Source organism: Pseudomonas sp. NLJ1 (assembly GCF_049486705.1).
Lineage (GTDB): Bacteria > Pseudomonadota > Gammaproteobacteria > Pseudomonadales > Pseudomonadaceae > Aquipseudomonas > Aquipseudomonas inefficax.
Genome location: NZ_CP137735.1, coordinates 5,310,555 through 5,541,240 on the forward strand (window position 1 = coordinate 5,310,555; position 230,686 = coordinate 5,541,240).

At 63.4% G+C, this 230,686-nt stretch carries 192 protein-coding genes and 5 pseudogenes (1 of these 197 running past the window's edge); 111 read left to right on the plus strand and 86 right to left on the minus strand.

Going from position 1 to position 230,686, the window contains the following annotated elements:
• Nucleotides 1-1,207, minus strand: partial view of a TolC family outer membrane protein gene (locus R9B85_RS23985; RefSeq protein WP_423770647.1) — the 5' portion only. 230 nt of this gene lie to the left of the window's left edge; 1,207 of the gene's 1,437 nt are visible here — the first part of the coding sequence; its start codon is at nucleotides 1,205-1,207; its stop codon lies off the left edge, out of view.
• A gap of 425 nt (nucleotides 1,208-1,632) precedes the next feature.
• Between R9B85_RS23985 and R9B85_RS23990 the strand changes: the two genes are divergently transcribed.
• On the plus strand, nucleotides 1,633-2,724 hold the full coding sequence (locus R9B85_RS23990; protein WP_252192241.1) for an efflux RND transporter periplasmic adaptor subunit: 1,092 nt from the start codon (nucleotides 1,633-1,635) through the stop codon (nucleotides 2,722-2,724).
• The gene (locus R9B85_RS23995; RefSeq protein WP_252379397.1) at nucleotides 2,721-5,837 is read left to right on the plus strand and encodes an efflux RND transporter permease subunit; all 3,117 of its coding nucleotides are present in this window, start codon (nucleotides 2,721-2,723) and stop codon (nucleotides 5,835-5,837) included. The genes R9B85_RS23990 and R9B85_RS23995 overlap by 4 nt, the downstream gene beginning before the upstream one ends.
• Before the next feature lie 128 nt (nucleotides 5,838-5,965).
• Here the strand turns inward: R9B85_RS23995 and R9B85_RS24000 are convergent, their stop codons facing one another.
• A complete protein-coding gene (locus tag R9B85_RS24000; RefSeq protein WP_181457392.1) occupies nucleotides 5,966-6,181 on the minus strand; it encodes a YodC family protein in 216 nt (71 codons plus the stop codon).
• A 217-nt stretch (nucleotides 6,182-6,398) separates the two neighbouring features.
• Between R9B85_RS24000 and R9B85_RS24005 the strand changes: the two genes are divergently transcribed.
• The 3 genes from R9B85_RS24005 to R9B85_RS24015 are packed head-to-tail and all read left to right on the plus strand — an operon-like array spanning nucleotide 6,399 to nucleotide 12,088.
• Entirely contained in the window at nucleotides 6,399-7,541 is a 1,143-nt protein-coding gene (locus tag R9B85_RS24005; RefSeq protein WP_215521426.1) for a MexC family multidrug efflux RND transporter periplasmic adaptor subunit, read from the plus strand.
• 15 nt (nucleotides 7,542-7,556) lie between these two features.
• The gene (locus tag R9B85_RS24010; RefSeq protein ID WP_252379396.1) at nucleotides 7,557-10,685 is read left to right on the plus strand and encodes an efflux RND transporter permease subunit; all 3,129 of its coding nucleotides are present in this window, start codon (nucleotides 7,557-7,559) and stop codon (nucleotides 10,683-10,685) included.
• Nucleotides 10,685-12,088: an efflux transporter outer membrane subunit gene (locus R9B85_RS24015; RefSeq protein WP_423770648.1), complete on the plus strand. Its 1,404-nt coding sequence runs from the start codon at nucleotides 10,685-10,687 to the stop codon at nucleotides 12,086-12,088. Before R9B85_RS24010 ends, R9B85_RS24015 begins: the two co-directional genes overlap by 1 nt.
• 81 nt (nucleotides 12,089-12,169) lie before the next feature.
• Here the strand turns inward: R9B85_RS24015 and R9B85_RS24020 are convergent, their stop codons facing one another.
• The 3 genes from R9B85_RS24020 to R9B85_RS24030 form a co-directional block, all read right to left on the minus strand.
• Nucleotides 12,170-12,730, minus strand: a complete 561-nt coding sequence (locus R9B85_RS24020; protein ID WP_423770649.1) for a TetR/AcrR family transcriptional regulator — start codon at nucleotides 12,728-12,730, stop codon at nucleotides 12,170-12,172.
• Between the two features lie 181 nt (nucleotides 12,731-12,911).
• Complete coding sequence (locus R9B85_RS24025; RefSeq protein WP_112253706.1) at nucleotides 12,912-13,373, minus strand: type II toxin-antitoxin system YhaV family toxin; 462 nt, start codon at nucleotides 13,371-13,373, stop codon at nucleotides 12,912-12,914.
• Nucleotides 13,373-13,690 carry a type II toxin-antitoxin system PrlF family antitoxin gene (locus tag R9B85_RS24030; RefSeq protein ID WP_085626649.1) on the minus strand — a complete coding sequence of 106 codons (318 nt, stop codon included), beginning with the start codon at nucleotides 13,688-13,690 and terminating at the stop codon, nucleotides 13,373-13,375. The genes R9B85_RS24025 and R9B85_RS24030 overlap by 1 nt, the downstream gene beginning before the upstream one ends.
• A 575-nt stretch (nucleotides 13,691-14,265) precedes the next feature.
• Here R9B85_RS24030 and R9B85_RS24035 point away from each other — a divergent pair.
• Nucleotides 14,266-15,416 (plus strand): IS3 family transposase gene (locus R9B85_RS24035; RefSeq protein ID WP_423770650.1). Its coding sequence is split into 2 segments (ribosomal slippage): nucleotides 14,266-14,500 and nucleotides 14,500-15,416, totalling 1,152 coding nucleotides; the frame shifts between segments, so codons are not numbered across the junction.
• On the opposite strand, the gene R9B85_RS24040 is transcribed toward R9B85_RS24035, so the two are convergent.
• From R9B85_RS24040 to R9B85_RS24065, 6 genes are all read right to left on the minus strand, one after another.
• On the minus strand, nucleotides 15,413-16,108 hold the full coding sequence (locus R9B85_RS24040; RefSeq protein WP_423770651.1) for an ornithine cyclodeaminase family protein: 696 nt from the start codon (nucleotides 16,106-16,108) through the stop codon (nucleotides 15,413-15,415). The genes R9B85_RS24035 and R9B85_RS24040 overlap by 4 nt on opposite strands.
• 66 nt (nucleotides 16,109-16,174) lie before the next feature.
• Nucleotides 16,175-16,915 carry an SDR family NAD(P)-dependent oxidoreductase gene (locus R9B85_RS24045; RefSeq protein ID WP_215520990.1) on the minus strand — a complete coding sequence of 247 codons (741 nt, stop codon included), beginning with the start codon at nucleotides 16,913-16,915 and terminating at the stop codon, nucleotides 16,175-16,177.
• A gap of 42 nt (nucleotides 16,916-16,957) precedes the next feature.
• The gene (locus R9B85_RS24050) at nucleotides 16,958-17,482 is read right to left on the minus strand and encodes a MaoC family dehydratase (protein WP_215520989.1); all 525 of its coding nucleotides are present in this window, start codon (nucleotides 17,480-17,482) and stop codon (nucleotides 16,958-16,960) included.
• A 10-nt stretch (nucleotides 17,483-17,492) separates the two neighbouring features.
• On the minus strand, nucleotides 17,493-18,326 hold the full coding sequence (locus R9B85_RS24055) for an HpcH/HpaI aldolase/citrate lyase family protein (protein WP_252192146.1): 834 nt from the start codon (nucleotides 18,324-18,326) through the stop codon (nucleotides 17,493-17,495).
• Between the two features lie 4 nt (nucleotides 18,327-18,330).
• A complete protein-coding gene (locus R9B85_RS24060) occupies nucleotides 18,331-19,569 on the minus strand; it encodes an aminotransferase class I/II-fold pyridoxal phosphate-dependent enzyme (RefSeq protein ID WP_423770652.1) in 1,239 nt (412 codons plus the stop codon).
• Nucleotides 19,570-20,481: 912 nt separating this feature from the next.
• Nucleotides 20,482-21,396: a LysR family transcriptional regulator gene (locus tag R9B85_RS24065; RefSeq protein ID WP_243432407.1), complete on the minus strand. Its 915-nt coding sequence runs from the start codon at nucleotides 21,394-21,396 to the stop codon at nucleotides 20,482-20,484.
• A 206-nt stretch (nucleotides 21,397-21,602) separates the two neighbouring features.
• Between R9B85_RS24065 and R9B85_RS24070 the strand changes: the two genes are divergently transcribed.
• From R9B85_RS24070 to R9B85_RS24080, 3 genes are all read left to right on the plus strand, one after another.
• Nucleotides 21,603-22,625, plus strand: coding sequence for a zinc-dependent alcohol dehydrogenase family protein (locus tag R9B85_RS24070; protein ID WP_112249301.1), 1,023 nt, complete (start codon nucleotides 21,603-21,605; stop codon nucleotides 22,623-22,625).
• A 513-nt stretch (nucleotides 22,626-23,138) separates the two neighbouring features.
• The gene (locus R9B85_RS24075) at nucleotides 23,139-24,524 is read left to right on the plus strand and encodes a hypothetical protein (protein ID WP_112249299.1); all 1,386 of its coding nucleotides are present in this window, start codon (nucleotides 23,139-23,141) and stop codon (nucleotides 24,522-24,524) included.
• Nucleotides 24,524-25,879 (plus strand): GntR family transcriptional regulator, encoded by a 1,356-nt coding sequence (locus R9B85_RS24080; RefSeq protein ID WP_423770653.1) that lies wholly within the window; start codon nucleotides 24,524-24,526, stop codon nucleotides 25,877-25,879. Before R9B85_RS24075 ends, R9B85_RS24080 begins: the two co-directional genes overlap by 1 nt.
• A 207-nt stretch (nucleotides 25,880-26,086) precedes the next feature.
• Here R9B85_RS24080 and R9B85_RS24085 read toward each other — a convergent pair whose 3' ends face one another.
• Nucleotides 26,087-27,397 (minus strand): MFS transporter, encoded by a 1,311-nt coding sequence (locus tag R9B85_RS24085; protein ID WP_423770654.1) that lies wholly within the window; start codon nucleotides 27,395-27,397, stop codon nucleotides 26,087-26,089.
• A gap of 66 nt (nucleotides 27,398-27,463) precedes the next feature.
• Entirely contained in the window at nucleotides 27,464-28,777 is a 1,314-nt protein-coding gene (locus R9B85_RS24090) for an L-fuconate dehydratase (RefSeq protein WP_112249296.1), read from the minus strand.
• Nucleotides 28,778-28,878: 101 nt separating this feature from the next.
• Between R9B85_RS24090 and R9B85_RS24095 the strand changes: the two genes are divergently transcribed.
• The 8 genes from R9B85_RS24095 (at nucleotide 28,879) to R9B85_RS24130 (ending at nucleotide 40,543) form a co-directional block, all read left to right on the plus strand.
• A complete protein-coding gene (locus tag R9B85_RS24095) occupies nucleotides 28,879-29,826 on the plus strand; it encodes a LysR family transcriptional regulator (RefSeq protein ID WP_112249295.1) in 948 nt (315 codons plus the stop codon).
• Between the two features lie 33 nt (nucleotides 29,827-29,859).
• Nucleotides 29,860-30,813, plus strand: coding sequence for a LysR family transcriptional regulator (locus R9B85_RS24100; protein WP_112249294.1), 954 nt, complete (start codon nucleotides 29,860-29,862; stop codon nucleotides 30,811-30,813).
• 315 nt (nucleotides 30,814-31,128) lie between these two features.
• On the plus strand, nucleotides 31,129-32,670 hold the full coding sequence (locus R9B85_RS24105; RefSeq protein WP_112253896.1) for a UxaA family hydrolase: 1,542 nt from the start codon (nucleotides 31,129-31,131) through the stop codon (nucleotides 32,668-32,670).
• A 34-nt stretch (nucleotides 32,671-32,704) separates the two neighbouring features.
• Entirely contained in the window at nucleotides 32,705-33,763 is a 1,059-nt protein-coding gene (locus R9B85_RS24110) for an Ldh family oxidoreductase (RefSeq protein ID WP_207879075.1), read from the plus strand.
• Between the two features lie 20 nt (nucleotides 33,764-33,783).
• Nucleotides 33,784-35,001, plus strand: a complete 1,218-nt coding sequence (locus R9B85_RS24115; RefSeq protein ID WP_252378573.1) for a fumarylacetoacetate hydrolase family protein — start codon at nucleotides 33,784-33,786, stop codon at nucleotides 34,999-35,001.
• Between the two features lie 98 nt (nucleotides 35,002-35,099).
• Complete coding sequence (locus R9B85_RS24120) at nucleotides 35,100-36,407, plus strand: MFS transporter (protein ID WP_423771078.1); 1,308 nt, start codon at nucleotides 35,100-35,102, stop codon at nucleotides 36,405-36,407.
• A 228-nt stretch (nucleotides 36,408-36,635) separates the two neighbouring features.
• The gene (locus R9B85_RS24125) at nucleotides 36,636-38,285 is read left to right on the plus strand and encodes a VRR-NUC domain-containing protein (protein WP_423770655.1); all 1,650 of its coding nucleotides are present in this window, start codon (nucleotides 36,636-36,638) and stop codon (nucleotides 38,283-38,285) included.
• Nucleotides 38,282-40,543 (plus strand): ATP-dependent DNA helicase, encoded by a 2,262-nt coding sequence (locus R9B85_RS24130; RefSeq protein WP_112253901.1) that lies wholly within the window; start codon nucleotides 38,282-38,284, stop codon nucleotides 40,541-40,543. The genes R9B85_RS24125 and R9B85_RS24130 overlap by 4 nt, the downstream gene beginning before the upstream one ends.
• Here R9B85_RS24130 and R9B85_RS24135 read toward each other — a convergent pair.
• Nucleotides 40,540-41,721, minus strand: a complete 1,182-nt coding sequence (locus R9B85_RS24135) for an NnrS family protein (RefSeq protein WP_207879071.1) — start codon at nucleotides 41,719-41,721, stop codon at nucleotides 40,540-40,542. The genes R9B85_RS24130 and R9B85_RS24135 overlap by 4 nt on opposite strands.
• A gap of 214 nt (nucleotides 41,722-41,935) precedes the next feature.
• Between R9B85_RS24135 and R9B85_RS24140 the strand changes: the two genes are divergently transcribed.
• The 9 genes from R9B85_RS24140 (at nucleotide 41,936) to ureG (ending at nucleotide 48,808) form a co-directional block, all read left to right on the plus strand.
• Nucleotides 41,936-42,850 carry a site-specific integrase gene (locus R9B85_RS24140; RefSeq protein WP_087500663.1) on the plus strand — a complete coding sequence of 305 codons (915 nt, stop codon included), beginning with the start codon at nucleotides 41,936-41,938 and terminating at the stop codon, nucleotides 42,848-42,850.
• A 395-nt stretch (nucleotides 42,851-43,245) separates the two neighbouring features.
• Nucleotides 43,246-44,079, plus strand: a complete 834-nt coding sequence (locus R9B85_RS24145) for an urease accessory protein UreD (protein ID WP_112253904.1) — start codon at nucleotides 43,246-43,248, stop codon at nucleotides 44,077-44,079.
• Nucleotides 44,080-44,088: 9 nt separating this feature from the next.
• On the plus strand, nucleotides 44,089-44,391 hold the full coding sequence (locus R9B85_RS24150; protein WP_003256923.1) for an urease subunit gamma: 303 nt from the start codon (nucleotides 44,089-44,091) through the stop codon (nucleotides 44,389-44,391).
• A 19-nt stretch (nucleotides 44,392-44,410) separates the two neighbouring features.
• Entirely contained in the window at nucleotides 44,411-44,728 is a 318-nt protein-coding gene (locus tag R9B85_RS24155; protein ID WP_015270155.1) for an urease subunit beta, read from the plus strand.
• A complete protein-coding gene (gene ureC / locus R9B85_RS24160; RefSeq protein ID WP_423770656.1) occupies nucleotides 44,725-46,428 on the plus strand; it encodes an urease subunit alpha in 1,704 nt (567 codons plus the stop codon). The genes R9B85_RS24155 and ureC overlap by 4 nt, the downstream gene beginning before the upstream one ends.
• Before the next feature lie 10 nt (nucleotides 46,429-46,438).
• Nucleotides 46,439-46,936 (plus strand): urease accessory protein UreE, encoded by a 498-nt coding sequence (ureE, locus tag R9B85_RS24165; RefSeq protein WP_112253906.1) that lies wholly within the window; start codon nucleotides 46,439-46,441, stop codon nucleotides 46,934-46,936.
• 17 nt (nucleotides 46,937-46,953) lie between these two features.
• Complete coding sequence (locus tag R9B85_RS24170; protein WP_423770657.1) at nucleotides 46,954-47,499, plus strand: HupE/UreJ family protein; 546 nt, start codon at nucleotides 46,954-46,956, stop codon at nucleotides 47,497-47,499.
• A complete protein-coding gene (locus R9B85_RS24175; protein ID WP_112253908.1) occupies nucleotides 47,499-48,173 on the plus strand; it encodes an urease accessory protein UreF in 675 nt (224 codons plus the stop codon). Before R9B85_RS24170 ends, R9B85_RS24175 begins: the two co-directional genes overlap by 1 nt.
• Nucleotides 48,174-48,184: 11 nt before the next feature.
• Nucleotides 48,185-48,808, plus strand: a complete 624-nt coding sequence (gene ureG / locus R9B85_RS24180) for an urease accessory protein UreG (RefSeq protein ID WP_010953755.1) — start codon at nucleotides 48,185-48,187, stop codon at nucleotides 48,806-48,808.
• A gap of 145 nt (nucleotides 48,809-48,953) precedes the next feature.
• Here ureG and R9B85_RS24185 read toward each other — a convergent pair whose 3' ends face one another.
• The 11 genes from R9B85_RS24185 to mcpP all read right to left on the minus strand — a co-directional run bounded on the left by R9B85_RS24185 (nucleotide 48,954) and on the right by mcpP (nucleotide 60,853).
• Nucleotides 48,954-49,682, minus strand: coding sequence for a DUF899 domain-containing protein (locus R9B85_RS24185; RefSeq protein WP_112253910.1), 729 nt, complete (start codon nucleotides 49,680-49,682; stop codon nucleotides 48,954-48,956).
• Nucleotides 49,683-49,775: 93 nt separating this feature from the next.
• Complete coding sequence (locus R9B85_RS24190; RefSeq protein ID WP_207879065.1) at nucleotides 49,776-51,977, minus strand: LTA synthase family protein; 2,202 nt, start codon at nucleotides 51,975-51,977, stop codon at nucleotides 49,776-49,778.
• Between the two features lie 136 nt (nucleotides 51,978-52,113).
• Entirely contained in the window at nucleotides 52,114-53,394 is a 1,281-nt protein-coding gene (locus tag R9B85_RS24195; protein WP_112253912.1) for a hypothetical protein, read from the minus strand.
• 39 nt (nucleotides 53,395-53,433) lie between these two features.
• Nucleotides 53,434-54,186: a hypothetical protein gene (locus tag R9B85_RS24200; RefSeq protein WP_112253913.1), complete on the minus strand. Its 753-nt coding sequence runs from the start codon at nucleotides 54,184-54,186 to the stop codon at nucleotides 53,434-53,436.
• Nucleotides 54,187-54,232: 46 nt separating this feature from the next.
• Nucleotides 54,233-54,913 (minus strand): C39 family peptidase, encoded by a 681-nt coding sequence (locus R9B85_RS24205; RefSeq protein WP_423770658.1) that lies wholly within the window; start codon nucleotides 54,911-54,913, stop codon nucleotides 54,233-54,235.
• Nucleotides 54,914-54,975: 62 nt separating this feature from the next.
• Nucleotides 54,976-56,427: a heme utilization protein gene (locus tag R9B85_RS24210; protein WP_112253915.1), complete on the minus strand. Its 1,452-nt coding sequence runs from the start codon at nucleotides 56,425-56,427 to the stop codon at nucleotides 54,976-54,978.
• Nucleotides 56,428-56,477: 50 nt separating this feature from the next.
• Nucleotides 56,478-57,056, minus strand: a complete 579-nt coding sequence (locus R9B85_RS24215; protein ID WP_112253916.1) for an adhesin — start codon at nucleotides 57,054-57,056, stop codon at nucleotides 56,478-56,480.
• Between the two features lies 1 nt (nucleotide 57,057).
• On the minus strand, nucleotides 57,058-57,492 hold the full coding sequence (locus R9B85_RS24220; protein ID WP_112253917.1) for a hypothetical protein: 435 nt from the start codon (nucleotides 57,490-57,492) through the stop codon (nucleotides 57,058-57,060).
• Nucleotides 57,493-57,790: 298 nt separating this feature from the next.
• Nucleotides 57,791-58,360 carry an AAA family ATPase gene (locus R9B85_RS24225; protein ID WP_112253918.1) on the minus strand — a complete coding sequence of 190 codons (570 nt, stop codon included), beginning with the start codon at nucleotides 58,358-58,360 and terminating at the stop codon, nucleotides 57,791-57,793.
• Nucleotides 58,357-58,923, minus strand: coding sequence for a nicotinamide riboside transporter PnuC (gene pnuC, locus R9B85_RS24230; protein ID WP_313854672.1), 567 nt, complete (start codon nucleotides 58,921-58,923; stop codon nucleotides 58,357-58,359). Before pnuC ends, R9B85_RS24225 begins: the two co-directional genes overlap by 4 nt.
• A 295-nt stretch (nucleotides 58,924-59,218) precedes the next feature.
• Nucleotides 59,219-60,853 carry a methyl-accepting chemotaxis protein McpP gene (mcpP, locus tag R9B85_RS24235; protein WP_215520981.1) on the minus strand — a complete coding sequence of 545 codons (1,635 nt, stop codon included), beginning with the start codon at nucleotides 60,851-60,853 and terminating at the stop codon, nucleotides 59,219-59,221.
• 299 nt (nucleotides 60,854-61,152) lie between these two features.
• Between mcpP and R9B85_RS24240 the strand changes: the two genes are divergently transcribed.
• On the plus strand, nucleotides 61,153-61,983 hold the full coding sequence (locus tag R9B85_RS24240) for an undecaprenyl-diphosphate phosphatase (RefSeq protein WP_003258998.1): 831 nt from the start codon (nucleotides 61,153-61,155) through the stop codon (nucleotides 61,981-61,983).
• Nucleotides 61,976-62,389, plus strand: a complete 414-nt coding sequence (locus tag R9B85_RS24245) for a DUF1294 domain-containing protein (RefSeq protein ID WP_207879063.1) — start codon at nucleotides 61,976-61,978, stop codon at nucleotides 62,387-62,389. Before R9B85_RS24240 ends, R9B85_RS24245 begins: the two co-directional genes overlap by 8 nt.
• 121 nt (nucleotides 62,390-62,510) lie before the next feature.
• Here the strand turns inward: R9B85_RS24245 and R9B85_RS24250 are convergent, their stop codons facing one another.
• Both R9B85_RS24250 and R9B85_RS24255 read right to left on the minus strand, forming a co-directional pair.
• A complete protein-coding gene (locus R9B85_RS24250; protein ID WP_112253922.1) occupies nucleotides 62,511-62,870 on the minus strand; it encodes an MmcQ/YjbR family DNA-binding protein in 360 nt (119 codons plus the stop codon).
• Entirely contained in the window at nucleotides 62,863-63,765 is a 903-nt protein-coding gene (locus tag R9B85_RS24255) for a LysR substrate-binding domain-containing protein (RefSeq protein ID WP_015270172.1), read from the minus strand. Before R9B85_RS24255 ends, R9B85_RS24250 begins: the two co-directional genes overlap by 8 nt.
• Before the next feature lie 133 nt (nucleotides 63,766-63,898).
• Between R9B85_RS24255 and R9B85_RS24260 the strand changes: the two genes are divergently transcribed.
• Nucleotides 63,899-64,510 carry an FMN-dependent NADH-azoreductase gene (locus R9B85_RS24260; RefSeq protein WP_049277030.1) on the plus strand — a complete coding sequence of 204 codons (612 nt, stop codon included), beginning with the start codon at nucleotides 63,899-63,901 and terminating at the stop codon, nucleotides 64,508-64,510.
• A 304-nt stretch (nucleotides 64,511-64,814) separates the two neighbouring features.
• On the opposite strand, the gene R9B85_RS24265 is transcribed toward R9B85_RS24260, so the two are convergent.
• Both R9B85_RS24265 and R9B85_RS24270 read right to left on the minus strand, forming a co-directional pair.
• Nucleotides 64,815-65,414: a helix-turn-helix domain-containing protein gene (locus tag R9B85_RS24265; RefSeq protein ID WP_112253923.1), complete on the minus strand. Its 600-nt coding sequence runs from the start codon at nucleotides 65,412-65,414 to the stop codon at nucleotides 64,815-64,817.
• Nucleotides 65,415-65,453: 39 nt separating this feature from the next.
• The gene (locus R9B85_RS24270; RefSeq protein WP_112253924.1) at nucleotides 65,454-67,406 is read right to left on the minus strand and encodes an FAD-dependent oxidoreductase; all 1,953 of its coding nucleotides are present in this window, start codon (nucleotides 67,404-67,406) and stop codon (nucleotides 65,454-65,456) included.
• 176 nt (nucleotides 67,407-67,582) lie between these two features.
• Between R9B85_RS24270 and R9B85_RS24275 the strand changes: the two genes are divergently transcribed.
• From R9B85_RS24275 to R9B85_RS24300, 6 genes are all read left to right on the plus strand, one after another.
• Nucleotides 67,583-68,626, plus strand: a complete 1,044-nt coding sequence (locus R9B85_RS24275; RefSeq protein WP_112253925.1) for an ABC transporter substrate-binding protein — start codon at nucleotides 67,583-67,585, stop codon at nucleotides 68,624-68,626.
• Nucleotides 68,627-68,649: 23 nt separating this feature from the next.
• On the plus strand, nucleotides 68,650-69,405 hold the full coding sequence (locus R9B85_RS24280) for a class II aldolase/adducin family protein (RefSeq protein WP_112253938.1): 756 nt from the start codon (nucleotides 68,650-68,652) through the stop codon (nucleotides 69,403-69,405).
• A 146-nt stretch (nucleotides 69,406-69,551) separates the two neighbouring features.
• Entirely contained in the window at nucleotides 69,552-70,436 is an 885-nt protein-coding gene (locus R9B85_RS24285; protein WP_423770659.1) for an EamA family transporter, read from the plus strand.
• A 215-nt stretch (nucleotides 70,437-70,651) separates the two neighbouring features.
• Complete coding sequence (locus R9B85_RS24290) at nucleotides 70,652-70,972, plus strand: YbjQ family protein (protein ID WP_003258990.1); 321 nt, start codon at nucleotides 70,652-70,654, stop codon at nucleotides 70,970-70,972.
• A 138-nt stretch (nucleotides 70,973-71,110) separates the two neighbouring features.
• Nucleotides 71,111-71,299, plus strand: a complete 189-nt coding sequence (locus R9B85_RS24295) for a hypothetical protein (RefSeq protein WP_003253897.1) — start codon at nucleotides 71,111-71,113, stop codon at nucleotides 71,297-71,299.
• Between the two features lie 139 nt (nucleotides 71,300-71,438).
• Complete coding sequence (locus R9B85_RS24300) at nucleotides 71,439-71,750, plus strand: hypothetical protein (RefSeq protein WP_112253927.1); 312 nt, start codon at nucleotides 71,439-71,441, stop codon at nucleotides 71,748-71,750.
• Nucleotides 71,751-71,796: 46 nt separating this feature from the next.
• Here the strand turns inward: R9B85_RS24300 and R9B85_RS24305 are convergent, their stop codons facing one another.
• Nucleotides 71,797-72,129, minus strand: coding sequence for a hypothetical protein (locus R9B85_RS24305; protein WP_003253895.1), 333 nt, complete (start codon nucleotides 72,127-72,129; stop codon nucleotides 71,797-71,799).
• A gap of 301 nt (nucleotides 72,130-72,430) precedes the next feature.
• Nucleotides 72,431-73,573, minus strand: a complete 1,143-nt coding sequence (gene ampC, locus R9B85_RS24310) for a class C beta-lactamase (protein ID WP_112253928.1) — start codon at nucleotides 73,571-73,573, stop codon at nucleotides 72,431-72,433.
• A gap of 119 nt (nucleotides 73,574-73,692) precedes the next feature.
• On the opposite strand from ampC, the gene R9B85_RS24315 reads away from it, so the two are divergent.
• Complete coding sequence (locus R9B85_RS24315) at nucleotides 73,693-74,685, plus strand: bile acid:sodium symporter family protein (protein ID WP_370290160.1); 993 nt, start codon at nucleotides 73,693-73,695, stop codon at nucleotides 74,683-74,685.
• 170 nt (nucleotides 74,686-74,855) lie between these two features.
• Here the strand turns inward: R9B85_RS24315 and R9B85_RS24320 are convergent, their stop codons facing one another.
• Together R9B85_RS24320 and R9B85_RS24325 are read right to left on the minus strand one after the other, a co-directional pair.
• The gene (locus R9B85_RS24320; RefSeq protein WP_112253930.1) at nucleotides 74,856-75,449 is read right to left on the minus strand and encodes a DUF4157 domain-containing protein; all 594 of its coding nucleotides are present in this window, start codon (nucleotides 75,447-75,449) and stop codon (nucleotides 74,856-74,858) included.
• The gene (locus tag R9B85_RS24325; protein WP_252378567.1) at nucleotides 75,436-75,999 is read right to left on the minus strand and encodes a TetR/AcrR family transcriptional regulator; all 564 of its coding nucleotides are present in this window, start codon (nucleotides 75,997-75,999) and stop codon (nucleotides 75,436-75,438) included. The genes R9B85_RS24320 and R9B85_RS24325 overlap by 14 nt, the downstream gene beginning before the upstream one ends.
• A gap of 89 nt (nucleotides 76,000-76,088) precedes the next feature.
• Here R9B85_RS24325 and R9B85_RS24330 point away from each other — a divergent pair, with 89 nt between their 5' ends.
• Entirely contained in the window at nucleotides 76,089-76,820 is a 732-nt protein-coding gene (locus R9B85_RS24330) for an SDR family oxidoreductase (protein WP_112253932.1), read from the plus strand.
• 29 nt (nucleotides 76,821-76,849) lie between these two features.
• Nucleotides 76,850-77,461, plus strand: a complete 612-nt coding sequence (locus R9B85_RS24335; protein WP_112253933.1) for a 2-hydroxychromene-2-carboxylate isomerase — start codon at nucleotides 76,850-76,852, stop codon at nucleotides 77,459-77,461.
• A 94-nt stretch (nucleotides 77,462-77,555) separates the two neighbouring features.
• Here the strand turns inward: R9B85_RS24335 and R9B85_RS24340 are convergent, their stop codons facing one another.
• The 4 genes from R9B85_RS24340 to R9B85_RS24355 all read right to left on the minus strand — a co-directional run bounded on the left by R9B85_RS24340 (nucleotide 77,556) and on the right by R9B85_RS24355 (nucleotide 81,056).
• Nucleotides 77,556-78,101 carry a cupin domain-containing protein gene (locus R9B85_RS24340; RefSeq protein ID WP_003248033.1) on the minus strand — a complete coding sequence of 182 codons (546 nt, stop codon included), beginning with the start codon at nucleotides 78,099-78,101 and terminating at the stop codon, nucleotides 77,556-77,558.
• A gap of 81 nt (nucleotides 78,102-78,182) precedes the next feature.
• On the minus strand, nucleotides 78,183-79,388 hold the full coding sequence (locus R9B85_RS24345; protein ID WP_112253934.1) for an MFS transporter: 1,206 nt from the start codon (nucleotides 79,386-79,388) through the stop codon (nucleotides 78,183-78,185).
• A gap of 85 nt (nucleotides 79,389-79,473) precedes the next feature.
• A complete protein-coding gene (locus tag R9B85_RS24350; RefSeq protein WP_112253935.1) occupies nucleotides 79,474-80,007 on the minus strand; it encodes a cytochrome b in 534 nt (177 codons plus the stop codon).
• Nucleotides 80,004-81,056, minus strand: a complete 1,053-nt coding sequence (locus tag R9B85_RS24355) for a catalase family peroxidase (protein WP_112253936.1) — start codon at nucleotides 81,054-81,056, stop codon at nucleotides 80,004-80,006. The genes R9B85_RS24350 and R9B85_RS24355 overlap by 4 nt, the downstream gene beginning before the upstream one ends.
• A 124-nt stretch (nucleotides 81,057-81,180) precedes the next feature.
• Between R9B85_RS24355 and R9B85_RS24360 the strand changes: the two genes are divergently transcribed.
• Nucleotides 81,181-81,702 carry a sigma-70 family RNA polymerase sigma factor gene (locus R9B85_RS24360; protein ID WP_112253937.1) on the plus strand — a complete coding sequence of 174 codons (522 nt, stop codon included), beginning with the start codon at nucleotides 81,181-81,183 and terminating at the stop codon, nucleotides 81,700-81,702.
• Nucleotides 81,699-82,451 (plus strand): anti-sigma factor, encoded by a 753-nt coding sequence (locus tag R9B85_RS24365; RefSeq protein ID WP_313854693.1) that lies wholly within the window; start codon nucleotides 81,699-81,701, stop codon nucleotides 82,449-82,451. The genes R9B85_RS24360 and R9B85_RS24365 overlap by 4 nt, the downstream gene beginning before the upstream one ends.
• A gap of 346 nt (nucleotides 82,452-82,797) precedes the next feature.
• On the opposite strand, the gene xthA is transcribed toward R9B85_RS24365, so the two are convergent.
• Nucleotides 82,798-83,610, minus strand: coding sequence for an exodeoxyribonuclease III (gene xthA / locus R9B85_RS24370; protein ID WP_375149871.1), 813 nt, complete (start codon nucleotides 83,608-83,610; stop codon nucleotides 82,798-82,800).
• A gap of 132 nt (nucleotides 83,611-83,742) precedes the next feature.
• On the opposite strand from xthA, the gene R9B85_RS24375 reads away from it, so the two are divergent.
• The 3 genes from R9B85_RS24375 to R9B85_RS24385 are packed head-to-tail and all read left to right on the plus strand — an operon-like array spanning nucleotide 83,743 to nucleotide 89,859.
• Nucleotides 83,743-84,393, plus strand: a complete 651-nt coding sequence (locus R9B85_RS24375) for a GNAT family N-acetyltransferase (RefSeq protein WP_423770660.1) — start codon at nucleotides 83,743-83,745, stop codon at nucleotides 84,391-84,393.
• 52 nt (nucleotides 84,394-84,445) lie between these two features.
• Nucleotides 84,446-86,188, plus strand: a complete 1,743-nt coding sequence (locus tag R9B85_RS24380) for an autotransporter assembly complex protein TamA (protein ID WP_423771079.1) — start codon at nucleotides 84,446-84,448, stop codon at nucleotides 86,186-86,188.
• Nucleotides 86,185-89,859 carry a translocation/assembly module TamB domain-containing protein gene (locus R9B85_RS24385; RefSeq protein WP_423770661.1) on the plus strand — a complete coding sequence of 1,225 codons (3,675 nt, stop codon included), beginning with the start codon at nucleotides 86,185-86,187 and terminating at the stop codon, nucleotides 89,857-89,859. Before R9B85_RS24380 ends, R9B85_RS24385 begins: the two co-directional genes overlap by 4 nt.
• A gap of 16 nt (nucleotides 89,860-89,875) precedes the next feature.
• Here R9B85_RS24385 and R9B85_RS24390 read toward each other — a convergent pair whose 3' ends face one another.
• From R9B85_RS24390 to R9B85_RS24405, 4 genes are all read right to left on the minus strand, one after another.
• On the minus strand, nucleotides 89,876-90,430 hold the full coding sequence (locus R9B85_RS24390; protein ID WP_112253481.1) for a DUF2589 domain-containing protein: 555 nt from the start codon (nucleotides 90,428-90,430) through the stop codon (nucleotides 89,876-89,878).
• A 69-nt stretch (nucleotides 90,431-90,499) separates the two neighbouring features.
• Nucleotides 90,500-91,159, minus strand: a complete 660-nt coding sequence (locus tag R9B85_RS24395) for a DUF2589 domain-containing protein (RefSeq protein ID WP_112253482.1) — start codon at nucleotides 91,157-91,159, stop codon at nucleotides 90,500-90,502.
• A 62-nt stretch (nucleotides 91,160-91,221) separates the two neighbouring features.
• On the minus strand, nucleotides 91,222-91,602 hold the full coding sequence (locus R9B85_RS24400; protein ID WP_112253483.1) for a Mor transcription activator family protein: 381 nt from the start codon (nucleotides 91,600-91,602) through the stop codon (nucleotides 91,222-91,224).
• A gap of 251 nt (nucleotides 91,603-91,853) precedes the next feature.
• Nucleotides 91,854-92,312 (minus strand): hypothetical protein, encoded by a 459-nt coding sequence (locus R9B85_RS24405; RefSeq protein ID WP_112253484.1) that lies wholly within the window; start codon nucleotides 92,310-92,312, stop codon nucleotides 91,854-91,856.
• Between the two features lie 151 nt (nucleotides 92,313-92,463).
• Here R9B85_RS24405 and R9B85_RS24410 point away from each other — a divergent pair, with 151 nt between their 5' ends.
• Nucleotides 92,464-92,652 (plus strand): hypothetical protein, encoded by a 189-nt coding sequence (locus tag R9B85_RS24410; protein ID WP_003248064.1) that lies wholly within the window; start codon nucleotides 92,464-92,466, stop codon nucleotides 92,650-92,652.
• A 36-nt stretch (nucleotides 92,653-92,688) separates the two neighbouring features.
• Here the strand turns inward: R9B85_RS24410 and R9B85_RS24415 are convergent, their stop codons facing one another.
• Nucleotides 92,689-93,063: a fe2+ zn2+ uptake regulation protein gene (locus R9B85_RS24415; protein ID WP_112253485.1), complete on the minus strand. Its 375-nt coding sequence runs from the start codon at nucleotides 93,061-93,063 to the stop codon at nucleotides 92,689-92,691.
• Nucleotides 93,064-93,294: 231 nt separating this feature from the next.
• Here R9B85_RS24415 and R9B85_RS24420 point away from each other — a divergent pair, with 231 nt between their 5' ends.
• Nucleotides 93,295-95,589, plus strand: coding sequence for an acylase (locus R9B85_RS24420; RefSeq protein WP_207878120.1), 2,295 nt, complete (start codon nucleotides 93,295-93,297; stop codon nucleotides 95,587-95,589).
• Between the two features lie 120 nt (nucleotides 95,590-95,709).
• On the opposite strand, the gene R9B85_RS24425 is transcribed toward R9B85_RS24420, so the two are convergent.
• On the minus strand, nucleotides 95,710-96,432 hold the full coding sequence (locus R9B85_RS24425) for a UDP-2,3-diacylglucosamine diphosphatase (protein ID WP_112253487.1): 723 nt from the start codon (nucleotides 96,430-96,432) through the stop codon (nucleotides 95,710-95,712).
• A complete protein-coding gene (locus R9B85_RS24430; RefSeq protein WP_112253488.1) occupies nucleotides 96,429-96,929 on the minus strand; it encodes a peptidylprolyl isomerase in 501 nt (166 codons plus the stop codon). Before R9B85_RS24430 ends, R9B85_RS24425 begins: the two co-directional genes overlap by 4 nt.
• 248 nt (nucleotides 96,930-97,177) lie before the next feature.
• Between R9B85_RS24430 and R9B85_RS24435 the strand changes: the two genes are divergently transcribed.
• The gene (locus R9B85_RS24435; RefSeq protein ID WP_112253489.1) at nucleotides 97,178-98,881 is read left to right on the plus strand and encodes a glutamine--tRNA ligase/YqeY domain fusion protein; all 1,704 of its coding nucleotides are present in this window, start codon (nucleotides 97,178-97,180) and stop codon (nucleotides 98,879-98,881) included.
• Between the two features lie 9 nt (nucleotides 98,882-98,890).
• Nucleotides 98,891-100,273 carry a cysteine--tRNA ligase gene (gene cysS, locus R9B85_RS24440; RefSeq protein ID WP_112253490.1) on the plus strand — a complete coding sequence of 461 codons (1,383 nt, stop codon included), beginning with the start codon at nucleotides 98,891-98,893 and terminating at the stop codon, nucleotides 100,271-100,273.
• A gap of 134 nt (nucleotides 100,274-100,407) precedes the next feature.
• Here the strand turns inward: cysS and R9B85_RS24445 are convergent, their stop codons facing one another.
• The 3 genes from R9B85_RS24445 to csiR form a co-directional block, all read right to left on the minus strand.
• The gene (locus R9B85_RS24445; protein ID WP_112253492.1) at nucleotides 100,408-101,799 is read right to left on the minus strand and encodes a sensor histidine kinase; all 1,392 of its coding nucleotides are present in this window, start codon (nucleotides 101,797-101,799) and stop codon (nucleotides 100,408-100,410) included.
• Nucleotides 101,777-102,457, minus strand: a complete 681-nt coding sequence (locus tag R9B85_RS24450; protein ID WP_112253493.1) for a response regulator transcription factor — start codon at nucleotides 102,455-102,457, stop codon at nucleotides 101,777-101,779. The genes R9B85_RS24445 and R9B85_RS24450 overlap by 23 nt, the downstream gene beginning before the upstream one ends.
• A 199-nt stretch (nucleotides 102,458-102,656) precedes the next feature.
• A complete protein-coding gene (csiR, locus tag R9B85_RS24455; protein WP_015270630.1) occupies nucleotides 102,657-103,352 on the minus strand; it encodes a DNA-binding transcriptional regulator CsiR in 696 nt (231 codons plus the stop codon).
• A 195-nt stretch (nucleotides 103,353-103,547) separates the two neighbouring features.
• Here csiR and glaH point away from each other — a divergent pair, with 195 nt between their 5' ends.
• The 6 genes from glaH (at nucleotide 103,548) to proP (ending at nucleotide 111,269) form a co-directional block, all read left to right on the plus strand.
• Nucleotides 103,548-104,525 (plus strand): glutarate dioxygenase GlaH, encoded by a 978-nt coding sequence (gene glaH / locus R9B85_RS24460; RefSeq protein ID WP_112253494.1) that lies wholly within the window; start codon nucleotides 103,548-103,550, stop codon nucleotides 104,523-104,525.
• Between the two features lie 113 nt (nucleotides 104,526-104,638).
• On the plus strand, nucleotides 104,639-105,901 hold the full coding sequence (gene lhgO / locus R9B85_RS24465; RefSeq protein ID WP_112253495.1) for an L-2-hydroxyglutarate oxidase: 1,263 nt from the start codon (nucleotides 104,639-104,641) through the stop codon (nucleotides 105,899-105,901).
• Nucleotides 105,902-106,052: 151 nt separating this feature from the next.
• Nucleotides 106,053-107,444: a GABA permease gene (gene gabP / locus R9B85_RS24470; protein WP_112253496.1), complete on the plus strand. Its 1,392-nt coding sequence runs from the start codon at nucleotides 106,053-106,055 to the stop codon at nucleotides 107,442-107,444.
• A gap of 87 nt (nucleotides 107,445-107,531) precedes the next feature.
• A complete protein-coding gene (locus tag R9B85_RS24475; protein WP_112253497.1) occupies nucleotides 107,532-108,425 on the plus strand; it encodes a PA4780 family RIO1-like protein kinase in 894 nt (297 codons plus the stop codon).
• Nucleotides 108,426-108,632: 207 nt separating this feature from the next.
• The gene (gene hemB / locus R9B85_RS24480; protein WP_013972900.1) at nucleotides 108,633-109,607 is read left to right on the plus strand and encodes a porphobilinogen synthase; all 975 of its coding nucleotides are present in this window, start codon (nucleotides 108,633-108,635) and stop codon (nucleotides 109,605-109,607) included.
• 159 nt (nucleotides 109,608-109,766) lie between these two features.
• On the plus strand, nucleotides 109,767-111,269 hold the full coding sequence (gene proP, locus R9B85_RS24485; protein ID WP_112253498.1) for a glycine betaine/L-proline transporter ProP: 1,503 nt from the start codon (nucleotides 109,767-109,769) through the stop codon (nucleotides 111,267-111,269).
• On the opposite strand, the gene R9B85_RS24490 is transcribed toward proP, so the two are convergent.
• The 5 genes from R9B85_RS24490 to R9B85_RS24510 form a co-directional block, all read right to left on the minus strand.
• Nucleotides 111,270-111,971, minus strand: a complete 702-nt coding sequence (locus R9B85_RS24490; protein WP_112253499.1) for a YoaK family protein — start codon at nucleotides 111,969-111,971, stop codon at nucleotides 111,270-111,272.
• A gap of 10 nt (nucleotides 111,972-111,981) precedes the next feature.
• Nucleotides 111,982-112,608, minus strand: a complete 627-nt coding sequence (locus R9B85_RS24495) for a riboflavin synthase subunit alpha (RefSeq protein WP_252378561.1) — start codon at nucleotides 112,606-112,608, stop codon at nucleotides 111,982-111,984.
• Nucleotides 112,609-113,445: 837 nt separating this feature from the next.
• Complete coding sequence (gene treS / locus R9B85_RS24500) at nucleotides 113,446-115,512, minus strand: maltose alpha-D-glucosyltransferase (protein ID WP_423770662.1); 2,067 nt, start codon at nucleotides 115,510-115,512, stop codon at nucleotides 113,446-113,448.
• Nucleotides 115,513-115,701: 189 nt separating this feature from the next.
• Nucleotides 115,702-116,544, minus strand: coding sequence for a TIGR03915 family putative DNA repair protein (locus R9B85_RS24505; RefSeq protein ID WP_207878109.1), 843 nt, complete (start codon nucleotides 116,542-116,544; stop codon nucleotides 115,702-115,704).
• The gene (locus tag R9B85_RS24510; protein WP_112253503.1) at nucleotides 116,535-117,755 is read right to left on the minus strand and encodes a putative DNA modification/repair radical SAM protein; all 1,221 of its coding nucleotides are present in this window, start codon (nucleotides 117,753-117,755) and stop codon (nucleotides 116,535-116,537) included. The genes R9B85_RS24505 and R9B85_RS24510 overlap by 10 nt, the downstream gene beginning before the upstream one ends.
• A 145-nt stretch (nucleotides 117,756-117,900) precedes the next feature.
• Here R9B85_RS24510 and mqo point away from each other — a divergent pair, with 145 nt between their 5' ends.
• The gene (mqo, locus tag R9B85_RS24515) at nucleotides 117,901-119,478 is read left to right on the plus strand and encodes a malate dehydrogenase (quinone) (protein WP_112253504.1); all 1,578 of its coding nucleotides are present in this window, start codon (nucleotides 117,901-117,903) and stop codon (nucleotides 119,476-119,478) included.
• 155 nt (nucleotides 119,479-119,633) lie between these two features.
• On the opposite strand, the gene R9B85_RS24520 is transcribed toward mqo, so the two are convergent.
• The 6 genes from R9B85_RS24520 to R9B85_RS24545 are packed head-to-tail and all read right to left on the minus strand — an operon-like array spanning nucleotide 119,634 to nucleotide 125,537.
• Nucleotides 119,634-121,205, minus strand: a complete 1,572-nt coding sequence (locus tag R9B85_RS24520; RefSeq protein ID WP_423770663.1) for an ArnT family glycosyltransferase — start codon at nucleotides 121,203-121,205, stop codon at nucleotides 119,634-119,636.
• Between the two features lie 3 nt (nucleotides 121,206-121,208).
• On the minus strand, nucleotides 121,209-121,481 hold the full coding sequence (locus R9B85_RS24525; RefSeq protein ID WP_112253505.1) for a lipid-A-disaccharide synthase N-terminal domain-containing protein: 273 nt from the start codon (nucleotides 121,479-121,481) through the stop codon (nucleotides 121,209-121,211).
• Complete coding sequence (locus tag R9B85_RS24530) at nucleotides 121,478-122,221, minus strand: glycosyltransferase family 2 protein (RefSeq protein ID WP_207878107.1); 744 nt, start codon at nucleotides 122,219-122,221, stop codon at nucleotides 121,478-121,480. The genes R9B85_RS24525 and R9B85_RS24530 overlap by 4 nt, the downstream gene beginning before the upstream one ends.
• Nucleotides 122,222-122,253: 32 nt before the next feature.
• Nucleotides 122,254-123,228: an NAD-dependent epimerase/dehydratase family protein gene (locus R9B85_RS24535; RefSeq protein ID WP_112253507.1), complete on the minus strand. Its 975-nt coding sequence runs from the start codon at nucleotides 123,226-123,228 to the stop codon at nucleotides 122,254-122,256.
• On the minus strand, nucleotides 123,216-124,553 hold the full coding sequence (locus tag R9B85_RS24540; protein WP_112253508.1) for a UDP-glucose dehydrogenase family protein: 1,338 nt from the start codon (nucleotides 124,551-124,553) through the stop codon (nucleotides 123,216-123,218). Before R9B85_RS24540 ends, R9B85_RS24535 begins: the two co-directional genes overlap by 13 nt.
• A gap of 48 nt (nucleotides 124,554-124,601) precedes the next feature.
• On the minus strand, nucleotides 124,602-125,537 hold the full coding sequence (locus R9B85_RS24545; RefSeq protein ID WP_423770664.1) for a LysR family transcriptional regulator: 936 nt from the start codon (nucleotides 125,535-125,537) through the stop codon (nucleotides 124,602-124,604).
• Nucleotides 125,538-125,655: 118 nt separating this feature from the next.
• Here R9B85_RS24545 and R9B85_RS24550 point away from each other — a divergent pair, with 118 nt between their 5' ends.
• Nucleotides 125,656-126,501, plus strand: coding sequence for a type 1 glutamine amidotransferase domain-containing protein (locus R9B85_RS24550; RefSeq protein WP_423770665.1), 846 nt, complete (start codon nucleotides 125,656-125,658; stop codon nucleotides 126,499-126,501).
• Nucleotides 126,502-126,658: 157 nt separating this feature from the next.
• Here R9B85_RS24550 and R9B85_RS24555 read toward each other — a convergent pair whose 3' ends face one another.
• The 6 genes from R9B85_RS24555 to yghU all read right to left on the minus strand — a co-directional run bounded on the left by R9B85_RS24555 (nucleotide 126,659) and on the right by yghU (nucleotide 133,999).
• A complete protein-coding gene (locus tag R9B85_RS24555) occupies nucleotides 126,659-127,903 on the minus strand; it encodes a saccharopine dehydrogenase family protein (protein WP_003248123.1) in 1,245 nt (414 codons plus the stop codon).
• Nucleotides 127,904-127,934: 31 nt separating this feature from the next.
• A complete protein-coding gene (locus tag R9B85_RS24560) occupies nucleotides 127,935-129,032 on the minus strand; it encodes a carboxynorspermidine decarboxylase (protein WP_112253510.1) in 1,098 nt (365 codons plus the stop codon).
• Between the two features lie 367 nt (nucleotides 129,033-129,399).
• Nucleotides 129,400-130,317, minus strand: coding sequence for a pyridoxal-phosphate dependent enzyme (locus R9B85_RS24565; protein WP_112253511.1), 918 nt, complete (start codon nucleotides 130,315-130,317; stop codon nucleotides 129,400-129,402).
• Complete coding sequence (locus R9B85_RS24570) at nucleotides 130,314-130,988, minus strand: helix-turn-helix transcriptional regulator (protein WP_423770666.1); 675 nt, start codon at nucleotides 130,986-130,988, stop codon at nucleotides 130,314-130,316. Before R9B85_RS24570 ends, R9B85_RS24565 begins: the two co-directional genes overlap by 4 nt.
• 184 nt (nucleotides 130,989-131,172) lie before the next feature.
• The gene (locus R9B85_RS24575) at nucleotides 131,173-132,876 is read right to left on the minus strand and encodes an amidase (RefSeq protein ID WP_112253513.1); all 1,704 of its coding nucleotides are present in this window, start codon (nucleotides 132,874-132,876) and stop codon (nucleotides 131,173-131,175) included.
• Between the two features lie 283 nt (nucleotides 132,877-133,159).
• On the minus strand, nucleotides 133,160-133,999 hold the full coding sequence (yghU, locus tag R9B85_RS24580; protein WP_423770667.1) for a glutathione-dependent disulfide-bond oxidoreductase: 840 nt from the start codon (nucleotides 133,997-133,999) through the stop codon (nucleotides 133,160-133,162).
• Nucleotides 134,000-134,199: 200 nt separating this feature from the next.
• Between yghU and R9B85_RS24585 the strand changes: the two genes are divergently transcribed.
• A complete protein-coding gene (locus R9B85_RS24585; protein WP_112253515.1) occupies nucleotides 134,200-135,246 on the plus strand; it encodes an alpha/beta hydrolase family protein in 1,047 nt (348 codons plus the stop codon).
• Here R9B85_RS24585 and R9B85_RS24590 read toward each other — a convergent pair.
• The 3 genes from R9B85_RS24590 to R9B85_RS24600 form a co-directional block, all read right to left on the minus strand.
• Entirely contained in the window at nucleotides 135,208-136,401 is a 1,194-nt protein-coding gene (locus R9B85_RS24590) for an MFS transporter (protein ID WP_112253516.1), read from the minus strand. The genes R9B85_RS24585 and R9B85_RS24590 overlap by 39 nt on opposite strands.
• A 246-nt stretch (nucleotides 136,402-136,647) precedes the next feature.
• Nucleotides 136,648-138,234: an ABC-F family ATPase gene (locus tag R9B85_RS24595; protein ID WP_075045122.1), complete on the minus strand. Its 1,587-nt coding sequence runs from the start codon at nucleotides 138,232-138,234 to the stop codon at nucleotides 136,648-136,650.
• 35 nt (nucleotides 138,235-138,269) lie between these two features.
• A complete protein-coding gene (locus R9B85_RS24600) occupies nucleotides 138,270-139,463 on the minus strand; it encodes a tyrosine-type recombinase/integrase (RefSeq protein ID WP_353844712.1) in 1,194 nt (397 codons plus the stop codon).
• Between the two features lie 181 nt (nucleotides 139,464-139,644).
• Here R9B85_RS24600 and R9B85_RS24605 point away from each other — a divergent pair, with 181 nt between their 5' ends.
• Nucleotides 139,645-139,944 carry a hypothetical protein gene (locus R9B85_RS24605; protein WP_215520919.1) on the plus strand — a complete coding sequence of 100 codons (300 nt, stop codon included), beginning with the start codon at nucleotides 139,645-139,647 and terminating at the stop codon, nucleotides 139,942-139,944.
• Nucleotides 139,945-140,622: 678 nt separating this feature from the next.
• Complete coding sequence (locus tag R9B85_RS24610) at nucleotides 140,623-140,922, plus strand: hypothetical protein (protein WP_252192142.1); 300 nt, start codon at nucleotides 140,623-140,625, stop codon at nucleotides 140,920-140,922.
• A 6-nt stretch (nucleotides 140,923-140,928) separates the two neighbouring features.
• Here the strand turns inward: R9B85_RS24610 and R9B85_RS24615 are convergent, their stop codons facing one another.
• From R9B85_RS24615 to R9B85_RS24625, 3 genes and pseudogenes are all read right to left on the minus strand, one after another.
• A complete protein-coding gene (locus R9B85_RS24615; protein ID WP_215520997.1) occupies nucleotides 140,929-141,222 on the minus strand; it encodes a hypothetical protein in 294 nt (97 codons plus the stop codon).
• A gap of 1,357 nt (nucleotides 141,223-142,579) precedes the next feature.
• Nucleotides 142,580-143,664: pseudogene (gene psrA / locus R9B85_RS24620) on the minus strand (iron-containing alcohol dehydrogenase PsrA).
• Between the two features lie 234 nt (nucleotides 143,665-143,898).
• The gene (locus R9B85_RS24625) at nucleotides 143,899-144,564 is read right to left on the minus strand and encodes an SOS response-associated peptidase (RefSeq protein ID WP_207878099.1); all 666 of its coding nucleotides are present in this window, start codon (nucleotides 144,562-144,564) and stop codon (nucleotides 143,899-143,901) included.
• Between the two features lie 555 nt (nucleotides 144,565-145,119).
• Between R9B85_RS24625 and R9B85_RS24630 the strand changes: the two genes are divergently transcribed.
• The 8 genes from R9B85_RS24630 to R9B85_RS24665 all read left to right on the plus strand — a co-directional run bounded on the left by R9B85_RS24630 (nucleotide 145,120) and on the right by R9B85_RS24665 (nucleotide 160,526).
• The gene (locus tag R9B85_RS24630; RefSeq protein ID WP_207878098.1) at nucleotides 145,120-145,452 is read left to right on the plus strand and encodes a hypothetical protein; all 333 of its coding nucleotides are present in this window, start codon (nucleotides 145,120-145,122) and stop codon (nucleotides 145,450-145,452) included.
• Between the two features lie 130 nt (nucleotides 145,453-145,582).
• On the plus strand, nucleotides 145,583-145,894 hold the full coding sequence (locus R9B85_RS24635) for a hypothetical protein (RefSeq protein ID WP_207878097.1): 312 nt from the start codon (nucleotides 145,583-145,585) through the stop codon (nucleotides 145,892-145,894).
• Nucleotides 145,895-146,327: 433 nt separating this feature from the next.
• On the plus strand, nucleotides 146,328-154,214 hold the full coding sequence (locus R9B85_RS24640; protein WP_423770668.1) for an Ig-like domain-containing protein: 7,887 nt from the start codon (nucleotides 146,328-146,330) through the stop codon (nucleotides 154,212-154,214).
• Nucleotides 154,214-155,485: a TolC family protein gene (locus R9B85_RS24645; RefSeq protein WP_112253564.1), complete on the plus strand. Its 1,272-nt coding sequence runs from the start codon at nucleotides 154,214-154,216 to the stop codon at nucleotides 155,483-155,485. Before R9B85_RS24640 ends, R9B85_RS24645 begins: the two co-directional genes overlap by 1 nt.
• Nucleotides 155,475-157,637, plus strand: a complete 2,163-nt coding sequence (locus tag R9B85_RS24650; RefSeq protein ID WP_215520917.1) for a type I secretion system permease/ATPase — start codon at nucleotides 155,475-155,477, stop codon at nucleotides 157,635-157,637. The genes R9B85_RS24645 and R9B85_RS24650 overlap by 11 nt, the downstream gene beginning before the upstream one ends.
• Nucleotides 157,627-158,814 (plus strand): HlyD family efflux transporter periplasmic adaptor subunit, encoded by a 1,188-nt coding sequence (locus tag R9B85_RS24655; RefSeq protein ID WP_112253566.1) that lies wholly within the window; start codon nucleotides 157,627-157,629, stop codon nucleotides 158,812-158,814. Before R9B85_RS24650 ends, R9B85_RS24655 begins: the two co-directional genes overlap by 11 nt.
• 272 nt (nucleotides 158,815-159,086) lie before the next feature.
• Nucleotides 159,087-159,509, plus strand: coding sequence for an anti-virulence regulator CigR family protein (locus tag R9B85_RS24660; protein WP_112253567.1), 423 nt, complete (start codon nucleotides 159,087-159,089; stop codon nucleotides 159,507-159,509).
• Between the two features lie 657 nt (nucleotides 159,510-160,166).
• Nucleotides 160,167-160,526 carry a hypothetical protein gene (locus R9B85_RS24665; protein WP_112253568.1) on the plus strand — a complete coding sequence of 120 codons (360 nt, stop codon included), beginning with the start codon at nucleotides 160,167-160,169 and terminating at the stop codon, nucleotides 160,524-160,526.
• A 1-nt stretch (nucleotide 160,527) separates the two neighbouring features.
• Here R9B85_RS24665 and osmE read toward each other — a convergent pair whose 3' ends face one another.
• A complete protein-coding gene (gene osmE / locus R9B85_RS24670; RefSeq protein ID WP_423770669.1) occupies nucleotides 160,528-160,884 on the minus strand; it encodes an osmotically-inducible lipoprotein OsmE in 357 nt (118 codons plus the stop codon).
• Between the two features lie 176 nt (nucleotides 160,885-161,060).
• Nucleotides 161,061-161,896: pseudogene (locus R9B85_RS24675) on the minus strand (2,4-dienoyl-CoA reductase); the annotation flags it as partial.
• Between R9B85_RS24675 and R9B85_RS24680 the strand changes: the two are divergent.
• A pseudogene (locus R9B85_RS24680) lies at nucleotides 161,890-162,030 on the plus strand (MerR family transcriptional regulator); the annotation flags it as partial. The pseudogenes R9B85_RS24675 and R9B85_RS24680 overlap by 7 nt on opposite strands.
• A gap of 168 nt (nucleotides 162,031-162,198) precedes the next feature.
• Here R9B85_RS24680 and R9B85_RS24685 read toward each other — a convergent pair.
• Nucleotides 162,199-162,405 (minus strand): hypothetical protein, encoded by a 207-nt coding sequence (locus R9B85_RS24685; RefSeq protein ID WP_112253939.1) that lies wholly within the window; start codon nucleotides 162,403-162,405, stop codon nucleotides 162,199-162,201.
• A 229-nt stretch (nucleotides 162,406-162,634) separates the two neighbouring features.
• Here R9B85_RS24685 and R9B85_RS24690 point away from each other — a divergent pair, with 229 nt between their 5' ends.
• The 7 genes from R9B85_RS24690 (at nucleotide 162,635) to R9B85_RS24720 (ending at nucleotide 169,061) form a co-directional block, all read left to right on the plus strand.
• Nucleotides 162,635-163,615 carry a quinone oxidoreductase family protein gene (locus R9B85_RS24690; protein WP_207878095.1) on the plus strand — a complete coding sequence of 327 codons (981 nt, stop codon included), beginning with the start codon at nucleotides 162,635-162,637 and terminating at the stop codon, nucleotides 163,613-163,615.
• Nucleotides 163,616-163,628: 13 nt separating this feature from the next.
• Entirely contained in the window at nucleotides 163,629-164,477 is an 849-nt protein-coding gene (locus R9B85_RS24695; protein WP_423770670.1) for a TauD/TfdA dioxygenase family protein, read from the plus strand.
• Between the two features lie 54 nt (nucleotides 164,478-164,531).
• On the plus strand, nucleotides 164,532-165,584 hold the full coding sequence (locus tag R9B85_RS24700) for a 3-keto-5-aminohexanoate cleavage protein (protein ID WP_112253942.1): 1,053 nt from the start codon (nucleotides 164,532-164,534) through the stop codon (nucleotides 165,582-165,584).
• 180 nt (nucleotides 165,585-165,764) lie between these two features.
• On the plus strand, nucleotides 165,765-167,078 hold the full coding sequence (locus R9B85_RS24705; protein WP_423770671.1) for an MFS transporter: 1,314 nt from the start codon (nucleotides 165,765-165,767) through the stop codon (nucleotides 167,076-167,078).
• Nucleotides 167,075-167,728 (plus strand): DsbA family protein, encoded by a 654-nt coding sequence (locus R9B85_RS24710; RefSeq protein ID WP_423770672.1) that lies wholly within the window; start codon nucleotides 167,075-167,077, stop codon nucleotides 167,726-167,728. The genes R9B85_RS24705 and R9B85_RS24710 overlap by 4 nt, the downstream gene beginning before the upstream one ends.
• Nucleotides 167,725-168,051, plus strand: coding sequence for a Rieske (2Fe-2S) protein (locus R9B85_RS24715; protein WP_112253945.1), 327 nt, complete (start codon nucleotides 167,725-167,727; stop codon nucleotides 168,049-168,051). Before R9B85_RS24710 ends, R9B85_RS24715 begins: the two co-directional genes overlap by 4 nt.
• Nucleotides 168,048-169,061, plus strand: a complete 1,014-nt coding sequence (locus R9B85_RS24720) for a YeiH family protein (RefSeq protein ID WP_112253946.1) — start codon at nucleotides 168,048-168,050, stop codon at nucleotides 169,059-169,061. Before R9B85_RS24715 ends, R9B85_RS24720 begins: the two co-directional genes overlap by 4 nt.
• Nucleotides 169,062-169,125: 64 nt before the next feature.
• On the opposite strand, the gene R9B85_RS24725 is transcribed toward R9B85_RS24720, so the two are convergent.
• The gene (locus R9B85_RS24725; RefSeq protein ID WP_207878091.1) at nucleotides 169,126-170,136 is read right to left on the minus strand and encodes an AraC family transcriptional regulator; all 1,011 of its coding nucleotides are present in this window, start codon (nucleotides 170,134-170,136) and stop codon (nucleotides 169,126-169,128) included.
• A 209-nt stretch (nucleotides 170,137-170,345) separates the two neighbouring features.
• Here R9B85_RS24725 and R9B85_RS24730 point away from each other — a divergent pair, with 209 nt between their 5' ends.
• The 7 genes from R9B85_RS24730 (at nucleotide 170,346) to R9B85_RS24760 (ending at nucleotide 181,371) form a co-directional block, all read left to right on the plus strand.
• Nucleotides 170,346-170,924 carry an RBBP9/YdeN family alpha/beta hydrolase gene (locus R9B85_RS24730; protein WP_207878090.1) on the plus strand — a complete coding sequence of 193 codons (579 nt, stop codon included), beginning with the start codon at nucleotides 170,346-170,348 and terminating at the stop codon, nucleotides 170,922-170,924.
• A gap of 74 nt (nucleotides 170,925-170,998) precedes the next feature.
• Nucleotides 170,999-172,954 (plus strand): DUF1302 domain-containing protein, encoded by a 1,956-nt coding sequence (locus R9B85_RS24735; RefSeq protein WP_423770673.1) that lies wholly within the window; start codon nucleotides 170,999-171,001, stop codon nucleotides 172,952-172,954.
• A gap of 38 nt (nucleotides 172,955-172,992) precedes the next feature.
• Nucleotides 172,993-174,351 carry a DUF1329 domain-containing protein gene (locus tag R9B85_RS24740; protein ID WP_112253950.1) on the plus strand — a complete coding sequence of 453 codons (1,359 nt, stop codon included), beginning with the start codon at nucleotides 172,993-172,995 and terminating at the stop codon, nucleotides 174,349-174,351.
• Between the two features lie 21 nt (nucleotides 174,352-174,372).
• Nucleotides 174,373-175,368 (plus strand): WD40/YVTN/BNR-like repeat-containing protein, encoded by a 996-nt coding sequence (locus tag R9B85_RS24745; protein ID WP_423770674.1) that lies wholly within the window; start codon nucleotides 174,373-174,375, stop codon nucleotides 175,366-175,368.
• Nucleotides 175,369-175,383: 15 nt separating this feature from the next.
• Nucleotides 175,384-177,948 (plus strand): efflux RND transporter permease subunit, encoded by a 2,565-nt coding sequence (locus R9B85_RS24750; protein WP_423770675.1) that lies wholly within the window; start codon nucleotides 175,384-175,386, stop codon nucleotides 177,946-177,948.
• The gene (locus tag R9B85_RS24755) at nucleotides 177,941-179,719 is read left to right on the plus strand and encodes an acyl-CoA dehydrogenase C-terminal domain-containing protein (RefSeq protein ID WP_423770676.1); all 1,779 of its coding nucleotides are present in this window, start codon (nucleotides 177,941-177,943) and stop codon (nucleotides 179,717-179,719) included. Before R9B85_RS24750 ends, R9B85_RS24755 begins: the two co-directional genes overlap by 8 nt.
• A gap of 11 nt (nucleotides 179,720-179,730) precedes the next feature.
• Complete coding sequence (locus R9B85_RS24760) at nucleotides 179,731-181,371, plus strand: fatty acid--CoA ligase (protein ID WP_423770677.1); 1,641 nt, start codon at nucleotides 179,731-179,733, stop codon at nucleotides 181,369-181,371.
• Nucleotides 181,372-182,493: 1,122 nt separating this feature from the next.
• Here R9B85_RS24760 and galE read toward each other — a convergent pair.
• From galE to R9B85_RS24775, 3 genes are all read right to left on the minus strand, one after another.
• Nucleotides 182,494-183,468 (minus strand): UDP-glucose 4-epimerase GalE, encoded by a 975-nt coding sequence (gene galE, locus R9B85_RS24765; protein ID WP_252378549.1) that lies wholly within the window; start codon nucleotides 183,466-183,468, stop codon nucleotides 182,494-182,496.
• A 79-nt stretch (nucleotides 183,469-183,547) separates the two neighbouring features.
• Nucleotides 183,548-186,163: a cellulase family glycosylhydrolase gene (locus R9B85_RS24770; protein WP_423770678.1), complete on the minus strand. Its 2,616-nt coding sequence runs from the start codon at nucleotides 186,161-186,163 to the stop codon at nucleotides 183,548-183,550.
• A gap of 5 nt (nucleotides 186,164-186,168) precedes the next feature.
• Nucleotides 186,169-187,695, minus strand: a complete 1,527-nt coding sequence (locus R9B85_RS24775) for an O-antigen ligase family protein (RefSeq protein ID WP_112253956.1) — start codon at nucleotides 187,693-187,695, stop codon at nucleotides 186,169-186,171.
• Nucleotides 187,696-188,053: 358 nt separating this feature from the next.
• On the opposite strand from R9B85_RS24775, the gene R9B85_RS24780 reads away from it, so the two are divergent.
• The 9 genes from R9B85_RS24780 to R9B85_RS24820 all read left to right on the plus strand — a co-directional run bounded on the left by R9B85_RS24780 (nucleotide 188,054) and on the right by R9B85_RS24820 (nucleotide 198,003).
• Nucleotides 188,054-189,520, plus strand: a complete 1,467-nt coding sequence (locus R9B85_RS24780; RefSeq protein ID WP_215520908.1) for an FAD-dependent oxidoreductase — start codon at nucleotides 188,054-188,056, stop codon at nucleotides 189,518-189,520.
• 55 nt (nucleotides 189,521-189,575) lie between these two features.
• A complete protein-coding gene (locus R9B85_RS24785) occupies nucleotides 189,576-190,532 on the plus strand; it encodes a glycosyltransferase family 2 protein (protein ID WP_215520907.1) in 957 nt (318 codons plus the stop codon).
• Nucleotides 190,533-190,540: 8 nt separating this feature from the next.
• Nucleotides 190,541-191,065 (plus strand): serine O-acetyltransferase, encoded by a 525-nt coding sequence (locus R9B85_RS24790; protein ID WP_112253960.1) that lies wholly within the window; start codon nucleotides 190,541-190,543, stop codon nucleotides 191,063-191,065.
• A gap of 5 nt (nucleotides 191,066-191,070) precedes the next feature.
• Nucleotides 191,071-192,048 (plus strand): glycosyltransferase family 2 protein, encoded by a 978-nt coding sequence (locus R9B85_RS24795; protein WP_423770679.1) that lies wholly within the window; start codon nucleotides 191,071-191,073, stop codon nucleotides 192,046-192,048.
• Nucleotides 192,049-192,203: 155 nt separating this feature from the next.
• A complete protein-coding gene (locus tag R9B85_RS24800; protein WP_207878080.1) occupies nucleotides 192,204-193,208 on the plus strand; it encodes a VirK/YbjX family protein in 1,005 nt (334 codons plus the stop codon).
• Nucleotides 193,209-193,268: 60 nt separating this feature from the next.
• The gene (locus tag R9B85_RS24805) at nucleotides 193,269-194,471 is read left to right on the plus strand and encodes a glycosyltransferase (protein ID WP_112253963.1); all 1,203 of its coding nucleotides are present in this window, start codon (nucleotides 193,269-193,271) and stop codon (nucleotides 194,469-194,471) included.
• Nucleotides 194,468-195,655, plus strand: a complete 1,188-nt coding sequence (locus R9B85_RS24810) for a glycosyltransferase family 2 protein (RefSeq protein ID WP_112253964.1) — start codon at nucleotides 194,468-194,470, stop codon at nucleotides 195,653-195,655. The genes R9B85_RS24805 and R9B85_RS24810 overlap by 4 nt, the downstream gene beginning before the upstream one ends.
• Nucleotides 195,655-196,407 (plus strand): WecB/TagA/CpsF family glycosyltransferase, encoded by a 753-nt coding sequence (locus R9B85_RS24815; RefSeq protein WP_112253965.1) that lies wholly within the window; start codon nucleotides 195,655-195,657, stop codon nucleotides 196,405-196,407. The genes R9B85_RS24810 and R9B85_RS24815 overlap by 1 nt, the downstream gene beginning before the upstream one ends.
• 174 nt (nucleotides 196,408-196,581) lie before the next feature.
• Nucleotides 196,582-198,003, plus strand: a complete 1,422-nt coding sequence (locus R9B85_RS24820) for an undecaprenyl-phosphate glucose phosphotransferase (protein WP_423770680.1) — start codon at nucleotides 196,582-196,584, stop codon at nucleotides 198,001-198,003.
• Nucleotides 198,004-198,336: 333 nt separating this feature from the next.
• Here the strand turns inward: R9B85_RS24820 and R9B85_RS24825 are convergent, their stop codons facing one another.
• Nucleotides 198,337-199,278, minus strand: coding sequence for a LysR substrate-binding domain-containing protein (locus tag R9B85_RS24825; RefSeq protein WP_207878077.1), 942 nt, complete (start codon nucleotides 199,276-199,278; stop codon nucleotides 198,337-198,339).
• A 146-nt stretch (nucleotides 199,279-199,424) separates the two neighbouring features.
• Here R9B85_RS24825 and R9B85_RS24830 point away from each other — a divergent pair, with 146 nt between their 5' ends.
• Nucleotides 199,425-200,801 (plus strand): L-serine ammonia-lyase, encoded by a 1,377-nt coding sequence (locus R9B85_RS24830; protein WP_423770681.1) that lies wholly within the window; start codon nucleotides 199,425-199,427, stop codon nucleotides 200,799-200,801.
• Nucleotides 200,802-200,939: 138 nt separating this feature from the next.
• Here the strand turns inward: R9B85_RS24830 and R9B85_RS24835 are convergent, their stop codons facing one another.
• Nucleotides 200,940-201,617: a DUF3313 domain-containing protein gene (locus R9B85_RS24835; RefSeq protein WP_112253969.1), complete on the minus strand. Its 678-nt coding sequence runs from the start codon at nucleotides 201,615-201,617 to the stop codon at nucleotides 200,940-200,942.
• A 208-nt stretch (nucleotides 201,618-201,825) separates the two neighbouring features.
• On the opposite strand from R9B85_RS24835, the pseudogene R9B85_RS24840 reads away from it, so the two are divergent.
• A pseudogene (locus R9B85_RS24840) lies at nucleotides 201,826-202,187 on the plus strand (type II toxin-antitoxin system RelE/ParE family toxin); the annotation flags it as partial.
• Nucleotides 202,179-202,496, plus strand: a complete 318-nt coding sequence (locus R9B85_RS24845) for a helix-turn-helix domain-containing protein (RefSeq protein ID WP_181457410.1) — start codon at nucleotides 202,179-202,181, stop codon at nucleotides 202,494-202,496. The pseudogene R9B85_RS24840 and the gene R9B85_RS24845, both read left to right, overlap by 9 nt.
• 100 nt (nucleotides 202,497-202,596) lie before the next feature.
• Here R9B85_RS24845 and R9B85_RS24850 read toward each other — a convergent pair whose 3' ends face one another.
• The 3 genes from R9B85_RS24850 to R9B85_RS24860 form a co-directional block, all read right to left on the minus strand.
• Nucleotides 202,597-203,892, minus strand: a complete 1,296-nt coding sequence (locus tag R9B85_RS24850) for an NAD(P)/FAD-dependent oxidoreductase (protein WP_112253970.1) — start codon at nucleotides 203,890-203,892, stop codon at nucleotides 202,597-202,599.
• A gap of 13 nt (nucleotides 203,893-203,905) precedes the next feature.
• On the minus strand, nucleotides 203,906-204,994 hold the full coding sequence (locus tag R9B85_RS24855) for a polyamine ABC transporter substrate-binding protein (RefSeq protein WP_112253971.1): 1,089 nt from the start codon (nucleotides 204,992-204,994) through the stop codon (nucleotides 203,906-203,908).
• Nucleotides 204,995-205,133: 139 nt separating this feature from the next.
• Entirely contained in the window at nucleotides 205,134-206,492 is a 1,359-nt protein-coding gene (locus R9B85_RS24860) for a glutamine synthetase family protein (protein WP_112253972.1), read from the minus strand.
• Nucleotides 206,493-206,675: 183 nt separating this feature from the next.
• Here R9B85_RS24860 and R9B85_RS24865 point away from each other — a divergent pair, with 183 nt between their 5' ends.
• Nucleotides 206,676-207,575 (plus strand): helix-turn-helix domain-containing protein, encoded by a 900-nt coding sequence (locus R9B85_RS24865; protein ID WP_423770682.1) that lies wholly within the window; start codon nucleotides 206,676-206,678, stop codon nucleotides 207,573-207,575.
• A gap of 285 nt (nucleotides 207,576-207,860) precedes the next feature.
• Nucleotides 207,861-209,771, plus strand: a complete 1,911-nt coding sequence (locus tag R9B85_RS24870; protein ID WP_423770683.1) for a hypothetical protein — start codon at nucleotides 207,861-207,863, stop codon at nucleotides 209,769-209,771.
• Between the two features lie 151 nt (nucleotides 209,772-209,922).
• On the opposite strand, the gene R9B85_RS24875 is transcribed toward R9B85_RS24870, so the two are convergent.
• Nucleotides 209,923-211,308: an aldehyde dehydrogenase family protein gene (locus R9B85_RS24875; protein ID WP_112253975.1), complete on the minus strand. Its 1,386-nt coding sequence runs from the start codon at nucleotides 211,306-211,308 to the stop codon at nucleotides 209,923-209,925.
• A 107-nt stretch (nucleotides 211,309-211,415) separates the two neighbouring features.
• Between R9B85_RS24875 and ptrR the strand changes: the two genes are divergently transcribed.
• From ptrR to R9B85_RS24895, 4 genes are all read left to right on the plus strand, one after another.
• Nucleotides 211,416-212,282: a putrescine utilization regulator PtrR gene (ptrR, locus tag R9B85_RS24880; protein WP_423770684.1), complete on the plus strand. Its 867-nt coding sequence runs from the start codon at nucleotides 211,416-211,418 to the stop codon at nucleotides 212,280-212,282.
• Between the two features lie 125 nt (nucleotides 212,283-212,407).
• Entirely contained in the window at nucleotides 212,408-212,851 is a 444-nt protein-coding gene (locus R9B85_RS24885; RefSeq protein WP_112253977.1) for a carboxypeptidase regulatory-like domain-containing protein, read from the plus strand.
• A gap of 54 nt (nucleotides 212,852-212,905) precedes the next feature.
• The gene (locus R9B85_RS24890; protein ID WP_375149148.1) at nucleotides 212,906-213,652 is read left to right on the plus strand and encodes a phytanoyl-CoA dioxygenase family protein; all 747 of its coding nucleotides are present in this window, start codon (nucleotides 212,906-212,908) and stop codon (nucleotides 213,650-213,652) included.
• A gap of 198 nt (nucleotides 213,653-213,850) precedes the next feature.
• Nucleotides 213,851-214,372, plus strand: coding sequence for an acyloxyacyl hydrolase (locus R9B85_RS24895; RefSeq protein WP_112253979.1), 522 nt, complete (start codon nucleotides 213,851-213,853; stop codon nucleotides 214,370-214,372).
• A 116-nt stretch (nucleotides 214,373-214,488) separates the two neighbouring features.
• On the opposite strand, the gene R9B85_RS24900 is transcribed toward R9B85_RS24895, so the two are convergent.
• The gene (locus R9B85_RS24900; protein WP_423770685.1) at nucleotides 214,489-216,612 is read right to left on the minus strand and encodes a TonB-dependent siderophore receptor; all 2,124 of its coding nucleotides are present in this window, start codon (nucleotides 216,610-216,612) and stop codon (nucleotides 214,489-214,491) included.
• A gap of 244 nt (nucleotides 216,613-216,856) precedes the next feature.
• A complete protein-coding gene (locus R9B85_RS24905; RefSeq protein ID WP_112253981.1) occupies nucleotides 216,857-217,747 on the minus strand; it encodes a universal stress protein in 891 nt (296 codons plus the stop codon).
• Between the two features lie 125 nt (nucleotides 217,748-217,872).
• Here R9B85_RS24905 and hisN point away from each other — a divergent pair, with 125 nt between their 5' ends.
• The 12 genes and pseudogenes from hisN (at nucleotide 217,873) to R9B85_RS24965 (ending at nucleotide 230,649) form a co-directional block, all read left to right on the plus strand.
• Nucleotides 217,873-218,664, plus strand: a complete 792-nt coding sequence (gene hisN, locus R9B85_RS24910; RefSeq protein WP_423770686.1) for a histidinol-phosphatase — start codon at nucleotides 217,873-217,875, stop codon at nucleotides 218,662-218,664.
• Nucleotides 218,665-218,889: 225 nt separating this feature from the next.
• A complete protein-coding gene (locus R9B85_RS24915; RefSeq protein WP_112253983.1) occupies nucleotides 218,890-219,621 on the plus strand; it encodes a hypothetical protein in 732 nt (243 codons plus the stop codon).
• A gap of 341 nt (nucleotides 219,622-219,962) precedes the next feature.
• Nucleotides 219,963-220,919 (plus strand): benABC operon transcriptional activator BenR, encoded by a 957-nt coding sequence (gene benR, locus R9B85_RS24920; protein ID WP_112253984.1) that lies wholly within the window; start codon nucleotides 219,963-219,965, stop codon nucleotides 220,917-220,919.
• A 103-nt stretch (nucleotides 220,920-221,022) separates the two neighbouring features.
• Nucleotides 221,023-221,268 (plus strand): annotated as a pseudogene (locus R9B85_RS24925) (RHS repeat-associated core domain-containing protein); the annotation flags it as partial.
• Between the two features lie 536 nt (nucleotides 221,269-221,804).
• On the plus strand, nucleotides 221,805-223,163 hold the full coding sequence (gene benA / locus R9B85_RS24930) for a benzoate 1,2-dioxygenase large subunit (RefSeq protein WP_112253986.1): 1,359 nt from the start codon (nucleotides 221,805-221,807) through the stop codon (nucleotides 223,161-223,163).
• A complete protein-coding gene (benB, locus tag R9B85_RS24935) occupies nucleotides 223,160-223,645 on the plus strand; it encodes a benzoate 1,2-dioxygenase small subunit (RefSeq protein WP_004374327.1) in 486 nt (161 codons plus the stop codon). The genes benA and benB overlap by 4 nt, the downstream gene beginning before the upstream one ends.
• A 72-nt stretch (nucleotides 223,646-223,717) precedes the next feature.
• Nucleotides 223,718-224,728 carry a benzoate 1,2-dioxygenase electron transfer component BenC gene (benC, locus tag R9B85_RS24940; RefSeq protein ID WP_112253987.1) on the plus strand — a complete coding sequence of 337 codons (1,011 nt, stop codon included), beginning with the start codon at nucleotides 223,718-223,720 and terminating at the stop codon, nucleotides 224,726-224,728.
• Between the two features lie 146 nt (nucleotides 224,729-224,874).
• Entirely contained in the window at nucleotides 224,875-225,636 is a 762-nt protein-coding gene (locus tag R9B85_RS24945) for a 1,6-dihydroxycyclohexa-2,4-diene-1-carboxylate dehydrogenase (RefSeq protein WP_112253988.1), read from the plus strand.
• Between the two features lie 56 nt (nucleotides 225,637-225,692).
• Nucleotides 225,693-227,042: an MFS transporter gene (locus R9B85_RS24950; RefSeq protein WP_423770687.1), complete on the plus strand. Its 1,350-nt coding sequence runs from the start codon at nucleotides 225,693-225,695 to the stop codon at nucleotides 227,040-227,042.
• Nucleotides 227,043-227,071: 29 nt separating this feature from the next.
• The gene (gene catA, locus R9B85_RS24955; protein ID WP_423770688.1) at nucleotides 227,072-227,986 is read left to right on the plus strand and encodes a catechol 1,2-dioxygenase; all 915 of its coding nucleotides are present in this window, start codon (nucleotides 227,072-227,074) and stop codon (nucleotides 227,984-227,986) included.
• Between the two features lie 158 nt (nucleotides 227,987-228,144).
• On the plus strand, nucleotides 228,145-229,344 hold the full coding sequence (locus R9B85_RS24960) for a benzoate/H(+) symporter BenE family transporter (protein ID WP_207878978.1): 1,200 nt from the start codon (nucleotides 228,145-228,147) through the stop codon (nucleotides 229,342-229,344).
• Between the two features lie 54 nt (nucleotides 229,345-229,398).
• Nucleotides 229,399-230,649 (plus strand): OprD family porin, encoded by a 1,251-nt coding sequence (locus R9B85_RS24965; protein ID WP_112253992.1) that lies wholly within the window; start codon nucleotides 229,399-229,401, stop codon nucleotides 230,647-230,649.
• Nucleotides 230,650-230,686 lie beyond the last annotated feature (37 nt).

Consider the following 230,686-nt stretch of genomic DNA (forward strand, 5'->3'; position numbering starts at 1 on the left):
CGACGATATTGCGAGTACCCACCTGATAGCCGATCTCGGTGGCTTCCAGCGCGCTCTGGTTGGAAATGATCGACTGCTTGCGCGCCTGCACCTGTTCCACATCGGTGTTCACCGCGCGGTGCAGGTTGCGGGTGTTTTCCACCACCTGGCGGCGCAGGCTTTCCCGCTGCTGCTCGCTCTGGCTCAGGCGCTGGTAGGCCTCGCGCACCTGCGAGCTGGTCAGGCCGCCGCTGTAGATCGGGATGTTCAACTGCAGGCCGATGCTGGTCTGCTCGACGTCGCCGCCATAGCGCGTGACGGGGGCCGGTGCGGGGTTGGTGAAACCGAAGTTGTCGTTGTCACCCTTCTGATACTTGGCGACTGCGTCCAGGGTCGGCGCATGGCCGGCCTTGCGCTGGCGCAGGGTTTCCTCGGCAGCGACCACCGCATGGTTGGTGGCCAGCAGGTTGAGGTTCTGACGCCCGGCGGTTTCGACCCAGGCCTTGGCGTCGTTGGGCGCAGGGACCTGCACCGGCAGGGTATGGACCACGCCCTGAATCGACGTGTATTCCCGGTTGGTCAGGGTCACCAGGGCCTCGAAGGCATCCTGTACTTGGCGCTCGGCAATGATCCGGTTGGCCCTCGCCGTGTCGTAGCTGGCCTGGGATTGCAGCACATCGGTCTTGTCGGACAGGCCAACGTCGAAGCGTTCGTTGGACTGGTCCAGTTGGCGCTTGAAGGCAGCTTCCTCGGCCTTGGTCGCAGCCAGGTTGTCCTGGGCGCGAAGCACGGCGAAGTAATTCTGCGCGGTTTGCAGGATCAGGTTCTGTTCGGTCGCCGACAGCTCCAGCGCCGCCTGTTCGTTGACCGCTTCGGCCGCCTGCAACTGGAACCAGCGGTCGGCGCGGAAGATAGGTTGCGCCAGGGTAGCGCTCCAGGTATTGCCGCTGCGGTTGCTGGTGGCCGATGGTTCGTCCAGCTTGGTGCGGGTGTTCAGCATCTCGGCACCGGCCGACAGGTTAGGCAGCAACCCGGCGCGAGCCTGTGGCACCACTTCGCGACGGGCGCCGTAATCGGCGCGGGCCGCAGCCAGGTCAGCGTTATTGTCGACCGCTTCCTGATAGACGCTGACCAGGTCGGTCTTGACTGTTTGGGGCACGTCCGCTGCCCAGACCACTCCGTTGGACGCACAAGACACGGCTATCGCCAGTGAGAATTTGCGCAGCATAGAGGTAATCCTTCAATACTGATTTGTGGATAGGTATTCAGCCTGGCTTGTCCCGCCTCTGGCAGCCGCTTTTTCGAACTGCCGGAGGGCGCACACACGGCGCATAGGCCCTTGCCCTCTATGCACATGGATAGGACTGCATTTACAATAACGGGCGATATGCTAATGCTTGGGTCGTGCTGAGGCAACGGTTGAACAGCGGTAATTGCCTTGCGTTCAGTCACGGTCTTTGGATTGCGTACCTCGCCCATGCTGTGACAGCTCCTGCTGAGCCTGGACAAGGAGGTAGTGACGAGCAGAACGCTGTTTTGCTTTGCGCTTGAGGCAAGCCCCTGCAGGAGCAGGGAATGTATCGAGAGACCGGCTGCGAGTGCGCCCTTGGGGCATCGGCCGTGCGGAACCATTTCATGAAGAGGGCATTTGACATGACGCTGCTCAAGTCGGTACTGGCATGCGGTTTATTGGGCAGTCTGGGCCTTGCGCTTGTCGGGTGTCGGGAGGAGGTTCGTTCAGAGGAACCGCTACGCGCCGTTCGGACCCAGATCGTAAAGGCCGCCACCATCGGTGAGGAGGTTGCCCAGACGGGAGAGGTACAAGCTCAGGTCGTGACCGATCTCGGCTTTCGCATCGGCGGGCGCGTAGCCACTCGAACCGCGGAAGTCGGAATGAGCGTTGCCAAGGGGCAGGTTCTGGCGACGCTCGAACCTAATGATGTGCAAAACGAACTGCGGGCTGCGGAAGCCGAATTGACAAGCGCCGAAGCGACCGAGCAGCTTGCCAGGTCTCAGTTGAGCCAACAACGCACGCTGTTTGACAAGCAGTTCGTCGCGCGTGTACGTGTTGAAGAGGCCGAGGCAAACTGGCGAGCCGCGAACGCAAGACTGAATGTTGCGAAAACCAGATTGTTTACGACACGCGACAAGCTTTCCTACACGGAGCTGCGTGCACCAAGCGCAGCCATCGTCAGCGCTGTCGCTGTGAACGCAGGACAAGTCGTCGATGCGGGGCAATTGGCGATCAAGCTGTCCTCGACAAACGACCGCGTTGCAGTCTTCAACGTGTCCGAGCGGCTTTACACATCGGTTCCGTCCGATGTGAAAGTGGAAGTGGCACTCGTATCTGACCCGTCGATCAAAGTCATCGGCTCAATTCGCGATGCAAGCCCTACTGCTGATGTGGCAACACGTACTTACCGGGTTCGTGTTGCTTTACCGGATGCGCCTCCTGTCATGACGCTGGGGGCTACCGTGACCGGGCGCCTTGTTTTGAGTGGCAAGCCCCTGGTCATCCTGCCAGCCTCCGCATTGACCAGTGACGGTGCGACGCCTGCTGTTTATGTCGTCCAGCCCACCACGCATGAGCTGGTGCGCAAACCAGTCGTGGTAGCGCGCTACACGGCTGGCCAGATAATCATCGAATCCGGGCTGACGGAAGGTGAGGCGGTTGTAACCGCAGGGGTGAGCAAACTCAGACTTGGTCAAAAAGTCGCGTATGACGCAGAGCAGGTGATGAAATGAGTTCGAAGCCAAAACTCGATAAAGAGCAGGCCGGCTTCAACCTCTCGGCGTGGTCGATCGGTCAAAAGCCTCTGATGTTTTTCCTGATGCTCATTACGCTCGTTGGCGGAATGATCAGCTATGAAAACCTGAGTCGAAACGAAGATCCTGCGTTCACCATCAAAACCATGGTGGTCGCTGCGCGCTGGCCCGGCGCGAACATTGAAGACACGACCAATCTGCTGACTGATCGGCTGGAAAAGAAACTGGAAGAGATACCCTATCTCGACCGACTCGATAGCTACACCCGTCCAGGCGAAACCGTCATCATGGTCAACCTGCGCGATGATGCTCCGTCGCAGATCGTCCCTGATGCGTGGTACCAGGTTCGCAAGAAAATGGCAGATATCGGCGCAACGCTTCCTGCGGGTGTTCAAGGGCCATTTTTTGACGACGAGTTTGGCGATACCTATGGCCAGATTTTCGGCTTTACCGGCGAAGGCTTTTCCGACCGGGAGCTGCGTGACTACCTTGAGGGCGTGCGTGCGGAGCTACTGCGCCTTCCCAGCATTGGCAAGGTGCAACTGCTCGGTGTGCAAGAGGAGCAGATCGTCGTGGAATTTTCACCTGCCAGGCTTGCGGCTTTTGGCTTGGACGAAGAGGCGATCCTGCACGCGCTGAAGGCGCAAAACGCTGTCATTCCTTCCGGAACGGTACGGTTGCCTGATGACAAGATCGCGCTGCGAGTCAGCGGAGGGTTTGCCTCCGAGGAAAGTTTGCGCAGTTTGACGTTGCGAGCTGACAACCGGTTTGTGCCACTGACCGAGCTTGTCGATATCCGCAGAATCCCGGCCGACCCGCCAGCGCCATTGTTCCGGGTGAACGGCGAAAAAGCGCTCGGCCTTGCCGTTTCGATGGCTGCGGGCGGCAATCTCCTGGAGTTTGGAGAGGCGGTGCGGGCCCGTATGAATGAGGTCGGAGCGACCCTTCCCTACGGTATCGAAATGGCGCTGGTAGCCGACCAGTCTACTGTCGTGAAGCAGGCGGTTAGCGGGTTTCTGACGGTGTTGGCGGAGGCAGTTGCGATCGTCCTGGCAGTGTCGTTTCTGTCACTCGGTGTGCGTGCCGGCCTGGTTGTGAGTATTTCGATCCCGTTCGTGTTGGCGCTGACATTCATCGGGATGGAGATCATGGGTATCGGTCTTCAGCGAATATCTCTGGGCGCGCTGATTATTGCGTTGGGGCTGCTTGTCGATGACGCGATGATCACCGTCGAGGCCATGGTCGGGAAACTGGAAGAAGGCTGGAACCTGTCGCGGGCGGCGAGCTTTGCCTACGAGTCAACAGCGTTTCCAATGTTGACGGGTACGCTCGTCATGATTGCCGGGTTCATTCCAGTTGGCTTCGCGGCTTCAAGTGCCGGCGAATACTGCTACTCGATGTTCATGGTGGTATTGATTTCATTATCAGCATCCTGGGTGGTAGCGGTTCTGTTTTCACCCTTGCTTGGCACCATGATTCTACCTGAGGCTCTGCCGCAGCATGAGCATGGCGGAGGTAAACTCATGGGCGCCTACCGGCGGGCCTTGGGCTGGGTTCTGCAGCATCGCGCAATAACGCTCGGCGCTGCAGTAACGGCTTTTGTCGCCTCCCTCGGCGCTGCATCTTATCTTGAGCAGCAGTTCTTTCCGCCCTCGGACAGGCCAGAGCTGCTGGTAAGCCTGACGCTGCCGCAAAATGCTTCCCTGGATGCGACGGAGCGCGAAGCGGCAAAACTCGAGAAGTTGCTTAAAGCTGACCCTGCTGTCGAGCGTTTTTCCACCTATATCGGCTCTGGGGCTATCCGTTTCTATCTGCCCATGGAAGTTTTGCTGCAGAACGAGAACATCACGCAAACTGTCGTGATCGCCAAAGGGGTCAAAGAACGGGATGCCCTGCAGGCGCGCCTGGCTGAGAGTTTCAAAACAGAGTTTTCCGGCCTCATCGCGCGCGCGACTCCGCTTGAATTGGGCCCGCCGGTGGGCTGGCCGTTGAAGTACCGTGTCACCGGCCCGGATCAGGCTACGGTGCGTGATTTGGCGTCGCGCCTGGCCAACATTTTATCTGCCAACTCCGACACCCGTGAGGTCCATCTTCTATCAGGCGAGCCGCAAAGAAGCGTCCTGGTCAAGGTTGACCAGACCCAGGCACGAGCATTGGGCCTGTCTTCAGAGGACGTTGCCAGTGCCCTGGCGACGATTTTCTCTGGCTCTGCGGTGACCAGCGTGCGTGACAAGGACCGTCTTGTGGACGTGATCGTACGGGCGCAAAGCGGTGAGCGAACCGACCTTGCGACCCTTGCGAACCTGCAGATACGTACACCTCAAGGCCATACCATTCCCTTGAGCCAGATTGCTGTCCTCAGCTATGGCGTTGAAGACCCGATCATCTGGAGACGGCAGCGTCTTCCTCTGATCACTGTGCAAGGGGATGTTCGCGAAGGGCTAGAGGCTGCAACGGTCGTGCAGGCACTGGCGCCAGCGGTAACGGATTTTGCTGCGCAGCTACCCAAGGGCTACAACATCGCGACAGGCGGAGCAGTCGAGGAGGCTGCGAAAGGCAGTGCGTCACTGGCTGCTGTTCTGCCTATTACGGCGTTGGTGATGTGCGTGCTGTTGATGGTGCAGTTGCGTAGTTTCTCGCGGATGTTCCTGGCGCTGGCGATGGCGCCGTTCGGCTTGATCGGTGTGGTCATGGCGATGTTGCCGACCGGGACACCTATGGGGTTCGTCGCACAGCTTGGTGTAATTGCACTTGTCGGTATGATCGTCCGCAATGCCGTTATCCTGATCGAAGAAGTGGATATCAACATCAGTACCGGCCAGTCGCCGCGTGAGGCTATCACGCATGCGGCCATTCACCGGGCGCGCCCCATTGTGTTGACGGCTTGTGCGGCAATTCTCGGGATGATTCCAATCGCGCCTCAGATTTTCTGGGGGCCCATGGCTTTTGCGGTCATCGGCGGGCTTGCCGTTGCCACGATCATTACGTTGACGGTTCTACCCTGTGCCTTGTTGCTTTTGCTGCAATGGGAACATCGAAATGGTCAACCTCGACACGCGGAACATCCAGTGGTGTTGCAAGAGCACGACTAGGGTCGGCGGATTGGCCATCTGAACGAGCTGGCATCCAGCCCCCAAAGATACCGGCGCCGATAACATCGATAACCAAGGTTCAACCTTGGTTATCGTGCTCTACGGGCCGTTGCCGGTTTCGCGTCGCTTTATCGTGTGTTGCCTCCCGGTGCTTCTTTCGCGGCTTGCAGAACGATGGTGTCAAACCATTTCTCCATGAAGGCGTCATTTTCGAACCACTGACATAGCGCAAATGCCGTTGCGGGAAAGCCGGAGATGGAACGCTGTTGCCTGATGTTCGTGATGGTCATTCTCGGGCCACCGCTTTTGATGGTGACGACATCGCCTCTAAACAGGTTGTTCATCCAATACCTCTGTTGAGTTTGCAGTGCTCTGTAGGCGGCTCGCTGCGCCTTGGAGGAGAGCCGGTGATCAACTCGCGACCCATAGAGAGAGACGGTGCAACGTGGCACGCCGCGATCAGATACGCATGTTCTTTTGTGGCTCTAATGAGACATTATTGACTCATTAGTGATTCGAAGATATCATTCGGGTCGTTTTCAATCAAGGCTGTGGTGAGTGATGGGCAAGATACATACGATAGGGATGGGTGGGCTGCTAGCTGTTGCGGTGGCGTTGGCCGGTTGCGGAGCGGGTGAGGAGCCACAGGCCGCCTCTGCAGCGGTTGTGCCCGTGGAGACCGTGACGGTGACGACCGAACAGTTGGCGCTGGCCTCGACGCTGCCTGGCCGGGTCGAGCCGATGCGGGTAGCAGAGGTACGTGCCCGTGTGGCCGGTATCGTCTTGCACAAGCGCTTTGAAGAAGGTGCCGACGTCAAGGCCGGCGATGTGCTGTTCCAGATCGACCCGGCGCCATTCAAGGTGGCCCTGGCGCGCGCCGAAGGCGATCTGGCGCGTGCTCAGGCGGTACAGCAAGAGGCTCAGGCACGGGTCAAGCGCTACGAGCCACTGGTCAAGATCGAAGCTGTCAGCCAGCAGGATTTCGATAGCGCTACCGCCGAGCTGCGTAGTGCTCAAGCCGCTGTGCGTACGGCACAGGCCGATGTGCAGACCGCACGTCTGAATCTTGGTTATGCCACGGTAACCGCGCCCATTTCCGGCCGCATCGGCCGCGCCCTGACCACTGAAGGCGCGTTGGTCGGGCAGGGCGACGCCACGTTGATGGCGCGTATCCAGCAGCTTGATCCGATCTATGTCGACTTCACCCAGTCTGCCGCCGATGCCCTGCGTTTGCGTCAGGCGCTCAAGGAAGGTGCCCTGACAGGTGGCGAAGACAAGGCTCTGAGCGCCCAGGTGGAAGGCACCGATTACCAGCGCCAGGGCGCGCTGATGTTCACCGATGTGGCGGTCGACCGTGGCACCGGTCAGGTCACCTTGCGCGGGCGCTTCGACAACCGCGACGGCATCCTCCTGCCTGGCATGTATGTGCGCGTGCGCACCCCGCAGGGCACCGACCAGCAGGCCATCCTCGTGCCGCAACGGGCAGTGCAGCGTGGCAGCGACGGCATGGCACGGGTGATGGTCGTGGGGACCGACAACCTGGCCGAGGTACGCAGTGTGCGTACCGGCGTGATGCAAGGCTCGCGCTGGCAGATCAGCGAAGGCCTGCGTGCCGGTGACCAGGTCATTGTCGGCAGCCCGGCCGGATTGGCCCCTGGCATGCCCGTGGCGCCGGCTCAGGCGCAACAGGCCGCGGCGCACTAAGGCGAGGTTAGCGAGATGTCCAAGTTCTTCATCAATCGGCCGAATTTCGCCTGGGTCTTGGCGTTGTTCATTTCCCTGGCCGGCTTGCTGGTGATCCCGGCGCTGCCGGTGGCCCAGTATCCCAGCGTGGCGCCGCCACAAATTTCCATCACCGCCACCTACCCGGGTGCATCGGCCAAGGTGCTGGTGGAGTCGGTAACCAGCATCATCGAGGAGTCGCTCAACGGCGCCAAGGGCCTGCTGTACTACGAGTCCACCAACAACTCCAACGGTGTCGCCGAGGTGATGGTGACTTTCCAGCCCGGTACCCTGCCGGACATGGCCCAGGTCGATGTGCAGAACCGCCTGAAGAAGGCCGAGGCGCGCATGCCCCAGGCTGTGCTGACCCAGGGGCTCAAGGTGGAGCAGGCCAGTTCGGGCTTCCTGCTGATGTATGCCCTGACCAGTGCGACAGGTGGGCGCGACAATGTAACGGCGTTGTCAGACTACGCGGCGCGTAACATCAACAACGAACTGCTGCGCGTACCCGGTGTGGGCAAGCTGCAGTTCTTTGCCTCCGAAGCGGCCATGCGCGTCTGGGTCGACCCGCAGAAACTTGTGGGCTACGGCCTTTCCATCGACGACATCAGCAATGCCATCCGTGGTCAGAACGTCCAGGTACCGGCTGGCAGCTTCGGCAGCACGCCGGGCGCCAGCGAACAGGAACTGACCGCGACCTTGGCCGTGCAAGGTACCCTGGAAACCCCGGAAGCGTTCGCCGCTATCGTCCTGCGTGCCAACCCGGACGGTTCCAGCGTACGCCTGGGTGATGTCGCGCGCATGGCCATCGGCAGCGAGAACTACAACCTGTCTGCGCGCCTGGATGGTAAACCGGCAGTGGTAGCAGCAGTGCAACTGGCGCCCGGGGCCAACGCCATCCAGACCGCGACGCTGGTCAAGGAACGCCTGGCGGAGCTTGCGCAGTTCTTCCCCGAGGGCGTCGAGTATTCGGTGCCCTACGACACCTCGCGCTTCGTCGACGTGGCCATCGAGAAGGTGATTCACACCCTGATCGAAGCCATGGTGCTGGTGTTCCTGGTGATGTTCCTGTTCCTGCAGAACGTGCGCTATACCCTGATCCCGTCGATCGTGGTACCGGTGTGCCTGCTCGGCACGCTGATGATCATGAAGCTGCTCGGGTTCTCGGTGAACATGATGACCATGTTCGGCATGGTGCTGGCTATCGGCATCCTGGTGGACGACGCCATCGTGGTTGTGGAGAACGTAGAGCGTCTGATGGCTGAGGAAGGGTTGTCGCCGGTAGACGCAACCATCAAGGCGATGGGGCAGGTATCCGGGGCGATCATCGGTATCACCATGGTGCTGGCAGCGGTGTTCCTGCCGCTGGCGTTCATGTCCGGCTCCGTGGGGGTGATCTATCAGCAGTTCTCGGTGTCGCTGGCGGTGTCGATCCTGTTCTCTGGCTTCCTGGCCCTGACCTTCACCCCGGCGTTGTGCGCCACACTGCTCAAGCCGGTCGCACATGGGCATCATGAAAAGGGCGGCTTCTTTGGGGCGTTCAACCGCACATTCGCCCGCATGACCGAACGCTACTCGGTAATGAACAGTGCCCTGGTGGCCAGTGCCGGGCGTTGGATGCTGGCCTATGTCGGCATCCTGGTGGTCCTGGGTTACTCCTATGTACGAGTACCGGAGGCGTTTGTCCCCGCCGAAGACCTGGGCTATGGCATCGTCGACGTGCAGTTGCCGCCGGGTGCCAGCCGGGTGCGTACTGATCACACTGCACAGGCACTGGAAGGTTTCCTGATGTCCCGGGAAGCTGTCGCCAACACCATTGTCGTGACTGGTTTCAGCTTCTCGGGCCAGGGTGAGAATGCCGCGTTGGCATTCCCGACCTACAAGGACTGGTCGTTGCGTGGCAAAGAGCAATCCGCAGCAGCTGAAACTGCCGTGGTCAATGAGCAGTTCGCCGCCAACGGCGACGGGGCCATTACCGCGGTCATGCCGCCGCCGATCGACGGCCTGGGCAACTCCGGTGGTTTCGCCCTGCGCCTGATGGACCGTGGCGGCCTGGGGCGCGAGGCATTGCTGGCCGCCCGCGACCAACTGCTGGCCCGCGCCAATGAAAACCCGGTGATTCTCTACGCGATGATGGAAGGCCTGGCCGAGGCACCGCAGTTGCGCGTGCACATCGACCGCGAGAAGGCCCGCGCCCTGGGCGTGAACTTCGAGTCGATCAACAACACCCTGGCCACCGCCTTCGGTTCTGCGGTGATCAACGACTTCAGCAACGCCGGGCGCCAGCAGCGCGTGGTGGTGCAGGCCGAGCAGGGCGAGCGCATGACCCCGGAAAGCGTGCTGCGCCTGTATGTGCCGAACGCCCAGGGCGAGCAGGTGCCGTTCAGTGCCTTCGTCACTACCCAGTGGGAAGAAGGGCCTGTGCAACTGGTGCGCTACAACGGCTACCCATCGATCCGCATCGCTGGCGACGCCTCGCCAGGCCACAGTACCGGCCAGGCCATGGCCGAGATGGAGCGCCTGGTCAGTGAGCTGCCGCCGGGGATCGGCTACGCCTGGACCGGCCTGTCGTACCAGGAGAAGGTGTCCAGTGGCCAGGCCGCGGGCCTGTTCGCCCTCGCCATCCTGGTGGTGTTCCTGCTGCTGGTAGCGCTGTACGAGAGTTGGGCGATCCCGCTGACGGTGATGCTGATCGTGCCGATCGGTGCGCTGGGCGCGGTGTGGGCGGTGCTGCTTACTGGCCTGCCCAACGATGTGTACTTCAAGGTCGGCCTGATCACCATCATCGGCCTGGCGGCGAAGAACGCGATCCTGATCGTCGAGTTTGCCAAGGAACTATGGGAGAAGGGCTACAGCTTGAGTGACGCTGCCATCGAGGCTGCGCGCCTGCGCTTCCGCCCGATCGTGATGACCTCCATGGCCTTCATCCTCGGCGTGGTGCCGCTGGCCATCGCCACTGGCGCTGGCGCGGCCAGCCAGCGCGCCATTGGTACCGGAGTAATCGGCGGCATGCTCAGCGCAACCTTGCTGGGCGTGGTCTTCGTGCCGATCTGTTTCGTCTGGGTGCTGAAGCTGCTCAAGCGCAAGCCGGCCCCCATGCAACACGCTGTCGAGGTGGTGAAGTGATGGTCATGGGTAAACTTGCAATGCCGTTGGCGCTGGCCTGTGCCCTGGTCGGCTGTTCGCTGGCGCCGACCTACCATCGCCCGGAGGCACCGGTGCCGGCGCAGTGGGGCAATGCCACCGGGCAGCAGGGCCAGGCGGTGGCGCAGCTGGACTGGCAGGCGTTCATCCTTGACCCTACGCTGCGCCAGCTGATCGGCACCGCCCTGGGCAACAACCGTTCCCTGCGCCAGGCCTTGCTCGACATCGAGCAGGCCCGTGCGTTATACGGCATTCGTCGTGCCGATCGCGTGCCGGGGCTGAACGCCGGCGCTTCGGGCAATCGCCAGCACTTGCCGTCGGACCTCTCCAGCGATGGCCGCGAAGGCGTCAACAGCACTTATCAGGTAGGGCTATCGCTGCCGGAGTACGAAATCGACTTGTTCGGCCGCGTGAAAAGCCTGAGCGACGCAGCGCTCGAGCAGTATCTGGCAACCGAGGAAGTCAGCCGGGCTGCACACATTGCCCTGATCGCCGAGGTCAGCCAGGCTTACCTGACCCTGGATGGCGCCGAGCGTCGCCTGACGCTGACCCGCCATACCCTGGGCAGTCGCGAAGACTCCCTGGCCCTGATCGGCCAGCGCCGCACCGTAGGCACCGCGACGGCGCTGGATCATCAGGAGGCATTGGGGCTGGTCGAGCAGTCGCGAGCGGAGCTGGAGTCCGTCCTGCGAGAGCAGCAGCAGGCATACAACGCCTTGGTGCTGCTGCTCGGCAGCGCCAGCGCGGCCAGGGTGATCCCTGCCGAACGGCCCGAGGCACCGATGCTGCTGCAGGACATCGCCCCGGGTGCACCGTCGGCACTGATCGAGCGGCGTCCGGACATTCTTGCCGCCGAGCATCGACTGCGGGCGCGTAACGCCGATATTGGCGCGGCACGGGCGGCGTTCTTTCCACGGATCAGCCTGACCGGCAGCTTCGGTACCTCCAGCGCGCAGATGTCCGGGTTGTTCGAGGGTGGCTCGCGCAGTTGGGGCTTCATGCCGCAACTGTCGTTGCCGCTGTTCGACGCCGGGCGCAACAAGGCTGTCCTGAGCCTGGCCGAGGCGCGCAAGGACTCGGCGGTTGCAGCCTACGAAGGCACGATCCAGACCGCCTTCCGGGAAGTGGCCGATGCACTGGCCGCCAGCGATACATTGCGGCGTGAGGAGATCGCACGCAAAGCGTTGGCCGACACCAGCCGCGCGAGTCTGGTACTGGCGAAGGCTCGCTATGAGGGTGGTGTGGACAGCCATCTGCGGTATCTGGATGCGCAGCGCAACACCTACCTGAACGAAGCGGCTGCTATCGATGCGAGTATCGAGCGGCAAAAATCGCTCGTCGACCTGTTCCGCGCCCTTGGTGGTGGCTGGCCTGCGCGGGGATAGCTCATCGATCCTTTGGTTGGTCTGGCCAACCGCTTTTGCCCCTGAGTGATCAGGGGCTTTTTTTATCTGGGCATCGGTAAACTAGCGAGCTGCCGCCACGGCGCCATTGAGGAACAGATTCTCGAGCGTCAATGCAGATGTCGCACTGGCCGCGCGACCGCGTCGTTCGGCATCGACAATTCCGTAGACCAGGCTCAGGAACATCTCGGTGAACACAGCAGCGCTGATATCGATGCGGAAAAACCCGGCCTGCTGACCACGCAGGAAGTAGTCGTCCAGAGCGTCGGCATAGGCCCGCCAACCCTGGTTGGCTTCACTGCCGTCAAAGGTGTCCGGGCGGTACTGGAAGAGCAGGAACACCATCATTTCGCGATGCTTGAGATGCTCGGCGATCAACAGGCGCAATGCCGCCAGCGGTTCACTGTTTCCAAGATCGGCATCGGCGATCACTTCACGCAGAACCTGCTCGCCGTAACCTTCCAGCAAGCTGACCAGATTGTCTCGAGTCCCACAAAAGCGATGCAGGGTCGCCTTGCTGACGCCAGCCGTTTCGGCCAGCTCTTTCAGCGTGGCTCTGGGGTGGATCACGATTGCTGCAGCGAGTGCCTTTAGCAGTCGTTCGTCGGTTGCTGAGAGGTTCATGAAAGCGTCTCTGTTGTTTGATTTTGATCATTGTGCAGCAATTGAATCAAAATCGCACCATTTGAGCTATTTTAGGGTCATGTGTGACTGGGTCATAACCAAAAAAAATGCGAGTGGATTACAGTGGACGCACCGGGGCGGGGCTGGTGCAGAACATGCAATCCCTCACCATTTGCGCAACTTATGCTTTGGGCTCGTCCCAGTCGCTACGTGTTGCGGCAGTCAGCGCATCCCAGTCATCAGGAGGGTTGCCGCGTCCCAACATCCTCTCGAATACGGCGTAGGGATCGGATTTGCTGCCTGCGGACCGTAGGGTAGTTTCGTCGTTGACCCATGCATAGACGATGACCTTGGACCTTGAGTCGTAGCGAAAGAACAGCCGAAAGCGCCTACCGATTTTTGCCCGCCGCCAATGCCTGTAGGCGGTGCCCAGCGTGTTGCCTTGGCGGAACTCATCACGGCCCGGATCGGCAGGCACAGCCTCCATGATCAGATGGCTCAATGCCCGAAACAGCTTGACGTTGGCGTTGCTCTCAAAACCTTGCGGGTCGTTCTGCTCGGCCCGGGCGGCGGCTTCTTGCAATTTGCGTAGCTGTAAAGTCACACCTTCATGGAACAACAGTGTCCAGCCATGTCGCAGCATCAGATCGCGACCTCACCATCGATATCTTCGTCCAGGTTTACAGGGTGGTTTGCGTTGGCGAGCAGGGTTTGCGCCAAGTCTTCCGGCAGGGTGGTGAGGTTGCGGCCGCTTCGAATATCAGCTTCCAGCAAACTTAGGAACGCACCGATGGCAGGGTCTTCGTGGGTGGTTTCTACGCGGCTGACCACGATTTCACCCCCGCGTACGTCGAATGCGATCTTGCCACCAGTGTCAATGCCCAAAAGCTGGCGAACGGATTTGGGCAGTGTGACCTGTCCCTTCGAGGTTAGCGTTGCGATTTCGTGGATGGCAGGCATGGGCGTTCTCCCGGATGTATTGATTGAATGGTAAGGAATAATCCTTACTTGGTCAATCTTGGTTTTCTGCTGATTAAGCATAAGCAGAATGAAAGCTCAGACGCACCGCAGCATGAGTTACACCATCCCTTAGGACACGATAGGAGCTTTATACGGTGCCGCGAGTTTTGAGACTGACGCGGATTGATCCACAAATGGTTGGTTATATATCCAGTCTTTACGCATTCTCAGACGATTTGCACCAAAATTGTCCTCAATCTTGTTTACCGCTCCCCATCAATCACGCTAATTTGCGGAAACGCTGGCACAGTGCCGCTATCGGTCGTCCTTCGACTAGTCCTCGCATGCGCACACTGCTGCTCAGCTGGTGCCTACCCTTAAACAGGGCGGGATCATTGATCGTGCGCAGCAACCGTATGAGGATTCTGCGGTTTCGTGTTTGTGGGAAGTGTTATGGATGGCGTGAGCTTCAAGCAGGTAGATCAATATGCCCTGTGTTGTGTCGAGGATTTTGAATCGCCCCTGGTTTCGTAGACACCTCCAAGCCTCATAATGAGGCCCAAATAGGAGGTGCCATGAGTCGTCAGCGTTACCCCGAAGAATTCAAGATCGAAGCGGTCAAGCAAGTGACCGAGAAAGGCAAACCTGTCGCCGATGTCGCCCAGCGCCTGGGCATGTCCGTGCACGGTCTTTACGCCTGGATCAAGGTCTACAGCAAGCCCCAAGAGCAGCGTCAGCAAGACGACGATCAGCAGGCCGAACTGCGCAAGCTACGCGCTGAACTCAAGCGCGTGACGGAAGAGCGAGACATCTTAAAAAAGGCCGCCGCGTACTTTGCCAAGGAGTGCGGCTGAAGTACGCCTTCATCAAGAAGCACTCGACTGATTACCCGGTGCGGCGCCTTTGCCAAACCCTCAAGGTGCACCCCAGCGGCTATTACGCCTGGCTGGCCGAGCCTCAATCTGCCCGAGCAAAAGAAGATCAACGTCTGCTTGGCTTGATCAAACACGCTTGGCTGGAAAGCGGAGGTGTATACGGCTACCGCAAAATTCACGATGACCTGCGTGAGCTGGGAGAGGAATGCGGCCGAAATCGAGTCAGGCGCTTGATGCAGGCGGAGGGGCTGCGTTCTCAAACGGGCTATCGGCGGCGTCCAGGGTTCTATGGTGGAAAACCAACAGTGGCCTCGCCCAACCACCTCGCGCGGCAGTTCAAGGTAAGTGAGCCGAACAAGGTCTGGGTGACAGATATCACTTACATCCGCACCTATGAAGGGTGGCTCTACCTCGCGGTAGTGCTGGATCTGTTCTCACGCCAAGTAATTGGTTGGTCAATGAAGCCAAGGATGTGCAGCGACCTGGCTATCGACGCGATGTTGATGGCTGTTTGGCGACGCAAGCCTCAGCAGCAAGTTATGATTCACTCAGATCAAGGCAGTCAGTTCAGTAGCTCGGATTGGAAAAGCTTTTTGAAGGCCAACAATGTAATCAGCAGCATGAGCCGGCGGGGAAACTGCCACGACAATGCCGTAGCCGAGAGCTTTTTCCAGCTTTTGAAGCGAGAGCGAATCCGACGAAAGATCTACACAACCCGTGAAGAAGCCCGAAGTGATATTTTCGATTACATCGAGATGTTCTATAACCCTAAACGCCGACACAGCAGTGCTATGCAGCTGTCTCCAGTAGAGTATGAGAAACGCTATTTCCTGAGCTTGGAGAGTGTCTAGAAAACCAGGGGCGATTCACCCCCCACTGCGTTGATATGCGCGAACGGTTTGAGCATCTGCGGGACGACCAGTGGGGTAGGGCTGGCGTGAGAGGTGGTCGTACAGATGATGTCCGCATCGGCCAGCGCCATCGGCACAGTGTCGACCGCTTCGATCGGCAGGCTAAGCTCGATGGCTAACCGCTCGGCCAACGCGACGCTCTGTGCCAGGCGCCGCGAAACAATCCGCACCTGCCCCAGATCCCGGATGGCAGCCATGGCCCTCACATGCGCCGCAGCCTGGGCGCCCGCCCCGATAACCGCCAGATTGAGCCGCCCACGCGGACATAGCTTGTCGGTTGCCAGTGCGCTCATGGCACTGGTGCGAATAGCTGTCAGGGCCGCGCTGTCCAGCATCGCCAGCAGCCTACCGGTTTGCGCTTCGATCAGTAATACTGCACCGTTGATCGCCGATAACCCCCGTGCACTGTTATCGGGATGGAACGACGATACCTTGATGCCCAGGGTTTGCTGCTCGGGCAGCAACGCCGGCATGAACAAGGAAAATGCGCTATTGCGTTCCTGAGTGATCATTAGCCGTTTTGGAACCACCGGGGGGATTGACGCAAACCCTCGATGCGCGTCTTCCAGCACACGGACAAGCCTTGGCAGCTCGACACTGCGTTCGATGTCCTGGCGATTGAGCAGCAGCATGCTTTTTCCTTGTTCTATTGATCCATTTGTGAAGATGCGGGCAATTGATTCTCGCGCCAGCGGTATTCAGGCCTGAGTTCCTCCGTCCACAGGCATCGCGATGCCGGTCACAAATGACGCGTCCTGAGAGCACAGCCAATAAACCGCGCTGGCCACTTCCTGGGCTTCACAGACCCGGTTCAGTGGGTGGGTGCCGCCTACCGATTCCAGATCGCCTCCAAGGATGTCCTCCGACAGGGGCGTGCGGACAAAGGACGGGCATACTGCATTGATGCGAATCCCGAACGGAGCATACTCACGCGCCGCGGCCCGGGTCATACCCACGAGGGCATGCTTGCTCGCGGAGTAGACCGAACCGCCCGTGGCACTTGCGCGTATCCCGGCCAGGGAAGCGACGTTGACGATGCTGCCGGCGCGCGCCAGCCTCATCGTCGGCAAGACTGCTTTCATACACTGCCAGGGCGCCTTGACATTGGTGGCCAGGACATCGTCAAACACGGTGTCGTCGTACTCCTCGGTACGCGTGAAAGGCGTGCCTTCGATACCGATGCTGTTGACCAGGCACGTCACCGGCGGATGATTGAGTGAAATGGCCCGAAAGCATTCGGTCAGCTCGCGAGCATCACGCAGGTCGACAGCATAGCCATGGGCCACCCCGCCGACCTCGCGAATGCGGTCGCACACTCCACGGTTCTGCTCGCCTCGGCGCCCGCAGACAACCACCTCGTATCCCTCCCTGGCAAAACGCCAGGCGCAGGCCTCACCAATACCGGAGTTGCCGCCGGTAATCACCGCTAATTTGCTCATGGCATGTTTCCAGGGTTGCTGTTTCACGACGGCCAACGTGTCCTAGCCGATGGGGTAGTCCTGGGAGTGCCCCTTCTTCGGCACCAGGAAGGTCCGCAGGTAATTGATCACTGGCGTTCCGTCTTGCTTGCGACCAATGACTCTGATGGTGACGATTCCCTGGCCGGGGCGTGAGCGCGATTCTCGTTTGAAAACCACCTCGCTCTCGGCGTAAAGGGTATCGCCGACATAGACCGGGTTTGGCAGCCGTATTTCATCCCATCCCAGATTGGCAATCGCCCGCGCACTCATGGTCGCTACGGTCATGCCGCTGACAATCGACAAGGTGACGGAGCTATTGACCAGCAGCCTTTCAAATTCGGTGCGCTGCGCATAAGCCACATCAATATGTGCGGGGTGATTGTTCATGTTGACCAGCGACTGCCAGATATTGTCCAGTTCCGTCACCGTGCGTCCCGGGCGATGTTCGAAGACATCGCCCACCACGAACTCTTCGAAATGCAGGCCGTAGGATTCGCGGTAGCGATTGACGCCTACCTGTTCATGCGCCGTAATCATGGATTCCATGCATCTCTCCTTAAAGTCCCAGTTCCTGGGCGCGCTGGATCACCTTCCTAGCTTGCTTCACGAATGGCGGCCCAACCATGAGGTTCTTCAACCGGGTGATCTTGTCGCCACTGTGCTGTGCTGCCTGCACCACCGCCAAGGCCTGTTCGTAGGCCGTGGTAGAGGGGGTGAAAACGGCATTGATCGTGGCTATCTGCCGGGGGTGGATGGCGGTCTTGCCGCTGAACCCTAGCTCGAGGGTGTCCTGGCATTCCTTCATCAACCCGTTTTCGTCATCAAGATGGAAATAAGCCGTATCGAACGCGGGAATGCCTGCCGCGCTAGCCGCTGCGACGATGCTCCCTCGCGCATGCAGGATATTGTTCCAGCCGCCAATCGGCACGCCGAGGCTGGCGGCGTAGTCGGCAGACCCGAAGATCAATCCGTCGGCCGTGGCGGCGATCTCGTAGATGTCCCGCATGCAGACCGGTGTTTCGACCGTGACCAGGATCTTCGGGCTTTCTCCGCCACGACACAGGTTGGCCCGCACCACCTCGATTTCGGCAGCCGCTTCGGTCATGGCCATCACGATGAACTCAGGCTGGTGTTTCAGCGACTGGACGAGCAAGAGATCGAGCAACCCTTCGTTGTCACGTAGCGGGTTGATTCGCAGCGCCGTCCGTTGCTGCACGCGAGAGCGATAGAACTGCTCGACACATGCCCGCGCCTGGGCTTTTTGCCCGTGGGGCACACCGTCCTCCAGGTCGATTACCATGACATCCGTCAAGGCACTCTTGGCGTACTGCTCGGGGTTGAGCGCGGAGCAGTACAGCAGGCTTCTCGGTACATGATGGGTCATCGTCATGTGCTCAACCATGGGCAACCGGCTGGCCCTGACGGGCCAGTTCGACCTCGGCGCGAACAGCGGCGCAGAAATCACGAATATCTTCATGGGACATGTCGGCACGCATCATCACGCGTAGCCCCGACTTGTTCCTAGCGACAATGGGGAAGAACACGGCCGAGGTGTAATAGCCGCGCTTGAACACACCCTCGGAAACGCCGACCGCCATGTCGGGGCTGTCCAGCGGGACGACGCGAATCGGCAAGCCGGATCCCGCATGCTCGGTGGAGAACAAGCTGTCGAACAGCTGGATGTTGGCGTTGAGTTTTTCCTGCAATACACCCAGCTCAGGGGACTGGTGAATGTCCAGCGAAGCGATCGAGGCGCCGATGGTGGCGGGATTGACATACTGAGAATAGGACATCGGCCCACCGAAGCGGCGGAAAACCTGCTGATAATTTGCGCGCTCGGACATGAATATCCCACCACCGTTGGCCCCGAAGGCTTTGGCCAGGGAGTACACCAGCATCGTCCGTGGATTGAGCTCCGGCATGAAAGTGCGAATGTAACCTTCGCCTCGTTCGCCATAGGCACTCAAGGAGTGTGAGTCGTCGAAGTAGAGAAACAGTCCGTACTTGTCCTGTAACTGCAGAAGATGCTCGATAGGTGCACTGCCGCCCATGCTGTAGGCTCCGTCGGCGACATAGGCTACCAACGGGTGGCGCTTGCACATTTCTTCGATGAAGTTGACATCATTGTGGTTGCAGGTGACAACTTGGGTTTCATCCCCGCACACGGCCTTGACCTGGTTCAAGGCAAAATGCGCATGCTTGTCGAAGATCATGAACGGACGTTGTCCGTCGGTAAAAATCCCGGCTGCAAGCAATGGCAAAGACGCGACGATTCCGGCGCTGCATGATGTCGCTGTAAAGGCGTTGCACTTGAAATGAGCAGACATTGCCTGCTCTAGCTCATCCAACTCTTTCAAGCGGATCCGGATGCGTGAGGTCGGCAGGTTGACGGTACCGCTTTGCAGCACATAGTCTGCCGCGCGTCTGGCCAGACGCGGATCGGTCTCCAGCCCGAGATAGGAACAGGAGCACATGTTCATGAACGAGTGCCCGTTCAGATCGACCATGCGGTTGCGCTCGACATGCCTGACGCTCAAGTCGGTCAGCCCTGAGTTCTGCGCAAGTTGCCAGGAGGGATTACCAATTTCGACCGTCCTGGCAGTATTGATGTATTGGTTCTTCAAATTAGACATAAACCTTCCATTTGCTTGGTTCAAGCTCGATAAAAGTTGTCTTTGCGAATACGTCGAGCGCTGCTTCGGGTATCCGTATGGGGGCGCAGTGAAGAAACTGACCTGAGTTTCAGTCGTTGACCACAATTGTAGTAGGACAGTAGCCGGTGCTCAGTGCGATTAAATATGGCCAAAACCCAATTTTGATGTCAAGCATTTATTTCTGACAAGTAAATCGAGCTGTCAATAGTCGCGTCAAAGGCAACTATCCTTGAATTATCTAATCCTGGGGCGGTGCTGGCGGCTTCAGCGCCTAAGCGTCTCGCCTCGAACCGAAATCCGATTCATAGTTTCGCTCATTGGAGGCGGTGATCGATCTGTTTAAAGGTGGCGACTGAGTTGTAGGAAAAATCGTCGGAGTGCATTGGGTTTCGTTACAAAATGTTCCTCGAGTATCCTTTTGTACCGCACCCTTGTATCGCACATCTTCAAGATGTCAAAAGTAGAGGACTCATTGTTCCGAGTAGCCATGAAAACAACTTCCGTCAGCCTCTGCGTATAGCGCAGTAATAGGTGTCATTGGCGTGCACCATAGTCGGAGATGACAAGTCTTGCGGTTGCCGTTATTGACTTTCCAACTTCAATCTGGAGCGGCCACCTACGCCGCAATGTTGTCCGGGCATGTCGCTGGGCATGATTTGTACTGTGTCCCGTGACACCGTCAGGGCACTGGCTGACGATATGGGGGGAGGGTTGTGGCGAAAGCATGGGCAGAGATGGACATCAGTCCAACCAAGAAGGTCCCACTCAATGCGCTGTGGTAGGGCGTGGTGCTGTGTCACGGCCGTTCGCTGTGTTCGCTGTCTCGGCTTATCGCGTCGGCGAGTGCCATGGCAGTTGTCCGGCCGGACTGTTGCCTTCATGGCGTTCTGATCAAAGACTGTCCGGATCGCCAAAAAACATCTGTATCCGCGACCGCAACCAACGCTCCGCCGGGTCATTGTCCTGCGCCCCGCGCCAGGCCATGTGCAGCTCGAAACTGCGCACCTCCAGCGGCAGGTCCTCGGCCCGCAGCCCACCCGCCGCGGTCAGCGCGTCCGCCGTGTAGTCCGGCACCGTAGCGACAATATCGGTGCCCGCCAGCAAGCTCCCCAGCCCGTTGAACTGCGGCACCGCCAGCACCACGTGGCGCTGGCGGCCAATTTCCTCCAGGGCCTCGTCGATGAACCCCGACAGGTCCCCGGCAAACGACACCAGCGCATGCGGGCGGGCGCAGAAGTCGTCCAGGGTGATGGCGCCGGGCACACTGTCGGCGCGCAGCAGTTTCGGCATGCTGCGGCGCAGCACCTTGCGCTTGGCGTTGGCTGGCAGTTCGCTGGTATAGCTGACCCCCACCGAGATTTCGCCCGAGGCCAGCAGCGTCGGCATCAGCAGGTAATTGACCCGGCGCACCACCAGCACGATACCTGGCGCTTCGGCGCGAATGCGTTTGAGCAACTGCGGTAGCAGGGCGAACTCGGCGTCGTCCGACAGGCCGATGCGGAACACCGCATTGCTGGTGGCCGGGTCGAATTCGGCGGCGCGGCTGACCGCGGTGGAAATCGAGTCCAGCGCCGGGGACAGCAGGGCGAAGATTTCGTGGGCCCGGGCCGAGGGCTCCATGCTGCGGCCGGTGCGCACGAACAACGGGTCGTCGAACAGGTTGCGCAGGCGCGAAAGGGCGGCACTGATGGCGGGCTGGCCGAGGAACAGTTTCTCCGCGGCACGGGTCACGCTGCGCTCATGCATCAGCGTTTCGAACACGATCAGCAGGTTGAGGTCTACACGACGCAGGTCGTTTCGATTCATCGTTGCGCTTCGCCTAAAGTGGGGCAGAGGTGAATCTTAAGGCCAAAGGCTGGTACCCTGCACGGGTTTAGGGGGACCAATCGCAGGGAAAGTCAGGTGCCCAATCGATGACAGGCATGTCGACTATTAATGACCACTGATGGCCTAACCGGCAAAGCCCGGATAAAGTCCGTGGTAATTAGAGGTTCACAAAGGCGAGGTATGCGATGTCCCGCATGATCCGTTTCCACAAGTTCGGCGCTGCCGATGTGCTCCGTTGCGAGGAGCAGGCCGAACCGTCACCTGCTGCCGACGAGGTACAGATCCGCGTCGAGGCGGTTGGCGTCAGCTGGTATGACGTGCTCTGGCGCCAGAACCTGGCACCGTCCCAGGCACGCCTGCCGGCGGGGATCGGCCACGAGATGGCGGGGGTGGTGACCGCGGTCGGTGAAGGGGTCGAGGATATTGCGGTGGGCGACCGGGTTGCCAGCTTCCCGGCCACCAGTGCCAACGACCACCCGGTGTATGGCGATGTCATCGTGCTGCCGCGTTCGGCCATTACCCGCTATCCGGATGTGCTCACCCCGATCGAGGCCAGCGTGCACTACACGCCGCTGCTGATCGCCTATTTCGCCTACGTCGACCTGGCCCGGGCGAAAGCCGGGCAAACCGCGTTGGTCACCGATGCCAGCCACTGCGCGGGCCCTGCCTTCGTGCAGTTGGGCAAGGCCCTGGGGCTGAAGGTGTTCGCTGCCACCAAGGAGGCGGAACAGCGTGAGTACCTGCTGGGCCTGGGCGCCGACAAGGTGATCGTCACCGAAGAGCAGGACTTGTTGCTGCAGGTCGGCAAGTACACCGATGGCCGTGGCGTGGACATGGTCCTCGATGGCATGGGCGGGCCGCAGATGTCGTTGTTGGGCGATGTGCTGGCACCGCGTGGCAGCCTGGTGCTGTATGGCCTGCAAGGTGGCAACCAGACGCCGTTCCCGGCCTGTGCGGCGTTTCAGAAGAACATCCAGTTCTATGTGCATTGCATCGGTAACTTCACCGGCAAGCCGGAGCTGGGCATCAGCCAGGATCAGGTGGCGTTGCAGCGCGCCCTGCGCGATATCAACCAGTTCACTGCCGACCAGTTGCTGACACCACAGATCATCAAGGTGTACCCGTTCGAGCAGGTGGTCGAGGCGCATCGCTACATGGACCAGTGCCCGTGCGGCGGGCGTGTGGTACTGGACATGGCGCAGCACTGAAAGCGGTCTGCATTATCAGAAGCCCGGGCAGAGTCCCGGGTTTTTTGTGCCCGGTACAGACTGGTTGACGTTTAAAAAAAGAATGTTCCTACAATAAAAAACGACGCAGACTATATTTAAAACAGTCGCTCAGTTTCTCGTCGAAATATTCCGCCAAGCTTTTTGTCTTGAACTGTTATTGCCCGGCAGTCAATGTGTTTTCTCACTTCCGCTGAATGGTTTTTTTACCCTGATCTGTATCTTCTATTCGCCTTGCATCCCTTGATAATGGCTCAATGATGTTTAGCGCAAGGAGCGTGGAATGAGCATGGCTGTGCCCAGGCCAGGGCAGTGTATGGCAGCGGCGGGGCGTCGCGACGATGCGTTTTTCTCGATGTCATGGCGACAGTGACTGGTTACGTCATTACTTCCAATTAGTTGTAGGAAATTTCTTCGGGAAAAGTTCAGGGCATGTTGATGTTCAGGTCCTCTGAACAACGTGCGCTGGCTGCATGAAGTTGATGAGGTGATTTCGTGACTGCTATTCACGACCAGGCAATGCACTATATCTACCAGCAGGTACTCGAGCGCTTGCTCAGTCATATGTCACAAGCGCAGCGTGCTTCCTTGCAGTTGTTGATACAACGGCTACTGGTTGCTGCTGGCGGGCCCGAATACATCGGTACCTACCGCTTGCTGGTGCTGCAGGGCAACGATCGCCGCAGCGCCCGGCTGTTGGCCATGCTGCGTGCCGCACAACTGAGTATCGCCCTGCGCGCGCCGGTTACTTTCCAGCTTCGGGTGCTCGTAGTGAGCCTGCCCGTGGCTGACAGTGCCACGCTCGAATGCCATGAGCGCAGTTTCAATGCGCTGTTCTTGCAGGATGACCCGCGGGTGCAACTGCAGATGATCAAGGGGCGCGAAGTGGTGCCGTTCAGCCGGCATGCCCTTGCCGCGCCCGAGAGCTGGCTGTTGGCCAAGGACGCCATGCTGATGTTCGGTCACCTGGTCGACCCCAGGCCCGAAGCACTGTTGGGGAGTCGCCTGCACCTGGAGCTGGCGGCCGCTGTGGGCTTTGCGCTGCAGGCCCATTCACCTGCGGATGTATTGATCACCGCCATCCCCGCGCGCCAGCGCCGCCGGTACCTGGCCTGGGCACGGCGCAGCCTGCGCCTGGCAGGGGAGCATGGTCCGCATGTGGTGCATCAGTGCCTGGCGACGCTGGCGCAGGGGCTGAGTCGCCTGCTCGGCAACATCGGGGGCTCATCGGGCGTCCAGGCCGAACAGACTTCCGGGGCCACGCCGCAGATTACGCCAGTGCGAGTAATTGCCATTGACGACCTGCTGCCACCGTTGCTCGAAGAGCAGCAGCTCGACCTCATGCTCGGTTGTCGCTTCGAGGCCGCCCAGGAGGCCTGGCCATTGGCCGCGTTCGTCGAGCCGTTGGCCCCGGCGCAGTTGCAGGAACTGCACGCACGCAGTCTCGAGCCGCAGGCAAGTCGCCCGGCATTGCGGCTGGCCGGCCAGCCGGGTGCCAACAAGCGGCGCGATGTGCATCAGTTGCAGTTCGGCAAGACATACGGCATCAACCAGATCCAGCAGGTGTGCCTGCTGTTCAGCCCGTTTGCCAGGCAGGGGAAGAACCTGGAGCGTTTTCTGCAGTGCTGGCATGTCGATATGCTGGTGGCGCTGCCATACCTGCATCGGGCCTTGCAGGGTAAACCCTGCCCTGATGCGGTGAAAAACTGGCTGGTGAACACCAGCGGCCTGCCGCTGGGGCAACTCAGGCTGATCTACGGCGGGGGCCTGCCGCTGGCCTCGTGGCGCCTGATGAGCCACCTGGCCCGTCGCGATATACAGCTGAGGTTGCTGCCACGGCGGGCGGTGGGGCGGCGGCGTGGTCATGCGGGGCCGCCTTGATGGGGCAATCGGGCGCCGGCGAGTTCGCCTATCGCAAGGTATATCGCTACCTGGAAGCCCTGATCGACCAGGCCCCACGCAGTGGCCCGTGCCGTTTACCGTCGTTGCGCGTGTTGGCCCGGCGGTTGCGGGTGTCATTGGCCACCGTGCAGAGTGCCTACAGCCTGTTGGAAGAAGAGGGCCGTGTGCAGTGCCTGCCCAGGTCGGGCTATTACGTACAAGGCGTTGCCAAGCGGGATGCTGGGGCCATGCCTCGGCAGACGCCCTTGCCAGCACAGCCGATGCTGGAGCGTACCCTGTTCACCCACGAGCGGCGCCTGGCACGTCAGCGCACGCACAGTGTTGCCCCGTGGGATTCGCACGGCAGCGCCCGCCTGCGCAATGTCGTTGCCGAACGCTATACCCGTTCCTCCAACCAGTACTGGCGTGCCGAGGATGTGCAGCTGGCCCCGGATGTGCAGGCGTTGCTGGGGACCTTGCTGGCGGCGCTGGCCCTGCAAGGCGGGACCGTGGTGGTGCAGTCGCCCTGCTGCTGGCAGGTGCTGCGCGCGTTGGCACGTGCCGACATGCGTGTGTTGGAGGTACCACTGGATGCCCGCGGCAATCCGGACCTGCGCACCCTGGCCCGGCTGCTGGCCAGCGAGCCGGTGTGCATGCTGGTCATGCCGTCGTGCCTTGGCATGCCGCAGGGGCGGCTGGTTTCACCGCACTACCAGCAGCAGCTTGGTCAACTGCTTGGCCAGCACCCTGTATGGTTGCTGGAAAACGACCTGGACAGTGAACACTGTTACAGCGGCCCGCCGAATGCGCGCCTGCGTGATTGGGTCGACCCCCGCTGGGTATTGGTGATGGGGGCGTTCGATGCTGCAGTGGGGAGCGAGGCGCCCTATGCCTATCTGCTGGGCCATGACGCCGGGCTGGCCAGGGCTTTCGCGGAGCGCGCGTTTCGGCTTGCACCGCTTCGCCTGCAAGCGCTGGCGCACATGCTGGGCAAAGGCGAGATCGAGGCGCAACTGGTACGACTGCGCACGGACCTGCAAAAGCGCATGCAATGCCTGGCGCGTGAGTTGCGACTGCAGTTCGGCCAGCGGGTGGCATTGGAAACGCCGGAGGGTGGCCGGGCACTATGGGTGCGCTTTCGCCAGCCGCTGCCTTGGGAGGGTATTGCTGCAGCGCTGGCTGGCTCAGCACTGCATGCTCTACCGGGCGAGCAGTTCAGCCTGCAGGGCCGCTACCAGCAGTGCCTGGCGATGGCGTGGCTGGGTGATCACCCGGGGGAGCTGCAACAGGCGGTGGAGCGCCTGGCCCAGGTGCTTGAGCTACGCTGCGGCAGGCCTGCCGGGGTTACACCTTGAGCCGCCGGGGTTGCTCGGGCTGCGTGGTCGCGCAGAGAACCAATATCGCTCGTTTGGAGCGTCGTTTGTAGGAGCAGCCTTGTGCTGCGAAGAGGCCGGTACAGACAATAGACAGGCTTTGTCAGTACCGGCCTCTTCGCAGCACAAGGCTGCTCCTACAGAACCTCGCCGAACCAATGATTCGTGTGTTGTTCCATCGCTGGCTAGTCAGCGATTCGCTTGCTCCTGCCCTTGCCGCAAGCGTGTACTGGCCAGCGCTGCAACCACCAGCAACGCGGCGATGATCCACAAGCCATTGCGGGTACTGCCGGTGGTCTGCTCGATCAGGCCCATCACCGACGGGCCGACGAAACCGCCAAACAGGCCGCAGGTGGTGACAAAGGCCAGCCCTGCTGCCAAGGCGCTGCCACTCAGGCGGCTGGAGGGGAAGACGAAGATGATCGACTGCACCACGAACAGCATCAAGGCAGTCAGCGAAAACCCGATCAGGCCGATGAACGAATTGGCGAGCGACGCCAGCAGCAGCCCGGCCGCCATGGTCAGCAGGCCGCCGAACAGCAAGGTGCGGCAACGGCGCGGTGAGGTGGCCAGGCGCGGGAAGCTAGCAGCGCCGATGGCGGCGGCAATCCACGGTACGGCGGTCAGCAGGCCGACCTGGAAGGGCGACAGCGCGCCGTAGGTGCCGATGATGCCTGGCAGGAAGAAAATCACCGTGTAAATGGTGATCTGGTGCACGAAGTACACCACGATCGCCAGCCAGATCTGCCGGTCGCGGAACATCTGCCGCAACTTGCTCTGCTGCGGTGCGGCGGCCCGCTCGGCAGCCAGGCGGCGCTCGATGTCCGCGGCTTCGGCGGCCGACAGCCAGGGCGCCGAGGCCGGGCCATCGGGCAGTTTTTTCCATACCACATAGGCCAGGGCCACTGCCGGTAGGCCTTCGAGCACGAACAGCCATTGCCAGCCGTGCCAGCCCAGCACACCGTCCATTTCCAGCAGGGCACCGCCCAGCGGGCCGCTGAGAATATTGGCCAGGCACACGCCCAGCAGGAAGTAACCCGTGGCGCGGGCACGTTGTTCACGGTCGAACCAGTAGGTCAGGTACAGCATCACGCCGGGGAACAGGCCTGCTTCGGCGACCCCGAGCAACAGGCGCATGACATAGAACGAGGTTTCGCCCTGAACGAAGGCCATGCCCGCCGAGAGCAGGCCCCAGGTGATCATGATGCGGGTGATCCAGAAGCGTGCGCCCACCCGGTGCATGATCAGGTTGCTGGGTACTTCGGCCAGGGCGTAGGTGAGGAAGAACAGGCCGGCGCCCAGGCCGTAGGCCGCTGCCGACAGGCCGAGGTCGATGCCCATGCTGGCCTTGGCCAGGGCAATGTTGGTCCGGTCAAGGAAGCTCATCACGTAGACAACGATGAGCAGTGGCATCAATTTGCGCAGCAGCAGGCCGTTCAGGCGCTGTTCGGTGGTGGCGACAGGGGCGGGCGTCGCTGCAGTACCGGTGAGGATTGTCATTGTTTTTTTCCCCGTTGAAAGTGCTGGTGGTGTGCCGCGCAAAGGCGGCACACCCAGGTAGGTGGGTCAGGAACGGTTGATGTCTAGCCACACCGCGCCGTTGGGGTACTGGTAGCGTTCCAGGGTCTCGGCATGCATTTCGATGCTGTAGCCCGGGCGTTGCGGCGGCATGTAGCGCCCGCGGCGGATTACCACCGGGTCGATGAAGTGCTCGTGCAGGTGGTCGACGTACTCCAGCACCCGGTTGTGCAGCGAGGCCGATACCGCGATGTAGTCGAACAGGGCAATGTTCTGCACGTACTCACACAGGCCGACACCGCCGCCGTGCGGGCACACCGGTACGTCGTACCTGGCCGCCATCAGCAGCACGATCAGCACTTCGTTCAGGCCACCCAGGCGGGCCGCGTCCAGTTGGCAGAAGTCCAGCGCGCCGGCCTGAAACATCTGCTTGAACATCACCCGGTTGTGGCAATGTTCACCGGTAGCCACGCCAATCGGCGCAATGCGCTGGCGGATAGTGGCGTGACCGAGGATGTCGTCCGGGTTGGTCGGCTCCTCGATCCACAGTGGTTCGAAGGCGGCCAGGCGGCGCATGTTGGCGACGGATTCCTCGACGCCCCATACCTGGTTGGCATCCATCATCAGGGTGCGCTCCCAGCCAATTTCGTCGCGCAGGATGCTGGCGCGGCGAATGTCTTCTTCCAGGTCCGCACCGATCTTCTGCTTGATGTGGGTCCAGCCATCTTCCACGGCCTGGCGGGCAAGCTTGCGCATCTTTACTTCGCTGTAGCCCAGCCAGCCCGGCGCGGTGGTGTAACCGGGGTAGCCTTCGCGCAGCATCTGCGCTTCGCGCTCGGCCTTGCCCGGGGCCTTGCGGCGCAGCAGGGCGATGGCTTCTTCGGGGGTGAGCACATCGGTGACGTAGCTGAAATCCAGGCAGCGCACCAACTGCTCGGGTGTCATGTCGGCCAGCAGCTTCCACACCGGCTTGCCCTCGTGCTTGGCCCACAGGTCCCACACGGCATTGATGATCGCGGCGGTGGCCAGGTGGATCACGCCCTTTTCCGGGCCCAGCCAACGCAACTGGCTGTCGCTGACGGTGAAACGGTGCCAGAAACCACCCATGTCCGCCGTGATTTCCTCCAGGCTGAGGCCGACGATCAGCGGCGCAAGCGATTGCACCGCCGCTGCGCAAATCTCATTGCCACGGCCGATGGTGAAGGTCAGGCCGTGGCCTTCGAGGGCCTCGGCGTCGGTGTGCAGCACCACGTAGGCTGCCGAATAATCGGGGGCGCTGTTCATGGCGTCGGAGCCGTCCAGCGACAGCGAAGTGGGGAAACGAATGTCGCGAACGCTCAGGTGGGTAATACGTATGCTCATGGTCGGCTCTTGTTCTGTTCAAGCACTGGGAGACCTGACTGTAGGTTGTCGAGCGATACAGGCATAATCGCCAAATCTTAACCAGCGATACCGGATTCGATATGTCTCGCTTGCCACCCGACAGCGCCCAGGTGCCTGCCAGCCTCGGCGCATTGAAGATCTCCAGCCGGCAGATCACGCTGCTCAACGCCTTGGGCGAGTTCGCTAACCTGCGCCGTGCTGCCGCGGCGATGCACACCACGCAACCGGCAGCCAGCCTGTTGCTGCAACAGCTCGAGGAACGCCTGGGCGTACGCTTGTTCGAGCGTTTGCCCCGGGGCATGCAAGCGACCCTGTATGGCGAAGTGATGATCCGCTATGCGCAGAATGCGCTTCACGAGTTCGAGCACGCCCAGGCGCAGATTACCGAGCTGGCGCGCGGGGCACGGGGCCTGGTACGGGTGGGCAGCGTCATGGGCCCGGTGCCGGGCGTGCTGACCAAGGCGGTACTGGCCTACAAGCGCGACCACCCCAAGGTGCGCATTTCCCTGGAGGTCGGCACCAGCGACACCTTGCTGCCGGCCTTGCTGCGTGGCGACTTCGACATGGTGGTTGGTCGGCTGCCAGACCAGAGCGACAGCCAGGACCTGAACATCGAACTGTTCGAAGGCGGTGAGCAGATGCGTGTTATCGCCCGCGCCGGCCATCCGCTGGCCAATGCCGCCGGCCTGCAACTGGCCGACCTGGTGGCGTTGACCTGGATCCTGCACCCCATCGGCAGCCCGATGCGCCGCCGCGTCGAAAGCGCCTTGCAAGCCGGCGGCATGGTGCAGTCGCTGGATATCGTCGAAACCGCCTCGATCCTGGCTACCACTGCCATGCTCGAAGCCTCCGAGATGATTGCGGTGGTGCCCGATGACGTGGCCAAGCATTATGCCCGCTATGGCATGGTCGCCATCCTGCCGGTGGAGCTGCCGCTGGCCATGGCCAACCTGGGCGTGCTGACCCTGCGCTCGCGGCCCAACTCGGTTGCCCTGGACACCTTGCTGCACTACCTGCGGGCGCAATAGCCCCGCCTTTTCATTTGCCTGAGGCCTGCGTCAATGCCGCCGGACATGACCCATTCCAGCTTTTGCAACTGGATCCGCTACAAGCACCTGGTGTTGATCGACACCTTGGCGCGCACCCGCAACATGCACGCCACCGCCACGCGCATGAACCTGAGCCAGCCGGCTCTGAGCAAAATGTTGCGTGATCTTGAGGAGCAGTTCGGCTTCGCCCTGTTCGAGCGCCTGCCGCGGAGCATGCCACCCACCGAGCTGGGCGAATATGTGGTGCGCTATGCCCAAGGCGCGCTGGCCGAGTCGCAACAGTTTGTTGACCAGGTAAACCGCTTGCGCAATGGCGGGCACGGCTTTATCCGCGTCGGTGGGATCTTTGCCGCCACCGCGCTGGTGCTGCCGCAGGCCATCGCCGCGATCAAGGCACGCAGCCCGTTGCTGTCGATCGAAGTGGTGGAGCATTCCAGCGATCACTTGTTGACCATGCTGGAGCAGAACAAGCTCGACATCATGATTGGCCGCTTCACTGAAGAGCGTTTCAGCCAGCTGTTCGATTTCCAGCCACTGGAGCCAGAACCGTTCAGCCTTGTGGTCAACAGCGAACACCCACTCAACCAGCTGGAAAGCACGCCGCTGACGGCGCTGGGCGACTGGCCGTGGGTGCTGTACCCGGTGGGCACGCCGATCCGCAACCGCCTGGAGCAGGCCTTCCGGGTTGCCGGCATCGCCACGCCTGCCGACAGCGTCGAAACCATTTCCATGCCGATGTTCCTGCAATTGCTGCAGGCGGCACCGATGATCGCCATGTTGCCGCGCTCGATGGTTGCCGCGCAGCTGGCCAGTGGCCAACTGAAAGAACTGCGCAGCCCCTTGCACCTGGCGGCGCTGGAATACGGCGTGGTTACCCGCAAGGACGAGCCGCTGAGCGCTTCGGCCCGGGCGTTTGTCGAGATTTTGCTGGAGGGCGCTCGCCGTCGCCAGGAGGAGCATAGATAAAGCCGATACGCGGTCAACTGTAGGAGCGGCCTTGTGTCGCGAAAGGGCTGCGAAGCAGCCCCAGGGTTTCAGCGCAGAAGCACGAATTGCCGGGGCTGCTTCGCAGCCCTTTCGCGACACAAGGCCGCTCCTACAAGGATCGTGCAGCGGTCCAAGATTGTCTTCAAACGTGATTGATAAACATGCTCTGAGACCATCTTCTGATAACTCAGGGTTATCGTTCGATCGGATCATCTCATTGGGAATGTTGCCCAAGGCTTCTTACAGTGGTCGCAGCCATAACAAGAAGCCAGCCGCACCGCCCTGAGAGGTCCCATGCAACTGATTGCCAAGTCCGGTGACCTTGCCGTCATCCGCCTCAACCCGCTGGACAACGTGCTGATCGCTCGCCAGGCCCTGCCGCAAGGCCTGCGCCTGGACGCCGAGGCGATTATTGTGCGCCAGCCGATCCCCTCAGGCCACAAGCTCGCTACCGAACGTGTCGAGCAGGGCCAGCCTCTGCGTCGCTACGGGCAGATCATCGGGTTTGCCTCGCAGGCCATCGACGCCGGCGAGCATGTACATGTGCATAACGTGCAGATGGGCGATTTCGCCCGTGACTACGCCTTCGGTGTCGACACCCGCAACCAGCCCGGCAGCGAGGCGCAGTTCCAGGGCATAGTGCGCGCCGATGGCCGGGTCGCCACCCGCAATTACATCGGCATCCTGACCTCGGTGAACTGCTCGGCGACCGTGGCCCGGGCCGTGGCCGACCATTTTCGTCGCGATATCCACCCTGAAGTGCTGGCCGACTACCCGAACATCGACGGCGTGGTGGCGCTGACCCACGGCGCCGGCTGTGCGGTGGACCCCAGCGGTGAAGCCCTGGGCCTGTTGCGTCGTACCCTTGCCGGGTACGCCGTACACCCCAATTTCGCTGCCGTGCTGATCATCGGCCTGGGTTGCGAAACCAACCAGATCGAAAGCCTGCTGGAAACCCAGGGCCTGCAGGCCAGCGCCCAGCTGCGCACCTTTACCATCCAGGGTATCGGCGGCACCTGCAAAACCATCGCCGCCGGCATCGAGCAGGTCAAGGCACTGCTGGCCGAGGCCAACCAGGTGCAGCGCCAGCCGGTCAGCGCGCGGCACCTGGTGGTAGGCCTGCAATGTGGCGGTTCCGATGGTTATTCCGGCATAACCGCCAACCCGGCGTTGGGCAATGCCGTCGACCGCCTGGTGGCCGCCGGTGGCACCGCGATTCTCTCCGAGACCCCGGAAATCTACGGTGCCGAGCATTTGCTGACCCGCCGTGCGGTCAGCCGCGAGGTCGGCGAAAAACTGGTGGCCCGCATCCGCTGGTGGGAAGACTACTGCCAGCGCATGAACGCCGAGCTGAACAACAACCCCTCGGCCGGCAACAAGGCCGGGGGCCTGACCACCATCCTGGAAAAGTCCCTCGGCGCTGTGGCCAAGGCCGGCTCCAGCAACCTGGTCGATGTGTACCAGTACGCAGAAGCGGTGCGCGCCCAGGGCCTGGTGTTCATGGATACCCCCGGCTACGACCCGGTTTCGGCCACCGGCCAGGTGGCGGGCGGGGCCAACCTGATCGCCTTCACCACCGGCCGTGGCTCGGCCTACGGCTGTGCCCCGGCGCCATCGATCAAGCTGGCCACCAACAACCGGGTGTTCGAGCACCAGGAAGAAGACATGGACGTCAATTGCGGCGGCATCGCCGATGGTTCCACCAGCATCGAGGAGCGCGGCGCGTTCATCTTCGAACAGATGCTGCGCATCGCTTCCGGTGAGCGCAGCAAGAGCGAACTGCACGGCTACGGGCAGAACGAATTCGTGCCCTGGCAGATCGGCGCCGTGACCTGATCGCCAGCCCTGTGCCATTTCCGAGGCAACCGCAATGACTCAAGCCACACATTACAACGTGCAAGCGCTCAATACCTTCGTCGAGCGGCTGTTCGAAAAGGCCGGTGCCGATACCGAAGTCGCCCAGGTAGTGACCCGGGTGCTCCTCGAAGGCGAGTTGCTGGGCCATCGCACCCATGGCCTGAATTTGGTCAGCCGCTACATCGACGGCATGCTCGGCGGGCAGGTCAAGGCCCGTGCGCAGGTACTGGAGCAGGTGTCGGACAGTGGCATTTCCAGCCTGTTCGATGGCCACTACGTGTTGGGGCCGTACTGCGTCAGCCGTGCCCTGGACTGCGCGGCAAAGGGCGCCACTTCGCAGGGTATCGGCATCGCCGTGGTACGCCGCGCCGCGCATATCGGCTGCCTGGCAGCCTACCTCAAGCCTTACACCGACCAGGGCCTGGTGGCCATGCTGTATTCCTCGGACCCGTCGGTAGGGCTGGTCTGCGCCCATGGCGGCGTCGATCCGGTGTATACCCCCAACCCGATCGCCGCGGGTATCCCGACCCAAGGCGAGCCGATTCTGCTGGACGTCAGCATGTCCACCGTCACCCTCGGCCTGGTCGGCCAGTGTCGCGACGCCGGTAGCCGTCTGCCGCATTCGGTGCTGGTAAGCAATGACGGGCAACTGAGCGACGACCCGCGCGACTTCTTCACCAGCCCGCAAGGCAGCATCCTGCCTTTGGGTGGCCAGGCCTTTGGCCACAAAGGTTTCGCCCTGGCGCTGCTGGTCGAAGCCTTGACCTCGGGGCTGGCCGGCCATGGCCGCAAGGATGCGCCAGACCAGTGGGGGGCCTCGGCCACCGCCGTGGTTATCGACCCGCAATTCTTCGGCGGCCTGCAAGCGTTCACCGACGAAACCAGCTTCCTCGGCCGACTGATACTGGCCAGCCGGCCGCTGGACCCCGAGCGCCCAGTGCGCCTGCCTGGGCAGGCTGGCCTTGCCTTGCGCCGCCAAGCCCTGGAGCAGGGCGCAAGCCTTTCGTCACAGCTGGTGGCCGACCTTGACCGCCTGGCCGGGCAGCTGCAACTGCCGGCACTTTCCCAATGAATGACAGTAAGGGTACACAGATGACTGATCGAGCGAACGGCAAGCGACCGCTGCCTCTGAAACACGATGCCAGCGCGTTCGACAGCGGCAGTTGGGTAGGGCGGGTGTGGCTGCCGGAGCAGGGCCCTGCGGTAGTGCTGGTGAGATCTGGCGCCGTGCACGATATCAGCGCCCATGTAGCCACCGTCTCGGCCCTGCTGGAAGTGGCCGACCCGGTGGCCTACCTGCGCAGCCTGCCGCTGGCCGAGCCGCTGATCGGGCTGCCAGCCTTGCTGGGCAACAGCGACCCGGCCCTGCGCAACCCGCACCAGCCATGGCTGCTGGCTCCCATCGACCTGCAGGCGGTGAAGGCCGCTGGGGTGACCTTCGCCACCAGCCTGCTGGAGCGCGTGGTGGAAGAGCAGGCCAAGGGCGACCCGGCCAAGGCCGATGCCATCCGTGACACCCTGGCCAGCCGCATCGGTGCCGACCTGTCACAGATCGTGCCGGGCTCGGCCCAGGCCGAAGCGCTGCGCAAGGTGCTGGTGGAGCAGGGCCTTTGGTCGCAGTACCTGGAAGTGGGGATTGGCCCGGACGCCGAGGTGTTCACCAAGGCCCAGCCGCTGTCGGCGGTCGGCCACGGCGCCGAAATCGGCATCCACCCCAAGTCGAGCTGGAACAACCCCGAGCCTGAAGTGGTGCTGGCGGTGTCGAGCGATGGTTGCATCAAGGGCGCGATGCTCGGCAACGATGTCAACCTGCGCGACTTCGAAGGCCGTAGCGCCTTGCTGCTGTCCAAAGCCAAGGACAACAATGCCTCCACCGCGCTCGGCCCGTTGCTGCGCCTGTTCGACGAAAGCTTCGGCCTGGACGATGTGCGCGCCGCCGAGGTGGAGTTGCAGGTGGTGGGTGAAGACGGCTTCATCCTCGCCGGCAGCAGTTCCATGCGCCAGATCAGCCGCGACCCGCAGGACCTGGTGCAGCAAACCCTCAACGAGAACCATCAGTACCCCGACGGCCTGGTGCTGTTCCTCGGTACCTTGTTCGCCCCCAAACAGGACCGCGACCAACCGGGCAACGGCTTCACCCACAAGCCGGGCGATGTAGTGAGCATCAGCAACCCTCAACTGGGTACCCTGTGCAACCGCGTGACCACCAGCGACCTGGCGCCGCAGTGGCACTTTGGCCTGCGTGCACTGATCGACAGCCTCGGCCGGCGCGGCCTGCTGGACGTTGCAACCACCGCGCGCCTGCCCTGAGCGGCGCGCTGCGTCAGGGAGGGCGCAGCTTGAACGAAGGATCGCCACGGCGCTGACAGCGCGGCAACAATAATAATAAAGGTCATCACATGAACCCTATGAAGAAGTACCAACGCATCACCGTCGTGTTCCTGCTACTGATCGGCATCGTCAACTACCTGGACCGTAGTGCACTGTCGATCGCCAACACCTCGATCCAGAAAGACATGATGATCAGCCCGTCGCAGATGGGCATCCTGTTGTCGGCGTTTTCCATTGCCTATGCCTTCGCCCAGCTGCCGATGGGCATGATCATCGACCGCCTGGGCAGCAAGATCGCCCTCGGTGCCTCGCTGCTGGGCTGGTCGGTAGCCCAGGCAGCGTTCGGCATGGTCAACAGCTTTGCCGGCTTCATGGGCCTGCGGGTGCTGCTGGGGATTGGCGAGGCGCCGATGTTTCCGTCGGCGGCCAAGGCCCTGTCGGAGTGGTTCGATGCCAACGAACGCGGCACCCCGACCGGCGTGGTCTGGTCCTCGACCTGCCTCGGCCCGTGCCTGGCGCCACCCTTGCTGACGCTGTTCATGGTCAACTTTGGCTGGCGCGGCATGTTCATCATCACCGGTGTGATCGGTGTGGTGCTGGCGCTGTGCTGGCTGACCTTCTACAAAAGCAAGGCACGCTACCTGGCGGAGCTGGCTGCCGAAGGCAAGCCGTTGCCGAGCGGGCAGCAGGTGCCGGCAGCCGCTGCACAAGCGCCGAAGGCCTCGTACTTCGCCGGCTGGCTTGACCTGTTCAAGCACCGTAGTACCTGGGGGGCGGTGCTGGGCTTCATGGGCGTGATCTACATGCTCTGGCTGCACCTGACCTGGCTGCCTGGGTACTTCGAGCGCGAGCATGGCCTGGACCTGTACAAGACCGCCTGGGTGGTGTCGCTGGCCTATGGCTTTGGTGCCGCGGGCACGATCGTCGCCGGGCGCTTCTGCGATTTGCTGGTCAAGCGCGGCATGAGCGTGCTGGCCAGCCGCAAGTTCAGCGTCATCACCGGCCTGGTGCTGGCGGCGCTGTTCACCCTGCCGCTGTCGTTCGTCACCGGCCTGACCGGTTGCGTCATCCTGCTGTGCCTGGCGCTGTTCAGCATCAACATGGCCAGTGCCACTGCCTGGATGATCGTCAACACCATCGTCGACAGCCAGCGCGTGGCCTCGTTTGGCTCGATCCAGAACTTCGGCGGCTACATCGCCGGCTCGGTGGCGCCGATCGTCACCGGCTTCAGCATCCAGTATTCGGGATCCTTCACCACGGCGTTCATGATCAGCGCGGTGGTGGCGCTGTGTTCGGCGGTGGCCTACTTCCTGCTGTTGCAGGCGCCGATTGGCAGTGCCAAGGTCAAGGCGGCGGAGATGGTTGCCGCGACGGAACAGGTGTGAATTCTGGGGGGCGCTTTGCGCCCCAATCGCGACGCAAGGCCGCTCCCACAGGTCTCGCGCGGGTTTCAGCAGCACTGCAATACCTTGTGGGAGCGGCCTTGCGTCGCGATTGGGCTGCAAAGCAGCCCCCAAGCCGATAGCCGATCGTTGAGCTGACCCACGGCACTTGCCAGGCATGCTGGTCTGTATGTATAACCAGTATTCATTCCAGCCGCCTGACCCCACACAGTGATCGCCCATTCCGTCGACGACCCGTTCTACTACCTGCACAATTTCCGCCAGGTGCTGCTGTGGGTCGAACAGCGCTACGAAGACCTGCTCGACGAGCAGGAACTCGCTTTCATCCGCACCTTCGGCCAACTGGACGCCCCGGCACAGGCCCTGATGGTGCGCATGGTCATGCGCAAGGGCGAGCTGTTTCGCAGCGACCGCCTCGATTATGCCGAAATCGGCGATACCGGGCAGGCCCTGCAGCCGCTGCTGGCCCTCGGCTGGGTGCGGGAACCCGCGCAACTGGCGCTGGAACAATTGTTTGCCCTGCTGCGCAAGGACGAACTTGCCCGCTGTTTTGCCCCACAGCTGAGCCGGCCCCGCGCCGCCAAGCATGACCTGCTTGCACAACTGCAACCCCTGGGCCTGCAAGCCCGGTCATTGGCCGAGTGGTTCCCGGACAGCGGCATGCGCATCCTCCAGTGGTGCCTGCAACCCTTGTGCGACCGCATGCGCCTACTGTTCTTCGGCAACCTGTATCAATCCTGGTCGGACTTCGTTCTCGCCGACCTCGGCCTGTTGCGCTACGAACAGGTGCCGTTCAGCACCGACTCGCGTGCCTTGCAGCAACGTGCCGAAGTCGACCTGGCCATGGCCTTGCACCAGTGCGCCGAGCGCCTGGAGCAGGGTGACGACCCGCTGTCGATCCTGGCAGCCATGCAGGGCCTGCACAGCGACAACCCGTGGCTGGCCCGGCGCCATGCGCGCCTGCAATTCGCCCTGGGCCAGCAATGCGAACGCCTGGGCGACTGGGCGCAGGCCATGGCCGTATACAGGCAGTGCAGCCATGCCCAGGCGCGCATCCGCCAGGTGCGGGTGCTGGAGCGCAGCGAGCAGTGGCCCCAGGCCCATGCGCTGGCGCTGCAACTGGCGGCGGCACCGGCCAATGCCCTGGAAGTGCAGGCGCTGGAACGTATGTTGCCGCGCCTGGCCCGCAAACTCGGTGGCCCGCCACAGCGGCGCCAGCGTGTCGCGCCCCTGGAACTGATCGAGCTGGAGCTGCCCCGGGAACTGGCAGCGCTGGGTGTGGAGGAGGCGGTATGCCAGCACCTGGCCGAAGCCGGTGGACATGTGCATTACGTGGAGAACACGCTGTTCAACAGCCTGTTCGGCCTGCTGTGCTGGGAGGCGATCTTCGCCCCGGTGCCTGGCGCGTTCTTCAACCCGTTCCAGGCCGCCCCACAGGACCTGCACGACGGCGACTTCCTGCAACGCCGCAGTGCTCTGTTCGAGCTTTGCCTGGGGCGGCTCGAAGATGGCAGCCATCACCGGGCGATTCTCGACTGCTACGCCGCCAAGCAAGGCCTGCAGTCGCCGTTCGTGTTCTGGTCCACGCTCAGTGAGCAATTGCTTGAGCAAGCCCTGGCCTGCCTGCCGGCGGCCCATTTGAAACAGTGCTTCCTGCGCCTGCTGCAGGACATTCGCAACAACCGCGCCGGCATGCCCGACCTGATCCAGTTCTGGCCCGAGCAGGGGCGCTACCGCATGGTCGAGGTCAAGGGCCCAGGCGACCGCCTGCAGGACAACCAGTTGCGCTGGCTGGAGTTTTGCCGCGCCCACGGCTTGCCTGTCGCGGTGTGCCATGTGCGCTGGAGCGAAACGCCGTGAGCTACAGCGTGGCGGTACGCGCCTTGTGCGAATTCAGCGCCAAGGTCGGTGACCTGGACCTGCGCTTCACCCCATCACCCACCGCCCAGGAGGGGATCGAAGGGCATCGGCGGGTGGTGGCGCGACGCGGTGCGGGCTATGAGTCGGAAATTGCCCTCGAAGGCCAGTTCCAAACCCTGAAGGTGCGTGGCCGCGCCGACGGTTACGACCCCGCCTGCAACCGCCTGGAAGAGATCAAGACCCACCGTGGCGACCTGTCGCGCCAGCCGGCCAACCATCGCCAGCTGCACTGGGCGCAGGCCAAGGTCTATGGCTGGTTGATGTGCCAGGCAAGGCAACTGCCGGCCATCGAGGTGGCGCTGGTTTATCTTGACGTCGACAGCGATGGCCAGACGCTGATCAGTGAACACTGCACGGCTGCCGAACTGCAAGCCTTCTTCGAAACCCAGTGCCAACGCTTTCTGGCTTGGGCACAGGGGCAGGAGCAGCGCCTGGCCGAGCGTAACCAGGGCCTGCAAGCCCTGGGCTTCCCTTATCCGGTGTTCCGCCAAGGCCAGCGACAACTGGCAGAAACCCTGTACAAGGCGGCGAGCACCGGCCGTTGCCTGATGGCGCAGGCCAGTACCGGAATTGGCAAGACCCTCGGTACGTTGTTCCCCCTGCTCAAGGCCATGGTGCCGCAGCAACTGGACAAGCTGTTCTTTCTCACGGCCAAGACCCCGGGCCGGGCCTTGGCCCTGGATGCCATGCGCCAGATCACCGGCGCCACGCCGCAGCCGGCCTTGCGCACGCTGGAACTGATCGCCCGCGACAAAGCCTGCGAGCACCCCGACAAGGCCTGCCATGGCGAGTCCTGCCCCTTGGCCGCAGGCTTCTACGATCGCCTGCCGGCCGCGCGCGCGGCGGCGGCAGCGTTGCCGCTGCTCGACCGCGCCCAGCTGCGCGAAGTGGCCCTGGCGCACCAGGTGTGCCCGTATTACCTGGGCCAGGAAATGGCGCGCTGGGTAGATGTGCTGGTGGCGGACTACAACTACTACTTCGATGCCCATGCCTTGTTGTTCGGCCTGACCCAGGCCAACCAGTGGCGGGTCGCGGTGCTGGTGGACGAGGCGCACAACCTGGTCGAGCGCGGCCGCGGCATGTACAGCGCCAGCCTCGACCAGGGCCAGCTGCTGGCCCTGCGCCAGAGCAAACCGCACGGGCTGACCGGTGCGCTGGACCGGCTGAACCGGCAGTGGAACGCCCTCTACAAGGAGCAGCGTGCGCCGTACCAGGCCAGCGAGTCGCTGCCAGACGCTTTGCTGCGTGCCTTGCAGCAATGCATCGGGCTGATTCAGGAGCAGATGAACCAGGCGCCTGCGCAAGTGGACCCGCAGGTGCTGCAGTTCTTCTACCAGGCGTTGCAGTTCAGCCGGGTTGCCGAGCTGTTCGACGAGCACTTCCTGTTCGACATCAGCCAACGCCAGGGCCCGCGCAAGCGGCGGCTGGCCACCCTGTGCCTGCGCAATGTCACCCCGGCGCGGCTGTTGGGCCCGCGCATGCAGGCGGCGCGCAGCGTGACGCTGTTTTCCGCTACCCTGAGCCCACGGCATTTCTACAGCGACCTGCTGGGCATGCCGGCCGATACCGCCTGGCTGGAAGTGGCTGCGCCGTTCCGCGCCGAACAGCTGGAAGTGCGCATCGCCAGCCAGGTATCCACCCGTTACCAGCAACGCCAGGCTTCGCTGGCGCCGATCGTCGAGCTGATTGCCCGGCAGTACGAGCGCATGCCGGGCAACTACCTGGCGTTCTTCAGCAGTTTCGAGTACCTGCAACAGGTGGCCGCGCTGCTGGCCGAACGGCATGCACAGATACCCATGTGGGCCCAGGAGCCGGGCATGGACGAAGCAGCTCGTCAGGGCTTTCTCGACCGTTTTGTGGCGGATGGCCGCGGGGTGGGCTTTGCGGTGCTGGGCGGTGCATTCGGGGAGGGGGTGGACTTGCCGGGCACGCGGCTGATCGGCGCGTTTGTCGCCACCCTCGGGCTACCCCAGGTCAACCCGGTCAACGAGCAGTTCAAGCAGCGCCTGGGGCGGCAGTTTGGTGCGGGGTTCGATTACGCCTATCTCTACCCGGGCGTGCGCAAGGTCATCCAGGCGGCAGGCCGGGTCATCCGGGGCGACCAGGACCGTGGCGTACTGGTTCTGATCGACGAGCGCTTCGCCGAACCCCGGGTGCAGCAGATGTTCCCTGGGTGGTGGCCGACGCCGGGAGGCTAGCCCGGCATACCGTCAACTCGTGGCCGCAGCAAAATGGGCAGGTAGTGGCGCAGGAACAGCAATAGCGCCAGGCTCCAGCACACGACCGAAAGGCTCACCCCCAGCGGCGTGAACAGCGGCAGCACCACCCTTGCCAGCGCCGCCAGTTGTATCAAGGCAAAGGCCCAGGCAATGCTGGTCGGCACGTGCAGCGGCCTGCCGGTGTGGCCCAGGCTGACCCGTGCCATCATCGCCAGGATCAAGCCGCTCATGGCGCCCACGGTCAGGGCGTGGGTCACCAGGCTCGGGCTTACTGCCACCCCGGCATGCCACAACGCCATGCCCAGGCAGGCAATGGCAATCCAGGCATAGGCCAGGTGCAGCGACCACAGCAGGGGCACCCGCCACAAACCACGTTCATGCCACAAGGCCAGGCGGGCCGTATGCAGGGCGAACAAGGCGCCGAACAGCACGGCCAGGGCGATACGTGGCGTATCGGCCGCGCCCGAGGCAAAGGCCAGCGGTACCGCCACGCTCAGCAGCAGGCATGCCCGGTCCAGCCAGGGGCGGGCAGGGGCCGGGGCCATGTTGCCCAGGCCGCGCCGGGTGAAGAACGGGATCACCCGCCCGCCAAGCACGGTCATCATCGCGACCACCAGCCACAACCCGGCAAACACCCCTCGGCGCTGCCACAGTTCGTCCTGGCGCAGCCAACCGACCAAGGTCAGCCACTGGCAGGCGGCGATCAGCAGCACCAGGCCGACGATCGGGTAGTTGTTACGCAAGCGCCGCTGCACGATCGGCCGTGCCAGGGCCAGTGCCACCAGTGGCAGGAAGCTGCCCTCGACAACTACCAGCAAGCTGCCCGGTAACGGCAGGAACCAACTCGCCCGGCCCAGCAGCCAAAGCAGGAACAAGCCCTGCAGCGCGCGCCCGCTCAAACCTGGAATACCGCTCCAGTTCTGCACTGCAGTGAGCAGGAAACCCGCGATGATGGCGACAGCGAAGCCATAGAGCATCTCATGGCGGTGCCAGGCAAGCATGCCGCCGGGGGGCGTGGACTGCAGTGCTCCGGCCAGCACGCCGGCCCACAACAGCAAGGCAAGTAGCGCGAACAAACTGCCACCCAGGAAGAATGGGCGGAAACCCAGGCCCCAGACGGCATGGCGTGGGCGTGAATCGACCGGCTGCACAAGCATGGGCGGACCTTCGTTCGTTCAGTAGGCTCAATTGGGGTAAGATCACGATCCGTGCCAACTTCAAACCCCTTGCATATCAAGGTGATGGCACCTCTTCGGGTCAGAATGACATGCGTATCCTGCTGTTGTTTTGACCTGCTTGTTTGTCGTATTGACTTGCTTCAGGGTTTGGCCCGTTCACCGCTGGCCAACGCTTCGCTACAGGATTCACGTTTTGTCCGACCTCTCGAAAAATCCGCTGCTGCAGTACATGGCCCGCCTGGCCCCATCCAGCCAGCAAACCATGCGCTACATCCTTCAGGACGCTGCCGACCGGCTGGGTTTTGTCGACTGCAATATCGTCGATGTGCCCTGGCATCGGCTGGAGCCCGGCCATGTGATCGCCCTGGTGGCGGCGCTGCGTGCTGACGGTTATGCCCCCAACAGCTCGTCGCTGTACGTCAACGCCATCCGCGGTGTGATGAACGAAGCCTGGCGCCAGGGCCTGATCGATCACGAGCAGTTGCTGCGCATTCGCGAGGTCAAGCCGGACACTGGCAGCCGGCTTCCGCCGGGGCGCAACCTGCGTCGCAGCCTGATTCGCGAGCTGATGGATGTGTGTGCGGCCGATCCACGGCCGCAGGGTGTGCGTGACGCGGCGATCATCGCCTTGCTTTACGGTACCGGCATGCGCAAGTCGGAATCGGTGGACATCGACCTGGACCAGGTCGACTTCGAGGCGCGCAGCCTGCAGGTGCTGGGCAAGGGCAACCGTCAGCTGATCAAGTACGCCCCGCCATGGGCGTTCGAGAAGTTGCAGGCCTGGCTGGACCTGCGCCGCCAGGACTTGCCGGCAGGGGCCGAGGACGACCCGTTCCTGTTCAACCGCATCCGCCGTGGCAGCCATATCACCCGGGCGCGTATCACCAAGCATGCCATTTACTACATCGCCCGCCAGCGTGGCGCGCAGGTGGGCGTGAAGATCATGCCGCACGACTTCCGTCGGGCGTTCATCACCCGGGTTATCGAAGAGCACGACCTGTCCATTGCACAGAAGCTGGCGCATCACGCGAACATCCAGACCACGGCCATTTATGACCGACGCGATGACAACGAGCGTCGGCGTGCGGTGGACCGCTTCGATTACTGAGGCTCTGCCGCTGTATGGAAAACTTGCTCCATCCCTGTGGGAGCGGGTTCACCCGCGAACACGGGCGAAGCCCGTGCCATGCACTGAGTTGGATTCTTCGCGGGTAAACCCGCTCCCACAGAGGCGGTCTCGCAGCACCGGGTAATTTTTTCCTTGAAATGGCCCGGCACCGAAACAGGGCCAAAGCACGCCCCTGCCTTGTGCGCCATCTCCCCGTATGCCCGATGCCAGAGCGGCTGTGGCAAAAGTTTCATCTGCGTTTACCTGCGGAGTTGGCCCGCAACCTGCTATATCCAGCCTGCGAATTTGATCGAGTGGTCAGGCCGCACGCGCCGTAGCCGTGCGTGCCTGACCCTCTAAACGGCCAGCAGGCCACGGATTTCAGGGGCCGCAGGATGTCGCTCGCGGAGCAGATCGAACAACAACACGATGATGCAGGCTGGAGCGCTCACCTGCAGTTGCGCTTCGTCAGGCGCGACGAGGTGACCCGCCTTGGTGCGTGGCGGCATTTCGGACCTCTTTTGGTGCAGCGGCCGTTCTATCCGGAAGGTGCCCCGTGCCATGTCTACGTGCTGCACCCACCCGGCGGCATCGTCGCCGGCGACCGCCTGGAGCTGGACATTCAGCTGGAACCGGGCAGCCACGCGCTGCTGACCATGCCCGGCGCCAGCAAGTTCTACCGCAGCATCGGCCCGACCGCGCGGCTGGCCCAGCGCTTTCATCTGGGCGCCGACAGCACCCTGGAGTGGCTGCCGCAGGACAGCATCTTCTTCTCCGGCGCCCGCGCCAGCCTCGACAGCCGTTTCACCCTCGAACCGGGCGCGCGCCTGCTGGCCTGGGAAACCCTTTGCCTGGGGCGTCCGGTGATGGGCGAACGTTTCGACCACGGTGCCGTCGATAGCTGCCTGCATATCCAGCTGCCCGATGAAGTGGGCCTGCACGAGCGCCTGCGCATCGAAGGCGGGCGCCTGGACAAGCTTGGCGGGCACCCGCTGCTGGCCACCTTCTGCGCGGCACCAGCCGACCAGGCCGTGCTGGAGCGGGTGCGCCCGCTGTTCGACGAGATGGCCAACCCGGCCGGCGCGACCCTGCTCGGGTCGTTGCTGGTGATCCGCGTGCTCGACCATGACAACCAACACCTGCAACGCACCCTGCAACGCCTGTGGCATGTGCTGCGCCCGGCCGTCCTCGGCCTGCCGGCCTGCCCGCCGCGAATCTGGGCCACCTGAGAGAGCGCCATGGAGCTGACCCCGAGAGAGAAAGACAAACTGCTGCTGTTCACCGCCGCGCTGCTGGCGGAGCGGCGCCTGGCCCGCGGCCTGAAGCTCAACTACCCGGAAGCGGTGGCGCTGATCAGTGCCGCCGTCCTCGAAGGCGCCCGTGATGGCCGCACCGTCGCCGAACTGATGAGCCTGGGGCGCGAAGTACTGAGCCGCGAGCAGGTAATGCCTGGCATTGCCGAAATGCTCCACGACGTGCAGGTCGAAGCGACCTTCCCGGATGGCACCAAGCTGGTGACCGTGCATGACCCCATCGTCTGACATTGCCCAGGAGCCCCGCATGATCCCAGGTGAAATCCAGGTCGCCGCTGGCGACATCGAGCTGAACAGCGGCCGCGCGACGGTCAGCGTCAGCGTGGCCAACCATGGCGACCGGCCAGTGCAGGTCGGCTCGCACTACCACTTCTACGAAGTCAACGAGGCGCTGGTGTTCGAGCGCGCTCCGACCCTGGGCTTTCGTTTGGACATCCCTGCTGGTACAGCCGTGCGTTTCGAGCCCGGCCAGGCGCGTACCGTGCAACTGGTGGCTTACGCCGGCAAACGTGAGGTTTATGGCTTCCAGGGCAAGGTGATGGGCGCGCTGGAGGGCAGGGCATGAGCCGCATTTCCCGCCAGGCCTATGCTGACATGTTCGGCCCCACCGTGGGCGACCGCGTACGCCTGGCCGACACCGCGCTGTGGGTCGAGGTGGAGCACGACTTCACCATCTATGGCGAAGAGGTCAAGTTCGGTGGCGGCAAGGTCATCCGCGATGGCATGGGGCAGGGCCAGATGCTGGCCGCCGAAGCCATGGACCTGGTACTGACCAATGCTCTGATCATCGACCACTGGGGCATCGTCAAGGCCGATATCGGCATCAAGCATGGGCGTATCGCGGTGATCGGCAAGGCGGGCAACCCCGATGTGCAGCCGGGCGTGAACGTGCCGGTGGGCCCCGGCACCGAGGTAATCGCCGCCGAGGGCAAGATCGTCACCGCCGGCGGCGTCGACTCGCACATCCATTTCATCTGCCCGCAGCAGGTGGACGAGGCGCTGAACAGTGGTGTCACAACGTTCATCGGCGGCGGCACCGGGCCAGCCACCGGCACCAACGCCACTACCTGCACGCCCGGCCCCTGGTACCTGGCGCGCATGCTCCAGGCCGCCGACAGCCTGCCGATCAACATCGGCTTGCTGGGCAAGGGCAACGCCTCGCGGCCGGAAGCACTGCGCGAGCAGATCGCGGCCGGCGCCGTGGGCCTCAAGCTGCACGAAGACTGGGGTTCGACTCCAGCAGCCATCGACTGCTGCCTGGGCGTGGCCGAGGAAATGGACATCCAGGTGGCGATCCACACCGACACCCTCAACGAGTCCGGCTGCATCGAAGAAACCCTGGCGGCCATTGGCGACCGTACCATCCACACCTTCCACACCGAGGGTGCCGGTGGTGGTCACGCCCCGGACATCATTCGCGCGGCGGGGCAGGCCAACGTGTTGCCATCCTCGACCAACCCGACCTTGCCGTACACGATCAACACCGTGGACGAGCACCTGGACATGCTCATGGTCTGCCACCACCTGGACCCGAGCATCGCCGAAGACGTGGCCTTTGCCGAGTCGCGCATCCGTCGCGAAACCATTGCCGCCGAGGACATCCTCCACGACATGGGCGCCTTTGCCATGACCTCGTCTGACTCGCAGGCCATGGGCCGGGTTGGCGAGGTGGTACTGCGCACTTGGCAGGTGGCCCACCAGATGAAGTTGCGCCGTGGGCCACTGGCGCCGGACACCAGCTACAGCGACAACTTCCGGGTCAAGCGCTACATCGCCAAGTACACCATCAACCCGGCACTGACCCACGGCATCGGCCACGAAGTGGGCTCGGTGGAAGTCGGCAAGCTGGCCGACCTGGTGCTGTGGGCCCCGGCGTTCTTTGCGGTCAAGCCGGCCCTGGTGATCAAGGGCGGGATGATCGTCACCGCGCCCATGGGTGATATCAATGGTTCCATCCCCACACCGCAACCGGTGCATTACCGCCCGATGTTCGGTGCCTTGGGCGCGGCACGGCATGCCACGCGCATGACCTTCCTGCCCCAGGCGGCGATGGAGCGCGGCCTGGCCGAGGAGCTGAACCTGCGCAGCCTGATCGGCGTGGCCCACGGCTGCCGCCGGGTGCGCAAGCCCGACATGGTCCATAACACCCTGCAGCCGCTGATCGAGGTCGATGCACAGACCTACCAGGTGCGTGCCGATGGTGAACTGCTGGTCTGCGAGCCGGCCCGCGAACTGCCGCTGGCCCAGCGTTACTTCCTGTTCTGAAGGAGCCCCGATGATTGTCTTGACCCGCCGTATCACCGAGCCCGGCAAGCTGAGCGAAACCGGCACCGTTACCCTGGACGTGGACAGCCGCATCAAGAGCCGCCTGCGGGTGACCCTGGATGATGGCCGCGAGGCAGGGCTGATGCTCGAACGCGGCCACCTGCTGCGCGGAGGGGAACTGCTGGCCGATGCCGAGGGCACCCAGCTGATCCGTGTGCTGGCGGCGCCGGAGGCAGTGTCCACGGTGCGCTGCGCCGACCCGCACCTGCTGGCCCGTGCGGCCTATCACCTGGGCAACCGCCATGTGCCGCTGCAGATCGAGCCCGGCCTGTTGCGCTTCCAGCACGACCACGTGCTGGACGACATGTTGCGTGGCCTGGGCCTGACGGTAGACGCCGAACTGGCGCCGTTCGAGCCTGAAGCGGGTGCCTACCAAAGCGCGCCGCACAGCCATAGCCATGCCCACGGGCACGATCACCCGTTCGTGCGCCTGCCTGCCCATTCCTGAACTGCCTGGAGCAACCGATGAAAAAGACTTTCGCCCTGTTTCTGCTGATGCTGGCTCTGCCTGCCTTCGCCCACCCCGGCCACGACGCCAACCCGCTGCAGGACGGCCTGTTGCACCCGCTGACCGGCCTTGATCACCTGCTGATGCTGTTGGGCACCGGTGTGCTCGCCGCGTTGACCCGGCGTAGCCTGACACTACCCTTGGCAACCCTGGTGGCGATGTTCGGCGGTGCGGTGTGCGGCCACCTGTTCGGCGATGTACTGGGCATGGAAACCCTGATCGCCGTGTCGCTGCTGGTGGCTGCTGGTGCAGTGCTGCTGCCCAGCCGCCAGCTGCTGCTGGCCATGGCCATGCCGGTGTTCGCCCTGTTCCATGGCTGGGCCCATGGCGTGGAAGCCACGCCAAGTGCGTTCTGGCAGTTCAGCGCCGGCTTCGTCACGGTCAGCGGCCTGTTGCTGGCGGTCGGCTTTGCGGTTGGTTGCCTGTTGCGCAGGCACAGCGGCCTGCAGAAGGCCTTTGGCGGTGGCCTGCTGGCCGGAGCCGCGCTGGTTCTGGCCGGTTGATGGCCAGCGACCTGGCGCTGTTGCGCCTGCTGCAACTGGCCAGCCCTGGCTTGCCGGTGGGCGGCTTTACCTACTCGCAAGGCCTGGAGTGGGCGGTCGAGGCGGGCTGGGTACGGGATGTGGATGGTTTCGCTGCCTGGCAGCGGGAGCAGATCGACGACACCCTGGCCTGCCTCGACTGGCCGGTGCTGGCGCGCCTGTACCACGCCTGCCAGGCCGAGGACGCCGAGGCCTTCGGCCATTGGAGCCGCTTTCTGCTGGCCAACCGCGAAACCGCCGAGCTGCGTCTGGAAGAACAGCAGCGCGGTGCGGCGCTGGCACGGCTGCTGGACGGCTGGCAACTGGGCCAGGCGCCGGCCTGGCGGGCCAGCCTCGAACTCTCCCAGCTGGGCGGTATGGCCTGGCTGGCTGCGCACTGGAACATCCCGTTGCGCCAGTTGGCCCTGGGCCATGGTTTTGCCTGGCTGGAGGGCGCGGTAATGGCCGGGGTCAAGCTGGTGCCGTTCGGCCAGCAGGCTGCCCAGACCTTGCTGCATGACCTGGGGGCAGGGCTGCCCGCGGCCCTCGACCAGGCACTGGGCCTGGGCGACGACCAGCTAGGCGGCGGCCTGCCGCTGCTGGCCATTGCCTCATCGCGTCACGAAACCCAATACACCCGTTTGTTCCGTTCCTGAGGACTGCCTGCATGCAAAGCTATCAACAACCCCTGCGCGTCGGTGTCGGCGGCCCGGTCGGCTCCGGCAAGACGGCGCTGCTCGAAGCCTTGTGCAAGGCCATGCGCGACCACTACCAGATCGCCGTGGTCACCAACGATATCTACACCAAGGAAGACCAGCGCATCCTCACCGAAGCAGGGGCCCTCGAGCCGGAGCGCATCGTCGGCGTGGAAACCGGCGGCTGTCCGCACACGGCGATACGTGAAGACGCCTCGATGAACCTGGCGGCGGTCGAAGCACTGGCGCGCAAGTTTGGCAACCTCGAGGTGATCTTCGTCGAAAGCGGCGGTGACAACCTGAGTGCTACCTTCAGCCCGGAGCTGGCCGACCTGACCATCTACGTGATCGATGTGGCCGAAGGCGAGAAGATCCCGCGCAAGGGTGGGCCGGGGATTACCAAGTCGGATTTCCTGGTGATCAACAAGACCGACCTGGCGCCCTATGTGGGGGCTTCGCTGGAAGTGATGGAGCGCGATACCCAGCGCATGCGCCCGCAGCGGCCATGGACCTTCAGTAACCTGAAGAAGGGTGAGGGGCTGCAGGCGGTGATCGACTTCATCGTCGAGCGCGGGATGCTGGGTGTGCGCGGCTGATGTAACGGGTTGAACGCAGTCTGCACCATGGCGCAATTCCTGTGGGAGCGGGTTTACCCGCGAACACCGGCGCAGCCGGTGCCATCCACCGCGTTGGCTTCTTCGCGGCTAAAGCCGCTCCCACAGGGATAAATGTTGCCTCACGTTATGTATGGCAGCAGTGGGGTTTGTCTGGCTGCCCTTCATAGCGATCATGGTGCCGCACCCAGTCCATGGTCCCACCTTCGTTGCGCCCCAGTGGCGCAATGTCGAGGAAGTTGTAGGTGTTGACCAGGATATCCAGCCCGCGAGCATAGGTTGAGTAGGTATGGTAAACGCTGCCATCCGGCTCGCGGTAGAACGCACTCAGCCCGGGAAGCTCGCTTTCATCGCCCTCATATGGCTCATAGTTGTACTGCCGCTGGCCCTCGCTGCCGACGCTGACGCCAAAGTCCTCGTTGAACCCGCTGCCATTCGACGAATACCAGGGGAACTGCCAGCCCATGCGCTGGCGGAACGCCTGGAACTCGGCATACGGCGCCCGCGACACCGCTACCAGCGACACGTCATGATGCGCCAGGTGCAGGTTGGCGCCGTCGAAATGGTCGGCCAGGAACGAGCAGCCGTGGCAACCTTCGCTCCAGCCCTCGGCGAACATGAAGTGGTAAACCAGCAATTGGCTGCGGCCAGCGAACAGGTCGGCCAGGCTCAGTTCGCCGTGCGGCCCCTGGAAGCGATAGTCGTGTTCCACCTTGACCCAGGGCAGGGCGCGACGGGCTGCGGCCAGCGCGTCGCGGTGGTGGGTAAAGGCTTTTTCGTGCAGCCACAGCTGGCGGCGGGCCGCCAGCCACTGGCTGCGGGAAACCACCGGGTGCCTGCTTTCGCTCGTGCTCATGGTGCTGTCTCCACATTGGGGGATTCACACACTAGTCGAGCACGGGCGGGTTGAATCGACAGGCCGCGGCGGCCGGGCGATGAGTGGTACTGCTCAGCCCGAATGGGCGATATGCCCATCGGCCAGTTCATCCGCTGCTTCATCTTCCCCAGGCAGCGCGGTGATCACGCTGAAGTCGCTGACCTCCACCTGGCCACCGCCATGCCCAAGCAAATGGAAGGAAAACGCCTTGCGCGCGGTCGGGTTGTCGAAGCTGAACTCCATCTCCAGCGGCTCGTCGGCGGTGACTTTCACTTCGTCAGGCAAGCCCAGCGGTACGTCCTGCTCCAGCTGCTTGGCCTTGAGCTGGATATAGGCTGCGCGCTTGGGGTCCAGCGAGCGTACCTTGACCCGTACGCGGGTATGCGAACCCTCGGGCATCTCCAGATACTGGGCGCCGATCAGGTTGTCGGCCCAGTCATCTTTGATGCGCTTGCGCAGCTGGATCGGCGACGGGCCGCCGAACTGGTAGCGCAGGTTGAGCGGTGTTTGCAGCAGGGACTGGTCGAGCACCCCGGCGAGGGCGCCGATCTGCTGGCCGAGCAGGTTGTCGCCCGGGCCCAGGTAACGCGCCTGGTCGGCGATGAAGCCCACGCTGGCGTAACGCCGACAACGCTGCTGGAAGTCGCATTCGGTGAACACCCCCTGGCCATCGTGATAACGCAGCATGCCGTTGGTGTAGGAGATCATTTCGCGACCGCTATCGTAGTCGCGGTAAAGCGAGCGACCGCCGAGCGCCACGGGGATGGGCAGGGCAAAGTAGTCGAGCAGGGAGGTGGCCAGGTCGATATGGCCGTAGGTACCGTGCTTGATCCGTGGCAACTGCGCCTGCTCCGGCGCCAGGGTGAGGTTGAAGCCCCAGGAAGAGGCCAGGCGCACACCGTCGATGCCGTGGGACTCGTCGGAAGTCACCACCACCAGGGTGTCCTTGAGTACGCCCTGACGCTCGAGGTTGTCGAGGAATGCACCGAGTGCGTCGTCCAGGTAGGCGACTGCCGCCTGTTTCGGCGTGTCGTAGCGTTCCAGGTACTCGGCCGGCGCCGAGTACGGCTGGTGGGTGCCTACGGTGAGCAGGGTCAGCATCCAGGGCTTGTCCTGCTTTTGCAACTGGCCGACGTAGTCCAGCGCACCCTCGAAGAAGGCGCGGTCATCCTTGCCCCAGGGGAAGTCCAGGTAGTTCTTGTTGCGGAACCATTCCAGGCCGTGCACCGCATCAAAGCCGATGTGCGGCATGATGCGGTCCTTGGCCATGAAGCGCAGGCCGGCGCCCTGCAGGAAGTGGGTGGTGAAGCCGGCCTGGCGCAACTGCGCCGGCAGGCAGGCCTGGTTGCGTTCGTTCTGGGTCAGCAGCTCCACGCCCTTGGGCGTACCGTTGGCCAGCTTGTCGTAGTCACCGCACAGCATCGCGTACAGGCCACGGATGGTCTGATGGGTATGCAGCACGTAGTCCGGGGTGTTCATGCCGCGCTCGGCCCACTGGCTGAGCTTGGGCATCAGTTCTTCGTCGAAGCGGCTCTGCAGGGCCTGGCGGTTGGGCCGCAAATAGGCCCCAGGGATGCCTTCCACGGTGATGACCAGCAGGTTGCGGGCATTGCCTGGCCCGGCGAGCAGGCGCTGGCCATGCAGGTCGGACTGGGTCAGGCCAGTGCTGGCCAGCGGGGTGAAGGTTTTTGTCTGGCCCATCCAGCCTTCGACCTGGCGCTGCAGGTTGCCGGCCCCGGCCGACAGCAACTGGTGGGTGAGGTTGTATTGCCGCCATTGGTCGGCGTCGGAAGGTACCAGTTGCTGGCTGCCCCAATGGACGCCAAACAGCAGCAACGGAATGGCCCAGGCCTTGCGTGGCAGCGGCTGGTCGGGTTGTGTGCGGCTGCGCCAGGCGATGGCCAGCCAGGTCAGCAGGCCGGCGCCCATGGTCCACGGCAGCCAGGCATGGGCCAGGCCGCCACCGGTCGAATTCTCCATGAACTGCGGGTCGAGCAGGTACGTCAGGTCGGCGCTGGTGGGCAAACGGCCCACCGCGCTCACCAGTTCGGCCGAAGCCACCCAGAGGGCCGCCCAGGCCAGCAATACGGGGAGCGCCAGCCACCATGGCCGACGGTGCAGCAGCAAGACCAGCAAGCTGCCGAGTGCAAGGTCGGACAGGTAACCGAGCGGGTTGGACCAACCCAGCATGGCGCGCGTACCCAGTGGGATCACCAGTACCAGGGCCGCCAGGGCGACAAGCCGGGTACGTGGGTGGTCTGACAGGTTCTTCACGAAAACATCCCTTTTGCCATTAAATCGTCATGCAACTGTGCTTGATGATAACAGGCCGCGACATGGAAGGCGGTCCGGGACAAGGTTGGTAACCATGAGCCGGGCCCTTTCGCGCAGGCCCGGCCGATGGCAAGTATCAGAAGTAGTAGGGGAATTTCAGGCTGAAGGAAAAGTCCGGCGCGTCATCGGTCAGACCAATGGCCAGGTTGGGCACGATGGTCAGGTTGTCGGTGGCGGCGAAGGTCATGCCGATGTTGAAGTTGGCTGCGTTGTAGTCGCTGTTGGAGATCGACTGCCAGTCGCCGCCATCCGGTTTTATCTTGCTCTTGCGGGCGAACTGGTCGGACACCGAGAACGACATGCTCATCTTCTCGTTCAGGGCAAAGGCGATACCGCCACCGATCTGCCAGGAGTCGCCCAGCTTCACGTCGCCCGGCACCTTGCTGTTGACCTGTGGGCTGATGTCGCTGAACGAGTCTTGCATGTTGTAGGTGTAGGACAGGCTGCCGAACAGCACGGCCGGGTCGAACGTCTTGACCAGCGAGATGCCCGGTGTGATCGACCAGACGCCATTGCCGGTCGGCAGGCTTTCCGGTACCGACAGGTTGTCGTTGCCCTCGACCTGGCGCAGTTTGATGCCATAGGGGTCTTTGCCGGTCGGCGCCTTGATGCGCAAGGTAGCGACGGCGTCAGGCCAGGTCTCGTCTTCGTCGAGGAACTTGTAGGCGACACCGACGTTGACGTCGCCGATTTCCGGGTCGCGGGTCACGGTTTCGTCCGAGGTGCTCGCCCCGGCGCCCCCTGCACCGCCGGAAGAGTAGGTGGATTCGCGGTACACCACCGGGACGTTGATGTCGAATTGCCAACGCTGGGCGAGGTTGTAGCGGGCGGTCATGTCCAGGGTCCAGTTATCTGCCTTCACCCGGTCAAGGTTGATACTGCCGAGGAAGATCGAGTCCAGTGCCAGGAAGCCGTTGAGCACCAGCGCCCGGGTATCGTAGTGGGTATAGGTGACACCGGTCTCGAAGCTGAACTTGCCGCCGCCGAAGAAGCCGCTGGCCTCGTCATACAGGTTGGAAACGCTTTGCGCAGGCTCGGCGTCGTCGGTCAGCGCCTGGCCATAGGAGCTGCCAGTGGTGCCCGGTGCGCCCGATGCCACCGTCTGTGCGCCTTTGACCCCTTCGGCCGGGGACCTGACCAGGCGTTTGGGCGGCGCTGCTGCCGGGGTTTCCTCGACCTGGCGTACGCGCTGCTCCAGCACCATCAGCGCCTGTTGCTGTGCCTCGTAACGCTGCTTGAGCTCGAGCAGTTCCTGCTTCAGCGCTTCGACCTGCGGGTCGGCAGCTGCGAAAAGGGAAGTGGCCGGAGCCAGGGTGGTCAAACAGACAATGGCGCTGAGCGTGAATGATCGGTGCATGGATTTGCCGTCCCTTTCGACTGCCTTAGAACTTGGAGATCAATAGCCGAATGTGCGCAGGCCCTTCAGCTGGTCGAGGCTGCCGTTCAACGAAGCGGCTGTCGGCACGCTCTCGCGCATGACCACATTCAGGGATGTGACGTTGTTGACATGGTTGCCATTGCCAAGCAGCGTCGAGTTCTGCATCAGCCCGCCCTGGGCCAGGCGCTGTACGCTGCTGCCCTGGTTGTTGCTGGCATTGATGTTCAGCTGCACGCCCGCACCGGTGGACGACACGCTGAGCGAGCCGGCACCGTTTTTGCCGACCAGGGTCTGGCCCGCAGCCAGTGCCTGGCCTTGCGGTTGCGTGGCTGGGGCCTGGTTGGCCTTGGTCACCTTGATGTCGACATTGTTGTAGGCGGTGTTGTTGTCACCGGCCGCGCGTACGACCTGGGTCACCCCTTCGGTGCTGTTGAGCCCGCTGCCCCCGGTGACCGTACCGTTGCCGGCAGGCGCGGCGCCGCTGGTGGTCGAACCGCTGCCTTTCTCGTCGATCATCGATACATGAAACTGCGGCTTGATGGTCGACTGCTGGATCTGCAGGGTGGAGGTCGCACCGATCACTTCACCGTTGGCGTTCTGCCAGGTGCTGGTCATGACGATGCCGAAACTGACGATGCGCCCCGGCAGCACATAGCGCCCGCGCAAGTTCGCCAATTCCTGGTCCTTCAGTTCGATGGGCTTGAACGTTTCGGCGTGGGCCGGCAGGCTGGCTGCCAGGCAAACCACTGCGAGCCATGGTGCAGTCTTCATAGGGGTGCTCCCCGGAGCCTCGTGCTCCTTGTCGTTGCAAGAGTCGTTAGAAGAAGTCGCTTTTGATGAAACCGAAGTCCAGCAGCTCTGCATCCTGCACCGGGGTGAAGTCGTTCACCCGGCCCTTTGCGGTCAGGGGCAGGGGCGGGTCGAGCAGGACGTTGTTCTTGTCGTAGCCTTGGCCGATCACGGCGAAGATGATGCCGTTCCAGCCCCTGAGAAAGTCGTCGACCTTGTAGCGCTTGTGGCCCAGTACCGGGTCACCGATATACACCCAGCCCTTGTCCAACTTCTGCATGACCACGAAGTGCTTGTAGCCACGCACGTCCATCAGCACCACGACCGGGATACGTACGCTGTGCAGGGTCTCGGCTGCCACCCGGTAGCCGCGGGCACGCATCCCCAGGCTTTCCACGTAGCGTTTCATGTCCAGCATCGAGAAGCCTTGCGTGCGCACCAGGTCCTGGTCGGCGTGGGCCAGCATGCCTTCGATGATTTGTTGCTCGTCCACGTCCAGCCAGTAGGCCTGGCGCAGGATGGTGGCCAGCGCGGCGGCGCCGCAGCTGAAGTCGGTCTTCTGTTGCACCAGGTCGGCGAACTTGCGCTCGCGCAGGCTCTGGATGGGCTTGAACACCACGGCGCCGCCCGGCAGGACGGACAGCGGCATTTGTGCGGCTTCGCTCACGCTGGCCAGGCACAGCAAAAACGCCAGAGCAATGATGCGCATGATCGGATGCCTTCCGGTTCTGTTGAAGAAAGGCCCCCCGAAGGGGGCCTCAAGCACAGCGATCAGAACGAGGTGTTGGAGATGGCCAGCGAGTTGCTCTGCTGGTTGCCCACACCGGCTGCCACGTTCACGCCCAGGTTGCCGCTGCCACCGTTCACCGAACCGCTAAGGGTTGCAGTGTTGGTAACAGGGTTGGCCCAGCCGGTCGGGGTCAGCACTTGGAAGGACACGGTATTGCTCAAGTCGTAAGCACTGCTTTCGCTGTAGCTCTTCGACACGTCGTTCGACGATTGAGACGATTTCTCGCCAGACTTTTCAAACGCCGATTCCGATGCGTTGGCATAGGACGACTCGTGAGCCTTCTCATACGAGGAGTCGCGAGACTTTTCGTAGCTCGATTGGCGGGCCTTGTCGTACGACGAGTCGAACGCCTTCTCGAACGACGCGTCGTGCGAGCTTTCCTGCGAGCGGTCGACATCCACGTTGAGCGAGGCATTGAGCGAGGCATCGAAGCTGTTGGTGCGAGTACGCTCGCGACGGCCGTCATCGGTGGTCACGGTACGCGTCGCATCGGCAGCAGCGGCCAGGGTGGCGTTCAGGCTGGAACTGCTGGACGAACTGGCGTTGCTGGCCATCGAACCACTGGCATTCCAGCTATTGGAGCCGCTGGCAGTGGAACTGCGCGAACCACTGGCGTTCATGCTGCTCGAACCACTGGAGGCCCAGCCACTGGAGCCGCTGGAACTCGCACTTTGCGAGCCGGCCACGCTGAAGCTCGAGGACGAGCTGCGGTCGTCAGTCGAGTTGAACGTGCCCTCACGCGAACTGGAACCGCTCTTGGTGGTGGTGATGGTCAGCGTATCCACCCGGTAGGTGCGGTCGGCGCCGTTGTTCACCGTCAGGCCTGGACCGTTCTGGTCGGCAGAGGCGGTGGCAGTGGCATTGCCCAGTGGGGCACCGGTGTTGGCGATGGCCATGGTGTTTTTCTGCTGGTTCAGGTCGCCGCCAGCAATGTTGACGCCGACGTTACCCTCCGCACCATCGGCCGAGCCGGTCATGACCGCCGAGTTCTGGGTGGACCAGTTGTCGACACGGTTGTTGTTGCTGAACTGGCGAACGTCAGCGGTGGCTTCGGCGGTTCCGAACACGAAGCTGTTGTCCAGGCTGGATTCGGACGAGGCGTTGGCGATGGCCGCAGCGTTGTCCTGCTGGTTGCCGTTACCGGCCGCCACGTTGACACCTACGTTGCCGCTGGCACCCGCGGCCGAGCTGCTCATCTCGGCTTCGTTGATGGTGCCCTGGTTGGTGATGGTGTTGCCGGTACTGCGCTGGCTGTCTATGGCATTGGCAGTGGCAAACACAGGGATCCTGGTGGGAGGAGGCGTGTGCTGCCCGTTGTTATGGTGACCATTGTGGTGCCCGCCACGCCGGTCGTTCTGATCAGCTTGTACAGCAACAGCCATGACCGCAGCAATTGCGAAAACCAGAGGCTTTATTGCCATCGAGGGTTTCATGGTGATTCTCCGTACGCTATTGGGTTAAGTGTCGTTCTTGACTGGAAGGGTCAATCCGCGACCCGGATGCTCAGGGTGTTGGCCATGCGGTTTCCCACCCCGGCACTCTGGTTCAACTGAATCACTCCACGGCTACCGGTGAAGGCCTGGTCACTGGTGGTGACCTGGCGATGGCCAGTTGAAGTGTCAATCGGACCGGAGTTGTTGAGCAGCGCCACGTTCTGCTGCATGAGGACGCTGTCGTCGATGCTTTGCGGCTGGGCACCGATACTGATGCTCAGTGCGTTCGCTTGCTGGGTGTTGGCGCCGGCGCTCTGGTTGATCCCCAGGGCGCCGCTACCGTTGCTGAAGGCGTCGCCCTGTATGGTCGAGCGTGCGTCCATTGCGGGGCCTGCGGGGGTGTTCAGCCGTTGCCGGATCTGCGTGTTGGCGCTAGCTGCTGGCCCTACAGCGAAGGCGCGCGCGTTGGCCTGTTGCTGCTGGTCACCGGCCGCCTGGTTGACCGACAGGTTGCCCTGGTAACGGCTGCCCGAGCCGTCGATGTCGGCGTTGTTGATCACGGGAACCGGGGATTGCGCGAAGGCCGAGGTACTGCACAGCGTGGCCAGGATCAGCAGCGTGTGCTTCATCTCACTTGCCTCCGGTCAGGATCTGCAGCGGCGCCAGGCCGCGCTGCACACTCGAATTGACCATGTTCGATATGCCGTTGCCCGAGCCCGTACCGCGGCCACCGGCCAGGTTGGGCAGTTGGGACGGGTTGCCGAGGTTGCCGCCCAGGTTGTTGGTCTGCTGGGTGATCAGGGTGCCGATACCCGCACCGCTGCTGATGTTGGCAAAGTCTCCATCACTCAGTTCGCTGGTTTGCTTGAGGATGTGGGCGGAAGGGTTGGCATTGACGGTGGTGGGGTTGGGGTCGGGTCGTAACGGCGGGACTACGGCGTTGCGTGTCTGCACATCACGGGTTATCACGATGATGCCGTTGTCGGCCTGGGCCGACAGGCTCAACGAGCCCAGCACACAGCCCATCAGCAACAGGTGATAAAGGCGTTTGTCAGTTTTCCTCACGACGGCAACTCCTTCAATGAGCGCTGGCCCTGTTCAGCGATGCGAACGAGGGAGCAGAAGGTGTGCCGCTTTTGAGAAGCGTTTGCAGATCAAACGCTTAAGGTGAGCCCCACGGCAAGCTGCGGCGTATTCTGTCTCAGGGTTGAAACAGGTAGTCGCCAGCGGTGCAGGCAAAGCCAGTGCTGGCCTTGATTGGAAGGGTTTTTGCAGGGTTGTTTCAACTGCTTGACACTACCTTCGACGCCGCGGAAGGCTCCATGTTTTCGGGGGCTTCGCCGCACGGGGGTGTGTCAGTGGATTAACACTCGGTTGGGCAGGATGGCGCATCGCTACCAATGAGCCTAGCCACTGTTTGCAGTGCCAGCAACTGGCGTTGTGGCCAATTGCCCTCAATTATTTTGTACGCCTGGCCATGCCGTTGCAGCCAGTGCAGGCTGTCGTCGAAAAAGCGCTGGCGATCACGCAGTTCGGGCTGGCTGCGCTGGCCATCGGCAACCCAATCCACGCCCTGCGGGCTTAGCAACAGGTGCAGATGGTAATGCCGCGCCAGCAGCGCCTGCTCCACCCAGGCCGGGCAGTCGCCGAACAGGGCGTGGCTCCAGAGCATGTTGCTGAGCAGGTGGGTGTCGAGAATCAGCAGCGGCGGTGCCTGTTCGCGGGCGTGGTCTTCCCAGGCCAGCTGGCCGCGAGCGATGGCGGGGATATCGGCATAGCAGGTGTCGCGGCATTCCTGGTCGATGAAGTGGCGCACGTATTCGGCCACCACCACGCCGCCGAAATGGGCCTGGATAACACCGCTGAGCCAGCTCTTGCCACTGGACTCCGGGCCGCACAACACCAGCACTTTCATGGCCTGTGCCGCGCTCATGGCTGCACCAACGCCGGGGCACGGCGCCATTCCAGCCAGCCGCGCACGGCAATCAGCGTGAGCACGGCGAAGAAGCCTGCGGTGAAGTACAACTGCTGATCCAGGTACTGGCCCACGTAGACGATATCCACCACCACCCATAGCGGCCAGCACTGCAGGCGCTTCTGCGCCATCCACAATTGTGCCACCAGGCTGAAGCCGGTCAGGGTGGCGTCCAGCCAAGGCAGGGCGGCGTCGGTCCAGGTGGCCATGGCCGCGCCCAGGGCGGCGCTCAGCAGCACCCCACCGGCCAGGCCGACGAGCAATGCAGGGGGCTGCAGGCGGGTGACCTGGCGGGCGTCTTCTGCATGGCCCGGGCGCTTCCATTGCCACCATCCGTAGACCTGCAGGATGGCATAGGCCAGTTGCAGCAGCATGCCGGAGTACAGCTTCACCTCGTAGAACAGCCAGCCATAGATCAGCACCATGACCAGGCCGATTGGCCAGCACCAGGCGTTCTGCTTGACCGTGAGCCAGACAGCGGTGACGCCGAGGACGGCGGCGATGAGTTCAAGGCCGGACATCGGCGATCCTTGGAGACTACGGGGGAGGGGCGCGATTGTAGCTGGTCGGCCTAGGAAGGTGTAGCGCGTTGGGCCTTTGGGGCTGCTCCCACAGGACTGCACATGGCTGTGAGTCAGCAGGGATCCTGTGGGAGCGGCTTTAGCCGCGAACACCGGCGCAGCCGGTGCCAAGCACCGCGCTGGGTTCTTCGCGGCTAAAGCCGCTCCCACAGGGTACGCGCATTGCCTGCAATTTCAATTATCTACGCGACAGCGCAGTCCAAAGGGCTTGGCCATCTCCCACTGGGGCTTGGTCTTATACCCGGAACTGCCGCAACAGTTGCTCCAGCTCTTCGCTCAACTGCCCCAACGCCATCCCGGCATCGCTGGACTGGCGCGCCGCATCGGCGGTCTGCTGCGACAACCCGGCCGTATCCAGCACGTTGCGGTTGATCTCTTCGACCACATGCGACTGCTGCAAGGTGGCGCTGGCGATGGAGGCATTCAACGCCGTGAGGTTGTTCAGCGCCTGGTTGATGGCATCCAGGCTGGCACCGGCCTCGCGGGCTTGTTCGACCGTCTGGCGCGAGGCTTCGCTGCTGGTATCGATGGCTTTGACCGCAGCGTCCGACTGGCTTTGCAGGTGCTCGATCATGGTATGGATTTCGGCCGTCGACTGCGCCGTGCGTTGGGCCAGCAGGCGCACCTCGTCGGCGACCACAGCAAAGCCACGGCCTTGCTCGCCGGCCCGCGCCGCCTCGATGGCTGCGTTCAAGGCCAACAGGTTGGTCTGTTCGGCGATGGAGCGGATCACGTCCAGCACACCACCGATGCGCGTGCTGTGCCCGGCCAGGTCGCGGATCACCTGTACGGCCTGGTCGATGGTCAGCGAGAGCCGGTCGATCTGCGCCAGGCTGCCGTGAATGGCCTCCTGGCCGTGTGTCACCTGCTGTTGCGCGGTGCGCATTTCACCGGCGGCCTGTTCGGCGGTCTTGGCCACGTCCTGCACGGCGTAGGTCACTTCGTTGACTGCGGTGGCAACCTGGTCCATCTGCAGCGACTGCTGGGCGCTGTGTTGTTGCGCGGCGCCGGCATTGTCGCCGACATGCCCGGCGGACCGGGCCAGGGCATGGGCCGCCCCTTGCAACTGGCCTATCACGCCTTGCAGCTTGCCGTTGAAGCGGTTGAAGTGCTCGCCCAGATGGGTGATTTCGTCACGGCCGTGAGTGTCCAGGCGCCGGGTCAGGTCGCTTTCACCGCTGGCGATGTTGCCCATGGCCTGCACCGCTTCCTGCAACGGGCGGGCGATGCTGCGGGCAATCAGCATGACCACCAGCGCCATCAGCAGGGCGATGGCCACGCCCACCAGCGAGGCATCGCGCAACTGGCGGGTGAACTCGGCCTGCACATCGTCGACGTAGACGCCCGAGCCGATGATCCAGCCCCAGGGCTTGAACAGCTGGATGTAGGAAGTCTTGGCCACCGGCTCGCTGGCACCAGGCTTGGGCCAGCGGTAGTTGACCGGCCCGGCATCCTGCTGCCGCGCCAGGGCAACCATCTCGTTGAACACGGCAAAGCCGTCGGGGTCGCGGATGGCCGACAGGTCCTGGCCGTCGAGCTTGGGGTTGGCCGGATGCATGATCATCTTCGGCCCCAGATCATTGATCCAGAAGTAGTCGTCGTGGTCGTAGCGCAACGCGCGTACCACTTGCAGCGCCTGCTGCTGGGCCGCCTCGCGGTTGAGCGTGCCGGCTGCCTCCAGGCCTTGGTAATAGGCCAGCACACCGGCTGCGGTCTGGACCACGTGGCGGGTCTTTTCAGCTTTGGCCTGGTACAGGTCCCCGTGGATCTGACGCAGCATCAGCAGGCCCAATACCACCAGCATTGCCACTGCCACCAAAAGGATCAGCCACAAACGGCGGCTGATAGACATCGATCTCAGGGTTTTCATACCACAGCTCCCGCATTGTTCTTTTTATATAGGCGCATCCAAGCATGCTTTGCACCAGCCCCCCACTCGACCAATGGCTAAGTGCTATACATCCGATAGTCTGCAGCAGGTTGTACAAGGCGATTGCAAAGGCGCTCTGACAGGATTTCGGCCGCGCAAGATGAAACCTTTAGGCGGCGTGAACTTTTCTACTGGCATTGCGCCCAACAGTCGCTGTAAAACAGCCGGGCCGCGCGCGGCAATTTCAAGCAAATCAAGAACAAGGGGCCTGCCACGAGCAGCGCTCCATCGGGGGAACGATGGATTTTTGGACTGCCTTTCAGGCAATCATCTTGGGCGTGGTCGAAGGGCTGACGGAATTTCTGCCGATCTCCAGTACCGGCCACCAGATCATCGTCGCCGACCTGATCGGGTTTGGTGGCGAACGGGCCATGGCTTTCAACATCATCATTCAGCTGGCGGCGATCCTGGCGGTGGTGTGGGAGTTTCGTGGCAAGATCTTCGACGTGGTGTTCGGCCTGACCAGCCAGCCCACGGCGCGACGGTTCACCGGTAACCTGCTGTTGGCGTTCCTGCCGGCAGTGGTGCTGGGCGTGCTGTTCGCCGACCTGATTCACGAGTACCTGTTCAACCCGATCACCGTGGCGGCTGCCCTGGTGGTGGGCGGGGTGATCATGCTCTGGGCCGAGCGCCGCGAGCACCGTGTGGAGGTGGACCACGTGGACGACATGCGCTGGAGCCACGCACTGAAGATCGGCTTCATCCAGTGCCTGGCGATGATCCCGGGCACTTCGCGCTCCGGCTCGACCATTATCGGCGGCCTGCTGTTTGGTCTGTCGCGCAAGGCGGCGACCGAGTTCTCGTTCTTTCTGGCGATGCCGACCATGGTCGGTGCGGCGGTGTATTCAGGCTACAAGTACCGCGACTTGTTCCAGCCCGGCGATCTGCCGGTATTTGCCATTGGCTTCGTCACTTCGTTCATCTTTGCCATGATCGCCGTGCGCGGCTTGCTCAAGTTCATTGCCAACCACAGCTACGCGGCGTTCGCCTGGTATCGCATTGCCTTTGGCCTGCTGATCCTGGCGACCTGGCAGTTCGGCTGGGTTGACTGGGCGACGGCACATGGCTGAGGCAGCGCCGGGGCAAAGGAAGGAGGGCGTACGCAACGTGCGCCTGAAGCTGCTGCTGTTGGGCCTGCTGTGCCTGCTGCCGGGCCTGGGCGCGGCGCGCATGGCCTGGGTCGACCAGGCCTGGTGGCCGCTGGCGCTGTACCCGGCAATGAGCCTGATCAGCCTGTTGCTGTATTGGCAGGATAAACAGCAGGCGCGTACCCAGGCCTGGCGCACGCCCGAGAAGGTGCTGCATGCCAGTGAGCTGCTGGGCGGCTGGCCGGGGGCACTGCTGGCGCAGCAGCTGTATCGGCACAAGACGCGCAAGGTGTCGTACCAGCTGGTGTTCTGGGGGATTGTGCTGGTGCACCAGGTGTTTTGGGCGGACTGGCTGTTTCTTGGGGGGCGGTATCTGCCCTTCAATTGATGTTTGATTGTGCCGGCCTCTTCGCGGGTAAACCCGCTCCCACACGTACAGCACAAGTCTTGAGACCAGTGGAGAACCCTGTGGGAGCGGGTTTACCCGCGAAAGGGCCGGCACAGCGAATTCACAATACCAACCCCACCTGCAACCGCTTCGGCAACCGCCGCACCACCAGCTGGTGCGAGCGCTGCAACAGATCACACAGCTCCTCACACCCCATGGGGTAGGGCGACGCCATGCTGATCCACCGCGCCCGTGCCAGGTACGGCGCAGGCCGCACCCCCGGGCGATCGCAGTAGCCGAGAAACAGTTCGTCGGCCACCTTGAACGACAACCCCGCACCCGCCAGGTTGAGCACCGCGAACATCTTGTTGCCTGCTACCGAGAACACACGGATGCCACCCCATTTGTAGTCTTCCCGCGCACCCGGCAGGCTCAGGCAGAACGCTGCCACCTGGGCTTCGCTCATGTTTCGCTCAGACATACTTTTCTCCACAGGCCTCGAACGACGCCGCCAGGTGGTCGATCCACACCCGTACCGCAGGGAGCAAGCCGCGCCGATGCGGGTACACCGCCTGCAGGTAGCCGCCCGGCAGCGACCAGTCCGGCAGCAGGCGCACCAGTTCGCCTCGCTCCAGTTCCTCTTCACAGAACATGCTGGGCAGCGCAGTAAACCCAAGGCCTGCCCGTACAGCAGCATTACGTACTACGAAATCATCGATGGCGAGGCGTGGCTCCAGGGCAATTTCCTGTTGTTTGCCATGGGGGCCGAACAGGCGGAAGTGTACCAGCCGGTCCGCCTCGGCAGCGCCCAGCACCGGCAATGACGCCAGTTGGCCCGGTTCGCGAATGTGGTCGGCGAAACCGGGCGCTGCAACCAGTTGCATCTGCGCCTGGCGCAGGCGGCGAGTGACCAGGGCCGGGTCTTCATCGCCCAGGTCCCGTACACGCAAGGCCACGTCGATCCCTTCGGAAATCAGGTCGACCCGGCGGTTGAGCAACACCATGTCCAGTTGCACCAGCGGGTACTGCGCGAGAAAGCGGCTGATCACATCCGGCAGGAAGGCGTGGGCCAGTGCCACCGGGCAGGACACCCGCAAGCGCCCGCGCGGCTCGCTGCTCATGCTGGCCACGGCTTCGTCGGCGGCTTCGGCCTCCAGCAGCATGGCTTGGCAGTGGTGCAGGTAGCGCTCGCCCACCGCGGTGAGCTTCAGTTGCCGTGTAGTGCGTTGCAGCAGGCGCGTGCCCAGGCGTTCTTCAAGCTCGGCGATGCGCCGCGACAGGCGCGACTTGGGGATGCCCAGCTGGCGGCCGGCTGCGGCGAAACCGCCGGCTTCGACCACGCGGGCGAAGTAGAAAAGGTCGTTGAGGTCTTGCATGGGAATGTCTCACTGTTCCATGTGTAGGACAAACTAACGCATTTTTGCCGCCTTATCAGCCATTGTTGATGTGGGTAGGATTCTCTCCATCGTGATCGCCCAACGTCGCGGTCTTCATTCACAGGAGAGTCCCATGAAACTGTTGCATATCGATTCGAGCATCCTGGGCGACAATTCCGCCTCCCGCCAACTGAGCCGCGAAGTGGTCGAAGCGTGGAAAGCCGCCGATCCGAGCGTGGAAGTGGTGTACCGCGACCTGGCCGCTGACGCCATCGCCCACTTCTCTGCGGCTACCCTGGTAGCGGCTGGCACCCCGGAAGATATGCGCGACGCAGCCCAGGCCTTTGAAGCCAAGCTGAGCGCGGAAACCCTGGAAGAGTTCCTGGCCGCCGATGCCGTGGTGATTGGTGCGCCGATGTACAATTTCACCGTGCCGACCCAGCTCAAGGCCTGGATTGACCGCGTTGCCGTCGCCGGCAAGACCTTCCGCTACACCGAAGCTGGCCCGGAAGGCCTGTGCGGTAACAAGAAGGTAGTGCTGGTGTCCACCGCTGGTGGCCTGCACGCTGGCCAGCCGACTGGCGCCGGGCATGAGGACTTCCTCAAGGTATTCCTGGGCTTCATCGGTGTTACCGACCTGGAAATCGTCCGCGCCCATGGCCTGGCCTATGGCCCTGAGCACCGCAGCCAGGCGATCGATGCTGCCCAGGCGCAGATTGCCAACGAGCTGTTCGCTGCGGCCTGATCCTGCTGTCTTGCACAAGCGTCAAAGGCTTGCGCGAACTCTGTGGGAGCGGCCTTGTGTCGCGAAAGGGCCGCAAAGCGGCCCCAGAGATCTCTGTGTAAACGCTGACATCCTGGGGCCGCTACGCGGCCCTTTCGCGACACAAGGCCGCTCCCACAATCAACCTCAGGCTACCGGGATAGCCGGGTAGCCGACGCGGCGGGCCGATTCATCGATGTGGAAGGATCTGCTTCATGGTTGTGCTCCTCGAAAGTTCGGTTAACAAGGTAGACCCTGTTGCCGGATATTGGGGAGCGAGCTTGCTTCAGAATGTTGGCGGCGTGATCACCCAGATCACCACGGCATCCACCTCGCCGGGGTTGCCGTAGCGGTGCGGTTCCTGGCTCGAGAAGCTGAAACTGTCCCCTTCGCCCAGCTGGAAATGCCGCTCGCTCACCCACAGCTCGAAGCTGCCACTCAGGATGTAGCCGGCCTCTTCACCGTCATGGCTGTAGCTCTGCTGGCTGTAGCTACCCGGAGGGAAGCGTGAATGCAGGATCTCCAGCTGGCGGTTGGGCTGGGGCGTGAGCAGTTGATCGACGATGCCGTCTTCGTAATGCACGCTCAGGCGGCTGTTGCGCCGGACCACATAGCCCTGGTCCTCGGGCGCAGTGATGGCTTCGCTGGCGAAGAACCACTGGATGGTCACCCCCAGGCTGCGGGCGATGTTGAACAGCGCCGGAATCGACGGGTAGGAGAGGTTGCGCTCCAGCTGGCTGATGTAGCCGGCGGTCAGTTCACTGTGCGTGGCCAGCTCCGCCAGGGTCATGCCACGGCGCTTGCGCAGGCCGCGAATGCGGCTGCCGAGAAACTGCGGCGCGGCGCCCCCGGCTTCGCTGGCGGGGGGCTGGGGGAGTTGGCTCATGCACGTCGGTCCATCGTAAAAGCCGCAGTATGTACAGCCTCAGAGCGCCCAGGCAACCGTCAGGCCATCATGAATCGCTTCTTCGGCGGTACGCGGCGCCAGGCAGTCGCCAATGCGGCGCACCTCGACCAGGCCGGCCAGCTCCGTGGCCAGGCGGTCTTCTGGTTGATGGCCCAGGCACAGCACCAGTGTGTCGATGCCTTCGAAGATCATCGGCTCGCCGCTGGCAGTGTGCTGCAGGTATACCGTGTTGTCGTCGCTGCCATACAAGCGGGCATACGGCGTGATGGGAATACCCAGACGATGCAGCTCGCCGGCCAGTTGATCGCGCACGTACAGCGGCAGGTTTTCGCCGCAATGGGTGCCATTGACCGCCAGCTGCACCTGGTGGCCTTCGCGTACCAGGCGTTCGGCGATGCCGGGGCCGATCCAGTCGCAGCGCCAGTCGATCACCAGCACCGAACGCCCTGGCTTTGCCTCGTTGCGTAGTATCTGCCAGGCATCCACTACCTGTAGCTCACCGGTGCGCTCGAAGGCCGGCCAGTAGGGGGTTGCACCGGTGGCGGCGATCACCAGGTCGGGGCGTTCTCGCTCGACCAGTGCGCGATCGACCCGGGTATTGCGTACCACTTCAACACCCGCCAGGGCCATTTCCCGTTGCAGGTTGGTGCTGGCGCCACCGAACTCGCTGCGCCGTGGCAGCAACTGTGCCAGCAGCACCTGGCCGCCGAGCTGCGGGCCTGCCTCGTACAGTGTTACCTGGTGCCCGCGCGCAGCGGCCACGGCGGCGGCTTTCATGCCAGCGGGCCCGCCACCGGCCACGAGAATGCGCTTGGGGTGGGCGGTGGGGGTCAGTTGCCCGTATTGCAATTCGCGGCCGGTCTCCGGCCGCTGGATGCAGGAAATGGGCAGACCGCGATGGAAATGGCCGATGCAGGCCTGGTTGCAGGCGATACAGGCACGTACGTCCTCGACCTGGCCATGCTCGGTCTTGTTCGGCATCAGCGGGTCGCAGATCAGCGCGCGGGTCATGCCGCAGACATCGGCCTGGCCACGAGCCAGGATCAGTTCGGCTTCCTGAGGCTGGTTGATACGGCCGGTGACGAACAGCGGAATGCCCAGGTGTTGCTTGAAGGAGCCGGCCTCCCGGGCCAGGTAGGCCGGTTGAATGGCCATCGGCGGCACGATATGCACGGCGCCGCCCAGGGATGCCGACGTGCCGGCAACGATGTGCAGGTAGTCGAGCTGGCCCTGCAAGGCAACCGCTGCCGCCAGCGATTCGTCCTCGCTCAGCCCCTGGCTGTCGCGCTCGTCGGCACTGATGCGCAGGCCGACGATGAACTGCTCGTCGGTGGCCGCGCGTACGGCGGCCAGCACTTCGCGCAGGAACCGCAGGCGCTGCTCCAGCTCACCGTTGTAGCCATCCGTACGCTGGTTTACCCGCGGGTTGAGGAATTGCGCAGGCAGGTAGCCATGGCTGGCGACCACTTCAACACCGTCCAGCCCGGCCTGGTGCAGGCGGCGGGCAGCGCTGGCATAGCCCTGGACGATCTCGTCGATCATTGCCTGGTCCAGCGCACGCGGCATCACCCGGAAGCGTTCATTGGGCACCGCGGACGCCGAGTAGGCCACCGCCAGCAAACCGTCCGCCGTCTCCATGATCTCTCGCCCGGGGTGGAACAGCTGCGAAAGCACCACGGTGCCATGCTCATGGCAGGCCTCGGCAAGCTGGCGGTAGCCGTCGATGCAGGCGTCGTCGGTGGCCATCAGCACATGCGAGGTGTAGCGGGCGCTGTCATGCACCCCGGCCACCTGCAGCACGATCAGGCCGACGCCACCGGCGGCGCGAGCGCGCTGGTAGGCGATGAGCTTGTCGTTGACCAGATTGTCGGTAGGCAGGCAGGTGTCGTGGCCGGTGGACATGATGCGGTTCTTCAAGCGTTTGCCGCGGATCTGCAAGGCTTCGAACAGATGAGGGAAGGCGGTCTGCATACAGGCGGCTCCGGTACGGTGTTGTTCTTGTTTTTGTATGAAAGTGTAGCGTCAGTAAAAAATCAACTTGTTTTTTTACTGCTCGACGACTAGGTTTTTCTCACCCTCATGGCGAGGGCGTGACCTCACAACAACAAGAAAACGGGCCCCTCGGGCACCGGCAGGAGGCAACTACGATGCAGGTATTCCCACGTGTAAGCGGCCTTTGCGCAGCGTTGCTGGCCATGGGCCTGGGCAGTGCGCAAGCGGCACCGCAAATGGTCGTGGTCGGCTATGGCGGCGCCGGGCAGAAAGCCCAGGACGAGGCGATCTTCAAACCGTTCAGTGCCCAGGATGGCAGCAAGCTGATCCAGAGCGAGTACAACGGCGAAATGGCCCGGATCCAGGTAATGGCCGACACCGGCAATGTCGACTGGGACGTGGTGCAGATCGAAGGGCCTGACCTGATGCGCGGCTGCGACGAGGGCATCTACGAGCAGCTGGACTGGCAGCGCATGGGCCATGCGGGTGAACTGATTGCCGATGCCGCGCAGGCCTGCGGCTCGGCGGCGCTGGTATGGAGCGTGGCCATTGCCTATGACCGCAGCAAGCTGGCCCAGGCGCCTGCGTCGTGGGCCGATTTCTGGGACGTGAGCAAGTACCCGGGCAAGCGCGGCCTGCGCAAGCGTGCGGTGTACAACCTGGAGTTCGCCCTGATGGCCGACGGAGTCAAGGTCGAGGATGTGTACCAGGTGCTGGCCACACCGGCCGGGGTCGAGCGTGCCTTTGCCAAACTCAGCGAACTCAAGCCGCATATCCAGTGGTGGGACGCTGGCGCCCAACCGGCGCAGTGGCTGGCGGCGGGTGATGTGGTGATGACCTCGACCTACAGCGGGCGCATCGCCGTGGCGGCCCAGCAGGGCAGCCCGCTGGCGGTGGTCTGGCCTGGCAGCCTGTATGGGATGGATTACTGGGCGATCATCAAGGGCTCGCGGCATGTCGAGCAGGCCAAGCGGCTGATCGCCTACGCCAACCAGCCGGATACCCAGGTGCGTTATGTGCAGCAGATTCCCTATGGGCCGACCAATACCCAGGCGGCAGCGAAGCTCGACCCGTCCCTGGCCAGTTGGGTGCCTACTTCGCCGCAGAACCTGCAGGGGGCGTTGGCGATGAATGTGGAATTCTGGGTCGACCATGGCGAAGAGCTGGAGCAGCGCTTCAATGCGTGGGCCAGCAAATAGCGTGCTGCAAAGGGGCAACGATGATGACCGCAACGGAACAAAGCCTGCGCCAGGAGCTGGCCGCCTGCTATCGGCTGATCGCTCACTTTCGCATGAGCGACCTGATCTTCACCCATATTTCCCTGCGCCTGCCAGGGCCGCAGCACCACTTCCTGATCAACCCGTACGGCCTGCTGTTCGATGAGATCACGGCCTCCAGCCTGGTGAAGATCGACCTGCAGGGCCGGCCGGTCGATCCGACACTGCATCCGGTCAACCCGGCCGGTTTCGTCATTCACAGCGCCATCCATGCCGCCCGCGAGGATGCCCACTGCGTGCTGCACACCCACACCCGGGCAGGGTGTGCGGTGGCAGCGCTGGAATGCGGGCTGCTGCCGCTTAACCAGATGTCCATGGAGTTTTACGGCAAGGTGGCGTACCACGCCTACGAAGGGATAGCGCTGGACATGGATGAGCAGCGACGGCTGGTGGCGGACCTTGGCGACAAGCCGGTGATGATCCTGCGCAACCATGGCCTGCTGACCACAGGGCGCAGCGTGGCCGAAGCATTCCTGCGCATGTATTACCTGGAGAAGGCCTGCGAGATCCAGTTGGCGGCGCAGAGTGCCGGGCAAGTGATTTTGCCGTCGGCCGAAGTGTGCGCGCATACCGAGCGGCAGTTCAATGAGCCGGGGTGGGGGTTGAAGCAGGGCGAGCTGGCGGACCCGGATGCGTTGCAGCTGGCTTGGCAGGCATTGCTACGGATGCTGGAAAGGGTTGCACCCGGCTATCGGAACTGACGCCGCCCTGCAATCGCTGCGTCAAAATTTGCTCAATAACAGTCACTGTTGCGCAGCTCTATGCCGCAACTGTGCTGGTCCCTGTCAAAGGAATAGCCTTATGCTGTAACGAAATATGTCTAGAAAGCTTGAAGAAGGATGTCGCAATGCCGCTCAAGGACCTGCTCATCGCCCTGGTGGTGATTGTCGCCTGGGGAGTCAACTTCGTGGTCATCAAGGTTGGCCTCGATGGCTTGCCGCCGATGTTGCTGGGGGCATTGCGCTTCTTGCTGGTAGCGTTCCCGGCGATCCTGCTGGTCAAGCGGCCCAAGCTGCCCTGGCGCTGGCTGATCGCCTACGGTGCGACCATTTCGCTGGGCCAGTTCGCTTTCCTGTTCCAGGCCATGTACAGCGGCATGCCGTCGGGGTTGGCCTCGCTGATCCTGCAGTCGCAGGCGTTCTTCACCCTCGGCTTCGCCGCGCTGTTTCTCGGCGAGCGGCTGCGCCTGGCCAGCGTGCTGGGGCTGTTGGTGGCCGCCAGCGGCCTGGCGCTTATCGGCAGCGAAGACGGCGGCCATGTACCGATGCTGGCGCTGGTGCTGACCCTGTGTGCTGGTGCGATGTGGGGCATGGGCAACATCATTACCCGGCGTTTTGGCTCGGTTGACCTGGTGGCGCTGGTGATCTGGGGCGGGTTGATTCCGCCACTGCCGTTCCTGGCATTGTCCTGGTGGCTGGAGGGGCCGGAGCGTATTGGCCATGCCCTTGCCAATATCAGCTGGAGTTCGGTGTTGGCCCTGGCCTACCTGGCGTTTGTCGCCACCATGCTTGGCTACAGCCTGTGGAGCAAGCTGCTGTCGCGCCACCCGGCCGGCAAGGTGGCGCCGTTTTCGCTGCTGGTGCCAGTGATTGGCCTGAGTTCGTCGGCGTTGTTGCTGGGTGAGCGTTTGACCGCAACCCAGGGCTGGGGCGCATTGCTGGTCATGGCCGGGTTGCTGGTCAACGTGTTCGGCGCCCGCATTGGGCAACGGCTGCGCGCGGTCAGCGCGTAGTTGACGCCTTCACGCGCTCAGCCTGACTGAAAATCTGAAAGCTTGCGCGTTCCCTGTGGGAGCGGGCGCGCCCGCGAACACGGGCGAAGCCCGTGCCAAACAACGCGGTGCCTGCTTCGCGGGCACGCCCGCTCCCACAATGGAGGCGTGTCTGCGGGTCAGCGCTGCGCTCTGTTAGAATCGGCCTCTTTTGCCAGGCCAATGGAGCGCACCCCATGATCATTTCCACCACCAGCCAGCTCGAAGGCCGCCCGATTGCCGAATACCTGGGCGTGGTCAGCTCCGAATCGGTGCAGGGCATCAACTTCGTGCGCGATTTCTTTGCACGTTTTCGTGACTTCTTCGGCGGCCGTTCGCAAACGCTGGAAAGCGCACTGCGTGAAGCCCGGGAGCAGGCCACCGAAGAATTGAAGGCGCGGGCACGCCAGTTGCAAGCCGATGCGGTAGTGGGTGTGGATTTCGAGATCAGCATGCCGTCGGTACAGGGCGGCATGGTCGTGGTATTTGCTACCGGTACGGCGGTGCGCCTGAAGTAGAGCGCCTGCCGCTGGTCGGGTCCAGGACCTCGGTCCGGGCGGTCCGCAAATGACCAGCTAGTCTCACTTTCACAGGTCGCGTTTAGTGGAGCAACTGTTCTGGTTGCCGACGCGTCCGCCACTGGAGGGAGACAGGGCATGAGCGAATCCTTTTTCGAAGACCTGAACGACGCGTTCCCGATCAACAGCCAGGTGCGTTGCGGCCAGGCGGCCTTCCGCCTGGGCTTCGCCCACATGACGCTGGATGATTCCGAACAGCTCCAGCCTGCACACCTGCAGCGCAGCAAAAAAGGCCGCTTCATGCCGCGGGTTCCACTGAAGAAGTGATCCCGCTCCAGCACAACCCCGCCGAATGGCGGGGTTTTTATTACTTTTCTTGATCCGCCTCATGGCATTGCCGGGTAGCGCTCGCGGGATAGCCAAGGCTGTGGTTTTCTTGCGCGGCATTCCAGCAACGGAGGATTGAATGCTCATGCGAGTCAGGGAAAAGACCTATTGGCAATGGGCCGATGCCCAGCTGCACAGCCGCTGCCACGACGAAGCGCTCAGTGACGGCACCACGCTGGACGTGCAGGTGCGCTTGTCGCGCCTGGGGGCGACCCAACTGTTCCTGGGGCTGTATGCCGCCGATGGCCGAGCATTGCTGGAGGAGTATTACCCCGTACGGCCAGGCGAGACCATGACCCGCGCCCTGGTGTGGGGTGTTGACCGCGCCCGGGCGATGGCAACCGGCGCCTTGCCGCTGCCGGAACCCGGCAGCCAGCGGCGCCAGGCATGAAAAAGCCCGGCCTATGCAGGCCGGGCTCAGGTAAGGGTGGGAACCGTCAGTTGAGCGGTTCGATCACCTTGACTGCCTGCTGCTCACGGGCAGCGGGCCATTCTTGTTGCAGGGTCTGCAGGACGCGGCCAACGAACTCGGTGTCGGCGGCGGCCTTCTTGCCGACGTAGCCTTGGCCACGGCGGTAGACCTTGAAGCGCGCCCGCATGCTGGGCAGGTGCTCTTCGAATTCATCTTCGACGGTGTTCGGTGGCAGGCGGTCGAGGCGCACTTCACCGGTCTGGCTGACCCACAGCAGGTGGTCGTCAAGGCTGTCCTTGCGTACGGCGAACAGCTGGGCCAATTGGTCGATAGTCGGATTGTTGTTCAAGTTCATCATAAAGCCCCCATTACCCATTCGTAGGTGATTTTTCACAGTTGGCGCTACCACGGTGTAGCGCACTACCAAGGCTGCTACAGCAGCATCGCAACAGGGGCTTTCTCACGCTGCCTTTTGGACAGTTTCCCTCTCCACGGACGGCCTGCGTTACCGCGCAGGCCGTCTGGAACACCCTTGCCACCGCTCCCGATCAGGGAGACGGCTTCATCATGCCCAAGGGCGATGAACGGCGTCAACCATTTTGTAGTGAATATTTTTGGTCACTACATTGTGTCGTTTTGTTCGACAATCGCTGCCCGCACTACAGCCCGGACAGAATCTCGAAGGCCGCGCGCACCCGGGCTTCGTTCGGGTAATTTCGGTTGGCCAGCAACACCACGGCCAGCTGTTCGGCGGGCACGAACGCGGCGTAGGCGCCGAAACCATTGGTCGAACCGGTCTTGTTGTACCAGGCTGCCGGCAGCGGTGGCAGGGCTGGTTGCAAGCGCGTGGTTGCCTGCGGTCCACGGACAAGCTGCGGGCCGTTGCCATCGACCAATGTGCTCAGCGTGACCGGGTAGGGGTAGCGTTCCCAGCCCAGCCCCTGGGTCATGGCGCCGACCTGGAAGTAGCCCCGCCGGGTAATGGCCGTGGCTTGCGCCAGCGCTGGTGGCAGCCCCTCCGGCTGCATGTGCAGGCGCACATAGCGCAGCAGGTCGCTGGCACTGGTCTTGATGCCGTAGGCTTCGTCGGCGTAAGGGCCGGGGGCCACCCGCACCGGTTTGCCGGCATTGTCGTAGCCTTGGGCATACAGCCCCTGGGCGCTGGCCGGGACCTGCAGATAGGTGTTTTCCAGGCCCATCTGTTTCAGCAGGCCCTCGCTCATCAGCGAGGAAAACGGCTGATGCTGCGCGCGGGCGACCAGGTCACCGAACAAGCCCAGGCTGGGGTTCGAGTAGCAGCGCTGGGTGCCAGGTTTGGCGCGGGGTTGCCAGTGACGGAAGAAATCGACCACCTGCTGCGGCGTCTGCACCGCATCCGGGAACTGCAATGGCAGGCAGTCGGCACTGTAGGCGCCCAGTTCCAGCACGCTCGCGTCGCCGATGGGTGCCCCGGCGAGGGCCGGGTGATAGCGCTTGGCCGGGGCGTCGAGGTCCAGCTTGCCTTCGGCACTGGCCAGTGCGGCCAGGGTGGCGGTGTAGGTCTTGCTCAGCGAACCGATCTCGAACAGCGTGTCGCGGCTGACCGGTACATTGTCAGCCTTGCTGGCCACGCCATAGCTGAAGTAGTGCGCGTGGTTGCGAGCATAGATAGCCACGGCCATGCCGGTGATGTCTTGCTCTTGCATCAGCGGGCGGATGATCTGGTCGACCTTCGCCTGCAACTGGTCGTCGGCCTGGGCGGCACTGTGGCCCAGGGTGAGCGTGATGGCGGCTGCAAGTGCAGCCAGGCGGGAGAGGGGCATGAGCGGGTCCTGTGCTGGAGCGTGTCCGTTGAGCGACACCGGTGGGGGTTCCGGCGTTAGCGGCGAAAAGCCGAAAACCTTATCGTCTGCCCTTGCACAATGACAAGATGGAAACTGCGATGAAGTATTTGCGAATGTTATTCGACAATTTCACCCTGGCCTTGCTCGGGGTGGTGCTGATTGCCACCGTGCTGCCTTGCTCGGGCGACGGCGCGGTGTACTTCGGTTGGTTGACCAACCTGGCCATCGGCCTGCTGTTCTTCCTGCACGGCGCCAAGCTGTCACGCGAGGCGATAATCGCTGGTGCCGGGCACTGGCGCCTGCACTTGCTGGTGTTCTCCTGCACCTTCGTATTGTTCCCGCTGCTGGGCCTGGCGTTCAAGCCACTGTTCGTGCCGCTGGTGGGCAACGAACTGTACCTGGGCGTGCTCTACCTGTGTGCCTTGCCGGCTACCGTGCAGTCGGCCATCGCCTTCACCTCGCTGGCGCGTGGTAACGTGCCAGCGGCCATCTGCAGCGCGGCGGCATCCAGCCTGCTCGGTATTTTCCTCACGCCGTTGCTGGTGATGATGTTGCTGGGGGCCAGCGGTGATACCGGTTCTGGCCTGGATGCAGTGCTGAAGATCACCCTGCAGCTGCTGGTGCCGTTCGTGGCCGGGCAGGTCGCCCGGCGCTGGATCGGTGCCTGGGTCAAGCGCAATGCGCGTTGGCTCAAGGTGGTGGACCAGGGCTCGATCCTGCTGGTGGTCTACACCGCGTTCAGCGAGGCAGTGGTCACCGGGCTGTGGCACACGGTATCGCCGCAACACCTGGTCGGGTTGTTTGCCGTGTGCGGGATCTTGCTGGCGGTGGTGCTGTACGGTACCCGCCTGCTCGGCAAGCTGCTGGGCTTTGACCTGGAGGATCGCATTACCATCCTGTTCGCCGGTTCGAAGAAGAGCCTGGCCACCGGGGTACCAATGGCGCAGGTGCTGTTCGTCGGCAGTGGGATTGGCGCGATGATCCTGCCGCTGATGCTGTTCCACCAGATCCAGCTGATGGTCTGCGCGGTGCTGGCGCAGCGTTATGCCAGCCGTGAGCAGGCGGCTGAAGAAGCTTCTGCGGCGTCCTGACACCTGGTTTGGCCACTGATGCGGTCGCAGTGTAGGAGCGGCCTTGTGTCGCGAAAGGGCTGCGAAGCAGCCCCTCGATTTCAGCTTGGAGCAGATATTGCCGGGGCCGCGTTGCGACCCTTTCGCGACACAAGGCCGCTCCTACACTGTGACCGCGCAATGACAAGGAATTATCTGGCCTGCACCGAACCACGCTCGCGCAGCGCCTTGCCTACTTCGGCCTCGATCTTGTAGGCCGGCGCTTCGAGGTCGTCGTAGTTGCGCGTGTAGCGCCGGGCGAACTCTTCCACGCCCAGCTGCTGATACTGCTGCACATGCTTGAGCTCGTGTGCCCACAAGGCCACGTTGTCCTCGGCGTCGGCGGGGCGGCGGAAGATGATCGTGTCGATCAGCGTCACGGCGTTCACATCTGGGTTCTGCAGCAGCGCGTTGGCCGCGCTCATTTGCTGTTCGTCGCCCACGCGGAAGCGCGCCGCGTCGAGTACGGCAAAGTCATACCAGGGTTCGAGTTGCGCACGGATATGCAACGGGATCGGCTCGACGCCGCTGGCGACGGCTTCGTCGCGGGCCTGATGCAATGCGTATGTCAGGCTGGAGGAAGCCAGTACTTCCACATCCTTGAAAATCTGCCCGGCCTGCCCGGGGTCGATGGGGGCACAGAAACACCCCATCAGGCATACCTGGTACTGCCCTGGCGGGCAGGCTTGTTCGGCGAGTGCAGGCAGGCTCGACAGTAGCCCCAGCAGTAGACTAATCCGCTTCATGCAGGGCCTTCTCGACAAAGTGGCGGCTGGCGGCCAGTACCTGCGACTGCACGCTTTCCGTGGCCAGCATGCGCCCGACCAGCAAGGCGCCGACGCACTGGCTGATCAGCACCCAGGCCAACTCGTCATCCTCCAGGGTCGCGCTCCAGGCCTGGTGCAGTTCCACCAGCCAATGCTCGGCCACTTCACGCACGGATGCTTCAGCCCGGGCAATTTCCACCCCCAATGGCGGCAGCGGGCAGCCACCCTCGGCATTGTGCAGGTGGGCCAGGCTCAGGTACTGCTGCAGGCAACGGCCCAGGCGTTCGCGGCTTGCGCCCTGGTTGGCCAGGCGCGCCAGCGGACTGTTGCACAATTCTTGCCGCACAACCTCGGTGAACAGGTCGTCCTTGGACGGGAAGTGGTTGTAGAAGGCGCCGCCGGTCAGGCCGATCGCCTTCATCAGCCCGGCCACGCCGGTGCTGGAAAAACCCCCGCGTTTGGCCAGCGCGCCACTGCTGGCCAGCAGCCGCTCGCGGGTTTGCTGCTTGTGTTCGTTTGTGTAGCGCATTCACTTGCCTCTGCAGGCGGGCTTGACGGTGGCAGCGATCATAACATAGCGTTCGTTTACTAAACGATCATTCATCAATGGAGACAGGCATGGCAGAACAACAAAAAGTGGTGCTTGTGATAGGCGCGGGGGATGCTACCGGCGGCGAAATCGCCAAGCGCTTTGCTCGCGAGGGCTACATTGCCTGTGTTACCCGGCGCCAGGTAGACAAGTTGCAGCCGCTGTTGGACGAAATTCGCGCTGCTGGTGGGCAGGCCCACGGTTTCGGCTCCGATGCGCGCAAGGAGGAGGAGGTGGCGGCGCTGGTCGAAACCATCGAGCGTGATATCGGCCCGATCGACGCCTTCGTGTTCAATATCGGTGCCAATGTGCCCTGCAGCATTCTCGAGGAAACCCCGCGCAAGTACTTCAAGATCTGGGAGATGGCCTGTTTTGCCGGCTTCCTTACCGCGCAGGCGGTGGCCCGGCGCATGGTCCAGCGCGAGCGCGGCACCATCCTGTTTACCGGCGCCACCGCTGGCACCCGTGGCGCGGCGGGCTTTGCGGCATTCGCCGGGGCCAAGCATGCCTTGCGCGCCCTGGCCCAGAGCATGGCGCGCGAGCTGGGGCCGCGGAACATCCATGTGGCTCACGTGGTGGTTGATGGTGCCATCGACACCGCCTTCATCCGTGACACTTTCCCCGAGCGCTACGCCCTCAAGGGCCAGGATGGCATCCTCGACCCGGCGCACATCGCCGACAGCTACTGGTTCCTGCATGCCCAGCCCCGCGACGCCTGGACCTTCGAGCTGGACCTGCGCCCCTGGATGGAACGTTGGTAAGCCCCTTTCCCCGAGCAAGGACCGTAACCATGCACAAGACTGTCGACTTCTATTTTGACCTGGGCAGCCCGGCCAGCTATCTGGCCTGGACTCAATTGCCTGGGCTGTGTGCCCGCCAGGGTGCCACGCTGCGCTACCGGCCGATGTTGCTGGGCGGGGTTTTCCAGGCTACCGGCAATGCTTCGCCGGTGATGATCCCGGCCAAGGGCCGTTACATGTTCACCGACCTGGCGCGCTTCGCCGAGCGCTACGGGGTACCGTTCGGGTTGCCGTTGGGTTTCCCGGTCAATACCTTGACCCTGATGCGCGGGGCAGTGGGCACCCAGTTGCGTTCGCCGGAGCGGTTCGAGGCGTTGCTGGCGGTGCTGTTCAAGGGGCTGTTTGCGCAGCGCCGCAACCTGGGCGACAGCGCAGTCCTCGACGATACGCTCAGCCAGGACGGCTTCGACCCGCAGGCATTTCGCGCACTGGCGGCTGATGAGGAGGTGAAGGCTGCGCTCAGGCACGCGACCGAAGAGGCCGTGGGGCGCGGGGTGTTTGGTGCGCCGACCTGCTTTGTCGGTGGCCAGATGTTCTTCGGCCAGGACCGCCTGGACTTTGTCGAAGAGGCCCTGCTTCAGGGCGCCGACAGCGCTATCTGAATGCCCCCTCCCACAGAGTTGGCGCTTTCCCTGTGGGAGCGGCTTCAGCCGCGAACACCGGCAAAGCCGGTGCCATCCACCGCTAATCAGGCAATCAGAAATTCGCCGGGGTGTTGGCGCTGATGATCTCGGCCTCGTCCGGGCCGATATTCTTGAAGCTGTGCGGCAGGGTAGTGGGGATGTAGTACCCGTCGCCCGAGTTGAGCACGCTCACCTGGCCATCGACCCACAATTCGACGGTGCCACGGGTGACCAGGCCACACTCTTCACCCTCGGCATGCACGATCGGTTCGCCCGAATCGGCGCCCGGTGCATACAGTTCACGCAGCATGCGCATCTGCCGGCCTTCGACACTGGCGCCGACCAGCAGCATGCGCAGGCCGTTGCGGCCCAGGTCTGGCTGTTCGCCGCCACGGAACACGTAACGCTCTTCGCGCACCGGTTCGTCGAAACTGAAAAACTCCGCCAGGCTCATCGGAATGCCTTCGAGCAGTTTTTTCAGGGAGCTGACCGAAGGGCTGACGCGATTCTGCTCGATCTGCGAGATCGTCGAATTGGTCAGCCCACTGCGGCGGGCCAGTTCCCGTTGGGAGAGGTTGTTGCGTTCACGCACCAGTTTGAGTCGCGTCCCCGTGTCCATAGCCGCCTTGTAATCAGAGGTGTCAATAATAATGAGCGATGCGCATTAAAACACACTCTGCACGCTTGCGCGCTGTGCTTGTCAGGCCCGCTGATCGCGCGGCATCGGCCATGACCCGACCAACAGCAACAGCGCCGCCACTGCCAGGAATGGCAAGCGTGGATCGACCGCATATGCCAGGGTGCCGGCCAGCGGCCCGATCACTGCGCCCATGCCTTGGGCAGCACCGATGGAGCCGGCCGTGGCGCCTTGCTCGGAGGCGTGCATGGCATTGGCCGCCAACGCCGAAAACGCCGGGAAGACAAAGCCCATGCCAGCCGCCGCGATGAAATAGCAAGCCCACAGCCAGGGGGCTGTGGTCGCCAGCGAGCCACAGGCAAAACCCAGGGCCGAAACCGTGGCGCCGACCCGGATCATCTTCAACGGCGGCCATTCCAGTTGGCGCAGCAGCACCTGCGCCAGGATCAGCGCCACACCTACCGTGGTCAGCGCGATGCCGGCGGCCTGGGCTGCCTCGGCAGGGCCCAGGTGCAGGCGGTCGAGGGCAAAGAAACCGACAATGATCTGCGATACCGTGACGCTGAGCATTGCGCTGAACGCCACCAGCAAGGGCCGGCGCAAGCGTGGGTCGTTCAGCCGCACCGGGCTGGGCGCGTGGCTGTGCGACAGCGCCTGCGGCTTGAGGGTGAACAGCAGCACCAGGAAGGCACTGGCCGGCAGCAGCGACATGATATGGAACGGCAGGCTCAGGCTATGGCGCGCCAGCAGCGCCGCCAGCGCCGGCCCCACCACCAGGCCGACGGCGTTGGCCGCACCCAGCGAGGCCATGGCCCGGGCCCGTCGTTGCGGTTCGACATGGTCGGCGATCAGCGCATTGCAGCCTACCGGGATAGCAGCATAGAAGGCACCAATACAACCGCGCGCGACCATCAGGCCGATGAAGGCCAGGGTCGCCCCCGGTAGCCAGCGCAGCGCACCTTCGACAAACAGGCACAGCAGCCAGTAGGCCAGGGTGAAGCCGGCGCTGCCCAGCAGCAGGATGCGCCGTCGGCCCAGCCGGTCTGCGGCACGCCCCCAGGGCCGGGCCAGCAGCACCCAGATCACGCCCGCCACGGTCACGGCGGCACCGGCTTGCCAGGTGGCCATGCCGAGCTGGCGGGCGATCGGGCCGATCAGGGCGACGAAGGCCATCATCGACATGGTACAGGCCATGTTGGCCAGCAGCAGGGGGCGCAAGTCCAGGGTACTGGCGGGTGCGAGTGCGGCAGGATCCTTTGCGACATTCATAGGGCAGTCCAGGGTGGTACGGCGAATAGAAAGCCGATCTTGTTAGGAATTGTTATCGATTGTCGACACCCTGAGCTGCCGAGCGTCATTCGCTACGGCGCAGTGGGCCAGGCCACATGCTACGCAACACGCCATCGCGGCGCACCCACGCGTGCATCAACGCCGCGCCCACATGCACCAGCACCGTGGCGAACAGCAGGTAGCCGGCCCAACCATGGGCCTGGCGCAGCACGGCGTACAGCTGCAGGTCATGAGGCGCGATCGCCGGCAAGCCCAGCGGGCGCGGGTAGCCACCAGCCGACAGCATGGCCCAGCCCAGCAGCGGCATGGCAAGCATCAGGCCGTAGAGCGCCAGATGCGAGGCCCCGGCAGCCCAGCGTTGCGCTACAGGCAGGTCGCGCGGCAGGGCCGGGTGGGGGAGGGCCAGGCGTACGCCGATGCGCAGCAGCACCAGTACCAACAAGGCCAGGCCAGTTGCCTTGTGCAACCCGATCAGCACGGGATGGCGCGGCGAAAGGTCGGCGACCATGCTCACACCAATGAACAACATCGCCAGGATCAGCACGGCCATCAGCCAGTGCAACAGGCGGGCGAGGGGGTGGAAGGCGTCGGTTTTCATGGGTGGGCTCCGGTGCCGAGCGATTCGCGGCTGCGGCGGTTGAAGGATTCCGAGTAGGCGGCCGAACGGGCGGCAAGGATCGGGTCGGCGGAGGGCTGGATGCCTCGGGGCAAGATCAGCGGGTCGAAGTTGAGGTCGCGGCAGGCCCCCTGCTCGGGGCCGTCGACCTGCTCCAGCACCAGCGTGCCGGCGTTCACGCTGCGCCGGTCGGCAGGCCAGGGGCTGGCAGGGTCGTCCACGGCATCGCCAGGCTCCGCCAGCACCAGGCGCAGTGTCCAGCGCAGCGGGCCTTGGGCCAGGCGTTGCTGCAGGTCATGCTGCAGGAACTGTTTGTCATCGACCTGGGCAGGCAAGGCGACAAACGCTGTTTGCGGCTCCAGTTGCCAGCGCACGGGGTGGTCCGCGCCGCTTGCGTCGATCAGCCGGAAGGCGTTGATGCTGTGGTACTGCGTGCTGGCGAAGCTGTTGCTGGGCTTGTAAGCCGCCGCCCATTGGCGAAACGCCGCGCTCTCCGGGTGGGCGGCGAAAAACGCCTGCAGTTTGCTCGGGTCCGGTTTGCCGGTGGCCGGGTCTGGCGCCCCCGCCAGCACTTGCTCATAGAAGGCTTGTGGCGTGCTTACCGCCAGCACCGGCGGGTTGTTCATGCCGGTACGCCAGACCTGCCCGTCGTCGGTGCTCAGCTCGATGGCCAGGCTGCGTACCGGTATGCCGGTATCCGGCGCGAACGGGTTGGCACCGCCGATGGCGAAGCGGCCGATCACTGGCACCCGCGGCTGGCTGAACGCCCGCGCCGTGGACAGGCTGGCGGCCTGCCCGCTGGGCTGGAAGTAGCCGCTGACGCACAGGCCCTTGGCGTGGTTCTTGCGGTAACCCGGGTAATGCCCGGCCTGGGCTTCGAAGGTGTCGATGATGCGTTGTGGGGTCAGGCGGGTTTCGCCAAGCCAGCCGGCGGCATAGGCAAAGGCGCCGCCCGCGGCCAGCATCACGGCGCCGATGGCGGCCAGGCGCAGGGCCTTGGCGGGGCCGTGCAGGGGTGAGTTCATGGTCATCGTCCGGTTCAGTGAAGGTGCCGGTACGACGGCGCAGGGAAAAACTTATTCCTTCGCCGGGAATAGATTTTCTTCACAGGCGTCTGCCTCTTACACTGACAACCCCAGACGCCGGGACTTTGCCATGCATGATCTGGACGACCACCAGTGGCGCGAGCTGCTGGCCCGCCTGCGCCGCTTTGCCGTGTGGCTGACCCGCGAGCCGGGCAGCGCCGACGACCTGGTGCAGGCCACGGTCGAGCGGGCCTTGAGCCGGCGCGACCAGCAACGCGACGCCGATGCCCTGCGGGCCTGGCTGTTCACCATCCTTTATCGGCTGTTCCTCGACGGAAAGCGTCGCGAGCGCCTGCACGCGCGCTGGCTGTCCTGGTTCGGCCGCGGTGAGCGCGACGACGAACCGGTCGGCGGCAACCTCGAGGCCATCGTCCTGGCCCAGGCCGACCTGCAGGCTTTCGCCCGGCTCACGGCAGAACAGCGTGCGTTGTTGTTGCTGGTCAGCATCGAAGGCTTGAGCTACAAGGAGGCCGCCCAGACCTTGGGCATCCCTATCGGCACTGTGATGTCGCGCCTGTCGCGCGCCCGCAATGCCTTGCGCGAACTGACCGAGGGCAGCCCCCAGCCCCCGGCCTTGCGGAGACTGAAATGACGCGCCTGATCCCCAGTGAAGACGAACTGCACGCTTACGTCGACGAACGCCTGGAGTCTGTACGCCGGGCCGAGGTGCAGGCCTGGCTGGCGGCCAACCCGCAGGCTGCGGCCAAGGTCGAGGGCTGGCGTGCCGACGCCCGCCGCCTGCGTACAGCGTTGGCCGGGCTTGGCGAAGTGCCCGGGGCTGCACAGCTGGATCTGGGGCAGTTGCGTCGACAATTGCGAGAACGCCGCCAGCGCCGCTGGGCCACGGCAGCGGTGTTGTTGCTGGCGTTGGGGGTGGGTGGCCTGGGTGGTTGGCAGGTACGCGACGCGACCTTGGCGCGTGGCGACCTGCCGATGGCAGATGCCGTCCAGGCACATCGCTTGTTTGCCGGCAGCCAGGCACTGGATATCCAGGCCAGCGACCCGGGCCAGTTGCGTGACTGGCTGGGGCGCCATTTCAGCCGCGTGGGCCAGTTGCCGGACCTGGCGGGCTACGGCTTCAAGCCAGTGGGCGCGCGCCTGCTAAGCAATGAGCGTGGGCCGGCGGCGTTGCTGGTGTTCGAGGATGGCAAGGGCCAGCGCATCAGCCTGTTCCTGCGCTCACCAGGTGATCAGTATCGGCGCATGCCGGACGGGCATCGCGTGGATGGCCAGCTGGAGGCACGGTATTGGTCGCATGGGGCCTACAACTTTGCTCTGGTCAGCGCGGCGGACGATGTGCGCGGGGCGGGGGTGGGGGAGGTGTTGCGGTTGGGGTTGTGAGTGGTGGGTTAAGGTGCATGCCTTGGGCTTTGTGGTGCCTGTGAGATCGGGCGCCGCCCGCGCGGCGCTTCGCGGGGCAAGCCCGCTCCCACATCTGTTTCGGGCCAGTCACTCCTGTGAGGTCACCTCTGTCCGCCTTGTTTGTTCCATTCGATATCAAGGGTGGGCAACTGCTCCTCATCCATCTCCAGCCATGCACCAAGGCTGCAACCCACCTGGTACAGGAATAATTGGCCCGAAACAGATGTGGGAGCGGGCTTGCCCCGCGAAGCGCCGCGCGGGCGGCGCCCGATCTCACAGGCAATACAAGATCCAAGGCATGCGCCTTGTGGCTTCACCGCTAAACTCAGCTTAATTCCAGCCAGATCGGCGCATGGTCCGACGGCTTTTCCATCCCGCGCAGTTCATAGTCCACACCCGCATCCTTTATCCGCGGTACCAGGTGCTGCGAGGCCATGATCAGGTCGATGCGCAGGCCGCGCTTGGGCTCGTCCTCGAAGCCGCGGCTACGGTAGTCGAACCAGCTGAAGCGGTCGGTCACTTCCGGGTACAGGTGGCGGAAACTGTCCACCAGGCCCCAGCCTTTCAAGCGCTCCATCCACTCGCGCTCTTCCGGCAGGAAGCTGCACTTGCCGGTCTTGAGCCAGCGCTTGGCGTTGTCCGGGCCGATGCCGATGTCGCAGTCCTGCGGCGAGATATTCATGTCGCCCATCACCAGCAGTGGCTGGTCGTTGCGGAACTGGCCTTCCAGCAGCGCCTGCAGGTCGCTGTAGAAACGCTGCTTGGCCGGGAACTTGGTGGGGTGGTCGCGGCTTTCACCCTGGGGGAAGTAGCCGTTCATGATGGTGATCGGGTTGCCATCGGCATCGGCGAAGGTGCCCCAGATGAAGCGGCGCTGGGCGTCTTCCTCATCGCTGGCAAAGCCCTTGTGCAGGCTCAGTGGTACCTGGCGCGACAGCAGGGCCACGCCATAGTGGCCTTTCTGCCCGTGGTAATGCACGTGGTAGCCCAGCGCCTGCACGTCGGCCAGCGGGAACTGATCGTCGCTGACCTTGGTTTCCTGCAGGCCGATCACGTCCGGCTGGTGCTTTTCGATCAGCGCCGCCAGCTGGTGCGGGCGGGCCCGCAAGCCGTTGATGTTGAAACAGACGATCTTCATGGAAAGATGATCCCGGTAAAAGGCGCGATGCTAGCCGACATCGCTTGCCATCACCAGCATGGCGGCTTCGGGAGCCTGCTGCTAACGTCCTTGCCAGGGCACTGTAAGCCCATTCCAGGAGGACTGCCCGCAATGCCCGAAACCACTGCCACTCCGGCCCGTGTCTGCCTGCTCGATGACGGCTACAGCCGCGAGGCGCGTTCGCTGCTGTACAACGCCTACCGTCACGAACCTACCTTTGCCTATATCTTCGAGGCCCAGCGCCCAGGCTACGAGCGGCGCCTGCGGGTGATGGTGCGCGAGTGGGTACGCCAGCATTTCTACCTGCAACTGCCCGCCATCGGCCTGCTGGTGGAGGATCGCCTGATCGCCCTGGCCCTGATCGTGCCGCCGATGCGCCGGCTGGGCGTGGCCGACAGCTGGGCCTGGCGCCTGCGCATGATGATGGGCACCGGCTTGCGCTGTACGCGCCGTTACATGGACTACCAGGCCGCCCTGGCCACCTGCCTGCCCACCGACGAGGTGCATGTGCTGCCGCTGTTGGGCGTGCACCCGCAATTCCAGGGCAAGCACTACGGCGAGCAATTGTTACAAGCTGTGCATGACTGGTGCGCAGACGACCCTGGCACCCAGGGTGTGGTGCTGGACACCGGCAACGAGCACTACCTGGCCTTTTACCAGCGCCAGGGCTATGAGGAAATTGGTGAGGTGGCTGTAGGACCAATCCGTGAAAGGGTGTTCTACCATCCCAACCCGGTCTCTTCCAATTCTGCTTTTGCCTGAGCAGACTGCGCGGCGGCTCCCTTGAGCGCCCGGCTCTGGTAGCATGCGCCGCATGACGTATTCAGGAAGATTGACCTGGGGCCTGGTTATCTGGGTCGCCAGTTTCGCAGCATGGGGCCAGAGCGAGTTGTTGGTGAAGGTCAAACCGGCCAACAAGGCGCTCAAGGCCAATGTCGAAGGCTATATCGGTACCCTTGGCGACCGCGATGAAGAAGCGCTGCTGCGCTTCAGTCGCGGCGCCCAGGAGCAGGCGCGCAAAGCCGCGCAGGCACTTGGCTACTACCAGGCGCAGATCGACACGGAGGTCAAGCCCGCCAGCGAGGCTGACCGTTCCCCGCAACTGATCATCACCATCGACCCCGGCGAGCCGATTCGCCTGCGCAACGTGACCGTACGCATCGAAGGCCCCGCCAGCGAAATGAAGGCCTTTCGCGTTCCCGACAGCAAGGCCTTGCGCGCGGGCGAACAACTGAACCACGGCCATTACGAAGATGCCAAGCGGCTGATCCAGAACCAGGCATCGCGCTATGGCTTCTTCAGTGGGCGCTTCAGCCGCCAGCGCCTGGCGGTCGACCCCCAGGCGGGTGTGGCCGATATCGAACTGGTCTACCAGAGCGGCCCGCGCTATCACCTGGGCGCTGTCACCTTTGGTGGCGACACACCGCTGGACGACGACCTGCTGCAGCGCATGGTCTCGTTCAAGCCGGGTACACCTTACGACTCGGAACTGATCGCCGAGCTGAACAACGACCTGCAATCGAGCGGCTACTTCGAAGGCGTGCGCGTGGATGCGGCGCCCACCGCCGCCGTGGGCGAAGAAATTCCCGTGGATGTCCGCCTGGAAACCCGCAAGCCGCGCACCATGGGCCTGGGCCTGGGCTTCACGACCGACGTCGGGCCACGTGGCAAGGCCAACTGGACCCGCCACTGGGTCAACCCGCAGGGCCATAGCTACGGCTGGGAGACCGAACTGTCGGCGCCCCGGCAGAACGTCGGGCTTTGGTACGACATCCCCCTCGACCCACCGCTGACCGACAAGTTGCGCTTTGCTGGCGGCTACCAGAACGAAGAAATTGCCGGCACCGACACCCTCAGCAAACTGCTGACGGTGGGCCCCGAGTGGCACAGCAAGCTGCCAAGCGGCTGGCAGCGGGTGATCTCCCTCAAGTACCAGCGCGAGGAGTACCGCCTGGGTGATGACTCCGGGCTGAGCAACCTGCTGATGCCCGGCGTGAGTTACTCCTTCCTGCGCAGTGACAACCGCATCGATCCGCATAACGGCTACCGCCTGCAGTTCGATGTACAGGTGGCCAAGGAAGGGTTGGTCTCGGACACCAACCTGCTGCATGGCAACGTGCTGCTCAAGGGCCTGACCACGCTTGGCCGTGACCATCGCTTGCTAGGCCGGGTGCAGTTCGGTGGCAGCGCGACCAATGGCTTCAAGAACAACATTCCGCCGTCACTGCGCTTCTTCGCCGGTGGCGACCAGAGCGTGCGTGGCTATGACTACCAGACCCTGTCACCGAAGAACAGCGACGGCGACCGCATCGGCGGCCGCTACCTGGTCGCCGGCAGTGTCGAGTACCAGTATTCGCTGACCGAAAAGTGGCGGCTGGCAACCTTCGTCGACCAGGGCAACTCGTTCAACGACCTGGAGCTGCCAAGCCTCAAGACCGGTGTCGGTTTTGGCGTGCGCTGGGTGTCGCCGGTCGGGCCGCTGCGCCTGGACCTGGCCAAGGCGCTGGATGATGAAGGGGGAATTCGCCTGCACTTTTCCATGGGGCCTGAGCTGTGAAACGCGTGATCAAGTACATACTGGCGGGCCTGCTCGGGGTAGCCGCAAGCCTGGGCCTGGTACTCGGCCTGCTGCTGGGGACCGAAGCTGGCAGCCGCTGGGTGCTGAGCAAGGTGCCCGGGCTTGAGGTGGCTGACTTCCAGGGCCGCCTGGCCGGTAGCTGGCAAGCCAGCCGGCTGAGCTGGGCCGATGCCGGCAGCACGGTAGAGGTGCAGGCGCCGCTGCTGGCCTGGTCGCCGGCATGCCTGCTGCGCTCTACCTTGTGCATTGACCAGTTGCAGGCGCAGCGCATCGACATGGCCTTTGCGCCCAGCGGCGAATCGGCCGACAGCGGCCCGCTGCAGTTGCCAGCCCTACGCTTGCCGCTGGCCATCGAGCTGGGTGAGGTCAAGGTTGGCCAGGTGCGCCTGGATGGCAGCGACCTGCTTGGCGATTTGCAACTGGCGGCGCACTGGACCAGCACCGGGCTGCGCATCGACAGCCTGCACCTGCAGCGCGATGACCTGCAATTGAACCTGCAGGGCGACCTGCAGCCCGAAGCTGACTGGCCGGTGCAGCTCCAGGCGCAGCTGCAACTGCCAGCGGTGGACGGCAAACCGTGGCAGCTGGCGCTGACCGCCACCGGCGAGCTGCAGAAAACCCTGAAACTCGTCGGCACCAGCAGCGGTTACCTCGACGCCACGCTGAGCGGGCAATTGCAGGCGTTGGCCGAGCACCTGCCAGCGACCTTGCAGATCCGCTCCGAGGCATTCAAGCCGGCCGCCTCGTTGCCCGACACCGTGCAGTTCAACCAGCTCAAGCTCGATGCCAGCGGCGACCTGCGCAAGGGCTATCAACTTTCGGGGGCGGCCAGCCTGCCGGCCGAGCAGTCGCCGATCGCCTTGCTGTTGTCCGGGCTGGTCGACGGCAAAGGCGCCAGGCTCGATGCCCTGGACCTGAACGCCAGCGATACCCAGCAGGTCAAGTTGCAAGCCACCGCTGACTGGCAGCAAGGCCTGGTCGCCGATGCCCAGCTGGACTGGCAGGACTTCCCGTGGCTGCGCCTGTATCCACTGGAGACACCGCCCGAGGTCACCCTCAAGCGGTTCATGGCCCAGGTGCACTATCGCGATGGCAACTACCAGGGCACCTTCAATGGCGACCTGGATGGCCCGGCCGGCGCGTTCAGCCTGGCCAGCCCCTTCGAAGGTGACCTGAGCCAGGTGAAGCTGCCACAGTTGGCGCTGACCGCCGGGCAAGGCAAGGCTGCCGGGAGTGTCGCCGTGCGCTTTGCCGACACCCTGGCATGGGATGTCGACCTGCAGTTGTCGGCGCTCGACCCGGCCTATTGGCTGGCCGAGTTGCCGGGTACCCTGGCGGGGCCGCTGCGCAGCAAAGGCGAGATAAAAGGCGACGCGCTGAGCCTCGATGCCCGGCTTGACTTGAAAGGCCGCCTGCGCGGCCAACCGGCAATGCTCAAGGTCGAGGCCCAGGGGGCAGGGCAGAGCTGGACCCTGGGCGCCCTGGCAATCCAGCTGGGGGATAACCGCATCAATGGCAGCGGCAGCCTGCAGCAGCGCCTGGCCGGGCGGCTCGACCTCGACCTGCCGCGTCTCGGCCAGTTGTGGCCAAGGTTGCAGGGTCAGGTCAAGGGGCGGCTGGACGTCGCCGGCACCTTGCAGGCCCCGCAAGGTACGCTGACCCTGCAGGGCCAGCGGCTGGCCCAGGTGGAAAACCGCTTGCAGCAGCTGAACCTGGATGCCCGCCTGGACAACGCCCAGCGCGGCGTGATCGAACTCAAGGCCAGCGGCATTCACCTGGGTGAAACGGCCCTGGGGACTTTGCAGGCCAACGGCAAAGGTGACATTCGCCAGCAAGCCTTGACCCTGGCGCTGGACGGCCCGCAGCTCAAGCTCGACCTCGGCCTGGATGGCCAGTTGAACAAGGGGGACTGGCGTGGGCGCCTGGCCAGTGGGCGGATCCAGGCCGGCGGCCAGGACTGGCGCTTGCAGGCACCGGCGCGCCTGCAGCGGCTGGCCAGCGGCCAACTGGACTTTGCTGCGCACTGCTGGCGCTCCGGCCAGGCCAGCTTGTGTGGCGAGGACCAGCGCCTGGCCCCCGAGCCACGCTTGCGTTACCACCTCAAGCAGTTCCCGCTGGACAGCCTGGCCCAGTGGCTGCCGAAGGACTTCGCCTGGCAGGGCCTGCTCAATGCCGACATCAACCTGGACATCCCGGCCAGCGGCCCCAAGGGCAACATCGTCGTCGATGCCAGTGGCGGTACCCTGCGCGTGCGTGACAAGGACCGCTGGGTCGACTTCCCGTACCAGGCCTTGCGCCTGGACAGTACGCTGGCGCCACGGCGCGTCGATACTCGCCTGTCGTTCCGCGGCGAGCGCCTGGGCGAGCTGAACGTCAACACCCGCCTCGATCCACTGGGCAGGAACAAGCCGCTTTCGGGTGATTTTCGCCTGGCCGGCCTTGACCTGTCGGTGGTGCGCCCGTTCGTGCCCATGGTCGAGCGCCTGGCCGGGCAGCTCAATGGCAGCGGCCGGCTGTCGGGCACCCTGCTGGCGCCGCAGGTCAACGGCAACCTGATGCTCAGCGGCGGCGAAGTCAGTGGCGCCGAGCTGCCGGTGAGCCTCGAGGACCTGTCATTGCAGGCAGTGATTGCCGGCGAGCAGGTGCAGCTCAATGGCGGCTGGCACAGTGGCGAAGCGGGGCGCGGCCAGTTGAACGGCAACCTCACCTGGGGCCAGGCACTGGGCATGGACCTGCGCCTGCAGGGCCAGCAACTGCCCATCACGGTCGAGCCCTATGCGACACTGGAGGTCGCCCCGGACCTGACCTTGCGCCTGGTCGACGACAAGCTGGCGGTTACCGGCAAGGTACAGGTGCCCAAGGGCACGATCACCGTGCGTGAGCTGCCACCGTCTACCGTCAAGGTTTCGGATGACACGGTGATCGTCGGTCACCAGACCGAAGAGGGCAAGCCACCCATGGCGATGGCCATGGACATCGATGTGGAAGTGGGCCGCGACAAGCTTTCGTTCAGCGGCTTTGGTCTCAAGGCCAATCTGCTCGGCCATGTGCACATCGGCGACAACCTCGACACCCGTGGCGAGCTGAGCCTGGCCGACGGCCGCTATCGTGCCTACGGCCAGCGCCTGACCATCCGCCGGGCGCGGCTGCTGTTCGCAGGCCCGATCGATCAGCCGTATCTGGACATTGAAGCGATTCGCAAGGTCGACGATGTGATTGCCGGTATCCGCCTGAGCGGCAGTGCCGAGCAGCCCACCAGCAAAGTGTTCTCGGAGCCGGCCATGAGCCAGGAACAGGCGCTTTCGTACCTGGTACTGGGGCGGCCTCTGGGCGCTTCCGGCGAAGACAACAACATGCTCGCCGAGGCGGCCTTGGGCCTGGGCCTGGCGGGAAGCGCGGGCATCACCGGCAGCCTGGCCTCGAGCCTGGGCATCGACGACTTCCAACTGGACACCGAAGGTTCGGGCAATACCACCAGCGTGGTCGCCAGTGGCAACCTCACCGAGAAGCTGAGCCTGCGCTACGGGGTGGGGGTGTTCGAGCCCGCCAATACCATTGCATTGCGCTACAAGCTGAGCAAAAAGGTGTATCTCGAGGCTGCCAGCGGGCTGGCCAGCTCACTGGACATCTTCTACAAGCGCGACTTCTGAGCCTGCGCGGCGGCCGTCAACGCACGGTGGCCGCCTCGATGTATTCATTGGTATCGGGCGAGGGCGGCGGGCTGGGGGCGCGTACCGGGATGATCAGGCTGGTGTATTCCTCGATCAGCCGATTGAGGGCTTCCGGTGGCTCGCTGGCCTGGAACTGCATGCGGATCTGCACTTCATCGGGGTCACGGTTGTCGCCCTGACGGCCCTGGCCGCCGATGGTGACCTTGAAGCTCGCCGCCTTGTTTTCGCCTGCGGTCAGCAGTGCCTGCTGTGCTTCGGTACCTTTGACCCTTACCGAAAGGTCGACCTGCATGCGCTCGAGGGCCAGGCCCTTGGGCGACACCAGCGCGAACAGCGGCACGCGCATGATGTGCTGGCCGTCCATGGCCACTTCGACCATCTTGGCTTTCATGGGGCCGCCCAGCACCTCGGTGTCGCACTCGAAGAACTGGTCGAACAGGTTGATGTACTGTTGCGCGATCAGGCTGTTGGTAGCGCTGGCAGCTTCCTGCAGGCCACGGGTGATTTCGCGCAGGTCGATGGAAGTCATTGGGGCGGGGGATTTATCCAATGGTTCGACTCCTCAGGCCAGGTGGTGCCCCCCTGGTCAGGGGGGCTGTTCGGGGCGGGGAGGTGCGTCTCAAGCGGTTTCGGTGCCAAGGGCCGGGGCCCTGGCGGCCGCAGGGTGCCTCAAAGTATCGGCCTGGGAAATCACGTCCTCGCTTTCCAGTGTGGCGGTCTTGACCACGGTCGGCTTTGTCGCGGCGTCGGTCAGGAAGTCGATTACCCGCATCATCGCTTCAGGCGGGTCCTGGCGCTTCAAGGTGGTATTGAAGGCGTAGCGTGCGCGGGTATCAGTCTTGCGGGTTTGCGTGGACTTGTGGCTGACGCTGCCTTTCACGTTGAGCCTGAACGGCCCCCAGCCCAGCGATCCGCTTGCCTCAGCGCTCATGTCCTTGCTGGAAACGTCTTCCGACATCTGGTTGATGACCAGCTCGAACTCGACATTACCTTCTTCGATGGAAATGTTTGGGTGGGTGATTGCCGCGACAAGCGGCACTTTCATGGTCTTGCTGACCACGCCCTTGTACTCGCCTTGTTCGTCGACGATGGTTTCGTCGTAGTCGAACTGGATGGCCACGGCCTTGCCGTCCTGGACGCACACCTGCATCAGGAAGTCGGCGTAGGATTTGCTGGCGGTGACCTGGGCCTGGACCATGGCCTGCAGGGGGCCCGCGATCATGCGGTCCATCGGTAGGGCATTGATTACGGAGCCGATGAGGCTGTTATCTATCGACATGCTGGGGTCTCTTTCTGGTTGGGTTATACGTGGGCGTCAGTGTTGGTCACGATGCCGGCGCTTCAGCGAGCGCAATGTTCCTGGCGGCGAATGTTGCCGATCTGGCGCAGGCTCAGGCCGTACTTGTCGGCGAGCAGGCTGCGGGACAAGCCGTTTGCGCTTTCCTTCTGGATCTGCAGGTTGCGCAACTGGCGCATGAAATGGTCAGCCTTGGGGATTTCCAGGGCGACACCGGCAAAGCGCTTGATCAGCGCGTCGAGCGCTTCGGGCGGCAGCACGTCGGCAAGCTTGGTGCGCTCGCGGTGTTTGGGGATGTATTTGGGCCTGCCGCCATAGGCGCAGGTCAGCTGGTAGGCGTTGTCGATGCCGATGCAGTCGATCAGGGCTTGCAGCGAATGGGGCAGTTGGCTGATATCGATGCGGCTCAAGTCTGGCAGTTGCATATGGCGCTCCTTCGGGACGGATGGGCTGTGCTACACGATCACCAGCGGCGTTATGTCGAAGGTGTGACTGGATTTTCTGTGACGGCCGAGTCATGTCGCTAGGCGCCATATGGGTTGGGGCTTGTAGCTTCCGCGAACAGGTTTTGCAGGCAGCGATATCCGGTGTTGTAGGACATGGCTTCAATAATTGGCTGTAGCGGGCGATTTCCCATCAGGGAACTCCCTCTGTTGCGCATTGGGTGTGGTAACCCTCAATCACACGGATAGCTACTCAGCAGGCTGGCGCTGGGCAGGTACGCCTGGGGGGTATTGCGCATGCCTTGTGGCAGCGTGCGCCAATCGACCAGCAGGCACAGTGCATGAAGCGGCTGCCCGTCACGGTGGCCGATGACCTGGTCGGCAAAGTTGCGGCGGTACAGTGCCTGGGTCTGCTGCTGCGCTTGTACCTGGTCGGCCCGGGCCAGGGTTTGCCGGGCCAGTTCGGGCAGTTGCGCCGGGGGGACAGTGAAATGCACCGACGTACCGTTCGCCTGCAGGTAACCGGCCTGGCGCACGCGCTGCCACAGTTGTTGCCATTGGCTGGCCCCGGCACTGGCAGCCAGTTCGCGGCCCAGTTCGAGCAGTTGCTCGGTCGGGGTCTGGCGGGTGTCCAGCGCTTGGAGGGAAAAGGGGGTCAGCAACAGCGACGCGAACAGAAGGGGTTTGTACATGGTGCCTCCGGCATGGGTGCTTGGAAGCCCCATGCTTTCAGGCCGGCGCCGCCCCACCCAGCAGGAAATGCAGCGCCGGGGCCTATGGCCGTTGTATCATTGCCGCGGCTCGTTGCGAGCCATTTGCCCCTGATGTTGCAAGGAACCTTCGATGACACACGTGCAGCGCCTCAAATATTCCCTTCTGATCATCCTGGTGGTACTGGGCCTGATGCTGGGCCTGTCTCACCTGCAGAAGCAGGGCACGATCAGTGAGCAGACCTTCCAGATGCTGGCCATCGCCATCGCCGTGGTGGTCGTGGTGATCAACGGCATCCTGCGGCGCAAGGTCAAGCCCTGATCCTGGCGGGCCGGCCAGGCATGGCCGGCCATGCGCTCAGCGCACAGGCGTTCGCTCCAGCACCGCGCGTGCCTGCGGGTCGAGGCTGTAGCATTTGTCGCTGCCCAGCTGGATGACGCCCTCGCTGCACAGCCGCTTCAGCACTTCGCGCACGCTCAGGAACGACAGCGGAATATCCAGCTGTTCCAGCTGTGCGTGCACGCCGCGCACGCCAATGCTGCGGCCATTGCGGTCGGCGGCGTGCAAGGCATCGATGACCTTGAGGCGGATCAAGCTGGTACGCAGGCCGAAACTGCGCAACAGCTCGCGAATCTGTTCGTTGCCGATGCGTTCGTCAGCCAAAACGTCCTGTTCCGTGGGCGCTTTGCCTGGGACGCGCCCAGCCTGGATCTCGGGTTGCGGGTTGTACATGTGAATGCTCCTTTTCGTGGACGAACCCGAAATTTGGGTGCCTCACTTACTAGGACGAATGAGAACGGAAAAACTGCAGCCCAGTCGCAAAAAAAAGCCTGGCTCTGTTCAAGACGTTATATTTCAAGACGTTCCATTGCCTTGTAATACGTAAAATTTTCATCTGGCCATTCGTCTGATCGGGATGACCCCCGAAGCCGAGGAGTGCCCGTGTTTCAACTTTCCCGTCCCATGAATTGCGTTGGCCTGGCCACCGCGCTGGTAGCCTTCAACGTCGGCGCAGCGCCGGTGCAGTCCGCCGCAGCCGATGCCAGTGCGCAGATTCGCCGAACCAGTTACGGGGTGCCGCACATCGTGGCCAAGGACGAGCGCGGCCTGGGCTATGGCATCGGGTACGCCTACGCCCAGGACAACCTGTGCTTGCTGGCCAATGAAGTGCTGACGGTGAGTGGCGAGCGCTCACGCTACTTCGGTGCCAAGGGCAAGACCCTGGAACAGCGTGAAAACCTGGCCAGCGATGTGTTCTTCGCCTGGCTCAACACGCCGGCGGCAGTCGATGCGTTCTTGCAGGCGCAGCCGGCCCCGGTACAGGCGCTGCTGGCAGGTTATGCCAGTGGCTACAACCGGGCGCTGGCCGAGCGCCGCAGCCAGGGTCTACCCGCCGAATGTGGCAACGGCGAGTGGCTGCGGCCGATCAGCAGCGAGGATCTGGTCAGGCTGACCCGTCGGTTACTTGCCGAAGGCGGTGTCGGGCAGTTCGTCGAAGCACTGGCAGGGGCGCAACCGCCAACGCTGGCCAGCCAGCAGGCGCCGGCAGGGTTTGCTGCGGCGCTGGCCATGCAGCAACGCTTTGCCACGGAGCGCGGTAGCAACGGGGTGGCTGTCGGCGCCAGGCGTTCGGCCAATGGCCGCGGCTTGTTGCTGGCCAACCCGCACTTCCCGTGGATGGGCGGCATGCGCTTCTATCAGATGCAGCTGACCATTCCCGGCCAGCTCGATGTGATGGGGGCGGCATTGCCGGGCCTGCCGGTGGTCAACATCGGTTTCAACCAGCATCTGGCCTGGACGCACACCGTCGATACGTCGAAGCACTTTACCCTGTACCGCCTGCAACTCGACCCCAAGGACCCGACCCGCTACCTGCTCGATGGCAAGTCGCTGCCGCTGAACCGGCAAACCGTCAGTGTTGCGGTCAAGGCCGAGGATGGCAGCCTGAGCCAGGTCCAGCGCCAGGTCTACAGCTCGCAGTTCGGCCCGGTGGTGCAATGGCCGGGGCGCCTGGACTGGGATGCGCATGCCGCCTACAGCCTGCGCGACGCCAACCTCGAGAACACCCGGGTGTTGCAGCAGTGGTACCAGATCAACCGCGCCGACAGCCTTGCGAAGTTGAAGGGGTCGATCGAACAGCTGCAGGGCATACCCTGGGTCAACACGCTGGCGGTGGACCAGCCAGGCAAGGCCTTGTACCTGAACCAGTCAGTGGTGCCTTATGTGGATCAGCAACTGCTGAGTGAGTGCAGCAACCCGCAGGCACAAGGGCGCCTGGTGGTACTGGATGGCTCACGCAGCGCCTGCCAGTGGAAGGTCGATGCGCAGGCCGCACAGCCGGGGATCTTCCCTGCGCGGCTACTGCCGAGCCTGGAGCGCGAAGACTTCGTGCAGAATTCCAACGACACGGCCTGGATGGCCAACCCGGCGCAGCCGTTGACCGGGTATTCGCCGCTGGTCAGCCGCGATGACCAGCCGCTGGGCATGCGTGGCCGCTTTGCCCTGCAACGCCTGCAGGGTACGGCCCGCCTGGGTGCTGACGACCTGCAGCGCATGGTGACAGATGACGAGGTCTACCTGGCCAGCCTGTTACTGCCTGACCTGCTGCAGTGGTGCAAGGGCGCCGACGCGGATGTGCGGGCTGTGTGCAGCAGCCTGGCGGCCTGGAATGGCAAGGCTGACGTGGATAGTGGCATTGGCCTGGTGCATTTCCAGAACCTGTTCGATGCCATGGCCGAGCACCCGGAAAGCTGGCGGGTGGCCTTTGACCCGGCCGATCCGCAGCATACCCCGCGTGGGTTGGCGGTCGAGCAAGCAGCTGTGCGCAAACTGCTGCACCAGGCCGCGCTGGCTTCGCTCAAGCAGGTGAGTGACAGCGGTATAACGGGGGAGGCGCGTTGGGGGCAGGTGCAACAGGCAAGTGATGGCACGCCGGTGCCGGGTGGCCCGCAGGCGTTGGGCGTGTACAACGCGATCTACAGCGTCCCGCATGGGCAGGGCAAGCGACTGGTGGTCAGTGGTACCAGCTACCTGCAACTGGTCAGCTTTACCGACAAGGGGCCAGAGGCCCGTGGGCTATTGGCGTTTTCCCAGTCGAGTGAAGCGGCTTCGGTGCATGCCAGTGACCAGACCAGGGCGTTTGCGGCCGGGCAACTGGCGGTGATTCCGTTTACCGAGGCGCAGATCAAGGCTGATCCCGAGTACCGGGAAGTGGTGATCAGCGAGGGAGACACGGGGGCGGTGGTCAGCCGGCCTTGAGGCGTTAGCCTGTGCCGGCCTCTTCGCGGGTAAACCCGCTCCCACAGGTATCGCGGCGCATTCAGCCCTGTGCATTACCTGTGGGAGCGGGTTTACCCGCGAAGAAGGCGACTCGGTTGGTCAGGAAAACTCGAACGGCGCCAGCTGAAACCCTTGCTCGTCGACCTGCAAGGCCCAGCCGCGGCGGTCCCAGTCGCCCAGCACGATACGCCGTGCCGGTTGCCCGTCCACCACCAGCTTGTGTATCGCCGGCCGATGGGTATGCCCATGCACCAAGGTATGTACACCATGCGCCGCCATCACCTTCGGTACTTCCTCCGGCGTGACATCGACGATCTCGGTGGACTTCATCCGCGTTTGCGTGCGGCTTTCGCTGCGTAGCTTGCGCGCCAGCTTGTAGCGGGCCGACAGCGGCAGGTGGCGTAGAATCCACAAACTCAGCGGGTTGCGCAGCAAGCGGCGCATTTTCATATAGGCCAGGTCGCGGGTGCACAGGGTATCGCCATGCATCAGCAGTACCTGCTCACCCCCCAGCTTGATCACGCTGGGATCGTGCAGCAAGGTGCAGCCTGCAGCGTCGCAGAAGGCCTGGCCAATCAGGAAATCACGGTTGCCATGCATCAGGTAGATGGCCGTGCCGCTGTCGCTCAGCCGACGCATGGCCTGGCAGACCGAGTGCTGGAAGGGCGTCATGGCATCGTCGCCGATCCAGGCTTCGAAGAAGTCGCCAAGGATGTACAACGCCTTGGCGTGGCGGGCACGGCCATCGAGCAGATCAAGAAACGCCCGGGTAATGTCCGGGCGTTCTTCTTGCAGGTGCAGATCGGAGATCAGCAGGATCACTCAATGATCTCGGCTTTCTCGATGATTACGTCTTCTTTCGGCACATCCTGGTGACCAGCCTTGGAACCGGTGGCGACCTTTTCGATGGCGTCGACGATTTCACGGCCTTCGATCACTTCGCCGAATACCGCGTAACCCCAGCCCTGCACGTTCTTGCCGCTGTGGTTGAGGAAGTCGTTGTCGGAGGCGTTGATGAAGAACTGCGCCGAGGCGGAGTGCGGCTCCATGGTGCGGGCCATGGCGATGCTGTACTTCTTGTTCTTCAGGCCGTTGTCAGCTTCGTTCTGGATGCTGGCGCGGGTTTTCTTCTGGTTCATGCCCGCTTCGAAGCCGCCGCCCTGGATCATGAAACCTTTGATCACACGGTGGAACACGGTGCCATCGTAGTGGCCTTCCTTGACGTACTGAACGAAGTTTTCGGTAGTCAGTGGCGCTTTCTCGGCGTCCAGTTGCAGGACGATATCGCCGTGGTTGGTGCTCAGTTTGACTTTGGACATGCTGAAACTCGCTCTTTCAAGGCAATCAGAAATTGGGGTGCGCAGGGCGCGGGTTATCACCTGACGCAGGATCAGGCGATCACGACACATGGCGCGCACCGGCCATTTTGCCAGGCTGCGGCAAAAAGCCGTGATAAATCACGCCAGTTTGTCCGGGCCCGACTGTCAGCAGCTTGACTGCTTCGGCTATGATAGGCCCTTTGATTCAATCGGCCTACCCAGGCCGGACACGTGCATTCAAGGATCCTATGAGCAAGCCCACTGCCGACAACGCGCCCAACGCCGCTGCCAAAGGCGCCCCCGCTGTCCCTGCGAACTTCCTGCGGCCGATCATCCAGGCCGACCTGGACTCGGGCAAGCACAGCAGCATCGTCACCCGTTTCCCGCCGGAGCCCAATGGCTACCTGCACATCGGTCACGCCAAGTCGATCTGCGTCAACTTCGGCCTGGCCAAGGAATTCGGGGGCGTCTGCCACCTGCGTTTCGACGATACCAACCCGGCCAAGGAAGACCAGGAGTACATCGACGCCATTCAGAGCGATGTCAAGTGGCTGGGCTTCGACTGGGCCGGTGACGTGCGCTACGCCTCGAACTACTTCGACCAGCTGCACGACTGGGCGGTCGAGCTGATCAAGCGTGGCAAGGCCTACGTCTGCGACCTTACCCCTGAGCAGGCCAAGGAATACCGCGGCAACCTCAAGGAACCGGGCAAGAACAGCCCGTTCCGCGAGCGCAGCGTTGACGAGAACCTCGACCTGTTCGCCCGCATGAAGGCCGGCGAGTTCAAGGATGGCGAGCGCGTGCTGCGGGCCAAGATCGACATGGCCTCGCCGAACATGAACCTGCGCGATCCGATCCTGTACCGTATCCGCCATGCCCACCACCACCAGACCGGTGACAAGTGGTGCATCTACCCGAACTACGACTTCACCCACGGCCAGTCGGACGCGATCGAAGGCATTACCCACTCGATCTGCACCCTGGAGTTCGAAGGGCATCGTCCGCTGTACGACTGGTTCCTCGACAACCTGCCGGTGCCGGCACACCCGCGCCAGTACGAGTTCAGCCGCCTGAACCTGAACTACACCATCACGTCCAAGCGCAAGCTCAAGCAGCTGGTCGACGAAAAGCACGTCGAAGGCTGGGACGACCCACGCATGTCGACCCTGTCCGGCTTCCGTCGCCGTGGCTACACCCCGGCCTCGATCCGCAACTTCTGCGAAATGATCGGTACCAACCGTTCCGACGGCGTGGTCGACATGTCGATGCTCGAGTTCAGCATCCGTGACGACCTGGACCGCACCGCGCCGCGCGCCATGTGCGTGCTGCGCCCGCTGAAAGTGGTCATCACCAACTATCCGCAAGGCCAGGTCGAGCAGCTGGAACTGCCGCGCCACCCGAAGGAAGACATGGGCGTGCGCGTGCTGCCGTTCTCCCGTGAGCTGTACATCGACCGCGACGACTTCATGGAAGAGCCACCGAAGGGCTACAAGCGCCTGGAACCGGGCGGTGAGGTGCGCCTGCGTGGCAGCTACGTGATCCGCGCCGACGAGGCGATCAAGGATGCCGACGGCAACATCGTCGAGCTGCGCTGCTCGTACGACCCGGACACCCTGGGCAAGAACCCCGAAGGCCGCAAGGTCAAGGGCGTGATCCACTGGGTGCCGGCCGAGGGCAGCGTCGAGTGCGAAGTGCGCCTGTACGACCGCCTGTTCCGCTCGGCGAACCCGGAAAAGACCGAAGAGGGCGGCAGCTTCCTGGACAACATCAACCCAGGCTCGCTGCAAGTGCTCAGCGGCTGCCGTGCCGAGCCGTCGCTGGCCCAGGCGCAGCCCGAGGACCGCTTCCAGTTCGAACGCGAAGGCTACTTCTGCGCCGACCTGAAGGACAGCCAGCCGGGTCGCCCGGTGTTCAACCGCACTGTCACCCTGCGTGACTCCTGGGGCAGCTGAGGAACCGCCGTGCTTACCATCTACAACACGCTGAGCAAAGCGAAGGAAGTCTTCAAGCCGCTGGATGGCAACAAGGTGCGCATGTACGTGTGCGGCATGACCGTATATGACTACTGCCACCTCGGCCACGGCCGCAGCATGGTGGCCTTCGACCTGGTCACCCGTTGGCTGCGCAAGAGCGGCTACGAGCTGACCTACGTGCGCAACATCACCGACATCGACGACAAGATCATCAACCGGGCCAATGAGAACGGCGAAAGCTTCGATGCCCTGACCGCCCGCATGATCGACGCGATGCACGAAGACGAGCGCCGCCTGAACATCCTTCCGCCGGACCAGGAGCCGCGTGCCACCGACCATATCGCCGGCATGCACGCGATGATCCAGACCCTGATCGACAAGGGTTATGCCTACGCACCGGGCAATGGCGACGTGTACTACCGCGTTGGCAAGTTCGTCGGTTACGGCAAGCTGTCGCGCAAGAAGATCGAAGACCTGCGCATCGGTGCCCGTATCGAGGTCGACGAAGCCAAGCAGGACCCGCTGGACTTCGTGCTGTGGAAGGGCGTCAAGCCGGGCGAGCCGAGCTGGGAATCGCCGTGGGGGCCGGGGCGTCCGGGCTGGCACATCGAATGTTCGGTGATGTCCACCTGCTGCCTGGGTGAAAGCTTCGACATCCACGGCGGCGGTAGCGACCTGGAGTTCCCGCACCACGAGAACGAGATCGCCCAGAGCGAGGCAGCCACCGGCAAGCAGTACGCCAACGCCTGGATGCACTGCGGCATGATCCGTATCAATGGCGAGAAGATGTCCAAGTCGTTGAACAACTTCTTCACCATTCGCGACGTGCTCGAGAAGTACCACCCGGAAGTGGTGCGCTACCTGCTGGTGGCCAGCCACTACCGCAGCGCGATCAACTACTCGGAAGACAGCCTGCGCGATGCCAAGGGCGCACTGGAGCGCTTCTACCACGCCTTGCGTGGCTTGCCACGGGTGGCGGCCAAGGGTGGCGAAGAGTTTGTCGAGCGCTTCAGCGTGGCCATGAACGACGACTTCGGCACCCCCGAGGCCTGCGCCGTGCTGTTCGACCTGGTGCGCGAGATCAACCGCCTGCGCGACAGCGACGTGGAGGCCGCTGCCGGCCTGGCCGGTCGCCTGCGCGAGCTGGGTGATGTGCTGGGTGTTCTGCAGCTGGAAGCCGATGACTTCCTGCGTGCCGGTGCCGAAGGCAAGGTGGATGCCGCTGAGGTCGAGGGCTTGATCCAGGCGCGCCTGCAGGCGCGTGCGGACAAGAACTGGGCCGAGTCCGACCGCATTCGCGACCAGTTGACCGCCATGGGTGTGGTGCTGGAAGACAGCAAGGGCGGCACTACCTGGCGTCTGGCTGACTGATCGATGCCATTGGGGCTGCTTTGCAGCCCTTCGCCGGCAAGCCAGCTCCCACAGGAACAGCGCAATACTGAAGAACTGCGCAGTCCCTGTGGGAGCTGGCTTGCCGGCGATGGGCCGCATAGCGGCCCCAGCTTCTATTTGGCTAGCCCGGTGAGCGGGCAGTGCAGTACCAGCCTCGCTCCACCCAGCTCGCTTTGCCCCACCTCCAGCCCGAACCCATGCAGGTCGACGATCGCCGCAACGATCGACAACCCCAGCCCGAACCCCGCATGGCGGTGGCCTTCCTCACTGCGATAGAAGCGCTTCAACACCGCAGCACGCTCTTCTTCCGGAATACCAGGCCCGCTGTCCTCGATGGCCAGGTGCACGCCTTGCTCGTCCTGCGTCGCGCTAATCCGCACCTGCCCACCCTCGGGGGTGAACTTGATACCGTTGCCCACCAGGTTGGCCAATGCCTCGAACAGCAGTTCGCGGTCACCGTGCAATGCCGGCAGTTCAGCGGGCTGCTGCAGTTCCAGGCGAATGCCACCATCCTCGGCCAACGGCAAGTAGAAATCATGCAGCTCCACCAGCAGTTCGTGCGGGTCGAGCTGGACGAAACCGGCCCGTCGCTGGCGGTCTTCCAGCTCGCTGATGCGCAACAAACCGCGAAAACGCGCCATCAGGGTGTCGGTTTCGCCGATGGCCTGGTCCAGTGCCTCGGCCTGGGTGGAGTCGACGTCACTTTGCTGGCGAATGCGGTACAGCTGGGCGCGCAGGCGCGTGAGCGGGGTGCGCAGGTCGTGGGCGATGTTGTCGCACACGCCCTTGACCTCGTGCATCAGCCGCTCGATGCGGTCGAGCATGGCATTGACGATGGCCGCCAGCATGTCCAGCTCGTCACGCCGGGCCGACAGCGGCAGGCGGTGGGTAAGGTCGCCGGCGACGATCAATTCGGCCTGGGCCTGGATCGCGCGAATGCGCTTGAGCGGGCGACGCCTCAGCAGGTACCAGCCGGCAAAGCCCGGGATCAGGGTTAGCGAGATCCCCCAGAGCAGGGCATGCAGGATGATCCGGGTGACCACGAACAGCGAGCCGTTATCGCGCACCAGCACCAGCCAACGGCCATCCTGCACCTTGATCGCCACCGCGTCGCAGCTGTCGCGCGGCATGTGCGGGTCGTCGGCGTCCAGGCAGCGCTTGAGTTCGTGAACCTTGCCGTCCAGCCCCAGCTCTGGCGGGATGGCACGAATGCGCCCGCCGATCGGGTTGAGCTGGCTGTCGAACAGGCCGTAGGCGTCGAAGCTGCGTTCTTCGAAGGCCTGGCTGGCGACCAGCGCGTCGTCCAGCTGTTTGCCGCTCATGTGCGCGAACAGGTGTTGGCGCTGCAGCATGGAATGGCGGGTAAGTTTGTTCAGGTAGCTGGACACCTCGAAATACAGCACCCCCATGAGGATGCTGCTCCAGGCCACGAACAGAAAGCTGTACAGCGCCAGCAGGCGGCTGGTCGAGGAGCTCCAGCCCTTAGACGGGTTCAGCAATGGCATAGCCGGAGCCCCGTACCGTACGGATCAGCGGCGACTGGCCGGGGGAGTCGATTTTCTTGCGCAGGCGGCCGATGTGCACATCGATCAGGTTGGTGCCCGGGTCGAAGTGATAGCCCCAGACTTCCTCGAAAATCATCATCCGCGTAATCACCTGGCCGCTATGGCGCATCAGGTACTCCAGCAGCTTGTACTCGGTGGGCAGCAGGTTGAGGGTCTGTTCGCCACGGCGGGCCTCGTGGCTGATCAGGTCCAGTTGCAGGTCGGCGACCTGCAGGCGAGTCTGGGTCATAGGCACACTGTTGCGGCGCAGCAGCACTTCGACTCGCGCGGCCATCTCGTCGGAGGCGAACGGTTTGGTCAGGTAGTCGTCACCCCCGGCACGCAGGCCGCGCACCCGCTCGTCGACGTCGGAGAGGGCGCTGATCATCAGGATCGGCGTGGCGATCTTGAGGCTGCGCAGGGTGGTGACGATGGTCAGGCCATCGACCTCGGGCAGCATGCGGTCCAGGGTGATCAGGTCGTAGCCGCCGGCAATGGCCTTGGCCAGGCCTTCACGGCCGTTGTCGGCCCAATCCACGTCGAGGCCGTGGCTGGTAAGTTCGGCGACGATTTCCTGGCCGGTGACGGCGTCGTCTTCGATGGTCAGTACGCGAGGCATGCTGGTTCCCGGGCATCTAATGGAGACTTGATTGTGCCAAAGAATAGCCAAACGGCGATTTAAGAAAAATTCATCTGGCGCGTTTTGCCTGCACTGGCCTCTTCGCGGGTAAACCCGCTCCCACAGGTGCAGCGTCGCCCCCGAGGGCGGTGACATCCCTGTGGAGCGGGTTTACCCGCGAAGCAGGCACCGCGCTGTTTCAGCGCGCGCCAATCCCCTCGGCATGCATGATCTGCGCAATGATCGGCACCGGGGTCATCAGGTGCGAACGCATCATGGCACTGGCGCGCTTGGCGTCGCGGGCGAGGATCACCTCGACCAGTGCGGCATGCTCCTGGCGCTTGAGCTCCAGGGCCTGTTCCGAAAACACCGTCTGGGTCAGCCAAAGATGCCGGTAGCGCTCGGCCTGGTCGAACAGGTAGGTGCGCGCCTGCAGCAGGTGCTTGGAGCCGCAGCCCGAGGCAATGGCCGTATGGAACGCCTTGTGCCGCTCGTCCCATACATCCAGGCGCTGCTCGCGGGTCTTCACTTCCACCACCTTGGCCAGGGTATGCGAGTGGGCCAGTACCGACGCTTCCCAGGCGTCGTCGCCACGCTCGATGGCCAGGGTGATGATCATCGCCTCCAGGTTGGCGCGGGCATCGTAGATGTCGTTCATCTCGTCCAGCGACATGGGCGCCACGCGGTAACCCTTCTGGCTGATAGCGTTGACCAGGTGCTCGGCCACCAGCTGCGACAATGCTTCGCGCAGCGGGCCCACGCCCAGGTCGTAGCGTTCCTTCAAGGTGCTCATCAGCAGCTTTTCACCGGGCTTGAACACGCCGCGGATGATGTCCTTCTTGAGCCTCTCATACCCGCTGAATGCTGAGTTTTGTCGGGGGGCGAGCGCTTCCAAGGTCCTGTTCCTCAAACGGTTTTGTCGATCATACCGAAAGCGTTCGCTGGCGAAAAACAATGGACAAACACGTCTTTTGTCGTTGTTAAATAAAAATGTAGACATTTTGTAGTTATGGCGATAATTTTACCTCGCCCGCACTGATCCAGGTCATGACCGGACGGCGCCACTCACTTTCTCTGCCAGGACACAGCCATGAACGCTTTTACGCAGATCGACGAACTTGTGATGCCACTGCCGCTCGAACCGCGTGGTTACACCATCGCCCCCTCGAAACAGTCGCCGCGCCTGCTTGAACTCACCTTCGCCCGTGAAACGGTCGAAGCGTTCGTCCAGGCGGTTGCCCAGTGGCCGGTGCAGGCGCTGGAGTACAAGTCGTTCCTGCGCTTCCGGGTTGGCGAGATCCTCGACGAGCTGTGCCAAGGCACCCTGCGGCCGGTGCTGCTCAATACCATCCTCAACCGCGCCAGCGGCGGCATGCTGATCACCCCGGTCGGCCTGGATGACGTGAGCCAGGCCGAGGACATGGTCAAGTTCACCACCGCCTGCGCACACCTGATCGGGCGCTCCAACTACGACGCCATGAGCGGCCAGTTCTATGCCCGCTTCGTGGTGGTCAACACCGACAACTCCGACAGCTACCTGCGCCAGCCGCACCGGGTCATGGAGCTGCACAACGATGGCACCTTCGTCGACCAGATCACCGACTACGTGCTGATGCTGAAGATCGACGAAAAGAACATGGAAGGCGGCAATTCGCTGCTGCTGCACCTGGACGACTGGGAGCAGTGCGACGAATTTTTCCGCCACCCGCTGGCCCGTCGCGAAATGCGCTGGACCGCACCGCCGAGCAAGAAGGTCTCCGAGGATGTGTTCCACTCGGTATTCGACACCGATGCCGAAGGCCGCCCGACCATGCGCTACATCGACCAGTTCGTGCAGCCGGAAAACTACGAGGAGGGCATCTGGCTGAACGCCTTGTCCGAATCGCTGGAAGGCAGCGAGAATAAGCTTTCGGTACCGGTTGGCGTGGGTAGCTTCCTGCTGATCAACAACCTGTTCTGGCTGCATGGCCGCGACCGCTTCACGCCGCACGAAGGCCTGCGCCGCGAGCTGATGCGCCAGCGCGGTTACGTGGCCTTCCCCAAGCCGCTGTACCAGCGCGGGCAATAATGACAGGGCGCGGGGCGGGCGCCCGCCCAGCGTCTTTGTACAAAACGATGCCACCAGGGCCCGCGCGGGCCGTGGTGAGCCAGTCAGGCAATGCCTGCGTGTGAGGTAAGGCTGTGTACGATTTCATCATCATTGGCGGTGGCATTGTGGGCATGTCCACGGCCATGCACCTGATCAAGGTCTACCCGGATGCGAAGATTCTCCTGTTGGAGAAAGAGTCCGGCCCGGCCCGCCACCAGACCGGCCACAACAGCGGCGTGATCCACGCCGGCGTGTATTACACCCCCGGCAGCCTCAAGGCGCGCTTCTGCCTGGAAGGCAACAAGGCCACCAAGGCCTTCTGCACCCAGCACGGTATTCGCTTCGATGAGTGCGGCAAGCTGCTGGTGGCCACCAACGACCTGGAAATGCAGCGCATGAAGGCGCTGTGGGAGCGCACCGCGGCCAATGGCCTGGAGCGCTACTGGTTGTCTGCGGGGGAGCTGCGCGAGCGCGAGCCCAATATTGTTGGCATGGGCGGCATCTTCGTGCCCTCCAGCGGCATCGTCAATTACGCCGAAGTGACTGCGGCCATGGGTGCCGAGTTTCAGCGCGCCGGCGGTGAAATCCGCTATGGCACCGAGGTGGTCGGCCTGCAGGAGCTGGCCAGCGAAGTGATCGTGCGCACGCGTGGCGAGCATCGTGACGACGAGTTGCGCAGCCGTTTCCTGGTGACCTGCTCGGGTCTGATGGCCGACCGCGTGGTGAGCATGCTGGGCTTGCGTACCGAGTTCGTCATCTGCCCGTTCCGGGGCGAGTATTACCTTCTGCCCAAGCAGCACAACCAGATCGTCAACCACCTGATCTACCCGATTCCCGACCCGTCCATGCCGTTCCTGGGCGTGCACCTGACACGCATGATCGACGGCACGGTCACCGTTGGCCCCAACGCCGTGCTGGCGATGAAGCGCGAGGGCTACCGCAAGAGCGATGTCAGCCCGGCCGACCTGTTCCAGACCCTGACCACCCCTGGCATCCTCAAGGTGCTGGCGAAGAACTTCCGCCCTGGCCTGATCGAGATGAAGAACTCGCTGTTCAAGGGTGGCTACCTCAAGCAGGTACAGAAGTACTGCCCGAGCATCACCAAGGCCGACCTCACGCCATACCCGGCCGGCGTGCGTGCCCAGGCCGTTTCGCGTGACGGCAAGCTGATCGACGACTTCCTGTTCGTCAACACCGCTCGCAGCGTCAATGTGTGCAATGCACCGTCGCCGGCCGCCACCTCCGCCATCCCGATCGGTGCCTACATCGTCGACAAGGTATGCGAGCAGGTCGGCCGCCAAGGCGGCAGTTTCCCCAAGGCCGACCTGGCGCCTCGCCAGCGGGCTGGCGGCTGACTTACCCGTAATACGTTCTGCGGTTTCGTTTTACTCAACCCGTACTGCCCTACTCACCATCTGGGGCAGGGCGGGCTTTTTCGCGCCTGCGTCGGTGACGTGCAAGCCGGCGGCCCCTGCGTGGGCATGACAAAAACAACAAGGTAGCGCCATGCAAACCCACAAGAACAATTTGAGTCATGGATTGAAATCCAGGCATGTCACCATGCTGTCCATTGCCGGCGTGATCGGTGCCGGCCTGTTCGTCGGCTCCGGCCGTGCGATTGCCGAAGCAGGGCCCGCCACCATCCTGGCCTATATCCTGGCCGGTGCGCTGGTGGTGCTGGTGATGCGCATGCTGGCCGAAATGGCCGTTGCCTCACCGGACACCGGTTCGTTCTCGACCTATGCCGACCTCGCCATCGGCAAGTGGGCCGGCTACACCATCGGCTGGCTGTACTGGTGGTTCTGGGTACTGATCATCCCCATCGAGGCCAATATCGCCGCCACCATCATCAATTCCTGGGTCCCGCAGCTGGAGATCTGGGTCTTGTCGTTGGTGATTACCCTGTTGCTGACCGCCACCAACCTGTTCAGCGTGAAGAACTACGGTGAGTTCGAGTTCTGGCTGGCGCTGGTGAAGGTGGTGGCCATTGTCGGCTTCATCGCACTGGGGGTGTGCGCCATCTTCGGCCTGTTGCCAGGCTCTGGTGTCAGCGGGGTGTCGCGCCTGTGGGACAATGGCGGCTTCATGCCCAACGGTTTTGGTGCGGTGCTCAGCGCCATGCTGATTACCATGTTCTCGTTCCTCGGTGCCGAGGTGGTGACCATCGCCGCGGCCGAGTCGGACGAAGCAGGCAAGCATATTTCCAAGGCCACCAACTCAGTGATCTGGCGAATCACCCTGTTTTATATCCTGTCGATCTTCATTGTCATTGCGTTGGTGCCGTGGACTGACCCGCGCCTGGCCACCGAGGGGTCCTATGTCACGGTGCTGGACACCCTGGGCGTGCCGAATGCCAAGGCCATCATCGACTTCGTGGTGCTGACGTCGGTGACCAGTTGCCTCAACTCGTCGCTGTATACCGCTTCGCGCATGGTCTACTCGCTGAGCCGCCGCGGTGATGCGCCGGCCTGTGCCCAGGTGACCAGCCGCAGCGGCACCCCCGTGGTAGCTGTGCTGCTGTCCACTGGCGCAGCTTTCTTGGCCGTGATCGCCAATTACCTGGTACCGGCCAAGGTGTTCGGCTTCCTCATGGCAAGCTCCGGCGCCATTGCATTGCTGGTGTACCTGGTTATCGCCGTTTCCCAGCTGCGCCTGCGCCAGCGCCTGACTGCACAGGGCAAGACATTGGGCTACCGCATGTGGCTGTTCCCGTGGCTGACGTGGGGCGTGATCCTGTTCATCAGTGGCGTGCTGGTGCTGATGCTGTTCCGCCCGGACCACCGCCTGGAAGTGGTATCGACCATGGTGCTGGCGGTGCTGGTGGTGTGTTCGGGCCTTCTGGTCACACGGCGCCGGGCGCGCGAGGTGGTGGTTGGCCGCGTAGGGCAGGGCGCCTGAGCCGTTCGGCCTGAAGACAGACGAGCAAGTCGCATCAGGCTGTGAGAGGATGTCCGCCATCACAGCCAGGACCCCGAACGCAGCCTGATGAAGACACCCAAAAGAATCGAACCCCTGATCGAAGACGGCCTGGTCGACGAAGTACTGCGGCCGTTGATGAGTGGCAAGGAAGCCGCCGTGTATGTCGTGCGTTGTGGCAACCAGGTGCGCTGCGCCAAGGTTTATAAAGAAGCCAACAAGCGTAGTTTCCGCCAGGCGGCCGAGTACCAGGAGGGCCGTAAGGTCCGCAACAGCCGTCAGGCCCGGGCCATGGCCAAGGGCAGCAAGTACGGCCGCAAGGAAGCCGAAGACGCCTGGCAGAACGCCGAAGTGGCGGCGCTGTTCCGCCTGGCCGGCGCTGGTGTGAGGGTTCCCAAGCCCTACGATTTCCAGGATGGCGTACTGTTGATGGAGCTGGTGACCGATGCCGACGGTGACGCGGCCCCGCGCCTGAACGATGTGCACCTCGAGGCCGAGGATGCCCGGGCGTTCCACGCCTTCGTCATTCGCCAGATCGTGCTGATGCTGTGTGCCGGGCTGGTGCATGGCGACCTGTCGGAGTTCAACGTGCTGCTTGGCCCGGACGGGCCGGTGATCATCGACCTGCCGCAGGCGGTGGATGCAGCGGCCAACAACCACGCCTTCAGCATGCTGCAGCGTGATGTGGCCAACATGGCCCATTATTTCGGGCGCTTTGCGCCGGAGCTGAAAAGTACCCGTTATGCGCAGGAGATTTGGGCCTTGTACGAGGCGGGCAAATTGCTGCCTGACAGCGAATTGACCGGCGTGTTCGAGGATGACGAACATGAAGCCGACGTAAGTGGCGTGATGCGCGAAATTGACGCAGCCCGGCTGGATGACGCCCGGCGCCGCGCGGCGCGCGCCGAGGCCGAGCATGGAGAGGCCAGGGCAGAGGAGCCTGCGCCGCCCTGGCTTCAGTGATGTGTTGCCTGTGCCGGCCTCTTCGCGGGCACGCCCGCTCCCACAGGAATCGCGCTGTACTTGTGGGAGCGGGTTTACCCGCGAAGAGGCCGGCACAGGAAAAATGCAGCCATTGCCTTTGACGCAAGACAATATCTCGTCATCTGGCCTTTTCACTGGCGCGCGACAGGCATAAGGTATACGCCGTTCAAATTCCCTGGAGCTGTCATGTCCAACCAATTCCCGTCCGTTCGCCCCCGCCGCCTGCGCCAGAACGAGTCCCTGCGCACGATCTTCCAGGAAACCGAGTTCCGCCTTGAAGACCTGATCCTGCCGATCTTCGTCGAAGAGGGCATCGATGACTTCGTGCCGATCACCAGCATGCCGGGCGTCAACCGCATCCCCGAGAAGCTGCTGGCACAGGAAATCGAGCGCTATGCCCGCGCCGGTATCAAGTCGGTAATGACCTTTGGCGTTTCGCACAACCTGGACGCCGTCGGCAGCGACACCTGGAACGAAAACGGCCTGGTCGCGCGCATGTCGCGCATCTGCAAGGACACCGTGCCGGAAATGGTGGTGATGTCCGACACCTGCTTCTGCGAATACACCAGCCACGGCCACTGCGGCGTGCTGCACGACCACGGCGTGGACAACGACGCCACCCTGGCCAACCTGGGCAAGCAGGCGGTCATCGCCGCCGCTGCCGGTGCCGACTTCATTGCCCCGTCGGCGGCGATGGACGGCCAGGTCCAGGCCATCCGTAGCGCACTGGATGGTGCCGGCTTCCATGACACCGCGATCATGGCCTACTCCACCAAATTCGCCTCGTCGCTGTATGGCCCGTTCCGTGAAGCCGGTGGTACCGCACTGAAGGGCGACCGCAAGAGCTACCAGATGAACCCGATGAACCGCCGCGAAGCCGTGCGTGAGTCGCTGCTCGACGAGCAGGAAGGGGCCGATGTGCTGATGGTCAAGCCGGCCGGAGCCTACCTCGATGTGATCGCCGACATCCGTGCCGCGTCCCGCCTGCCGCTGGCGGCGTACCAGGTGAGCGGTGAGTACGCGATGATCAAGTTTGGCGGCCTGGCTGGCGCCATCGATGAAGGCCGGGTGGTGCGTGAAAGCATTGGCGCGATCAAGCGTGCCGGTGCCGACCTGATCCTCACCTACTTCGCCATGGACCTGGCCCGCGAAGGCATCTGACCGCGAGCCGTTGCCCATGCAAGCCGCTGCCATGGCAGCGGCTTTTCTTTACCGGCCCAGCAATCGGTGAGGAAAAATACAAAAAAGCAGTAAGCGCTGAATTATTTAGTGTCCCGTTGTATCTCATCCCTTAGAGCATTCATCGACAGGGATACGGACATGAAACCTCGCAAGAAAAACCTCCAGCCAATCGGCCTGAAGGACATCACCATTGTCGACGACGGCAAGATGCGCAAGGCAATCACCGCGGCAGCGCTGGGCAATGCCATGGAGTGGTTCGACTTCGGCGTCTACGGCTTCGTCGCCTACGCCCTGGGCAAGGTATTCTTCCCCAACGCCGACCCAAGCGTGCAGATGATCGCGGCGTTGGCCACGTTCTCGGTGCCGTTTCTGATCAGGCCTCTGGGCGGGCTGTTCTTCGGCGCCTTGGGCGACCGATTCGGGCGGCAGAAAATCCTCGCTGCGACCATCGTGATCATGTCGCTCAGTACCTTTGCCATCGGCCTGATACCGTCCTATGCCAGCATCGGTATCTGGGCGCCGATCCTGTTGCTGCTGGCCAAGATGGCCCAGGGCTTCTCGGTGGGGGGCGAGTACACCGGTGCGTCGATCTTCGTCGCTGAATACGCCCCTGACCGTAAACGGGGGTTTCTCGGCAGTTGGCTGGACTTCGGCTCGATTGCCGGGTTCGTGTTGGGTGCCGGTGTGGTGGTGTTGATCTCTACGGTGCTGGGTGAGGACAAGTTCCTCGAATGGGGTTGGCGCCTGCCGTTCTTCCTCGCCTTGCCGCTGGGCATCATCGGCCTGTACCTGCGCCATGCGCTGGAGGAAACGCCAGCCTTCCAGCAGCATGTCGACAAACTGGAGCAGGGCGACCGCGAAGGCCTGGCTTCCGGGCCCAAGGTGTCCTTCAAGGAGGTTGCCACCCAGCACTGGCGCAGCCTGGTGACCTGCATCGGCGTGGTGATCGCCACCAACGTCACCTACTACATGCTGCTCACGTACATGCCCAGCTACCTGTCGCACAACCTGCACTACAGCGAAGACCATGGCGTGCTGATCATCATCGCAATCATGGTCGGCATGCTGTTCGTGCAGCCGATGATCGGGCTGCTCAGCGACAAGTTCGGCCGTCGACCGTTCATCATCGTCGGCAGCGTCGGCCTGTTCGTGCTGGCCATCCCGGCATTCATGCTGATCAACAGCGGTGTACTGGGGGTGATCTTTGCCGGGCTGCTGATCATTGCCGTGCTGCTGAACTTCTTCATCGGCGTGATGGCCTCCACGCTACCGGCAATGTTCCCCACGCACATCCGCTACAGCGCCCTCGCCAGCGCCTTCAATATCTCGGTGCTGATCGCCGGCCTCACCCCGACCATCGCCGCCTGGCTGGTGGAGAGTACTGGCAACCTGTACATGCCGGCCTACTACCTGATGGTGATCGCGGCCGTGGGGCTGGTCACCGGCCTGACCATGAAGGAAACCGCCAACAAGCCGCTGCGCGGCGCGGCACCGGCAGCATCGGATATCGAGGAAGCGCGTGAGCTGCTACAGGAGCACCACGACAACATCGAGCAAAGGATCGAGGACATCGATGCGCAGATTGCCGAACTTGAGGCCAAACGCAAGTTGCTGGTGCAGCAGCACCCGCGCATCGAGTGATCAGTGTGGCATGTAGCCACGCTGCCATGTCCGCGGAATGAACCGCGACACCAGGGCCAGCACGCAGGCCAGCGCGCAGCTGCCGGCCAGCGCCTGCAGGCCCAGGTGATGCTCCAGCCATGCACCCAGCGCGGCGCCCAGCAGCATGCCGGCCCAAGGCACCAGTTGCACCCGCCAGCCATTGCGCCGCTCGCCCAGCAGCCAGCGCGCCAGCCCACGACCGAAGCGTGACAGGGCGCCGGTGACGTAGGTCAGGCCGATCGGCAGGCCGTTCACCTGTTCGACCACGGCGTTGATCATGCCCATGGCCAGCGTGGCAGCGAGCAGCGCTGGAAGGGTCGCAGCCCAGGGCCATGCGGCTGCAAAGCCCAGCAGGGCGGCGACCACCAGCAGCACCGGCCAGGCCCGGCGGCGGAAAGCGCGCGCCAGCAGCACGCCCAGGGCGTTGCCGACGACGAAGCCCAGCACTGCAGCACTCAGGCGCAGCACCAGGGCCAGGTCTGCATCGCTGATGGCAACAGCCAGGCGCGTGGTGTTGCCACTCATGAACGACACGAAGTCGCCCAGCGCCAGCAGGCCAATGGCATCGGTCATGCCGGCCAGCACCGACAGGCCGGCGACCAGGCCTAGGCCGACACGACCACGCAGAACCTGCAGGCGTAGCCGCTTGGCTGTGCGCGCGGGAAGGGTGTTGGGCAGCATGCTCGGGAACTCAGCGAGGCATTTCGCGGGCCAGGGTGCTCTTGATGGTGCGCTCTACTACATCGACCAGCACCATGGTCTGGTGGTCCACTTCGATATTGAGCAGATCGCCGGCCTTGTAGTCAGGGAAGGTGGTCTGGCGCAGGGTTTCCGGGATCAGGTTGATGGTGATCACGTTGTCCTCGACATCGGCTACGGTCAGGCTGCAGCCATTGACCCCGATGAAACCGCGCGGGAACACGTACTTGCCCCATTCCGGGGGCATGCGGAACTTGATGAAAGCACCGGTTTCCTTGATCGACAGCTCGACGACTCCGGCGGTGGTGGCGATGTGGCCGGCCATCAGGTGGCCGCCGACTTCGGCGTTCATCTTCGCCGAACGTTCGATGTTGACGCCCTGGCCGGCCTTGAAGTTGCGCAGGTTGGTACGCTCCAGGGTGGCGGTCATGGCGTCGAACCGGACCTGGGTGCCGTGGATCTCGGTGACCGACAGGCAGGTGCCTTCGACACTGACGCTGGCGCCGATCTTCAGCTCGTCGAGCAGTTCCGAGGTGAGGTCGATGGTGAACTGGTTGTGGCCCGGGTAGGTGGTCACATCAAGTAGAGGGCGGACGGCCTGGACGATGCCGGTGTACATGGAGTTGCTCCTGGGCACGGGAAAGAAAACTTCCGAACGCTATGCCCGTGGAGCGGTAAAAGCAAGCTGGCCATTTGTCTGGGCACTTGGAGCCCCCGCGGCACCCTGTGGGGGCGGGCATGCCCGCGAAGCAGGCGACGCGGAGGATGGCACCGGCTGCGCCGGTGTTCGCGGGTGAACCCGCTCCCACAGGTATGGCGCATTCCTTCCGCTGGCGGGGTCCTTGTGGGAGCGGGCATGCCCGCGAAGCAGGCGACGCGGTGGTGGCACCGGCTACGCCGGTATTCGCGGGCGCGCCCGCTCCCACAGGTATGGCGCATTCCTTCAGCTGATGGGCCCCCTGTGGAAGCGGGTTCACCCGCGAAGCAGGCGACGCGATGGAGGGCACCGGCTACGCCGGTGTTCGCGGGCGCGCCCGCTCCCACAGGTATGGCGCATTCCTTCAGCTGGCGGGGTCCTTGTGGGAGCGGGCATGCCCGCGAAGCAGGCGACGCGGTGATGGCACCGGCTACGCCGGTATTCGCGGGCGCGCCCGCTCCCACAGGTATGGCGCATTCCTTCAGCTGATGGGCCCCCTGTGGGAGCGGGTTCACCCGCGAAGCAGGCGACGCGGTGATGGCACCGGCTGCGCCGGTGTTCGCGGGCGCGCCCGCTCCCACAGGTATGGCGCATTCCTTCAGCTGACGGGGGACTCTGTGGGAGCGGGTTTACCCGCGAAGCAGGCGACGCGGTGGATGGCACCGGCTACGCCGGTATTCGCGGGCGCGCCCGCTCCCACAGGTATCGCGTGGCTGCCGTTCAGAGCTTCACCGGCGAAGGCAATGGGGCGAATACAATTCAGACATGGCCGCTGCTGTTGACGATTCGCAGGCACAGCGCCTCATACGGGTCCAGGTTTACCATCAGTCGCCCATCCTCGGTCAAATCCCCTTCGACCGTTTCATTGATCATGTCCACCACCGGCCCCGGCGTGAACCCGGTCAGTTGCAGCTCCTCGGCAATCACTTCCTGGCCAAAGTTCAGCGCACTGATCTGGATACCGCGCCCGGCCGGCAGCTCATGCACCATCACCAGCAAGCCGGGGCTGCTGACTTCGGGCACCAGCACCTGGCGGCTGGTGGCGATGCCATAGGCCTGGCGCACCGCCAGCAGTTTCTTCACCTTGCAGGCAAACGAATCGCCGTTTTCCAGCTGGCTGTCCAGGCTGCCATACAGCGCCCGGGCCCGGGGCATGCCACGTACCGATGACTGGGCCTGCGGCTCCAGGCCGGCCAGGTCGTAGCCGCCCCGGTGAATCCAGCGGGTATCGCCATCGAGCATCCGCTGCGCGACCGCTTCGGCGGGCAAGGGCAGGGCGCCCACCAGGTCCCAGCCGGACAACGCCACCACCCCTGGCTGCATGGCGTTGTACATGACCAGCAGCAGGTGCACCTTCTGGATCAGCTCGATTTCTGCCACCCCGATCTGCCCAAGGTCGCGGATGCCCAGGGCGGCAGCGATCAGGCTGGCCGTGGTACAGGCTATGCCATTGGTGACGAAACGCAGGTTGTACGGCGCATGCTCGCCCGACAGCCGTTCGTAGATCTCTTCGCGAATGTGCTCGCGCAGGATGCCGCCCGGCAAGGTCTGGCCTTTGTACAAGTACATGTCATGGGCATGCAGGGTCCAGAAATGCACCAGTTCCACGGTCAACTCGTCATGGTTCTGCAAGGCATGGATCAGCGAGGCCGGGTCGATGCCGAAGGCGTGCATTTCCTTGAGCATCAGGCGCAGGAACTCGGTGTCGCCGGTCAGCAGCGCATGCTGGTAGGCCGGCCGGGTAATGAAATCGTAGGACAGGTCGGCACCGCCTTTGGACATCTGCGCGATGTCGTCGAGGGTCAGGTTCAGCTCCTGGAAGCTGAAGCCGCCAGCCTTGCGGATCATGCCGCCGATCAGCTGGTTGCCGACGATCGACAGCGGGTGGCTTTCCGACCAGGCCGTGCCGCTGGCGCGCGTTTCCACGCCGAGAAAGCCGTTGGCATCCAGGCGCAGGCCGCGGGCACCCAGGCAGTCCAGGGCGTGCAGGGCATCGCCAATGATCATCTGCTGGGCGGCGAAGGTCGGGTCCAGCCAGTTCAGCGACGGCTGGCCTTCCTTGAAATAGTGCAGGTACACCCAGCGCCGGGTCTTGCCATCCACACCGGTCACCGGCGGCGTGGCGCTCCAGTCGGTTTCCTTCACCCCTGGTTCGAAGAAGATCACCCGTTGCAGCTGGCCGACGATGTAATGGCGGGCCTTGAGCTCGTCGCACTGGGCCGGCAGCAGGTTGACCGAGTCGCGCCCGGCAGGCACTTCGGGCAGCAGCGGCCAGTCTTCCTCGCGGATTTCGACCATGTGGTACAGCCCCGGGTAGGGGCCGTAGGCCAGCTCGGCCAGGCGGAAGTCGGCGCCCTTGCCAGTGTGCGAGGGGATCAGGTCGTCGATGGTCACGGCGTTGTGCGCGGCGGCCATGCGGCTCATCTGGACCAGCTCCTGCTCGCTGCCGTACAGCGGGTCGATGTCGAAACTGATGCGGTCGAAGTTGCCGTCCACGCTGGGGGTGAGTTCACGGCCGCGAATGCCGCCGGACAGCTTGATAGGGCCGGTGTGCAGGCCCTGGATGCCGATCTCCGACAAACGCTTCCACAGCGCCTCGTGGGCCAGGGCGCCAAGCACCGAACAACCTTCGGGGGCGATGATGGCATCGGGGTAGACGGTCAGCCAGACCGAAGCGATTTCAGTGGCGCGGCGGGGCTGGGCTTCTGCGTAGGGCTGTTGCCACAGGCGCGACTGGCCCGAGTACAGATGGGTGCGTTGCTGGGAGGCCCTGAGCATGGCGCGGTCTTCGAGCCATTTGACGTATGACGGGTCGGGTTGGGTCATTTCGCGTCCTCTTTGCGTGTCGGCAGCGGCTCAGGTTATGACGACTGTGGCGGCTGATCGTTCGGCTCGAGAATGGTGTGGGCTGCTTCGCGGGCTCGCCCGCTCCCACAGGGTAGGCGTACCGCCTGCACATTCAGTTGTCTAAACGACAGCGCAGCCCACAGGGCCTCCGCACACATTGAGAACTCACTACCGCATGGGCTTGCTGATTTGCTTGCCAGCCCGGGAGGCAACTTCCAGGGCTTGGCCGTCCCGTTGCTTGCCTTGCCGGGCCTGGCCTTCGAGCTGCGGAATCAGCATGCCCTCCGGCAAATGTCGCCAGAACCGCCCGGGCATGTGCAGGCGCAAGGCATCGGGGTTGAGGCGGGCAGGGTTGAAGGTATGGCGATAGTAGGTTCGCCATAACTCGGCGCCAGGGTCTTCGGCATTGCGGGCCCACTGGCGCCAGGGTTCGGGGCACTGGCGCTGGTAGTCGAATGCCTGGCCATCGAAGCGTATGCCGTCGTGCGCCGTGGCAATCATCCAGCGCAAACGCCCCAGGCGGTCGGCGAAATGCGCACTGGCGCTTTCCAGAATGTCATGCGCCGGCTCGTGATAAGCCACCAGGTCAAGGTGCAGCTGTTCAGCCAATACTTCGGGTAGTGGCACGAAGCGTACGAACGCATGCAGGTGGTGCGCTTCGCGATTGACCTGCTTGATCCGCCTTTGCAGCTCACTGCCCAATCGGTCACCTGCCAGCATTGCCGTGCGGTCGCCATGGGCCACCCGCCAAAGTACCTCGTACAGCAGGTTCCAGCGGTGCTCGCCACGGTAGCGGGCGGCCTGTTCCAGCTGGCTCAGCAGCGCCGCTGGCACCTTGGCGCGAAAAGGACCGGCGCCTTCCGGCAACGCGGTCGGTACGGCCAGCAAATCTGCCACCGGCCCCTGCAGCCAGGTGACCTGCGACGGGTCGATGCCATGCCCCAACAACACCCGGGCCTGGTCACGCCAGGTGGCGAACAGGCCGTCGCAGTCGAGCGCGATCATCCCCACAAGCCCATCTGCACCGGCGCCTGCGGCTCACGCAAGCGCGCCCTCAGCAGGCCGCTGCGCAGCTCGGCCTGGGCTGGGCGGTAGTCGCTGGTGACAATGAACGGGCGCGCCTTTTCCAGTACACAGCGCAACTGGATCAGGTCATCGTAGCGAACGCGCCGTTCGCGGCGCAGGGCTACCAGGCGCTGCACGCTGCGCAGGCCGATGCCGGGGATGCGTGCCAGTAGCGCCGGCTCGGCACGGTTCACATCCAATGGGAACACTTCGCGGTTGGCCAGCGCCCAGGCCAGCTTGGGGTCGATGTCCAGTGCCAGGTTGCCGCTCTGGCCCAGCAGCTCGCCGGCCTTGTAGCCATAGCCACGCAGCAGGAAGTCAGCCTGGTACAGGCGGTGTTCGCGCAGCAGCGGTGGTGCGGCCAGGGGTACGCTGCCGGGGCTGTCGGGGATGGGGCTGAAGGCGGAGTAGTACACGCGCTTGAGACCGTAGCCTTGGTACAGCGATTCGGCATTGCGCAGCAATGTGCTGTCGTCGGTGCTGTCGGCCCCGACGATCACCTGGGTGCTTTGCCCGGCCGGGGTAAAGCGCGGCGCCTTGGGCTCGTGGGCTACGGCTTGCTGGCCCTGATGGATCACGCCCATGGCCTGGCGAATGGTGTGCGCCTGTTTCTCCGGTGCCAGGCGTTTCAGGCTGGCATCGGTCGGCAGCTCGATGTTGACGCTGAGCCGATCTGCCAGGCGCCCGGCCTCCTCGATCAGCAGCGGGTCGGCATCGGGGATGGTCTTGAGGTGGATGTAGCCACGGAAGCCGTGCTCCTCGCGTAACAGCCGCGCCACGCGGATCAGCTGCTCCATGGTGTAGTCCGCCGAGCGGATGATGCCAGAGCTGAGAAACAGGCCGCTGATGCAGTTGCGCCGGTAGAAGTCCAGCGTCAACCGGACCACTTCCTCGGGGGTGAAGCGTGCGCGTGGCACGTTGCTGGAGCGGCGGTTGACGCAGTACTGGCAGTCGTAGAGGCAAAAGTTGGTCAGTAGCACCTTGAGCAGTGACACGCAGCGCCCGTCGGGGGTGTAGCTGTGACAGATGCCCATGCCATTGGTAGCGCCCAGGCCATCAGCCCCGCGCGAGTTGCGCTTGGGCGCGCCGCTGCTGGCGCAGGATGCGTCGTACTTGGCAGCATCGGCAAGGATGCCGAGTTTGGCGATGAGTTGCATGGGGCTGACCTGTAATACTGAGTATTCATACAGTATTTTGAGATGTGACGGATTGCAAGTGATTGTGCAACAGCGATGCCCGACCAAATCCGTCATCTAAGCTTGTGGCTGAACTTACGGATGGCAACGAGGCAAGGGAGAAATTATGAAGATCACCATCAAGCCGGTATTGGCACTGACCGGGCTGGCCTTGGCATTCGGCATGCTCGGTGCCCGGGCCGCGGAAACCAGGAAGGTCGATGTCATGCTGGTGGGCGGCGGCATCATGAGTTCAACCCTGGCAATCTGGCTGAATGAGCTGGAGCCGGGTTGGTCGATGGAAATGGTCGAGCGCCTGGACAAGGTCGCCGAAGAAAGCTCCAACGGCTGGAACAACGCCGGCACCGGCCACTCGGCCCTCGCCGAGCTGAACTACACCCCGGAGAAGGACGGCAAGGTCGATATCAGCAAGGCGGTGGAGATCAACGAGTCATTTCAGGTCACCCGCCAGTTCCTCGCCTGGCAGGTGAAGCAGGGCGTGCTGAAGAACCCGCATTCCTTCATCAATACCACCCCGCACATGAGCTTTGTCTGGGGCGACGACAACATTCGCTTCCTGAAGAAACGCTACGAAGCCCTGCAGGCCAGCCCGCTGTTCAAGCCCATGCAGTACTCCGAGGACCACGAGCAGATCCGCAAGTGGGTACCTTTGATGATGGAAGGCCGCGACCCCAACCAGAAACTGGCCGTGACCTGGACGCCGATCGGCACCGACGTCAACTTTGGCGAGATCACCCGGCAGTACGTGGGTTACCTGCAGACCCGGCCGAACTTCGACCTCAAGCTGTCGACCGAAGTGCAGGCCATCACCCGCAACGACGACGGTTCCTGGCATGTCGAATACAAGAACCTCAAGGACGGCAGCAACGCGGCCACCGACGCCAGGTTCCTGTTCATCGGCGCTGGTGGTGCCGCGCTGCCGCTGCTGCAGAAGTCGGGCATCGACGAGGCCAAGGACTATGCCGGTTTCCCGGTCGGTGGTTCGTTCCTGGTCACCGACAACCCGGCCATCGCCCAACGTCACATGGCCAAGGCCTACGGTATCGCCGCCACCGGCGCGCCACCGATGTCGGTACCGCACCTGGACACCCGCGTGCTCGATGGCAAGCGCATGATCCTGTTCGGGCCGTTCGCCACCTTCTCGACCAAGTTCCTCAAGCAGGGCTCGCTGCTTGACCTGTTCGCCAGCGCCAGTGTGCACAATGCCTGGCCCATGGTAAGGGTCGGGGTGCGCGAATTCGACCTGGTGCAGTACCTGATCGGCCAGGTGCTGCAATCTGACGATGACCGTTTCGAAGCATTGCGCACCTACTTCCCCGAGGCGAAGAAGGAAGACTGGCGGCTGTGGCAGGCGGGCCAGCGGGTGCAGATCATCAAGAAGGACGAAGCATTGGGGGGTGTACTCAAGCTTGGCACTGAAGTGGTGACGTCCAGGGATGGCAGCATTGCCGGATTGCTGGGGGCTTCCCCTGGCGCCTCGACCGCGCCGCCGATCATGCTCGATGTGCTGGGCAAGGTGTTCAAGGACAAGATGGCATCCCCACAGTGGCAGGCGAAGATCAGGCAGATAATCCCGTCCCATGGCATTCGCCTCAACGACCACCCGGACCAGGTGCAGAAGGAGTGGGCATACACCAACGAGGTGTTGCAACTGAATCCTCCTGAGAGTGCCGTTACGCCTTAGGCAGGAGCAAGATTTGCTCCAATGCTGAAAGTTGGCGCGGTCTCCTGTAGGAGCGGCCTTGTGTCGCGATGGGGCGCGAAGCGGCCCCAGGTTTTCAGCTTCGCAGCAGAGATTGCCGGGGCCGCTGCGCGGCCCATCGTGACACAAGGCCGCTTCTACAAGGGCCAGTGCTGGTTTGAAGAGATATCCAGGACAGTTGCTCCCAAAGGGATAGCGCCCACCCAGGCGAAGTGGTAGGCATGGCTGGGGGCGGTGGCCTGGCACTGGCCGTTATCGGCATCGGCACCAACCACATACCATTCGGCGCGCGAGGTCTCGCCCAGCCTGCGTGCCTTGTCTGCACTGAAGCAGCGGCCCAGTTCCGAAGCCGGGACCAGGGCGAAGGCCGCAGGGTTGTGGCGCAGCCAGTAGACGGCCGCATCCGCCCTGGACTGGCCGGTGAAACCGAAGTGCACGATGGGTTGTCGGGCAAACAACCAATGCCCCTCGCGCCAGTTGACCAGCACCAACTCGGCGCCGCCGGTGGCCCGTGCGGCTTCAGTCATCAATGTCTCATGCGGGTTGCGGCCTTCCTTCAGCGGCTCGACGAAGCCGCGCGCAAACCACAGCGCGAACCATGCCAGGGCCACGGCAGTGAACGCCTTGCGCCAGGCCGGCCGGCCCCCTAGCCAGCGCTTGAGCAGCCACGGTAGCAGTGGCGCGATGGCCAGCACCAGGCCCGGCAGCGCCGGGAAGATGTACAGTTTGCGCTTGCCGCTGCTCAGGCTGAAAAACAACAGTACCAGCGCCACCCAGCCGAGCAGCAGCAGGACGCGCCCGTCGTGTTTTTGCAGCTGTCGGCGCCAGGCGGGTACCAGCCAGGGCAGGGCCAGCACCAGTGGCAGCCAGTATTTGGGGATGACCTTGACGAAGAAGTACCAGAACGGCTCGCGATGGTCCCAGGCATTGGCATAGCGGCTGGCGGTCTGGCGCAGCAGGATTTCCTTCAGGTAGGCCAGCTCCGCCGCGCCACCGCCATGAGCGATGGATACCAGCAGTGGCAGCAGCCACACCGCGCAACCGGCCAGCAGCCACGCCAGCCCCAGGCTCCAGCGCCAACCCTGGCCGGGCATGGCCACCACCCTGTGCCAGTGGTGGCGCACCGCCCAGGCATAGGGCAACAGAAGCAGCGCCGGGATAAAGCCCACGCCCTTGCTGATGATACCCAGGCCCATGGCCGCGCAGGCCAGGTAGAACCAGCCCCAGGCCGGCCCGAGCAGCAAGTGGCGCAGCATGCCGTAGAAACCGAGCGCCACCCACAGGCACAGGAAGCTGTCGATCTGCCCGGTGCGCAAGATGCTGTAGCTCTGGTATGTAGCCAGGAACAGCAAGGCGGCGATCACACCGATGCGCCGGGTCCACAGGCGCCGCCCCAGGTCATGCAGCACCCAGGTGATGGTCGCCGCCGACAGCAGCCCTGGCAGGTACAGGGCAACCTTGGGCGAGCCGGTGAGGTGGCTGAACAGGGCCACGGTCCACATGAACAGCGGCGGCTTGTCGCCGTAGATTTCCCCCGCCCGGTGCGGGATGAACCAGTTGCCGCCCTGCAGCATTTCCAGGGCGACGCCGAGAAAGCGTTCTTCGTCCACATTCATCGGCTGGCGCCAGCCGATACCCGCGCCCACCAGCAGCACGGCGAGGGCAACCAGGGCCAGGCGTTCGGCCCCGAGCGTGCTGAACCTTGGCAAGGGCTATTCCTTCTGTTCCTGGTGTCGGGCGATCAGTTGCAGATTGCGCAGGTAGACCAGCAAGCCGAAGCCCTGGCCAATGATGAACACCGGGTCCTGGCGATAGATGGCATAGGTCAGCAGCAGCGCGCTGCCGAGCATGCTCAGGTACCAGAACCCCACCGGGATCACGCTGCGGCGCTTGAACTCGCTGTACAGCCACTGCAACACGAAACGCCCGGTAAATACGGCCTGGCCGGCGAAGCCGATGACCAGCCACAGGGTTTCGCGGGTCATCCTTCGAGCTCCTGGGGGCGCGTGTCCAGGCGGGTGCGCCGGATCAGCCACCAGACCCCGAACAAGTCGAGGATGCCGACCAGGGCGCGGTCCAGGTTGCCGTACTTGGACACCCCAGCCCGACGTGGGCGGTGGTTGACCGGGTGTATCAGCATGCGGCCGTTGTGGCGCAGGATCAGCGCCGGGATGAAGCGGTGCATGTGGTCGAAGTAGGGCAGGCGCAGGAAGGCCGCGCGCTCGATCAGTTTCAGCCCGCAGCCGGTGTCTGGCGTGGCGTCCTTGAGCAAGCGGCTGCGCAGGCCGTTGGCAAGCCGCGAGGCCCAGCGTTTGCTGGCGCTGTCGCGGCGGTTGACCCGGTGCCCGGCCACCAGCTTGACGCCACCGGCCAGGTCCTGGTTGGCGCGTACCAAGGTCAGCATGCCGGGGATGTCCGCCGGGTCATTCTGACCGTCGCCGTCCAGGGTTGCCAGCCAGCGCCCGCGGGCAGCCTGGGCGGCATGCCACAGCGAAGTGCTCTGGCCCAGCGACTGCTGGTGACGGAGGATGCGCAGTTGCGTGTAGCCCTGGTTTTTCAGTTGCAGCAGTACGCTAAGGGTGCGGTCGCTACTGCCGTCATCGACCACCAGTACTTCAAAGTCTTCAGCCGCCAGTGCGGTGCGTATTTCCATCAGCAGTGATGGCAGATTGTCGACCTCGTTCCTGGCGGGAATGAGCACCGAGAGGTCAAGTGGATCTGTCATGAGGCTACCTGTGCTTATTGTGATTGCGCGGCTCAAACCCGGTAGAAATCCCGGTACCAGCCAACGAAGGCGTTGACGCCGTGTTCCAGCGACGTGCCCGGGGAGTAGTCGATCCAGCGCGCCAGCGAGCCGGCGTCGGCCCAGGTTTCCAGCACGTCACCCGCTTGCAGCGGCAGGTAGTCGCGTCGGGCCTTGATGCCCAAGGCACGCTCCAGGCATTCGACGAAGTGCAGCAGCCGTACCGGTTGGCCACGGCCGATGTTGAACAGCTGGCAGGGCGGCTGTCCCTCGGCCGGCAGTGGCGGCTTCAGGCGCAGGCGCACAATGCTCTCGACGATGTCGTCGATGTAGGTGAAGTCGCGCCCCATCATGCCGTTGTTGTAGACCTCGACAGGTCGGCCCTCGATCATCGCGCGAGTGAACTTGAACGGCGCCATGTCGGGGCGGCCCCAGGGGCCGTACACGGTGAAAAAGCGCAGGCCGGTGGTTGGCAGCTGGTACAGGTGTGCGTAGCTGTGCGCCATCAGTTCATTGGCGCGCTTGCTGGCGGCATACAGCGACAGCGGTTGCTCGGCCGGGTCGTCGACGCTGAACGGCAGCTTGGCGTTGGCGCCGTATACTGAACTGCTGGAGGCATAGATCAGGTGGCGGGGCGGCTGCTGGCGGCAGGCCTCGAGGATGTTGAGAAAGCCGACCAGGTTGGCCTGGCCATAGGCGCCGGGGTTGTCCAGCGAATAGCGTACCCCGGCCTGCGCTGCCAGGTGGATCACATCACTGAACGCCTGGCCGGCGAACAGTTGTTGCAGTTCGTTCGGGTGGGCGATATCGAGGGTGTGGAAGCGGAAATTGGCAAAGCCGAACAGTTGCTGCAGGCGCGCCAGTTTCAGCTGGACGCTGTAATAGGTATTGAGGTTATCAATGCCAACCACCTCTATGCCTGCTTCGCACAGGCGCCGTGCAACGTGGTAGCCGATGAAACCCGCCACGCCGGTAATCAATACGGGCATGCTGGCTGCACCTGGCCACGGCCGATGCCGTAATAAGTCAGGCCGGCGGCGGCCATGTGCTCGGGTTCGAACAGGTTGCGCCCGTCGAACACCACCCGGTCGGCCAGCTGTTGCGGCACCTTGTCCAGGTTGAGCACGCGGTAGTCCTGCCATTCGGTGACGATCACCAGGGCATCGGCGCCGTGCAGTGCGTCGTCCTTGCACGGCACCAGTTGCAGGTCGGTGCGCGGGCCGTAATGCCGCTGGATTTCTTCCATGGCCTGCGGGTCATGGGCCTGCACCCGCGCGCCGGCGGCCCACAGCGCTTCCAGCAGGACCCGGCTGGAGGCCTCGCGGATGTCATTGGTATTGGGCTTGAACGACAAGCCCCACAAGGCGAAGACCTTGCCCCGCAGGCCACGTGGGTAGTGGCGCTGGATCTTGTTGAACAGCCGGCCCTTTTGCTGCTCGTTGACCGATTCCACCGCACGCAGCAACTGCGGTTCGAAGCCTTCGGCCTCGGCGCTGCGGCGCAGGGCTTGCAGGTCCTTGGGGAAGCATGAGCCGCCAAAGCCGCAGCCGGCATAGATGAAGTCGTAGCCTATGCGCGGGTCCGAGCCGATGCCGCGGCGCACCATTTCGATGTCGGCGCCCAGGTGCTCGGCCAGGTTGGCGATTTCGTTGATGAACGAAATCTTGGTCGCCAGCATGCAGTTGGCCGCATATTTGGTCAGTTCGGCGCTGCGCGCATCCATGACCATGAGCTTTTCGCGGTTGCGGCTGAACGGCAGGTACAGCTCGCGCAGCAGTTCTACCTCGGCGGGTTCCGCGCCACCGATGATGATGCGCTCCGGGCGCATGCAGTCATCGACAGCCGAGCCTTCCTTGAGGAACTCGGGGTTGCTGACGACATGGAAGCGGCTGGTATCGGCCACGGCCTGGGCGATGCGCGCCTTGATGCGGTGCACCGTGCCGACCGGCGCGGTGGATTTGTTGACGATCAGCTTGGGGCCGTCGGCATGTTCGAGGATGCTGTCGACCACGGCGAACACGTGCTTCAGGTCGGCGCTGCCATCGGCCTGTGGCGGGGTGCCGACGGCGATGAACTGCAACCTGGCGTAGTTGGCCGCTTCGCTGGCGTCGGTGGTGAAGCGCAGGCGACCGCAGGCCAGGTTCTTCTCCAGCATCGGCGCCAGGCCGGGCTCGAAGATTGGGCAATGGCCTGCATTGAGGCTGGCGACCCGCTCGGCGTCGACATCCATGCATAACACCGAATGCCCCACCTGGGCCAGGCATACTGCCTGGGTGAGGCCGACATAGCCGGTACCGAAAACCGTGACCTTCATTCGACAGCTCCTTGGCGAGAAAGCTGTAAAAAAATGTCACATCGTTGTTTAGATATTGTTACTTGCGCAGGCCGCAGCCTCTTGTGCGACGTTCCACAGCTGCTGGCGGAACCAGCGCCGCAAGGGGTCGGCGTGGGTGCGTTCATGCCAGATCTGCATCACCTCGATTGCGGGCAGTGTCAGCGGCAGCGGGTACATGAGCAGGTCGTCATCACGCTCGGTGGCTTCGATGGCCAGCGAGCTCAGGCATGTGAGCAGCAGGTCGGTACCGCGCAGCAGGCGCGTGGGGGCTACAAAGCTGGACAGGCCAGCCACGACCCGTCGTTGCTTGCCCTGGCTGCGCAAGGCGCGGTCGACCAGGCCATCGAGGTCGCCGGTGAGGGTGGTGAGCAGGTGGTCGCTGGCGAGGAAGGTATCCAGGTCCAGGCCGTTTTCCAGGCCTGGATGGCTGCGCGAGGCCAGCACTACCAAGTGTTCGCTGAGCAGGCGTTGTTGGTGGAAGGTTTCCGGCAGGTCGGTGTAGAACCCGGCAACGGCCAGGTCACAGGTGCCTTTCTCCAGTTCTTCACGAGGTAGTTGGCCGCGAGTGTTGTGGGTGACCAGCGTCAGGTTCGGTGCCTGGCTGCGCAGGATCGGCAGCAGCCTGGGCAACAGGGTCTGCTCCATGAAATCGGTGCTGTACAGGTGCAGGCGGGCAGGGCGGGCGAGGAAGTCCTGCCCTTCGCAGCGCTCATAGAAACCTTCCAGGCCCTCTACCAGGCGTTCTACCTCGGGCGCCAGTTCGTGGGCACGTGGTGTCGGGGTCAGGCCCCTGGGCGCGCGGACGAACAGCGGGTCGCCAAACTGATGGCGCAGCTTGTTGAGTTTGTGGCTGAGGGCAGGCTGGCTCAGCGCCATGCGCTGGGCTGCAAGGGTAGCGTTGCGTTCCTGATACAGCACATGGAACAGGTACAGCAGGTTGAGGTCCTTGCTGGTGATATTCATTTTCTGGATCACAGGCATGAGAGCTTTCGAATTATCGAATCATAGCCTTGCCATTAGCATGAACGCATCCCGCCAACATGAGCGGACAGCTCTATTTGCCTGATCAGGAGAATGTTTCATGACCAAGATATCCCGGCTTGCCCTGGCTGTTGCCGGCACCCTGCTTGCAGCCGGCGCCCATGCCGCACCCAGGGGTGAAGTGCTGGTGTTGCTGTCCAGCGAAAGCCAGTTGCCGCTGCAGGACGGCAAGCGCTACGCCACCGGCTACTACCTCAACGAGTTCGGCGTGCCTGCCGACCAGTTGCTCAAGGCTGGCTACAAGCTGGTGCTGGTTACCCCAAAGGGTAATGCGCCGAGCGTCGACCAGCGGTCGATCGACCCGCGCTACTTTGCCGGCGATGCGGTGGAGATGCGCCGGATCGAGAAGGTCGTGCAAGGCCTGCCGGGTATTGACGATACCCTGTCGGTGAAAGAGGTACTGGCAGGTGACCTGGGCCGTTATGCCGGGCTTTTCATCCCCGGCGGCCATGCGCCGTTGATCGACCTGGCCAACAACCCGGACGTGGGCGCCTTGCTGCGGCATTTCCATCAGGCCGGCAAGCCCACAGCCGCCATCTGCCATGGCCCCATCGCCTTGCTCTCGGCCCAGCAGGACCCGGCGAGCTACCAGTCGGCGCTGGCGCGTGGTGAAAAGCCGGCAGCCAATGACTGGCTGTACAAGGGTTACAAGATGACCATCTTCTCCGACCCGGAGGAGCAGGTGTTCGAAGGTTCGCTCAAGGACCAGCGGCTGTTGTTCTACCCGGCCAACGCCATGGCAATGGCAGGGGGCGACATGGGCTATGCCAAGGCCTGGCAACCCAATGTGGTGGTGGACCGTGAGCTGATTACCGGGCAGAACCCGTTCTCGGACAAGGCCCTGGCCAAAGCGCTGCTGGACAAATTGGCCGGGCAGGGTGGCTGAAGCCTGCACCGGCCTCTTCGCGGGTGAACCCGCTCCCACAGGGACATCACAATACTCAAGACCTGTGAAATGCTTGTGGGAGCGGGTTTACCCGCGAAGAGGCCAGGCCTGCAAAAACAGAAAGGGCGCCATATCGGCGCCCTCTCTGTGTTGCTGCTTAGGCTTCAGCGTCCCATGGACGATCGCCTTTTTCATCCTTGACGCGGGTCGGCAGGCCCATCACGTCCAGCGCCTTGAGGAACGGCTCGGCTGGCAGCTCCTCGACGTTGACCATGCGCTTGGCATCCCACTCGCCACGGGCGACCAGCAGGGCGGCAGCCACTGGCGGTACACCGGCGGTGTAGGAAATGCCCTGGCTGTCGGTCTCGGCGTAGGCTTCTTCGTGGTCGGCCACGTTGTAGATGAATACTTCGCGCGGCTGGCCATCCTTGGTGCCTTTGACCAAATCACCGATGCAGGTCTTGCCGGTGTAGCCCGGGGCCAGCGAGGCTGGGTCCGGCAGCACGGCCTTGACCACTTTCAGCGGTACTACTTCCAGGCCTTCGGCGGTTTTCACCGGCTGCTCGGAGAGCAGGCCCAGGTTCTTCAGCACGGTGAACACGTTGATGTAGTGCTCGCCGAAGCTCATCCAGAAACGCACGTTCGGCACGTTGAGGTTCTTCGAAATCGAGTGAACTTCATCGTGGCCGGTCAGGTACAGGTTCTGCGAACCTACAACCGGCAGGTCGTCGGTACGCTTGACCTCGAACATGGTGTTGCTGGTCCACTGGCTGTTCTGCCAGCTCCACACTTGCCCGGTGAATTCACGGAAGTTGATTTCCGGGTCGAAGTTGGTGGCGAAGTACTTGCCATGCGAACCGGCATTGACGTCGAGGATGTCGATCGAGTCAATGCTGTCGAAATACTGTTGCTGCGCCAGCTTGGCGTAGCTGTTCACCACACCCGGGTCGAAACCGACGCCGAGAATGGCGGTAATGTTCTTTGCCTGGCACTCTTCGAGGTGTTTCCACTCGTAGTTGCCGTACCACGGCGGGGTCTCGCAGATCTTGCCCGGCTCTTCGTGGATGGCGGTGTCCAGATAGGCGACACCGGTATCGATGCAGGCACGCAGCACCGACATGTTGAGGAAGGCGGAACCAACGTTGATCACGATCTGCGATTCGGTTTCGCGGATCAGCGCCTTGGTTGCCTCGACATCGAGGGCATTGAGCGAGAAGGCCTGGATGTCGGCGGGTACCTTGAGGCTACCCTTGGCCTTGACGCTGTCGATGATGGCCTGGCATTTGGAGATGTTCCGTGACGCGATAGCGATACGACCCAGTTCGTCGTTATGCTGCGCGCACTTGTGGGCCACCACCTTGGCGACACCTCCTGCACCAATGATAAGAACGTTCTTCTTCAATTTATCCCTTGCTCCTTACTGAAAGCCGGTCTTACGACAGGCTGGAAACGTAGTCTTCGAAACCGAACTCGCGCACCACTTCGACGCTGCCGTCGAGTTGCTTGACCACGATGGATGGCATTTTCAGACCGTTGAACCAGTTTTTCTTGACCATGGTGTAACCCGCCGCGTCGACGAACGACAGGCGATCACCGATGGCCAACGGACGATCGAATTGGTATTCGCCGAAGATGTCACCGGCCAGGCACGACTTGCCGCAGACCATGTAGGTGTGCGCGCCATCATTGGGGGCCATCTTGGCGTTGAGGCGGTAGATCAGCAGGTCGAGCATGTGCGCTTCGATCGAGCTGTCGACCACGGCCAGGTGCTTGCCGTTGTACAGGGTATCGAGCACGGTCACTTCCAGCGAGGCGCTGTTGGTGATGGCCGCTTCGCCCGGCTCCAGGTACACCTGCACGCCGTACTTTTCCGAGAAGGCTTTCAGGCGCGCGCAGAAGGCGTCCAGCGCGTAGTCTTCACCAGTGAAGTGGATGCCGCCACCGAGGCTGACCCACTCCACCTTGTGCAGCAGGTGACCGAAGCGTTCTTCGATGTGCGTGAGCATCTTGTCGAACAGGCCGAAGTCGCCGTTCTCGCAGTTGTTGTGGAACATGAAGCCGGAGATCTGCTCGATCACCTGTTCGACCTTGACCGGGTCCCATTCGCCCAGGCGGCTGAACGGGCGGGCGGGGTCTGCCAGCAGGTAGTCGGAGCTGCTGACCTGCGGGTTGACGCGCAGGCCACGGACCTTGCCTTCGGACTGTTCGGCAAAGCGCTGCAGCTGGCCGATCGAGTTGAAGATGATCTTGTCGCAGTTCTCGAGCATTTCCTCGACCTCGTCGTCGGCCCAGGCCACGCTGTAGGCGTGGGTTTCGCCGGCGAATTTCTGGCGGCCGAGCTTGAGCTCGTACAGCGACGAAGAGGTGGTGCCGTCCATGTACTGTTGCATCAGGTCGAAGACCGACCAGGTGGCAAAGCACTTGAGGGCGAGCAGCGCCTTGGCACCGGAGTGTTCGCGCACATAGGCGATCTTCTCCATGTTGCCCAGCAGCTTGGTTTTATCGATGAGGTAGTACGGCGTCTTGATCATTTAGAGGCCCCCGGCCAGGCCGGCCAAAAAAAGGACACGCATTGTGCCTTCACTTGCCGCAGACCGAAAGGGTGGGTTACGCATTTCGTCGTGGTTGACGCCGTTGCGAGGTGATTTTTCCGGTTGCGGCGGGCTCAGTAGAACAGCGGCATGTGACTATCGTAATCAGCAGCCGGGTGCCGCAAGGGGAATCCGATGAACAACGTTCTGTGCAGGATGGCACGGGCTACGCCCGTGTTCGCGGGTGAACCCGCTCCCACAGGGACTGCGTTCTCTTCGAACCTTGCGCAGTCCTGTGGGTACTTCAATCTGTACAGTTCATTCTGTGGGAGCGGGTTTACCCGCGAAGAGGCCGGTACAGGCAACCTCAATCAACCTGCTGCAACCACGCCTGGATCTGCTCCAGCGTGGCGGTAGCCCCGCCACAAACCACCACCAGCACATTCTGGTACTGCGCCAGGGCGCCCGGTGCATAGGCCAACGCCAAGGCTGCACCACAAGCTGGCTCCACCAGCACGCGGTGGTCCAGCAGGAATCGCTCGCACGCGTCCAGCGCTGCGCGGTCACTGACCAGGTGGCTGTGCACCGGGTGCTGCTGCACGCACGCCAGCGCCTGATCAGCCACACGCTTGGCCCCCAGCGAAGTCGCCACCGAGGCAATACGTTCCAGCTCCACCGAATGCCCCGCCTGCATTGCAGCATGCAGCGATGCGGCGCCTTCGGTTTCCACCGCCAGCACCGGCACATCGCCCCAGCCGTTGCGCTGTAGCCCCTCGACCACGCCACTGAGCAAACCGCCGCCGCCTACCGACAACACCATGGCATCCGGTTTCACGCCGGCCTCGGCGACTTCATCCACAAGGCTGGCATGCCCGGCCCACAACAGCGGGTCGTCGAAGGGGTGGATGAAGGCGTCATCCGGGCCGACCAAGGTCTGTGCCAGGGCGTTGGCCTCCTGCCAGGAGCTGCCATGCACCACCACCTTGGCGCCCTCCAGGCGCAGCAGTTCCTTGGCCCGCTCAGTGGTGGTCTCGGGTACTACCACAGTCACCGGCACGCCCAGCTTGCGCCCGGCATAGGCCACTGCCAGGCCCGCGTTGCCGCCCGAAGAAGACACGAAATGCCGCGCGCCACGGGCATGGTGCACCTCGCAGGCATGGCCCACGCCGCGCAGCTTGAACGAGCCGCAGGGCTGCAGTGCATCGAGCTTGAGCCAGACGTTGCTGCCCGCGGCCAGCGACAGCGGACGGGATTCGATCAGGGGGGTATGGATATGCAAGGTCATTGGCTGGCTCCGCGCAGTTGCTCGAGGTAGTTGTAAACGGTGTAGCGGGTCACACCAAGGGCGCTGGCGGCCTTCTCCACGCCGCCCTTGACGATGAACAGACCGCGCTCCTGCATCATTCGCACGGCCTCGACCTTGGCCTGCTTGTTCATCCGCCCCTGGCCGCTGCGCTGCAGGGACTCCTGGATGATCTCGCTCATCAGCAGCTCCATGTCGGCGGGCTCACTGACGGCAGGCGTGGCCCCCAGCGGCTGAAGCTGCTGGAGAAAATTCATGGCGGCATCCAGGCCGGTGACGTCGGTGTTGACGCAAAGGCTGGCGAACGGGTGACCGCTGCGGTCGCGGAAGATCGCCGTGGCGCTGCGCAGCGTGCGGCCCTTGAGCGTCGTTGGGTAATCGGGCAGCACCACCGGCTCACAGCCGTGCTGGTCGGTCGAGGCCTGCATGAGTGCCTTGAAACCCTGGTCCTGTTCCGGGGCGGCGAGGATCGGGCTACCGACGCTGCGGCCGGAAAGGTGGCCGTTGACGATCGCCACCACGGAGTGTTCCGGGTGGTCGAGGTCGTGCAGGAGGATCTCCATGTTGCGCGCGGCAACACTGCCCAGGGCCTGGATGGCGGCCTTGAGGACGGTGAGGGTTAGCTGGCGTTCTTCGCTGGGGGTGATAGGCATGACAGATCACCAAATCAACATTTTGTGTATTTTTACACATAAAGTTGAATTAGGCGATTTGCTTTTTCAGGCCCATTCGCGGGTAAACCCGCTCCCACAGGACCCGCACGGTATTCAATACCTGTGGTGAACCTGTGGGAGCGGGTTTACCCGCGAATGGGCCGCAAAGCGGCCCCTTTAACCCTCAGCCCAGAGGCGGGGTACGCGGCGGGATCATCCGGCGCGACCCGGTCGCCTCGAAGGCTGCACCAAAGCTCAGCAGCGCATTGTCACTGTAAGCCCGGCCAGCAAAGGTCAGCCCCACCGGCATGCCGATATCGGCCATCACGCCCATCGGCACTGTCACGGTCGGCACGCCCAGGTGACGGATCGCCAGGTTGCCGTTGGCCACCCAGATGCCGTTGCTCCACGCGATGTCCGCGGATGCCGGGTTGACGTCGGCATCCGCCGGGCCCACGTCGGCCACGGTGGGGAACAGCACCGCGTCCAGGCCCAGGTTGTCCATCCAGTCTTCCAGGTCGATCTTGCGGGTCTTCTCCAGGCCGCGCAGGCCGTCGGGCAGGGTCTCGATCTGGTCCCAGGTCTTCAGGCCACGCTTGGCCATATTGACGTACTCGTCCATGCCGGCGGCCAGGTCGTCTTCACGGTTGGGCAGGGTGCCCGGGTCGTGGGGGAAGATCTGCGGCCCGTCGACGTCGGCCAGGCGGTTGAGTTTGGGGTCATCGTTGGCGCGCAGGAAGTCGTCGAAAGCCCAGCCCGACAGCTCCCACAGCTCGTCATGCAGGAACTCCTTGCTGACGATGCCGCGGTTGTACACGGTCGGTGCGCCCGGGCGGTCGCCCTCGCAGTTGGAAACCAGCGGGAAGTCCACTTCCAGCACTTCGGCACCAGCCGCCTCCAGTGCCTGGCGGGCCTGCTGCCACAGGTCGATGACCGTGGCGCGGGTGTTGATGCGCTGGCCAGTCGGGCCGCCGATGCCTGGCTTCTCGGAGGTACCGGCTTCGGCATCGGCATTTATGTACATGCGTGGCACGCCAAAGCGCTTGCCCTTGAGCGCGCTGGCATCCACGGCCAGGTCCAGGTACGAAGCCGGGCGCACCGTCGAGGCCGCCGGGATTGGCACCCAGGGTTGCAGGCGCCACAGGTCGCCGCGCTTGTCGGCGTCGTCGGCTACGACCACGTCGAGGATTTCCAGCAGGTCGGCCATGGTGCGGGCATAGGGAACCACCACGTCCATGGTCGGTGTCAGCGGCCAGTTGCCTCGCACCGAAATCACCCCACGCGAGGGGGTATAGGCGCACAGGCCATTGTTGGACGCCGGGCCACGGCCGCTGGACCAGGTTTCTTCGGCCAGGCCGAAGGCACTGAAACTGGCGGCGGTGGCGGTGCCAGCACCGTTGGACGAGCCCGAGGCGAACGGTGCGGTCAGGTAGTCGGCGTTGTAAGGGCTCTCGGCGCGGCCATACACGCCGCGTTGCATGCCTCCGTTGGCCATGGGCGGCATGTTGGTCTTGCCCAGGCACACGGCGCCGGCGGCGCGCAGGCGTTCGATGGTGAAGGCGTCGCGCTGGGCCACCAGGTCCTTGAAGGCCGGGCTGCCGGAGGCAGCGGTCAGGCCTTTGACCAGATAGCTGTCCTTGGCGGTGTAGGGGATGCCGTCCAGCGGGCTCAGGACCTGGCCTTTGGCACGACGGGCGTCGGAGGCTGCGGCCTCCTTCAGCGCTTCGGGGTTGCGTACCACCACGGCGTTCAGGGCAGTGGCGGTGTCGGCGCCATCGTAGGCATCGATGCGCGCCAGGTAGGCCTGGACCAGCTCGACCGCCGTCGTGCGGCCCGACTCGAGCGCGTCGCGCAGCTCGGCAATGGAAACCTCGGTTACCTCGATCATGCGTTCACCAAAAAATGTGCAGGTGGGGGCTAATGCGAGGAGTGTACAAGAAGGGCTTGGCGGGCGCAGGTTTGCGCGGGGGCAAATGGTTTTTTGCAGGCGGGCATTGTCGGGGCCTCGCGAGCACTACGCGGACTCTTGTAGGAGCGGCCTTGTGTCGCGAAAGGGGTGCGAAGCGCCCCCAGGATCTCCGCATTACTGCAAAATCGCCGGGGCCGCGCTGCGGCCCTTTCGCGACACAAGGCCGCTCCTACAAGAGTCCGCGTAGTGCTGCGATTGCGGATCAGTCCAGGTCTGCCGCTGCATGCCGCTCGGGCACCTGGCTGGCTTCATCACCCCAGGTCCGGTTCACCCGTGTGCCACGCTGCACTGCCGGGCGCAAGGCAATCTCCTCGGCCCAGCGCTGCACATGCGGGTACTCGTCCACCGCCAGGAACTCCGCCGCGCCATACAGGTTGCCGCGCACCAGCTGGCCATACCATGGCCACACGGCAATGTCGGCGATGCTGTATTCCTCGCCGCCGAGGTAGCGGCTTTCGGCCAGGCGCCGGTCGAGCACATCCAGCTGGCGCTTGGCTTCCATGGTGAAGCGGTTGATCGCGTACTCGAACTTCTCCGGCGCATACACATAGAAGTGGCCAAAGCCGCCGCCCAGGTAGGGCGCCGCGCCCATTTGCCAGAATAGCCAGTTCAGGCTTTCGATGCGTGCAGCTGGCGCTTTCGGTAGCAAGGCACCGAACTTTTCCGCCAGGTACAGCAGGATCGAACCCGACTCGAACACCCGCACCGGTGGTTCGACGCTGCGGTCGAGCAGGGCGGGGATCTTGGAGTTGGGGTTTACCTGGACAAAGCCGCTGGAGAATTGCTCGCCCTCGCCGATGCGGATCAACCAGGCATCATATTCGGCACCCGGGTGGCCCAGGGCGAGCAGCTCTTCGAGGGCGATGGTGACCTTGACGCCATTGGGCGTTGCCAGGGAGTACAGCTGCAGCGGGTGCCTGCCCTGCGGCAGGTCCTTGTCGTGAGTCGGGCCGGCAATCGGGCGGTTGATGCTGGCGAACTGGCCACCGGACGCTGCGTCGTTGCGCCAGACCTTAGGTGGCACGTAGGCGGATTTGCTCATGCATGAATCTCCTTCAATGGCGCGAAACGGTCACCTAGAAACGTGGACCTGCATCTATGCCACGGGTTCGACGAGAAGCGCAAATGCATAGGGCGCCGGCGTGAAGTGCATGACTCCGGTTTCATCCAGGTTTCATCCGGTGCAGCCCAGGCCGGTTCTATGCTGGGCTATCTCTTCGCCCTGCAAGGAGCCGCCGGCCGATGACTCTCTCACGCTGCGTGTTGGCGCTGGCCCTGCTCGGCAGCCTGCTGGCCCACGCCGAGGCTGCGCCCTGGGTTGCCGGCTTGCACCACATGACCCTGGCCGACCCGGTCGACGACCGGCCCATGCAGGCATTGGCGTTCTACCCGGCCAGCGGCAAAACCCACACCCGCCGCATGGACGGCTACCCGATCGACGTGGCTGAAGAGGCGCCGGTAGCATTGGGCCAGTTCCCGTTGCTGGTGTTGTCCCACGGCAATACTGGCAGCCCGCTGGCCTTGCATTACCTGGCGACATCGCTGGCACGGCAGGGCTTTATCGTAGTGGCGGTGGTACACCCGGGGGACAACGCCGGCGACCACAGCCGCCTGGGCACCTTGAGCAACCTGTATGGCCGGCCGCTGCAAGTGAGTGCCGCGATTACGGCCGCCCGCGATGACACCTTGCTGGGGCCCTACCTGAACGCTGGCAAAGTGGGGGTGATCGGCTATTCGGCCGGTGGTGAAACAGCCTTGATCCTCTCAGGGGCGCGCCCCGACCTGGACCGCCTGCGCAAGTATTGCCTGGATCGCCCGAACGACGCCGACGCCTGCAGGACCAACGGGGTACTGATTTCCGACCGCAGCGAGCTGGTGCCCGAGGCCGACCAGCGGGTGGGGGCGGTGATGCTGATGGCACCGCTCAGCCTGCTTTTCGGGCGCCATGCCTTGGCCGGGGTACAGGTGCCGGCACTGATCTACAGTGGCGACAGCGATCAGCTGGTGGCGGTCGACCGCAACGCCGAAGCCCTGGCTCGCAAGTTGCCGGTCACCCCGGACTATCGCCTGTTGGCGGGCGCCGGGCACTTCGTGTTCATGGCCCATTGCGATGCCGAGCAGTCCGTGCGGATGCCGGCGCTGTGCAAGGACGCCGCAGGCGTGGACCGCCGGCACATCCACCATTCCCTGCAACGCGAAGCCGCTTTGTTCTTCAGCCAGGCACTGGGTGCGCCGCAGCCGGCCGAGCGTTCAGCCGCGACCGGCGCGCCGCGCCAGCAACAGCGTTAGGCCGACACCGGCCAGGGCGAGCAGGGCAGCCACGCAGAAGATCGAGGCATAGCCCAGGTGCGCGGCCACCGCGCCCATCACCGGCCCGGCGATGGCCAGGGCCATGTCGAAAAACACCGCGTAGGCGCCCAGCCCTGCGCCGCGGCTGCTGCTGGGCACCTGCTTGATCGCTTCCACCCCCAGCGCCGGGTACACCAGCGACAGCCCGAAACCGGTCAGCCCGGCACCGATCAGCGCCCACGGCGGCGACGGTGCCAGCCACAGCAGGCTCAGGCCGAGCACTTCGGTGGCCATGCACGCGACGGCCACGTTGTAGCCACCAAAACGGTTGACCGCGTTGACGAACAGCAGCCGGGAAATGATGAAGCACACGCCAAAGGCACTCAGGCACCAGGCCGCGCCCACCCAGCCACGCTCCAGGTAATACAGGGTGACGAAGGTGGTCAGGGTACCGTAGCCGATGGAGGCCAGGGTCAGGCCCAGGCCGCAGGGTGCGACCCGGCCGAAAGCCGACCAGAAGGGCAAGCGCTCGCCGCGCACCACCACCACGTCCGGCCGTTTGCGCAGTACCAGCAGGGCCAATAGCGCCAGTACCAGCAATGCCGGCCCCAGCACGCCGAAGTCCAGCCCATCCACGGCCAGTACACCCAAGGGGGCGCCAATGGCGATGGCGCCATAGGAGGCGATACCGTTCCAGGAAATCACCCTGGCGGTGTGCTCGGGCCCAACCTGGCTGATGCCCCAGCTAAGCGTGGCCACGCCGATCAGCCCTTGGGCGATACCCAGCAGCAGGCGCCCGCCGAGCAACAGCGCCAGGCTCAGCAGCGGTAGTGTCAGGGTCCAGGCCGATAGCAGCGTCAGCACCCCGCAGCCGGCAATCCCCAGCAAGCCGAAGCGAATGGCCTGCTTGCCCCCCAGGGTATCGGCCACGCGCCCGGCAAGCGGGCGACTGAGCAGGGTGGCCAGGTATTGCAGGCCAATGGTCAGCCCGGCGACCACCGCGCCAAACCCCAGCTGGTCGTGCACATGGCTGGGCAGCACGGCGATCGGCAGGCCGATGCAGAGGAAGGCAATGAAGGTGTAGAAAACGATCGACAGGATCTGCAGGGTGATTTGCAGCGTATTGCTGGCGGGGGCGGGTTGTTGCGCGGTCATGGGCACGTTCGCGGGCGGGCGGTTGGGCGTTGCCCCATCATGGCCGTTGAGCGAAGGAAATGAAAGCAGGCTAACGAATTATTCGTCGGAGAATGCCAGCCTGTGGAATCGGCGGTGGATGTTTCGCGGGTGAACCCGCTCCCACAGGATTTGCATAGGCCTCGAATGCTACGCAGTCCCCTGTGGGAGCGGGTTTACCCGCGAATAGGGCAGCCCGGCCAGTGCAAATGGCCGAGCCCTTCCCAATCAGACCAGCACACCCTGGCTACGCAGGTAATCGTCATAGGTGCCGCTGAAGTCCACCACGCCATCAGCAGACAGCTCGATGATGCGCGTGGCCAGCGACGACACGAACTCGCGGTCGTGGCTGACGAACAGCAGGGTGCCCGGATAGTTTTCCAGCGCCAGGTTCAGCGCCTCGATCGATTCCATGTCCAGGTGGTTGGTCGGCTCGTCCATCACCAGCACGTTCGGCTTCTGCAGGATCAGCTTGCCGAACAGCATGCGGCCTTGCTCACCACCGGAAATCACCTTCACCGACTTGAGGATCTCGTCGTTGGAGAACAACATGCGCCCCAGGGTGCCGCGGATCACCTGCTCGCCGGAGGTCCACTGGCCCATCCAGTCGAACAGGGTCATGTCGTCCTCGAAGTCGTGAGCGTGGTCCTGGGCGTAGTAGCCTACTTCGGCGCTGTCGGTCCACTTCACTTCACCCTTGTCCGGGGTCATTTCGCCGACCAGGGTGCGCAGCAGGGTGGTTTTGCCGATACCGTTGGGGCCGATGATCGCCACGCGCTCGCCTGCCTCGATGGTGAAGCCCAGGTCCTTGAACAGCACCTTGTCGTCGAATGCCTTGGCCATTTTCTCGACGGTAACGGCCTGGCGGTGCAGCTTCTTGGTCTGTTCGAAGCGGATGAACGGGCTCACCCGGCTCGACGGCTTGACCTCGGCCAGCTGGATCTTGTCGATCTGCTTGGCCCGCGAGGTGGCCTGCTTGGCCTTGGAGGCGTTGGCCGAGAAGCGGCTGACGAAGGTCTGCAGTTCGGCGATCTGGGCTTTCTTCTTGGCGTTGTCGGACAGCAACTGTTCGCGGGCCTGGGTGGCAGCGGTCATGTACTCGTCGTAGTTGCCCGGGAACACGCGCAGCTCGCCGTAGTCCAGGTCGGCCATGTGGGTGCAGACACTGTTGAGGAAGTGCCGGTCGTGGGAAATGATCACCATGGTGCTGTTACGCGCGGTGAGGATGGTTTCCAGCCAGCGGATGGTGTTGATGTCCAGGTGGTTGGTCGGTTCGTCGAGCAGCAGCACGTCCGGGTCCGAGAACAGCGCCTGGGCCAGCAGGACACGCAGCTTCCAGCCCGGTGCCACTTCGCTCATCGGGCCGAAGTGCTGTTCCAGTGGGATACCCAGGCCCAGCAGCAGTTCACCGGCGCGGGATTCGGCGGTGTAGCCGTCCATCTCGGCAAACTCGGTTTCCAGCTCGGCGACGGCCATGCCGTCTTCCTCGGTCATTTCCGGCAGCGAGTAGATACGATCGCGCTCGGCCTTGACCTTCCACAGCTGGCCGTGGCCCATGATCACCGTGTCGATCACGGTGAATTCCTCGTAGGCGAACTGGTCCTGGCGCAGTTTGCCCAGGCGCGTGTTCGGCTCGAGCATGACCTGGCCGCCGGACGGCTCGAGGTCACCGCCGAGGATCTTCATGAAGGTCGACTTGCCGCAACCGTTGGCGCCGATCAGGCCGTAGCGGTTGCCGTTGTTGAATTTGACAGAAACGTTTTCGAACAGCGGCTTGGAGCCGAACTGCATGGTGATGTTGGCGGTGGAGATCAAAGGGCTTACCTATCAGTCACTTACAGAGCTGGCTTTCAAGCTGATACCGATTTGATACCAATTTTGAGTTTTTCCAGCTCGCTCCAGTCGGAGCTTGAGTTGAGCCAACGGGCATACGTCGACAGCAGCATTTGAACGCTGTGACCCAGCTGTTGGGCGATAAATGCGGGGTTGAGGCCGGACATTAAGCATATTGTCGCATAGGTGTGGCGGCAGTTATATGGGGGGCGACGCCGAATGCCCAGCTCATTCAGCACCGGCACCCACTGTTTGTGCAGATCGGAGGTCTGTTTCACGTGCTCGGCGTTCTTCGACGGCGGCAACAAGAACGGCGTCTCGGTCACCGCTCCCTTCCCATGTCGGCGGCGGTCCGCGTATCCCCTGGCGAATTGGATCGCGCGCAAAGCGCGATCATTCAGCAGCACGAACCGATCCCTCCCTGTTTTCGTCCTTTCCTCCACCGCGCCCAAGGCGACGGTCCTCTTAACGTGCACAGTCCTCTTTTCCATATCGATCACATCCCAGCGTACGGCCAAGGCCTCCGACAGGCGGAGGCCGGTGAAGAACATGAATTCGAACAGCGCGGCATAGATGAGGCTCGGCCAATACTTGTGTTCGTATAGCTTGTCGATGATGGTGTTGGCTTCAGCCAGGGTGAACGGGGCGATCTCCTTACGCGACCGCTTCGGTAACTCAATCACCTCAGCGGGGTTCTTGGTCAGCAGGCCTTCCCGGGTCGCCGCAGCCAGGATCGTCGATAGTCTCGTAATCGCGTTGCGCTTCACGTTTGCCGAGGTCCATTCGGTTTCGGTGATGACGCGGCGGAGCAGGGTGGTTGTGATCAGGTCGATACGGACCAGAGCCAGGCGTGGCATCCAGTAAAGGTTGAGGGCGCTCTTGTAGTTGTTATGCGTGCCCTGAGTGATTTCGCGGCTGGCCAGCCAGAGCTGAAGATTGCCGCAAACAGGCACATACAGGCCCTCATCCAGGTCTCCGCTGTAGACATCGACGCCGCCGGCGTTAATTTCGATGTTAAGACGAAGCTCGACCGCCAGCTTCAGCGCGTCACCGTCGTTGGTGAGCGGGTTCCAGTGGGCGCGCACGCCGGACTGGCCTTTCAAGCGAAACGGCCATTTTGGGTCGCGGCAGGTGCAGGGCTCGATCTCCAGGCGACAACCCTTGGCTGCCAGCTTCAGCAGTTCGTGATTCAGGTTCTTTTCTTCGGGCACGATGATTCCTTGGCCGCCATTTCGCGGCAGTGAGTTGTACAAGGGGTTTGGATTGGTACAAGAAAATCGGCCAGTGGTCCGATTCAGCTCTCAAACTGGGATGCCGCGATTGCGTGCCGCCTCGCTTTAGCTATGGTGAGAGTTCACCAATTTCATACAACTAAAGTCGTAGGAGGTCGGCATGAGAAATCGTGGTGAAGTTTTCTGGGAATGGGCTGATCCAACTCTTCATCACCGCACTCACGACGAGACGCTCAACGATGGAACGTGCATAGATGTTCAGGTGCGACTGTCGCGCACGGGTAACACGCAGATGTTCATTGGGGTGTATGCCGCGAGTGGAATGGCCCTTCATGAGGAGGCATTCGATTCGCGTCCAGGTGAATCCATGACCAGGGCTCTGGCCTGGGGCGTGGGCCGGGCGCGTCGGATCGCCACTGATACCCAACCGGAATTCGATAAGGTCGCCTGCGCTAAATGAGCAGTGGGGTAGAGTACAAATGTTCTATTAGTTGACCTGATTCGCCTGGCGGACCTTGAACATACCCAGGGTCCGTCTGGCAGGTCACTTGTTATGTAATGGTTTTGCGGCGTGTCGTCGCCTTGACCCCTATTACTAGGCAAGTTAATAAGCAGAATGGGGTAGGATGGCAGTCGAGCAGGATGCTCACCGATGTTAGGCGCTTAGGTGATGCCAATCGACGGTGACAGGGAGCAAAAATCACAAGAGTGCTGTCCCAGCACCAGTGCCGGTTTGAGTTCTGCTGCCTTGCGAGACGACACATGCCATTAGATAAGAAATTTGCCGCATACCAACTCCTGAGAGAGCTGGATGCCGTGACCTCATCGATAATGAACCAAGTAGCCTATGGGCGTATGGGAGAGCTATCGTGGATAGAGACCCAAGCCCTACATAGGGAAGCCTTCGAAAGATGGATGCGCTTCGCAGCTACTCTAGATTCACCCGATCTGTCCGGGAGTCTAAATGGAGGCCGTGATCCGGGTGAGCCGCGAACCAAGGATACTTATACATGATTCGCTGATTTGTATAAGTTTATGCCAGTCGTCTGGCGGCCATTTATTTGACGTCAAATATATTGAGTCAATTTAATTGTTGGGGTAAGAAATACCTTCCTCAGCAACTAAGGACCGATGGACGATGGTAAGGGAGCGTGGCGATTGCTTCTGGCAGTGGGGCGATCCGAAATTACATACCAGAACCCACAACGAAACGTTGAATGACGGTTCGCAAATCGATGTCCAGGTACGCCTTTCGAGCATCGGCGCGACCCAAATGTTCATCGGTATTTACGGCCCTAGTGGAGCGCTCATCCACGAAGAAAGCTTTGATTCTCGCCCAGGCGAAACCATGACGCGGGCGATGGCTTGGGGTGTCGGGCGTGCTCGCCAAATAGCAAGCGAAGCCCAATCGCCGTCCCGTAAGGTCGTGTCGAGGTGAGCAGCCTCAGCACTGTCGCCTGGCGCAACTGCACTCGGTCATAGGTCCCAGGCCGACTACAGTCTGGCCAACCTCGGCCGCATCCCGCTCAGCCTCTTCTTTGGTCGAACAGATGGCAGTACCAACCATCCAGGCTATAGGCTCGGCGTGGTGCTGCTGGGTCGGCTGGGCCAGTGCCGCTTGGATCTCAGTCGACTGCTGAAACATCTGCGCCTTCGAGAAACGCTGCTGCCAAGCCTGCAGCCGTTCGCGCGGCACGCTGACCATCTCGGTGTTGCTGGATCGGTTCTCTATTGACATTAGTTACTCCTTGTCGGACTGAGATTGCGTGCGTTAATTTATATAAGGTGGCATTAGAAAAGTTCTTTTCCGGTATTCTTCGGTATCTTGTTTTTGCTGCGCAATCAAGGCGTGTTGTTCCTTACAATGAACGAGAGAATGTATTTGGGCTTAGTCACAACATGGCAGGTTCTTATGCAGGTATCGTTGGTGATTTTTGCAATGACAACGATTGGCCTTTGCTCAATGCGCTAGTGATAAATACTACTACTTGCACACCTTCAAGCGGTTTCGATGATTATCTCGAGGGCGCTGAGATGGACTGGGGTCAATGTCTATCCGGATGCTGGCGTTTTTTCCATCTGAAAACCTCACGAGAACATCAGGTAACAAACTTCTCAGGACTCACTAGCTTGGTAAGAGAGTGGCACAAGTCTTAAGCAATGCTACCAGTGGTTTTTAAATCAAGCCCAGCCCCGCGCTGGGCTTTATGCGTCTGGGGTGGCTTTGCCGTTACAGCTGGGTGGATGGGTGGACAGGATTGCGGACCCCGCAGCTTTGGGGGATGAAGACCCATTGCCTTCCTCAAGGAGTCGAGCATGGCGTTGCGGTTCCGGAAAAGCTTCAAGGTCGCGGCGGGCGCGCGTATCAACCGTAAGCGTTCGCTGAAGTCACCTTGCATGGCTTGGGCGCGCATCGACTTGGCTGAATGCGCGCGAGACAGGATCGTCCTATGATTCGGTGAGTCCACGTCTGATAATGCCTCGGATATCAACATTCAACGCAGGGCCAATAATGGACTACCGTGCAACTCGCTACGCCCTATTTGCCGTTCCCTTCTTCGTAATGTGCCAGCCAGTGCAAGCATCGACGTGGCAAGTTTGCCGTATGGAACTACATATCACTGATGTGTTGAAGCTTCCCTATCCAAAGCTACAGGCCCAGGTCGTAAAGGTAAGCCAGGCATCAACCACGGCAGAGTGCCCGGAAAAGGGGGCTACTATCACATTCGTACCGGAAACTGCTGATTACCAAAGCACGCTCCCACGCAGGCAGTGGGCCAAAAAAGGCCAGTTGATGCATATCAACTACCGATATCTGGATGGGACGTGTAAAGGCGATGGCCATCCCCATGAGTGCCGCATTGAACACTACCCCTTAGCGGGTGCTTGGTAAGCGTCCGACGAACACATGTTCGCCACATGCAGATCGAAGAATGGGCGGCGAGCATGGACCATGCAGCCAATTTCGGTGATAGCCATCCGATAGTCCTTTGGGATGCGAAAGCCCGGCGCTGTTCCTTTTTGTACGCTGCCGCCGGCACGGGGGCGCGGCGAGTCGGCACTCTTGTTTGGTGCTGGAGGAAAGGCGTGGGGTGTCAGGCGGCTTGCGAGCCGATGAAATTGCGCCCGCGTGCGCCCTGCATGGCCTCATCGATCATCGCTTCGGCCTAGGCCGCTGTCACGCCGTAGTCCTCGAACTCGGTGTGCACGCCCAAGCGATGGAGGAAGCCTCTCAAGCGCTGCTGCGCGCTGGTGAGGTCGGGGCCGAAAACCTTCTGCAAGGGTCGAGCTCCCCATCACGGCCCCAGGCCAGGCCCAGGACCATCGGCAAAGTGAACGAACAGGCGATGCCATGGGGCAGGCCATGGCGCAAGGTCATTTCATAGGAGATGGAATGGGCAAGTGCGGTCTTGGTGTTTGAGAATGCCATGCCGGCCTTGAGCGCAGCCAGGGCCATGCGCGCGCGCAGCTCGGGGTTGGCCAAGTCCTGTTGCAGCTGTGGCAGGCAATCGAGGATGTCTTCGATGGCCGACACCGCGAAGGTGTCGGAGATGGGATTGGCGTTGTGGTTCCAGATCGCTTCCAGGGCATGCGACAGCGCATCCAGCCCGGTGGATACCGTCACCCGGCCCGGTACGCTGAGCATCAGCTGTGGGTCGATCAACGCCACCTGCGGCCAGGTGCACGCCAGGTGCAGGGAGTATTTCTTCTGCCGGGCGCTATCCCACAACGTGGCCCAGGGGGTCACCTCGCTGCCAGTTCCAGCTGTGGTCGGTGCGGCAATCAGTGGCTTGTGTCGCGCGGGGGTGAACGATTTGCCACTGGCGAGCAATTCCAGCAGTTCATCGAAGCTTCCGGATTGTGTCCCGACGATCAGCGCTTTGGCGGTGTCGATGGCGCTGCCACCACCCAGGGCGAAGACGCTGTCACAGTCACCGTGCTCGGCCCAGAATCGTTCGTGTACATCGCGCAACCAGGCCACGTCCGGGTTTGGCTGCACAGTGTCGATCACGCAGACCAGACGCTCGCCAAGCAGGCCGCGCACGCGCTCCACTAGCCCCAACTGAGCGGCCTCGGGGAACGTCACCAAAGCGACCTTGCCAGTGCACAGCTCGGCAACGCGAGCCAGGCTGCCAGCGCCGAACACGGTCGAGACAGGATTATGGAAACAGGCAGACATGGGCAGTTCCTTGTTGTTGTTTGAAGGTGCGGCCATGCTCGTTGGCGGGCAGGTTTCGTTCCAATCGTTTGATTGCAGGCAAGCATCGGTCAGGCCGATAACAGCGTCAGCGTGGATTGCGCAAACTCCGGGCTGGCAGTGCCCCTGCACATGACGCGCAGCGGGCAAGGCCGGTGGGTTGGGAGGGATCAGTGGGAATAGAGCACTGGAGCGTGCGCAAAGATTTGCCTGTGTTCAATGAAGCGGGTTAATCAACTCGGCACCCTGGTTACGCACATTCCCCACGGCCACACTCACCCGGTACCACTCGAAGGCTTCGGCCGGCTCACTGAGGTTGAGCACCAGTTGTTCTGCGTGCTCGCTCGGCATTGTTGCCGTGATCCACTCGTACGCCAGTTCTGGCGACAACACGACAGGCCGGCGGTCATGAACATCGACCATTCCGCCCTGGGAGTCGGCGGTAATGATGACGAACCCGTCGTGCTCGGTACCGGTGAACTGGCCGATCGAAGCGCAAAGGGCAGGGCGGCCATCCTGGCGCCGGATATGGTAAGGCTGCTTCTTCGGCCCGCCCTCATCAACCCATTCGTACCAGCCGTCGATTGGGGTGATGGCCCGGTGTGGCCAGATCGCCCGGAAGAATGGGCCATGCGCCACCTTCTCGACCCGGGCGTTGATCGGCGCAGCACGATCGGCAGCCCAATGCGGCCGCCATCCCCACCTCACCAGGTCCGCTCGTGGGCCTGCGTCATCCATCCGCAGTACTGCCACCGGCGTGGTCGGTGCGATGTTGTAACGGTCAAGCGGCTGGTCGCCGACGTTGTTGCGCCAGGCCTCAGGCAGGCTCAGGGTTTCAACGAAGTCATGTATGCCACGGTACTGGCTTAGCCTTCCGCACATGATCGCTTCCTCCTAAACCATGAGCATAGGCCAGGGCATGGTTCCCGGGTACAAGGCTGCGGGGGCGCGGAGCATGGACGAAACGACCATGATCGGATGTGCCACTGTTCTGGAACAGGAATTGCTGGGACCCTGAGGCATTGATCATTCGGAGAATGCAAAAATGACTCAGGATGACCGCTACTACTTGGTCTTCGTTGTGGTTGCCGTGCTGCTACTGGATCTGCTGGCGACCCTGGTGTTTCTGAAGGCCATTGCCTGACTCCCGATTGTGGGCCCAGCCGCCCCCGGATTCGGGGCATAGCGCAAGCACGCCCAGGCTGCCCGGTCTGGAACTTGTCGGCTGGCCCATGAACGAAGGTATCTTCGCGGAGAAAGCCCGCCCCGAAACCGATATAGCTAACAAGCATATTACCGGGCTGACGTTGAGCAGTAACATGGGCAAACAAAAACAAAAAAGGTGCATGCGGCTTGGTAACACTTTCCAGGTTACTCGATGGGGCGGCAGGAGCGTGTTGCGTGAAAAGCTCAAGATCGGTAGCAGGTGCAATACTGATGTCCACATTTGCCACACTGTTCATGGCAGGCTGCGTACATGGCCCCGATGTACGTGAGGGCCATGGGTATGTGGTCGGGGCTATGGAAAGAAGTACGCCGACATACCTGGGGTGCGTCCAAAGCGAACTTCAAGGGAACGTGAAAACCTACCAGGTCGATGACGTTAACTCGGTCAGACTGTTTGTCGATAGTACCGACCCCGACAAGGCGGGTGGCCTGGTCGAGGTACGCGGCACGGGTACCCAGCGCCAGTTCGCGGCCTATCAACGCGATGCCTGGTACGACCATGGCAGGCTGTTGGACGCCGCGCTGATGTGTTCAAAAGCATGATCAACTAACCTTCGAGAACGAAAAGCCCGCGCTCGAGCGCGGGTTTTTTGCATTTGCAGACGCCAGCCGCAATAATCCGCTCATTTGAACGGAGAGTATAAGGTTGGAATCAAGAAGCGTTGTCGCGGAAATGTTTATTGGAATGCCGACGCATTTCTGGGTGTTGCCGGTTGCCGGCCTGGTCGCCTGGTTCGGCCTGAAATGGGCCGAGCAATCCCATGACCGCGCCACCCTGCTGCGGACCGTGACCTATCTGCTGCTCATCGCGTTGGCGGTGTTGCCCAACGGCTTTTATGCACTGTTCCCCCCTTCGCCCGACATGCCCGAGCTGTTGTTGAATCGTGAACCGCTCCCCAACTACGAAGGCCGCTTCTACCTGGATGCCTTTTACGTGTTCAGCGGATGGGCATTGAGCAAGGTGGCCAAGCTCAAGTTCAGCTAGGGAAGCGCTGAACGAACCGCTTGAAGGCCGGCACTGGGCGGCCTTCTGCCTCAGGCTGCTCGGTTCCGAGCCGATCATCGAGCTAACCGTTCTTGCTGGCGAGCTTACATGGCCAGGTTCAAGTTGAATAGATGGTCAAGAAATCTAAGCAAACACGATTGGTTCGCAACTATCAACGTGGGCGGGCGCGTACTTTTCAACTAGCACCTTCCTGATAAGAGCAACTTGCAGTTATGCGCCCCTGTGCGCAGCAAGGGCTAATTCAAAAGTAATAGGTCAAAAAGCTTTTTACGAGTTTTGATGATGAAACGCTTCGCCAGGAGCCTTCCGAAAATATTTTAAAAACCCTTCTGGCGTTTTATGGGGGGCGTGCTATTTCTGGATATACGCGTGCGATCGCCCGGTCGTGCTATTGACAAAAGGACTGTCAAGTATGTCCATTCAGGCCAAGGTATCTCCCCTCGCTCAAAGTGTTACTTCTGCCGCCCCCATTGCAATTCCCGACAACGGAATCCTGACGCTTACCCAGAGCAGTAACATTGTTCTGGATATTGCGCCCGAAAGTGTGACGGGCTACCAAAAAAGTGGTGCTGACCTGATCGTGCAACTGAAGTCTGGCGAAAGCTTGCGCATTGCCAACTTCTATGCCGAAGGGCAGCCTGCAAGCCAGTTGTATCTGGTAGACCGGGACAAACTGCTGGCCGTTGACCTGCCGCCGGTCGCTGCCGATGGGCCGCTGGTGGCGGGTTATGTGCCTCAGGAAACTCCGGCTGGGTTCGAGTCGCTCACCGGCACCGATGGCACCATTGCCGGGCTCAGCCCTGGTGGTGCACTTCTGGCTGGCGCCGCGATCATTGGTGGCGGCGTCGCGATTGCCAACAGCAACGGCGGTGGCGGTGGCGGCGGTGACAGCAGTGTGCAGCCTGACACCACGGCCCCGGCGCCCGCCAGCGGATTGCAGATTGCCCCGGATGGCAGCAGCATCAGCGGCACGGCCGAGCCAGGCGCCACCGTGGGCATCGACAGCAACGGCGACGGGCAAACCGACGCCAGCGTGGTGGTCGGCCCTGACGGCAAATTCCAGATTCCGCTGAATCCGCCACTGACCAACGGAGAAACGGTTTCCGTGGTGGTGACCGATCCAGCCGGCAATAGCAGCCCGCCCGCGACCGTGCAGGCCCCCGACTTCCCCGATGCGCCGCAAATCAACCCGAGCAACGGCTCCAGCCTCAGTGGTACCGCCCAGCCGGGCAGCACCGTGGTGCTCACCGACGGCAACGGCAACCCTATTGGCCAGACTACTGTCGACAGCAATGGCAACTGGTCGTACACACCTGAAAACCCACTGCCCGATGGCACGGTAATCAACGCGGTGGTCGTGGATGCCGCCGGTAACAGCGGCCCGCCCGCCAGCACCATCATCGATGGCGTGGCGCCAGCGGCACCCGTGATCAACCCGAGCAATGGTACCGAGCTCAGCGGTACCGCCGAGCCGAACAGCACCGTGACCCTCACTGATGGCAACGGTAGTCCGATCGGCCAGGTGACGGCCGATGGCAATGGCAACTGGACCTACACCCCGACCACGCCCATCGCTGATGGCACAGTGATCAACGTGGTCGCCCAGGATGCAGTTGGCAACACCAGCGCTCCGACGAGCACAACAGTGGATGCGCAGGCCCCGGCGGTACCAGTGGTCAACTCCAGCAATGGCACCACGATCAATGGCACCGCAGAACCGGGCAGCACTGTCACCCTGACCGACGGCAACGGCAACCCGATCGGCCAGGTCACCGCCGACGGTAGCGGCAACTGGTCGTTCACGCCAGGCACACCGTTGCCGGATGGCACTGTGGTCAACGCCACGGCGACCGACGCGGCTGGCAATACCGGCGGGCAGGGCAGCACCACCGTGGACGGCGTGGCCCCGGGTGTGCCCACCGTCAACCTCAGCAACGGCAGCAGCCTCAGTGGTACTGCCGAGCCGAACAGCACCGTGACCCTCACCGACGGCAGTGGCAATCCGATTGGCGAAGCCACCGCTGACGGCAGCGGCAACTGGACGTTCACGCCAGCCACGCCGCTGCCCAATGGCACCGTGGTCAACGCCACGGCGAGCGACGCGGCTGGCAATACCGGCCCGGCAGCGACGGTCACCGTCGACTCCAGCGCGCCGGCTGCACCGGTAATCAACCCAAGTAACGGCACGACCATCAGCGGTACCGCCGAAGCGGGCGCCACCGTGACCCTGACCGACGGCAGCGGCAACCCGATTGGGCAGATCACCGCCGACGGCAGCGGCAACTGGAGCTTCACACCGGGCAGCCCGTTACCCAACGGCACCGTGGTGAATGCCACCGCGACCGACCCGACCGGCAACACCAGCGCTCCATCGAGCACCACAGTGGATACGGTGGCCCCGGCCGCACCCGTGGTCGAGCCGAGCAACGGCAGCGAAATCAGCGGCACCGCCGAACCCGGCAGCACCATCACCCTGACCGACGGCAGCGGCAACCCGATCGGGCAGACTACCGCCGACGGCAGCGGCAACTGGTCGTTCACGCCAGGCACACCGTTGCCGGATGGCACTGTGGTCAACGCCACGGCGACCGACCCGGCCGGTAATACCGGCGGGCAGGGCAGCACCACCGTGGACGGCGTGGCCCCGGGTATACCCACCGTCAACCTCAGCAACGGCAGCAGCCTCAGCGGTACTGCCGAGCCGAACAGCACCGTCACCCTCACCGACGGCAGTGGCAATCCGATTGGCGAAGCCACCGCCGACGGCAGCGGCAACTGGACGTTCACGCCAGCCACGCCACTGCCCAATGGCACCGTGGTCAACGCCACGGCGAGCGACGCGGCTGGCAATACCGGCCCGGCAGCGACGGTCACCGTCGACTCCAGCGCGCCGGCTGCACCGGTTATCAATCCAAGCAACGGCTCGACAATCAGCGGCACCGCCGAAGCGGGCGCCACCGTGACCCTGACCGATGGCAGCGGCAACCCGATCGGCCAGGTCACCGCCGACGGCAGCGGCAACTGGAGTTTCACACCGGGCAGCCCGTTACCCAACGGCACCGTGGTGAATGCCACCGCGACCGACCCGACCGGCAACACCAGCGCTCCATCGAGCACCACAGTGGATACGGTGGCCCCGGCCGCGCCGGTGGTCGAGCCGAGCAACGGCAGTGAAATCAGCGGCACCGCCGAGCCCGGCAGCACCATCACCCTGACCGACGGCAGCGGCAACCCGATCGGGCAGACTACCGCCGACGGCAGCGGCAACTGGTCGTTCACGCCAGGCACACCGTTGCCGGATGGCACTGTGGTCAACGCCACGGCGACCGACCCGGCCGGTAATACCGGCGGGCAGGGCAGCACCACCGTGGACGGCGTGGCCCCGGGTATACCCACCGTCAACCTCAGCAACGGCAGCAGCCTCAGCGGTACTGCCGAGCCGAACAGCACCGTCACCCTCACCGACGGCAGTGGCAATCCGATTGGCGAAGCCACCGCCGACGGCAGCGGCAACTGGACGTTCACGCCAGCCACGCCACTGCCCAATGGCACCGTGGTCAACGCCACGGCGAGCGACGCGGCTGGCAATACCGGCCCGGCAGCGACGGTCACCGTCGACTCCAGCGCGCCGGCTGCACCGGTTATCAATCCAAGCAACGGCTCGACAATCAGCGGCACCGCCGAAGCGGGCGCCACCGTGACCCTGACCGATGGCAGCGGCAACCCGATCGGCCAGGTCACCGCCGACGGCAGCGGCAACTGGAGTTTCACACCGGGCAGCCCGTTACCCAACGGCACCGTGGTGAATGCCACCGCGACCGACCCGACCGGCAACACCAGCGCTCCATCGAGCACCACAGTGGATACGGTGGCCCCGGCCGCGCCGGTGGTCGAGCCGAGCAACGGCAGTGAAATCAGCGGCACCGCCGAGCCCGGCAGCACCATCACCCTGACCGACGGCAGCGGCAACCCGATCGGGCAGACTACCGCCGACGGCAGCGGCAACTGGTCGTTCACGCCAGGCACACCGTTGCCGGATGGCACTGTGGTCAACGCCACGGCGACCGACCCGGCCGGTAATACCGGCGGGCAGGGCAGCACCACCGTGGACGGCGTGGCCCCGGGTATACCCACCGTCAACCTCAGCAACGGCAGCAGCCTCAGTGGTACTGCCGAGCCGAACAGCACCGTCACCCTCACCGACGGCAGTGGCAATCCGATTGGCGAAGCCACCGCTGACGGCAGCGGCAACTGGACGTTCACGCCAGCCACGCCACTGCCCAATGGCACCGTGGTCAACGCCACGGCGAGCGACGCGGCTGGCAATACCGGCCCGGCAGCGACGGTCACCGTCGACTCCAGCGCGCCGGCTGCACCGGTTATCAATCCAAGCAACGGCTCGACAATCAGCGGCACCGCCGAAGCGGGCGCCACCGTGACCCTGACCGACTTCGGCGGCAACCCGATCGGCCAGATCACCGCCGACGGCAGCGGCAACTGGAGCTTCACTCCCGGTTCGCCGCTGGCCAACGGTACCGTGATCATCGCCACGGCAACCGACCCGACCGGCAACACTGGTCCGCAGGCCGCCACCACGGTGGATTCAGTGGCCCCGTCCGCACCGGTGGTCGAGCCAAGCAACGGCAGCGAAATCAGCGGCACCGCCGAGCCCGGCAGCAGAGTGATCCTGACCGATGGCAGCGGCAACCCCATCGGCCAGACTACTGTCGACGGCAACGGCAACTGGAGCTTCACTCCCAGTACGCCGCTGGCCAATGGCACAGTAGTCAACGCCGTGGCCCAAGACCCGGCCGGCAACACTGGCCCGCAGGGCAGCACCACGGTGGATTCGATCGCACCCGCCGCGCCGGTGGTCAATCCGAGCAACGGCGCCGTGCTCAACGGTACTGCCGAGCCGAACAGCACCGTGACCCTTACCGACGGCAGCGGTAATCCCATTGGCGAAGCCACCGCCGACGGCAGCGGCAACTGGACATTCACCCCCGGCACGCAACTGCCCGATGGCACCGTGGTCAACGCTACCGCGACCGATGCAGCCGGCAATACCGGCGCTCCTGGTAGCACTACCGTGGACGCGTCGCTGCCGTCGATTCCGCAGGTCGACCCGAGTAACGGCTCGGTGATCAGCGGTACCGCGGATGCGAATAACACCATTATCCTGACCGATGGAAGCGGCAACCCGATCGGCCAGGTCAGCGCCGATGGCAGCGGCAACTGGTCGTTCACGCCCGGCGTACCGCTGCCGGATGGCACCGTGGTCAACGTGGTGGCACGCAACCCCGGTGGGACCGATAGTGCACCAGCGATCATTACCGTGGATGGCGTGGCACCGGCCGCACCGGTGGTCGAACCGAGCAACGGCACGGAAATCAGCGGTACCGCCGAAGCGGGCGCGACTGTCATCCTCACCGACGGCGGTGGCAACCCGATAGGTCAGACCACCGCCGACGGCAGCGGCAACTGGTCGTTCACCCCCGGTACACCGCTGGCAAACGGCACAGTCATCAACGCCGTGGCCCAGGACCCGGCCGGCAACACCAGCGGGCCGGCCAGCGTCACCGTTGACGCCATCGCCCCGGCCGCACCGATCATCAACCCGAGCAACGGGGTGGTGATCAGTGGTACCGCCGAAGCCGGGGCCAAGGTGATTCTCACCAACAGTAGCGGCAACCCGATCGGCGAGACTACCGCCGATGGCAGCGGCAACTGGGCCTTCACGCCTGCGCCTGCGCTGGCCAACGGTACGGTGATCAACGCCGTGGCCCAGGACCCGTCCGGCAATACCAGCGGGCCGACCAGCACCACCGTTGACACCATCGCCCCGGCCGCCCCGATCATCAACCCGAGCAACGGAGTGGTGATCAGTGGTACCGCAGAAATTGGCGCCAAGGTGATCCTCACCGACGGCAGCGGCAGCCCGATTGGCCAGGCTACCGCGGACGGCAGCGGTAACTGGTCGTTCACGCCTGGCACACCGCTGGCCAACGGCACGGTGATCAACGCCGTGGCTCAGGACGCCGCCGGCAATACCAGCGCCCCACAGGTCAGCACCACCGTGGATGCGATCGCCCCCGGCCAGCCGACGATCGAGCCGAGCAACGGTACCGAGATCAGTGGTACCGCCGAAGCCGGGGCCAAGGTGATTCTCACCGACGGCAGCGGCAATCCGATCGGCGAGACAACCGCCGACGGCAGCGGCAACTGGTCGTTCACGCCCGGTACACCGCTGGCCAACGGCACGGTCATCAACGCCGTGGCCCAGGACCCGGCAGGCAATACCAGCGCTCCAGTGGTCAGCACCACGGTCGATGCCATCGCCCCGGCCACGCCGACTATCGAGCCGAGCAATGGTGTGGTCCTCGCTGGTACCGCTGAACCCGGCGCCACCGTCATCCTCACCGATGGTGGCGGCAACCCGATCGGCGAGACGACGGCGGACGGCAGTGGCGACTGGAGCTTCACCCCAACCACGCCGCTGCCCAATGGCACGGTGGTCAACGCGGTGGCCGAGGACGCCGCAGGTAACACCAGTGGCCCGGCCAGTACCACGGTCGACACGGTGGCGCCGTCGGCGCCGCTGCTGAGCATCAGTGCCGACGGTGCGCTGCTGAGCGGTACCGCCGAGCCGAACAGCCAGGTACGTCTCGTGATCGACGGCGATACCGCCAACCCGATCACGGTGAATGTCGATGGCAGCGGCAACTTCAGCCTGCCGTTTGCGCCGCCGCTGATCACCGGCGAGCTGATCAGCGGGGTCACCGCCGATGCTGCCGGCAACCTCAGCGGCCCATCGACGATCAACGCGCCGGACCTGGCACCGCCGACCATCAGCGTGCCGGAGGCCGCCGATACCTGGATCAACGCTGCCGAGATCAGCAACGGGATCCAGGTCGACGTGACCATCCGCCCGACCATGCAGGCCGGCCAAGTGATCACGGTCGCCTTCGCCGGGCAGAACGGCTACGAGACGCAGGCAACGCACACCATCACCGCCGGCGATATCCTGGCCGGCAGTGTCACCGTGACCATTCCCCCTGGCGGTGGCATGGGGCCGTTCCCCGAGGGGGCCTCAACCGTCACCGCGGACATCAATGGCGGTACTACGTCGAGCGCGGTGCCATTCACCGTCGACACCATCCCGCCTGCGACCCCGGTGCTGTCGCTGGTGGGCAGCATCCTGACCATCTCCACCGACCCGGGAACCGACCTGACGGTCGAAGTGGACATCGACGGCGTCACCGCCACCGCCACGGTGACTGCCGATAATAGCGGGCTGGCTTCTTTGAACCTGCTCACCGACCTGGACATCGACCTCACCCTGGACCAGTTGCTCAATGCCCAGGTTTCGGTGACTGGCGAGGATCCGGCTGGTAACACGAGCAATGTGGCCACCATCGGCGTCGGCAGCAGCATCGAGCAGCCAGTGACCATCGGCAACTTCGGCCTCGATGTCAGCCTCAACCCGCTGAGCCCGCGGTTCGGTTTCAGCGGCACCACCGAGCCGGACTCCAGCGTGGTGATCCGTGTCATCACCCCGGCGCTGAACGTCGAGCTGCAGCCGATCACAGCGGACAGCTCCGGCGACTTCTCGCTGAACCTGCTGAGCCCGAGCGTGCTCACCCAGTTGGGGTTGAACATCACCGATATCCTCACCCTCGGTTCGCAGATCTCGTTCAATATCGTCGCCACCGATACCAACGGCAACGACAGTTCGGCCTACGGCATCACCCTGACCCCGAACGGGCTGTCGCTGAACCTGGGCCAGATCGACGTCAACGGTACCTCCGGGGACGATGTGATGTCCGGGGCGGACGGCAGTTCGGAGCACATCAACGCCGGCGATGGCAATGACCTGATCTTCGATGTGGGGACCGGCGACCACGTGGTGGCCGGGAACGGCAACGATGCCATCCAGATCACCGCGACCAACTTCGTCAGCATCGACGGCGGCGCGGGCTTCGACACTCTGGTCCTGGCCGACGGCATCGACCTCGACTACAACGCCGTCGGCGTCGGCACGCTCTCCAATATCGAGCGTATCGACCTCGGCAGGGGCGACTCTGGGAGCGTGCTGACCCTGACCGCGGCGGAGGTCGACGCCATCACCGATACCAACAACGTCCTGCAGATCACCGGCGAGAGCAACGACACGCTCAACGTGGTGGGTGCCGTGAACACAGGGACCACCCAGCAGCTCAACGGCATTACCTACGATGTCTACAACTTTGGCAGCAGTACCCTGCTGATCGAGGACAACACGGTACAGGTCGTGGTCTGATGCGCGGCCTGTCCGTGCACAAGGGAAGGCGCCGTGGCGCGGGAGCCCTTTGGCTCCTGTGCCTGGGGCTGCCGCTGTCCGCGTCGGGCATCCCGCTCGACCAGGCGGTGCGGGCGGGGTTGGCGATTCACCCACAGGTGCGTTCGGCGATGGCCGAGGCGGATCGTGCGGGCACCGAGGTGGAAATCGCCAAAGGTGGTTACTACCCCTCCGTCACCATGTCCGGGGGGCCGCAGGAATTCGATGTTGGCGAGGTCGTCTACGACGTGACCGTATCGCAGATGCTGTATGACTGGGGCAGGGTGACGAGCAAGGTCGACAGCGCCAGCGCCACCCGGCGCAAGCTGTCCGAGGCGGTGCTGGTGGCGCGCGACGATGCGGCGCTGGATATCGTCGAGACCTACCTCGACGTACTTGCCTCGGAGCGCCGGGTAGAGACGGTGCGCCAGCACATTCAGCGCCTGGACGGCATCCGCGAGATGACCCAGGCACGCGGCAGCGATGGTTACGCCGACCGCAGCGAACTGGACCGCGCCAATCTCGAACTGGCGCGTGCCCAGGAGCAGCTGTCGCTGGAGAAGGGCAACCTGCAGGACGCGCGCAACCAGTACGCGATCCTGGTTGGCCAGGACCCCGCCGAACTGGTGGAGCCCGAGCCGATGTCGCTGCAGCGCTACCTGGCTGCCAGCGACGTGGCGCGGGTGATCCGTGAGTCGCCGTTGCAGCGCAAGGCGTTGGAGGACGCCAATGTCGCCGAGGCGCAAGTCCGCGAGGCCAAGGCTTCGTTGCTGCCGCAGTTGAACCTGGAGGCCTCCGCGTTGCGCCGGGAGATCGGCGGTCGCCCGGAAAGCGACTCGGTGATGTCGCTGCGCTTTCGCATGGACACGTTCCAGGGGCTTTCCAACTTCCGCCGGCCGACTGCTGCGCAACAGCGTCTGGAGTCGGCGCAATGGACGGCCGATGCGATGCAGCGGGACATCCGCCGGCAGTTGCAGTCGCTGTTCGACAACGCTGACACGCTGCGCTGGCGGGAACAGTCGCTGAGCCAGCAGGTGACAGAGTCGGAGCAGGTTGGCGAGCTGTATCGCGAGCAGTTCGAGGTCGGCCGCCGCGACGTGATCGACTTGCTCAACGTGCAGCGCGAACGTTTCGAGGCCGAGCGGCAGTTGATCAACTTGCACATCGAGCGCAAGCGCATCGAGTACCGCGCGGCCGCGCAGGTCGGGCTGTTGGGGGCACTACTGGAGAATCGGTTGAATCATGGAAGTTGAACAATCCCCGGACAACGTCGTGCCCCTGAACCACGACGACCCGCTGCGCCAGGGCCTGTTGCTGCTATGTCGGCAACTGGGCCGGCCGCTGGGCGACGCCGAACTGGTCGACGGCCTGGCACTGGAGCACGGACGCCTGCCGCTGCGCCTGGTCGTTCGCGCCCTGCGCCGCGCAGACATCAATGCCAAGGTCGCGGAGCTGCCGTTGCGGCAGATGGACGCCTACCTGCTGCCGGCGCTGCTGCTGCTCGACGATGGTCGCAGCCTGCTGCTGGTTGGCGTCGAGGGCGAGCAGTACGAGGTGCTGGTGCCGCAAAGCGAGGGTGGCCGTGAGTGCATGGCGCTGACCGCTCTGGAGGCGCTTTACAGTGGCACTGCGGTGTTCGCCAAGTGCCGCTACCGCCCCGATGGGCGGGTGGGCGACTACGCCAGCGGCCTGCCGGAACACTGGTTCTTCGGGCCACTCAAGCGGCTCTGGCGCTCCTATGCGGAAGTCACGGCGGCAGCCCTGGTAGCCAACGTCCTGGCCGTCGCCTCGGCGCTGTTCGCCATGCAGGTATACGACCGCGTGGTGCCCAATGCCGCCTTCGATACCCTATGGATACTCGCCAGCGGCGTGGCCCTGGCGATCATCGTCGACGGAGTGTTGCGGATCCTTCGCGGGCACCTGCTGAACGTACTCGGCAAGCGCCTGGACCTGCAATTGTCGAGCCTGCTGTTCGCGCGCGTGCTAAGCACCCGGATCGCCGCCAAGCCGGCGTCGATGGGCGCGTTCAGTACCCAGGTGCGTGAGTTCGAGTCGGTCCGCGAGTTTTTCACTTCGTCCAGCGCCGCACTGATCAGCGACCTGCCGTTCGTGGCGATCTTCCTGTCGATCATTGCCGTGATCGGTGGCCATGTGGTCTGGGTGCCGCTGGTGGCCTGTGCGTTGATGCTGCTGCCGGGGCTGCTGACCCAGCGCCTGCTCGGGCACCTGTCGCGGCAGAACCTGCGCGAAGGGGCGATGAAGAACAGCGTGCTGCTGGAAGCCTTCGAACACCTGGAGACGGTCAAGGCCACGCGTGCCGAGGGCCGCTGCCGGCAGCAGTGGGAGACGCTCACCGGGGAACTGGCTGGTACCGCAATGAAGACCCATGCCCTGGCCTCGACCCTCAGCTATTCGGCAAGCATCGTCCAGCAGTTGTGCTATGTCGGGGTGGTGGTGTTCGGCGTCTACCGCATAAGCGACGGGGCGATGACCGTTGGTGCCCTGGTGGCCTGTTCGATCCTGGCCTCGCGGGCCATCGCACCGCTGTCCCAGGCTGCTGCCATCCTCGGTCGCTGGCAGCACACCAAGGTGGCGCTTGAAGGCCTGGACCAGCTGATGTCGGCCGAACAGGAGCGCCCCACCGGGAAGCGCTTCGTGCATCGCGACCGGCTGCACGGGCATTACCGCCTGGAGGCGCTGCGCCTGGCCCATGGCGACAGCCCGCCGGTGGTCGATGTACAGGCGCTGAGCATCCAGGCCGGCGAGCGGGTGGCGCTGCTCGGCGGCAACGGCGCCGGCAAGTCGACCCTGCTGCGGCTGCTCAGCGGCCTGCTCGACGCCCAATCCGGCCGGCTGTTGCTGGACGACATCGCCCTGAGCCAGCTCGACCCGGCCGACCGCCAGCGCGGCATCGGCTACTTGCCGCAGGATGTCGCGTTGTTCCACGGCAGCCTGCGGGAAAACCTCAACCTGGCGAACGCCGCGCTGGGCGACGAGGAATTGCTGGAAGCCCTCGATGGCGTGGGGCTGGGCACTTTCGTACGCGCCCACCCGTTGGGCCTGGACATGCCGATCCTGGGCAACGCCAGCCTCTCCGGTGGACAACGCCAGGCGGTGGGGCTGGCCCGGGTATTGCTGCAGGACCCGCCGATCCTGCTGCTCGACGAGCCGACCGCAGCCTTCGACCAGAACAGCGAGAAACAGGTCATCGATTACCTGCAGAAATGGCTGGGCCGACGTACCTTGATCCTCACCACCCACAAGAAAAGCGTTTTGGCACTGGTGGACCGTGCAGTGGTACTGCGCAACGGCCAGGTGATCATGGACGGCCCGCTGAACCAGGTGGTGCTGGGCAATCAGGTGCAGGCGCCGCAGGTCGCCGAAGGAGCTGGCCATGGCAGCTGAAAAAAGTTCTGCAGTGCTGCGCCGGCAACTGGCCGACCCCTTGCTGGCCACCACTCACCCGGTCTATCGCCCGCTGCTCTGGACCCTGCTCGGCAGCGTCGTGCTGTTCGTCGCCTGGGCCGCCTGGGCGGAGCTCGATGAAGTGACGCGCGGCGACGGGCGTGTGGTGCCGTTCAGCCGCATCCAGAAGATCCAGAGCCTGGAAGGCGGCATTCTTGACCGTCTGCTGGTGCAGGAGGGCGACCTGGTGGAGGTCGGCCAGCCGCTGCTGCGCCTGGACGAGACGCGCTTTCTCACCAATTTCCAGGAGTCGGCCAACCAGGCCGGCGTGCTGCGCGCGGCCATCGCCCGGCTGGACGCCGAAGTGCTGGGCAAGGCGACCATCGAGTTCCCGCCGGACATCGACCCGCAAGGGCCGCTGGCGCGTTCCGAGCGCGAGCTGTTCAAGTCGCGGCGGGACAAGCTGCTCGAAGGTAGCCAGGCGATCCAGAGGCAGATCAGCCTGGCCCAGAGCCAGCTCGACCTGGTCCGCCCGCTGGTGGCCAAGCGTGCGGTAAGCCAGATGGAGGCGCTGCGGCTGAGCCAGGACATCGCTACCCTCAACGGCAAGCTGACCGAGCTGAAAAGCAGCTACTTCCAGGATGCCTATACCGAGCGCTCACAGCGCAAGGCCGACCTCAGTGCCCTGGAGCCGATTGTCCAGCAGCGACAGGACCAGTTGCGCCGTACTGGCATCGTTTCGCCGGTGCGTGGGCGGGTCAACACCGTGCTGATCAATACCCGTGGCGGGGTGATCCAGCCCGGCGAGGCGATCATGGAAGTGATACCGGTGGAGGACCGTCTGCTGGTCGAGGCCAGGATCAAGCCGCGTGACGTGGCCTTCCTGGTGCCGGGCATGCCGGCCAAGGTGAAGATCACCGCCTATGACTTCAGCATCTATGGCGACCTCAAGGGTACGCTGGAGCAGATCAGCGCCGACACCATCGAAGAGGACACGCCCCACGGCAAGGAGTCGTACTACCAGGTGCTGATCCGCACCGACGGCAGCCAGCTCAAGCGCGACGATGAAGTGCTGCCGATCATCCCCGGCATGGTAGCCGAGGTGGATATCCTCAGCGGTAAGCGCAGCGTGCTCAATTACTTGCTGCGCCCGCTGATCAAGGCCCGTCTCTACTGAACTGCAGCGTCAGATGGGCAGGCAGGCTCGTTCAGCCAGGCGTCAGGAACAGGAATTGCAAGATCCCTGCAAACCTGCCCATCTGGGGATACGGCCATGCTTCTACAAGACCTGTACTTCATGTTTCTCTTCGCCATTGCCGTGCTGGCACTGGATGTGGCTGCCATCATGCTCTATCGGAGTGCCAAGCCCTGACCCGCGTTTGGGGACTTTCACCCTGAACCGGGTTCTGGTCTACAGTGCTGGGACGTCACTGGTGCAAGGAAGAAGATATGGCAAAGCGTCGATGGGCAGTTATCGCTACCTCGATCGTGCTGGCAGCGGGGCCAGCGCTTACTTATGCCGACCCGGGTAATGGCAAGGGGCAGGGCCATGGCAAGGACAAGGGCCAGCATGGTCAAGGTCACGGGGGCTCGTATGGTGGCCCGTCCATAAATCGTGGCGATGTGCTTGGCATACTTGACGGGCACCGCAGCTACTGGAGCGCAGGGCAGGCGCTGCCGCCCGGCATCCAGAAGAATCTGGCCCGTGGCAAACCGCTGCCGCCGGGTATCGCCAAGAAGCTGGATGGCAGGCTGCTGGGGCAGCTCCCTCATTATGATGGCTATGAATGGATGCAGGCGGGTGCGGACCTGATCCTGGTGGCGGTCGCCACGGGGATCATCTATGAGGTGTTGAACGGCGCGCTGGATTGATCTCAGGCGCAGGTATCAGCGAGCGCCGTCAATTGTAGGAGCGGCCTTGTGTCGCGATGGGCTGCAAAGCAGCCCCCGGCAGGCGACGCGGTGGTTGGCACCGGCTACGCCGGTGTTCGCGGGCACGCCCGCTCCCACAGGAACGGTGCATTCTTTCAGCTGATGGGGTCCCTGTGGGAGCGGGTTCACCCGCGAAGCAGGCAACGCGGTGGCTGGCACCGGCTGCGCCGGTGTTCGCGGGTAAACCCGCTCCCACAGGTACAGCGCATTCTTTCGGCAGGTGGGGGCCTTGTGGGAGCGGGCATGCCCGCGAAGCAGGCGACGCGATGGCTGATACCGGATACGCCAGTGTTTTCGATAGCACCCGTTTCTCCAAAATCAGGTGTTTTCCTGCACGTTCAGCACTGACCATTGTCGTCCGTCGCCAGCAAGCCGCTGGAGTGCGTGCCCCGAAAATGTTGCGACCTTGTTCACCAACCGTCGGAGAGATCAGTTTTCCATTCTGATAGAAGATTCTGTTGGCTTCTTTTGCATGGTTAGCTATTGGCAGATTCACTCTCCCAGCCTTCACTCATCCAGGCCACTGGCAGTAATATCAGTTGCGGCCAGTGCAGCGAGACTTTGGTTGATTGGTAAGCCAATACAACCCCCGTTAGAATGCAGCGTATCCTTGATGGCCAATTGCAAATGTCTACTTTTCGTATCTTTCTTTGCGCTGTACTGGTCAGCAGCCTTGCCGGCTGCGCGACCCCAGGCAAACCCACTGCCAGCAAACTGACTCACAAATCGCCCCAGCAGTACGCCGCCTGCGTGCTGCCAAAGTGGCAAGCACTGGCGCCTCAGGCCACGCAGAAATCGATCGCCCACGGCTACCGGCTGACGGCCCCCAGCGCGGTAGCATCCGATGATGTGCTGGACGTAGTCGATTCCCGCGAGGGCAGCCGCGCGACCTTCTACAAGGGCAGCTTCCTGTCTGGCGACAAATTGCGCCAGGCTGCCAGGGAATGTCTGGACTGACTCAGTAACCCGAGCCGCTGGAGCCGCCCATGCTCGGCAGGCGGGCCTTGCGCTGGGCATTACTCCACTCTGCGCAGGTCATGAAAGCGGTATTGTCCACTTCGCCGGCACCGTCGAAGCTGACGCTATAGGGTTGACGGTTGTCGGCCTTGGTCAGCATGTAGTCAAAGCAGGTACCGGGCACCACGGTACGCCTGGACTCGGCATCAGGCTTGCCGCCGATCTGCATGACCTGGTCTTTGCTCATGCCGTTTTCGACTTTCGCTACCAGCGGCTGGTCATGGTATAGCGCGGAATTGGACGAGCAGGCAGAAAGCGCTATCAGTGTAACGATGAGTGCGTGAAGGGGTTTGTTCATGGCAGTGCTCCGGTAGAGAACGCCGATGAAGGCAGGTGCTGCGGATTGTGGGGCTGCTGGCGCAGCCCATCGCGACACAAGGCCGCTCCTACAAGGGCCAGTGCTGGCTTGAAGAGATATCCAAGGCAGTTGCTCCCAGAGCGAACGTGCGACCCCTGGCTTTGCCGATCACACCATCAATCCGCTCGGCTTTTCATCATACGCCTGTACTGGCGCACCCGCAGTAACGTACAGCCTTGCTCCAGCAACAAGGCGCGCAATGGCGATGCATGCGCCTTGGGCCGGTTGCCGGCCGCCAGGCGGCGCATCTGCAATTTCACCAGGGCCATGTAGGCCAGTGCGGCTAACGCCTTGCGCTTCCAGCGAATGGGTTGTAGTTCGGCGGTTGCCGTCGGCTCGCCGTTCTGCCAGCGCCGGGGCAGGGCAGGCTCGACTGCCAACGCCGTGGCAATCCCCGCCATTGCCACACCGCTGGCCAGCACCTGCTCGACTACCGGCAAGCGCCGGATACCGCCGGTGACCATCACCGGCATCTTCGCGATGGCGGCGATTTCCCGGGCGAACTCCAGGAAGTAGGCCTCGCGAGCCAGGGTGCGTCCATCGCGGGCATCGCCTTGCATCGCCGGTGCCTCATAACTGGCGCCCGACAGTTCCACCAGGTCCACCGGCAACTCATTCAGCCACAGCACTGCCTGGCGCGCATCCGCCGGTTCGAAACCGCCACGCTGGAAATCCGCCGAATTCAGTTTCACTGCCACGGCGAAACCGGGTGAAACCACCTCGCGCACAGCCTTGACCACTTCCAGCAGCAACCGCGCGCGATTTTCCAGGCTGCCCCCCAGCGGTCCTGGCGCTGGTTGCTCAGTGGCGAAAGAAACTGACTCAGCAGGTAACCGTGGGCAGCGTGGATCTGTACGCCACTGAAACCGGCTTCTCCAGCCAGCGCCGCAGTGCGGGCGAAGCGCTGGATCAATGCGCCGATCTCGGCTTCATCCAGCGCCTTGGCAGCAGCGGCTGGCACAGAACCGCGCGCAATTGCTGGCGGTTATTGCGGGCATGGAAGGCAAGCCGCAGGGCATGGATTGCGAGGAGAACGCCCAGCGCCTGATTGCCGGTTGGCAGAAGGGCGAGGCCACGAACACGTAACCCCCTTGTAGGAGCGGCCTTGTGTCGCGATGGGCTGCGTAGCGGCCCCGGCGATCTGTGCATCAACGCAAGATCCGGGGGCTGCTACGCAGCCCATCGCGACACAAGGCCGCTCCTACAGGGATCGCGCAGGCGTCTGGATTCTGCGTAAGACAGTTGCGCCCACGATCAGCCTGCACCACCGCGCTTGTTCATCTGCTCGCACTGCATCAATGCATCCGTCCTGCTTGGATAACTGGGCTTGAGCCGCTCTTTCGCTTGGTTATCGTAAATGTCGAATCCCCCACAAACGGTAGCGGCGTAATACCGGCTACCCACGCGGAACGACTCCTTTTCGATCGGCACAGCGGGAACGATAACGAATCTTGGTTGCATTTTTCGTGCCTCCCCAGGCAGAGACTTAAGTATTAGTCTGACCATGGGAAAGCATCAAGGAGGCTCATGAATAAAACACGGGTTTCGTGATTGGCAGGTCGATGCCCCCACTGTCATCAAATGAAAACCCGCTGTCGTCCGATGCGAAGCACCCCGCACACCAAGGGCATACAGTCCAATCACCCAGAACTGACGCCATGCGTCCAGATCGATGATTGGAGAGACAAGCATGTCCAAAGTCGTACGTTTCCATCAGACCGGTGGCCCCGAGGTGCTGCGCTACGAGGACGCCGAGGTCGGCGAGCCCGGCCCGGGGCAGGTGCGCTTGCGCCAGGTGGCGGTAGGCCTGAACTACGCCGATACCTATTTCCGCAACGGCACCTACCCGATCCCGCTGCCCAATGGCATTGGCGTGGAAGCGGCCGGCGTGGTCGAAGCGCTGGGCGAGGGCGTGACCCAGGTGGCGGTCGGTGACCGGGTCACCTACACCGGTTTCCTCAACACCTTGGGCGCTTACTGCACCGAGCGCCTGATCCCCGCGGCCGCGCTGATCAAGCTGCCGGATACCATCGCCTTCGAAACCGCCGCTGCCATGACCATGCGTGGGCTGACCAGCGCCTATCTGCTGCGTCGGCTCCATGCGTTCAAACCCGGCGACAGCGTGCTGCTGCATGCTGCCGCTGGCGGCGTTGGCCTGATCGTCGCGCAGTGGGCGCAGCTGATGGGGCTGAGCGTGATCGGCACGGTGTCCACCGAGGCCAAGGCCGAGGTAGCTCGCGCCCATGGCTGCAACCACGTCATCAACTACAGCGTCGAGGACGTTGCCACACGTGTGCGTGAGCTGACCGACGGGGTAGGGGTGAATGTAGTGTTCGACAGTGTTGGCAAGAGCACCTTCATGGGCTCGCTCGATTCGCTCAAGCGTCGCGGCCTGATGGTTTGCGTCGGCACGGCGTCGGGCACTATCCCGCCGTTCGACCCGCAGCTGCTGGCGATCAAGGGTTCGCTGCAGCTCACCCGCCCGGCACTGGCCGACTTCATCGCCGACCCGGCGGAGAAGGCCGACCTGGCCGGCGAGCTGTTCGATCATGTCGGCAGCGGGCGCATCCGTATCGAGATCAACCAGCACTATGCACTGCAGGATGCCGTCCAGGCCCACCGTGACCTGGAAGCGCGCAAGACCACCGGCTCGTCGATCTTCGTCATCTGAAGAGGGCAACTGCATGCACATCGAACAACTGACCTGCGCGATCGGTGCCGAGGTAAGTGGGGTCAACCTGGCCGACGCGATCCACGACGACGACCTGTTCGCCCAGCTTCGCGCGCAGTTGCTCCGCCACCGCGTGCTGTTCCTGCGTGACCAGCACTTCAGCCGCGCCGAACATGTGGCGTTCGCCCGTCGCTTCGGCGATCTGGAGGACCATCCGGTGGCGGGCAGCGACCCGGAGCATCCGGGCCTGGTACAGATCTACAAGCGCCCGGACCAGCCCAGCGACCGCTATGAAAATGCCTGGCACACCGACGCCACCTGGCGCGAGGCACCGCCGATGGGCTGTGTGCTGCGCTGCATCGAATGCCCGCCCGTGGGCGGCGACACGATGTGGGCGAACATGGTGCTGGCCTATGAAAACCTGCCAGACGATGTGAAGGCCAAGATCGAAGGCCTGCGCGCCCGCCACAGCATCGAGGCGAGCTTTGGCGCCGCCATGCCGCTGGAAAAGCGCCTGGCGCTGAAGGCGCAGTTTCCCGATGCCGAGCACCCGGTGGTGCGTATCCACCCGGAAACCGGCGAGCAGGTGCTGTTCGTCAACGCCTTCACCACACATTTCAGCAATTACCACACCCCGCAGCGGGTGCGCTTCGGGCAGGACGCCAACCCCGGCGCCAGCGACCTGCTGCGCTACCTGATCAGTCAGGCCTACCTGCCGGAGTACCAGGTGCGCTGGCGCTGGAAGCCCAACAGCGTGGCGATCTGGGACAACCGCAGCACCCAGCACTACGCCGTCATGGACTACCCACCGTGCCACCGCAAGATGGAGCGTGCCGGGATCAAGGGCAGCCCCACGTTCTGAGTTCGTCGCCGTCGCTGGCGGCAACCGCACAATAACAATAGCGAGGACTACAGCATGCAATTCTTCGACGATTCGTTGCACCCGGAAAACATGGAAAAGGTGGTGATCACCGTGGCCCCCTATGGCCCGGAGTGGATGCCCGAAGACTTCCCTGAAGACATCCCCTTGACCATGGACGAGCAAGTGCAGAAGGCTGTCGACTGCTATGAGGCCGGCGCTACCGTGTTGCACCTGCACGTGCGCGAACTGGACGGCAAGGGCTCCAAGCGCCTGTCCAAGTTCAACGAGCTGATCGCCGGGGTGCGCGAAGCGGTGCCGGACATGATCATCCAGGTTGGCGGGTCGATTTCCTTCGCCCCGGAAGGAGAAGGCGAGGCGGCCAAGTGGCTGTCGGACGACACCCGGCACATGCTCGCAGAGCTGACGCCGCGCCCCGACCAGGTGACCGTGGCCATCAACACCACGCAGATGAACATCATGGAGTTGCTGTACCCCGAGTACCTGGAAGGCACCTCGCTGGCCAGCCCGGCGATTCATGCTGCCTATAGCGAAATGACCGTACCGGCCGGCCCGGCCTGGGTCCGCGAGCACCTGCGCCGCCTGCAGGCCAGCAACATCCAGCCGCATTTCCAGCTGACCGGCATGCACGCCCTGGAGACGCTCGAACGCATCGTGCGCCGCGGTGATTACATGGGCCCGCTGAACCTGACCTGGATCGGCATCGGCGGCGGTTTCGACGGCCCCAACCCGTTCAACTTCTTCAACTTCATCCACCGCGCGCCGGACGGTTGCACCCTGACCGCCGAATCGTTGCTCAAGAACGTGCTGCCGTTCAACACCATGGCCCTGGCCATGGGCCTGCACCCACGCTGCGGCAACGAAGACACCATCATCGACCAGCATGGCAAGCGCTTCACCTCGGTGCAGCAAATCCAGCAGACCGTGCGTGTGGCCCATGAGCTGGGCCGCGAAATTGCCAACGGCAAGGAAGCACGCGCGATCTACCGCATCGGGCAGCAGTACGACAGCATCGAGCAGACACTCAAGGCCAACGGCATGGCGCCAAATCGCCAGCCGGGCGTGAAGGGCGTGCCGCAGCGTACCTGACGCGGCAGGTACGGCCTCTTCGCGGGCATGCCCGCTCCCACGGGTGCGGCGCTGGCCCAACGGTCGACGCGGTCACTGTGGGAGCGGGCGCGCCCGCGAAGAGGCCCGTAAAGCAACATGAATATTGGCTGTAACCCATAACAACAAGAACAACCTCACGCCCCACACCAAGGAGGCAACATGGCCACCTATCTCGCCAGTGCCGAAGATTCCGGCACCGACACCGCCCACAGCGTCCCCCGGCGCTATGCCTGGGTGGTCTTCGCCCTGACCTTTGGCCTGTTGATCTCCGACTACATGTCGCGCCAGGTGCTCAACGCGGTGTTCCCGCTGCTCAAGGGCGAATGGGCATTGAGCGACAGCCAGCTCGGCCTGCTCAGCGGTATCGTCGCGCTGATGGTCGGCCTGCTGACTTTCCCGCTGTCGCTGTTGGCCGACCGTTTCGGCCGGGTGCGCAGCCTGGTGCTGATGGCGGTACTGTGGAGCCTGGCCACCCTCGGCTGCGCCCTGGCAGAAAACTACCCGCAAATGTTCATCGCGCGGTTTCTGGTCGGGGTGGGCGAGGCTGCCTACGGCAGTGTCGGTATCGCCGTGGTGGTGGCCGTGTTCCCCCGCGACATGCGCTCGACCCTGGCCGGTGCGTTCATGGCGGGCGGCATGTTCGGCTCGGTACTGGGCATGGCCCTGGGCGGTGTGCTGGCCCAGCACCTGGGCTGGCGCTGGGCATTTGCCGGCATGGCGCTGTTCGGCCTGGTGCTGGCGATGCTGTACCCGCTGATCGTCAAGGAGGCGCGTATTGCGCCTCGATGCGCGCAGCAGTCGCAAGGCAAGGCCGGCCGCCCGCTGCGCACCCTGTACAGCAGCCGTTCGGTCATCGCGGCCTACGTCGGCAGCGGGCTGCAGCTGTTCGTCGGCGGCACCGTGATCGTGTGGATGCCCAGCTACCTGAACCGCTATTACGCCATGGGCACCGACCGCGCCGGGGTGATTGCCGCCGTCATCGTGCTGTGCAGCGGTATTGGCATGATCCTCTGCGCCATGCTCTGCGACCGCCTCGGGCGGCACCGCCCGGACCGCAAGATCAGCCTGGCCATCGCCTACTGCCTGGGCAGTTGCGCACTGCTGTCCCTGGCGTTCGCACTGCCAGCCGGCAGCGCCCAACTGGTGCTGATCTGCCTGGGCATGATGATCGCTGCCGGCACTAACGGCCCGTCCAGTGCCATGGTCGCCAACCTTACCCACGCCGCGGTGCATGGCACCGCGTTTGCCACCCTGACCTTGGCCAACAACCTGTTGGGCCTGGCCACCGGGCCGCTGATCACCGGGCGCGTTTCCGACCTGATCGGCCTGCATGCCGCCTTCCAGCTGGTGCCGCTGATGAGCATTGGCGCGGCGGCGGTGTTTTTCCTTGCCAAACGACATTACCACCGCGACATGGAGCGTCTGCATGCGCCGGCAGGCGATGCTGCCGCACTCCGGGAGTTGAAACCGTGAAACAGCTGTTGTCCGTTGAAGTGTTCTTCGATTTCGTCTGCCCGTGGTGCCTGATTGGCCAGCGGCACCTGCAGGCCGCCCTGTTGCTGTTGCAGCGCGAACAGCCACAGGTGCAGGTGCAACTGCAATGGCGAGGTGTGCAGTTGTTGCCTGGCTTGCCAGCCAGTGGTGTGCCGTTCCATGCCTTTTACCTGCAACGCCTGGGTAGCGAGGAGGCAGTACGCGAGCGCCAGGCCCAGGTGCGCGCCGCTGCCCGGGTGGTAGGCGAGGACATCGATTTCTCGCGTATCCGCCGCATGCCCAACACCGCCAGTGCCCATCGGCTGCTGCAACGGGCCACCCGGCTGCTCGATGCAGCGCAACTGGAGGCCATGCTGGCACAGCTGTTCATCGCCTATTTCCACCAAGGCCGCGACTTGGGGGATAGCCTAACCTTGCTCGACATCGCCCAGCGTTGCGGGCTGGAGGCCGCCCAGGTAGTCGACTGCCTGCGTGACGACGGCAGCCCGTTCCTCGATGGGGCGGGGCGCGCAGGCAGTGCCGTGCCGCGTTTTCGCTTCAATCAGGGGCCGCTCATCGCTGGTGCGCAGCCTGCCGGGGTGCTGTTTGCGGCCATGACCGAAGCACTGCAAGAGGTTGAACGGGCATGACCCGGCGGTTTGCATTGGCCCCCCATCAAGTGCCGGAACGAGGCAGCCGTGTGCTGTTGGCCTGCGAAGGGCGCAGCGTGGCGCTGTTCAACGTTGCTGACTCGCTCTATGCCATCGAAGACAGCTGCCCGCACCAGGGCGCGTCGTTGTGCGGCGGGCGGCTGGAAGGCCGTGTCATCCAGTGTTGCGCGCATGGCCTGCGCTTCGACCTGGCCAGCGGCTACCTGGTCAATTCCAGAGCCTTGAAGGTTGCCAGCTACCCGGTCGAGCAGCAGGGCGGGCAGGTCTATATCGTGTTTGACAGTGAGGAAGTGGGGCAATGAATACACTGGCACTTGGCGCTACCCATCAGCGTATCCGCACCCTCGCCCCGGGGGTGGTGGTCAGCCTTGTCGTCGGTGCGGCCGCCAGTTTCCTCAGTGAGCATTACGCAGCGCCGGTCATGCTGTTTGCCTTGCTGTTGGGGATGGCACTGAACTTTCTTGCGGTCGACGGCCCGTGCAAGGCCGGTATCGAGTTCACCGCCCGCACGGTACTGCGCCTGGGTGTGGCGCTACTTGGCATGCGCATCACCCTGGACCAGATCGCCAGCCTGGGCTGGAAGCCCGTGGCCCTGGTCATCGCCCTGGTGGTGGTAACGATCCTGGTCTCGGTGGTGGTGGCCAAGGCGCTAGGGTTTTCACGGCTATTCGGCATGCTTACCGGCGGTGCCACGGCCATTTGCGGTGCCTCGGCGGCGCTGGCGCTGGCGGCTGCCTTGCCCCAGCACCCGCGCAAGGAGCATGCAACGCTGTTCACCGTGATCGGCGTGTCGGCGCTGTCGACCCTGGCGATGATCCTCTACCCGATGATTGCGCAGTGGTTGCACCTGTCGCCAGCGCAGGCCGGGGTCTTCCTCGGTGCGACCATCCACGACGTGGCGCAGGTGGTGGGGGCGGGCTACAGCATGTCTACCGAGACCGGTGACATCGCCACCGTGGTCAAGCTGATGCGGGTGGCCATGCTGTTGCCGGTCATCGTCTGCGCCGCCGTGATCACCCGGCGCCAGGGCCTTGAGGCCGGCGGGCAAAGGCCGCCTTTGCTGCCATGGTTCGCGGTCGGCTTCCTGCTGCTGGCGTGCGTCAATAGCACAGGCTGGGTACCCGCCGTGGTGCAGGGCGGCATCAACGACCTGTCGCGTGGCTGCCTGGTGGTGGCGATCAGTGCTCTGGGCATGAAAACCCAACTCAAGGCGCTGGCCTCGGTCGGGGTGAAACCCATTGCGCTGATGGTGGGGGAGAGCGTGTTTCTTGTGCTTTTGGTGCTGGCGTTGATGCACTGGGGCCTTGCCTGACTGCTTGACGCGGTCGATTGTAGGAGCGGCCTTGTGTCGCGACAGGGGCCGTGCCAGGATCAAGCTAAAGCCCTTGATCATCCCGCTGTGCCCGCCAACTGGCCGGTGGCATGCCGAACTGGGCGATGAACCAGCGGGTGAACGAGCTGGGCATCGAATAACCCAGCATGTCGGCGATACGCCCCAGCGAATAGCCGGGGTTTTCCAGGTAGCGCATCACCAGGTCGCGGCGCACGCTGTTGATCAGGTCCTTGAAGGTCAACCCGCTTTCTTCCAGGCGCCGCTGCAGGGTGCGTACGTTCATGCCCTGGGTTTGCGCCACCTGCTCGATGGTGGCGCGGCCCATGGGCAGCAGCAGGTAGATGGTCTTGCGCAACTCCAGCTCCAGGGACGGCGTGCCGCCCGCCGGCAGGCTATCCAGATAGCGCTGCGCCAGGCGCGCCATCGCCTCGTTGGCCTGCGGGCTGGCGCTGTCGAGATCGGCGGCCGGGCAGACGATACCGTTGAACTCGCTGCCGAACACCAGCGTGCAACCGAAAATGCGCCGGTGGGTGGCCAGGTCGGCGGGAGGCGCGTGGGTGAAGTTGGCGCTGATCGGGTGCCAGTGCGTACCTAGCAGCGCCGCGCACAGGCGCATCATCACGCCGATGGCCAGTTCGGTGGCCTGACGACTGCAGGGCGCGCGCTCGTTGATCACCTCCTCGCGAATGACCACGGTCTTGCCAGCTTCCTCGATATGAATGGCCAGGGCGTCATTGAGCAGGTGACGGTACTGCACTATCACCTGCAGCGCATCACGCAGGGTACGTTGGTGGCTGAGCAGCAGGCTGATTTCGCCGAAGTCCGACAGTTGCCGCAACTCGGCCATGCGCAGGCCGAAGCTTTCGCAACGGGTGGCGCTGGCGGAGGCCTCCAGCAAGCTGATGACGCTGGCAACCGGGATGCGCCGGTTGGGGTCATCGAGCAACGCGGCGCTGAGGCCAACCTGTGCCAACAGCGCGTGGGGATTGAGGCCCAGGTGGCGGGACACCTCGAGGTAATTGGTCAAGCTGGCGGCACGGACCAGGGCAGGCATTTTTATTGTTATCCATGTTTTCCAAGCTAACGGCTCCTACAAAAAGCGAGCGGCTGATTGGTTATAGCCTGCGTGTCATGAATTGAAAAGCAAAGCCCTGTATTGGCCATTGTCATCAAATGAAAAGCCCCTGACGCCCAATGTGAAGCACCCGGTGGGAGGGCTGTTTACTGTGAACCTCAAGAGCTACACCGCACACGAGGTTCACCGTGGAAAAACTGCAAACCGCTGCCACCGTGCTGATCATCCCAGGCCTGCGCGACCATGTCGCCGAGCACTGGCAGACCCTGCTCGCAGGCCGCCTGGCCAAGGTGCGCAGCGTACCGCCGCTGCAGGTCGACGGCCTTTGCTGCACAGCTCGGGTCGAGGCGATCCAGCGCGAGCTGGACCAGATTGAGGGTGAAGTGATTCTGGTGGCGCACAGCGCTGGCGTGTTGATGGTCGCCCATTGGGCGGCGCGCTACCGGCGGCCGATCAAAGGCGCATTGCTGGCGGCGCCACCCGACCTGAACGCGCAATGGCCGGCCCACTACCCAAGCCCGGCCAGCCTGGCCGAGCACGGCTGGACGCCCTTGCCCCAGGAGCCGCTGCCGTTCCCCAGCATTGTCGCGGCCAGCAGCAACGACCACCTGGCCAGCTTTGCCGCAGCCAGCACCCTGGCCCAAGGCTGGGATAGCGAACTGGCCGCACTGGGGGCCGTCGGCCACCTCAACCCGGCCTCCGGTTTCGGCCCCTGGCCGCAGGCCGAGGCTTTCATCCAGCGACTGGACCAACCCAACCTGCAATAGCGCATGGACGCCCCAGCCACGCTCGCAAAAGACGGGCGGCGTAAAAAACAATAACAATACGTGGAGCCATCGTAATGCCAGAACACCGCATTCACCGTGCTGTGAAACCACAGCGCTGCCTGCTCGCCTGCGCCATCGGCCTGCTCACGCTGCCCGCCGCTCAGGCGTTCGAAGTCGATACCGGTAATGAAAACTGGGCCGTGCGCTTCGACAACACCGTCAAGTACAACTACGGCGTACGCACCGAAAGTGCCGACAAACGCATGCTCGGCACGCCCAACAGCAACGACGGTGACTACAACTTCCGCAAGGCCGGCACCAACATCACCAACCGGGTCGACCTGCTGTCCGAACTGGATGTGGTCTACCAAGGCAACACCGGGTTCCGCGTCAGTACCGCCAGCTGGTACGACAAGGCCTATGACAACACCGGTTCCAACAGCAACCCGTTCGTCAACGGCAACGGCGACCAATCCGGCATCAACCCCAGCCTCAATGGCCTGCCTGGCACCGGTGTGCCGCTGGGCAGCCCGCACCTGAGTAACTACGCCCAGCGCTACTACAGCGGCCCGTCCGGTGAAGTGCTGGATGCCTTCGTGTTCTTCAGCCGTGAAGTCGGCGAGGCCTCGCAGGTCAGCGCCAAACTTGGCCAGCACAACCTGTTCTGGGGTGAAACCCTGCTCAACCCGGTGCATTCGCTGAGCTACGGCCAGTCGGGCCTCGACCTGGCCAAGCTGGCCGCCTCGCCGGGCACCGAGGCCAAGGAACTGTTCGTGCCGCGCAACCAACTGTCGACCTCCTTCCTGGTCAACTCGGAACTGACCCTGGGCGCCCAATACTTCTTCGACTGGGACGCCGCCCGCCTGCCCGAAGCCGGAACCTACTATGGTGGCTCGGACGTGGTAGGCGAGGGCGCCCAAAGCTTCCTGCTCGGCCACACCGGCGCCCCAGGGCTGATCCCTGTGCGCGGCGCGCTGACCACCATCCGCCGTGGTCATGACCTGAACCCGGGCAAGAGCGGCGACTGGGGCATCATGGCCAAGTGGTCGCCCGAGTGGCTGGGTGGCACCCTCGGCTTCTACTACCGCAAGACTTCCGAGATCCTCCCGCAAGCCTGGCTCGACGCGCGCGGCATGACCGTCGCCAACGGCCTGTTCGGCAACCCGCCGGGCAGCCGTCAAGGCGCAGTCGGCAACCTGTACAACTCGCTGCAAAGCACTACCTACCAGTTCGCCTATTCCGACGACATCGACATCTATGGCCTGAGCCTGTCCAAGGATGTGGGCGGGATCAGTGTCGGCAGCGACCTGAACATCCGCCACAACATGCCGCTGGCGAGTATCCCGGCCATCGTCAGTGCACCCGGCCAGGGTGGCCTGGGCGGCGGCTTCGGCCTGCTGCCGACACGCCTGCCCAGCAGCGGCGTGATCTACGACGTGCCCAAGGATGGCGACAGCCTGAGCGCCACCGGCGACACCCTGCACTGGACCTTGAACGGCCTGATGACCATTGGCGATACGCCGCTGTTCGATTCGGCAACCCTGCTTGGCGAGCTGTTCTACAGCAACCTGCTCAAGCTCGATGGCCACAACGAGGCCTTGTACAAGGGCAAGAGCAGCTACCGCGGCATCGACAAGGCCACCCGCGACAACTGGGGCATCGCCGTCAACTTCACCCCTACCTGGTACCAGGTGCTGCCCGGCATGGACCTGAGCATGCCGCTGTCGGTCAACGTCGGCCTCGACGGCGTGTCGCCGGTGCAGGGCGGTGGCGCCGAGAACACCGGCAACTATGCGGTAGGCGTGAGCGCCGCGATCTACAACCAGTACTTCGTCGACCTCAAGTACGTCGACAGTTTCGGTGAGACCAAGGCCTGCAAGAACGGCCAGACCGACGGCAGCACCCCCAACGCCCTGGACGGCGAACAGGATTACACCTGCTACGGCGGCGGCTACGCCTCCTTCTCCGGCGGTGGTGCCACCACCGAGGACCGTGGCGCCCTGTACCTGACCGTCAAGACGACCTTCTGAATCATGTTTCCTACAGCCTACACAGGAAGACAACCATCATGAATTTCGTACGTACCCTGCTGGCCTCGTGCCTGTCACTGGCCGCCCTGAACGCTGCCCAGGCCGCCGTTTCCACTGACCAGGCCGCGCGCCTGGGCTCCAGCCTGACCGCGATCGGTGCGGAAAAGGCCGGCAATGCCGATGGCTCGATCCCGGCCTACCAGGGCGGCCTGCTGACGCCGCCAGCCAGCTACCAGAGCGGCGCCAGCATGCGCCCCGACCCGTTCGCCAGCGACAAGCCGTTGCTGGTCATCGATGGCAAGAACGCCGAGCAGTACAAAAGCCAACTGACCGCCACCACCCTGGAACTGCTCAAGCGCTACCCCAGCTACCGCGTCGATGTGTACCCGACCCACCGTAGCGTGGCGCTGCCGCAAGCGGTACTCGACAACACCCGCAAGAACGCCACTGCGGCCAACAGCAAGGAGGGTGGTACCGCGGTGGACAATGTGCTGCCGGGCATCCCGTTCCCCATTCCGCAGAACGGCGCCGAGGCCATGTGGAACTTCCTGCTGCGCTACCAGGGCGTGAGCATGACTGCCAAGTACGACTCGTGGAACGTCGACGCCGCTGGCAAGCCATCGCTGTCGACCACCGGCCAGGCCAATATCAGCTACCCGATCTACGAGGACATGGCCAAGCCGATCGGTGCCAAGGACACCTACTACCAGATGAAACTGGTGTACACCGGCCCCGCACGCCGTGCCGGCGAAGCGATGATGCTGCGCGATGCCGCCAACCCGCTGGTGCAGCCACGCAGCGCCTGGCAGTACCTGCCGGGCCAGCGCCGGGTCAAGCTGGCACCGAACCTGGCCTACGACACGCCCAACCCGGGCACCTCGGGTTCGGGTACCTACGATGACGTGTTCGTCTTCAACGGTGCGCTGGACCGCTACGACTGGACCCTGGTCGGCAAGCAGGAAATGTACGTGCCGTACAACACCTATCAGCTGACCTACAACACCGACGTCAAGCAGGTGATCACCCCCAACCACCTGGCGCCGCAGTTCGTGCGCTGGGAGAAGCACCGGGTCTGGGTGGTGGAAGGCAAGCTCAAGGACGGTGCGCGCCATATCTACCACAAGCGCCGCTTCTACCTCGACGAAGACAGCTGGATCGCCCTGGCTTCGGACCAGTACGACGCCCGTGGCCAGTTGTACCGCGGCTCGTTCGCCTTCCTCACCCAGAGCTACGACAAACAGACCCCCGACGCCACGCCTTTCATGATCTACGACCTGATCGGCGGCACCTACAACCTCAATGGCGTAGTGGGTGCCTACGGCGGCATCCGCTACATCGATCCGCTGTCAAAAACCCAATGGTCGCCCGAGTCGCTGGCCGGCAACGGCATTCGCTGAACGCACGCAGCAGAGGTGGCAATGTCTGTCTTCAAACGATGCAGCGTGGTAGTTCTGGCCTTGGCCGCGCTGCAGGGCGCGGCCCAGGCGGCGCCCTTCACCGATGTGCTGGACCTGCCCGCCATGCCCAGCGCCCTGGTCGCCAGCAGCGCCTTGCGCGATGTAGCCCTGGCCGGGCAGCGCCTGGTCGCGGTGGGCCCGCGAGGGCACATCCTGTACTCCGACGACCACGGCGCGCACTGGCAGCAGGCCCAGGTGCCGGTCAGCGCCGACCTTAATGCCGTGAGCTTCGCCACGCCCGAGCTGGGCTGGGCGGTTGGCCACGATGGCGTGGTGCTGCACAGCCGCGATGGCGGCGAGCACTGGCAGAAGCAGCTGGATGGCCGGGCGCTGGCCGAACAACTGCCGGGCACGGGTAGCGACAATGCCTTGCTCGACGTGTGGTTCGGCGATGCCTGCAATGGCTATGCGGTCGGCGTGTTCAACCTGCTGTTGCGCACCGTTGATGGCGGCGAGCACTGGCAACCTTGGCTCGACCACAGCGATAACCCGCAAGGCCTGCACCTGACCAGCCTGGCCGCGGTGGGTGACGAGCTGTACATCACCGGCGAGCAAGGCCTGCTGCTGAAGCAGGACGGCGAGCGCTTCAGCCGTGTCGAGACACCCTACGCCGGCACACTGTTCGGTGCTGTCGGCAAGCCTGGCGGACTGCTGGTCTACGGCCTGCGTGGGCATGCCTACCGCAGCACCGATGGCGGCCGGCAGTGGCAACCGGTCAGCACTGGGGTGAACACCAGCCTCACCGCCGCCGGCGTCGACCGTGACGGCCAGCTGTGGCTGGCCAGCCAGGCCGGCGACCTGCTGCTGAGCCGGGATGATGGCGCCAGCTTCAGCCCGGTGCCGCAAAGCGCCCGTGGCCCGGTGACCGCGCTCGCCACCGATACCGGCAACGGCCTGGTACTGGTCGGCGAGCGGGGCGTGCGCAACCAGGCCGGCAACCCCACGCTGCACCCATAACAAGAGAAGACCCTGATGGCCGCTACCCGCCAAGACACCCTGCCGGTAATCCGCAACCTCGACGATTTCGACCCACGCTCGGGCAATGCCCTGGAGCGCCTGGTGTTCAACCATCGCCTGCCGTTCCTGCTGTGCATGCTGCTGGCGACCCTGGTGCTGGGCTACATGGCGCTGACCCGCCTGGAGCTGCGCCCCAGTTTCGACAAGATGCTGCCGCAGAGCCACCCCTACATCCAGAACTACCTGGAAAACCGCCCATCGCTGCGTGGCCTGGGCAACGCAGTGCGGGTGGTGGTGGAGAACACCCAGGGCGACATCTTCGACCCGGGCTACCTGCAGACCCTGCGCCACATCAACGACGAGCTGTTCCTCAGCCAGGGCGTGGACCGGGCCTGGGTGAAGTCGTTGTGGAGCCCGGCGGTGCGCTGGACCGAGGTGACCGAGGAAGGTTTCCAGGGCGGCCCGGTGATGCCCGACGGCTACCAGGGCGCTGCGGGCGACATCGAGCAACTGCGGCAGAACATCGAGCGCGCCAATATCGTCGGCAGCCTGGTGGCGCGTGATTTCAAGTCGAGCATGCTGGTCGTGCCGCTGCTCGACCAGGATTCGGCCACCGGCAGGGGCCTCGATTACCACGCCTTCTCGCAGAAGCTTGAACAACTGCGCAGCCAGTACCAGGCCAGCGGCCAGTACCGCATCCATGTGATCGGCTTCGCCAAGCTGATGGGCGACCTGATCGACGGGCTGATCCAGGTGATGGCGTTCTTCGCCCTGGCGGTGCTGACCAGCCTGCTGATCATCTACTGCTACACCCGTTGCGTGCGCAGCACCCTGCTGGTGGTGCTGTGTTCGCTGATTGCGGTGGTGTGGCAGCTGGGCATCGTCGCCTGGCTGGGCTACGCCATCGATCCGTATTCGATCCTGGTGCCGTTCCTGATCTTCGCCATTGGCGTGTCCCACGCTGCGCAGAAGATGAACGGCATCCTTCAGGACATTGGCCGTGGCACCCATCGCCAGGTAGCGGCGCGCTATACCTTCCGCCGCCTGTTCGTGGCCGGGGTGACCGCGTTGCTGGCCGATGCGGTGGGCTTTGCCGTGCTGATGCTGATCGACATCCCGGTGATCCAGGACCTTGCGATAACCGCCAGCATCGGTGTGGCGGTGCTGATTTTCACCTCGTTGCTGCTGATGCCGGTGGCGCTGTCGTATGTGGGTGTGGGCCGCAAGGCTGCCGAGCGGGCCCTGGAGATTGATGCTCGTTGGGGCCGCTCTGCGGCCCTTCGCGGGCATGCCCGCTCCCACAGGTATCGCGATAGACTTGAAGCTGACGCGGTCCCTGTGGGAGCGGGCATGCCCGCGAAGGGCCGCAGAGCGGCCCCAATCAACCCATGGAGCCTGCTCGACCGCTTCACCGAACGTAAATGGGCCAGCGCCGCACTGCTGGTGGCCCTGGCCCTGGGCGCCCTCGGCATCTGGGGCAGCCTGCAACTGAAAATCGGCGACCTCGACAGCGGTGCCCCCGAGCTGCGCGCCGACTCGCGCTACAACCTCGACAACGCCTACATCACCCAGCACTACGCGCTGTCCAGCGATACCTTCGCGGTAATGGTCAAGACCGCCCCGGAAGGCTGCCTGCAATACCAGACACTGGTCCTTGCCGACCGCCTGGCCTGGGAACTGCAGCAATTGCCAGGTGTGCAGACCACCGTGTCGCTGGCCAACGCAGTGCGCCAGATCACCGCCGGCACCTACGAAGGCAACCCGCGCCTGAACAGCCTGCAGCGCAACCAGGACGTGCTCAACTACGCTGCCCAGCAGGCCTCGGTCAATGCCCCCGAGCTGTTCAACAACGACTGCTCGCTGATGCCGGTAATCGCCTACCTCAAGGACCATCGCGCCGACACCCTGGCCCAGGTGGCCGCCGTGGCCGAGCGTTTTGCCCAGGCCAACAGCAGCGCCGAACAGCAGTTCCTGCTGGCCGCCGGCAGCGCCGGCATCGAGGCCGCCACCAACGTGGTGGTCCGCGAGGCCAACCACCGCATGCTGTTGCTGGTGTACCTGGCGGTCACGCTGTTCTGCCTGTTCACCTTCCGTAGCTGGCGCGCCACGCTGGTGGCGATCCTGCCGCTGATGCTCACCTCGGTACTGTGCGAGGCGCTGATGGTAGCCATGGGCATTGGCGTCAAGGTCGCCACCTTGCCGGTGATCGCCCTGGGCGTAGGCATTGGTGTGGACTACGCGCTGTACCTGCTCAGCGTGCAACTGCATTACCAGCGCGCCGGGCTGAGCCTGGCCCAGGCCTACCAGAAAGCCGTGGCCTTCACCGGCCGGGTGGTGGGGCTGGTCGGCATCACCCTGGCCGCCGGCGTGGTCGGCTGGGCCTGGTCGCCGATCAAGTTCCAGGCCGACATGGGCCTGCTGCTGACCTTCATGTTCCTGTGGAACATGCTCGGTGCGCTGGTGTTGATCCCCGCGTTGTCGCATTTCCTCCTGCGTGGCCAGGCCGCCCCGGTGCCTGCCGAGGCCCAGGCCACGTCGCTTCCGCAAACCCAAGAAACCGAGTGTTCGCCTCATGTCTGATTACCTTCCGCCACTGCGCGACATGGATTTTCTGTTCAACGAAGTGTTCGACATACCGGCCTGGTGGGCGCAAACGCCCGCCTTGGCCGAGCAGGTCGATGGCGATACTGCCCGGGCCGTGCTCGAACAGGCCGGCAGGCTGATCGCCCAGGTGGTCGCACCGCTCAACCGCAGTGGCGACGAGCAGGGTTGCCGCTGGGAGGCGGGCCGGGTACGCACCCCCGATGGTTTCGCCGATGCCTACCGGGCATTTGCCGCCGATGGCTGGGTGGGCGTCGCCGGTGCCCCGGAATATGGGGGCATGGGCATGCCGAAAGTGATCGGCGCCCAGCTCGAAGAAATGCTCAATGCCGCCAACCTGTCGTTCGGCCTGTACCCGATGCTGACGGCCGGGGCCTGCCTGGCGCTGCTCAACCATGCCAGCGAGCCGTTGAAGGCGCTGTACCTGCCGCCCATGTACCAAGGGCGCTGGGCCGGTTCGATGTGCCTGACCGAGCCGCACGCCGGCACTGACCTGGGCCTGATCCGCACCCGTGCCGAGCCAGGCGCCGATGGCCGTTACCGCATCACCGGTACCAAGATCTTCATCACAGGCGGTGAGCAGGACCTGACCGAGAACATCATCCACCTGGTGCTGGCGCGGCTGCCGGATGCGCCCGCCGGGCCCAAGGGCATCTCGCTGTTCCTGGTGCCCAAGGTACTGGTAGACGCCGATGGCATGCTGGGCGAGGCCAATGCGGTGAGTTGCGGGTCGATCGAACACAAGATGGGCATCAAGGCCTCGGCCACCTGCGTGATGAACTTCGACGGCGCCATCGGCTATCTGGTCGGCGAGCCGAACAAGGGCCTGGCGGCAATGTTCACCATGATGAACTACGAGCGCCTGGGCGTAGGTATCCAGGGCCTGGCCCTGGGCGAACGCTCCTATCAGGGCGCCATCGCCTATGCCCGTGACCGCCAGCAAGGCCGTGCGCCGACGGGCGCCGAAGCGCCGACGCAAAGTGCAGACCCTATCGTCGTCCACCCGGACGTGCGGCGCATGCTGCTGACCATGAAAGCGCTGAACGAAGGCGGGCGGGCCTTTTCTACCTACGTTGCGCTGCAACTCGACCTGGCCAGGTACAGCGAAGTACCGGCCGCACGCGCCCAGGCCGAGGCCAAGGTGGCGTTGCTCACACCGGTGGCCAAGGCCTTCCTCACCGACATGGGGCTGGAGACCACCGTGCACGGCCAACAGGTGCTGGGCGGCCATGGCTATATCCGCGAGTGGGGCCAGGAGCAATTGATCCGCGACTGCCGCATTACCCAGATCTACGAAGGTACCAACGGCATCCAGGCCCTCGACCTGGTGGGGCGCAAACTGTTTGGCGATGGCGGCCAGGCCTATCGCAGTGTGTCCGATGAAATTACTGCCTTTGCCGAGGCGTTGCCTGCAGCGAGCGCGGAGTTCGGCGCGCCGCTGCTGGCTGCCGTGCGCAACCTCGATGAGCTGACCGCCTGGTTGCTCGACCGGGCCCAGGGCAACCCGCGGGAGCTTGGTGCGGCGGCGGTGGAGTACCTGCAGGTGTTTGGCTACACCTTCTACGCCTACCTGTGGGCACGCATGGCCGTGGTATGCCAGTGTCATGCGGCCCCCGAGCCGTTCCACCTGAGCAAGCTGGGCACCGCGCGGTTCTACTTTGCCCGCCTGCTGCCACGTATTCATTCGCTGAGTGCCAGTGTGAAGGCCGGTAGCGACAGCCTGTATCTGCTCGAGGCTGGGCAACTGTGAAGGCCGCCGACATGATTACCACGCGCGTCATGCCCGCGGCCGAGCAGGCCTATGCCTATCCGTTGCTGATCAAGCGCCTGCTGCTGTCGGGCGTGCGCTACCAGCCCAACCAGGAAATCGTCTACGCCGACAAGCTGCGCTACACCTACACCACGCTGCTCGAACGCATCCAGCGGCTGGCCAACGTGCTGACCGCCGCCGGAGTCAAGCCTGGCGACACCGTGGCCTTGCTCGACTGGGACAGCCACCGGGCGCTGGAATGCTTTTTTGCCGTACCGATGCTGGGTGCGGTGCTGCACACGGTGAACGTACGGCTGTCCACCGAGCAGGTGCGCTACACCATGAACCATGCCGAGGACCGCCTGGTACTGGTTCATGACGATTTTTTGCCGTTGATGGCGCAATTGCGCGATGACTTGCCCACGGTCAAGGGGTTCATTCGCCTCGCCGAAGGTGGCCCGGCAACACAAGACGTCCCGTTGCTGGGTGAGTACGAAGCGCTGCTGGCGGCTGCCGAGCCGCAGTTCGACTTCGCCGATTTCGACGAGCACTCATTGGCCACGCTGTTCTACACCAGCGGCACCACCGGCAACCCGAAGGGCGTGTACTTCAGCCACCGGCAACTGGTGCTGCATACCTTGGTCGAGCAGGGCACCCTGGCTGCCTGCGGCGAGGTGCCGCTGTTGCGCAGCGGCGATGTGTACATGCCCATCACGCCGATGTTCCACGTACATGCCTGGGGCGTGCCCTACGTGGCCACGGCGCTGGGCATCAAGCAGGTCTACCCGGGGCGCTACGAGCCCAACCGCCTGGTGCGCCTGTACCGCGACGAAGGCGTGACGTTCTCCCATTGTGTGCCCACGGTGCTGCAGATGATGCTCGACAGCGAGGAAGGGCGCCGCGCCGACCTGACCGGCTGGAAGATGCTGCTGGGCGGCAGTGCGCTGACCCTGGGCCTGGCGCAGCGTGCCAGCGAGCGCGGCATCAGTGTGCATTGTGGCTACGGCATGTCGGAAAGCTGCCCGCTGCTCAGCATCACCCACTTGAGCGCCGACCTGCTGGCATTGCCCATGGCGCAACAGCTGCCGCTACGTATCGATGCCGGCGTGCCGATTGCCCTGGTGGACCTGCGCATTATCGACGCAGAAGGCAATGATGTGCCCCGTGATGGCGAAAGCCTGGGTGAAATCGTGGTGCGTGCGCCGTGGCTGACCCAGGGCTACCTGCATGAACCGGAGCAGGGTGCCGCGTTGTGGCTGGGAGGCTGGCTGCACACTGGCGACCTGGCCTGCATCGACCCTGTGGGTGTGGTGCGTATTCGCGACCGGATCAAGGATGTGATCAAGACCGGTGGCGAGTGGGTAAGCTCGGTGGCGCTGGAAAACCTGATCAGCCAGCACCCGGCTGTCGCATCGGTGGCGGTGATTGGCATCCCGGACGCGCAGTGGGGTGAGCAGCCGTTGGCCTTGGTCGTCTGTTGTGATGGCATGCAGTTCGACCAGGCGGGGTTGGCCGGGCACCTGCAGCCTTTTGTGGAAAGCGGGCACCTGAACAAATGGGCGATACCACGGCAGTTGCGTTGCGTGGAGGAGATCCCCAAGACCAGCGTTGGCAAGATCGACAAGAAGCGGATCCGCCAGGCATTTCTCTGAATGCTGGCCGGACTGGCTGGCACCGGCTGCGCCGGTATTCGCGGGCGCGCCCGCTCCCACAGGTATGGCACGTTCCTTCAACTGGTGGGGGCCCTGTGGGAGCGGGTTTACCCGCGAAGCAGGCGACGCGGTGGATGGCACCGGCTGTGCCGGTGTTCGCGGGTGAACCCGCTCCCACAGGTATGGCGCATTCCCTCAGCTGGTGGGGGCCCTGTGGGAGCGGGCATGCCCGCGAAGCAGGCGACGCGGTGGCTGGCACCGGCTGCGCCGGTGTTCGCGGGTGAACCCGCTCCCACAGGTATGGCGCATTCCTTCAACTGACGAGGGACTCTGTGGGAGCGGGCATGCCCGCGAAGCAGGCGACGCGGTGGCTGGCACCGGCTGCGCCGGTGTTCGCGGGTGAACCCGCTCCCACAGGTATGGCGCATTCCCTCAGCTGGTGGGGGCTCTGTGGGAGCGGGCATGCCCGCGAAGCAGGCGACGCGGTGGCTGGCACCGGCTGCGCCGGTGTTCGCGGGTGAACCCGCTCCCACAGGTATGGCGCATTCCTTCAACTGACGAGGGACTCTGTGGGAGCGGGCATGCCCGCGAAGCAGGCGACGCGGTGGCTGGCACCGGCTGCGCCGGTGTTCGCGGGTGAACCCGCTCCCACAGGTATGGCGCATTCCTTCATCTGACGAGGGACTCTGTGGGAGCGGGCATGCCCGCGAAGCAGGCGACGCGGTGGCTGGCACCGGCTGCGCCGGTGTTCGCGGGTGAACCCGCTCCCACAGGTATGGCGCATTCCTTCATCTGACGAGGGACTCTGTGGGAGCGGGCATGCCCGCGAAGCAGGCGACGCGGTGGTGGCACCGGCTGCGCCGGTGTTCGCGGGTGAACCCGCTCCCACAGGTATGGCGCATTCCTTCATCTGACGAGGGACTCTGTGGGAGCGGGCATGCCCGCGAAGCAGGCGACGCGGTGGCTGGCACCGGCTGCGCCGGTGTTCGCGGGCGCGCCCGCTCCCACAGGTATGGCGCATTCCTTCAGCTGACGAGGGACTCTGTGGGAGCGGGTTTACCCGCGAAACAGGCGATGCGGTGTTTGGTATCGGCTAGGCCGGTGTTACGCGGGCCCACAATCTCAGCTTTGGTGCTGAGCCCAAGGATACTGCAGCTCCCACTGCCACGCATGCCGCACAATCGGCTCCAGCGTGGCAAACTCCGGCCGCCAGCCCAGCACGTGCATGGCCCTGCCAGCATCCGCCACCAACCGGGGCGGGTCGCCGGGGCGGCGGGGGGCGTCGAGGGTGCGGATCTGCCGGCCAGTCACCGCGCGGGCCGTATCGATCACCTGCTGCACCGAAAAACCCCGCCCATTGCCCAGGTTGAACGCGGTTCGCTCGCCACCCGCCAGCAGGTAATCCACCGCCAGTGCATGGGCAACCGCCAGGTCGGCCACATGCACATAGTCGCGTATGCAGGTACCATCCGGCGTGTCGTAGTCGCGGCCAAATACCGTTACTGAATCACGCCGGCCCGAAGCGGCCTGCAGGATCAACGGGATCAGGTGGGTTTCCGGGTCATGACGCTCTCCCAGCTGGCCTTGCGGGTCCGCGCCCGCTGCGTTGAAGTAACGCAGGCATACCGACTTCAAGCCGTAGGCCCGATCGAAGTCCTCGAGAATCTGCTCGACCATCCATTTGCTCAGCCCATACGGGTTGATCGGCCCCTTGGCATGCGCTTCGTCGATCGGCACATACTGCGGGTTGCCGTAAACGGCTGCGCTGGACGAAAACACCAGGTGCCTGATACCGGCATTCACCATGGCCTGCAGGAGGGAAAGGGTGGCCGCGACATTGTTCTGGTAGTACTTGCCGGGCACGCTGACCGACTCGCCCACCTGGATGAACGAGGCAAAGTGGAACACGGCATCGAAACGGCAAACAGCAAACAGCACATCCAGGGCGGGCTCGTCTGCGATGTCCAGTTTCGCCCACTGCACACCGGGGCCGGGTGCGACCAGGTCCGCCACCACCACCTCATGGCCCGCACCGAGCAGGTGCTTGACCATGTGCGAGCCTATGTAGCCTGCGCCACCGACAACAAGAAACTTCATCCATGCCTCCTGGACTTTGCTGTTGTACAGCCGCGCTTTTCAGCTACAGGTCTGTTGTGAGGGTAGATGGCCACATACCCTATTTCAAGAACAGCCAGTTGGACATGTACTTGCCGTCGAACGTGATGCTGTAGCGCCCCTCCTGGTAAGCCATCGGCAACGGTTTCAACTGTGCCTGTGCATCCCGGGCGAACAGTTTCAGGCCAGCAGGCGCCTTGATGCTCAAGGTGCCGGCAAGCGGTTCGACGTTGAACGGTGTCTTGGCATCGGCCTTGGGCACGGCACGGGTACCTAGCGACAGCAGCAGTTCGCGCGACTGGCCCAGGGGGTTGCCGTCCAGGCTTTGCACCACGACGCTGGCGTACGGCGTTTTTGCTTGCACCTGAATGGCGCCCAGGCTGATCGAGTGACCTCCCAGCCATCCGGTGGCGGCCTGGGTCAGCGGTGTGTCGATGGTATAGATGCCCTGTTGCCAGTTGCGCTTGAGTTCGCCGGTGTCGCTGACCGCTTCCGTGGCGTCGGCCGGCAGCAAGGACTGCCCCGGGTCCTGCAGTACCTGCGCACCGGCAGGGATGGCGGCGGGTTTGAGCCAGGGCAACTCCGGTGTCTGTGGCAGGGCGATCTGCAGTTGGCCCTTTTCCATGGCCGTGCGCAGCAGCGGTGAATTGCGCGGGGTGATCTCCTGGTTGTACAGGGTGGCGGGTGTCGGCGCGAACACGTAGCGGGTGGTGGCGGGCTTCACGTCCGCACGGCGATAGAGCAGGGCGGCAGCGGGCAACGTGGCGATCATCGCCGGGTCGTTGTACGCGTGCCAGTTATCCGCCGTGCGCCAACCTGGGTTGAAGGCCTGCTGGCTGTAGGCGTATTGCAGCATGGCGTCCCAGCCCTGATGGGCAGCGGTGCCGGCCACGTACAGTGGCAGCGAGTGGCGGTCGGGCAGCGGGAAGGGTTCGGCGTTCCACTCGCTGACGGTCAGCGGCTTGCCAACTACCTGGGCGGCGGCGAGCCAGTCGATCAGGCCGTCGCTGGTCAGCGGGTTCTTCTCCAGTTGGCCATTGGCACCGTAGCCATGGGCGTCGATGACATCGCCTGTGGTCAGTGCCGGCAGCGCGCTCAGGCCATTGCCGCCCCAGGTACTGGTGGTGGCGATCGGCACTTTCACGCCGAGGCGGCGCAGGTGGGCGATCATGTCGGCGTCGAAGCGCTGCTCCAGGTCGTTGAGGAACAGCTTCGAGGGGCCATGCTCCCAGGCGCGCCAGGTAAGGTCGGTGGGCAGGTCATAGTGTTTGGCGAAGGCTTTGGCCGCTTCCATGTAACGCTCGCTGTGGTGCGGCACATCCTTGTTCGGCATCAGGGCATTACCATAATGCTGGGTGAGGTCGTTCTCATTGGTGAGCAGCACAGCAGCGATGGCCGGGTCGTCCTTGTAGGCCAGGCCGGTGTATTCGTTCACATGGGTCAGGTACTGCTCGGCAAAGCGCTTCATCGCCTGTTGGATACTGCGGTTCATATAGGCGTAACCCTTCAGGTCGACATGGTTCTCGCCCTTGGCCAGTTCCTCGAAGTCATCGATGTTGTCTTTGGCAGTAAGCGCCCGCTGCACGTGCAGGTCCAGCCAGATATAGATGCCCTCGTCCTTGAGCGCCTTGATCCACAGGTCGAGCTTGCGCAGCGATTCGGCACTGAGCTGCTGGGTATCGCGCACCAGGGTGCCGTCGCCAAACACGTTCGGGCTGACCCAGGGCGAGTCGTGGTGATGCAGACGCACCAGGTTGAAACCCAGTGCCGACAGGCGTTTGGCCTGTTGACGGATTTCTTCGTCGGGGCTCTTGAACAACGAATAGGCGGACAGGTTGGTGCCCCAGAAGCGCACCGGGGTGTTGTTTTCGAACATCAACTGCTCGCCGACAGCCTTGACGAAACCATGCTTGCCGGCAGGCTTTTGCGCAGCGTTGAGGAACGACAGGTCCACTGGCGAGGTGCGCCAGTCCAGTTGGTCGTCGGGCCAACCGGCGGGGTCGGCCAGGCCGAAGCGTTCGCTGGGCGTGGGCCCCAGGTCGATGTCGCCGGTAACGTTCAGCACCGCCTTGATCTGCTGCCGGCCGGCGTTGATAGGGTCGCTGTAGATGAACGCACGCAGTTCGGACGGGTTGCCGCGCTCGAAATACATCCTGGCCAGCGGTGGCTCGAAGCGCATTTCGATGCGCCGGCCCTGGTCAGCCTTGCCCCATGACCAGCCACGGTTGCCGGGCAGCAGCTGCGGGGCGCCCATGTCTCCGGCAATTTGCGCAGGGTCGAACTCGAAGACCATGCCGCCGCCCATCACCCCGGCCTGGCGGCTATGAGCGTCGACGTCGAAAGCCCAGCTCAGGGTTTGCGCCTGCTCCTTGCGGATATCCGCCGCCAGGTCGAAGTCCAGTTCCTTGTTCTTTCCCTGCAGCGTGTAGTGGTAGGGGCCATTGACCTTGAACGTGGTGGAGAAACCGGTCCAGCTCCAGTTGGCCGCCCAGAAGTCGAACTTGGCTTTCATCATCGGCCCACCACCGCGGGTCACCAAGGGCAGGCCGTTCTGTTCATCGACACTGACTTGCCACGTCGATGCCCAGCCGGTGAGCGGTAGCAAGGCCAGGCCGGCCATGGCCGAAACCTGCAGCAGGGTCTGAAAACCCCGGCTGCGCAGGGGTAGCAGGCTCATAAGGGTCACCTTGGTTGAAGGCCGGGGTTGGCCAGCGCGATGGCCTCGCTGTCATGCAGCCTGCGGGCCATCTGGATGTAGGCCACGCCCAGCCCGGCGACAGTCCAGTACACCACCGGGATGAAGGTGATGCTGCTGACGGTGAAGATGATCACCAGGATGCCGATCAGTGTCGCCAGCAATGCCCGGCCGAGCTGGCGTCGCTCGTCGTCCTTGTCGGGGAAACTGCGCATGGCCTTGCGGATACCGTGCAGTACGGTGACGAAGAACGCCACGAACAGGCCAAGCCCGACCAGCCCGACCCGTAGTGCCAGGTTGATATAGGTGTTGACGATGTCGATGATGCCTTCACCCTGGATCATCGATTGCATTTCCGGGGTGTTGCGAAAGTCGAACGAGCCGAACAGCGGATTGCGCTGAATGACGATCCACGAGTTGTCCATCAGCTGTTTGCGGTAGGTGATGTTCTCTTTCTCGAGGTTGCCAATGAACGGCAGCATGTCCAGCACCTTGTCGCCACCGGGCACGATGGTAAGCAAGGGCAGGGCCAGCATGCCGGCCACAGCGAGCAGCGCCAGGCGCCTGACCGCACCTCTGCCCAAGGCGATGAACACCACCACGATGACCACGGCGCCGATCCACGGGCCACGGGACAGTGGCGCGAACAGCCCGGCGGCCAGCAGCAGGGCGCCCATCGCACGCTGCAGGGGGCGGCGCACATAACCCTGGACAAACAGGAACAGGCCGATGGCCACGCTCATCACATAGCCCAGGGCAATCGCCTGCCCGGTGGTGACGCTGGCGCGCAGCGAACCGCCACGGCTCAGGTAGCCGGACATGCTCCACGGCACGCCCATGGCGTCGACCATGGCACTGTACAGCAGCCAGTGGCGCACGTACTCGGCCACGCCGATCAGGGCCAGGACGAAGGAGGCAAGCACGAAGGCCAGCAGGGTGTCCTTGAAGTCGCTGATCTGGCGCAGGCCACGGCTGGCCACGTAATACGGCAGGAGCACGTCGACATACAGGTACAGTGTCTGGCGCAGGGTGTCTGTCACGGTGGTTTCGCGCAGGTATAGCACGCTCATCAGCAGCAGGCCGGCTGCCAACAGCCTGTCCGGCCAGGTGCGGCCGAAGCGCAGGGTGTCGCCTTGCCGGCGCAGGGCCAGTGCCGCCGGCAACAGCACGCACAGGGTCAGCAGGCGGATATGGTTGAGGTCGACCAGGTAATTGACCACGCCAAACCCGGGCACCTGCACCGAAGCCGGCGGGATCAGGAACAGCAGCATGTAGAACAACGCCATGGGGTTGTGCTCGCGGCGCCCGGCGATGTACAGGATGACGGCGCCAGCCCCCAGGTACAGCCAGAAACTGTGCGAAAAGAAGGCCAGCAGGGTAAGCAGGAACCACAGATTGCGCCGGCGCTTGAAATCGCTCAGTGGGATCAGGTCGGTGGCAGGCCGCCGCGCCAGCAGGAAGACCACGCTCGCCAGAAACAGGATGACGATCAACGCACGAAAATGTTCAGGCATTGGCTATGTGCACCTTTGCGTCGGTGGGCAACGGCTAGCATCGTGGCTGATTGAAACTATAGTGACCTTTTAGCCAATCAGTAGAGATTGACGTCATGCCGTCGATTGATGACTGGCTGCAATGCGGCTAGCCGGGTGAATCTTTCAAAGATGCAGGTCACTGGATCATGGGGAAGCTTACTTTTTGTACTGCGCAGTTGGGTCGTAGAGGGTTTCTCCAGAGTTGTGTCCTGCTGGGCGTTGGCGGTGTGGTGTTCGCTGCTACGCCAGCCGTCGCCCGCCAACCTGCCGGCGGGCCCGGGTTCGTGGTGATCAACGGCTGGGTGTTGCCGTCCCGCTACTTTCGGGACAAACAGCCATGATCAAGGACTATCAGCAGCAGAAGGCCCTGCGCGACAGTTACGATGTCTGCATCATTGGTGCTGGCCCCGCGGGCATCATCCTGGGGCTGCGCCTGGCCGCCGCCGGCTGGAGCGTCCTGCTAGCCGAAGGTGGCGGGCGCGAATACTCGGCGAACTCGCAAGCCTTGTACGCCTGTGCATCCACTGGCCTGGAGCTGTACGCCGGGGAAGCCCGCCTGCGTTACCTGGGCGGCACATCCAACCATTGGGCAGGCCGTTGCCGGCCATTCAGCCCCTCCGACTTCGCCGTTCCCCCCATTGGCGGGTTGCCTGGCTGGCCCATTCCTTATTCGGAGATCGCAGGCTACTTGCCTGCTGCCATGGAAATCGTCGACCTGCCCCCCGGGGCGGATTTTCACGCACTGAATGCCGGCCTCGACGGCGGAGACTTCGAGCCCGACCGCTTTCTGCTCAGCCCGCCAACGCGTTTTGCGCAAAAGTACGCCACGGCCCTGGAGCAGACCCCAGGCCTGGACGTATTCATCAATTGCAATTGCGTGAACCTGGAGTTCGACCAGTCTTCCGGCCACCTGGCCGCAGTCGTACTCTCCGATTACGCATGCAATCGCCAGCGCCTGGCTGCAAGAAACTTCGTGCTGGCCACCGGTGCAATCGAGAATGCCCGGCAACTGCTCAACAGCGAGTCGTTGCTGGCGGCGGGGATCGTGAGCAAGGGCGGGCTGGTCGGCGGGTGTTTCATGGAGCATCTGAACATTGATCTTGGCACCTTCATCCTCAGGTCGGGGTTGGCCCCGGAACCGCGCGAGTACTACACCTCCGATGCCTTCGTTGACGAATACAAGGCAGGCAAGGGCAACGTCAGGGCCGCCTTGCTGGCCGATGTGCAAACCTATGGTCGTACTGCCGAGGTGAAACACTTTCTGGAGAACCTGGCTTGCGACATGGGAGTAGCCAGCAAGATTGCCTTCGTGGCCAGGTTCAGTTGCCCCGGTGACGGCGTCATCAGCACCATGATCGAGCAGTTCCCCAACCTGCACAGCCGCATTTCGCTGCTGGACGAGAAGGACGCGCTGGGCGTGGCCAAGGTCAATGTCAACTGGGCCCTGAGCGCTGATGACCGGCACACCGTCAAGTGCATTGGCAGCGAACTGGCCAAGCAGTGGGCTGACATGAACCTTGGCTTCATCAAGCTCAATGACTTCGTTTACGACACTTCGATACCGCTGAGGTTGTCGCCACATGCTCACCACATGGGTACCACGCGCATGGCGTCGTCGGCGCAGTTCGGTGTCGTGGATACCAACTGCAGGGTATTCGGCACCGAAAACCTTTATGTCGCCGGCAGCAGCATCTTTGCCACCGGCGGTGCTTCCAACCCGACCATGCCGCTGCTGCAGTTTGCGTTACGCCTGGCCGACCACCTCGATGCCAGGATGAACGCGGCCAGGGAAGCCGTGGCGTGACGAATGTTGTGCTGATACTGCAAAGGCGTGGGGCTTTCTTCGAGGGACAGCAACAATGGCTAGCAAACCTGTGGACGTCATGGTGGTCAACTTCAACACGGCCGGGCTGCTGCAGCCGATGTTCGATGCGCTGCGCCTTGCCGACAGCGAGCGGCTGGCCAGCTACCTGGTGGTGGACAATGCCTCGGTGGATGACTCGCTACAGCGCATGGCCGAGGTGTGCCCGCAAGCGCTGCTGCTGAGCAACAGGCAGAACGTGGGGTTCGGCCGGGCAAACAACCAGTTGCTGGCGCACTTGAAGGGCAAGTACGCCTTGCTGCTGAACACCGACGCCTTCGTCGCCGCCGATTCCTTGCAGAAAACCCTCGACTACATGGAAGCCCACCCGGAGTGCGGGGTGCTGGGGGTACGCCTGGAGGGCCGCGACGGCGACTTGCAGCCCAGTTGCCGCTACTTCCCTACACCGCTCAACGTGTTCGTCGGGCGTACCGGGCTGGGGCGCTTCTTCCCGGGCCTGAAGATGGTCGACGAAATGAACTGGGACCACGCTTCGGTCCGCGAGTGCGACTGGCTGCCTGGCTGCTTCTACCTGGTGCGCCGCGAAGTGCTCGACCAGGTGGGCCTGTTCGACCCGCGCTACTTTCTTTATTACGAGGAGGTCGACCACTGCAAGCGGGTGAAGGCGGCCGGCTGGAAAGTGGTGTTCTACCCGCACACCACGGTGGTGCACATCGGTGGGGAAAGCTCCAGATCGGTGGCCGAACTGGAGGCGGCCAGCCGGCAGATCTCCTCCTATCAGATCGAAAGCGAGCTACTGTACTTCCGCAAGCATCACGGGCTGGCGGGGCTTGCCCTGCACATGTTGCTGGTCACCTTGGGCGACCTGGTGCTGGCACTCAAGGCGCTGTTGAAACGACGCGGCCGGGGCGCGATACAGGCCTGCTGGCGTCACTGCCGGGCGACCTGGTCTCTGTTGTTCAAGACCCGGTACGCCAGCCAACCGACAAGGTAGGTGGAGCCATGTTCGAGAATGTACGTGCCGACCTGCGTGCCCATGGTGGTGACTGGGGCGCCCAGGGTTTCTGGGTACTGCTGGTGTACCGCTTCGGCCGCTGGCGCTATGGGGTGCGCCCGGCACTGCTGCGCAAGCTGTTGTCGCTCATCTACAAGGTGCTGTTCAAGTTCGTGCAGATCATCACGGGTGTGGAGCTGCCGTGCGAAGTGGTGATCGGCCGCAACTTCGTGATCGACCATTTTGGCGGCATCGTCATCAGCGGCTATGCCCGTTTTGGCGATGACTGCCGCATCCGCAACGGCGTGGTGGTGGGCCTGAAGAACGTCAACGAGCCGATTGCGCCGGTGTTCGGCAACAACGTCGATATCGGCACCGGGGCCAAGGTGCTGGGTAGCATCCGTATCGGCAACGACGTGATCATCGGCGCCAACGCCGTGGTGCTGGTAGATGTGCCAGACAACTCGCTGGCGGTAGGGGTGCCGGCCATCATAAAGGCCAGGCAACCGGCCGCCACGGTGCCCGTCGAGTGAAACCCATGGCGAGCGGGATCGGTGTGGTGGTGATTGGCCGCAACGAAGGCCAGCGCCTGGAGCGTTGCCTGCGTTCGCTGCTGCAGGGGGCGGACAAGGTCATGTACGTCGACTCGGGCTCCAGCGATGGCTCACCGCATTTGGCCCGCAGCCTGGGGGTAGAGGTGCTGGCACTGGGAATGGACACTCCGTTCACTGCCGCACGCGCGCGCAACGAAGGCTTTTTCGCCTTGCAGCGGCAGCTGCCCTCGATGCAGCTGGTGCAATTCGTCGATGGCGATTGCGAGGTGGATGGCGGCTGGCTGGCCGCGGCTAAGGCGTTTCTCGACGACCATCCCGATGTGGCAGTGGTGTGTGGCCGCCGCCGCGAGCGCTTCCCCCAGCGGTCGGTGTACAACCTGTTGTGCGAGCTGGAGTGGGACACCCCCATCGGCGAGGCCAAGGCGTGCGGTGGCGATGCCCTGATGCGGGTAGACGCCTTTGTCGCCGTCGGTGGCTTTCGCCCCGAGCTTATCGCCGGAGAAGAGCCCGAACTGTGCGTGCGCCTGCGGGCAAAGGGCTGGAAGGTCTGGCGCCTGGACGCCGAGATGACCCTGCACGATGCCGCCATGACCCGTTTCAGCCAATGGTGGCGGCGTAGCCTGCGCGCTGGCCATGCCTATGCCGAAGGGGCCTACCTGCATGGTCGGCCACCCGAGCGGCACTGGCTGCGCGAATCGCGCCGGGCCTGGCTGTGGGGCCTGGGCATCCCCGTGGTGGTCGTGCTGGCCTTCCTTTTGCTGGGGGGCTGGGGCCTGCTGTTGCTGCTGGTGTACCCGCTGCAGGCTGCACGCCTTGCTCGCCGCGGTGGCAAGTCGGTGCGGGAGAACTGGCTACAGGCGGTGTTTCTGGTATTGGGCAAGTTCCCGGAAATGCTCGGGCAACTGAAGTTCTTGCGCCACCGCATCGCGGCCGGCAAACCGACGTTGATCGAGTACAAGTGACAAGGACTCCGCTTACCCTGTGGGAGCGGCTTTAGCCGCGAAGAATCCAACGAGGTGCATGGCACCGGCTGCGCCGGTGTTCGCGGCTAAAGCCGCTCCCACAGGGCCCCTGCTAATTCAATGAGTTATGTGCAGTTCTAGTGAGAAAGAGGCCCATGATGCTCGGCACGATCGTGAAAAGCGTGTTTACCTTGCAACCGGGTTACTCGTTGCGGGCGCTGAACAACAAGTACAAGTTGACGCTGCAGATTGCCAGGCAATGGCCTGAACTGAATGCGTTCCTGCAGCGCATGACGGCGGCGCTGGGCCAGCAAGGTTTGCAGCGCCTGGGGGTGGATTGCATCGGTGTCGTGCAGTGGCCGTACCTCAGCAAATGCTGGGAAGCCCCGCAGCGCCTGGAGGTGCTGGCTTCGCACTTCGAGGTGCTGGCCGGGCAGTTTCCGGCGCTGTTGCTGCTGGGGCGGGACGAAAGCCTGACGCTGTGCGAGCTGTCCGGCTATTCGCCGGGCTGCCGCCTGGTCCTGGACCGGCCGATCTGGTTCAAGCGCGAAGGCGAGTTGGTGTTGAACCTGTTCCAGACTGACCTGCGCGTGGCTTCCCTGGCGTTCAGCCTGTGCCGCAGCCAGGGCGAGCTGTGCCTGTTCATCGGTGCAGTGCAGGGCATCCACAAGGGGATCGACAGCGAAACCTCCCTGGCCATCTACCGCGACCTGACCAAGGACTTCGAAGGGCTGCGCCCGCGCAGCCTGTTGCTCGAGGCATTGAAGTGCCTGGCCAGGACCTTGGGCGTGGCGCACCTGTATGCCGTAACTGATGCCTGCCGCCACCATCGGCACGCGTATTTTGGCAACCAAAAAGGTCAGGACCTGGCGGCCAATTACGACGTGATCTGGCTGGAGCACGGCGCTATCGCATCGAACCATGCTGACTTCCTGGCCCTTCCGCTCGCTGCGGCACAGCGGGCGGAACAGGACATCCCGGCGAAGAAACGGGCGATGTACCGCCGCCGCCAGGCGTTGCTCGACCACGTTTTTGCCCGCTTGCAGGCGGCGTTGCCAGGCAGCGGTCACAACCTTGGACTACAAGAGGAACAGGGGGATGCACCTGACGAGCCGGCATCGGCGGCGCGCCGGCCGCCGGTAGTCGGCAACCTTGAGTAACGGCCGGCCCTGCAGTGGCAGATCTGCAGGTTCATCACGCGGGTCTTGATCTGGATTCCTATGCGCATTGCCTACTTCATAAACCAGTACCCGAAGGTCAGCCACAGTTTCATCCGCCGCGAGATCCTGGCGCTGGAGCGCCAGGGGGTAGAGGTGCAGCGCATTGCCCTGCGCGGGTGGGACGCCGAATTGCAGGATGCCGAGGATGCGAACGAACGGGCCAGGACCCGCTATGTGCTGCAGCGTGGCATCAAGGGTTTGCTGGCACCGGCCTGGCGAGTACTGCGCGCGCAGCCGCGCCGGTTTTTCCGGGCGCTGTGGCTGGCCCTGCGCCTTGGCAGGCGGGCCGACCGGGCCTGGCCGTACCACCTGGTGTACCTGGCCGAGGCCTGCCAGGTGCTGCAATGGTTGCAGGCGGGTGAGGCAAGACATGTGCATGCGCATTTCGGCACCAATTCCACCGAGGTGGTGATGCTGGCCAACGTGCTCGGCGGGCCAGCCTACAGCTTTACCGTGCATGGGCCGGAAGAGTTCGACAAGCCGCAGTTCCTGCACCTGGGCGAGAAAGTGCGGCGTGCCGCATTTGTCGCGGCGGTCAGCTCGTACGGGCGCAGCCAGTTGTATCGCTGGGTGGCACACGACCATTGGGCAAAGGTGAAGGTGGTGCATTGCGGCCTCGAGCGCAGTTTCCATGAGGTGGCGTCGGTCGGCGTGCCCATGGCGCCGCGCCTGGTGTGCGTCGGCCGCCTTTGCGAACAGAAAGGCCAGCTGCTGTTGCTCGAGGCCGCGCGGGTACTGGCCGACCGGTCGATAGCCTTCGAGCTGGTGCTGGCTGGCGATGGTGAGATGCGTGGGCAGATCGAGGCGTTGATTGCACGGCATGGCTTGCAGCAGCAGGTGCGCATCACCGGCTGGATCAGCAGCGCACAGGTGCGCGAAGAAATCCTTGCGGCGCGTGCGCTGGTGCTGCCCAGCTTTGCCGAGGGTTTGCCGGTGGTGATCATGGAGGCCATGGCGTTGCGCAGGCCAGTGCTGAGCACCTATGTGGCAGGCATTCCCGAGCTGGTGCGGCCGGGCGAGAACGGCTGGTTGTTCCCTGCCGGCGAGGTGGACGAGCTGGTGGCGACCATGGCCGACTGCCTGGCGCAACCTGCCGAGGCGCTGCAGCGGATGGGCGAGGCGGCTCGCCGGCGTGTGCTGCAACGGCATGACATCGATACCGAAGCGGCCAGGTTGGCCAGCTATTTCAAGGCATCCGCATGATGAGTGTGTTGGCTTGGTTACTGGGCATGCTGGCGACCATCGTCCTGTTGCCGGTGCTGCTGCTGTTGGTGCAGGTACTCATGGCCTGCTTGCCTGCACGCGTGCAGCCGATGGGCAAGAACGCTCGTCCGCAAGTGGCAGTGCTGGTGCCAGCCCATGACGAGGCTTCGATGATTGGTGCCACGCTGGCAAGCATTGCCCCGCAGTTGCGGCCTGGCGACCGCTTGCTGGTGGTGGCGGACAACTGCACTGACGACACCGCGCGACTGGCGCGCGAGGCGGGTGCCGAAGTGGTGGAGCGCCACGCTACGCGGTTGCGCGGCAAGGGCTACGCCCTGGACTTTGGCGTGCACCATCTGGCCAGTCAGCCGCCCGAGGTGGTGATCGTGGTGGATGCCGACTGCCAGGTGGGCGAGGGGGCAATCGAGCGCCTGGCGCGGCGCTACTGTGAGGTCGCTCGCCCGGTGCAGGCACTGTACCTGATGCACGCACCGGCGGGGGCCGGGCTGGCAGTGCAGGTTGCCCAGTTCGCCTGGCGGGTCAAGAACCTGGTGCGCCCGCGTGGTTGGGCACGGCTGGGCCTGCCTTGCCAGTTGATGGGCGCAGGCATGGCGTTCGGCTGGCGTGACCTGGCCTTGATCGACCTGGCCAACGGGCACCTGGTGGAGGATGTGAAGCTGGGCCTGGACCTGTGCCAGCAGGGCAAGCCGCCAGTGTTCTGCCCCGAAGCGGTGGTCAGCAGCCGGTTCCCTGCCAGCCAGCAAGGCCTGGGCAGCCAGCGCACCCGCTGGGAGCATGGGCACCTTAGCCTGATGCTGGCCGATGCGCCCAGGCGTGCCCTGACGGCAATCACCCAGCGTAACGGCAGCTTGCTGGCCATGACCCTTGACCTGCTGGTGCCGCCGCTGGCGTTGCTGGTACTGGCCTTGCTCGGGCTCAACCTGGTGGCCTGGCTGGCATACCTGCTGGTCGGCCTGGCGGCACCTGCCTGGATCGCCCTTTGTGCGCTGGCATTGCTCGGCCTTGCCGTCGCACTGGCCTGGGCGCGCTTCTGTCGCGAACTGATCCCGTTCTCCGTGCTGCTGTACGCGCCGTTTTATGCGGTAAGGAAGGTCCCGTTGTATCTGGGGTTCCTGATCAAGCGCCAGGTTGAATGGGTACGTTCAAAACGGGATAAAGACTGATGGCTGAGTGGCGGAAACGCTGGAACACCATTGTCGGCAAGCTTGAAGTGGTGGCGGATGCCACTGCCGCGCAGCGCCTGCTGGACAGGCTGACCGCCACGCAGGCCGCGACCGTGCTGGGCTTCGTCAATGCCCATGCAATGAACCTGGTGGTTCGCGATGGCGCCTGCCATCAGGCATTGTCGGCGGCCGACGTACTACTGCGCGACGGCTCCGGTATGGCGATCCTGTATCGGCGACTGGGGCTTGAACCGGGGCTCAACATGAATGGCACCGACTTCATTCCTCGGCTCCTGGCTGCCTACCGTGGGCGGCGAGTCGCGTTCTGGGGCACCCGGCAACCTTATCTGGACCAGGCCGTGCAGCGTAGCGCAGCCATGTTCGGGGTGGTGCCGGTGTCGGTCCACGATGGCTTTGCCAGCGTCGATAGCTACCTGCAACTGGCCAGGGAGCTGCAGCCAGAACTGATCGTGCTGGGCATGGGCATGCCCAGGCAGGAAGTTGTGGCGGCAAGGCTGGCGGCCGCTGGCGTGCCATGCCTGATCGTGTGCGGCGGCGCGATCCTGGATTTTCTCGGCGGCAAGGTCAGCCGGGCGCCCGAGTGGTTGCGGCGGTTGGGTGGGGAGTGGCTGTATCGGCTGGCGCGCGAGCCGAAGCGTTTGTTCATGCGCTATGTGGTGGGCAACCCGTTGTTCCTGCTGCGTACCTTGCTGTACTGCCGCAACGGAGGGGCGGCTGGGCACACCGCATGAACGGCGGGGGCGGCGAGAACCGTGATTCCGGGGACACTGATGGCGGGTGGCTGCTACAGTGAGATCAATGGCCTGGGGTTGCACGATTCCGCTTCACGGGCTTTGCATGAGCCGTTGTCAAGTCTTGCTGGTTGCTGGAAGGCACTTGCTGCGCGCACATTGATGAGGTCTGAAATGGTCTTAGAGCCCAGAAGCAGTCGTTCCGTGCTGCAGAGAAGAAGCAGCGTAAGTAACGCCATTCAGGCCGGCCTCGATGGAATTGCAGTCACCGGTATTGCCTGGTATCTGATCTACGACCAGTTTGGCTACATCACTTCCGATTACGTGATCATGCTGCTGTTGCTGGTTGGCGCACTGGCAGTCATCTACGATCATTATGCGATCTACCGTACCAACGTAGGGCTTTCCATCAAGGCTTTTCGGCTGTTCAAGGCCTGGTCGGCAACCTTCTGCTTCCTGGTGGTCATGGCCTTCCTGGCCAAACAGAGCGAAACCTATTCGCGTCTGCTGGTCGTGCAGTTGTTCATCATCGGCTACATCGCCCAGTTGTTCCTGCACTTTGCCGTGCGTGAATTGCAAAAGCGCTTTACCGCGCATGCCCGCCTGGACAACGCCCTGATCATCGGCGCCGGTGACCTGGCCAACTTCCTGTACCAGAAAATCAGCAACAATCCCTGGTTCGGCGAGCGTGTGCTGGGTTGCGTGCTGGTCGACAATGCCGATGAGCCGGGGCGCGAGAGCGCCGAAGGCAAGCAGCGCATGCCGGTGCTCGGTCACATTGCCGCGCTCGACGATATCGTGGCCCGCCACGGCATCCGCACGGTGTACCTGGTGACCCCGCTGGGCGGTTCCGAGGTTATCAACGACGTGTATTTCAAGTTGCTCGACAAGTGCATTGCGGTGAACTGGGTGCCGGATATCTTCTCGTTGCGCCTGATCAACCACAGCGTGCGGGAAATTGCCGGCATCCCTGTGCTGACCTTGTCGGAAACACCGCTGACGGGCATGAGCCTGTTCCTGAAGAACCTCGAAGACAGGGTGTTGGCGGCGCTGATCCTGCTGCTGGCATCGCCGGTGTTGCTGGCCGTTGCGCTGGCCATCAAGCTCGATAGCCGCGGCCCGGTGTTCTTCCGCCAGGAACGCACCGGCTGGACCGGGGAAGCGTTCCGCATCTGGAAGTTCAGGAGCATGCATATTCATCAGCCGGAAGATGGCGTGGTAAAGCAGGCGCAGAGGAATGACCCGCGGTTGACCCGAGTCGGCGCCTTTATCCGCCGCACCAGCCTGGACGAACTGCCGCAATTGTTCAATGTGCTGACCGGGGAAATGTCCCTGGTCGGGCCGCGGCCGCATGCGTTGCAGCATGACACGTTGTATTCCCAGGACATCGTCGATTACTTTGCCCGCCACAATATCAAGCCTGGCATGACCGGCCTGGCACAGGTGCGGGGGTTCAGGGGCGAGACCAGGGATATCGAGCAGATGATCCAGCGGGTGGACTCGGACATCGAGTACATCAACAACTGGTCGCTGTGGCTGGATTTCGTGATTCTGGTGCGTACGTTGAATGCGTTTACTGGCAAGCAGGCTTATTGAATCCAGTGCTGCGAGGCGCTTGCCGTGACAATTGTATTGCCTATGCGATCGAGCGCCGCCCGCGCGGCGCTTCGCGGGGCAAGCCCGCTCCCACATTTGTTGCAACGTGGCCATGCCTGTGGGAGAGGTGTTGCCCGCCTTGGTGCATGGCTTGAGGTAGGTTGGGCGCAGCAGCGCCAGCCGAGAAATTGAGTCAAGGCAACAAGGCTGGCAACCATGGCCTGACAGATTTGGCACGTTGCAACAAATGTGGGAGCGGGCTTGCCCCGCGAAGCGCCGCGCGGGCGGCGCTCGATCTTTGCCCCCCCCACAAGGCTCAAGGCATTCACTGATCTATACCTTGTTCAACGGGTGCAACTCCCTGAACCCCCGCGCTTCCTCCACCAGCCAGTCGTGCACCGCCCGCGCCCCCGGCTGGCTCAGCCCCCCCGGCGGGTAATGCACCACATAGCGCTTGTGATTGGCGATAGGCACCCCGAATGGCACGATCAGTGCGCCGCGCTCAAGCTCGTCGTTGAGCAGCGTGCGCCGGGCAATCGCCACGCCAATGCCGGCAATCGCCGCCTCGATGGTCAGGTGGTTGCGATTGAAGGTATGCCCACGCCGCACATCCAGGCCGGCGGCGCCGATGCCTTCCAGGTAGAACTCCCATTCGGCATATTCCGAACTGCCACGCCAGGCCGTGATGTCGTGCAGCAGCGGGTAGTGCGCAAGGTCTGCCGGCCCGTGCAGCGGCGGGCGCCCGCGCAGCAAGGTGGGGGAGCATACGGGGAAGATCTGCTCGTCCAGCAAAGGCGTCGAGAGCATGCCGGGGTAGCTGCCATCGTTCAGGTCGATGGCCAGGTCGAAATCGCCAGGGGTCAACGCCTGGGCACTGTCTTCGGCCACCAGGCGCAGCTCGATGTCCGGGTAGCGTTGTTGAAAGCGCGGCAGGCGCGGCGTGAGCCACTTGGCCAGGAACGACGGGATCGAGCGCAGGCGCAAGGTGCCACGGATTTCACCCGCGTCCAGGCGCAGCAGTTCGGCTTCGATGCTGCCGTAGGCTTCGGTCACCGTCTGCGCCAGGCGTTGCCCTTCGGCGCTCAGTTCCACACCCCGCGCCCGGCGCAGGAACAGCCGGTAGCCCAGGCGTTCCTCCAGCTGGCGCATCTGTTGGCTGACGGCGCCCGGGGTGATGTGCAGCTCTTCGGCACAGCGGGTGAAGGACAAGTGCCGGGCCGCACAGGCAAACACGTGTAGCCAGACGAACGTCTGGCCGTTGAGTTGTCGTCGCATCGTTTAGTACCACTAAAGCCTTGCTTAGGAAGTTTCGTTGGTCATCCATGAGTCAGCGCGGCAGTATCGCGCAAAATCGCAATACCGCTCAATTTCTCCAGATAACCGTGCTGCGGCTTCATACCCGGGTACGGTCAGGCATTAGCATGGCTATCAGTGTTTTCGACCTTTTCAAAATCGGCATCGGGCCGTCCAGTTCCCACACCGTCGGCCCGATGCGGGCGGCGGCTACCTTTGCCCAGGCCCTGCGTGAGCAGGGGCTGTTGGCCAGGGTAAGCCGTGTCGAGGTGCGGCTGTATGGGTCGCTGTCGGCCACCGGGGTTGGCCACGCCACCGATCGTGCCTGCCTGCTCGGCCTGATGGGGCAATGGCCGGACCGAATCGACCCGGCCACCATCGAGTCGCGCATCGGCCAGGTGACGCAGGAGCACTGCCTGATGCTCGATGGCAGCCACCCGCTGGCGTTCGAGTACAGCCGCGACATGCTGCTGCTCGACGAGAATCTGCCGTACCACCCCAATGCCATGAGCCTGGAAGCCATGGACGGGCAGGGCAGCCTGTTGCGCCAAACCTACTATTCGGTAGGCGGTGGCTTTATCGTCGAGCAAGCCGAGATCGATGCGCCAGCAGGCGAAGCGAACGCGGTGGTGCTGCCATACGAGTTCGATAGCGCTGCGCAGTTGCTGGCCTTGTGCAAGACCCATGGCCTGAGCGTGGCGCAACTGATGATGGCCAACGAATGTGCCTGGCGCCCGGAGGCCGAGGTACGCGAGGGGCTGCTGCGAATCTGGGGCGCCATGCGTGAGTGCGTCGACAATGGCCTGCGCAACGAAGGCATCCTGCCGGGCGGGTTGCACGTCAAGCGCCGTGCGGCGCGGCTGCATCGCAGCCTGCAGGAACTGGGCAAACCCAACGTGATCGGTTCCACCCTCAGTGCCATGGAGTGGGTCAACCTGTTCGCCCTGGCGGTGAATGAAGAGAACGCCGCCGGCGGGCGCATGGTCACGGCGCCTACCAATGGTGCGGCTGGCATCATCCCGGCTGTGCTGCATTACTACATGAAGTTCAACCCGGGCGCGTGCGACGCGGATGTGGTGGACTTCCTGCTGGCGGCAGCGGCGGTCGGCATACTGTGCAAGAAGAACGCGTCGATTTCCGGGGCCGAGGTTGGTTGCCAGGGCGAGGTGGGCTCGGCCTGTTCGATGGCCGCCGCCGGCCTGTCCCAGGTGCTGGGCGCCACGCCGCCGCAGCTGGAAAATGCCGCCGAGATCGCCTTGGAACATAACCTTGGGCTGACCTGCGACCCGGTTGGTGGCCTGGTGCAGGTGCCATGCATCGAGCGCAACGCGATTGCTGCGGTGAAAGCGATCAACGCCGTGCAGATGGCGTTGCGGGGGGATGGCGAGCACTTCATCTCGCTCGACCGGGTGATCCGCACCATGCGTGATACCGGGGCGGACATGCATGCCAACTACAAGGAGACCTCGCGCGGCGGCCTGGCCGTTGCCTTCGTCGAATGTTGACGCGGTCAACTGTAGGAGCGGCCTTGTGTCGCGAAAGGGCTGCGAAGCAGCCCCAGCGATTTTTCATCTTGAATAAGTGGATCGGGGGCCGCTGCGCGCCCCATCGCGACACAAGGCCGCTCCTACACCAGTGAGGCTTCAGCGGGCTTTCTGCTTCGCTTCCAGGAAACTCGCACGCATGTCCTTGGCCCAGCCGTCCAGCACCGGCTTGACGTCATTCAGAGTCAGTTTGGTGGTCTTGTTTTCCAGTTCCTGCCCCGTGCCCTTGCGCACCACCTGGGCCAGCACCTTCTGGCTGGCACCATCGAGGAACGCAGCCTCCACACCGACATCCACCTCCTGGTCACGGCCGCCCATGGCAGTGTTCACACCGGCCGAAATCAACGCGATCGGGATTACCTCATAGGGCTTGAGGCCCTCGTTGCTGGTGGACACCGCGGTAATGGCCGGGCGCACCACGATCACGCCCGGGCCGGGGCCTTTGGCCAGCGGTGCCACGCTGCCCATTTCCCGGCGTAGCGCTTCGTTGAAGTAGCGGGTGATGTCCTGCAGCGTCTGCGTCGAGATGACCTCCGTCGGCTGCGGCTTGGGGTAGAACTGGCTGGGCTCGATGAACACCTGGCTGTACTGGTTGACGTTGACCTTGGGGTCGATCCAGCGCATCACCGGGTCACCCGACGGGCTCTTGGTTTCTTGCAGCCGGCTGTAATCCTTGAGGAAGCCGGAGTAGTCCTTTGGGTCCACGCGGTTGCTGGAACAGGCGGCCACGGTAAGCAATGCGGCGCACAGCAGGGTAATGCGGGGCAATGATTTCATGATGAAGATGCATCCATGATAGGTCGGCCAGAACAACGCTAGCAGGTGCGCGACAGTTGGCCAGTGGGCTGGTTCAATCTGTAGTGGGAATTGGCTGCGGTAATATTCCCAGGCGCGCAAATTCCTACAGTGTCTTGGGACCTCGCTGGCTTTTCAACTACTACCGCCCTTGGAAAACTATGCCCGTTAAGGGTATGGTTGGGGTCCGGTGATGGAAATTTTCAAGCGCAAGGATTTCGCGCGTTGGCAAGCCGCTCACAGGCTCAGCGATGAAATGCTGTGTAAAGCAGTGGACGAGATGTGCAGGGGCTGGTCGATGCGAGTCTGGGTGGTGAATTGTTCAAAAAACGCGTGGCAGCGCCTGGTGCAGGCAAGCGCGGCGGTTATCGAACCCTTCTATCCGCCCGCATCGGCAATCGATGTGTTTTCTTGCACGGCTTTGCCAAAAGTGACAAGGCAAATATCACTTTGGAAGAACAGAAAGCGCTGCGATTCGCGGGCAAAGTCTTTCTGGATTTACCACCGCTAGCGCTCTGCCGAGCGTTGCAAGCGGGTGTGCTGATGGAGGTTGTTGTGAGCAGCAAACTGATTGAATCGTTACGCGAGGACCTTGTTGCCCTGCATGAGGCCGGATCGATCGGCAAGGTTACGCTTCGGGATTACGAAGCGTTGTGCCCTGCACCGGTCCGGGATTTCAGCGCGCTGGACATACGCTGTCTGCGCGAAACACTCAACTTCAGCCAGCCGGTCTTTGCGATGCATTTGCACACGAGCGCATCGACAGTGCGCAAATGGGAGCAGGGCGAGACGCGCCCGTCTGGACCGGCTTTGAAGTTGCTGAATCTCATTAAAAACAAAGGGTTGCAGGTTCTTCTTTAAGTGCTGTGTTTGGTTTGAAAATCTTTTTAAAACAGTGGATTACGGTGATTTTTGAAAAATCTCGTTTAACTTCCGATTCGCAGGCAAGATCGCTGACACCTCACCCCAGCACCTCCCGCAATCGATACCACAACATCCCCAGCGCCAGCAGTGGCGAGCGCAGTGCCTTGCCGCCGGGGAAGGTCAGGTGTGGCACGGCGCTGAACACGTCCAGCCCCTGGCTGTGGCCGAGCGCAATGCTTTCGGCCAGCAGTTTCGCCGTCCAGTGCGTCACGTTCAGCCCATGCCCGGAATAGCCCTGGGCATAGTACACATTGGGGTGCTGGCTGAGGCGCCCGACCTGAGGGAAGCGGTTGGCGGTGATGCCGATCATGCCGCCCCACTGGTAGTCGATACGTACGTTGGCCAGTTGCGGGAACACCTTCAATACCTTGGGCCGCATGTAGGCGGCAATGTCCTTGGGGTCGCGGCCGGAATAGTGGCAGGCGCCGCCGAACAGCAGGCGCCGGTCTGCCGTGAGGCGGTAGTAGTCCAGGCCGACCTTCTGGTCGCACAGGGCCATGTTCTGCGGGATCAGGCTGCTGGCCAATGCTTCGGGCAATGGCTCGGTGGCCACCACATAGCTGCCGGCCGGCAGCACCTTGCCGCTCAGGCGTGGTTCCAGTTCATCGAGGTGGGCGTTGCAGCCCAACACCAGGCTGTCTGCCCGCACCGTGCCACGGGCTGTGTGCAGGGTCACACGGGGGCCGTGCTCGATGCGCAGCACCGGGCTCTGCTCGAAGATGCGCACGCCCAGGCCGTGGGCGGCGCGGGCTTCGCCCTGGACCAGGTCAAGCGGGTGCAGATGGCCCGAGCCCATGTCCACCAGGCCGCCGGCGTATTGGTCGCTGGCGACGATTTCATGCAGCTGGCCGGCACTCACCAGACGGGTTTCGGGGCGATAACCGAGCGCAGCCAGGTCGTCCTGTTCGTCCTTGAAGGCAGCGAACTGCGCAGGGGTGTTGGCCAGTTCGCAGAAGCCCCAGCGCAGATCGCAGGCAATGCCGTACCGGGCGATGCGGCTGGCTACCAGCGCTACCGATTCGATGCCGGCCTGTTTCAGGTAGTGCACGCCGTCCTGGCCGACATGCCGGGCAAAGCCGCTGACGTCATGGCCTATACCGCGAATCAGCTGGCCGCCGTTGCGGCCGCTGGCGCCCCAGCCGATGCGGCGGCCTTCCAGCAGCACCACCGAAAGCCCGCGCTCGGCCAGTTCCAGGGCGGTATTGACCCCGGTCAGCCCGCCGCCGACAACGCATACATCGGCGGTCAGTTCGCCGTCCAGGCTGGGGTAGGGCGTCGCATCGCGTGCCGTGGCGGCATAGTACGAAGCGGTGTGTTGGGTAGTGAAAGACATGGGCGTTCTCGACTCAGCGGTTGGACTTGATCTTGCTCCAGGAGCGAGTCATGACGCGCATGATCTTAGGGCTCGGCGTGCTGGAGATGTACAGCTTGTCCAGGACGTCCTGGGGTGGGTAGATTTCGGGGTTGTTAACCAGCGACGTGTCCATGTAGGCCTGGGCATCCGGGTTGGCGTTGGCATAGCCGACCGTGGCGCTGACCTTGGCGATTACCTTGGGGTCGAGCAGGTAGTTGATGAACGCCAGAGCCTGTTCGGGGTTGTTGGCGTCCTTGGGGATGGCCAGCAGGTCGAACCACAGGTTGCTGCCTTCCTTGGGAATGCTGTAGGCGACTTTCACGCCGTTTTTCGCCTCCACGGCGCGGTTGGCGGCCTGGAACACGTCGCCGGAGTAGCCGAAGGCCACGCAGACATCGCCGTTGGCCAGGTCGGAAACGTACTTGGAGGAGTGGAAGTAGGTGATATAGGGGCGCAGTTCGAGCAGGCGGGCTTCGGCCTTGGCGTAGTCGGCCGGTTTTTCGCTGCGCGGGTCCATGCCCAGGTAGTTGAGCACGGCCGGGAACAGTTCATCGGGCGAGTCCATGAACGCCACGCCGCACTGCTTGAGCTTTTTCAGGTTCTCGGGCTCGAACAGCACCGCCCATGAATCGATATGGTCGACGCCAAGCGCCGCCTTGACCTTGTCGATGTTGTAGCCGATGCCGTTGGTGCCCCACAGATAGGGTACGGCGTACCGGTTGCCCGGGTCGTTCTGTTCAAGCTGCTTGAGCAGCTTGGGGTCCAGGTGCTGCCAATTGGGCAGCTTGCTGCGGTCCAGGGGCAGAAAGGCACCTGCCTGTGCCTGGCGTGCGAGGAAGTGGTTGGATGGCACTACCACGTCATAGCCGGTGCGCCCGGCCAGCAGCTTGCCTTCCAGGGTTTCGTTGGAGTCGAATACGTCATAGACCACCTTGATCCCGCTGCTGGCCTGGAAGTCGGCCACGGTGGTGTCACCGATATAGTCGGTCCAGTTGTACACGCTGACCGAGGGCGTGGCGTGGGTGGTGGTGGCGAACAGCAGGGTGAATGCGGCGGGGATCAGGGCTTGCAGATGACGCATGGGGACACCTCGTTGGTCTTGTTCTTCGAGTTCGGTGCAGGGGCTCGTGCCCTGTGGGAGCGGGTTTACCCGCGAATACGTCGTTGAATGCACCACAGCATTCGCGGGTAAACCCGCTCCCACAGGTACCGCGAAAAGATCAGACGCTCAGCATCAGGAATTCACGCTCCCACGAGCTGATCACGCGCTTGTAGTTCTCGTGCTCGGCGCGCTTGACCGCTACGTAACCTTGGACGAACTGCTTGCCCAGGTACTGCTGCACGGTTTCGCAGTCTTCCATGTGCTGCAGGGCGTCCTCGATGGTGATCGGCAGGCGCAGGTTGCGCCGCTCATAGGCACGGCCCTGCACCGGCGCACTGGGCTCGATGCGCTCGACCATGCCCAGATAGCCGCACAGCAGGCTGGCGGCGATGGCCAGGTACGGGTTGGCATCGGCGCCCGGCAGGCGGTTTTCCACACGCATCGCCTCGGGGCTGGAGGTGGGTACGCGCAGGCCGGCGGTGCGGTTCTCTTCACCCCACTCGACGTTCACCGGTGCCGAGGTGTCCGGCAGGAAGCGGCGGAACGAGTTGACGTTGGGCGCGAACATCGGCAGCAGCTTGGGGATGTACTTCTGCAACCCGCCGATGTGGTTCAGGAACAGCTGGCTCATGCTGCCGTCTTCATTGGCGAAGATCGGCTTGCCGGTGGCGATGTCGACCACGCTCTGGTGCAGGTGCATGGCACTGCCGGGCTCGTCGGTGATCGGCTTGGCCATGAAGGTGGCGGCCACGTTGTGCTTGAGCGCGGCTTCACGCATGGTGCGCTTGAACACGGTTATCTGGTCGGCCAGGTCCAGGGCGTCGCCATGGCGGAAATTGATCTCCATTTGCGCCGGGCCGTCTTCATGGATCAGCGTGTCCAGGTCCAGGCCCTGGATCTCGCACCAGTCGTAGACGTCTTCGAACAGCGGGTCGAACTCGTTGGCGGCATCGATCGAGAACGACTGGCGACCGCTTTCGGCACGGCCGGAACGCCCCAGCGGTACTTGCAGTGGCAAGTCCGGGTCTTCGCAGCGCTGGGTCAGGTAGAACTCCATCTCCGGTGCCACGATTGGCTGCCAGCCTTTGTCGGCATACAGCTTGAGCACTTTCTTCAGCACGTTGCGCGGCGACAGCTCGATGGGGTTGCCTTGCTTGTCGAAGGTGTCGTGGATCACGATCGCGGTCGGCTCGATCGCCCACGGGATCTGGTACACGGCGGCCGGGTCAGGGCGGCAGACCATGTCGATGTCGGCGGCATCGAGCAGGTTGTAGTAGATGTCATCGTCGACGTAGTCGCCGGTGACAGTCTGCAGCAGCACGCTCTCGGGCAGGCGCATGCCACGCTCGTGAAGAAACTTGGCGGTGGGTGCGATCTTGCCGCGGGCGATGCCGGTCAGGTCGCTGATCACGCATTCGACTTCGGTGATCCGGTGTTCTTTCAGCCAGGTGGACAGCTGATCGAAGGGGGCGTTCATACAGACCTCTTGGTTGGGTTTTAGTGTGGGAGCGAGCGTGCCGGCGCAAACCGTCATACGGTTTCGAAGGCGTCCCGCTTCCCAGGTGACGCGCTGGAGACTATCTTGGTCGCAGCCCGCAAGGCTGATCTATCCACTTTCTCCGGCAATGAATGCACCAAAAGAGTGCAACTAGGACCGAGCGTGACAACCGCCAATGCCCTGCAAGTCCAGGCTTTCCACACCACCGACGTTACCGAGCAAGTACGTGCCACCCCTGGCTGGCAGCAGCAGTACCGGCAGATGTCGCCCGGGCATTTCAGCGGTGAGCTGCGTTGCCTGGGGCTGGACGGGGTAGAGGTGTACGAGGAGCGGCTGAATACCCGGGTGGAGCAGTTTTTCCGTGCGCCGAGCGGTTCGCTGGCGTTCTGCTTCGACCGCAGCGAGAACAGCCTGTACCTGCTGAACGAACAGAGCCGCAATATCTGGATCACGCCGGAGAACTACCAGGAAGTGGCAGTTGTGTTCGACCAGGCCTTCCTGGCCCGCCATGGGCTTGACCCGCAGCGCCTGGAGGGGTTGTTCATGGTGCCGCTGGGCAGCGGGCAGAACGCGCTGTTCGGCAGCTGGCTGAGCGCAACGTTGACCCGCCTGGGCGAAGCCGATTGCCCGCTGCAGGGGCAGGCCCTGGCGGAGCAACTGCTGGAGGACTGCCTGTTCATCCTCGACAACGCCTGCCAGCGCCTGCAGGGCGTGGCGTTGGAGCGGCGTGACGAGGAACGGGCGATCATGCGCCGGGTGAGCGAGTGGGCGGCCGACTGCCCGGAGGAAACGCTTAACCTGGTGGAGCTGGCGGATGTTGCGGGGGTTACCCTGCGCCAGTTGCAGCAAGCCTTCAAGGCGTTTACCGGGATGCCGCCGGCGCACTGGTTGCGCCTGCGCCGGCTGAACGGTGCGCGGCGTGATCTGTTGCGTGGCGGTGGCGTGACCGTGGCCGAGGTGGCGATGCGCTGGTCGTTCTGGCATTTGGGAAGGTTTTCAGAGAGTTATCGGCAGTTGTTCAAGGAGTTTCCTAGTGAGACCTTGAAGCGGGGCAGGGGCTGAATCTGGTGGTGTAGCTGCCGGCCTCTTCGCGGGTGAACCCGCTCCCACAGGGACCTCATGATGCCTGGCCCTGAGGTAATCCTGTGGGAGCGGGCAAGCCCGCGAAGAGGCCGGCAGCTACACCACCAAGCTACACCGTTCCCACAGGACTACATCAGGGCCAGCTATTGTGAGGTCCCTGTGGGAGCGGGTTCACCCGCGAAGAGGCCGGCCCAGGCACTACACAACCCAGCAATCCACCGCGAAAATTGCTATCGTGCCGCCCTGATTCCACCCGAGGTGCCGATGTTCTACCTGCCTTTGCCCAGCGACCAGGCCGACCGCCTCGCCAGCGAGCCCACTACCGATTTCTTCACCACAGCCAGCGTCCTCGACGCCGCCGCAGTGCTGTTCGTGCAGAACCTGCCGCGCCAGCCCGCCACCGCCTCGGCGGATGCCCAGGAACGCCGCTTTGCCGAAATCGTGCGCATTGCCAACGAGGTCGAAAACGCTGCACCGGGGCGCTTCCAGGGCCAGGTAGCGCAGCACTTCGATCGCGAAGCCTTCGCCATGGGCCTGGGCATGCTGGGCGAAAACGGTATCGCACTGCTGTCGACCGAGGTGGCGTACCAGGCCGACGAGCTGCTGGATGCCGAGGGCCAGTGGAACTTCCAGTTCGCCGACAGCTACCGCCAGCGAGCAACCCCGCTGCACCCGGTGTTCCTGCCCTCCCTGGCCAGCGACCTGATGCTCAGCGACCAACAGAACCGTCTGCTGCGCGAATTTCTCAGTGGCATCGATGAGTCGGTGGCGGTTCAGGGCTTTGCCGGCACCGGCAAGACCTTCCTGATTCACCAGTTCGCCCGACTGCTCGAGCCGCAGCGCACGCTGTTGCTGGCCTTGACCGAAGGCCAGCTGCGCGCCTTGCAGGCGCGGGTCAAGGACGCCGCCGCCTATACCGCGCTGACCTTTGGCCAGCTGGCCGACGAGCTGCTCAACCGCGACCTCACCAGCAATGGCTGGCGCTTGCGCGACCCGTATCGCACCAAGCTGTCGTGGCGCCCGCAGGATGCGCAGGTGATACGTTGGCTGGCCATCCCCGACATCGGCCCACTCGCCGCGCGTGATGTGGTTGCCTTGTGCATCCGCGCAGTACGCACGTTCTGCCACAGTGCCGACACCCAGCTGCAATTGCACCACCTGCCATGGGCCGGGCCGGGAACCACTCCACTGGACCAGGAAGTGCTGCTGGAGAAGGCGCGCCTGTACTGGCAGGAGCTGATTCGCCCGTCGGCACGGGAAATCCAGTTGCCGGTGCGGGACTACCATCGGGTCAAACTGCTGTCGCTGACCGCTCATGTGATCGACAGCCGCTACACCCATGTCATCGTCGACGAGGCCCACGAGCTGTCGGCACCGATGCTTGCCGTGCTCGACCGCAGCCCGCAGTCGATCATTGCCCTGGGTGACGAGCTGCAGAACCTCAATGGCCTCAGCGCGCACCATGGCAGCTTCATCCGCCAGCGTTACATCGACCACTCACTGCGGGCCGGGCCGGCGATGGACAACGTGCTCAACCCGCTGATCCAGGCCCACCCGGCGTCGATCCAGGCAGCCTTCAGTGGCAGCGCCGAGCATTACACCCGGGTCAGCTTCTTCGATGCGGTGACGGTGCCGGAACAACCTACGGCGCTGATCGTCGACGATGAATGGGGCCTGTTTGGCTGGTTCCAGCGTCTGACCCACCAGGGCGTGCCGTTCGTGCTGCTGAAAAGCGCGCGCAAGGACTTCGAGTTGTTCGTCGAAGACTGCATCGAGTTGTACCGTCATGGCACCCGGCCGCGTCACCCGATGCTGTTCCGCTATGCCAGCTGGCAGGCGCTGGAGCAGGACAAGGGTGATGACAAGGCGTTCGTCGCGGTGGCCAACATGTTGCGCAAGGGCTACACGCCGGAGCACTTTGCCAAGGCCAAGAGCCGTTACCGTTGGGACAAGGCACCCAAGTTGTTCCTGGGGCGGGTGCGGGATGTGAAGAACATGGAGTTCGCCCGGGTGATGGTGTCGCCGGAGCTGATGGTAGCGCCGCAGGTGGCGGGCAACCGCAATGAACGGGCGCGGATGCTGGCGGGGTTGTATACCGCCTGTTCGCGGGCGCGGCATGAACTGATCGTGCCGGGGGGGATGCTGGACTGGGTCAAGGACCAGGTTCGGGATTGAGGCCGCTCGGGCTGCTTTTTCAGCCCTTCAAAGTCCTTGTGGGAGCGGGTTCACCCACGAACACCGGCGCAGCCGGTGCCGGGCACCGTGTCGCCTGATTCGCGGGTAAACCCGCTCCCACAGGGCCGCAATGCGGCCCCTGAGCATCGAATCAGTTACGGTCCAGCCACACAGTCTGGGCATTGGTGAACTCACGCACACCAAAGTGCGACAGCTCACGCCCGAAGCCGCTCTTCTTCACCCCGCCAAACGCCACGCGTGGGTCCGAAGCGCAATAGCCGTTGATGAACACGCCGCCGGTATCCAGCGCCGCGGTCATGCGCTCGGCCAGCGCGTAGTCGGCGGTGTAGATGGTCGAGGCCAGGCCGAATTCGCTGTCGTTGGCCAGCTCCACCGCATGCTCCGCATCCCGTGCGCTGATGATCGCCGCCACCGGCCCGAACAGCTCCTGCTTGAACGCGGTCATGTCCGGGGTGACGTTGGCGAACACGGTCGGCGCGTAGAAGTTGGCCACGCCTTCGACCTTGTGGCCACCCAGCAGCAGGGTGGCGCCTTCGGCGAGGGTCGCCTGGACCTGGCCATCCAGCTCGTCGCGCAGGTCGTAACGGGCCATCGGGCCGATGTAGGTGTCGTCTTCCAGTGGGTTGCCGATTTTCAGCTCGCGAGTGGCCTCGACGAACTTGCGGGTGAATTCGTCAACGATGCTTTCTTCGACGATCAGACGTTTGGCCGCAGCGCAGACCTGGCCGGTGTTCTGGTAGCGGCCGATCACGGCAGCCTTCACGGCGGCATCCAGGTCGGCGTCGGCCAGCACGATGAATGGGTCGGAACCGCCCAGCTCCAGCACGCACTTCTTCAGCGCGGCGCCAGCTTGTGCGCCAATCGCCATGCCGGCACGCACGCTACCGGTCAGGGTCACCGCGGCAATGCGCGGGTCGTTGATGGCGCGGGTGACGCCGTCCGGGGTCACGTTCAGCACCTCGAACACACCTTCCGGCAGGCCGGCATCCTTGAACAGTTCGCCCAGCAGGTAAGCGCTGCCCATCACGTTCGGCGCGTGCTTGAGTACATAGGTGTTGCCGGCCAGGATCGCCGGCACGGCGCCGCGCAGTACCTGCCAGACCGGGAAGTTCCATGGCATCACCGCCAGGATCGGGCCCAGCGGGCGGTACTCGATGCGGGCTTTCTCGACCTGGGTCGGCTCGGGGGCGAGCATGGCCGGGCCGTGTTCGGCGTACCAGCGGCACAGGCCGACGCACTTGCTGACTTCACCCCGGGCCTGGGTGACAGGCTTGCCGATTTCGCGGCTGATCATTTGCGCGAAAGCTTCGGCCTTGGTTTCGAGGGTGCTGGCCAGGGCAAGCAGGTACTCGCTGCGCTGACCCAGCGACACCTGGCGCCACTGGCGGTAGCCAACCTTGGCGCGTTGCAGCGCCGCTTCCAGTGCGGCGTCGGTGTCGAACGGGTAGGCGCCGATCTGCTCGCCGCTGTACGGGTCGAGGGAGATGGCGTGGGTCAGGCTGCTGATCGCGCTCATGGCGGGAAACTCTCGTTGTTGTTGAACCGTGATGCCAGACTAGTGGGCTATGGCTTTAATGAAAACTGAATAATAATGAGTGAAACATTCACGTTTGGAGAAAGGCTGTGGACCTGGTGCAACTCGAGATCTTCAAGGCCGTGGCAGAGCAGGGCAGCATCAGTGCAGCTGCGCAGCATATCCATCGAGTGCCGTCGAACCTGACCACGCGTATCAAGCAACTGGAGGAGGACCTGGGCGTGGAGTTGTTCATCCGCGAAAAGAGCCGCCTGCGCCTTTCCCCCGCCGGCTGGAACTTCCTTGAGTACACCCGGCGCATCCTCGACCTGGTGCACGAGGCGCGGTTGACCGTGGCCGGTGAAGACCCGCAGGGCACCTTCGCCCTGGGGTCGCTGGAAAGCACGGCGGCGGTACGCATCCCGGCCTTGCTGGCGGCCTACAACCAGCGCTATCCCAAGGTCGACCTGGACCTGTCCACCGGGCCTTCCGGGACCATGCTCGAAGGCGTGCTGTCCGGGCGCCTGGTGGCGGCGTTCGTCGACGGGCCGGTGCTGCACCCGACGCTGGAGGGCATGCCGGTGTTCGAGGAAGAAATGATGGTCATCGCGCCGCTCAACCATGCCCCGGTAACCCGCGCCCAGGACGTCAACGGCGAAAGCATCTATGCCTTTCGCGCCAACTGTTCGTACCGCCACCACTTCGAGAACTGGTTCGTGCAGGACCAAGCGGTGCCGGGCAAGATCCACGAAATGGAGTCGTACCACGGCATGCTGGCCTGCGTCAGCGCCGGTGCCGGCCTGGCCATGATGCCGCGCAGCATGCTCGACAACATGCCCGGTTGCAGCACCGTCAGTGCCTGGCCGATGTCGGAAGATTTCCGTTACCTGAGAACCTGGCTGGTGTGGCGGCGGGGTACGGTATCGCGCAGCTTGAGCATGTTCGTGAAGTTGCTCGAAGAACGGCGTTCAACCTGATGTTATTGCTCGATATTTTGGTGAATAAAGCGAATTTCATCCCAACGACTATGCATCAGCACGAACGCCGTTACGCCCGAAGGATCAGATAATAGGTAAGCCATCCTCGAAAGGAGGGTCGTACCATGCGTAACCATCACTATGCCCTCGGCGCGGCGCTGCTGATCACCCTGGCCCTGCCATGGACCCTCGCGGCCGCCGCCGACCTCAATGCCCCCATAGACATGCAGGCCGTGCAACTGCAACAGCAGGAGCAGAACGGCGTCCGCTACCTGCAAGGCGGCATCGGCCAGGATGAAGCCAACGCCCTGCGCAAGACCCCGGGCTATGACCTGCACGTGGAACTCTCCACCGGCCCGGAAGGCAAGTTCCAGAGCGGTGCTACCGTCGACATCCAGAATGCACAGGGCCAGCCTGTGCTCAGCGTTACGGATGCCGGGCCGCTGCTGTATGTGCAGCTGCCTCCCGGCAAGTACAAAGTCACTGGCAACGCCCAGGGTGAGACGGTGCAGCAATTGGTGACCGTGAATGGCAAGACCCCCACGACCGTGAACCTGAACTGGCGGTGATGGGCAAACGGGCAGGAGTACGGATGTACTCCTGCCGAAAAGGAGCGCATCGCCATGAGCCTGGATCTTCAGCTGGAGATTTTGGACGAGCGGGGCTATGTGTTGCTCCCCGGTGTGCTCGAGCCCTTGCGTATCGCCTTGCTGCGCTGCGCCATCGATGACCTGCAGCCGATCCACTGGGATTACCAGGGGCTGCTGGAGCACTACAAGTGCGTATTCAACCGCAACCCGTTGTGGTTGCCCTTTCTCGACCTGCCGCCGCTGATTGCCCTGGCCGAAGCGGCATTGGGCGCCGATTGCCATGTGATCGGCCAGACCGCCTGGCGCAGCCACCCGGGCTATCCCGGTATGGCCCTGCACCTGGACCACCTGCCCATGCAGTTGCCCGACTGGCTCAGTGAGCGCGGCGACTTTACCCAACCCCCGCAGATTCTGACTGCGCAGTTGTACCTCAGCGATATCGACCATCACATCGGACCGACCTGGATTGTGCCCGGAAGCCATCGTGCGGCGCGGCCACCGCAGGCTGGCGAACAACACTGGCAGGGCCGTGAGGCCCAGCCTGTGCTGTGCAAGGCCGGGGACGCGCTGGTGTTTCGCAGCGATGTCTGGCACAGCGGCGGGGCCAACTGCACCCAGTCACGCGCGCGCGACATGCTGCAAGTTCACTATGGCCGGCGCATGGTCGCGCAGAAGTTTTCGCCGTACCTGAACTGGCGTTTCAACCCGCAGGTGCTGGAGGTGGCTACACCCAGGCAAAGGCGCCTGCTGGGTGAACACGAAGAGGCGGAATACGACTGAGCCCTGCTGGCTGAAAGGGTGGATGCTGGCAGTCCGGAATTAGCCGATAGTGGCAATACACTTTCAACTTTCTGTTTATCTGGACGATAATCAGAAAAGTATTACTTCGTGTGACCGGGCTGGATGCATCTGGTCACCGCATAAGATCGAGGGGCCAAAGCCCCCGCTTGCCGTGTAGACCATCAGGAGAAGTCATTGATGAAAACCCGTCTAGCAGCCTCGCTGGCTGCTGCAGTGCTGGCCTTTGCCGGAACGAATCTGGCCCAGGCGGCACAGGTGACCGGTGCCGTTGGCGCCACTGGCCAAGGCGACATGACCTACCGTATCGGCCTGTCGTTCGACTGGGACAAGAAGTGGCTGGAAAGCAGCACCGGCCATCTGACCGGATACTGGGATGCGGCGTACACCTATTGGGAAGGCGGGGAGGCCAGTGGTGCGCACTCGCTGTCGTTCAGCCCGGTGTTCACCTACGAATTCAGCGGTTTCACCTATACCCCGTACCTCGAGGCCGGCATAGGCCTGGCGGCGTTTTCCAAAACCGATGTGGGTGACCAGCGCCTGGGCTCGTCGGTCAACTTCGAAGACCGCATCGGCTTCGGCCTGAAGTTGCCGGGGGAGCAGAAGGTGGGGATCCGCGCGATGCATTACTCCAACGCGGGGCTCAAGCAGCCTAACGACGGGATCGAGTCCTACTCGCTGTTCTATAGCAAGGGGTTCTGAGGCCCAGGGGCCGCTTTGCGGCCCATCGCGACACAAGGCCGCTCCTACAGGAAATCGCGGTTTCCTTGTAGGAGCGGCCTTGTGTCGCGAAAGGGCTGCAAAGCAGCCCCGGCAATTCAGAAGGTATAGGAAACCCCGGCCTGCACCGTGCGCGGCGCACCTGGGTAGGCGTAGAGGTTGAATGCTCCCTCGTCGTATTCCTTGTTGAACAGGTTCTTCAGGTCGAGATTGAGGCGAATGTTGTCGTTGACCTTGTAAAAGGCCAGCAGGTCGACAACGGTGTACTGGTCCATGTTGTAAGTCACTGCCTCGGTCTGGCCATTGCGGTCATCGACGTACTTCACCCCAACCCCCAGCCCAAGGCCTTTTGCCAATCCGTCCTGGAATTCGTAGGTGTTGAGCAGGCTGAAGCTGTTCCTTGGAATGTTCGCCAGCCGGGTGCCAGTGGGCAGGCGGTTGTCCTTGGTCACTTCAGCGTCCACGTAGGCATAACCACCGATCACGCGCCACTCCGGTGTCAGGTTGCCGGCGATGTTGATATCCAGGCCACGGCTACGTACTTCGCCAGCGGCAAGATTGTAGTTGGGGTCTGCCGGGTCGCGTGTCAGCACATTTTCCTTGACGATGTGGTAGATCGCCGTGTCAACGCTCAGCTGGCGGTCCGGCGCTTCCCATTTCACCCCCAGTTCATACGACTTTCCTTTCTCCGGGTCGAAGCCCGAACCTTGCAGGCTGGCGCCGCTGTTGGGCTTGAATGAACGGGCGGTATTGGCATAGACGGCGACAGTGTCGGTCAGGTCGTAGATCAGGCCGAAGCGCGGGGTGACGCCGTTTTCCCCCTTGCTGAAGTCGCGGTTTACGGGCCGCTTGTCGTCGTAATCATGCTCGAAGCGTTCGAAGCGCACACCGGCCAACGCTTTCAGGCGCTCGGTAAGGGCCACCTGGTCCTGGATGAAATACGCCCAGGTCTCGAGCTTCTCGCTGTCCCAGGTAGTGGGTACCGCTGCCAGCTCCGGCCGCGGCTGGCCTAGTACCGGGTTGTAGATATCGATCGTGTAGGGCGCGGTGGAACGTCGAATGATCGAACTGTAGTGGTAATTCTCGTACTCAACGCCGGTCAGCAGGGTATGGCTGAACCCACCTGTATCGAAATGCCCGGTGAGGTTCAGCTGCCAGTCGCGGTCGGTCCACTCCAGCTTGCGGTAATTGAAGTTGCGCTGCAGGGTACGGCCATCTGCGGGGGCACTGGTGGCCTCTACAGCATTGCCTTTGAGCGAGCCATCGAGGTACTGGAAGCCTCCACCCAGCGTCCAGTTGTCGTTGAGCAGGTGCTCGAAGCGCACCTGCGCCATGTTGTTGTCGTTGTGCAGCAGGTTGTCGCTGCCTTTTTCCCAGATGTAAGTGTCACGCGAGGCGCTGCCGGTCTGGGTCGGGTAGCGTGTCAGGCCACGGTCCAGCGGGTGGTTGTTGCGCATGAAATCGCCTTCGAAGACGATCTTGGTGCTGTCGTTGACCTGCCAGCTGAGCACCGGCGCCACGTCATAGCGCTCGCTTTCCACATCGTCACGGAAGCTTTCGCCGCCTTCGCCCAGCAGGTTCAGGCGGTAGGCCAGCGAGCCGTCCTGGTTCAGCGGCCCGGTGGCGTCCAGGGTCGCGCGGTGCATGCCTTGGTCATCGAACTGGCTGCCCAGGGTGACTTTCGACTCTGGCAGCGGCTGCTTGCTGACCACGTTGAAGGTGCCGCCGGGGTCGCCACGGCCGTACAGGCTGCTGGCCGGGCCACGGATCACTTCCAGGCGCTCGACGGTATTGGCGTCGGGGGCGTTGGGGTAGCCGCGGTTGATCGGGAAACCGTTGCGGTAGAACTCGCCGGTGGTGAAGCCGCGCACGGTGAAGGTGGTCAGGCCCTGGCCGCCGAAGTTGTTGGCGCGGCCGACACCGCCGGCGTAGTCCAGGCCGTCCTGCAGACGTGTGGCGCCAGTGTCTTGCAGTACATCCTTGGGCACCACGCTGACCGATTGCGGGGTTTCGTGCAAGGCGGTGTCGGTGCGGGTGGCGCTGGCCGAGCGGCTGGCCTTGTAGCCCTCGACCGGTCCATCGGCACGCTCGCTGTCGGCACTGCTGGTGATGTTCAGGGCCTGGAGTTCGATCTGGGCGGGTTCGCCGAGCGGTTCAGGCTCGGCAAAGGCCAGTGGGGAGACAGCATGAAGCACACAAAGCGAAACGAACGTGCGACGCATCGACAGTACGATCCTGGAGTAGGGCGCTGAGGGTAGGGTGAGCAAGCGCCGAGAAACTACTACGAATCATTATCAAAAGCATTATTTTTGTGTGGTACTGGTGTACCAGATACCAAGAGTGAAATCCGTATTGGCCTCTTCGCGGGTAAACCCGCTCCCACAGGGGCTCACAAGGCCTTGGGCAGTGGAGTTACCTGTGGGAGCGGGTTCACCCGCGAAGAGGCCCGCGCAGGTGACTCAGCACTCAGCGAACCGCCTTGATCGCCAGCACATTGCACAACGGATGCTCCAGCACATGCGCCGTGGTCCCGCCCAGGAACGTCTGCATGGCGTCATGCCGGTGGCTGCCCATCACGATCACATCCACTCGGTTGTGGCCGACGAACTGAGCAATGGCCTTGATCGCGGTCCCTTCGAGGAAGTGCCTGCGCTCCAGCGGGATCTGGTGATGGTCGCCCAGCCGGTTGAACGCCGCCCGCTGCGAGGTCCGCACGCTGACATCGAAGCCGGGCATGGTCACCGTACCGGCGCCGAAGTCGGCTATGTGGGTCTTGGCCGCATCGCACACATGCAGTAGGTGCAGCTCGGCGTTGCACTGCAGGGCCAGGGCATGGGCGCAGTGGATCACCTGCTCATCCAGATGCTCGCCAGCGCCATGGCTGTTCAGGTCCACTGCGGCGGCTATCTGCCGGGGCAGGGGCAGGCGGATATCGCTGACCAGGTGCACGGCGACCGGGCTGTCCTTGAGCAGTTGCCAATCCAGTGGCGTTACCAGCAGGCGTTTGAGCACCGGTTCATGCTGCACGTCCTTGATCAGCAGGTCGCAACCCAGCTGTTCGACTCGCTCCAGCACGCTGGCCAGCGGGTCGCGGGTCAGCAGCAGCTCGGTAGACACATCCAGGCCGGCGTTGGCCAGTTGTTCGGCTTCATCTGCCAGCCATTGGCGGTTGTCGCTGAGTAATCGCTCACGCTCGCGGCTATCGCTCATCAAGCCGAAGGTGTCGACATCGTCGACGAACACGTTGATATCCAGCAAGGCACCGCTGGATTCCGCCAACGCCGCAGCGCGTTGCAGCGCCGGCGTGTGGCGCATCTGCGGGCCGAGCATGACGAACAGACGCTTGAACTGGCTCATCTCACACCTCCACGTGTGGCAGCCCCCCGATGATCTGGTCTTGTTCAGTCTAGACCGCGCCGGGCTGCATGAGCACCTGACGTCGGGTATGATGCGGGCCCCATCATTTTCACGAGGCCCGCCCCATGTCCCTGAGCGCTGAACAGATCGGCGAATTCCGTGCCTTCGCCGAGCAGCTGGCCGATGCTGCTGCTGTGGCGATCAAGCCATACTTTCGCGCCAGCCTGGACGTCGAGGACAAGGGGGGGCGGCTGTACGACCCGGTGACGGTGGCCGACAAGGCCGCAGAGGACGCCATGCGCGAGCTGATCCAGGCACGCTATCCCGAGCATGGCATCCTCGGCGAAGAAGCCGGCGTTGCAGTGGGCAGCAGCCCGCTGACCTGGGTGCTCGACCCGATCGACGGCACACGTGCCTTCATCACTGGCCTGCCGCTGTGGGGCACATTGATTGCCTTGAATGACGGCACGCGCCCGGTAGTCGGAGTGATGAACCAGCCGTTCACCGGCGAGCGCTTTGTCGGCACCCCGGAAGGCGCCTGGCGCGCCGGCACGCCGTTGAAGACCCGCGCCTGCGCCGACCTGGCTTCGGCCACGCTGATGTGCACCACACCGGACATGTTCGATACCGCCACGCGCAAGACTGCCTTCGAGGCCGTTGCCGGCAAGGCGCGGCTGATGCGTTACGGTGGCGACTGCTATGCCTACTGCATGCTGGCTTCCGGTTTTGTCGACGTGATCGTCGAAGCGAGCCTGCAGCCGTATGATGTGCAGGCGTTGATGCCGATCATTGAGGGGGCAGGCGGTGTGATCACGGCGTGGGATGGCAGCAGTGCGCAGGATGGCGGTTGTGTGGTGGCCTGTGGTGATCCGGCGCTGCATGCGCAGGTGGTGGAGATGTTGCGGCACGCCATGTAAGTAATGGGTCGCCTGTACCGGCCTCTTCGCGGGTAAACCCGCTCCCACAGGTACTGCACAGTTTTCAGGATTTGTGGTGATCTTGTGGGAGCGGGTTTACCCGCGAAGAGGCCGGTACAGGCTTACTATCTTCCCAATCACCGCACTTTTTCCAATTTCCGGGCTCTATGCTTGGCCAGGCCGCTCTGATCCCCGGTGCGGCCGCCGAATATTTGCCCGGTGCCGATGGTTGCAAGCAAGCCAAAATTTTTCCCCCGCCTGCTATTGGCAGGCACCCTCACATGCCTGTGTGCCTGCACCCAGCAGCAGGGGCGCGACATGCTCAACCAGTTCGGCAACGGCAAGCCCAGCGAACTGTTCCAGACCAGCGTCGACCGCCTGGCCACGCTGTCGATGCGCGACAACCTGCAGAGCTTGTACCTGCTGATGAACAAGCTGTACCTGCGCAACCCCAACCAGTGGAAGATGTCTGGCTACGTGGATGCTGCCACTGCCGAGCGGCAGATCCGTATCGCCATCGAGCAACGCCAGCCCTTGCCGCAATTGGGCAACCGTCGTGATCTTGCAGCCTTGAGCTACGCCCTGAGCCCCGAGTTTCGCGGTGACCGGGTCGGTGCCTTCATCTACGCCATCGGCAGCATGCTGATCACCGCGCACGGCGGCCGTACCGAGTTCTACATGACCGATACCATCGACCCGCTGTTCGTCAACAACGCGGCGCGCAATATCGAGAAGGCCACCTGGATGTTGAGCCAGCGACAGGATGCCAATGGTGTGCTGCTGTTGTTCTCCAACGAGATCTCGGAAGAGGGCAGCAACCTGAGTTTTGCCGTGGAGTTCGGCAAGATCGTGGCGCGGCTGGACTTGCTGGCGGAGTTGCTGGATGAGCGTTATCGGCGCATTGGTTTGAATTACGCACAAAGCCTGCTGTTGATGAATTTCTTGCCGGTGCAGTGAATTGGGCTGGCCTCTTCGCGGGTAAACCCGCTCACACAGGTACCTTACCCCTTCAGGCTGGTGGTATCTCTGTGGGAGCGGGTTCACCCGCGAAGAGGCCAGCACAACCGTTCGATAAACGAACACTGACCCTGTCCTGCCTGTCCGCTATCCGCCCATCCATTCCCAAGGTCGCATTGCCCAACCCCCGCCTTTTTGCTTAAGTGTGCCCATCCACCGGCTGTCGCCTGCCCCCGCGACCCGCAGCCGGCTCGATAGAATGACTGTGACGACCGCAACCACAGCCCACCGGGCCGTAGGGAGCGGCAACCAGAACAATAACGATACCGAGTGCCTTGCCTATGGAAAGCCGCCTGCTGAGCGAGCGCAGTAGCGTGTTTCATCACGCCGACCCTTATGCTGTGTCCGATTATGTCAACCAGCACGTAGGCCAGCATTGCATCGGCTTGTCCCGCACCACTCATCCGCAAGCCAGCCTCAGCCACCGCAAGTTCGCTGAACTCGACCTGTGCCGCATCAGCTACGGCGGCAGCGTGCGCGTTACCTCGCCGGCACTGGAAACCATCTACCACCTGCAGGTGCTGCTCAACGGCAACTGCCTATGGCGCGGGCACAAGCGCGAGCATCATCTGGTGCCAGGCGAGCTGTTGCTGATCAACCCCGACGACCCGGTTGACCTGACCTACTCGGAAGACTGCGAGAAATTCATCCTCAAGGTGCCGACCCGGTTGCTGGACTCGATCTGCGATGAACAGCGCTGGCACCGACCCGATGGCGGGGTGCGGTTCTTGCGCAACCATTACCGGCTGGACGAGCTGGACGGGTTCGTCAACCTGCTGGCCATGGTCTGCCACGAGGCGGAGGTAATCGACTCGTTGCCAAGGGTACAGAGCCATTACAGCCAGATCGTAGCCAGCAAATTGCTGACCCTGATGAGTACCAATGTCCGTCGCCAAAGCCTGAGCGCCCCTCAAGCAGGCCTTGAGCGAATTCTCGATTACATCGAGCACAATCTAAAGCTGGAGTTGTCGGCTGAGGTGTTGGCGGAGCAGGCCTGTATGAGTTTGCGTTCGTTGTATGCGCTGTTTGACCAGCATTTGGGCACCACACCCAAGCATTACGTGCGTCAGCGCAAGCTGGAGCGGGTGCATGCGTGCCTGAGCGACCCGACTTGTGGCGTGCGCAGTGTGACGGAACTGGCCCTGGACTACGGCTTCCTTCATCTGGGGCGTTTTTCCGAGGTCTATCGGCAGCAGTTTGGTGAGTTGCCGTCGCAGACGTTCAAGCGGCGGGGATGACATCCGCCCGCTTGGCCACCTGACATTTCTGCCAGTTGTTTGCATTTCATGCACAACACACCATTTGCCTTATCTCGGGTAAAAGGTAGCAATCATGTCGACTTCATTGCAGTACACCGTTTATGGGCATGATGGATGCAGTCAATACGCACCAGTGCTGCGCTTCAGCGGGCAGAGAAAAGCGCCGGTTGCAGGGCACTATTTGCTGGGGAATGGATACCGTGCGTTCAATCCGGTTTTGATGAGGTTCCTCAGCCCTGACAGCTGGAGCCCGATGGGCGCTGGAGGGTTGAATTGTTACGTCTACTGTGCTGGGGATCCCGTTAATAATACTGACCCGAGCGGTCACTTCAAGCTTCCCCGAGTGCGGTTGCCGAGCGTTCGCCCTAAGGCAGGGTTTCACATGCGAAATACAGAATTCAAAGGGAAAACAACGACTTCTCCGGTAGTAAGCGAACGTATCGTGGGAACGGTCAATGAGCTGGGCCGTGGTTATGGGAATCAGTTGAGCCACATAATGACATCGGCGGAATGGTCTGATCCTCAAATTCTACTGGTGGAAGGCACCACGCTGAAACTGATCAGCAATTATGGAGAAAACTTGAAACGGGAAGCGGGTTGGGCAGTCAGCCAAGCTGCAGCACCTATCAGTTCGCAGAGTCGACTAAGCGAGGCGATCGGCGTGCTCGTTCCGCTCTACGAAAAGATGAAGCTCGCCAAAAATACTCCTAGTGCAATCAGCTGGCTACATGACCCCAAACGGCAAATTCCGAACGTGCGAGATCCCGGCAAAGCTGGATAGCACTCTGCACAATCCGGATAGTCTCCCACCACCCGTCTCCCTAACCTGACCAGGTCTAAACAATAACAAGGGAGACCCTGGCCATGTCCCTGGGATTCGACTACCTCAATGCCTTGCTCGAGGACGACCGTGAAAAGGGCATCTACCGCTGCAAGCGCGAGATGTTCACCGACCCACGCCTGTTCGACCTGGAGATGAAACACATCTTCGAGGGCAACTGGATCTACCTGGCCCATGAAAGCCAGATCCCCGAGAAAAACGACTTCCTCACCCTGACCATGGGGCGCCAGCCGATCTTCATCGCGCGCAACAAGGACGGTGAGCTCAATGCCTTCCTCAACGCCTGCAGCCACCGCGGCGCCATGCTCTGCCGACACAAGCGCGGCAACCGTTCCAGCTACACCTGCCCGTTCCACGGCTGGACCTTCAACAACAGCGGCAAGCTGCTCAAGGTCAAAGACCCGAGCAACGCCGGCTACCCCGACAGCTTCAACTGCGACGGCTCCCACGACCTGACCAAGGTGGCGCGCTTCGAGTCGTACCGGGGCTTCCTGTTCGGCAGCCTGAATGCCGATGTCAAGCCGCTGGTCGAGCATCTGGGCGAGTCGGCCAAGATCATCGACATGATCGTCGACCAGTCGCCGGAAGGCCTGGAAGTGCTGCGCGGCGCCAGCTCGTACATCTACGAAGGCAACTGGAAGCTTACCGCCGAGAACGGTGCCGACGGCTACCACGTCAGTTCCGTGCACTGGAACTACGCCGCCACCCAGAACCAGCGCAAGCAGCGCGAGGCGGGTGAAGAGATCAAGACCATGAGTGCCGGCGCCTGGGCCAAGCAGGGCGGTGGCTTCTACTCCTTCGACCACGGTCACTTGCTGCTGTGGACCCGCTGGGCCAACCCCGAGGACCGCCCGGCCTACGAGCGCCGCGACCAGCTGGCCGCCGACTTCGGCCAGGCTCGTGCCGACTGGATGATCGAGAACTCGCGCAACCTGTGCCTGTACCCGAACGTGTACCTGATGGACCAGTTCAGTTCGCAGATCCGCATCGCCCGGCCGATTTCGGTCAACAAGACCGAAATCACCATCTACTGCATCGCGCCGAAAGGCGAGAGCGCCGATGCCCGCGCCAAGCGCATTCGCCAGTACGAAGACTTCTTCAATGTCAGCGGCATGGCCACCCCGGATGACCTGGAAGAGTTCCGCTCGTGCCAGACCGGCTACGGCGGCGGCACCGGCTGGAACGACATGTCCCGCGGCGCTGCGCACTGGGTGGAAGGCGCCGACGAGGCGGCCAAGGAAATCGAGTTGAAACCGCTGCTGTCCGGCGTACGCACCGAGGACGAAGGCCTGTTCGTACTGCAGCACAAGTATTGGCAGGAAACCATGATCCAGGCCCTGAAGGACGAACAGCAACTGATCCCCGTGGAGGCCGTGCAATGAGCCTGTATGAAACCGTGCGCGACTTCCTCTACCGCGAAGCGCGCTACCTGGACGATGCCCAATGGGACCAGTGGCTGGAACTGTACGCCAGCGATGCCAGCTTCTGGATGCCGAGCTGGGACGATGACGACACCCTTACCGAAGACCCACAAAGCGAAATCTCGCTGATCTGGTACGGCAACCGTGGCGGCCTGGAAGACCGCGTGTTTCGCATCAAGACCGAGCGCTCCAGTGCGACCGTGCCCGACACCCGCACCTCGCACAACATCAGCAACATCGAGATCGTCGAGCAGGGCGAGGGCAGCTGCCAGGTGCGCTTCAACTGGCACACCCTGAGCTTCCGCTACAAGACTACCGACAGTTACTTCGGCACCAGCTTCTACACCCTCGACCTGCGCGGCGAACAGCCGCTGATCAAGGCCAAGAAGGTGGTGCTGAAGAACGACTACGTGCGCCAGGTCATCGACATCTACCACATCTGATCCAGGGTTTTGCGAGCGCTGCCCGGTGCGTCCCGCGACGTGCCGTGGCCAGGCTCGCCCGCGAGGTGCAACATGAGCTACCAGATCGCACTCAATTTCGAAGACGGGGTCACCCGTTTCATCGAGGCCAGCGGCCATGAAACCGTGGCCGACGCCGCCTACCGCCAGGGCATCAACATCCCGCTGGACTGCCGCGACGGCGCCTGCGGTACCTGCAAGTGCAAGGCCGAGTCCGGGCGCTACGACCTGGGCGACAACTTCATCGAAGACGCCCTGAGCGAAGATGAAGTCGCCGAAGGCTACGTACTGACCTGCCAGATGCGCGCCGAAAGCGACTGCGTCATCCGCATTCCGGCCTCGTCGCAGTTGTGCAAGACCGAACAGGCCAGTTTCGAGGCTGCCATCAGCGATGTCCGCCAGCTGTCGGCCAGCACCATTGCCCTGTCGATCAAGGGTGAAGCCCTTGGCCGCCTGGCGTTCCTGCCGGGGCAGTATGTCAACCTCAAGGTGCCGGGCAGCGAGCAGAGCCGCGCCTATTCGTTCAGCTCGCTGCAGAAGAACGGCGAGGTCAGCTTCCTGATCCGCAACGTGCCGGGTGGGCTGATGAGCAGCTTCCTGACCAACCTGGCCAAGGCCGGCGACAGCATGACCCTGGCCGGGCCGCTGGGTAGCTTTTACCTGCGGCCGATCCAGCGCCCGCTGTTGCTGCTGGCCGGTGGCACCGGCCTGGCGCCGTTCACGGCGATGCTGGAGAAGATCGCCGAGCAGGGCAGCGAGCACCCGCTGCACCTGATCTACGGCGTGACCAACGACTTCGACCTGGTCGAACTCGACCGCCTGCAGGCGCTGGCGGCGCGCATTCCCAACTTCACCTTCAGCGCCTGCGTGGCCAACCCGGACAGCCAGTACCCGCAAAAGGGCTACGTGACCCAGCACATCGAGCCGCGCCACCTCAACGACGGCGATGTGGATGTGTACCTGTGCGGCCCGCCACCGATGGTCGAGGCGGTCAGCCAGTACGTGCGCGAACAGGGCATCACCCCGGCGAACTTCTACTACGAGAAGTTCGCGGCGGCGGCCTGATTCCTTTTATCTCGAACATTACACCGCCCCCTGTGGGAGCGGGTTCACCCGCGAAGAGGCCAGCAGATACAGCGGCTTTGTCTTGTCTGACGCATTCGCGGGTAAACCCGCTCCCACAGGGGCAGCGAGAAGGCGGAAATTTGCATATGAACAACCGATTCCAAGGCAAGGTCGCCCTGGTCACCGGTGCCGCCCAGGGCATCGGCCGTGGCGTGTGCTGGCGGCTCAAGGCCGAAGGCGCGCAAGTGGTCGCGGTAGACCGTTCCGAACTGGTTCACGAACTGGCCGGCGAGGGCATGCTCACCCTCACTGCCGACCTGGAACAACATGGCGACTGCGCCCGGGTCATGGCCAGCGCCGTTGAAGCGTTCGGCCGCCTCGACATCCTGGTCAACAACGTCGGTGGCACTATCTGGGCCAAGCCCTTCGAACACTACGAAGTGGAGCAGATCGAAGCCGAAGTACGCCGTTCGTTGTTCCCCACCCTGTGGTGCTGCCATGCCGCTCTGCCGTACATGCTCGAACGCGGCAGCGGCGCCATCGTCAACGTCTCGTCCATCGCCACCCGTGGCGTCAACCGCGTGCCCTACGGCGCGGCCAAGGGCGGCGTCAACGCGCTGACCGCGTGCCTGGCCTTCGAAACCGCCGGCCGGGGCATTCGTGTCAACGCCACCGCGCCTGGCGGCACCGAAGCGCCACCCCGGCGCGTGCCGCGCAACAGTGCCGAGCAGACCGAACAGGAAAAGCACTGGTACCAGCAGATCGTCGACCAGACCCTCGACAGCAGCCTGATGCACCGCTACGGCAGCATCGACGAGCAGGTGGGCGCGATCCTGTTCCTCGCTTCCGACGAAGCCTCGTACATCACCGGCGTGACCTTGCCGGTAGGGGGCGGCGACCTCGGCTGAGCGACCCTCAAGGCAAAGAGCTTTCTTTCACAACAAAAACAAGAGCGACAGATGCCATGCGAACCCTTGACGTACACCCGATCATCGATAATGCGCGCTTTACCCCGTTCCACTGGATGGTCATGGCCTGGTGCGGCCTGCTGCTGATCTTCGACGGCTATGACCTGTTCATCTACGGCGTGGTACTGCCGGTCATCATGAAAGAATGGGGCCTGACCCCGTTGCAGGCCGGTGCGCTGGGCAGCTATGCGCTGTTCGGCATGATGTTCGGCGCCCTGGCGTTCGGCAGCCTGGCTGATCGTATCGGGCGCAAGAAGGGCATCGCCATCTGTTTCGCCTTGTTCTCCGGGGCGACCATCCTCAACGGGTTTGCCAGCAGCCCGAGCGAGTTCGGCATCTACCGTTTCATTGCCGGCCTGGGCTGTGGCGGCCTCATGCCCAACGCCGTGGCATTGATGAACGAGTACGCGCCCAAGCGGCTGCGCAGCACGCTGGTAGCGATCATGTTCAGTGGCTACTCGCTCGGCGGCATGCTCTCGGCGGGTGTCGGCATCTTCATGCTGCCGCGTTTCGGCTGGGAATCGATGTTCTTCGCCGCAGCGGTGCCACTGCTGCTGTTGCCGGTGATTCTCTACCACCTTCCGGAGTCGATCGGTTTCCTGGTGCGCCAGGGCCGTACCGACGAGGCCCGCAAGCTGCTCAAGCAACTGGACCCGGACTGCGACGTGCAACCTGACGATGTACTGGTCGCCCCCGTGGGAGCGGGCTTGTCCCGCGAAAGGGCCGGCAAGTTCACCGGTGTAGTCGAACTGTTCCGCAACGGCCTGGCCATTCGCACCCTGGCGCTGTGGCTGGCGTTCTTCTGCTGCCTGCTGATGGTCTACGCGCTCAGCTCCTGGCTGCCGAAGCTGATGGCCAACGCCGGCTACAGCCTGGGCTCGAGCCTGTCGTTCCTGCTGGCGTTGAACTTCGGCGGCATGGCCGGGGCGATCCTCGGCGGCTGGCTCGGCGACCGCTACAACCTGGTCAAGGTCAAGGTGGCGTTCTTCATTGCCGCCGCGCTGTCGATCAGCCTGCTGGGCGTCAACAGCCCGATGCCGGTGTTGTACCTGCTGATCTTCATTGCCGGCGCTACCACCATCGGCACGCAGATCCTGCTGTATGCCGGCGCCGCCCAGTTGTACGGGCTATCGGTGCGCTCCACCGGGCTGGGCTGGGCCTCGGGCATCGGCCGTAACGGCGCCATCGTCGGCCCGCTGCTGGGTGGTGCGCTGATGGGCATCAACCTGCCCCTGCAACTCAATTTCATCGCCTTCGCCATCCCCGGCGCAATTGCCGCGCTGGCCATGGTCGTGCACCTGGCCAGCGGCCGCCAGCATGCCCAGGCCATTGCGGCGCAAGCGTAACTCCAGAAAACAACATGAGGTAATCCACCATGACCGTGAAAATTTCCCACACTGCCGAGGTGCAGCAGTTCTTCGAAGAGGCCGCAGGCTTTGGTAACGACGCCGGCAGCCCGCGCCTGAAACGCATTGTGCAGCGCCTGCTGCAAGACACCGCGCGGCTGATCGAAGACCTGGAAATCAGCGAGGACGAGTTCTGGCATGCCGTCGACTATCTCAACCGCCTGGGCGGTCATGGCGAGGCCGGGCTGCTGGTGGCGGGGCTGGGCATCGAACACTTCCTCGACCTGCTGCAGGATGCCAAGGACCAGCAGGCAGGCCTGGTCGGCGGCACCCCACGCACCATCGAAGGCCCGCTGTACGTGGCCGGTGCGCCCATCGCCTTAGGTGAAGTACGCATGGACGACGGCAGCGAGGAGGGCCTGGCCACGCTGATGTACCTGGAGGGCCAGGTGCTCGACCCGCAGGGCCGGCCGTTGCCGGGAGCCACGGTTGACCTGTGGCATGCCAATACCCGGGGCACTTACTCGTTCTTCGACCAGAGCCAGTCCGAGTACAACCTGCGTCGGCGCATCGTTACCGACGCCCAGGGGCGCTACCGCGCGCGCTCCATCGTGCCGTCAGGCTATGGCTGCGATCCGCAGGGGCCGACCCAGGAGTGCCTGGACCTGCTGGGGCGCCATGGCCAGCGCCCGGCGCATGTGCACTTCTTCATCTCGGCGCCGGGGCACCGACACCTGACCACCCAGATCAACCTGGCCGGGGACAAGTACCTGTGGGATGACTTTGCCTATGCCACGCGCGATGGGCTGGTGGGCGAGGTGGTGTTTGTCGAGGGCGAGGCGGGGCGGTATGCCGAGCTGAAGTTCGACTTCCAGTTGCAGCGGGCCCAGGGCGGTGCGGATGAGCAGCGCAGTGGGCGGCCGCGGGCTTTGCAAGAGGCCTGATCCAGCGGGTTTGCCGCTTCGCGGGTAAACCCGCTCCCACAGGTACGGCGAAAATGCTGAAACCTGTGCAGCCCCTGTGGGAGTGGGTTCACCCGCGAAGAAGCCAGCACAAAACAAGAGCCAGCCACAAAGGCCGGCCGCCGCCTTGCGAGATATTCATGAAAACCCTGATCAAGGACTGCTCCCTGTCGGCCCTGGTCGCCGGCTGCATTGCCACGATGATCTCCTACGCAGGCCCTTTGGTGATCATCTTCCACGCCGCAGAAGCCGCCGGCCTGTCCCATCGGCAACTGTCCTCCTGGGTCTGGGCAGTGTCCATGGGCAGTGCCGTGCTCGGCGCGCTGCTCAGCCTGCGCTACCGGGTGCCGGTGGTGATCGCGTGGTCGATCCCCGGTTCGGCGTTGCTGGTCACCGCCTTGCCGCAACTGGGCCTGGAACAGGCCGTAGGCGCCTACCTGGTGGCCAACCTGGTTTTGCTGTTGATCGGCATCAGCGGGGCCTTCGACCGCATCATCACGCGCCTGCCAGGTTCCATCGCCGCCGGCATGCAGGCTGGCATCCTGTTCAGCTTCGGCATCGAGGTGTTCCGCGCCTTGCCGGTGCAACCGCTGCTGGTACTGGCAATGTTCGTCACCTACGTGGTGATGCGCCGGGTGCAGCCGCGCTACGCCGTGGCGGCGGTGCTGTGCGTGGGCACGGTAGTGACCATGGCCAGCGGGGCGTTTCGCAGCGAGGCGTTGGTGCTGGAGCTGGCGTCGCCGCAGTGGGTCACCCCGCAGTTCAGCATGGCAGCGGTATTCAGCCTGGCACTGCCCCTGGTGCTGGTAGCCCTGACTGGGCAGTTCATGCCGGGCATGGCGGTGCTGCGCAACGCCGGCTACCCCACGCCGGCCAGCCCGATCATCAGTGCCAGCGCCCTGGCCGGCGCCGCGCTGGCACCGTTCGGTTGCCACGGGCTGAACCTGGCGGCGGTCACCGCCAGCCTGTGCACCGGTCATGAGGCCCATGAAGACCCACGGCGGCGCTATGTCGCGGCGGTGGCTGGCAGTGCGCTGTACCTGCTGTTGGGGATCGCCGGGGCCACGTTGATGTCGCTGTTCGCAGCATTCCCCGCCGCCCTGATTGCCGCCCTGGCCGGGCTGGCGCTGTACGGCGCAATCAGCGAGGCCTTGGCCCGCAGCCTGGCAGAACCGGCCGAACGCGATGCCGGATTGTTCACCTTCCTGGTCACCGCTTCGGGGGTGGCCTTCCTGGGTCTTTCGGCAGCGTTCTGGGGCTTGCTGTTCGGCCTGCTGGCCCATGCGTTGCTCAGGCTGCGCCAGCCACGTGCCGGGGAGGTGCTGAGCCGTACCCCATGAACCGCCGTGTTTCCAGCGCTTTAACCATAAAAACAAAATCAAGAGAGCTTCGGAATGAACCACACCCCTTGCGTCGCCCTGGGCCTGACTTTGCTCAGCCAACCGTTGCTGGCCGCCGAAGGTGGCTTCTTCGAAGATTCGAAGGCCACACTGAGTGCCCGTAACTACTACTTCAGCCGCGACTTCTCTGACATCGTCGGGGCCAACCGGCAATCCAAGGCCGAGGAGTGGGCCCAGGGCTTCATCCTCGACTTCAAGTCGGGCTACACCCCAGGCACGGTCGGCTTTGGCGTTGACGCCCTGGGCCTGCTGGGCATCAAGCTCGACAGCAGCCCCGACCGCACCAATACCGGGTTGCTGCCGGTGCACAGTGATGGCCGGGCCGCCGATGAATACAGCCGCCTGGCGCCCACTTTCAAGGCCCGGCTGTCCAAAACCGAATTGCGCGTCGGCGAACTGCAACCCAACCTGCCGGTGCTGACCTTCAGCGACATCCGCCTGTTGCCACCGACCTACCAGGGTGCAAGCCTGAGCTCGGCAGAAATCGACGGCCTGACCGTGCAGGCTGGGCACTTGAAGAGCACCCACCTGCGCAACGAAGGCGGAGACGGCAAGATGAACGCCATGCTCGGCCATGTGCCGATGCGCCAGGCAGAAAGCGATGCCTTCAACTACCTGGGCGGGGACTATGCGTTCAATGCCAACCAGAGCAGCGTCAGCCTGTGGTACGGGCAGCTGGAGGACATCTACGAACAGGGCTTTGTCGGCCTCAAGCACAGCAAGCCTGTAGGCACCTGGGTGCTCAGCGCCAACCTGGGGTATTTCACCGCACGGGAGGATGGCGATGCGTTGCTCGGCAACATCGACAACCAGGCGTTCTTCTCTATGTTCACTGCCCGGCATGGCGGGCACAGCTTCCATGCTGGCTACCAGGGCATCTATGGCGACAGCCCGTTCCCACGGGTATTCGCCAACATCTCGCCGCTGGGTAACGAAGTGCCGACCTATGAGTTCGCCTATACCGACGAACGCTCGTACCAGGTGCGCTACGACTACAACTTCGCGGCCATGGGCGTGCCGGGGCTGACGGCGACCGTGCGCTACATCACCGGTAACAATGTCGACACTGGGCTGGGTTATGAAGGGCGCGACCGCGAGCGCGACCTGGACATCGGTTATGCGGTGCAGGGCGGGATGCTGAAGGGGTTGGGGATACGGATGCGCAATGCCATGGCCCGGTCCAACTACCGCAGCGACATCGACGAGAACCGTCTGACGCTGGTGTATACCTGGCAGTTGTTCTGACGCATCCACAGGATGCCTGCGGGACCTCTTTGGGAGC

Coding starts and splice junctions, on each gene's coding strand:
- R9B85_RS23990 (WP_252192241.1), top strand. CDS start 1,633: ATGACGCTGCTCAAGTCGGTACTGGCATGCGGTTTATTGGGCAGTCTG.
- R9B85_RS23995 (WP_252379397.1), top strand. CDS start 2,721: ATGAGTTCGAAGCCAAAACTCGATAAAGAGCAGGCCGGCTTCAACCTC.
- R9B85_RS24000 (WP_181457392.1), bottom strand. CDS start 6,181: ATGAACAACCTGTTTAGAGGCGATGTCGTCACCATCAAAAGCGGTGGC.
- R9B85_RS24005 (WP_215521426.1), top strand. CDS start 6,399: ATGGGCAAGATACATACGATAGGGATGGGTGGGCTGCTAGCTGTTGCG.
- R9B85_RS24010 (WP_252379396.1), top strand. CDS start 7,557: ATGTCCAAGTTCTTCATCAATCGGCCGAATTTCGCCTGGGTCTTGGCG.
- R9B85_RS24015 (WP_423770648.1), top strand. CDS start 10,685: ATGGTCATGGGTAAACTTGCAATGCCGTTGGCGCTGGCCTGTGCCCTG.
- R9B85_RS24020 (WP_423770649.1), bottom strand. CDS start 12,730: ATGAACCTCTCAGCAACCGACGAACGACTGCTAAAGGCACTCGCTGCA.
- R9B85_RS24025 (WP_112253706.1), bottom strand. CDS start 13,373: ATGCTGCGACATGGCTGGACACTGTTGTTCCATGAAGGTGTGACTTTA.
- R9B85_RS24030 (WP_085626649.1), bottom strand. CDS start 13,690: ATGCCTGCCATCCACGAAATCGCAACGCTAACCTCGAAGGGACAGGTC.
- R9B85_RS24040 (WP_423770651.1), bottom strand. CDS start 16,108: ATGCTGCTGCTCAATCGCCAGGACATCGAACGCAGTGTCGAGCTGCCA.
- R9B85_RS24045 (WP_215520990.1), bottom strand. CDS start 16,915: ATGAGCAAATTAGCGGTGATTACCGGCGGCAACTCCGGTATTGGTGAG.
- R9B85_RS24050 (WP_215520989.1), bottom strand. CDS start 17,482: ATGGAATCCATGATTACGGCGCATGAACAGGTAGGCGTCAATCGCTAC.
- R9B85_RS24055 (WP_252192146.1), bottom strand. CDS start 18,326: ATGACGATGACCCATCATGTACCGAGAAGCCTGCTGTACTGCTCCGCG.
- R9B85_RS24060 (WP_423770652.1), bottom strand. CDS start 19,569: ATGTCTAATTTGAAGAACCAATACATCAATACTGCCAGGACGGTCGAA.
- R9B85_RS24065 (WP_243432407.1), bottom strand. CDS start 21,396: ATGAATCGAAACGACCTGCGTCGTGTAGACCTCAACCTGCTGATCGTG.
- R9B85_RS24070 (WP_112249301.1), top strand. CDS start 21,603: ATGTCCCGCATGATCCGTTTCCACAAGTTCGGCGCTGCCGATGTGCTC.
- R9B85_RS24080 (WP_423770653.1), top strand. CDS start 24,524: ATGGGGCAATCGGGCGCCGGCGAGTTCGCCTATCGCAAGGTATATCGC.
- R9B85_RS24085 (WP_423770654.1), bottom strand. CDS start 27,397: ATGACAATCCTCACCGGTACTGCAGCGACGCCCGCCCCTGTCGCCACC.
- R9B85_RS24090 (WP_112249296.1), bottom strand. CDS start 28,777: ATGAGCATACGTATTACCCACCTGAGCGTTCGCGACATTCGTTTCCCC.
- R9B85_RS24095 (WP_112249295.1), top strand. CDS start 28,879: ATGTCTCGCTTGCCACCCGACAGCGCCCAGGTGCCTGCCAGCCTCGGC.
- R9B85_RS24100 (WP_112249294.1), top strand. CDS start 29,860: ATGCCGCCGGACATGACCCATTCCAGCTTTTGCAACTGGATCCGCTAC.
- R9B85_RS24105 (WP_112253896.1), top strand. CDS start 31,129: ATGCAACTGATTGCCAAGTCCGGTGACCTTGCCGTCATCCGCCTCAAC.
- R9B85_RS24110 (WP_207879075.1), top strand. CDS start 32,705: ATGACTCAAGCCACACATTACAACGTGCAAGCGCTCAATACCTTCGTC.
- R9B85_RS24115 (WP_252378573.1), top strand. CDS start 33,784: ATGACTGATCGAGCGAACGGCAAGCGACCGCTGCCTCTGAAACACGAT.
- R9B85_RS24120 (WP_423771078.1), top strand. CDS start 35,100: ATGAAGAAGTACCAACGCATCACCGTCGTGTTCCTGCTACTGATCGGC.
- R9B85_RS24135 (WP_207879071.1), bottom strand. CDS start 41,721: ATGCTTGTGCAGCCGGTCGATTCACGCCCACGCCATGCCGTCTGGGGC.
- R9B85_RS24145 (WP_112253904.1), top strand. CDS start 43,246: ATGTCGCTCGCGGAGCAGATCGAACAACAACACGATGATGCAGGCTGG.
- R9B85_RS24150 (WP_003256923.1), top strand. CDS start 44,089: ATGGAGCTGACCCCGAGAGAGAAAGACAAACTGCTGCTGTTCACCGCC.
- R9B85_RS24155 (WP_015270155.1), top strand. CDS start 44,411: ATGATCCCAGGTGAAATCCAGGTCGCCGCTGGCGACATCGAGCTGAAC.
- ureC (WP_423770656.1), top strand. CDS start 44,725: ATGAGCCGCATTTCCCGCCAGGCCTATGCTGACATGTTCGGCCCCACC.
- ureE (WP_112253906.1), top strand. CDS start 46,439: ATGATTGTCTTGACCCGCCGTATCACCGAGCCCGGCAAGCTGAGCGAA.
- R9B85_RS24170 (WP_423770657.1), top strand. CDS start 46,954: ATGAAAAAGACTTTCGCCCTGTTTCTGCTGATGCTGGCTCTGCCTGCC.
- R9B85_RS24175 (WP_112253908.1), top strand. CDS start 47,499: ATGGCCAGCGACCTGGCGCTGTTGCGCCTGCTGCAACTGGCCAGCCCT.
- ureG (WP_010953755.1), top strand. CDS start 48,185: ATGCAAAGCTATCAACAACCCCTGCGCGTCGGTGTCGGCGGCCCGGTC.
- R9B85_RS24185 (WP_112253910.1), bottom strand. CDS start 49,682: ATGAGCACGAGCGAAAGCAGGCACCCGGTGGTTTCCCGCAGCCAGTGG.
- R9B85_RS24195 (WP_112253912.1), bottom strand. CDS start 53,394: ATGCACCGATCATTCACGCTCAGCGCCATTGTCTGTTTGACCACCCTG.
- R9B85_RS24200 (WP_112253913.1), bottom strand. CDS start 54,186: ATGAAGACTGCACCATGGCTCGCAGTGGTTTGCCTGGCAGCCAGCCTG.
- R9B85_RS24205 (WP_423770658.1), bottom strand. CDS start 54,913: ATGCGCATCATTGCTCTGGCGTTTTTGCTGTGCCTGGCCAGCGTGAGC.
- R9B85_RS24210 (WP_112253915.1), bottom strand. CDS start 56,427: ATGAAACCCTCGATGGCAATAAAGCCTCTGGTTTTCGCAATTGCTGCG.
- R9B85_RS24215 (WP_112253916.1), bottom strand. CDS start 57,056: ATGAAGCACACGCTGCTGATCCTGGCCACGCTGTGCAGTACCTCGGCC.
- R9B85_RS24225 (WP_112253918.1), bottom strand. CDS start 58,360: ATGAGCGCGGCACAGGCCATGAAAGTGCTGGTGTTGTGCGGCCCGGAG.
- pnuC (WP_313854672.1), bottom strand. CDS start 58,923: ATGTCCGGCCTTGAACTCATCGCCGCCGTCCTCGGCGTCACCGCTGTC.
- mcpP (WP_215520981.1), bottom strand. CDS start 60,853: ATGAAAACCCTGAGATCGATGTCTATCAGCCGCCGTTTGTGGCTGATC.
- R9B85_RS24240 (WP_003258998.1), top strand. CDS start 61,153: ATGGATTTTTGGACTGCCTTTCAGGCAATCATCTTGGGCGTGGTCGAA.
- R9B85_RS24245 (WP_207879063.1), top strand. CDS start 61,976: ATGGCTGAGGCAGCGCCGGGGCAAAGGAAGGAGGGCGTACGCAACGTG.
- R9B85_RS24250 (WP_112253922.1), bottom strand. CDS start 62,870: ATGTCTGAGCGAAACATGAGCGAAGCCCAGGTGGCAGCGTTCTGCCTG.
- R9B85_RS24255 (WP_015270172.1), bottom strand. CDS start 63,765: ATGCAAGACCTCAACGACCTTTTCTACTTCGCCCGCGTGGTCGAAGCC.
- R9B85_RS24260 (WP_049277030.1), top strand. CDS start 63,899: ATGAAACTGTTGCATATCGATTCGAGCATCCTGGGCGACAATTCCGCC.
- R9B85_RS24265 (WP_112253923.1), bottom strand. CDS start 65,414: ATGAGCCAACTCCCCCAGCCCCCCGCCAGCGAAGCCGGGGGCGCCGCG.
- R9B85_RS24270 (WP_112253924.1), bottom strand. CDS start 67,406: ATGCAGACCGCCTTCCCTCATCTGTTCGAAGCCTTGCAGATCCGCGGC.
- R9B85_RS24275 (WP_112253925.1), top strand. CDS start 67,583: ATGCAGGTATTCCCACGTGTAAGCGGCCTTTGCGCAGCGTTGCTGGCC.
- R9B85_RS24280 (WP_112253938.1), top strand. CDS start 68,650: ATGACCGCAACGGAACAAAGCCTGCGCCAGGAGCTGGCCGCCTGCTAT.
- R9B85_RS24285 (WP_423770659.1), top strand. CDS start 69,552: ATGCCGCTCAAGGACCTGCTCATCGCCCTGGTGGTGATTGTCGCCTGG.
- R9B85_RS24290 (WP_003258990.1), top strand. CDS start 70,652: ATGATCATTTCCACCACCAGCCAGCTCGAAGGCCGCCCGATTGCCGAA.
- R9B85_RS24295 (WP_003253897.1), top strand. CDS start 71,111: ATGAGCGAATCCTTTTTCGAAGACCTGAACGACGCGTTCCCGATCAAC.
- R9B85_RS24300 (WP_112253927.1), top strand. CDS start 71,439: ATGCTCATGCGAGTCAGGGAAAAGACCTATTGGCAATGGGCCGATGCC.
- R9B85_RS24305 (WP_003253895.1), bottom strand. CDS start 72,129: ATGATGAACTTGAACAACAATCCGACTATCGACCAATTGGCCCAGCTG.
- ampC (WP_112253928.1), bottom strand. CDS start 73,573: ATGCCCCTCTCCCGCCTGGCTGCACTTGCAGCCGCCATCACGCTCACC.
- R9B85_RS24315 (WP_370290160.1), top strand. CDS start 73,693: ATGAAGTATTTGCGAATGTTATTCGACAATTTCACCCTGGCCTTGCTC.
- R9B85_RS24320 (WP_112253930.1), bottom strand. CDS start 75,449: ATGAAGCGGATTAGTCTACTGCTGGGGCTACTGTCGAGCCTGCCTGCA.
- R9B85_RS24325 (WP_252378567.1), bottom strand. CDS start 75,999: ATGCGCTACACAAACGAACACAAGCAGCAAACCCGCGAGCGGCTGCTG.
- R9B85_RS24330 (WP_112253932.1), top strand. CDS start 76,089: ATGGCAGAACAACAAAAAGTGGTGCTTGTGATAGGCGCGGGGGATGCT.
- R9B85_RS24335 (WP_112253933.1), top strand. CDS start 76,850: ATGCACAAGACTGTCGACTTCTATTTTGACCTGGGCAGCCCGGCCAGC.
- R9B85_RS24340 (WP_003248033.1), bottom strand. CDS start 78,101: ATGGACACGGGGACGCGACTCAAACTGGTGCGTGAACGCAACAACCTC.
- R9B85_RS24345 (WP_112253934.1), bottom strand. CDS start 79,388: ATGAATGTCGCAAAGGATCCTGCCGCACTCGCACCCGCCAGTACCCTG.
- R9B85_RS24350 (WP_112253935.1), bottom strand. CDS start 80,007: ATGAAAACCGACGCCTTCCACCCCCTCGCCCGCCTGTTGCACTGGCTG.
- R9B85_RS24355 (WP_112253936.1), bottom strand. CDS start 81,056: ATGACCATGAACTCACCCCTGCACGGCCCCGCCAAGGCCCTGCGCCTG.
- R9B85_RS24360 (WP_112253937.1), top strand. CDS start 81,181: ATGCATGATCTGGACGACCACCAGTGGCGCGAGCTGCTGGCCCGCCTG.
- R9B85_RS24365 (WP_313854693.1), top strand. CDS start 81,699: ATGACGCGCCTGATCCCCAGTGAAGACGAACTGCACGCTTACGTCGAC.
- xthA (WP_375149871.1), bottom strand. CDS start 83,610: ATGAAGATCGTCTGTTTCAACATCAACGGCTTGCGGGCCCGCCCGCAC.
- R9B85_RS24375 (WP_423770660.1), top strand. CDS start 83,743: ATGCCCGAAACCACTGCCACTCCGGCCCGTGTCTGCCTGCTCGATGAC.
- R9B85_RS24380 (WP_423771079.1), top strand. CDS start 84,446: ATGACGTATTCAGGAAGATTGACCTGGGGCCTGGTTATCTGGGTCGCC.
- R9B85_RS24395 (WP_112253482.1), bottom strand. CDS start 91,159: ATGTCGATAGATAACAGCCTCATCGGCTCCGTAATCAATGCCCTACCG.
- R9B85_RS24400 (WP_112253483.1), bottom strand. CDS start 91,602: ATGCAACTGCCAGACTTGAGCCGCATCGATATCAGCCAACTGCCCCAT.
- R9B85_RS24405 (WP_112253484.1), bottom strand. CDS start 92,312: ATGTACAAACCCCTTCTGTTCGCGTCGCTGTTGCTGACCCCCTTTTCC.
- R9B85_RS24410 (WP_003248064.1), top strand. CDS start 92,464: ATGACACACGTGCAGCGCCTCAAATATTCCCTTCTGATCATCCTGGTG.
- R9B85_RS24415 (WP_112253485.1), bottom strand. CDS start 93,063: ATGTACAACCCGCAACCCGAGATCCAGGCTGGGCGCGTCCCAGGCAAA.
- R9B85_RS24420 (WP_207878120.1), top strand. CDS start 93,295: ATGAATTGCGTTGGCCTGGCCACCGCGCTGGTAGCCTTCAACGTCGGC.
- R9B85_RS24430 (WP_112253488.1), bottom strand. CDS start 96,929: ATGTCCAAAGTCAAACTGAGCACCAACCACGGCGATATCGTCCTGCAA.
- R9B85_RS24435 (WP_112253489.1), top strand. CDS start 97,178: ATGAGCAAGCCCACTGCCGACAACGCGCCCAACGCCGCTGCCAAAGGC.
- R9B85_RS24445 (WP_112253492.1), bottom strand. CDS start 101,799: ATGCCATTGCTGAACCCGTCTAAGGGCTGGAGCTCCTCGACCAGCCGC.
- R9B85_RS24450 (WP_112253493.1), bottom strand. CDS start 102,457: ATGCCTCGCGTACTGACCATCGAAGACGACGCCGTCACCGGCCAGGAA.
- glaH (WP_112253494.1), top strand. CDS start 103,548: ATGAACGCTTTTACGCAGATCGACGAACTTGTGATGCCACTGCCGCTC.
- gabP (WP_112253496.1), top strand. CDS start 106,053: ATGCAAACCCACAAGAACAATTTGAGTCATGGATTGAAATCCAGGCAT.
- R9B85_RS24475 (WP_112253497.1), top strand. CDS start 107,532: ATGAAGACACCCAAAAGAATCGAACCCCTGATCGAAGACGGCCTGGTC.
- hemB (WP_013972900.1), top strand. CDS start 108,633: ATGTCCAACCAATTCCCGTCCGTTCGCCCCCGCCGCCTGCGCCAGAAC.
- proP (WP_112253498.1), top strand. CDS start 109,767: ATGAAACCTCGCAAGAAAAACCTCCAGCCAATCGGCCTGAAGGACATC.
- R9B85_RS24490 (WP_112253499.1), bottom strand. CDS start 111,971: ATGCTGCCCAACACCCTTCCCGCGCGCACAGCCAAGCGGCTACGCCTG.
- R9B85_RS24495 (WP_252378561.1), bottom strand. CDS start 112,608: ATGTACACCGGCATCGTCCAGGCCGTCCGCCCTCTACTTGATGTGACC.
- treS (WP_423770662.1), bottom strand. CDS start 115,512: ATGACCCAACCCGACCCGTCATACGTCAAATGGCTCGAAGACCGCGCC.
- R9B85_RS24510 (WP_112253503.1), bottom strand. CDS start 117,755: ATGCAACTCATCGCCAAACTCGGCATCCTTGCCGATGCTGCCAAGTAC.
- mqo (WP_112253504.1), top strand. CDS start 117,901: ATGAAGATCACCATCAAGCCGGTATTGGCACTGACCGGGCTGGCCTTG.
- R9B85_RS24525 (WP_112253505.1), bottom strand. CDS start 121,481: ATGACCCGCGAAACCCTGTGGCTGGTCATCGGCTTCGCCGGCCAGGCC.
- R9B85_RS24530 (WP_207878107.1), bottom strand. CDS start 122,221: ATGACAGATCCACTTGACCTCTCGGTGCTCATTCCCGCCAGGAACGAG.
- R9B85_RS24535 (WP_112253507.1), bottom strand. CDS start 123,228: ATGCCCGTATTGATTACCGGCGTGGCGGGTTTCATCGGCTACCACGTT.
- R9B85_RS24540 (WP_112253508.1), bottom strand. CDS start 124,553: ATGAAGGTCACGGTTTTCGGTACCGGCTATGTCGGCCTCACCCAGGCA.
- R9B85_RS24545 (WP_423770664.1), bottom strand. CDS start 125,537: ATGAATATCACCAGCAAGGACCTCAACCTGCTGTACCTGTTCCATGTG.
- R9B85_RS24550 (WP_423770665.1), top strand. CDS start 125,656: ATGACCAAGATATCCCGGCTTGCCCTGGCTGTTGCCGGCACCCTGCTT.
- R9B85_RS24560 (WP_112253510.1), bottom strand. CDS start 129,032: ATGATCAAGACGCCGTACTACCTCATCGATAAAACCAAGCTGCTGGGC.
- R9B85_RS24565 (WP_112253511.1), bottom strand. CDS start 130,317: ATGACCTTGCATATCCATACCCCCCTGATCGAATCCCGTCCGCTGTCG.
- R9B85_RS24570 (WP_423770666.1), bottom strand. CDS start 130,988: ATGCCTATCACCCCCAGCGAAGAACGCCAGCTAACCCTCACCGTCCTC.
- R9B85_RS24575 (WP_112253513.1), bottom strand. CDS start 132,876: ATGATCGAGGTAACCGAGGTTTCCATTGCCGAGCTGCGCGACGCGCTC.
- yghU (WP_423770667.1), bottom strand. CDS start 133,999: ATGAGCAAATCCGCCTACGTGCCACCTAAGGTCTGGCGCAACGACGCA.
- R9B85_RS24585 (WP_112253515.1), top strand. CDS start 134,200: ATGACTCTCTCACGCTGCGTGTTGGCGCTGGCCCTGCTCGGCAGCCTG.
- R9B85_RS24590 (WP_112253516.1), bottom strand. CDS start 136,401: ATGACCGCGCAACAACCCGCCCCCGCCAGCAATACGCTGCAAATCACC.
- R9B85_RS24605 (WP_215520919.1), top strand. CDS start 139,645: ATGAGAAATCGTGGTGAAGTTTTCTGGGAATGGGCTGATCCAACTCTT.
- R9B85_RS24610 (WP_252192142.1), top strand. CDS start 140,623: ATGGTAAGGGAGCGTGGCGATTGCTTCTGGCAGTGGGGCGATCCGAAA.
- R9B85_RS24615 (WP_215520997.1), bottom strand. CDS start 141,222: ATGTCAATAGAGAACCGATCCAGCAACACCGAGATGGTCAGCGTGCCG.
- R9B85_RS24625 (WP_207878099.1), bottom strand. CDS start 144,564: ATGTGCGGAAGGCTAAGCCAGTACCGTGGCATACATGACTTCGTTGAA.
- R9B85_RS24630 (WP_207878098.1), top strand. CDS start 145,120: ATGTCCACATTTGCCACACTGTTCATGGCAGGCTGCGTACATGGCCCC.
- R9B85_RS24635 (WP_207878097.1), top strand. CDS start 145,583: ATGTTTATTGGAATGCCGACGCATTTCTGGGTGTTGCCGGTTGCCGGC.
- R9B85_RS24640 (WP_423770668.1), top strand. CDS start 146,328: ATGTCCATTCAGGCCAAGGTATCTCCCCTCGCTCAAAGTGTTACTTCT.
- R9B85_RS24645 (WP_112253564.1), top strand. CDS start 154,214: ATGCGCGGCCTGTCCGTGCACAAGGGAAGGCGCCGTGGCGCGGGAGCC.
- R9B85_RS24650 (WP_215520917.1), top strand. CDS start 155,475: ATGGAAGTTGAACAATCCCCGGACAACGTCGTGCCCCTGAACCACGAC.
- R9B85_RS24655 (WP_112253566.1), top strand. CDS start 157,627: ATGGCAGCTGAAAAAAGTTCTGCAGTGCTGCGCCGGCAACTGGCCGAC.
- R9B85_RS24660 (WP_112253567.1), top strand. CDS start 159,087: ATGGCAAAGCGTCGATGGGCAGTTATCGCTACCTCGATCGTGCTGGCA.
- R9B85_RS24665 (WP_112253568.1), top strand. CDS start 160,167: ATGCAGCGTATCCTTGATGGCCAATTGCAAATGTCTACTTTTCGTATC.
- osmE (WP_423770669.1), bottom strand. CDS start 160,884: ATGAACAAACCCCTTCACGCACTCATCGTTACACTGATAGCGCTTTCT.
- R9B85_RS24685 (WP_112253939.1), bottom strand. CDS start 162,405: ATGCAACCAAGATTCGTTATCGTTCCCGCTGTGCCGATCGAAAAGGAG.
- R9B85_RS24690 (WP_207878095.1), top strand. CDS start 162,635: ATGTCCAAAGTCGTACGTTTCCATCAGACCGGTGGCCCCGAGGTGCTG.
- R9B85_RS24695 (WP_423770670.1), top strand. CDS start 163,629: ATGCACATCGAACAACTGACCTGCGCGATCGGTGCCGAGGTAAGTGGG.
- R9B85_RS24700 (WP_112253942.1), top strand. CDS start 164,532: ATGCAATTCTTCGACGATTCGTTGCACCCGGAAAACATGGAAAAGGTG.
- R9B85_RS24705 (WP_423770671.1), top strand. CDS start 165,765: ATGGCCACCTATCTCGCCAGTGCCGAAGATTCCGGCACCGACACCGCC.
- R9B85_RS24715 (WP_112253945.1), top strand. CDS start 167,725: ATGACCCGGCGGTTTGCATTGGCCCCCCATCAAGTGCCGGAACGAGGC.
- R9B85_RS24720 (WP_112253946.1), top strand. CDS start 168,048: ATGAATACACTGGCACTTGGCGCTACCCATCAGCGTATCCGCACCCTC.
- R9B85_RS24725 (WP_207878091.1), bottom strand. CDS start 170,136: ATGCCTGCCCTGGTCCGTGCCGCCAGCTTGACCAATTACCTCGAGGTG.
- R9B85_RS24735 (WP_423770673.1), top strand. CDS start 170,999: ATGCCAGAACACCGCATTCACCGTGCTGTGAAACCACAGCGCTGCCTG.
- R9B85_RS24740 (WP_112253950.1), top strand. CDS start 172,993: ATGAATTTCGTACGTACCCTGCTGGCCTCGTGCCTGTCACTGGCCGCC.
- R9B85_RS24745 (WP_423770674.1), top strand. CDS start 174,373: ATGTCTGTCTTCAAACGATGCAGCGTGGTAGTTCTGGCCTTGGCCGCG.
- R9B85_RS24750 (WP_423770675.1), top strand. CDS start 175,384: ATGGCCGCTACCCGCCAAGACACCCTGCCGGTAATCCGCAACCTCGAC.
- R9B85_RS24755 (WP_423770676.1), top strand. CDS start 177,941: ATGTCTGATTACCTTCCGCCACTGCGCGACATGGATTTTCTGTTCAAC.
- R9B85_RS24760 (WP_423770677.1), top strand. CDS start 179,731: ATGATTACCACGCGCGTCATGCCCGCGGCCGAGCAGGCCTATGCCTAT.
- galE (WP_252378549.1), bottom strand. CDS start 183,468: ATGAAGTTTCTTGTTGTCGGTGGCGCAGGCTACATAGGCTCGCACATG.
- R9B85_RS24770 (WP_423770678.1), bottom strand. CDS start 186,163: ATGAGCCTGCTACCCCTGCGCAGCCGGGGTTTTCAGACCCTGCTGCAG.
- R9B85_RS24775 (WP_112253956.1), bottom strand. CDS start 187,695: ATGCCTGAACATTTTCGTGCGTTGATCGTCATCCTGTTTCTGGCGAGC.
- R9B85_RS24780 (WP_215520908.1), top strand. CDS start 188,054: ATGATCAAGGACTATCAGCAGCAGAAGGCCCTGCGCGACAGTTACGAT.
- R9B85_RS24785 (WP_215520907.1), top strand. CDS start 189,576: ATGGCTAGCAAACCTGTGGACGTCATGGTGGTCAACTTCAACACGGCC.
- R9B85_RS24790 (WP_112253960.1), top strand. CDS start 190,541: ATGTTCGAGAATGTACGTGCCGACCTGCGTGCCCATGGTGGTGACTGG.
- R9B85_RS24795 (WP_423770679.1), top strand. CDS start 191,071: ATGGCGAGCGGGATCGGTGTGGTGGTGATTGGCCGCAACGAAGGCCAG.
- R9B85_RS24800 (WP_207878080.1), top strand. CDS start 192,204: ATGATGCTCGGCACGATCGTGAAAAGCGTGTTTACCTTGCAACCGGGT.
- R9B85_RS24805 (WP_112253963.1), top strand. CDS start 193,269: ATGCGCATTGCCTACTTCATAAACCAGTACCCGAAGGTCAGCCACAGT.
- R9B85_RS24810 (WP_112253964.1), top strand. CDS start 194,468: ATGATGAGTGTGTTGGCTTGGTTACTGGGCATGCTGGCGACCATCGTC.
- R9B85_RS24815 (WP_112253965.1), top strand. CDS start 195,655: ATGGCTGAGTGGCGGAAACGCTGGAACACCATTGTCGGCAAGCTTGAA.
- R9B85_RS24820 (WP_423770680.1), top strand. CDS start 196,582: ATGGTCTTAGAGCCCAGAAGCAGTCGTTCCGTGCTGCAGAGAAGAAGC.
- R9B85_RS24825 (WP_207878077.1), bottom strand. CDS start 199,278: ATGCGACGACAACTCAACGGCCAGACGTTCGTCTGGCTACACGTGTTT.
- R9B85_RS24830 (WP_423770681.1), top strand. CDS start 199,425: ATGGCTATCAGTGTTTTCGACCTTTTCAAAATCGGCATCGGGCCGTCC.
- R9B85_RS24835 (WP_112253969.1), bottom strand. CDS start 201,617: ATGAAATCATTGCCCCGCATTACCCTGCTGTGCGCCGCATTGCTTACC.
- R9B85_RS24845 (WP_181457410.1), top strand. CDS start 202,179: ATGGAGGTTGTTGTGAGCAGCAAACTGATTGAATCGTTACGCGAGGAC.
- R9B85_RS24850 (WP_112253970.1), bottom strand. CDS start 203,892: ATGTCTTTCACTACCCAACACACCGCTTCGTACTATGCCGCCACGGCA.
- R9B85_RS24855 (WP_112253971.1), bottom strand. CDS start 204,994: ATGCGTCATCTGCAAGCCCTGATCCCCGCCGCATTCACCCTGCTGTTC.
- R9B85_RS24860 (WP_112253972.1), bottom strand. CDS start 206,492: ATGAACGCCCCCTTCGATCAGCTGTCCACCTGGCTGAAAGAACACCGG.
- R9B85_RS24870 (WP_423770683.1), top strand. CDS start 207,861: ATGTTCTACCTGCCTTTGCCCAGCGACCAGGCCGACCGCCTCGCCAGC.
- R9B85_RS24875 (WP_112253975.1), bottom strand. CDS start 211,308: ATGAGCGCGATCAGCAGCCTGACCCACGCCATCTCCCTCGACCCGTAC.
- R9B85_RS24885 (WP_112253977.1), top strand. CDS start 212,408: ATGCGTAACCATCACTATGCCCTCGGCGCGGCGCTGCTGATCACCCTG.
- R9B85_RS24890 (WP_375149148.1), top strand. CDS start 212,906: ATGAGCCTGGATCTTCAGCTGGAGATTTTGGACGAGCGGGGCTATGTG.
- R9B85_RS24895 (WP_112253979.1), top strand. CDS start 213,851: ATGAAAACCCGTCTAGCAGCCTCGCTGGCTGCTGCAGTGCTGGCCTTT.
- R9B85_RS24900 (WP_423770685.1), bottom strand. CDS start 216,612: ATGCGTCGCACGTTCGTTTCGCTTTGTGTGCTTCATGCTGTCTCCCCA.
- R9B85_RS24905 (WP_112253981.1), bottom strand. CDS start 217,747: ATGAGCCAGTTCAAGCGTCTGTTCGTCATGCTCGGCCCGCAGATGCGC.
- hisN (WP_423770686.1), top strand. CDS start 217,873: ATGTCCCTGAGCGCTGAACAGATCGGCGAATTCCGTGCCTTCGCCGAG.
- R9B85_RS24915 (WP_112253983.1), top strand. CDS start 218,890: ATGGTTGCAAGCAAGCCAAAATTTTTCCCCCGCCTGCTATTGGCAGGC.
- benR (WP_112253984.1), top strand. CDS start 219,963: ATGGAAAGCCGCCTGCTGAGCGAGCGCAGTAGCGTGTTTCATCACGCC.
- benA (WP_112253986.1), top strand. CDS start 221,805: ATGTCCCTGGGATTCGACTACCTCAATGCCTTGCTCGAGGACGACCGT.
- benB (WP_004374327.1), top strand. CDS start 223,160: ATGAGCCTGTATGAAACCGTGCGCGACTTCCTCTACCGCGAAGCGCGC.
- benC (WP_112253987.1), top strand. CDS start 223,718: ATGAGCTACCAGATCGCACTCAATTTCGAAGACGGGGTCACCCGTTTC.
- R9B85_RS24945 (WP_112253988.1), top strand. CDS start 224,875: ATGAACAACCGATTCCAAGGCAAGGTCGCCCTGGTCACCGGTGCCGCC.
- R9B85_RS24950 (WP_423770687.1), top strand. CDS start 225,693: ATGCGAACCCTTGACGTACACCCGATCATCGATAATGCGCGCTTTACC.
- catA (WP_423770688.1), top strand. CDS start 227,072: ATGACCGTGAAAATTTCCCACACTGCCGAGGTGCAGCAGTTCTTCGAA.
- R9B85_RS24960 (WP_207878978.1), top strand. CDS start 228,145: ATGAAAACCCTGATCAAGGACTGCTCCCTGTCGGCCCTGGTCGCCGGC.
- R9B85_RS24965 (WP_112253992.1), top strand. CDS start 229,399: ATGAACCACACCCCTTGCGTCGCCCTGGGCCTGACTTTGCTCAGCCAA.